Origin of the sequence: Paracoccus mangrovi, from assembly GCF_042648425.1 — a bacterium.
Taxonomy (GTDB): Bacteria; Pseudomonadota; Alphaproteobacteria; order Rhodobacterales; family Rhodobacteraceae; genus Paracoccus; species Paracoccus mangrovi.
In genome coordinates this window covers 113,093-336,832 of sequence record NZ_JBHRXJ010000002.1, presented here as the reverse complement: position 1 = coordinate 336,832, position 223,740 = coordinate 113,093, and the positions used below count along the sequence as shown (strand labels likewise).

Below are 223,740 nucleotides of genomic sequence, written 5' to 3'. Positions count from 1 at the left end.
GCGGCCGACCTTATCCTCGTAAGCGGGGCCGATGCCGCGCCCGGTCGTGCCGATTTTCGAGGCACCGGCCGCCTCTTCGCGCAGCTTGTCCAGATCCTGATGCAGCGGCAGGATCAGCGGCGTGTTTTCCGCGATCATCAGGTTTTCGGGCGAAATGGCGACGCCCTGCCCGGCCAGCTTGTCGATTTCGGAAAACAGCGCCCAGGGGTCCAGCACGACACCATTGCCGATGACCGCCATCTTGCCCTTGCGCACGATCCCCGAGGGCAAAAGCGACAGCTTATAAACCTGATTGCCGATGACCAGCGTATGGCCGGCGTTATGGCCGCCCTGAAAGCGCGCGATCACATCGGCGCGTTCGCTGAGCCAGTCAACGATCTTGCCCTTGCCTTCGTCGCCCCATTGCGCGCCGACGACCACCACATTGGCCATGTTGGTTTCCCTTCTGCGGTCATGAATGCCGGGATCGGGTATAATCACCAACGCCGTCAGGGAAAAGCGCAATCCTGTCCGCGCGATTTTCGGGCAACCGCCCAAAATCGAGGCAGATCGACAAGCCCGCCCGCAAAACCGCCGCCTTTGCTTGCAGCCGGTCGCCGGCTTTGCCGATGCTTCGGGCAAAGAGGCCATTCATGTTCGATCAGCCCGATCAAAGCCATCACGCCATTTTGCCCCGCGCCCGGGGTCAGATCCGCGCGGGATTCGCATGGCGGGACGGCGCGACGCGGCTGGAGCGGCTTTATCAGGCGGGCAGCGCCAAGGCGATGCTGCCGCCCGCGCCGGGATGCGAGATGGTGCTTCTGAACACCTCGGGCGGGTTGACCGGCGGCGACCGGATGCAGATCGCGGTCGCGCAGGATCCGGGCACGCGGCTGACCGTGACCACCCAGACGGCCGAGCGCGCCTATCGCTCGACCGGCGGGCAGGCACAGGTTTCGGCGCGGTTTTCGGTCGCGACGGGGGCGCATCTGGACCTTTTGCCGCAGGAAACGATCCTTTTCGACCGCGCCGCGCTTTGGCGCGACCAAGAGGTGGCGCTGATCGGGGATGCGACCTGTCTTTGGGTCGAAACGCTTGTGCTGGGCCGCGCCGCGATGGGCGAGGTGCTGACCCGGCTGGAACTGCGCGACCGCCGCCGGATCACCCGCGACGGGCGGCCGGTCTTTGTCGAGAACCTCTATCTGGACGATGGCGCATTGGCGGGTCGCGACAGCCCGGCCACCCTGGCCGGCGCAAGGGCGCTGGCCACGCTGGTCATGGTCGCGCCCGACGCCGCCGACCGGCTGGACTGCGCGCGCGCCGCGCTTGGGTGCGACGGCGCGGCCAGCGCCTTTGACGGCAAGCTGGTGGCGCGGCTGATGGCGGGTGATGGCTGGCCGCTGCGGCAGGCGCTGATGCGGCTGATCGGGGCCATCCGCCCCGGCCCCCTGCCCCGGGTCTGGCAAATCTGAAATCATGAGGATGCGATGAACCTGACCCCCCGCGAAAAGGACAAGCTTCTGGTCAGCCTTGCCGCCATGGTGGCGCGCGGGCGGCTGGCGCGCGGCACGCCCCTGAACCACCCCGAGGCCATCGCACTGATTTCCGATTTCGTCGTCGAGGGCGCCCGCGACGGCCACAGCGTCGCCGAGCTGATGGAGGCCGGCGCCCATGTCATCACCCGCGAGCAATGCATGCCCGGCATCCCCGAAATGATCCATTCCGTGCAGGTCGAGGCCACATTCCCGGACGGCACCAAGCTGGTCACCGTCCATAACCCCATCCGCTGAAAGGTCGCCATGAAACGTCTGATCCCGCTTTTCCTGATCCCCAACGCCGCCCTTGCCCATCCCGGCCATGACATTGCGCCCACGCCCGAGGGGCTGCATCACGCCGCCAGCCATGCCGACCATCTTGGCGTCATTCTGGGCGCGGCGGCGGGGGCGCTGGTGCTGCTGACGCTGGTCATCGCGATCCGTCATCGCCGCAGGGGTCGGGCATGATCCCGGGCGAGGTCTTTCCGGCGGCGGGCGACATCACGCTGAACGCCGATTGCCCGGCGATCACGCTGATGGTGGCCAATACCGGCGACCGCCCGGTTCAGGTGGGCAGCCATTATCATTTCGCCGAGACCAATCCCGGGCTGGAATTCGACCGCGCCGCCGCGCGCGGCATGCGTCTGGACATCGCCGCCGGCACCGCGATCCGGTTCGAACCCGGCCAGATGCGCGAAGTGCGCCTGATCCCCTATCGCGGGGCGCGAAAAGTCTTTGGCTTCAACAGCCACGTCATGGGAGCATTGGACTGACCGGGACGGTCCCGGTCCGTCAAGAGAGACCTGAACATGTGCAATGCCTGCCTGATCGAAAGCGTCAAATCCTCAATGCTGAGCCGCCGCCAGATATTCGCCGGGGCCGCGGCCTCGGGCGCCGCCGCCGTCGCCATGGCTGCGATGGGCGCGCAGCCCGCCCTGGCGCAGGCGCGGGGCAAGGTTCTGGACCTGACTCATGTGCTGGACGAAAAATTTCCCACCTTCGACGGCGCCCCCGGCATCGCCTATGAAGAGGCGGTGAATTTCGACAAGAACGGTTATCAGCTGTGGAAGCTGACGATATTCGAACATTCCGGCACCCATATCGACGCACCGCTGCATTTCTCGCGCGATGGCGCCTCGGTCGCGGAACTGAAACCCGAATCGCTGATCTGTCCGCTTTGCGTCATCGACATCACCGCCAAGGCACGCGACGACGCCAATGCCACGCTTGACGCCGCCGATATCGAGGCCTGGATCCGCGCCAATGGCGACATACCCGCAGGCGCCTGTGTCGCGATGAATTCGGGCTGGGGCGCCAAGGTCGGAACGCCCGAATTCCGCAACACGCCCGACGGCAATTTCGCCTTTCCGGGCTTCGCCAAATCCGCGACCGACCTGTTGGCGGGGATGAATGTCGCGGCCATCGCCAGCGATACCTTGTCGCTGGACCCCGGCAATTCGGCCGATTTCGCGGTGCATCATTCCTGGCTGCCCGGCGGGCGATACGGCATCGAAAATCTGGCCAATATCGAGCAGCTGCCGGCCACGGGGGCCACGATCTTTGTCGGCGCGCCCAAGCATGCGCGCGGCACCGGCGGCCCGGCTCGCGTCATGGCGGTGATCTGATGGCCACCGTTTCCCTGTTGTCGGATCAGGACGCGCCCGCCGAATCCCGGGCGGTGTTCGACGCGATCCGCGCCGCCCGAGGCACCGATTATGTCAACAATTTCTGGCGCGCGCTGGCCCATGATCCGGCGCTTTTGCGGGCGACCTGGGACCGGCTTTCGACGGTCATGGCGCCCGGCGCGCTGGATCCTCTGGTCAAGGAACTGATCTATCTGGCGGTCTCGACCGCGAATGGATGCAGCTATTGCATCCATTCGCATACGGCGGCGGCGCGGGCCAAGGGCATGACCCCCGACCAGCATGCCGAGCTTCTGGCCGTGATCGCCATGGCCAGCCAGACCAATGCGCTTGCCACCGCCCTGCAAGTCCCGACCGATCCCCGCTTTCTGGAGGACTGACCGAATGCCCCTGACCCTGCCGCGCGCCGAATATGCCCAGATGTACGGTCCCACCACCGGCGACCGTGTCCGGCTGGGCGATACCGAGATCATCATCGAGGTGGAACGCGACCTGACCACCTATGGCGAAGAGGTGAAATTCGGCGGCGGCAAGGTCATCCGCGACGGCATGGGGCAAAGCCAGATCAGCCGCGCGGGCGGCGCCATGGACACGGTGATCACCAACGCCCTGATCCTTGACCATACCGGCATCTACAAGGCCGATATCGGGCTGCGGGATGGCCGCATCCATGGCATCGGCAAGGCCGGCAACCCGGATACCCAGCCCGGTGTCACCCTGATCATCGGGCCGGGCACCGAAATCATCGCCAGCGAAGGTCGCATCGTCACCGCAGGCGGCATGGATGCGCATATCCATTTCATCTGTCCCCAACAGGTCGAACACGCCATCGCCTCGGGCATCACCACCATGCTGGGCGGCGGCACTGGGCCCGCGCATGGCACATTGGCCACCACCTGCACGCCGGGGCCGTGGCATATCGGGCGCATGCTGATGGCCATGGATGCGATGCCGGTCAACATGCTGATCTCGGCCAAGGGGAACGCCTCGCGTCCCGAGGCGCTGGAGGAACAGGTCCGCGCCGGAGCCGCCACCCTGAAACTGCATGAGGATTGGGGCACGACACCGGCCGCCATCGATTGCTGCCTGTCGGTCGCCGACGCCATGGATGTGCAGGTGACGATCCATACCGACACGCTGAACGAATCCGGCTTCGTCGAGAATACGCTAGCCGCGATCAAGGGCCGCACCATCCACGCCTTTCACACCGAAGGCGCGGGCGGCGGCCATGCCCCCGATATCATCAAGCTGGTCGGCGCGGGGTATGTCATCCCCAGCTCGACGAACCCCACCCGCCCCTTTACCGTCAACACGGTCGAGGAACATCTGGACATGCTGATGGTGTGCCATCACCTCGACAACCGCGTCCCCGAAGATGTGGCCTTTGCCGAAAGCCGCATCCGCCGCGAAACCATCGCCGCCGAGGATATCCTGCATGACATGGGCGCGTTTTCGGTGATTTCCTCGGACAGTCAGGCCATGGGCCGGGTCGGCGAGGTCATCACCCGCACCTGGCAGACCGCCCACAAGATGAAGGTCCAGCGCGGCCGGCTGGCGGATGAAAGCGGCGCCAACGACAATCTGCGCGCCCGGCGCTATGTCGCGAAATACACTATCAACCCCGCCATCGCCCATGGCATCGGCCATGAAATCGGCAGCATCGAGCCGGGCAAGCGCGCCGATCTGGTGATCTGGGATCCCGCCATGTTCGGCGCCAAGCCCGAAATGGTGCTGGTGGGCGGCATGATTTCCTGGGCGCAGATGGGCGATCCCAACGGCTCGATCCCCGTTCAGCCCGCGCATATGCAGGCGATGTGGGGGGCGATCGGGCGGGCACGCCATGCCTCGGGGGTGACGTTCCTGTCGCAGGCGGGGCTGGATGCCGGGGCGGGCGCGGGTCTGTTGAAATCGGCGGTCGCGGTGCGCGGCACGCGCGGCATCGGCAAGGCCGACATGCGGCTCAACGATGCCACCCCCCTGATCGAGGTCGATCCCGAAACCTATGAGGTGCGCGCGAATGGTGAATTGCTGGCCTGTGAACCGGCCGGCGAACTGCCCTTGGCGCAACGATATTTTCTTTACTGACCCGGCGCGACGCCGCCCTTGCAATGCTGCATTGCAGAAAGATCTATGGAAATGACAGCCCGAGTGACCTATTTCATCGCCTATGGGAGGAAACCGTTCGCCAAAACCGAAAGGGTTTCCAATGGCAATCCACAGCACCGACCTCTCGCCGACGCTGCGCGACCGTCTCGATCTTTTCTTCGCGCGGATCGGCCAGGGCATGAACGCCTATCTGGAATCGCGCACGCGCAGCCAACAGATCGCCGCGCTCGAGGCCAAGTCCGACGCCGAACTGGCGCAACTGGGCATCACGCGCGACCGCATCGTGCATTACGTCTTTCGCGATCTGATCTGGGCCTGATCGCCCGGCAGGCGGGGGCGCGGCCATGATGTCTGCGCCCCCGAACGCCGCCGAAGCCCTGCCGCGCGCGACCCGCGTGCTGCGCGCCACCCCCGCCGCCGATCACGTCACCCTGGATTACGAAGGCCGCTTTCTACGCCGCAAGCGGCTGGTCACGCGCGCCGGTCTGGCCTTTCTGGCCGATCTGGCCGAAACCGTCAGTCTGGATCCCGGCGATGCGCTGGGGCTGACGGATGGACGGGTGATCGGCATCGCCGCAGCACTTGAACCCTGTCTGCGCGTCACCGGGGCATTGCCGCGTCTGGCATGGCATATCGGCAACCGCCACACCCCCTGCCAGATCGCCGCCGACCACCTGCTGATCCGCGCCGATCATGTGCTGGAGGGGATGCTGCGCGGTCTTGGCGCGGGCGTCACGCCCACCATGGCCGCCTTTGCCCCCGAGGGAGGCGCCTATGGTCACGGCCGGACCATGGGCCACGATCACGGTCATTTCGACGGATGAGCGCGACGGACCGCCTGTCGCTGATCCAATGGCTGTCGCCGGGCTTTCCGACCGGCGGCTTTGCCTATTCACATGGTTTGGAACAGGCGATGGCGGACGGTCTGCGCGACCCCGAGGCGGTGGCCGATTGGGTGTCGCATGTGCTTGCCCGGGGCGGTGGCTGGACGGATGCGGTGATCCTGTCGCTGGTTCTGCGGGGCGAGGATGCGGATGAGCTGGCCGATCTGGCCCGTGCCATGGCGGGTTCGGCCGAAAGGCTGATCGAAACCATGGATCAGGGACGCGCCTTCGCGGCCACCGTCGCGGCGCTGACGGGGCGGGACATGCCGCCCCGGCCGCTGCCGGTCGCGGTCGGCGTGGCGGCGCACGGCCTTGCGCTTTCGCCGGATGAGGTCATCGCCCATTACCTGCATGCCTTTGCCGCCAATCTGGTATCGGCCGCGATGCGTTTTCTGCCGCTGGGACAGGTGCGGGGGCAGACGCTTCTGGCCGGGTTGCATGGCGCGATTGCGCAAAGCGCGGCCCGGGCCGCCGAGGCGGATCGCGCGGCGCTTGGGACCGGTTGCGCCGGCGCCGATCTGGCGGCGATGCGGCATGAAACGCTTGAGACAAGGATTTTTCGGACATGAAACATAACGGCCCCCTGCGCGTCGGCATCGGCGGTCCCGTCGGCGCCGGCAAGACCACCCTGACCGAACAGCTGGCCCGGGCGCTGGCCCCGCGCCTGTCCATGGCGGTGATCACCAATGACATCTATACCCGCGAGGATGCCGAGGCGTTGATGCGCGCGCAGGTCCTGCCCAGCGACCGGATCCGTGGCGTCGAAACCGGCGGTTGCCCCCATACCGCCATCCGCGAGGATGCCAGCATCAATCTGGCCGCCGTGGCCGATCTGCGTGCGGCCCACCCGGATCTGGACCTGATCCTGATCGAATCCGGGGGCGACAATCTGGCCGCGACCTTCAGCCCCGAGCTGGCGGATCTGAGCATCTATGTCATCGACACCGCCGCCGGGCAGGACATTCCGCGCAAGCGCGGGCCGGGCTTGACCCGTTCCGACCTGCTGGTGGTGAACAAGACCGATCTTGCCCCCCATGTCGGCGTCGATGCCGCGCTTCTGGAACGGGATGCCCGCGCGGCGCGCGGAACCCGGCCCTTGGTCATGGCGCAGTTGCGGCACGGGACGGGGGTGGCCGAGATTGTCGATTTCCTGATCCGCGAAGGTGGGTTGGTCTTATCCGAGCCGGCCTGAACTGGCCGCGACCGCGACCGCGCGCCGCGTTTCGACATTGGATATTTGAGTGAAGAAGAAAGAGGGGGCGTCTTGTCCGTGGGCGATCGGGCGGGCGTTCTGGTCAGGCGGCCGCGCGGGCCGCATCGGGCAGAAAGGGCTGCTGGCTGACCCTGTCCCCTTCGAAGATGCAGAAACTTTGTGGCGGCACCTCGAGCCAGTCGGTTTCATCCTGTTCAAGGGGCTCTGAGACCACGGCGCGACCGCCGCGCCGATCCGACCAGCGATGATAGAGCGTCGGCGCCTGTTCGTCGCTGGCATAGCGCAGCGCATAAAGCCTGTGCCCGTCCGAAAAAGCCGCCGTCAGCCGCACATAGGGGGCGATGCCGCGTTGCCGGGCGAGGATTTCGAATTTCGCGGTGGCCCGCGCCATGGCCCCGGCGGGATCCTGATCCAGACCCTCGGCCAAAGCCATCAGGAACAGCACCTCGCTATCGGTCGCGCCCCTGCGATGGGGATAGTATTCGTCGGCGATCAGCGCCTCGGCATGGCGGCGATAGCCGTCATAACCGCCGAACTGGCCGTTATGCATAAAGCTCCATTTGCCGACGGCGAAGGGATGGCAATTGTTACGGCTGGTCGCGGTGCCGGTCGAAGCCCGCACATGGGCCAGAAAAAGATGCGATTTCAGTGTCGCGGTCAGGCTTTTGAGATTGCAGTCCGACCATGCTGGCATGATGTCGCGGTAAAGTCCCGGCTCGGCCCGTTCACCATACCAGGCCATACCGAAACCATCGGCATTGACCGGCGTGTGGCAGCGCGTCGCGCCATGGCTTTGACGCACCAGCGAATGGCCCGGAAGGCTTATCACATCCTCAAGAAAGATCGGACTGCCGATATAGGCTGCCCAGCGACACATGCCTGCCCCCGTTTGGTGCGTTTTCCATGACTTAACACGGAAAGCTTAACAATTCATCCCCTGCTTTCAGACAGGGTTTTCCTCGACGATCACAAGATCGCGCTCGGCCGCACCTTTGGCATGTTCAAGCGCCGCCTGATACCCGGCCGAGTTGTAACAGGCGACCGCATCCTCGACGCTGGGAAAGCGCGCCACCACGTTACGGGCGCGCGCGTTGCCCTCGAGTTGCACATAGCGCGTGGCGCGGGCCAGAAAGACCCCGCCATGCGCGGCGATGACCGGGCCGGCCAGCGCCGCATAGCGGCCATAGGCATCGGCATCGGTGACGGTCACATGGGCGATCCAAAGCGCGCTCATCACTTGGCCCCGATCAGGGTTTCGATGGCGGTGATGGCGGCATCGGCCGCAGCCAGGCTGGGCGCGCCGCCCTGTGCGCGGTCGGGCCGGCCGCCGCCGCCCTTGCCGCCCAGCGCCGCGGTCGCGGCCTGGACCAGTTCGACGGCGGTGACGCGACCGGTCAGATCGGGCGTGACGCCGGCCGCCACCGTGGCCTTGCCATCCGCCTCGGCCAGGACAACCACGGCCCCCGAGCCAAGGCGCTGTTTCATTTCCTCGACCAGCGGGGCCAGATCCTTGCCCGAAACGCCGTCGACCCGGCGCGCGATCAGCTTGATGCCGTTGATTTCCTTGGGCGCGTCATCGCTGCCGCCCGCACCCATGGCGATTTGGCGTTTCAGGACCGCGACCTCGGCGGCAAGGGCCTTGCGCTCATCGGCCAGCGCGCGGACCTTGTTGACCACATCGCCCGACTGCGCCTTGAGGATGCCGGCGATTTCGCCCAGCTCGCCGTCGACGCGGCGCAGCTCAGCCATCGCCGCCTGTCCGGTCAGCGCCTCGATCCGCCGGATGCCGGCGGCCGAGGCGGTTTCGGTGGTCAGCGCGAACATGCCGATATCGCCGGTGCGGCCGACATGGGTGCCCCCGCACAGTTCCAGCGAATAGGTCTGTCCATTCGTGCCCTTGCCCGAACCGTCCAGCGTACCCATCGAGACCACGCGCACCTCGTCGCCGTATTTTTCGCCAAACAGCGCCTGCGCGCCAAGGGCGCGGGCGTCGTCGGGGGTCATGATCCGGGTTTCGACCGGGGTGTTCTGGCGGATGAACTCGTTCACCTCGGCCTCGACCCGGGCCAGTTCCTCGGGCGACATCGCCTTGGAATGGCTGAAATCGAAACGCAGCCGGTCATGCGCGTTCAACGAGCCGCGCTGCGCGACATGTTCGCCCAGCGTGCGGCGCAGCGCCTCGTGCAAGAGATGGGTGGCCGAGTGGTTGGCACGGATCGCGGTGCGGCGGTCGTGCTCGACAGACAGCTGCGCGCCCTGTCCCCGGGCAATGGTGCCCAGCGTGACCTCGGCCACATGGATGAACAGGCCACCCGACTTGCGGGTGTCGGTCACGCGCGCGGCGCCGGTTTCGGTCTTGATCAGACCGGTATCGCCGACCTGACCGCCGGATTCGGCGTAAAACGGGGTCTGGTTGACGATGATCTGAACCTGCTGGCCCTCGCCGGCCTGTTCGACGGCGGCGCCGTCCTGGACCAGCGCCAGGATCGCGCCCTCGCTTTCCTCGGTGTCGTAACCCAGGAATTCGGTTGCGCCATGCTGTTCGGCCAGATCGAACCAGATCGCCGCATCCTTGGTTTCGCCCGAACCCGACCACGCCGCGCGCGCCTTGGCCTTTTGTTCGGCCATGGCGGCGTCGAAACCGGCGGTATCGACCGCGCGGCCCTGTTCGCGCAGCGCATCCTGCGTCAGGTCAAGCGGGAAGCCATAGGTGTCATAAAGCTTGAACGCCGCCTCACCAGGAAGGTTCGCGCCTTCGGGCAGGCGGGAAAGCTCGTCGTCCAGCAGCCGCAGACCGCGGTCCAGCGTCTGCTTGAAGCGGGTTTCCTCAAGTTTCAGGGTTTCCTCGATCAGCGGCTGGGCGCGGCCCAGTTCGGGATAGGCCTCGCCCATCTGGCGCACCAGCGCCGGGACAAGCCGGAACATCACCGGATCCTTGGCGCCCAGCATATGCGCGTGGCGCATGGCGCGGCGCATGATGCGGCGCAGGACGTAACCGCGCCCCTCGTTCGAGGGCATGACCCCGTCCGCGATCAGGAAGCTGGTGGATCGCAGGTGGTCGGCGATGACGCGGTGATGGACCTTGCCCGGGCCGTCCGGGTCGCTCGAGGTCGCATGGGCCGAGGCCTCGATCAGCGCGCGCATCAGATCGGTGTCGTAATTGTCGTGCTTGCCCTGCAAGAGCGCGCCGATCCGTTCCAGCCCCATGCCGGTGTCGATGGATTGCGCGGCCAGATCGCGCATGCTGCCATCCTCGAACTGCTCGAATTGCATGAAAACGAGGTTCCAGATCTCGATGAAGCGGTCGCCATCCTCATCGGCGCTGCCGGGCGGGCCGCCCCAGATCTTGTCGCCGTGATCGTAAAAGATCTCAGTGCAGGGGCCACAGGGGCCGGTCGGACCCATGCGCCAGAAATTGTCATCCGTCGGAATGCGGATGATGCGGTCGTCCGAAAAGCCTGCGACCTTTTTCCAAAGCTCGGCCGCCTCGTCATCGGTGTGATAGACGGTGACCAGGAGCTTGTCCTTGGGGATGCCGAAATCCTTGGTCAGAAGTTCCCAGGCAAAGGGGATGGCGTTCGATTTGAAGTAATCGCCAAAGCTGAAATTCCCCAGCATTTCAAAGAAAGTGTGGTGGCGCGCGGTATAGCCGACATTGTCTAGATCGTTGTGCTTGCCGCCCGCGCGCACGCATTTCTGCGCGGTGGTCGCACGCTTGTAGTCGCGCGTCTCAAGCCCGGTGAACAGGTTCTTGAACTGCACCATGCCGGAATTGGCGAACATCAGCGTGGGATCGTTGCGCGGCACCAGCGGGCTGGAGGCGACCTTGCGGTGACCGTTCCGTTCAAAGAAATCAAGGAAGGTCGAGCGGATTTCGTTCAGACTGGGCATGATCGGGCCTCGGCTAGGCGTAAGGACGGGCAGAAACGGGGAATAACAGCGCAGGCGCGCCGCGACAAGCGTCAGGATCAGCGCGCGGTGCCGTCAAGAAAGCTGTCACCGATCACGATCGAATCCTCGGCCCGGAACACGGCCTGTGCGCGGCGCCCTTCGCCACCCTGCGGGCTATAGATCAACAGGCCGTCGCGGATTTCATAGGTGCCGCCATCCTCGTCGCCATGGCCAAGCGCATAGCCGCCGCCGCTGTCGAAATTGCCAAAGGCGCCGCCGGAACTGCTGCCGCTATAGCGTCCGTCGGGGTAAAAGGTTGTCTGGCTTGAGGATGAGACACCCCCGGACATCCCGCTATTGGGCATGAAACCGCTATAAAATGCCGAAGAAATGCTGCCGTCCAGCCGGACACCATCGGCAAGCGGCGTCACCTGATAAAGATCATAACCCCAGACCGACAGCGCCTCACCATCGCGTTTCAAGACCTCGGACCGGCCATCATTGAAAAGCAACAGGATGCCATCGCTTTTTTCGGTATAATTGCCCCAATCGGTCAACAGCGCCTTGTCCAGCGCGGCGCGGTCGGGGGTGGCGGTGCCCTGCGGTGGCGTACCCTCATAGAAGGTGCCATCGGGCCAGAACATAATGCGTTTGAAACTGGTTTCCATGCGCATCATCATGTCCATCCCCATGGTGGTATCCATGCGCGATCCCCACCACAGGCCGTTCATCCCGCCCGGCATCGGCGCCGGCAAAAGCGACGGCGCGCCCTCGGACCGAAAGCGCAGCAGTGACAGCCAGGGCAGATAGGTGCCGGTCATCACCTTCAGATTGTCCTCGACCAGATCGGGGTCGCTGGCATAGGCGCGAAAACCGGTCAGCGCAAATTCCCGACCGGCGCGGATGGCGATCAGAAACTGGGTTTCCGAGCCGTCGCTCATGACCATCATCGCGGCTTCGCGTGTGCCCAGGGTGCTGGGCTCGGCCGGGGTCAGAATGTCGAACCCCTCGCGATCATCCTCATCTATAAAGGCGAAACGGTTCTGGGTCAGCCAATCGGTCAGGCTGCCCCGGGCGGTTCCGCCCGGACCGACCAGAATGCGACAGAACTCGCAGCGATCATCGGGCAGTTCCGACAGCATCGCGGCATAACCGTCGCCGCCCGGATCGGACCAGCCCGGCACGGTCGGATAGATGACATTGCCAAATTGACGCAATTCGGCCCGTGCCGGCGCGGCGGCCAGGCCGGCCGCCAGCATCAGCGAAAGAACAACAGATACGCGCAACCCACACCCCCTTGGACAGGCCAAGGCATGGGGACGCGCCTCAGTCCTCGGTCAGCGTATCATCATCTTCCGAGGCGCCGAAATCCAGCCCATGACTGGCGCGGATCTTGTCCTCGATCGAATAGGCGATTTCGGGGTTGTCGCGCAAGAATTGCTTGGCGTTTTCACGCCCTTGGCCGATGCGCTCGTCGCCATAGGAATACCAGGAACCCGATTTGTCGACGACACCGGCCTTTACGCCCAGGTCGATCAACTCGCCGGTCTTGGAAATCCCCTCGCCATACATGATGTCGAATTCGACCTGGCGGAAGGGCGGCGCGACCTTGTTCTTGACCACCTTGACCTTGGTCGAGTTGCCGACAACCTCGTCGCGATCCTTGATCGAACCGATGCGGCGGATGTCCAGACGCACCGAAGCATAGAATTTCAGCGCGTTCCCGCCCGAGGTGGTTTCGGGATTGCCGAACATCACGCCGATCTTCATGCGGATCTGGTTGATAAAGATGACCATGCAATTGCTGCGGCCGATGCTGGCGGTCAGCTTGCGCATCGCCTGGCTCATGAGGCGGGCCTGGGCGCCGACCTGCGCGTCGCCCATATCGCCCTCGATCTCGGATTTCGGGGTCAGCGCCGCGACCGAGTCGACCACGACCACGCTGACCGCGCCCGAACGCACCAGCGTATCGACGATTTCCAGCGCCTGTTCGCCGGTATCGGGCTGGCTGATCAGCAGCTCATCCAGATTGACGCCCAGCTTGCGGGCATAGAGCGGATCCAGCGCGTGTTCGGCATCGACAAAGGCGCAAACGCCGCCCTTTTTCTGTTCCTCGGCCACAACATGCAGGGTCAGCGTCGTCTTGCCCGAGCTTTCGGGACCGTAAATCTCGATGATGCGGCCCTTGGGCAGACCACCGATGCCCAGCGCGATGTCCAGGCCCAGCGAACCGGTCGAGGTCGCCTCGATCTCGGCCACGGGGTTTTCGCCCCCCAGCTTCATGATCGAACCCTTGCCGAACTGCCGTTCGATCTGTGCCAACGCGCTGTCCAGCGCCTTTTGCTTATCCGCGGATTTCTTGTCGCTCATCTCGAAAAGTGTTGCCCCTGCCATGCCGTCCTCATGTTTATTTCACACCCCGACCGCCGGGGCAATCTATGCCCACCCGCGATTTGTTCACGAGTTGTTCCTATTTGAACCCGTTCCCGCGTTTTTGCAAGCACTGGTTAACACGCCGCAACCGATGCCCTGATCGCTACACTGCCGCGAAATGGTTAAGGAACGGTTTACACGCGGCGGATGCATCATTATCCCGCACATCTGTCCGTTGGTCGTTCATGGTTTGCAGATGCTGATATTCTGGGAAAGCCGGCTGGTGTTTCTGGCCACCCCCAAGGCGGGATCGACCGCCGTCGAGGCCGCGCTCGAGGGGCTTGCCAATGTCGCGGTCCAACGTCCCGCCGCGTTGAAACACGCCGATCTGCGCACCTATCGCCAGCATATCGAGCCATGGCTGCATTCGGTGACCGGGGACCGTTTCACCACCGTCGCCCTGATGCGCGAGCCGGTTGGCTGGCTGCGCAGCTGGTATCGCTTTCGCCTGCGCGACGATGACGAGGATCCCGAACATCCGATGACAGGGATCACTTTTGCCGAATTCGCCGACGCCTATGCCCGCCCGGATGGCAAGGACGTCGCACATGTGGGCACGCAATCGGCCTTTCTGACCCATGGGCAGGATCGCGTCGATCGCATCTTCCGCTATGAGGATATCGAGACCTTCACCCATTACCTAGAAGATCAGCTGGATTGCGCGATCAGCCTGCCCCGGATCAACGTCCCGCCCGCCGTGGACGTCACCTTGACCCCGGAACAGGAAACCCGGTTGCGCGAGGTCATGGCCGGCGATTTCACGCTCTATCGCGGGTTATAGCGGCGCCACGCATCGCGGCATGACGCCGGGCAAGGACGTGCTGCGGCTAAAGCTGCTGATCCGTCTTGGGCCCTGCGCAAACGGCTAACCCGTGGCCCGACCGCCCCGTCACGCCGGACCCGCTCCCTCCACAGAACAGGCCGTCATTCGACAACCGCCGCCGTGCTATGCTCAAACTCAAGCTGTTTGCTGACCATCGCCGTCAGATCCGACAGTGAGAAAGGCTTGGCGAGGAAAGTCGCGCCCGGAACCGGTGCATGCCCCTCGGCAAAGATATCCTCGGCATAGCCGGACATGAAAATGACCCGGGTCTCTGGCCGGGCTTGCAGGGCATTACGCACCCAGGTCGGACCATCCATGCCGGGCATCACCACATCCGTCACGAACACATCGACGGAAAGCTCCGGATCGGACAGAAGTGACAGCGCCTCTTCGCCACAGGCAGCCTCAAGCACGTTGAAACCCTGTAGCTTCAGGGCGCGGCTGGCAAAGGCGCGAACGGGTGCTTCATCCTCGACCAAAAGAACCGTGCCCTCCACATCGCGGCGCGCCCGAACCGCAACCTCGGGGGTGACAGCCTCAACCTCGGCATCCTGAGTTTTATCATGCGCCGGAAAGAAGAGCGAAAAGCAGCTTCCTTGTCCGGGCACGCTGTCACTGAAAATATAGCCCCCGGTCTGTTTGACGATGCCATATGCGGTCGAAAGCCCGAGTCCTGTCCCCTCACCCGTGCGTTTGGTCGTAAAAAAGGGTTCAAAAATCTTCGCCAGATCGTCGGGTGCGATGCCGCAACCCTGATCGCGCACCTGCACGCGGACATAATCACCAGCCGGCAGCATGGCGCGGCCGAATTCCGTGCCTGCTTCAAAGCGTACATTGTCGGTGACGATGGTAATATCGCCACCCTGCGACATGGCATCGCGCGCGTTGACCACCAGGTTCATGATTACCTGTTCCAACTGTCGCCGGTCAGCACGGATCATGCGCAGCGCCGGATCATGATCAAAGGTCAAGGCGATCCGCTCTCCGACCAGACGATTCAGCAGGTGGGTCAGATCCGACAAGGTGTCGCGCAGGTCCATGATCTGCGGCTTGAGCGTCTGCTTGCGCGAAAAGGCCAGCAGCTGTCGCACCAGCGCCGCCGCACGATTCGCGTTCTGGCTGATCTGATCCAGATCCGCATAGTCGGGATCGGCCTTGTCATGGCGCAGCATCAACAGGTCGCAATGGCCGGTAATCGCCGTCAACAGGTTGTTAAAATCATGCGCGATCCCGCCGGCAAGCTGGCCGATGGCCTGCATTTTCTGGCTTTGAACGAACTGCGCCTCAAGCGTTTTGAGGGCACTGGCGTCCGAGAGAACCGCCGTGACATATTCATCCTTGCCACGCGACAGGCTGATCTGGACAAAGCGTTGGGGGCCATCGCATTTCAGATGCAACACCTCAGAGCCGCCAACAGTCCGGCCGGCACTGACATCCGAAACCCAATCGCCCAACTCGCGCCCCAGCCCATCCAGCAACTGCGATAGCGGCTGCCCCGCAGCCGCCTTGGCACCCAGCAATTCCCGCGCCGAATGATTGGCCCGCACGATCATCGCCGAAGGCGTCAGCAAAAGCAGCGAAACCGGCAGATCATCGAAATCGTCCGCATGCTGCTGCATTTCCGGCGGCACTACGGGCAAGACCGCCTCTTGCGCGTCGATGCGCCAGATCTGCACGGAGGCGCCCGCCTCTCGCACCACCTGAAAATGCCCGGCCCAGCCCAGATCGACCCCAAAGCGGCCATTGCGCGCCAAGGCGATACCGACATCCTGCCAAAGCCGTTGTGGATCGGCATGACGCTGGCCCATAATTTCCTGAATCTGGCGGCCGATCAGGTCTCCGATCGTTTCCAGCGTCCCGGCGTTCTGAGCCAGAATCAGACCATCGGGGCCGACAGCCAGCGCCGGCCCATGATGGGCAAGTATCTGTGGCATGGCCTGCCCAAGTTCGCGCCGGACAATAAGCCCCTTGATGACGTGGCGCGCCGATATCGCCCCACCCAACAGATACCAAGCCATGCTGGCAGCCCCGGCCGCCAACAGGAACGCGCCCCCCTCCATATCGTGGGGGCGCAACGCCAACCACAGCGCACCCACGACCATCGGCAGCGCCAGAAGCGGCACCAGCAGTTGCGCCGTACGCAAAATCTCCGCCCGTTCCGAGATCATCAGCCCTCCAGCGATCAGCCTTTTACGGTCGGAGTAACGCATGGCGGTTAATGTCCGGTTAACGGCGTCGCAGCTGGCCGAGATAGAACCCGTCCGAGGCTGTCAGAGGTGTGAAAAGTTCTTCATCGATCAACGTAAAATCAGGCGAATCCTTCAGAAACTTCGCGATCTGTTCCTGATTTTCGCATCGCAAAAGGGAACAGGTCATATAGGCCAGCATACCGCCCGGCGCGACGTGCCGCGCCGCTTCCTGCAAGATCCGGGCCTGCAACGCGGTTACATCAGAGAGATCATCGGGCATCAGCCGCCATTTGGCGTCGGGCGTACGCCGCCAGGTGCCACTACCCGAACACGGGACATCGGCCACGACCAGATCGAAGCTACCCAACACCCGGCCCGGGGGTACCAGATCAATCCGCGCGCCCGCCCGTGCGGCCCGCGCAGGCAGATCGACCATCCGCTTTGCATCGGCATCATGCACGGTGATCGGCCCCAGACCGCGCGCAGCCAGCGCCAGCGCCTTGCCACCGCCACCGGCGCAATAGTCCAGGAGACTGCCGCGATCCGGGAGCATCTCGCAGGCCCATTGCGGCGACAGGTCCTGCAATTCGACAAGCCCGTCGCGATAAGCGGTCGATGTGGCGATACGACGTGCACCGGCCTGCACGCAAAGCGCCGAGCCAAGCGCCGGATGCGGCTGTGCATCAATTCCGTCCCGGGCCAATGCCTGCAAAGCCTCGGCCGGTTCCGCACGCAAGTGATTCACCCGCAGCCAGACCGGCGCCCGTTCGCGCATGGCCAGCGCCACCGTCTCGGCCGCATCGCCAAGCGATGCCTGCCATTGCGGCCAGATCCATTCCGGCAAATCGCGCCGCCCGACCGGGGCGGAAATCGCGCCAGCCGCCAATTCTTCGGTCGAAAGCGCGGCAGGGGCATGGTGCAGACCGGTAAACAGGCTCGCCGGATCCTGCCCCGTGTCGCGGCACATCCCCAGCATAAGCCCCCGACCGGTCAAGCCTCCCCCCAGATTCGCACGGGAATAGAGCCGGCGCAGGCTGTCAAAGACCAGATCGCGAATCGCCGCCCGATCACCCGAGCCCGCGAACCGGCTGGCGCGCGACCAGCGCAAAAGCGCGGCCTCGGCGGCGGTACCGGCAAGAATGCTGTCCAGAATGGTGATGGCTGCGGAAATCCGGGCGGCTGGCGTCATCTGATCGGCGCCCCCCGGGCACAAATGATTATAAAATCCTCCTTCAAAAAGGCTGCGTTGCCCGATTTGTCAATCCTGTGTCGGGGGCGGCTCTGGGGCGCCCCAAAGCGAGGGGCCGCCCCTCCCCGTGATTGGCGTGGCGGCGCGCATCGCGACAAGCGGCCTTGCTGCTGCGACAATCGGCGATTGCCCCGAGGCCAGCACAGCGAGCGATCCCGGACGCCCCGTCACCGGACTGCCCAGTGGGGCGCCCAACAGCATCACCCGTTCCCGGACACGCTTGCGCTGTCCGGAATCGATTGCGGCAAAGCTGTTATAGGTCTCGGGCGAGCCGGTCATGCCCTGAAAACCGTGCTGGTTATAGAGGTCGCGCAAAGTATCGAAACGCGCCAGATAGCGTTGCGCATAAACCTGTGTCCGCGAATGAAAGGCCCCCGCCGCCTGACGCCAGTCACCCAGTTCGGAATAAAGCTGGGCGACGAAACGCGCGGCATAGCGGGCATTTTCCAGCGGATCGAACATCTGCGCCACGGACGAGAAGTTTTCGCCATGCCAGCGATAGTTCAGCTGGAAGCAGCCGATATCGATATTGGTGCGCCCCTGTGCCACGCGATCCTCGGCAAAGGCAATGGCACTGGCGGGTTCCTCGAACCAGGTCCCCTCTCCCTCGGCATTCGCGCTCCAGGCCCAGGGCCGGACGACGCCATCCAGCCGGCGCCCGGTTTCCGTCAAGGTCAGAGCCCCGAGAATGTCGACAGGAACCCCGGTTTCCATCGCAGCCTGTTGCGCCGCCCATTCGCAGATCTCAGCCGGGGGCAGCGCCTTGGCCGGCCACACCGCCCATAGCAGGGCAAGCAGTGCCCAAACCCCCAGAACCGTCCCACGGAACCGCATATCTTTCCCGACCGCATCCACCGGTCCGTCCTAACAGCATGCCGTAAAGATTCGGTTAGCCGCAAAAGCCCCACGACCGTGCCGATCCCCTTGCGGCGGCCAATGCACATTTCGTATGTTGATGATGCAAGCGCCCAACCCGGCGGGAATTGTCGATGCCTGAGATTGTTTCGAACCCCTGACCACAGCGGATTTTTCGCGGTGGTCGAGAACAGCAGCTGCAAACGCCCATGCGTTTTTGCGGCCAAGTTGTCATGGTTCAACATCAGGCCAATACATGAATATCTCAAAGGAAGAACAACGTGTTCTGCACGTTCTGGCCCAGGGTGGCCAAATTCGGCACAAACGGGGGCCGAACGGCCGTATCATTGCCGCCGATTGCCTTACGCATGACGGCGCGCTTTTGATGGACTGCACGCTACAGATCGTCATCAAGCTGCGGCGCAAGCGGCTGATCGAGTCGCATGCATCAAGCCCGTACCGAATCTCGGTCACGGGGCGGCGCGCGGTCAGGTCCCAGGCCGACAACCGAACATTGCGGTGACGGCAGGATCCGGCGGCCTCCGCCGGATCAACAAGCCTGTATGACTTTGTATCGAACCAGCCCCGGGCGACCCGTTAACACCGCACAGCCATGTCGCAGGAAAGCCGAATCCGGCCGGATCGGTAACGGGATGGCGGCACGGTATTCTCGCGGCATCCACTTGTCCCGTCATGCCCCCTCAATGGTCCGAGAGGTGACGCGGTTTCGACCCAAGCGCTTGCTTTCATATAGCAATTTATCAGCATGCTCGATCCAGAACGACACCGGCAGGCCCGGCCCACAACGCCGGCTGACCACGCCCCCGCTTATGGTTACGACATCGGCCACGCGCGAGCCGGCATGAGGAATGGCAAGCGCCTGAAACTCTTGCAATATCTGTTCGGCAACTTGCAGGGCGCCGGCCGGATCCGCACCGGGCAGGACACAGGCGAATTCCTCGCCACCATAGCGCATGCAGCGGTCACCATCGCGCCGCATCGCGGCATTCAGTCGGCTGGCCACCTGTACAAGACATTGATCCCCGGCAGGGTGTCCATACATGTCATTGTATTGTTTGAAGAAATCAATATCCACCAGAATGACCGATAACCAGCCGTTCAATGGCATCAAACGGGCGACCTCGTTCTGAAGCAGGTTTTCCAGCATGCGCCGATTGCCCAATCCGGTCAGCGGGTCGATCAGCGCCAGATTGGCCAGCCGGTCGCGCATCTGCTTAAGGTCGATGTGATTGCTGACCCGCCGACGCAGCGCGACCGGCTGAACCGGTTTTGTCACATAGTCGATGGCGCCCGCCGCAAGGCCCCGCACCTCATCCTCGACGGCATCAAGCCCGGTCGTGAAGATCACCGGCACATCTGCAAGGTCGGGATCCTGCTTGATCCGGCGGCAGGTTTCATATCCGTCGAGGCCCGGCATGACCACGTCCAGGAGGATCAGGTCGGGCATCGCTTTTCGGGCGATATCGATCGCCTGCTCGCCCGAGCGCGCAAAGATGATCTCATAATCCTCTTCCAGCACGGCGGCGATCAGCTCGATATTGGCAATCTCGTCATCGACGACCATGATGACCGGCTTGTCACTCATGCGGACTGATCCCTTCGCAAATCGCTGAGCGCCTCATAGCGCGCATCCAGAAGCGCCAATGCCTCATCATAATCGAGCCGCATGATCGCCTCACTGATCGGATCGGCATCGCGTTCGCCAGGGCTCATCCCCAGAGTTTCGGCAAAGCTGGCAAAACCATGCCGCGCAGACAGGCTTTGTCGGCAAATCTGTTCGCGCAGCGCCGCGCGCGCATTGGCTGTGGCGGCCGAAGCGAAATCGACGACCTGCCCCGTAACCGGCGGTTCGGGTGCGGGCGTTACCTCGACCGGGACGACATCGCGCCGGTCCAGACGCGCCCCGGCGGCCACGGCCAGCCGGACGGCGGCGGCAAGACGCGGAATCAACCCGGCACGGTCATCGGTCGCGCCGGCTTGCAGCCGATCCTCAAGCGTGCGAGCCAAAGCCGCGATTTCGGCCAGTTCCAGCGATGCGGCAACGCCCTTGAGCGTATGGACAAGGCGCCCCGCCTCATCCTTGGCGCCCGACGCCAAGAGCACCGAAAGCCGTTCCGCAACATCCGCATAGTTTTCGCAAAAGCTCAGGATCAGCCGGCGCAGCACCGCCTCTTTGCCGTTCACCCGCACCAGCGCGGCAGGGATATCATAGGGCGGCAAATCATGCGGCAACAATTCGGTCGCGACACCGGCCACGGACCCCGCAGGTCCCGGCCGGACCTCACGCCGCATCACCGGATGGAGCCAGCGTTCAAGAACCTGCAACAACACCACCGGATCAATCGGTTTGGCGACATGATCGCACATGCCCGCATCAAGACAGCGCTGCCGGTCCTCTTCATAGGCATGCGCGGTCATGGCGATGATCGGCAACCGCTCGGCGGACCATGTCCGACGGATCTGGCAGGTCGCCTCGACCCCGTCCATTTCGGGCATCTGCACATCCATCAGAACCGCGGCATAACTGTCGCCATGCAGCGCGATCCGTTCACAGGCGATGCGCCCGTTTTCGGCATGATCGACGACAAGCCCGGCATCGCCCAGCAATTCGCAGGCGATTTCGCGATTGATTTCATTGTCTTCGACCAACAGCACACGCTGACCGTGCAGCGCGGCCGGAAGCTGTGGCACATGCACGGCACCGTTTTCGACAACCGGCGGCGCGATGCCTTCGGCCAGCCGCACGGGAAAGAGCTCATTGAGGGTGGTGCAAAGCTTTCCCGCATCAATAGGTTTGCTCAGGAAGGCACCGATATTCTGGCCGGCGCCATGCTGAATGCATTCGTCGATGTCATAGGCGCTCATCATCACCGTGACCGGCTGTGTCGTGATCCCGGGATGGGCGCGCAGCCGGGCCAGGGTTTCGAACCCGTCGACCACCGGCATCTTCCAATCCAGCATCAGCAGGTCATAGGGACGCCCCTCGGCCGTGGCCGCCAGCATCATCTCGACCACCTTTTCGCCCGAGCTGGCCAGATCGGCCAGCATGTCCCAGCGGGCAAAGATTTCCTGAATGATCTGGCGCGCTGCGGGATTGTCGTCGACGATCAGCACCCGCAGCCGCTTTTGCACCGCATCCGGGCGCGGCAGGGCCCGGCGCGGATTCTGGGCAATCTTCATCCGCACCATAAAGGAAAAGGTGCTGCCCTGTCCGGGCGTGCTTTCCGCCTTGATCCAGCCCCCCATCTGTTCGACGATCTGGCGACAGATGGCCAGACCCAGCCCGGTGCCGCCAAAACGCCGGGTGGTCGAGGCATCGGCCTGGGCGAAGGAATTGAACAGCAGCGCCTGTTGTTCCGGCGTCATGCCGATCCCGGTATCCTCGACCTTGCAGCGGATACAGGCCATGCCGTTGCCGATATCGACCATTTCGGCGGTCAGCACGACCCGCCCCTCGGGCGTGAACTTGATCGCGTTGCTGAGCAGGTTCAGGATCACCTGATTAAAGCGCATGTCGTCGCCGATCAGCGCGGCGGGAATATTGCGGTCGACCCGCACCTCGAGCCACAGGCCCTTGGCATGGGCGGTTTCCGAAACCATCTGCAACTGGCTTTCGATGGCCGCGCGGGGATCGAATTCGCGCAGATCGAATTCCAGCTTGCCGGCCTCGATCTTGGAAAAATCCAGCAGGTCGTTGATCAGCCGCAAAAGCGAAACCCCGGCCGAATTGATCTTGGCGACCTGATCCATCTGGCGCGGCTCAAGCGCGGCGCGTTGCAACAGATGCGAAAACCCGAGGATCGCGTTGATCGGTGTGCGGATTTCATGGCTGATATTGGCCAGAAAGATGCTTTTGGCGCGGCTGGCGGTTTCGGCTTCAAGGGTGCGCTCCTCAAGCGCGTCGCTTTTGCGCACCAGCTCATTGCTGAGCCGGCCCATGCGGCGAAAGGTCCGCTGCACCTTGTCGACGACCCAAAGCAGAACCGCCGTCTGAAAGGCGACGATCACAGCATGCAAGAGCACCCGCGCGATATCGCCTTCGCTGGGAAAGACCGCGGAGGGCAGAAGATACAGCAGCACCAGATGATGCAGCGCCGTAAGATTCGCGCCCAGGATCAGCGCCCTGCGGTCGAACCATGCGATATTCAGCGCCAGCACGGCAAAGAAATACATGTGCACGTCCATCTGCCAGGGATGGCCGGTGAACAGCAAAAGCAGCAGCGCCGGCTCGCCGATCAGGGCGACGGTCGCGATATTGCGTGTCATCGGCGCGATCGGCGCGTTCCGGCGGGCGATCTGATAGGTCAGCGCCAGAAAGGCGGCCGCCAGCACGGCCGTGCTGACCGACATCGCCTTGTTCCAAAGCGCAGCCAGCCCCATCACCGGCACATGCGCCCAAAGCAGCCATACCAAAAGGACGCTGTATCCCGTCCGCAGCCTGTCCAGCTCGACCTTCATCGCCGTCCTCCGTCCCTTGGGGTGAAACAACCCAATGCGCGTGGCGCGGGCAGCACGATCCAGGCGCCCTGCTTGCGCAGCATCCCGGCAAAGCCGGGCTGGTCGCTCATCGCGACCGCGACCGGGGACAGGTTGCCAAAGCCCGCCACCCCGCCGCCCGCGCGCCAGACAAGGTCCGCGACCTGTTCGCGCCCCTGCCAGGGGGCGGCGATGACCAGATACTGTCCCGTCGAAGGCCCCGCCGACAGCGAGGCCAGGACCAGCCCGATCAATCCCAGCAACGCAAGGATCCCGGCGGGCAGCATGTCCCGGACCCGGAAAACCGTGTCGTCATTGTCGTCGCCATCGACCGGATTGCCGTGCCAGCCCGTCATTTATACCCTGTGTTCGCGCAAAGGCGGATCGCCGCCTTCCCCCTTTCTAATGACGATATGCGCATGAAAGGTTAGCGAACCAGTTCTATCCGGCCGCGTTTTTATTAGGGTTTGATCTATTTTCACGGCTTTTGCCGGCCCGGTCCGGCATGGCTGCGCGCCCGCCGGCCTCCTGAACCGGGGGGATAGGGAAATCGGGCTTGGGTCCACGGAAACCGGGGCTCTGGACCTGTGACGGCCATGGGCGAGGCCGCAATCCTTGTGACGGGCGGCGGGATGCGAACCGTCCGAAACCATCCACAGGACCAGCGGGGCCAGCTTCGATGACGACGATCATCTATTCAGCCAGCAAGATCATCACCATGAATCCGCAATGCCCGACGGCCAGCCATGTCGCGGTCAGCGACGGCCATATTCTGGGCGTTGGCACGCTGGACGAACTGGCGCGCTGGGGCGAATACCGGCTGGACGAACGTTTTGCCAACAAGGTGCTGATGCCCGGCTTTGTCGAGGGGCATGCCCATTCCGGCGCCGGTTCCGTCTGGGACGGCGCCTATCTGGGCTGGTTCGATCAGACCGATCCCGATGGCAAGGTCTGGCCGGGGCTGAAATCCGTCGAGGCCGTTCTTGATCGCCTGCGCGAGGCCGTCGCGGCACAGCCCGGCGACGCCACGGTGGTCGGCTGGGGGCTGGATCCGATCTATATGGAAAATGTGCGGATCACCCGGCTTGATCTTGACCGCGCCGCGGCGGACCGTCCCATCGTGATCATGCATGCCTCGGGTCACATCATGAACATGAACAGCGCGGCGCTTGCCATGGCCGGGCTGATGAAACCGGGCATCAATCATTCCGGCATCCCGCTGGGCGATGACGGCCTGCCCATGGGCGAATTGCGCAGCCCCGAAATCATGCGCCCGGCCGGCGCCAAGGTCGGCTTCGACAACCGCATGATCGAAGGCAGCGATGCCGGCCTGCGCGCATTCGCCCGGCTTTGCGTCCGGGCCGGGGTGACGACCTCGACCGATCTGGCGCGGTCGCTGGACGATGCGGCAGTGGACACAATGCTAAGCACCACCGGGGACAAGGATTTTCCGCTTTGCCTCGTGCCGTTTCGCATCATGCTGGGCATGACGCCCCGCGAGCTGGTCGAGTTCGTGGCCCGGCACAAGCCGCGTTCGACCCCGCGCTGCGATCTGGGGCGGATCAAGGTCATCTCGGACGGCTCGATCCAGGGCTTTACCGCGCGGCTTTTGTGGCCGGGCTATCTGAACGGCGCGCCCAACGGCATGTGGTATGTCACCCCCGAACAGCTGGCCGAAATCTATGAGCGCGCCTTGCAGGCCGGGATTCAGGTCCACACCCATACCAATGGCGACGAGGCGACCGAGCTTGCCATCGAGACGCTGGACGCGGCGTTGAAAAAAGAGCCCCGGCGCGATCACCGCTTTACGCTTCAGCATTGCCAGCTGGCGCGGCCGGCACAGTTCCGGCGCATGGCGCGACTGGGCATGTGCGTGAACCTGTTTGCCAATCATCACTATTATTGGGGCGATGAACATTACCGCTATACCGTCGGCCCCGACCGTGCCCTGCGCATGAATGCCTGTCGCACGGCGCTGGACCTTGGCGTACCGATGACGGTCCATTCCGACGCGCCGGTCACGCCTCTTGGGCCGCTTTTCACCGCATGGTGCGCGGTCAACCGCCTGACCGCCTCGGGGCGGGTTCAGGGCGAGGCCGAGCGCATTTCCGTCGCCGAGGCGCTGCATGCGATCACGCTGGGCGCGGCCTTCACGCTGGGCATGGATCACCTGATCGGCTCGATCGAGATCGGCAAGCGCGCCGATTTCGCCGTGCTTGACACCGATCCGACCGCCGTCGATCCCGCCGCGTTGAAGGATGTTGCGGTCTGGGGCACGGTCCAGGGCGGACGCGTCTTTGACGCGGCCACGATATGAGCCGGGCCGCCATTCCGGTCACGGTCATCGGCGGCTATCTGGGCGCCGGCAAGACCACGCTGGTGAACCATCTCTTGCGCCATTCCGGGCTGCGGCTGGCGGTGCTGGTCAACGAGTTCGGCGAATTGCCCATCGATCACGACCTGATCGAGGCCGAGGGCGACACCCTGATCTCGATCGCGGGGGGATGCGTGTGCTGCGCCATCGGCGACGATCTGGGTGCGGCGCTGTTGCGGGTGCAGGACATGTCGCCGCCGCCCGATCACATCCTGATCGAATCCTCGGGCGTGGCGATCCCGGGCGCGATCCTTGCCGCGCTGATCTTTGCCGAGGGGTTGCGCCATGACGGGATCGTGGTTCTGGCCGATGCGGCACGGATCCGCCAGACCGCCGCCAACCGCTATCTGGCCGACACCGTCGAACGGCAGTTGCGCGACGCCGATATCGTCGTGCTGAACAAGGTCGATCTGGTGGATGAGGCGGGACTGGCCGAAACCCGCCGCTGGCTGCATGAACGGGTGCCGGGCGCGCGCATCGTCCCCGCCACCCATGGCGATGCGCCCGTGGCGGCCCTGCTGGGCGCGCTGCCGGTGCCGCGACGGGGCCACCACCGCATCGCCGGCCATGCCGAGGGGCTGTTTGCCAGCTGCGTCCTGCGCCCCGAGGGGCCGGTCGATGCCGCCGATCTGGCGCGGCGGCTGGCGCAACCGGACCTGGGCCTTATGCGCGCCAAGGGGTTCTTGCGCGACCGGACCGGGGGCTGGGTGCTGATCCAGATCGTGGGCGAGCGCTGGTCGGTCGAGCCGGTCACGGACGCGCCACATCCGGGCATCGTCTGCATCGGCCTGCGCGAGGGGTTCGACGCCGGGGCCTTGACCCGGCTTTTGGGCGAGGCCGCCTGAACCGCAAGGACCACGGAACCCGGCATGAACGGCCGCCCGCAAACTTTGCGGGCGGCCGCGTCTTTCAGGCGGCGCGGGCCAGTTCGGCAATGGGCGGTACAAGCTTTCCGGCATGGTGACAGGCGACGCTATGGCCATCGGCCATCTCGCGCAGCGCGGGCTTTTCGGTATGGCATTCTTCGCTGGCGAACTGGCAGCGCCCGGCAAAGCGGCATCCCGGCGGCGGGTTCAGCGGGTTCGGCGGATCGCCCTTCAACAGCGGGCGGAACGCCAGCGATCCCTTTTCCCGCTCGGGCGACAGGGCCGCCGTCATCAGCGACCAGGTATAGGGATGCATGGCCCCCGAAAACAGCCGCCGGGCCGGCGCGCGTTCGACAAACTCGCCCAGATACATCACCCCGATCTCGTCACAGATATATTGCACCACCGCCAGATCATGCGAAATAAAGACATAGGACAGGCCCAGATCGCGCTGCAACTCCTTGAGAAGGTTCAGGATCTGCGCCTGAATCGCCACATCCAGCGCCGAAACCGGCTCGTCGCAGACGATCAGTTCCGGCTTTGAGGCCAGCGCGCGCGCAATGCACAGCCTTTGCCGCTGACCGCCGGAAAACTGATGCGGGAAAAGCTTGCCGGCGGTGCGGTGCAGGCCCACGGTCGCCAGCATGTCCTCGGCCACGGCATTGCGCCCGCTGGCCGGCCCCATATTCAGCAGGTCCAGCGGCTCACGGATCGCCGCCCGCGCCTTTTTGCGCGGATTGAGCGATGAGAACGGGTCCTGAAACACCATCTGGAACCGATGGCGCGCGGCGCGCAGATCGCCGCCCGCCAGCGTCGAAAGCGGCAGATCGCCAAGGCTGATCCGGCCTTCGGTGACATGGACAAGCCGCATGATCGCCTGGGCCACGGTCGATTTGCCCGAACCGCTTTCGCCCACGATGCCAAAGGTCGTGCCCCGGCGCAGGGTGAAATCCAGCCCATCGACCGCGCGCACCGCAAGCCGTTCACCACTGGCCGCACGGCCGACATCGAACCAGACCTTGAGACCTTCGACTTTCAACAGGATATCGTCATTCATGCGGGGACCTCGACGGTGGGTTTCCAGCAGGCGGCGACATGGGTCGCGGCCAGCGTGCTTTCGGGCGGCGGGGTTTCGCGACAGGTTTCATCGGCCCGCCGACAGCGCGGCGCGAAACGACAGCCGGCCGGCATCCTGCCCAGTTCGGGGACCATTCCGGGCACCTCGACCAGCGCCGGCGCGGCGGCAAAGGCCGTGCGCCCCAGTTGCAGCCGCGGCGTACAGGCCAAAAGCCCCCGCGTATAAGGATGGGCGGGCTGGTGCAGGATCTGTTCGGCCGGGCCGGATTCGATCCGCTTTCCGGCATAGAACACCGCAACATCATCGGCCATTTCCGCCACCGCGCCCAGATCGTGGGTGATCAGCATGATCGCGGTGCCGGTGCGTTCCTGCAATTCGCGCATCAACGCAAAGATCTGCGCCTGCACGGTCACGTCCAGCGCCGTGGTCGGCTCATCGGCGATGATCAGGCGCGGCTTGCAGGCCAGCGCCATCGCGATCATTACCCGCTGGCGCATGCCGCCCGAAAATTCGTGCGGATAGGCGTCCAGCCGCGATTCCGCCGCCGGGATCTGAACCGCGCGCATCATGTCCAGCGCGCGGGCGGCGGCCTCGGCACGGGTCACGTTCTGATGCTGGCGCACCGCCTCGGCGATCTGGTCGCCGACGGTAAAGACCGGGTTCAGCGAGGTCATCGGTTCCTGAAAGATCATCGAGATGTCATTGCCGCGCAGCGCGCGGATGCGCGCCTCGGGCTGGCGGGCGATGTCCTCGCCGTCCAGCAGGATCTGGCCCGAGGTGATCTCGAATCCCGGCGGCAAAAGCCGCATGATGGCCAGCGCCGTCATGGATTTGCCGCAGCCGCTTTCGCCGACCACGCCCAAGGTGGTGCCGCGCCGGATCGCAAGCGATACATCATCCAGCACGCGGATACGGCGATCCTTGTCGCGCATCTCGACCGACAGGTTGCGAAGTTCCAGAAAGGGGGCATCCTTGGCCATCAGCGTTTCCTTTGCCGGGGGTTGAGCGCGTCATTGATCCCGTCGCCGATCAGGCTGATCGCAAGAACCGTCAGAAAGATGGCAAATCCGGGCGCCGCGACCGTCCACCAGGCGTCCAGCAGATAGTTCTTGTTCTGGCCGATGATCAGACCCCAGCTCATCCGATTGGCATCGCCCAGGCCCAGAAAGCTGAGCCCCGCCTCGAACAGGATCGCTGATCCGGTGGTCAGCGCCGCCGCCACGATCACCGGCGGAAGCGCCGCCGGAAGGATGACCCGGGACATCAGATAGCTGTCGCGCGCCCCGGCGACCCGCGCCGCCTTGACGTAATCAAGGCCGCGGATGCGCATGAACTCGGCCCGGGTCAGGCGCGCGATCTGGGTCCAGCCGACAATGCCGATGGCAAAGATGATCGTTCCCAGCGTGGGCGAAAAGATCGTCACCAGCACCATCGCCAGCAACAGCGATGGCAGCACCTGAAAGAACTCGGTGATCTTCATCAGGATCGCATCGGCCCGGCCACCGAAATAGCCCGAAAGCGAGCCGACGATAAGGCCGATGACCACCGTCAGCGCGGCGGCGGATGCCCCGACCAACAGCGTGACCCGCCCCCCGATCAGCACCCCGGCCAGAATGTCGCGGCCGATATAGTCGGTGCCCAGCGGCGTCCCCTCGCCCGGCGCCGAGAGCGGCGCCCAGACCATGGAATAGGGATCGACCCCATAGATCCCCGGCCCCAACAGCGTCGCCAGCAGGATCATCAGCATCAGACCCAGCCCGATCCCCGCCGAGCGGTTGCGCAGAAAGATCAGCATCGCCTCGCGCCAGGGGCGGTCGGGTTTGGCGATCGGCGGCTCTTCCAAAAGGGTCGGGGCCGGATGTTCCAGAATATCTGCCTGTTTCATGTTCTGGCCTTTCTCATCCGCGGGTCGATGCGGCGATAGGCAAGGTCGGTCAGAGCGTTCGCGATCAGCACCAGCATCGAGGAAAACAGCAATATCCCCAGCAATGTCGGATAATCCCGCCGCAGGATGGAATCGTAGGCCAGCCGCCCCAGACCCGGCCAGTTGAACACCGTCTCGACCAGAACCGCGCCGGCGAAAAGCTGGCCGAATTGCAGGCCGACCATGGTGACGATGGGGATCAGCGCATTGCGCAGCGCGTGTTTCCAGACCACCCGCCCCTCGGACACGCCCTTGGCGCGGGCGGTGCGGATATAGTCCTGTCCCAAGGCCTCGATCATCGAGGTCCGGGCCAGCCGGCTGTAATAGGCGACATAGATCAGGCCCAGCGTCGTCGCCGGCAGCACGAGGTGGTGCAGGATGTCCAGATACCAGGCAAAGCCATCGGGTTTGCGCATCGACTGCATCCCCGCCACCGGAAAGACCGGCCAGATCGAGGCGAACAGGATCAACAGCATCATCCCGATCCAGAACACCGGCGCCGAAAAGCCCACCAGCGAAAAGATCGTCACCAGATGGCTGCCGATCCCGTCGGGCCGGCGCGCCGAGATGGTGCCGGCGACGGTGCCGGCAAGCACCGCCACCACCAACGCCGTCAGCACCAGAAGGATGGTCGCCGGAAGCCGCTGCAACAGCAGCTCCAGAACCGGGCTGGAATAATAGAAGGAATATCCCAGATCCCCGGTCACCACCTTGCCGATATAGATGCCCAGCTGCACCAATAGCGGCTTGTCCAGACCGTATTGCTCGCGCAGCCTGGCGATCAGCTCTTCTGACGCGCCGCCCATCTCGCCCACGATCACCTCGACCGGATCGCCCGGCGAAAAATGGATGAGCAGGAAGTTCAGCACCACCACCGCCAGGATCAGGCCCAGGCCCGACAGCAACGGCGATATGATCGAGGTCAGTCTTTGCATCCCGCGCCCCCCTTTCCCCGGCTGATCGAACCTATTCCCATTTCATTTCATCCATCGGCGCGACCGCGCCCCAGATGCCGTCGGGAACGCCGGCAAGGCCCTTTTTGTAGACCGTCTTGTAGGGGATGACGTTCATGTAATAGATCGGCACCTCGTCGACGACGATCTTCTGGAACTCGGCATAAAGGGCCTTGCGCTTTTCAAGGTCCATTTCCTGTCCCGCCAGCGCCAGCAGCTCATCGACACGGGGATTGCTGTATTGCTGGGTATTGGACCAGATCACGCCCTTGCGGATGTTCGAGCTGAGATAGGTGCGGTTCACCCCGATGACCGGATCGCCCCAGTTATAGACATGATCGATGGTCACGTCGAAATCGTGATTGCCGACGCGCTGTGACCAGGTCGGAAAGTCGGGCGAGACGCGCAGTTCAAGATCGATCCCGACCTTGCGCAGCTGGGTTTTCATGTATTCCAGCAGGTTGCGGCCCATCTCTTCGTCGACATTCTCGCTGTCGGCGGTCAGCTTGAAGCGCAGCCCGTCGGCGCCCACGGGATAGCCCGCCTCGTCCAGCAGGGCGTTGGCCTTGTCCAGGTCCAGCTCGTATTTCTCGACATCGTCGGTGGCAAAGGGCGATGTCGGCACGATCGGGCCATAATCGGGCGTGACCTGCCCCTGCAACAGCACATCGACGATGAAATTGCGGTCGATGGAATAGGCGATGGCCTTGCGGACCTGAACCTTGTCGAGGGGCGCCTTGCCGGTGTTGAACGCAAGCCAGTTGAGCGCGCCAAGCGCCTGCGCCAAATCGCCGTTGACGATCAGATCCTCATCCTCGGACAGCCGCTTGAGGTCGCGCGGCGAGCTTACGAAATTGACCACATCCACATCGCCCCGCTCGGCCGCAAGCACCAGCGCATTGCTGTCGGGAAAGATCTGGACAAAGATCTCATCCATGTAGGGGCGACCCTCGATGAAGAAATCTTCATTCTTTTCAAGTTTGTAATATTCCCCCTGCTTATATTCCACCAGCTTGAAGGGACCGGCGCCGATGGGCTTAAGGTTGGCCGGATTTTCCTGAATATTGCCTTCGCCATAGATGTGCTTGGGCAGGATCGGCATCAGCGTCGGCGACATCGCCAAAAGCAGCGCCGGATGGGGGTGTTCCAGATTGATCACCGCCGTATAGGGATCGGGCGTGTCGACCGAGACGACGGGGGCCAGCATGCCCTTGAAGGGATGATTGGCCTTGATCGTCTCGATCGAGAATTTCACATCCTCCGATGTCAGCGGCGTGCCGTCATGGAATTTGACGTCCTTGCGCAGATTCAGGGTCACGGTCAGCCCGTCATCGGAAACCTTCCAGCTTTCGGCGACATAGGGTTCCGGCTCCCAGCTTTTCGAATAGCGCACGGGCGAGGCAAAGATGCTCGACGAGGGCATGAAGGTATAGACGCCCGACTGGATCGCGCCGTTGAAATGGCGCGGCACGCCGGCCTGGCCCACGACCACGCTTTTCTCGTCCGCGATCAGGGGCATGGGGGTCATGGCCGCAAGGCCGAGCGTGGCGACAAGGATCTTCCAATGTTTCATCTCTCTCTCCTGCTGGGTTCTCCGGTTACGGTCCGGGGTCACGGCCTTGCGGCATCGTTCCCGCGTTTTTGATCGTCGCATGCCGGTCGGCAAAGCGGGGCGCTTGCCGTCGAAACGGATCGGGGCGGGTTCAGGGATCGGACCGGGGCAATGTCTTGCACGGACAACTGTGCGGCATCATGTCGCCAGCCATAGGACCAGAGACACGGATTGCTTGGCACCAGCGAAGAGGTGGCGGGATCGTCGGCGGGCCTTGCGGCGCCCGCGGGTCACCTAGCCGGCGACGGGTTCGCGCCGCATGGCCGCGACCGCCTTGGCGATTTCGGCGATGCCCGGCTCGATCAGTTGCCAGTCGATGGCGCTCAGCCCAAGGCGAAAGAACCGACCGGCCATTTCCGGGGCGACAAAGGGATCGCCCGCCTCGACCAGCACGCCGCGTTCCGCCGCCGCCGCGATCAGCCGGCGCGCATCCACCTGGGGCGGGCAACGGACCCAAAGGCTGGACCCGCCGACGCTGTGGCTGACGGCAAAGCCGGGCATATGCCGGTCCATCGCCCGCCGCGCCGCCCGCCAGCGATAGGACAGCGTCTGCCGCACCAGACGCACGGTGCTGTCATAATGGCCATTGGCCAGCAAAAGCGCGGCCGTGCGCTGATTGTTCAGGGGAGCGCTGCGATGCATCAGCCGGCGCATGGCGCGCGCCTCGGCGATCAGTTCGGCACCGCCGACGATATAGCCGATGCGCACCCCCGGGGCGAGCACCTTGGACATGGTGCCGACGTAAAGCACCCGCCCCGAACGGTCGATGGATTTCAGCGCGGGCGGCGTCTGTTCGGAGCGGATCTCGCCTTCGTAATCATCCTCGATGATCAGGAAATCCTCGCGATCCGCCAGCTCAAGCAGCTTTTCACGGCGGTCGTCGCGCAGGCTGACCATGGTCGGGCAATGATGCGCGGGGGTGACACAGACAAGGGTCGTCTTGCGCAAGACGGCTTCGGCCCGGGCATCAAGCACCAGTCCGCGGTCGTCCACCGCAAGGCGCTGGATAAAGGCGCGGCGGGCGTCAAAGATATTGCGCGCATCGGGATAGCCCGGATCCTCGACCCCGACCGCATCGCCCGCCCGCAGCAAAAGCTGGCTCAGCAGGAATATCCCGTGCTGCGAGCCAAGCGTGATCATCACCTCGTCCCGGCGCGCAAAGATGCCCCGCTGTGGCAGGACATGGCGGCAGAGCATCTCGACCAGCATCGGATCGTCATCCAGCGCGCGATCCGCCGCCCAGAAATCGATCGCCGAAAGCGCCAGCGCCTCACGCGAACAGGCGCGCCATTGCTCGACGGGAAAGAGCGTCCGGTCGACCTGACCATAGACAAAGGGATAGCGGTATTCCTGCCAGTCGGCGACCTTGCGGATGCCCCGCATCTGCGAGGGGCGCGCCTTCAGATGCTGGCGCCAGCACAGCCTGCGGCCCTGTGTCGGGGCCGGATCGGACTGGCGCTCGGGGGCGGGTTCGGGCGCCGGAACAAGGTCCACCGTTCCGACGAAATAGCCCATGCGCTCGCGCGCCTCGAGAAACCCGTCCGAGACCAGCGCGTCATAGGCCGCCGTCACCGTATTGCGGCCGACGCCCAGGCTTGAGGCAAGTTCGCGCGTCGCCGGCATCTTTTGCCCGGCCTGCAATTTCCCCACCAGGATCGCATCCACCAGCGATTGCCGGATCCAAACCTGCAAAGGCGTTCCGGGTGAGCGGACGGCAAAAAGCGCATTGTCAAGCATGTTGAAAAGCGACCGTGGCGGTGCGTTACCCCATTACGAACGGGCCTTATGCCCCAAAAGTAAAGCTTTTTGTTGCGATTGCGCGCGCCGCTTCGTCATTTTGCCCGGATTTCCGGTCGATAACGACGGATGCGGCACCCGGATCCGGGCACCAGATCCGGGCACTGGGACGCGGCACCCGGATGCGACGGGCCGGATGCGACAGGACCGGCCGGCGGCACGGCCCGTTTCGCGCATCACAAAAGCGCGCGGCAAATACCGGGATGATGGGGGTGCCGGTCTGGCCCGGCGATCCGAACGGGTGCGGCGCGTCACAGGACCGCCGCACCCGATGTCATTCAGGCGATCACCTAGCCAAGCCGGTAGTTCGGGCTTTCGCGGGTGATCTGCACGTCATGGACGTGGCTTTCCTTGAGCCCGGCCCCGGTGATGCGCACGAATTCGCAGCCATTGCGCATCTCGGCCACGGTGGCATTGCCGGTATAGCCCATCGCGGCGCGCAGGCCGCCGACCAGCTGGTGGATCACCGTGCCGGCGGGGCCTTTATAGGGCACCTGCCCCTCGATCCCTTCGGGGACCAGCTTGTCGGTCGCGGCGTCCTTCTGGAAATAGCGGTCGGCCGAGCCGCGCGCCATGGCGCCAAGGCTGCCCATGCCGCGATAGGATTTGAAGCTGCGCCCCTGATAGAGGATCACCTCGCCCGGCGACTCGTCGGTGCCGGCGATGGCGCTGCCGACCATGGCGCAGCTGGCGCCGGCCGCGATGGCCTTGGCGAAATCGCCCGAGAACTTGATGCCGCCATCGGCGATGACCGGAATGTCCCCGGCGCCACGCACCGCATCCATGATCGCGGTCAGCTGCGGCACGCCCACGCCCGCCACGATCCGCGTCGTGCAGATCGATCCGGGGCCGATCCCGACCTTGATCGCATCCGCACCGGCCTCGACCAGCGCGCGGGCGGCCTCGGCGGTGGCGACGTTGCCCGCGACGACCTGCACCTGATTGGAATGCGCCTTGATGCGGGAAACCGCGCGGGCGACGCCTTCGGAATGGCCATGCGCGGTATCGATCACGACCAGATCGACGCCCGCCTCGACCAGCGCAAGGCTGCGCTCATAGCCCTCATCGCCCACGGTCGATGCGGCGGCGACGCGCAGCCGGCCCAGCTCGTCCTTGCAGGCCAAGGGGTTCAGGACCGAAAGCTCGGTATCCTTGAGCGTCAGAAGCCCGGTCAGCCGCCCTTCGGCATTGGTGACCAACAGCTTTTCGATGCGCCGCGCCTTCATCAGGCCGATCGCCTCGGCACGGTCGGCGGGTTCGCGCAGGATCGCCAGATTCTCGGCGGTCATGATCGCCCGGACCGGCATGCGGTCGTCGCTGGCGAAACGCATGTCACGGTTGGTGATGATGCCGACCACGCGGCCATTGGCGTCGACGACCGGAAAGCCGGTGACGTTATAGCGCGCCTGCAACGCGCGGGCATCGCCCACGGTCTGGTCGGCGGTCAGGGTGATCGGGTCATAGACGATGCCCGATTCAAAGCGTTTCACGCGCCGGACCTCGTCAGCCTGTTGCTCGGCGGTCAGGTTGCGGTGGATCACGCCGATGCCGCCGGCCTGCGCCATGGCAATCGCCATGCGGCTTTCGGTGACGGTATCCATCGCGCTGGAGAGCAGCGGGATGTTCATCCGGATCTGCTTGGTGACATGGGTCGTCACATCGGCGGTCGAGGGCATCACCGAGGACGCCGCGGGAACCAGAAGAACATCGTCGAAGGTCAAAGCCTCACGAATCTGCATGGGAGCATCCTTGTCAGGGGTTCGTTTGGCAGTTTCCCCTTTCACGAGGCGGCGGGAATGTCCAGCCCGTCAGGCGATGGCGGCGTTGGTTTTGACCGCAAGCCGCCCCTGCGCCCAGCTTTTCCAGACCAGAAACAGGATCGGCACCACCACAAGGCTGGCCACGACCAGAAGCATGCGCGCCGGCCCCGCCCAGCCCGGCGCGGTATAGGACATTGCCAGCCACAGCCCCGCGCTTGCCGCAAGCGGGAATGTGAACGCGCTCCAGAACGGGGAAAACCCGGCCTCGGTCAGCCAGCGCACGCGCAACACGATTGCCGCCAGCACCGGCACCAGCGCCCAGGCGAAACCGGCCGCCACCCCGTGCCAGCCCAGCGCCGCGGCACTTGCGCCCAGCATCGCCACCGGGGCCACATGGATCACCAGCAACGGCCGCAGCGGCGCGGGGATGTCTTCGCGCCATGCCTGACGCAGGCTCAGCGCCCAGATCAGTACCGCCGCCGCCGCCATCGGCCACCACAGCGCCGCCGCAAATCCGGTCCAGCCAAAGCCCGCCGCCGCCTGTACCGCGACGATGGGGCCAACGAAATTCAGTTGCCAGGCGGGCGTGACGCGCCCCTGTCCCGGCACACTGAGCAGCACCGGGATCAGCACCGCCCAAAAGATCAGATGCGCGCCCAGCCCCAGGATAAGCAGGATCCGGGCGGCCGACGGCGCAAAGGGTCCCAATATCTGGGCCGCGGCATAGATGCAGACCAGCGCCGCACCGACCCCGGCCCGCCCCGGCAGGATGCGCAGCTCTTCGGCCAGAACGGCGGGGCGGCGGGCCAGCTTGGCGCCATAGGCCAGCGTGGCAAAGGCCCAGGCGGCCATCGCGCCCCCCGCCAGCATCCCCGGCAGCGCATCCGGCAAACCGAATCGCTGTGCCGCCAGCCGCCAGGCCAAAGCCAGTCCGAGAATCCCCAGAAGCGGGGGGAAAATGGCCGGCGGGACACGGCGCCAAAGCCCGGGTGCGGCGGTTCGAACGGGGGCAAAACGCATGATGGGACTCCTTGACGCATGGTCATATCGTTGCTGATGCGACACGCCAGCGTTTTATGCCGTGGCAGAACGTCGCGTCATCCTATCAACATGATTGACGCAACCATGGCGCGTATCCCACGCTGAACAAAGTGGTTCGCATCATGCAGATCACCAGGGAGGGGAACAATGAAGAATATCTGCTACAGTGTCGGGATCGTCCTTGCCGGGGCTGCACCGGCGCTTGCCGGCGGGATCGAACGCGCGCCGCAATCGCTGGCCCCGCTGTTCGAGAATGGGAACTATGCCGAAATCAGCTTTGGGGGCGTCAATCCCAAGATCGAGGGCACCGATATCGCCGGTTTCGCAACGGGCGATGTGGCGCAGGGCTATGGGTTCTTTGGGCTGGCCTATAAGCATCAGTTCAACGACAACCTCTCGGGCGCATTGATCATCGAGCAGCCGTTCGGGGCCGACATTCTTTATCCGATGAAGCCAGCCCCCCTGCCCGATTACGACGTTCTGGACGGTACCCGGGTCGAGGTGAATTCGACCACCTATACCGCCCTGCTGCGTTACAAGTTCGAGAACAATTTCTCGGTCCATGGCGGGATCCGCGGCTCGCGCGCCGATGGCCATGTGCGCCTGCAAGGAGCGGGCTATCAGAGTACCTCGGGCTATGACCTGAAGCTGGACGGCGCCTGGGGTATAGGCTGGGTCGCAGGTATCGCCTATGAGGTGCCCGATATCGCGGCGCGTATCTCATTGACCTATAACTCGCCCATCGATCATGACTTTGACATGAAGGAAACCGGCGGTCGCCTGGGTAGTACCGTCTTGAGTGACGAGTATACCGTCAAGACGCCGCGCAGCTGGACGCTGGAAGGTCAGACAGGGATCGCCAAGGACACGTTGCTGTTCGGCTCGATTCGCTGGGTGAAATGGTCCGAGTTCCGGGTCGACAACTTCGTGTTCCCGATCGCACTGCCCAATGGCGGGCGGGTCGAGCTTGTCGAGCTGGATGACACCACCACTTACACGATCGGTGTCGGGCGCAAGTTCACCGACAACTGGTCCGGCTCGGTCTCGTTCACCTATGAGCCGGAACAGGATGACCTGATCTCGCCGCTGGCGCCGGCCAATGGCCGCAAGGGCGTGACGGTCGCCGCAATCTATACGATGGACAACATCAAGATCTCGACCGGGATCAACTATACCAAGCTGGGCGGTCCCGATCTGGGCGTCGGCCAAAGCGGCAACAAGACCAAGGTCGCCGAAATGGATGACGGCGAACTTTGGGGGGTTGGCGTCAGGATCGGCTATTCGTTCTGATCCGGCGGCGCGGTCGCGAAATGACAAGGCCCCGGTTCAGCCGGGGCCTTTCGTTTTTCAGCACCTGCGCCGGTGGCGCCGCCGCATGGATATTTGAATGAAGAAGAAAGTCAGGGCGTCAGCGCCCGGACCAGGGCGGTGAAATCCTCGCCGCGTTTTTCGAAATTCGGGTATTGGTCAAAGCTGGCGGCAGCGGGGGCAAGCAGGACGGTTTCGCCGGGCTGTGCCTCGGCCGCGGCGCGGGCGACGGCCTGCTGCATGGTTTCGGCGATCTCATAGGGGGTCTGGCCGATTTGCAGCGCGAAGTCGCGGGCGGAATGGCCGATGAAATAGGCTTTGACGACCTGGCCCAGATAGGGCGCAAGGGCCTCGATGCCGCCATCCTTGCCCATGCCGCCGGCGATCCAGCGGATGCGCTGGAACGCCGTCAGCGCCTTGGCGGCGGCGTCGACATTGGTGGCCTTGCTGTCATTGACCCAGCGCACGCCGTTGATTTCCGCCACCGTCTGGCTGCGATGCGGCAGGCCCTTGAAGCTGTGAAAGGCGCGCTCGATCTCGCGGGGGGCAAGGCCGAGGCTGCGGGTCGCGGCATAGGCGGCGCAGGCGTTCTGGTGATTATGTTCGCCCGGAAGGCCCGTCACCTCGCGCAGGTCCAGCGATGCGACCTGCCGGCCCTTGCGGTATTCCGCCAGAAACCCCTTGCGGGCAAAGACCGACCAGCCAAAGCCTTCGAGCTTTTGCCCCGACGAGACCCGGATCACCCGGTCGTCGGTCGGGCCCATGGCCAGTTGATCGGCGAGATAGCGGCCCTCGATTTCATCGACGCCGATGATGGCGCGGTCGGGGCCGCCCTCGGCGAAAAGCCGGCGCTTGGCAGCGAAATAGCCGCCCGGGCCGCCATGGCGGTCCAGATGGTCGGGCGAAAGATTGGTGAAGACGGCGATGTCTGGGGTCAGCGCGCGGGCCAGATCGGTCTGGTAGCTGGAGAGTTCCAGCACCACCACCTCACCGTCATGGGCGGGGTCGAGCGACAGGACCCCGGTGCCGATATTGCCGCCGATCTGGGTCGGGCGGCCGCATTCCTTGAGGATGTGATGGATCAGCGCCGTGGTCGTCGATTTGCCGTTCGAGCCGGTGATGGCGATCACGCGCGGGGTGGTGTCGAACATCTCCCAGTCGCGGGTGGCGAAGCTGCGAAAGAAGAGCCCGATATCGTTGTCGACCGGGATGCCCAGATCATAGGCTTTTGCGATGACCGGGTGGGGTTTGGGGTAAAGATGCGGGATGCCGGGGCTGGTGATCAGCGCCGAGATGCCAGTCCAGTTCGTGTCGCGCGTCAGGTCAAGGACAGTCATGCCGTCGGCCTCTGCCTGTTCGCGGGTATCGGCACCGTCATCCCAGACGACAACGGTCGCGCCGCCCTCGGTCAGGGCGGCGGCGGTGGCGCGGCCGGAACGGCCAAGGCCGAGCACCGCGATGGTCTGGTTTTCGACGCCTTGGACGGGGATCATGGTTATTCCTTGGTTTGTGGGCAACGCCGGGGGCGCTTCGCCCCCCGGACCCCCAGAGGATATTTCGGCATGAAAGAATGCGCGAGAGGGATCAGCGCAGCTTGAGCGTCGCGAGGCCGATCAGCGCCAGGATCAGCGCGATGATCCAGAAGCGGATGACGATCTGGGCCTCGCCCCAGCCCTTTTTCTCGAAATGGTGGTGGATCGGCGCCATCAGGAACACCCGCCGGCCGGTGCGCTTGAAGTAGAGCACCTGAATGATGACCGACAGCGCCTCGACCACGAAAAGCCCGCCGACGATGGCCAGCACGATTTCATGCTTGGTAACCACCGCGATGGCCCCCAGCGCGCCGCCAAGGGCAAGGCTGCCGGTATCGCCCATGAACACCGCCGCGGGCGGGGCGTTGTACCAGAGGAATCCCAAGCCCCCGCCGATCAGCGCGGCGACGAAAACCGCCAGCTCGCCGGTGCCGGGGACGAAATGCACGCCCAGATAATTGGCGAAATTGGCATTGCCGACCGCATAGGCGATCACCGCGAAACTGGCGGCGGCGATCATCACCGGCATGATCGCCAGCCCGTCCAGCCCGTCGGTCAGGTTCACCGCATTGGCCGCGCCAAGGATCACGATCACCGAAAACGGCACGAAGAAGATGCCCAGATTGATCAGCGTATCCTTGAGGAAAGGCAGCGCGAGTTGATTGCTCAGCGCATCGGGATGCATCAGCGTGGCCGCGATCCCCGCACCCGCCGCGATGCAAAGCCCGATCAAAAGCCGGATCCGTCCCGAAAGGCCGGCATGATGCTGTTTGGTTACCTTGGCATAGTCATCGGCGAAACCAATGGCCGCAAAGCCCATGGTCACCAGGAGCACGATCCAGACATAGCCATTGTCCAGCCGCGCCCAGAGCAGGGTCCCGACCAGCAGCCCGGCCAGGATCAGAAGCCCGCCCATGGTGGGCGTTCCGGCCTTGGAAAAGTGGTTCTGGGGGCCGTCATCGCGGATCGGCTGGCCCTTTTTCTGTTTGCGGCGCAGCAGGTCGATCAGCGGCCGGCCGAACATGAAACCAAAGATCAGCGCGGTAAAGAACGCCCCGCCGGCGCGAAAGGTGATATAGCGGAACAGGTTGAAGAAATCCCCGCCATCCGACAGGTTGGTCAGCCAGTAGAGCATTAATCGGTCCTTTCGCCAGGCGAGCGGCCATGCCGCGTCTGGCGCAGCGCGTCAACCACCGTCGAAACACGGGATCCCTTGGACCCCTTAACAAGCACAATATCGCCGATCGCCACCAGATCGCCGACCGCCGCCGCCAGTTCGGCAGCAGTTTCCGCATGAATGCCCCGCCGTTCCGGCGGCAGCGCGTCATAAAGCGCGCGCATGCGCGGACCGGCTAGATGCACCAGATCGACCGAGGCCATGGCCGGGTCATCGGCCATGGCGCGATGCATGGCCAGTTCGTCCGGGCCAAGTTCCAGCATGTCGCCCAGAATAGCCACCCGCCGCCCGCCCGTCAGCCGCGCCAGCGTGGCGAGCCCCGCCGAAAGCGAGGTCGGATTGGAATTATAGGCATCGTCGATCAGCCGGATGCCCGAAAGATCCTCGACCGCGCCACGGCCCAGCGGCGGGCGCCATTCGGACAGCGCGGCCGCCGCCTGCGCGACATCCGCCCCGGCGGCAGAGAGCGCCGCCAACACGCCGACCGCGTTCATCACGAAATGCGTGCCGGCGCTGGCAAGAGTGAAATCGACCGCCTCGCCCAGAATGCGGGCGCGGACCCGTGTGGTGCCGTCGGTGGTATCGGCCTTGACCGGTTTGGCCATGCCGTGCTGGCCAAAGCCGATGACGATGGCGCCGGCCTCATCGGCGAAATCGCGCAGGATCTGGGTGACGGCCAGGTCCTCGGGGATGATGGCGGTGCCCGGCTGGGTCAGGCCGCGAAAGATCGCGCCTTTTTCGCGGGCGATGCCCTCGATATTGCCGAATGCCTCGAAATGGGCGGCGGCGACGGTGGTGATCATCGCCACCTGCGGGCGGGCCAGACGGGCCAGCGGCTCGATCTCGCCGGGGTGATTCATGCCGATTTCGATGATGGCGAAATCGGTATCTGCGGGCATCCGCGCCAGCGTCAGGGGCACCCCCCAATGGTTGTTATAGCTGGCCTCGGCGGCGTGAACGCGGCCCTGTCCGGTCAGTGCGATCCGCGCCATTTCCTTGGTCGAGGTCTTGCCGACCGAGCCGGTGATGGCGATGACCTTGCCCCGCATGCGGGCGCGGCCGGCGCGGCCCAATGCCTCAAGCGCGGTCAGGACATCGGGGACGATCAGCAGGGGCGCGTCAGGGGCGACGCCCTCGGGGATACGACTGACCAATGCGGCGCCGGCGCCCTTTTCCAACGCCTGTGCCACGAAATCATGGCCATCCCGCGCCGCCTGCAAGGCCACGAACAGATCGCCCGGCCGGATCGTGCGGGTGTCGATCGAAACGCCGCCCACGGCGAAATCGCGGGTCGCCCGGCCGCCCGTCGCGGCAACAGCGTCATCCGAGGTCCAGAGGGTCATATCTTGCCATCCAGCGCCGCGACGGCCACCGAGGCCTGTTCGGCGTCGTCAAAGGGATAGACATCGCTGCCGATGATCTGTCCGGTTTCATGCCCCTTGCCGGCGATCAAGAGCGCGTCGCCCGGACCCAGCGCATCGACACCGCGCAGGATCGCCTCGGCGCGGTCGCCGACCTCGATGGCGTCGGGACCGGCGCCGGCCATGACCTCGGCGCGGATGGCGGCGGGGTCCTCGGTCCGGGGATTGTCGTCGGTGACAAAGACCACATCGGCGAAATCGCGCGCCGCCTCGCCCATCAGCGGGCGTTTCAGGCGGTCGCGATCGCCGCCGGCGCCAAAGACCACGATGATCCGGCCCATCACATGCGGGCGCAGCGATTGCAAAGCCGAGGCCAGCGCCCCGGGCTTGTGGCTGTAATCGACAAAGACGGCGGCCCCGTTTTCGCGCAGCGCCGCAAGTTCCATCCGCCCGCGCACCGTGCTGAGCCCGGGCAGGGTTTCGAACACCCGCGCCGGCTCATCGCCCGCCGCCATGACCAGCCCGGCGGCGGCCAGCACGTTTTCCGCCTGGAACCCGCCGATCAGCGGCAGCCGCACCAGATGCGGATTGCCATGCCAGGAAAAGCGCAGATCCTGCCCGGTCGCGTCATAACGTTGACCCAGAATGCGCAGATCGGCGGCCCCGTCCCGGCCAATGGTGGTCAGCACCAGCCCGTGTTCGCGGGCGATCATCGCCATCTGGCGGCCGCGCGGATCGTCGATATTGATCACCGCCGCCGCGCCTTCGTCCAGAATATGGTTGAAAAGCAGCGCCTTGGCGGCAAAATAATCGTCGAAATTCTTGTGATAATCCAGGTGGTCCTGGCTGAAATTGGTGAATGCGCCCGCCTTCAGCCGCACCCCGTCCAGCCGCCGTTGGTCCAGCCCGTGCGAACTGGCCTCCATCGCGGCATGGGTGACGCCGGCCTCGGCCGCCTCGGCCAGAACCCGGTGCAGGGTCAGGGGTTCGGGCGTGGTATGGGCAAGCTTGGCCTGATAGTCGCCCTGAACGCCCATGGTGCCAAGGCTGATCGCCCGGTATCCCAGCGCCTGCCAGATCTGGCGGGTAAAGCTTGCGACCGAGGTCTTGCCCGAGGTGCCGGTCACGCCGACCATGGTTCTGGGCTGGTCGCCAAACCACAGCGCGGCGGCCCCGGCCAAAGCCGCGCGCGGATCCTCGGCCAGGATCAGCGCGGCGTCCGATGCGGCCAGCTCGGCCGCGGCGATTTCGGCGCCCTTGCGGTCGGTCAGCACCGCCACCGCGCCCTGACGCAGGGCGTATTGGATGAATTCGCCGCCATGCTGCGCCGATCCCGGCAATGCCGCGAACAGGAAACCGGGCCTGATCTGCCGTGAATCGACGGCGATCCCGGTCACCTCGGGGTCGCGCCCCTTGTCCCCTCTCAGCCCCAGAAGGGACAGCCGCTTCGCCCGTTCAGCCACGAATACCCTCGTTCGTCTAGTTCGAGACGAGCTTTAACCGATCCGGCAGAGGCCGTTCAACCATCGGCAATTCCTTCTCGGTGATCGGCCGCAGCCCCAGAAGCGGCGTGACGCGACGTATCACCTCGGCGGCGACGGGGGCGGCGGTCCAGCCGGCGGTGCGCAACTCGGCGCCGCCCGCGCTGGTGACCGAAGGTTCGTCCAGCGTCAGCACCAGCACATATTGCGGCGCGCTGGCCGGAAAGGCCGAGGCAAAGGTGGTCACGTTCTTGTCGCGATAATAGCCGCCATTCGGGCGCGGCTTGTCGGCGGTGCCGGTCTTGCCGGCGACCTCATAGCCCTCGACATTGGCGGACCGCGCGGTGCCGCGCGTCACCACCTGACGCATCAGGGCCATCGCGGTCTTGGCCGCTTGCGGCGACAGCACCTGTTCGCCGCCGCGCGCCGCGCGGCCATGGACCAGCGTCGGGCGCACGCGCTTGCCGTCATTGGCGATGGTGGCATAGGCGGCCGCCAGATGCAGCGGGCTTGCCGCGATCCCGTGCCCGAATGACACCGTCGCGGCCGTCACCGCCGGCCAGCGTTGCGGCACCAGCGGCTTGCCGGTCGGCGCCTCGCTCATCTCAAGCGGGGTCGCCTCGAAAAGGCCCAGCTTTTCAAGGAAGTCGCGCTGTCGTTCCGGCCCCAGCAGCTGGGCGATCCGCACTGTCCCCACGTTCGAGGATTTCACGATGATGTCGGTCACCGACAGCTGACTGCCGTAATTGTGGAAATCGTTGATCAGATATTTGCCGATCTTCATCGGGGTTTTCGAATTGATCATCGTGTTGGGGCTGATCAGTTTCAGATCCAGCGCCTGCGCCACCGGGAAAATCTTGAAGGTCGAGCCCAGCTCGTACTGACCCTGTACCGCGCGGTTGAACAGCGGGCTGTCCGAAGGATCGCCCTTGAGCAGCGGCTTTGGCCGGTCATTGGGGTCGAAATCAGGCAGGCTGGACATGGCGACGATCTCGCCGGTCTTGACCTCCATCAGGATGCCGGTCGCGCCCTTGGCATTCATCACCTTCATGCCATTGGCCAGCACTTCCTCCATCGCGGCCTGCACGGTCATGTCCAGCGACAGGACCAGCGGCGCGCCGTCATTGGCCGGATCGCGCAGCCAGTGATCAAAGGCCTTTTCGACGCCCGCAACGCCGATCACCTCGGCGCTGGCGACGTCTTCCTTGCCAAAGGTGGTGCCGCCCAGGACATGGCTGGCGATATGGCCGTTGGGATAAAGCCGCATTTCGCGCGGACCGAACAACAGACCCGGCTCGCCAATGTCATGGACGGCCTGCATCTGTTCGGGCGAAAGCTTTTTCCTGATCCAGACAAAGCTGCGCTTGCCGGAAAAATCCTTGCGCAGGCGGTCGATATCCAGATCGGGAAAGATCGAGACCAGCTTTTTCGCCGCGCCCTCGGGATCGACCATCTGCCGGGGATGGGCATAAAGCGAATAGGTCAGCAGATTGGTCGCCAAGACCCGCCCGTAACGGTCGGTGATGTCGGCGCGCTGGGAAATGATCTGGGCGCTGCCGCTTTGCACACGCGGTTCGGTCGGCTGGCTGGCGGCCAGCACGCCCATTTTCACCCCCACCGCGCCAAAGGCCAGAACAAAGCTCATCGCCATGAAAACCAGCCGGTGGCGCGCGTTGTTGCGGGCGCTTTCCTGAATTTCGGCATGACGCTGGGCACGGTTCTCGGCCTCGATGGCGTCGGGATTTTCGCCCTTTTCGCGGGCACGAAGGATGCGGGCCAGGGGGCGCAATGGGGTGCGGATCATGGCGTGCTCTCCTTTGGGCGGCGGGGGGGATACCAGGCGGGGCGAGGAACCTGATCGGCGGGGTCGCCGCCATCGGCCTTGGGCTGGACGGGTGGCGGAAAGGCCACCTGCCCGACATCGACGAACTGATCGGCGGTAAAGGGCACCAGCTTCAGCCGGCTGAAATTCAGGTTCACCAGCTCACGCAGCCGGTCCGGGCGGTTCAGATAGGCCCATTCGGCGCGCAGGACGCCCAGATCCTCGCGCAGGCCGCCGATCTGGCGCTGCACATTCGACATCTCTGAAATGGTGGCCTGCGTGCGATAGTTTTCGCGATAGGCCCAAAAGGCCAGCCCCATCACGATCAGCGTGGTCAACAGGTAAAGCACCGATTTCATCGCGCCCCCCGTTCCGGCAGAACCGGAAGGCCCAGCGCCTCGGGATCGACGCGGCCGGCCGGGGCATGGGTGCGGATGCCCACCCGCAACAGCGCCGAACGCGAACGCGGATTGACCGCCAACTCGGCCTCATCGGGACCGATGGCACGGCGGAAGGGCAACGTAAAGGCGGGCTCGGCGCGTTCGGTTTCGGGCGCATAGCGGCTGCCGCCGCCGGCGCTGTTCGAGCGTGCCTGCATAAAGCGCTTGACGATGCGGTCCTCAAGCGAATGAAAGCTGACCACCGCAAGCTTGCCGCCCGGGCGCAGCGCGCGTTCGGCCGCCGCCAGCCCCGCGACCAGCTGTCCGAATTCGTCGTTCACCCAGATGCGGATCGCCTGAAAGCTGCGAGTCGAGGGATGGCTGTGACCGGGCTTGGGGCGCGGCAGGCAGGCGCCGACGATATCGGACAATTGCCCGGTGCGCGTCAGCGGGCGGGCCGCGACGATGGCCTTGGCGATCCGGCGCGAGGCGCGTTCCTCGCCATAAAGATAAAGCACATCGGCGATCACCGATTCGGGCGCGCTGTTCAAGAGATCGGCGGCAGTGGGGCCATCGCCGCCCATGCGCATGTCCAAAGGCCCGTCGCGCAGAAAGGAAAAGCCGCGCTCGGATTGATCCAGCTGCATCGAGCTGACGCCCAGATCCAGCACGACACCATCGACCTGTGCCCCGGCCAGCCGGTCCAGACCGGAAAACGTGCCCTCGACCAGCCGCAGCCGGTCGCCATATTCGCCCGCCCAGGCCGCCGCCATGCCAAAGACCGACGGGTCGCGGTCGATGCCGATCACCTGATCCGCGCCCTGCGCCAAAAGCCCGCGCGCATAGCCGCCGGCGCCGAATGTGCCGTCCACCCAGACCCCGCCAACAGGTGCTACGGCCCGCAAAAGCGGGCCGAGCAGGACGGGCAGATGGGGTTGATCGCTCGCCGCCACGCCTAGCCCTCCGCCACGGGGGGTTGCGACAAAAGCGACAGCGGATCGGCGCCCGGCTCAAGCTCGGGGACGCGGGCTTCAAGCGCGCGCTCTTCTTCCTCGTAATTCTCGGGGGACCAGACCTTGAGGTTGTCGCCGCCAGAGATAAAGACCGCGCTGTCGCTCAGGCCGATCTTGTCGCGCAGCTTTTGCGGCAGGACCAGACGGCCGTCGCCGTCGATCTCGGTTTCCTCGGAATGGCCGTGATAGATATGTTCCAGATAGTTGCGGCGCGGGCTGCCACGATCGAGACCGGCGATCTGGTCGTCGATTTCGTTGATCGCGTCGATGGTGAACAGTTGCAGATATTTCCAGTCGCGGGTGCCAAAGACGATGACCAGCTGCGGACGCTTGCCGGTTTCCCATTCGGGATCGGCGGATTCAAAGACGCGGCGGAACTTGGCCGGGATCGAGACGCGACCTTTCGCATCGACCTTGACCTCTTCCGAACCTCTGAACCTGCGCGCCACCGGCCCGCACTCCTTCCCACTGTCCCTTGCCCTTTCCGGCCTTTCCCGAAAAGGAAAGGCGGACCGGGTTGCTGCCACCACCCGATCCGCCGCCCTCGTTCCCATCTCTGGGCCCCGTAGTTTCGGGGATCGCGCCCTGCTGTCCGCGCCACCTGGGGGAGGTGCTGCTCGCGCGCGCAGAGCCATGTTCGGAAGCGGGTGCCTGTATGAAGCCTGCTTGTCGCCTTGTGGGGTCTTGATGCCCCTTCAGCCCGTCTCCGTATCAAAGGGATGGCATGGGAATTTATGGGACGCAACGGATTTATTTGGGCGCAACCCGGGTGGCGGCGGTGTTTCGCGCGTGAACATGGCGTGAACATTTTCACACCCGCGCGAGAAACAGGGAAGGTATCGGTCCAGGCGGCAACCCAACCACTACATCTAGCGAAAATGGGCTTGTGGCAAAGAAGTCCCACCAAATCCCGCAATCGACAGGAAACCGCCGATTTCGCGCCAGAACCCGAATGGGAATCGACGGAATCCCGCCGATTTCCCGCCTGCTCCCATGCCGATCACCGGGAATCACGGGCCGGTGATTCGGAAATCAGACCGGCGTTCCCAGATTTTCCCAGCCGCCGTTCCCGCGTTTTCCCATGGCACGCCCATGCCCATCGCGATGCCCCGCCCGCAGCGGCGGATGGTCTCGCCCGAACCCGCCATGCCACAGGGATGTCAGGCTATGGGATATCAGGCCATGCCGCCCGCGATCAGCCGCTGGGCCAACCGGGTAAAGGCCTCGGCCACCGGCCCGTCGCCGGCCGCGACCGGGGTGCCCGCATCGCCGGCCAGCCGCACTTCGAGGTTCAGGGGGATCTCGCCCAGAAAGGGCAGGCCCAGCTGCGCCGCCTCGGCCGCGACGCCGCCATGGCCGAAAAGATGCGCCTCATGCCCGCAATTGGGACATATATATGTCGACATATTCTCGACCAGCCCCAGCACCGGGGTTTTCAGCTTGTCAAACATGTCGATGGCGCGCCGCGCATCGATCAGCGCCACATCCTGCGGGGTCGAGACGATGATGGCGCCGCTGACCTGCGCCTTTTGGCACAGGGACAGCTGCACATCGCCGGTGCCGGGCGGCAGATCGACCAGCAGCACGTCCAGCTCGCCCCATTTCACCTGATTGAGCATCTGTTGCAGCGCGCCCATCAGCATCGGGCCGCGCCAAACCACGGCCTCGCCTTCCTTCATCATCAAGCCCAGCGACATGGTGGTCACGCCATGCGCGCGCAGCGGCTCGATCATCTGGCCGTCGCTGGTCGGGCGCTGTCCGGTCAGGCCCAGCATCCGCGGCTGCGAGGGACCGTATATATCGGCATCCAAAAGACCGACCCGCCGCCCCTGACGCGCCAGCGCCACCGCAAGGTTCGAGGTCAGCGTGGATTTCCCCACGCCCCCCTTGCCAGACCCGATGGCGACGATCCGCGCCACGCCGCTGACCGGGGCCGGGCCGGCCTGTGGCGTCGGATGGCGCCCGATCTTCAGGCTGGGCGGCTCGCCCCCCTGCGGCGCCCCTGTCTGGGGCTGGGCATCGCCGGACCGCGCCACGACCTGCGGCGCGGGGCCGCGCGGGGCGGCCGGGGCGGTCATCACGATCTGGACCTTCTGGTCGCCCGCAAGCGCGGCAAGACGGCGCTTTGCCTCGGCCTCGGCATCGGTCAGCGCGCGCGCCTGGACGGCATCGGCGGCCTCGATCACGAATCGGATGGTCTCGGAATCGACATGCAGGGCGCGCACAAGATCGTCGGAAACCAGATTTCCGCCCCCCGGCACCGCGATCTGCGCAAGTTCCTGAAGCACACGTTCGCGTGATACCGCCATGACGACCCCCGATTTCAAAGCGTCATGAGCATGACAAGTTGCGCGGCGCTCGGCAAGCGGGTCCGGGACGGCACTCTGATAAGGTGTTGTGACCCCGCGTAATTACGACCAAATTCAACGGGTTTTCCCGGATTCCGCCTTTTGGACAAGGCTAACGACCCCCTAAAATTAATGCATTATTAACCACTTGTGAAAGAGTTCCAGAAACAGATATGCTGTTTCTGCATAGCAGCATTTCACCCGAAGCCATTGTGCAACCGCAGCAACAGGCCCATGTTAGCCCCAACGGCGAACGGGCAATCCGGCCCCGGCTGCCGACGCTAGATAGATGGAAGAATGAAATGGCTGTTCTCGTACTGAACCAAGGCAATGTCCGCAAAGAAGCCGGCAATGGTCGCATCGCGAAATTCGTCGCTGACCTGCGGGACAACATGGCACGCCGTTCGGTCTATCGCCAGACCATGCGCGAACTGAACGAGCTGAGCGACCGCGACCTGTCCGATCTGGGCATGTGCCGCGCCAACATCCGCAGCGTGGCTTACGAAGCCGCCTGGGGTGCGAAGTAAGGAATAGAATACCCGACCCCCTCCTCCTCCCTGGGGTCCGGGTTCAGGCGGCATCCTCCCTCCTCCTCCCTGAGGATGCCGCCGCAAAGATACGGTGAAGCCCTTTCCTCCCTCCCGGGCTTCACAGTACAGGCGGCCTCCCCTCCTCCTCCCAGGAGCGCCGCCAACCCATACGGCAAGACCCTCTCCTCCTCCCTTGGGTCTTGCGGTGCAGGTGGCGCCCCTCCCCTCCTCCCTGAGGGTGCCACCGAACCGATCCGCCGAGGCCCCTCCTCCTCCCTGGGCTTCGCGGTACTGGCGGCACCCTCCCCTCCTCCTCCCTGGAGGGTGTCGCCCCGAAATACCGCCCAGACGGCGGACATGAATGCGACGGTCCCCCTCCTCCTCCCTGGGACCGGTTGCACGCGGCAACAGGCGCCTCCTCCCTGCCTTTGCCGCGCCCCATACGCGGCCCCTCCTCCTCCCTGGGCCGGCGTTGTGCGGCGGCGCCCCCTCCTCCTCCCTGGGCGCCGCCGCTTTTCATTTCCGGGGTCCGGGTATAGGGGGATGCCATGTTGTCCTATCAGCACGCCTTTCACGCCGGGAATCTGGCCGACCTGCACAAGCATGCCTTGCAGGCCTGGATGCTGGATTACCTCACCGCCAAGCCGAAACCGCTGAGCTATCTGGAAACCCATGCGGGCCGGGGGCTTTACGACCTGTCGGGCGCCGAGGCGGCCAAGACCGGCGAGGCGGCCGCCGGCATCACCCGCGCACTTTCGGAAAACTGGCTGGCGGCGGATCATCCGCTGCGCCGGGCGCTGTCGGATATCCGCGCCCGTCATGGCGGGACGGCCTATCCCGGATCGCCGCTGATCGCCGCGCATTTCCTGCGCCCGGACGACAGCGCCCATCTGGCCGAACTGCACCCGGCCGAGCATCAGGCGCTGAGCCAGGTTGCGGGCTTTGCCCATCTGCACCGGCAGGACGGCTTTGACATGGCGCAGGCGCTCTGTCCGCCCACGCCCCGGCGCGGCATGCTGCTGATCGACCCCAGCTATGAAATCAAGGCCGATTACCAAACCATCCCCGGCCAGATCGCCAAGCTGGCGCGGAAATGGAATGTCGGCGTGATCGCGCTGTGGTTTCCGATCCTGACCGATGACCGGCAGGCCGCCATGGTCACGGCGTTGACCCACGCCCACCCCGAGGCGCTGTTGTCGCAAGTGCGTTTCCCGCCGGCCCGGCCCGGGCATGGTATGGTCGGATCAGGCATGCTCATCATCAATCCACCCTACGGCCTGACCAATGAGGCGCGCCGGATCGAGGCGCTTTACGACCGCCTATAGGCCAGCGCCGCCGCGATCCGGCGGTCGGTCGCATCCTCGGGACCGTCCGCCCATGGCCGAAAGCGCAGCCGGAACGCCGCCAGACGGTCGGACAGACGATCGGGCAAATCAGGATAGCCGATGCGGGTCAGGCTGTCGGCCAGCGCCCCTTCCGCCAGCGCCGCCTCGGCCCCCGCCCCCTCGGGCCAGATCGCCAGTCCCTTCAAGGCCAGACGCCGCCAGTCAAAGCGCGGGCCGGGGTCGATCTTGCGACCGGGCGCCATGTCGGAATGACCGATGACGCCATCCGCCGCGATGCCCCAGCGGCCCATGATCTTGCGCAACAGCGCCTCAAGCGCCGCCATCTGCGGTTCGGGAAAGGGGCGGTCGCCGGGATTGACCAGCTCGATCCCGATGCTGCGGGAATTCACGTCCTCGCGCCCCTGCCAGCTGCCGGCGCCGGCATGCCAGGCGCGGCGATCCTCGGGGACCAGCGGCTCGGTCAGGCCGTTCTCGTGGATCAGCCAATGCGCGCTGACTTCGGCCGTCGGATCGCAGAGCCGCGCCCGCGCCGAAGGCCCGTCCGCCATGCCGGTATAGTGGATCACGACCAGCTCGGGCCGCTGGCCCCGCCGGTCGCCGTGATTGGGCGACGGGCTCAAAGACCGGGCGCGTTGCGGACCGGACGCGGATCCCAGCCGCAGACAAAGCCGTCGCCATCCGGGTCCATGCCCTTGGGATCCAGGATCGGTCCGCCGGCCGCGATAAAGGCGCGCTGCGCGGTATCGGCCGAGGCATAGCCCGAGCAGAGCCGCCCGGCCGCAATCACCGAACCGCCCGTCCGGCGATAGACGGTGGTGCCGGGATTTTGCTGTTCCTGATGGGCATAGCGCACCAGCACCGGGGTCGAACCCGGATAGGGGCCGCTGGTGGTCACCGGCGGATTGCCCGCGGCCGGGGCGGTTTTGGGCCGGGCCGCAGGTGCGGCCGTCGTCACGGCCACCGCGCCCGTCCGCGTCGCGGTGGTCGCGGCGGCACCGCTGATATCGGCCGGGGTCGGCGCCTGGGCCGGCAATTGCACCGGAATCGTGCGCGGGATCGGCGCGCTACCGCGCAGGGCCGCCTCGCGTTCGCGCGAATATTTCGCATAACCGGTGCCGTTCTGAACGGCGCTGTAATTCGGGTTCCAGCCGGTATTCTCGGCGCAGCCGGCCAGCGCCAGCACGGGGCCAAGCGCGGCGAGGATGACGAATTTCCGCATCTCTTTTTCCCTTTTCGGGCCGGTTACCACCAGCGTGTTGGCTTCTGAGAAAACCCTGCCGCAGATTCGAGGCTATGCGCAAGGTTCAACAGCCCGCCTTCGTCCCATGGCCGCCCGATCAGCTGCATCCCCAGCGGCAAACCCTGCTTGTCCAGCCCGACCGGAACCGAAATCCCCGGCAGACCGGCCAGGTTCACGGTGACGGTGAACACGTCCAGCAGATACATCTCGACCGGATCCTTGCCCGACATTTCGCCCAGACCAAAGGCGGCGCTGGGGGTCGCGGGGGTCAGAATCGCATCGACCCCGCTGGCATAGGCCTGATCGAAATCGCGCTTGATCAGCGCGCGCACCTTGCGGGCGCGGTTGTAATAGGCGTCGTAAAAGCCCGCCGACAGCACATAGGTGCCGATCATGATCCGGCGCTGGACCTCGGGGCCGAACCCCTCGGCGCGGGTCTTTTCATACATCTCGACAATGCCGTCGCCGGCGCCCAGCTTGGCGCGCCGCCCATAGCGCACGCCGTCATAACGCGCGAGGTTCGACGACGCCTCGGCCGGCGCGATCACATAATAGGCGGGCAGCGCGTATTTCGTATGCGGCAGGCTGATATCGACGATCTCGGCCCCGGCATCGCGCAGCATCTCGGCCGATTGCCGCCACAGCGCATCGATTTCGTCCGGCATGCCCTCCATGCGGTATTCGCGCGGGATACCGATTTTCTTGCCGCGAATATCGCCGGTCAGCGCCGCCTCGTAATCCGGGACCGCGCGCTCGGCGCTGGTCGAATCCTTGGGATCGACCGAGGCCATGGCCCCCAGCATGATCGCCGCGTCGCGCACGGTTTTGGTCATCGGCCCGGCCTGATCCAGCGAGCTGGCGAATGCGATGACGCCCCAGCGGCTGACGCGGCCATAGGTGGGCTTCAGCCCGACCGTGCCGGTGAATGCCGCCGGCTGGCGGATCGAACCGCCGGTATCGGTGCCGGTCGCCGCCAGGCACAGATCGGCCGCCACCGCCGCGGCGGATGCGCCGGACGAGCCACCCGGCGTCAATTGCCGGTCGTCCACCTTCCACGGGTTCACCGCCGGCCCGTAACAGGCGGTTTCATTCGACGACCCCATGGCGAATTCATCCATGCTGAGCTTGCCCAGCATGACCGCGCCCGCATCCCACAGGTTCTGGGTCACGGTCGATTCATATTGCGGCAAAAAGCCGTCAAGGATGCGGCTGGCCGCCTGCGAAGGCACGTTTTTGGTGCAGAACAGATCCTTGATCCCCAAGGGAATGCCGCACATGGCGGGCGCGTCGCCGGCCTGAATGCGTTGATCCGCCGCCGCCGCCATCTCGCGGGCGCGTTCGGGCGTCCTGTGGCTATAGCTGTTCAATGCCGCAGCCCCGTCGATGGCCGTCAGACAGGCCTCGGTCAGGTCAAGGCTGGTGAAATCGCCCTTGCGCAGCCCGTCGCGGGCATCGGCAATGGTCAGTTTGTTCAGATCGCTCATTCCACCACCTTCGGCACCACAAAGAAGCCCTCGCGCGCATCGGGCGCGTTCTTCAGGATCAGGTCCTGCATCTCGCCATCGGTGACGATATCGGCGCGCCGCTTCAGGCGCATCGGCTCGACCCCGGTCATTGGCTCGACGCCGTCGACATCGACCTCGTTCAGCTGTTCCATGAAATGCAGGATGCTGTTGAGTTCCTGCGCGAGCGCCGGCAGGTCCGCGTCATCGACCGCAATCCGCGCCAGATGCGCGACCTTGCGGGCTTCATCCTCAGTGATGGCCATGGGGGCTCCTTTCGCTTGGGCGGGTTTTACCGGGGCGGCGGGGGCGGGGCAAGCGCCGGCGACCCGACGTTGCGGGAACTTTACGCCGACGGGCCGGCTTGGCAGGATGCGCCCAAAGGATGAAAGGAACCGCCCCATGAAAATCACCTGGCTTGGCCATTCCGGCTTTCGGCTGGAAATCGAGAATGCCGTGATCCTGATCGACCCCTGGCTGTCGGGGAACCCGATGTTCCCCGAGGATCGCCGCGCTGATGCCATTTCCGGCGCCACCCATGTGCTGTTGACGCATGGGCATGGCGATCATGTCGGCGACACCATCTCGATCGCGCGCGAATTGGGCATTCCGGTGGTCGGCATCTATGACCTGATCAGCAGCTGGCAGACGCATCAGGAAATCGAGGGCATCGGCTTCAACAAGGGCGGCACCGTCGATCTGGGCGGGGCCAAGGTGACCATGGTCAATGCCAGCCATTCCTCATCCATGGAGGGCAATGAGGGGCCGGTCTATGCCGGCCACGAATCGGGCTATATGATCGCGGGCGAAGGGCATGTCATCTATGTCTCGGGCGATACCGACATCATGGCCGACATGGACTGGATGGGCGATTACCACAAACCCGATATCGGCATCCTCTGCGCCGGCGGCCATTTCACCATGGACATGAAACGCGCCGCCTATGCGGCGAAACGCTATTTCGATTTCAGAACCGTGATCCCCTGTCACTATCGCACCTTCCCGCTGCTGGAACAGAATGCCGACGCGCTGCGCGCCGGTCTGCCGGGCGTCGATGTGATCGAACCCGAGGTGCTTGAACCGATCACGGTCTAGGGCCAGCGATATCCGTTCGGGGCCGGCCGCGGGCGCGAGACCGGCCCGGTCGGGGCAAAAACCTCGACGAGAAGCGGGTGGCAGACGGCGGTGTCGCTGGAATGCTGGCTGCCGCAATCGCCGCCCGGACAGGCGGAAAGCCCGCCGATCAGGTCAATCTCGGCGAAGATCTCAAGATAATCGCCGGGACGCACCGGACTCGCCTTCATGAAATATTGCCCGGTATCGCGGGTGAAGCCGGTGCACATGAAGACATTGAGCACATCATGAACCAGCGGCTCGGCCATCTCGCGCGTCAGGTTCAACTCGGCCATGAGCGCATTGGTCAGGTTCGAATGACAGCAATGATGGTAATCATCCCCGCTCAGCAGGTGATGCGTATAGGGATCGCAGCGGGTGCCGATCACGTCATGGACCGAGCCGCCGAACTCGTCGATCCCGTACCATTCCAGCGTGTCCTCGGTGATCGTGGCCATGGGACGCAGCCCGGGAAAACTGGACCAGAGCCGGTCCCCCCGCGTCAGATGCGTGCCATGCAGCGCCCGCGTCTTGCCCGAATAGAACCGTTCGCGCGGATCGGCCGCCGACCACAGGTTCATATCCCCGACCTGCGGACCCTCGACGCTGGTGATGCGAAAGAAATGCCCGGCAGGGACATGAAAACAGCGGCCTTCACGCGGCGGGACCAGGCATTCGCCGGTCTTGCGGGCGGCATCCCGCGCCCCGGCCAGCGTGGCCAGATCGGGATCGGGCAGCGTCTCATTCGGATAACAGATCACCGGCGCAATGGCACGGCGTTCGGCGGAGTCGGGGGGAATGCGATGGCTCATGCGGCAATGATAGACAGCGGCGCGGTGGCCGGCAAGCCTGCACGCTGCGCACCCGGCATAGGCGCCGTATGGATATTTGTGTGAAGAAGAAAGAGAACCGGCCGCGCTTTCTTCTTCATCCAAATATCCATGCGGCCGCGCGGCCGGGCGATGGTCCGGACCGTTACGCGCCGTCCTGCGGAAAATGCGAAAGCGCGGCCATCGGGCCGCGCTCGGGAATGGTGCATATCGCGGTCGGGACGCGCAGGCGTTCTAGGCGGCGGCGCGCAGGCTGGCTTCGGACGGCATCGGCTCGAAGCTGAAATAGGCATACATCTGTTCCAGAACGGCCAAGGCACGTTCGGCGGCGCGATCCCGGGCGGGGTCGATCGTCGCGATGCGGGCCGTTTCCGGCTTGGCTTGGTCGGGCATGTTCATCTGTGGTCTCCGGGTCGGATCGATCCTCCCTGCACAGAAATATAATGCCGCGTTGCAGCAAAATCCATGGCTGCAACGCGGCACAATTGTCGCAGGCCGGCCCGAAGGCCAACCCGCCCAATCGAAACGCCCGGTCAGACGATGCGATCGACCATCATATGTTTGATCGAGGCAATGGCCTTGGCGGGGTTCAACCCCTTGGGACAGGTATTGGTGCAGTTCATGATCGTATGGCACCGATAAAGCTTGAACGGATCCTCAAGCTCGTCCAGCCGCTCGCCCGTGGCCTCATCGCGCGAATCGATGATCCAGCGATAGGCGGCCAGCAGCGCCGCCGGCCCCAGGTAGCGGTCGCCGTTCCACCAATAGCTGGGGCACGAGGTCGAACAGGACGCGCACAGGATGCATTCGTAAAGCCCGTCCAACTTCTTGCGATCCTCGATCGACTGGCGCCATTCCTTGTCCGGGGTCGGCGTCTCGGTGATCAGATAGGGATGGACCGAGGCGTGCTGGGCATAGAAATGCGTCAGGTCCGGCACCAGATCCTTGACCACCGGCATATGCGGCAGCGGATAGATGTTCACGTCACCCTGAACCTCGTCGATGCCATAGATACAGGCAAGGTGGTTGCCGCCGCCGATATTCATCGCGCAAGAGCCGCAGATCCCCTCGCGGCAGGACCGGCGAAAGGTCAGCGTCGGGTCGATTTCGTTCTTGATCTTGATCAGCGCGTCCAGAACCATCGGCCCGGTCTTGTCCAGATCCAGAAAATAGCTGTCCATCCGCGGGTTTTCCCCGGTATCGGGATCCCAGCGATAGATGTTGAAGCGGCGGATATTGGTCGCGCCCTCGGGCTTGGGCCAGGTCTTGCCAACCCGCATGCGGCTGTTCTTGGGAAGGTTGAATTGGACCATTGGGGGCTCTCCTGGTGGTCAGGCCGGACGCGCAAAGCGGTCATGGCGGATGTTGGCATGCGGCCAGCGGGTCACGAAGGACCACAGCAGATCGCGATAGGCGGAATGCCCCTTTTTCGCGACGGTCTGAAACAGCGACGACTGTTTCAGATTGCGGGGCAGGTCGTTGGTCAGCCAGTTGGCCGGGCGCGGCAGGATCCAGGGCAAGATGCCGTTTTCAAACAGCCAGCGGCAGAAAGGAATGTCACAGGCGCCGGCATCGGGTTCGATCGCGGCCAGCGGCGGGATGGACGAGCCGCGCGCGCAAAGCGTGCCGGTCCCCAGGATCGAGGCGCCCAGCACCTGATCGGCCGGCTGGTGAAAGATGTAATTGTCCCAGACTGTCTGCGGTTCGGCGCGCGGGCCGACATAGATATTGCCCTGATAGCCGACGACATTGGCCATCGGCCCGATGGCGTTCAGATGCGCCAGCGTGCGGGCAACGTAATCGGGCGGATAGCCGATATCGTCGTCGATGGTAAATACGATGTCCTCGGGGGCGGGGGCGAACCAGAACTTGCCGGCATCCTTGACGTCGCGATCGGGAATGATCGCGGTCACCCGCGCGTCCTGCGCCAGAAAGCCCGGAATATCCTCATAGCCGTTCAGCACGACATAAAGATGGTCGACCTGCGGCAGGATCGCCGCGCAGGTCCTGCGCAACAGCCTGCGGCGCGGCGGAAAGGTGGCCAGATGGGCGCGGATCATTTTCCGCCCCAGCCGGGCTGTTGGTAAAGCGATTTGCTCGGCGGCAGGCCCGAGCGGTCGCGCACGCAGCGGTGATAGATCATCTCGGGATCGCGCGAGGACGCGGCGCGGTCCGGGGTGAAATCGACCCCCAGCCCGGCCCCGCGATACCCGCCCGAACCGATGCCGATGCTGATCCGGGGCTGGGCGGTCACGCCGCCGCCGCCCGCATCGCTGAGGTTCTGGCTGCACCAGCGTTCGGCATCGGATACCGACATTTGCGGCGGCTGCGCGCATGCCGCCAGCCCCAGCGCGACCGCCGGGACCAGAGCCATGCGCAGATACCGCCGAGCCGTCATCACGCAGTGCCCCGCGCCGAAGCGGCCGCGCCCGCGATGCATTGCGAGGTCGCCGGACGACCGACGATGCCGGCCACCGCATTGCCGGCCCCGGCCGCGCCGGCATCGGCGATGCTGGCCAGTTCCGCCGTGGTCGCATTCTGCAACACGCAATCGGTATAGGGCGCGACATTGGCGCCGGGCAGACGCTTGGCCATCTCGCGATTGACGACCAGCCGGGCCGAATTGCGGATCGCCATATCCGGCGCGGGCTTGACCTGCGGGATCACAGGCGGCGGCGCCATGCCGGGGTTCTGGACCACGCAGCCCGAAAGGGCCAGCGCGGCAGCGGTCAGGATCAGGGGAAGACGCATCAATAAACCCTCGCTTTGGGTGCGATCTTTTTCAGGTCGATCCCGCCCTCATCCACCGTGGTCAGGGGATCGAGGTGTACGGGCCGATAGCCCAGTTTAACATCGTTGCCTTCCACCCAGGCAAGCGAGTGCTTGCGCCAATTGGCGTCATCCCGCTCGGGCCAGTCCTCATGGGCATGGGCGCCGCGGCTTTCCTTGCGGGCCTCGGCGGCGACGATGGTGGCCAGCGCGCAGGGCATGAGGTTGGTCAGCTCAAGCGTTTCCATCAGATCGCTGTTCCAGATCAGGCTGCGATCCGTGACCTTGATGTCGTTCATCTTGGCCGCGATCGCTTCCATCTTTTCGACGCCCTCGGCGAGCGTCTTGTCGGTGCGGAACACGGCCGCGTCGGCCTGCATGGTCTTTTGCATCTCAAGCCGCAGATCGGCGGTCGGGATCGCGCCATTGGCATTGCGGATGCGGTCGAACCGGTCCAGCGCCTTTTGCACGCCTTCCTTGTTCGTGGCCGGGATCGGCGCGTTGCGGTCGATCACCTCGCCGGCGCGGATCGCGGCGGCGCGGCCAAAGACCACCAGGTCGATCAGGCTGTTCGAGCCAAGCCGGTTCGCGCCATGCACGCTGGCGCAGCCCGCCTCGCCCACCGCCATCAGGCCGGGGAAAATCGCGTCGGGCTGGGCCTCGGTCGGGTTCAGCACCTCGCCCCAATAGTTGGTGGGGATGCCGCCCATATTGTAATGCACCGTCGGCAGGATCGGGATCGGCTCCTTGGTGACATCGACGCCGGCAAAGATCTTGGCCGATTCGCTGATGCCGGGCAGACGTTCATGCAGCGCCTCGGGCGGCAGATGCTGCAGGTTAAGGAACATGTGGTCCTTGTGCTCACCCACGCCGCGTCCTTCGCGGATCTCGATGGTGATGCAGCGGCTGACCACGTCGCGCGAAGCCAGATCCTTATAGGTCGGCGCATAGCGTTCCATGAAACGCTCGCCCTCGGAATTGGTCAGATAGCCGCCTTCGCCGCGCGCGCCTTCGGTGATCAGGCAGCCCGAACCATAGATGCCGGTCGGGTGGAACTGCACGAATTCCATGTCCTGCAAGGGCAGGCCCGCGCGCGCCACCATGCCGCCGCCGTCGCCGGTGCAGGTATGGGCGCTGGTCGCGCTGAAATAGGCGCGGCCGTAACCGCCCGTGGCCAGCACCACCATCTTGGCGTTGAAGACGTGGATCGTGCCGTCATCCAGCTTCCAGCAGACGACGCCGGTGCATTTGCCATCGGTGATGATCAGGTCGAGCGCGAAATACTCGATGAAGAATTCGGCCTTTTCCTTCAGCGACTGGCCGTAAAGCGTGTGCAGGATGGCGTGGCCGGTGCGGTCGGCGGCGGCGCAGGTGCGCTGAACCGGCGGGCCTTCGCCGAACTCGGTGGTGTGGCCGCCAAAGGGGCGCTGATAGATCTTGCCCTCTTCGGTGCGCGAAAACGGCACGCCGTAATGTTCCAGTTCATAGACGGCCTTGGGCGCCTCACGCGCGAGGTATTCCATCGCGTCGGTATCGCCCAGCCAGTCCGACCCCTTGACGGTGTCGTACATGTGCCATTGCCAGCTGTCGGGCCCCATGTTCGACAGCGATGCGGCAATGCCGCCCTGTGCGGCGACGGTGTGGCTGCGGGTCGGGAAAACCTTGGTCACGCAGGCGGTGCGCAGCCCCTGTTCGGCCATGCCCAGCGTCGCGCGCAGACCGGCCCCGCCGGCACCCACGACCACCACGTCATAATCATGCGTTACATATTTGTATTCAGCCATGGCGGTGGTTCCTCAGACGACGACGATCGCGCCCAGACCCATCCGGGCCAGCGCGTAAAGGGCACAGGCGATGACCGCCCAGCCAAAGATGACAGAGATGATGATCGCGGCCTTGCGGGTGCCGCCCTGGAAATAGTCGTCGATCATGATCCGCGTGCCCTTGATGAAATGAAGCATGCCCACGGTCACGAACAGCGCGGTGATGATCGCCGGGAAGGGCCGGCCGAAATAGACCACCAGCAATTCATGCGGCAGGCCGATGGCGCGGGCGACGACGATCATGAACAAGGGCGTCAGCACCAGAAGCGCCACGGCGGTGACGGTCATGGCCCAGTGATGCTGGGTGCCGGTATGGGCCGAACCCAGACCTTCGGCGGCTTTCAGCGGGGTGATATAGCGCATCTTGCGGCCCTCGGTCAGAATACGAAGAAGACGATCAGCGTCAGCACGGCCAGAACGACCGAACCGGCGATCAGCGCCTGGCTGGATTTCTGCGCCTGCTCGATTTCAAGGCCGTGGCCCGCGTCATAGAACAGGTGCCGGATACCGGCCAGCAGGTGATACCACAGCGCCCACATCGACCCGGTCAGGATGATGAACCCCAACCAGGACCGCACCACCCAATCGGCACAGGCAAAGGCCCAGGGCGAGCTGACGGCGGCCGTCAGCCACCAGACGATCAGCAAGATCCCCGCCACCAGCGCGTGGCCGGTGATGCGGGTCATGATCGAGGTGATTGCGGCAAGGGGCAGGCGGTAAACCTGCAAATGGGGTGACAGCGGCCGGTTGCCCCGGTTGACGTCAGCCATGATGCGCTCTCCTGCGTTCAGGGGCCCTCGGCGCGACGGCTGGCGGCGAGGGCTGGCCGGGAATTTTGATGTCGTTCTATTCGCTTTCTCGCATCTGTCACGGCCGGATTCCAGACGAAAGGCGGATAAATGCAGATTTTCGGCGTTTGTGATCACACAATTGCAGCATGTGATCACAGCGCGCCGGAATGTTGGCGGTATCAGCCGGGACTCATTTCAATTCGTCCAGAACCGGGCCAATAGCCGAGTTAAAAACAAAGGCAACGATCTCGGGTTCGTCGTTGAAGGGCACGGCGGTCAGGATGATGGAAATCATGCCGGTATCGGGCGGCTCGATCGCGAACATGGTGATTTCCTGGACCATGCCGCCGACATCGCGGCGCTGCAACACGGTCGAACAGCGGGGAAAGCCGTTCGGGAACAGCTCGGCAAGGCGGCCCATCAGCGCGGGGTATTGCGACCGCGCATCGGGGACATAGGGCGTGGCGAGGCGATAGAACTCGTGATATTTTCCCTTGAGGAACGCGGCCTTGGCGGCCTCGAGAACCGGCAAGGGTTCGACCCCGTTCAGGGTGCAGGGCGCGGTTTCGGCCAGTGCCGGCCCCGCCAGCCCCAAAAGGCCGGACAGCATCGCGGCCGTTGTGATCAGCCGCGCCCGGTTCATTGCTGGCCAAGCTTCATGTCGGGGCTGTAATCGGCCTCGATATCCTTGGTCACGGCCTGCGCACAGCGCATCCGCCCGGTTTCGGCGTCAAAGGCCATGCTGGGGCTGCCATGCAGTTCCCAGCCACGCGACAGCGCCAGACTGACCTTGTGGCAAAAGGCCGAAGTGTCGTCCTCGGTCAGCAGGCGATAGATCTTGGTCATGGATCAGGCTCCGAAGGGGTTATAGCCAAGCCAGGCGTGGATCAGCCCGACAACCAGCATCACCACCACCGCCCCCAGCAAGGCAAAGACGTCCTTGCGCGCCGGCACATCGCCTTGGGGCGGGTGCCAGTCGGGCTGGGCGCGGTTGATCACCGCCATTTCGACGAGCGCCCAAAGCAGCAGCCCGCCAAACAGCACGAAAGACGGCAGATCGCCATTCGGCAACAGATGCGCGAATGCCCAGATCGCGAAACCGGTCAGCTGCGGGTGGCGCATCCGCCGCGCGATGCGGGTTTTCATGCCATCGGCCGCGAACAGATAGAACGCCACAAGGACCAGCAGGTTGTTGATCCCCTTGAGCGGCGCCGAAGCCCCCCACCAAACGGGGCCATCCGCCATCCGGTACCCCAAAATCATCAGCAGAACCGAGACCAGCAACAGCGCCGTCACGCCGCCGCGCCCGATCTTGTCGCGCGGGCCGGGCGCCACGCGTTTCAAGAGATGCGCCGCCCACCACAATGCGACGCCCAGGATCAAAAGCAACATCTGGCCAATCTCCGCTTGATGCAGTCGGCGCCGACTTTGGCACTATCCGGCGCGGGCGGCAATCGCCTCGGCCAGCTTCAACCGGGCGCGGGCGGTTTCGACATGCAGGTTCTCGACGATGCGGCCATCGAGAACGGCGACCCCCCTGCCCTCGGCGCGCGCCTGTTCAAAGGCCGCGATCTGACGCCGGGCCAGATCCAGCTCGTCGGCATCGGGGGCGAATATTTCGTTCGCGGCCTCAAGCTGCGCGGGATGGATCAGGCTTTTGCCGTCGAACCCCATGTCGCGGCCCTGTTCGCATTCGGCGCGCAGGCCGGCCGTGTCCTGAAAGGCGTTATAGACCCCGTCCACGATCACCCGGCCATGGGCGCGCGCCGCCAGAAGGCACAGACCCAGCCCCGCCATCAGCGGTTGCCGATCGGGCCGCGTCCGCGCGCCCAGATCCTTGAGCAGGTCGTTCGTGCCCATGACCATGCCCTGCAGACGCGGATGGGCGGCGATCGCGGCGGCGTTCAGCATCCCCGCCGGCGTCTCCATCATCGCCCAAAGCGGCGCCCCGGGCACCAGCGCCGCCACCCGGTCCAGATCGGCCGCGCGGCCCACCTTGGGCACCAGCACCGCATCGGCCGCCCCGGCGAATGCGCGGGCATCGCCTTCGCCCCATTCCGTATCCAGACCGTTGATGCGCACGATCCGCGTCCGGCCGCCGTAATCCGCCAGCAAGGCGCGCGCCAGAAGATCCCGCGCCGGCAGCTTTTCGGCCGGCGTCACCGCATCCTCAAGATCGAAGATGATCGCATCCGCCGAAAGCGTCCGCGCCTTTTCCATGGCCCGGGCATTCGAGGCCGGAATATACAGCACCGAGCGATAGGGACGTGTGATCATAGGGGCCTCGTCATGTCAGGTTGCGGCCCAAGGCTGCCCCGGCGGGGCGCAAATCGCAAGCGCCGCGCCCTAGAGCCCGTCCCAGATCAGCTTGACCGAGATGATGGCCAGCGCCCAGGTGATGAACTTGTAAAAGAACGTCGCCGGCACCCGCTTGATGATCCACAGCCCCGCCCAGACCCCCAGCAGCGCCGGCACCGCCAGCACCGCCGAAATCCGCAGGTTATGCGGCGAAAGCTGGCCCAGAAGGCCATAGGGGATCAGCTTGACCGCATTGGTGATGGCGAAAAAGATGGTGGTGGTGCCGGCGTAAAGCATCGGCTCCATCCGCATCGGCTGAACATAGATCTGATATGGTGGGGCGCCGGAATGCGAGACAAAGCTGGTATAACCCGACAGCGCGCCCCAGAACGAACCCGCGCCCCAGCCGGGTCCGCGCGCCTGCGCCCCCGCCAGCGCGGGCCGCAGCATCGCATTCAGGCTAAAGGCCAGGCCGATCAGCCCGACCACAAGACCGACCCGCGATTCGTCGACCAGCCGCGCCGTGGCCCAGCCCAGGGCGATCCCGCTCAGCATGCCGGGGATCAGCGAGACCAGAACGCGGCGGTCAAAGCTGCGCCGAAAGGCGATAAGCCCGCCGATATCGGAAATGACATAGACCGGCAGCAGGATCCCCGCCGCCTGGACCGGCGACATGATCAGCGCCATCAACGGCACGCCCAGCATGCCGACCATCGACAGCCCGCCCTTGGCCAGCCCGACCGCGAATGCGGCGGCACAGCCCAGCACCCAGCCCAGTAGTCCCAGCTCCATCCCCGCGCGCCCCCTGTCTTTTCGCCCCCTGCCCGGCTGATCCCGGCCTATGCCAGCGCGGGGGGCCGCGCAACGCCGAAAGATCATGTCATGTTAGCGCTTGACATACGGCGATTTCGCCACGTTGCGTCAGCGAAGGCTTGCGATTCCGATCCCAAGGGAATACGCCACCCCGCGAAACCATCATGGAAATCGGAGGTTCACCTATGGCCCGACCCAAGATCGCACTCATCGGTGCGGGACAGATCGGCGGTACGCTCGCGCATCTCGCCGCGATGAAGGAACTGGGCGACGTCGTCCTGTTCGACATCGCCGAGGGCACGCCGCAAGGCAAGGCGCTGGACATCGCGGAATCGGGCCCCTCCGAAGGGTTCGACGCCGTGCTGAAAGGCACCAACGACTATGCCGACATCGCCGGCGCCGATGTCTGCATCGTGACCGCAGGCGTACCCCGCAAGCCCGGCATGAGCCGCGACGACCTTCTGGGGATCAACCTGAAAGTCATGAAATCGGTCGGCGAAGGCATCAAGACCCACGCCCCGAACGCCTTTGTGATCTGCATCACCAACCCGCTGGACGCGATGGTCTGGGCGCTGCAACAGTTCAGCGGCCTGCCCGCCGAAAAGGTCGTCGGCATGGCCGGCGTGCTGGATTCGGCGCGCTTCCGTCACTTCCTGTCGCTGGAATTCGGCGTCTCGATGCGCGACGTCACCGCCTTTGTGCTGGGCGGCCATGGCGACACCATGGTGCCGCTGGCCCGCTATTCGACCGTTGCCGGCATTCCGCTGCCGGATCTGGTCAAGATGGGCTGGACCACGCAGGAAAAACTGGACGCGATCATCCAGCGCACCCGTGACGGCGGCGCCGAGATCGTCGGCCTGTTGAAAACCGGTTCGGCCTTTTATGCGCCGGCCACCAGCGCCATCGAAATGGCCGAGGCCTATCTCAAGGATCAAAAGCGCGTGCTGCCCTGTGCCGCATATGTGGATGGCGCCTTTGGCCTCAAGGGGCTTTATGTCGGCGTGCCGACCGTGATCGGCGCCAAGGGCATCGAAAAGGTCATCGACATCAAGATGGACAAGGACGAACAGGCGATGTTCGACAAATCCGTCGACGCCGTGAAGGGCCTGGTCGAGGCCTGCAAGCAGATCGATCCCTCGCTGGCCTGATCCTGCGATCTTTCGAACCGGGAAAACCCGCGGCAATCGCCGCGGGTTTTCTTTTTGCCATCAGACGAAGACGAAATCCGAAGCGTCCAGCAGGCCCGAGGACACGCCGGACAGGCTGATCGAGGTGCCGCCAAAGCTGATCAGCGCGCCGGATGCCGACTGGCTGATGCGCAGGTCGTCGAACCCGTCATAGGTCACGCCCTGCCAGGTGCCGGATGCGATCTGGATCCGGTCCACGCCATTCTGCCAGTCGCTGATCTGGTCCGCGCCATGGCCGACGGCAAAGATAAAGGCATCGGTCCCGGCACCGCCGGTCATGATGTCGGCCCCGACCCCGCCGGTCAGGATATCGTTGCCGTCGCCGCCGCTCAGCTGGTCATTGCCCGCGCCGCCCAACAGGTTGTCATTGCCCGCAAGCCCGACCAGACGGTCGTTGCCGGCATCGCCGTTCAGCACGTTGTTGAGGCCGGTCCCGATCAGCCGATCGCCAAAGGACGAACCCAACAGGTTCTCGATGCCCAAGAGGACATCGAGACCATGCCCACCGCCGACCGACTGTGCCGCGCTCAGCCGCAGATCGACCGTGACCCCGGACGAGGCGCCGGCATAGCTGGCCGTGTCGATGCCCGCCTGACCGTTCAGGGTGTCGTTGCCGCTCGCCCCTTGCAGGATATCGTTGCCGGTGCCGCCGAAAAGCTGGTCATTGCCCGCCATCCCGCGCAGATTGTCGTTGCCCGCGTCGCCCACAAGACGGTTGCCGGCATTGTTGCCGATGATCGCATCGCCAAAGCGCGAACCGATGACATTCTCGATCCCGGACAGGGCATCGGTGCCATGCCCGCCGCCAACGGCCTGACCCGCCGTCTGCAACAGATTGATGCGCAAACCGCCCGTCGCCGAGGCATAGCTGACCGTGTCGATGCCGTCGCCGCCATCCAGATTGTCGTTGCCGGTTTCCCCGAACAGCAGGTCGTTGCCGGCCCCGCCCGCCAACGAGTCGTCCCCGCCGCGTCCGTTGAGCGTATCGCCGCCCGCGCCGCCATTGACCGCGTCACCGCCGGCATGGCCGACGAAACGGTCGAGCCCGTCGCCCATCTGGATCCAGCTATAGCTGGTCACATTGGTGATGCCGCTCAGGTCAAAATTGTCGTTTCCGGTCGTCCCGATGATGTCATAGCCATACATCGACAGCGTCTCGGTCCCGATCACGTTCGACGCGGTCAGCAGCAGCGTCGACACCGTCACATCCCCGGTCAGCCGGATCATGTCCGCGCCATCGCCACCGTTATAGGTGTCGCGGCCGAAATCCGTGCCCTCGATATAGAACACATCGTCGCCGGTGCCGCCCACCAGGTAATCGTTGCCCGCGCCACCGATGATCGAATCCGCGCCTGCACCGCCGTTCAGCGTGTCATTGCCCGAACCGCCATTGACGGCATCGGCACCGACATGACCGACAAAGCGGTCGAGCCCGTCGCCCATCAGGATCCAGTTATAGCTGGTCACATTGGTGATGCCGCTGATGTCAAAGGCATCGTTCCCGGCCGTCCCCGCGATGTCATAGCCATACATCGACAGCGTCTCGGTCCCGTTCACGGCATTGGCCGTCAGCCGCAGGCTGGATACGGTGACATCGGCGCTTAGCCGGATAATGTCCGCCCCTTCGCCGCCAAGATAGGTGTCGGTGCCGAAATCCGTGCCGCTGATATAGAAAATATCGTCGCCGGTGCCGCCAAGCATATAGTCATTGCCCGATCCGCCGATCAGCGAGTCGTTGCCCGCACCGCCATTCAGCGTGTCATTGCCCGAACCGCCATTGACGGCATCGGCACCGACATGACCGACAAAGCGGTCGAGCCCGTCGCCCATCAGGATCCAGTTATAGCTGGTCACATTGGTGATGCCGCTGATGTCAAAGGCATCGTTCCCGGCCGTCCCCGCGATGTCATAGCCATACATCGACAGCGTCTCGGTCCCGTTCACCGCGCTGGCGGTCAGCCGCAGGCTGGATACGGTGACATCGGCGCTTAGCCGGATAATATCCGCCCCCTCGCCGCCAAGATAGGTGTCGGTGCCGAAATCCGTGCCCCCGATCAGGAAGATATCATTCCCGCTGTCACCCACCAGAAAATCGTTGCCCGCCCCGCCGATCAGGGTGTCGTTGCCGGCCCGCCCGTTCAGCGTGTCATTGCCCGATCCGCCATCGACGGCATCGGCGCCGACATGGCCGACAAAGCGGTCCGCGCCGTCGCCCATCCGGATCCAGTTATAGCTGGTCACATTGGTGACGCCGCTGATGTCAAAGGCATCGTTCCCGCCGGTTCCCGAAATGTCATAGCCATACATCGACAGCGTCTCGGTCCCGATCAGGTTGGCCGAGGTCAGCCGCAGGCTGGACACCGTGATATCCGCGTTCAGCCGGATGATGTCCGCGCCGTCGCCGCCATTATAGATGTCATAGCCGAAATCCGTGCCGCCGATCACAAAGATATCGTCGCCGGTGCCGCCGATCAGGGTGTCGTTCCCGGAAAGACCGGTAATCGTGTCATTGCCCGCCAGACCATCGATATTGTCGGCGCCGGCGGTGCCAAGCAATGTATCGTTTCCAATTGTGGGGTAATCAGCCATACGCATGCCTCGTTGACATAAATAGAGTTACGGCGCGATTTCTCGCACAAGGCCGTTAGCACAAGGCCGTTAAAAGTCAAATCCAAACTGAGGCGTTCAGGCCTGGCGGCGCAAAGCCATTCCCCGCGCGCGGGCATATGGGCGTCATATCCGGTTTTCGTACCGGCCCCAACGATCGCAAAAGCCGGAAAAATCGTGGCTTCATGCACGTCTAGCGTGCCGGAACCCCGCGAATGATCCCTTGCAACGAGGCACTGCCTTGCCATTGCCGGCTGCCGGAGAACAGCGGCGAGCGTCCCAGAATCTCGGTCGCGTCCAGCATGTCGTGATAATGCCGCGCGCCACCGAAATGCTGACCGCGCTGCGCGGTATATTCCAGCCCGGCAACGCCACGGGTGAATTTGAAATGCAAAAGCGCCGCGATGCTTTCCGACATGCGATAATTTTCACGCAGACGATGGGCGCCGACGAAATTCGTGCCGGGACGCCAACGCAAGAGCGCCACCTTGTGCATATCCAGCGCGCCCTTGAAAAAGCGCCGCGTCAACTTGCGCGCGATCTGATGACGGATCAGATCCAGACCGCGCGGCTGAACCGCTCCGCCAAGCCCCGCCACGCGGTCCAGCGCCGCCAGCGCCAGCCGGTTCATGCGCAGCCCCGGCACCCGGAACAGCCGGTCGCGCAAGCCGCCATGAACCGATAGCGGCGGCGTCGCCGCCTTGCGCCGCGCCTTGCTGGAATTGAACATGAAATGATAGCCCAAGGGTGCCGGCCCCGGCCCGTCGAACCACGGAAATGCCTGCAACAGGCTGTCCACCCCTGGACGGGGATAGAGATGCTCGGCCAGCGGCAGATCGGCATACATATCGATCATGACCGTCAGCACCGCCTCGGCGCCCTCGGCCTCAAGCGCGGCGATGTAATCGGCCAGGCTTTGGCGTTCCATTCCGGCGAATACGAAATGCTCATCCATATCGGGCAACAGGGCCCAGCGACCGGGCGCATGGCGCGCCAGCAGCTCTTGCCGCCATGCCAGCTTGTCGCGGGCATAGCTCGACCCCGCGACCGGCTGCATCAAGGTCACGTCGGGCTCGGCCGTCAGCCGCGCGCGGCTGTCATCGGTCGAGCGATCGTCCACGACGATGAAATGCGTCGGCCCCAGCGCGCGGTAATGCGCAAGAAAAGGCGCGATCAGGTTTGCCTCGTTATGGATCAGCACGATCAGGGGCAAACCATCGGCCTGTGGTGCCGGCCGGATTTCCTCAAGAAGCGACAATGGCGGCCCTTTTCGATTCTGGCGAAGAACGGGATCGCAGCTTATTGCGGATGCTGCGCCGCCGCAACGCGGCAACTTGTGATCACAGCGCCGAAATGCGTGATCACAAAACCAAGAATAGCCGCAATTTTCAGCTTTCGGCAGCGCTAACCCCTTTGAGGCAGGCGCGGGGATATGGCACAAGCCCCGCCAACCGACAACTGCGGGGAAGCATCATGAACATCCATGAATATCAGGCCAAGGCGCTGTTGCGCCAATACGGCGCGCCGGTCTCGGACGGCCGCGTGGTGATCAAGGCCGACGAGGCCAAGGCAGCGGCGGGCGAACTTGACGGCCCGCTTTGGGTCGTCAAGGCCCAGATCCATGCCGGCGGGCGCGGCAAGGGCCATTTCAAGGAAAAGGAAGCCGGTGAAAAAGGCGGCGTCCGTCTGGCGAAATCGGTCAGCGAGGCCGAAGAGCTGACCCGCCAGATGCTGGGCCGCACGCTCGTCACCCATCAGACCGGCGCCACCGGCAAACAGGTGAACCGCATCTATATCGAAGACGGCAGCGACATCGAGCGCGAGCTGTATCTGGCGCTGCTGGTCGATCGCGGCAGCTCGCGCGTCAGCTTTGTCGCCTCGACCGAGGGCGGCATGGACATCGAGGAAGTCGCGGCCCACACGCCCGAAAAGATCGTGAGCTTCAGCGTCGATCCCGCCTCGGGCCTGTCGGATTTCCACGGCCGCCGCGTCGCTTTCGCGCTGGGTCTGTCGGGCCCGCAGGTCAAGCAATGCGTCGCGCTGGTGAAAAACCTGTATCGCATGTTCATCGAAAAGGACATGGAGATGCTGGAGATCAACCCGCTGATCGTGATGAAGGACGGCAACCTCAAATGCCTCGACGCCAAGATGGGCTTCGACAATAACGCGCTTTATCGTCAGCCCGACATCATGGCGCTGCGCGACGAAACCGAGGAAGATCCCAAGGAACTGGCCGCCTCGAAGTTCGACCTGAACTATATCGCGCTGGATGGCGAGATCGGCTGCATGGTGAACGGCGCCGGCCTCGCGATGGCCACCATGGACATCATCAAGCTTTATGGCGCGGAACCGGCGAACTTTCTTGACGTCGGCGGCGGCGCCACCAAGGAAAAAGTCACCGAGGCCTTCAAGATCATCACCTCGGACCCGAACGTCAAAGGCATTCTGGTCAACATCTTTGGCGGCATCATGCGCTGCGACATCATCGCCGAAGGCATCATCGCCGCGGTGAAAGATGTCGGGCTTGCGGTTCCGCTGGTCGTGCGTCTGGAAGGCACCAATGTCGAGCTCGGCAAACAGATCATCCGCGACAGCGGGCTGAACGTGATCGCCGCCGACGACCTCAAGGACGGGGCCGAAAAGATCGTCAAGGCAGTGAAGGGCTGATGCGCGGACTGATCGCCGCCCTTGTCCTGCTGGCGTCGGCTCTGCCGTCGCTGGCGGCGCCGTCCCGTTCGGAGCTGCTGAACAAGGCAGCCGAGGGCGCGGCGGTCTGCGCGCAGTCAATGCCCGATACACAGCGGACCGGCGACGCCTTGCGGGCCAGCGGCTACGGGCTGGATGAGGCGACTGGCGACTACAGATTGTATGCAGCGCTTGGCACGCGGGTGATCGTTTTGATCACGGGCCAAAAGCCCGGCAGCAAGGGCTGCCTCATCCTTGTCAGCGGCATGACAGTGCCCGAGGCCGAAGCGCTAATCCGGCCCTGGCTGGCGGCGTCCGATGCCAAGCCCATGCAAACCCGCAGCAGGGTCGAGAAAGGCTGGTCTGGCACCCTCAAGGGTCGCCCAGTCGAACTGGGCATCTTGAAAGAAATCAACCTCCCCATCGTGCGCGGCGCCGCAATCGTCGTCCGCTCGTTAAGGTAGCAGTCATAAGGAGAGCCATCCATGGCCATTCTCGTAGACAAGAACACGAAAGTCATCACCCAGGGCATCACCGGCTCGCAGGGGACGTTCCACACCGAACAGGCCATCGCCTATGGCACCAAGATGGTCGGCGGCGTGACCCCCGGCAAGGGCGGGTCCGAGCATCTGGGCCTGCCGGTCTTCAACTCGGTCCATGAGGCCGTGGCGAAAACCGGCGCCAATGCGACCGCGATCTATGTGCCGCCGCCCTTCGCGGCCGACTCGATCCTGGAAGCCATCGACGCACAGATCCCGCTGATCGTGGCCATCACCGAGGGCATCCCGGTCCTGGACATGATGAAGGTGAAGCGCGCGCTGGAAGGCAGCAATTCGCTTTTGATCGGGCCGAACTGCCCCGGCATCATGACGCCGGACGAATGCAAGATCGGCATCATGCCCGGTTCCATCTTCCGCCGCGGCAGCGTCGGCGTGGTCAGCCGGTCCGGCACCCTGACCTATGAGGCGGTCAAGCAGACCTCGGATGTGGGTCTGGGCCAGTCCTCGGCCGTCGGCATCGGCGGCGACCCGATCAAGGGGATGGAACATATCGACGTGCTGCGCATGTTCCTTGACGATGACGAAACCACCTCGATCATCATGATCGGCGAAATCGGCGGTTCCGCCGAGGAAGAGGCCGCCGAATTCCTGGCCGAGCAAAAGAAAAAGGGCAAATGGAAGCCCACCGCCGGCTTTATCGCCGGGCGCACCGCCCCCCCCGGCCGCCGCATGGGCCATGCCGGCGCCATCGTCTCGGGCGGCAAGGGCGACGCGGAATCCAAGATCGAAGCCATGAAATCGGCCGGCATCATCGTGGCCGACAGCCCCGCAGGCCTTGGCGAAGCGGTGCTGAAGGCGATCGGCCGGTAACGTTTTCGCAAGCTTTTTGACTTAGGAGCGGCCCCTGCCTACCTTTACGGGGCCGCGCCAAAACCATCACATCAGGTGCCAGATTGGATCGCCGCCGCAACCAGAGCCCGTCCCATCCCGCCGTGGCAGCCCCCTGCCCCAGCCGGGTCGGCTTGCAGCCTGCGATCTGCCGGGACAGGTGGGGGTGGGCATGAACTGCATCGACCAGTCCAGCGCAGAGGATCTGATGGCGCAGGCCACGGTGCCGGGCGCTGCGCCCGCACGGGATTGGGCGCTCTGCGTCTCGACCTATAACCGGGGTCGGATGCTGGCCGATTGCGTGCGCCACGCGCTGGCCTCGACCCTGCCGCCGGCCGAGATCGTCATCGTCGATGCCAGCGACGACTGGCAGGACAGCCGCGACCGGATCGCGGCGATGATGGCGGCGTCCGGGCTGAACTGTCCGCTGCTTTACGAACCCGCCCGGCGCAGATCGCTGACCGTGCAGCGCAATCAATGCGTGGCCATGGCGCATGCCGATATCCTGTTCATGATCGACGATGACGCCATGCTGCATCCCGGCACGGCGGCCCGGATCATGGGCTTTTACCGCGACGACCCCACGGGGCGGATCGCCGCCATCTCGTGCCGCAATATGGCCCTGCAAACGGCGCCGGAAACCGCAGACGACATCGCGCCCGAAGCGCGCAAACAGACCAACCGCGCCGGCAATCTGATCCAGAACCGTCATCGCGGGGTTCAGCGCGGCATCGATTTCGCCCTGCGCCACGGCCTGATGATCCCGGCCGACCAGCGTTTCGTGACCTATGACCGGCCCGAAAGGCGCTGGCATGGCGAGGCCACCCTGCCCCAGGGGATGCTGCCGACGCAGTTCATCACCGGCTTTGCCCTGACCCTGCGCCGTGACGTGGCGCTGCGCGAACCCTTTGACGAGGGGCTCGTCGGCTCGTGCATGGCCGAGGATCTGGACGCCAGCTATCGCTTTGGCCGGCACGGGCTTCTGGCCATCGCGCCCGATGCCGGGATCGACCATGTCGAGGCGGCTGCGGCGCGCAACAAACGCCAGCTCAGCACCGCGCTGGCGATCCTGAATGTCGGCTATTTCGTCCGCCGCAATTCGGATCGTCAGCCCCGCGACCTGCTACGGTTCGGGCTGTGGTATCTGCGCATGCTGGCGGCCGAGTTTCCCAAGGATATCGCCGGGCGGCGCTGGGATCTGCCGCAGGTGCGCGGCGCGCTGATGGCGGGGCGCCGCCTGCCGGCGCTGTTGCGGATTCCGCGCGCGGAACTGCGGGACAGGTATCCGAATTTTCAGACAGAGCTGATGACCGGAACAGGACCCGGTCATGACCTAAACAACACCACCGCCTGACATCACGGCGCGAACGGACAGAATTTCCCCGGAGGCAATCCAATGAACGATCAATCCCCCAACTCGGCCTTCCACGACTCGAGCTTTCTGCAAGGTCACAATGCCGGCTATGTCGAACAGCTTTACGGTCAGTGGGCACAGGACCCGAATGCCGTCGACGCGGCCTGGGACGCGTTTTTCCGCAGCCTCGGCGATGAGGAAACCACCGTCACCCGCGAGGCCAAGGGGGCCAGCTGGCAGCGCGGCGACTGGCCGCCGGTGCCCTCGGACGACAACACCGCCGCACTGACCGGCGAATGGCCGCAAAGCAGCAAGGCCGAGGCCAAGGCAGCCCTCGACAAGATCGCCGGCAAGGCCGCCGAAAAGGGCCTCAGCCTGACCGATGAACAGCTGAAACGGGCCGTGCTGGACAGCATCCGCGCCATCATGCTGATCCGCGCCTTCCGCATCCGGGGCCATCTGCACGCCGATCTGGACCCGCTGCGCCTGCGCGAGGTGCCCGATGACGGCGAGCTGGATCCCGCGACCTATGGCTTTACCGCCGCCGATCTGGACCGGCCGATCTTTATCGACAATGTGCTGGGCCTTCAGATCGCCTCGATCCGTCAGATCGTCGATCTGATGACGCGCACCTATTGCGGCACCTTCGCGCTGCAATTCATGCATATCTCGGACCCCGAACAGGCCGCATGGCTGAAAGAGCGGATCGAGGGTTACGGCAAGGAAATCGCCTTTACCCGCGAAGGGCGCCGCGCCATCCTCAACAAGCTGGTCGAGGCCGAGGGCTTTGAAAAGTTCCTGCATGTCAAATACATGGGCACCAAGCGTTTCGGCCTTGACGGCGGCGAGGCGCTGATCCCCGCGATGGAACAGATCATCAAGCGCGGCGGCGCGCTTGGCGTCAAGGAGGTGGTGATCGGCATGCCCCACCGGGGCCGCCTGTCGGTCCTGGCCAATGTGCTGAGCAAACCCTTCCGCGCGATCTTTCACGAATTCCAGGGCGGCAGCTACAAGCCCGAGGATGTCGACGGCTCGGGCGACGTGAAATATCACCTCGGCGCCAGCTCGGACCGCACCTTTGACGACAATACCGTGCACCTGTCGCTGACCGCGAACCCCAGCCACCTTGAAGCGGTCGATCCGGTGGTGCTGGGCAAGGCCCGCGCCAAGCAGGATCAGCTGTCGGATCAGGCGACCCGCACCGCCGTGCTGCCGATCCTTTTGCATGGCGACGCGGCATTCGCCGGTCAGGGCATCGTCGCGGAATGCTTCCAGCTTTCGGGTATTCGCGGCCACCGCACCGGCGGCACCATCCATATCGTGGTAAACAACCAGATCGGTTTCACCACCGCGCCGCATTTCAGCCGGACCTCGCCCTATTGCACCGATATCGCGCTGATGGTCGAGGCGCCGATTTTCCACGTCAATGGCGACGACCCGGAAGCCGTGGTCCACGCCGCCAAGGTGGCGACCGAATTCCGGCAGAAATTCCACAAGGACGTGGTTCTGGACATTATCTGTTATCGCCGCTTCGGCCATAACGAAGGCGATGAGCCGATGTTCACCAACCCGGCGATGTACAAGCAGATCAAGGGTCACAAGACCACCTTGCAGCTTTACACCGACCGTCTGGTCGCCGACGGGCTGGTCCCCGAGGGCGAGATTGAGGAAATGAAGGCCGCCTTCCAGTCGCATCTGAACGACGAGTTCGAGGTCGGCAAGAACTTCAAGCCGAACAAGGCCGACTGGCTGGACGGCAAATGGTCCGGCCTTGCCGCCGAGGGCGAGGAATACAGCGCCGGCCAGACCGGCATCGCCCCCGCGACCATGGCCGAAATCGGCACCGCGCTGACCCGCGCGCCCGATGGTTTCGACATGCACAAGACCGTCGGCCGCCTGATCGACGCCAAGAAAAAGATGTTCGAGACGGGTCAGGGCTTCGACTGGGCCACCGGCGAGGCGCTGGCCTTCGGCTCGCTTCTGGTCGAGGGGCATCCGGTGCGCCTGTCGGGTCAGGATTCGACCCGCGGCACCTTCAGCCAGCGCCATTCCGCCTTTGTCGATCAGACCACCGAGGAACGCTATTACCCCCTGAACCACATCCGTGGCGGTCAGGCGCGTTACGAGGTCATCGATTCGATGCTGTCGGAATATGCGGTTCTGGGTTTCGAATACGGCTATTCGCTGGCCGAGCCGAACACCCTGACCCTGTGGGAGGCCCAGTTCGGCGATTTCGCCAACGGCGCTCAGATCATGTTCGACCAGTTCATCACCTCGGGTGAAAAGAAATGGCTGCGCATGTCGGGCCTCGTCATGCTGATGCCGCATGGCTACGAGGGACAGGGTCCCGAACACAGCTCGGCCCGGCTTGAGCGCTGGTTGCAGATGTGCGCGGAAGACAACTGGATCGTCGCCAACTGCACCACGCCGGCGAACTATTTCCACATCCTGCGCCGTCAGCTGAACCGTCCGTTCCGCAAGCCGCTGGTGCTGATGACGCCGAAATCGCTGTTGCGCCACCCGCAGGCGGTGTCGCGCGCCGAGGAATTCCAGACCGGCTCCAGCTTCCACCGGGTGCTGTGGGACGATGCAGACAATCCCAACGGCGTTTCGGATCTGAAACTGGTCGCGGATGACAAGATCCGCCGCGTGGTGATCTGTTCGGGCAAGGTCTATTACGACCTTCTGGCCGCGCGCGACGCCGCCGGGGCCAAGGATGTCTATATCCTGCGTCTGGAACAGTTCTATCCGTTCCCGGCCCAGTCGCTCAGCAAGGAACTGGGCCGCTTCAAGGATGCGGAAATCGTCTGGTGCCAGGAAGAGCCCAAGAACCAGGGCGCCTGGAGCTTTGTCGAGCCGAATCTGGAATGGGTGCTGTCGCGCATCAACGCCAAGCATACGCGCCCGCGCTATGTCGGACGCAATGCCGCCGCCTCGCCGGCGACCGGCCTCGCCTCGCGCCACAAGGCCGAGCAAGAGGCTTTGGTCGGCGAAGCCATCACCATCGAGGGCTGAGCATGGCCGTCGAGGTCCGCGTTCCCGCTTTGGGTGAGTCCGTCTCGGAGGCGACGGTGGCGACCTGGTTCAAGAAACCGGGCGACCGCGTCGCCGTCGACGAGATGCTCTGCGAGCTGGAAACCGACAAGGTCACGGTCGAGGTCCCCTCGCCCGTGGCCGGCAAGCTGGCCGAGATCGTCGCCCCCGAAGGCACGGTGGTCGCCCCCAATGCCCTGCTGGCCCAGATCGCCGATATCGGCGATGCGGGCCCCGAAGAAATGTTACCGAAAGCTGAAACTGGAACGAAACCCCAGGAAGGACAAAAGAAGATGAGCGGAAAATCCGTCGATGTTATGGTGCCCACCCTGGGCGAAAGCGTGACCGAAGCGACGGTCGCCACCTGGTTCAAGAAGGTCGGCGATACCGTCGCGCAGGACGAGATGCTGTGCGAGCTGGAAACCGACAAGGTCTCGGTCGAGGTGCCCAGCCCCGCCGCCGGCGTGCTGGCCGAAATCCTGGCCCCCGAAGGCGCGACGGTCGAGGCCAGCGCCCGTCTGGCCGTGATCACCGAAGGCGCGGCCGGTGCGGCCCCCGCCCCCGCTGCGGCCCCCGCCCCTGCTGCGGCACCGGCCGCCCCCGCCGCCGCAGCGGCCGGCAAGGATGTCGAGGATGCCCCTTCGGCCAAGAAAGCCATGGCCGAGGCCGGCGTTTCGCGTGATGCCGTCACCGGCACCGGCCGCGATGGCCGCGTGATGAAAGAGGATGTCGCCCGCGCAGGCAGCGCCCCCGCCGCCCCGGTGGCCGCGGCCCCCGCACCCGCGCCGGCTCAGGCGCCGCGTTCGCCCAGCTCGGCCGAGGACGCCGCCCGCGAAGAGCGCGTCAAGATGACCCGCCTGCGCGCCACCATCGCCCGCCGGCTCAAGGACGCGCAGAACACCGCCGCCATGCTGACCACCTATAACGAGGTGGACATGAAGGCGATCATGGACCTGCGCAACACCTACAAGGACCAGTTCGAGAAAAAGCACAAGGTCAAGCTGGGCTTCATGTCCTTCTTCGTGAAGGCCTGTACCCACGCCCTGAAAGAGGTCCCCGAGGTCAATGCCGAAATCGACGGCGGCGATGTGGTCTACAAGAACTTTGTCCATATGGGCGTTGCCGTCGGCACCCCGAACGGTCTGGTGGTTCCGGTCGTGCGCGATGCCGACCAGAAAAGCTTTGCCCAGATCGAAAAGGAAATCGCCGAGCTGGGCCTGCGCGCCCGCGACGGCAAGCTGACCATGGCGGAAATGCAGGGCGGCACCTTCACCATCTCGAACGGTGGCGTCTATGGCTCGCTGATGTCCTCGCCGATCCTGAACCCGCCGCAATCGGGTATCCTTGGCATGCACAAGATCCAGGACCGCCCGGTGGTGGTGAACGGCGAAATCGTCATCCGCCCGATGATGTATCTGGCGCTGAGCTATGACCACCGCATCGTCGACGGCAAAGGCGCCGTGACCTTCCTCGTGCGCGTCAAAGAGGCGCTGGAAGATCCCCGCCGGCTGTTGATGGATTTGTAAGAAATAGCCGCGATAAAGGTTCTGGCCGCTCGCCCGTGCTTGGGCAGGCGGCCAGAACCTGAAACTACGACCATAACGAAAGAACCTGATGCACCGTTTTCTGACTGTCCTGCCATTCTTTGTGCTGTTGAGCGCCTGTACGCCGCAGCTGGAAATCACCAAACCGCCAGTGGCCTATAAAACCCTCAAGTCATTTCCGCCCAACGCCTATCGGGGTGACGCAAAGACGACGGTGCGCACCAAGGTGAAAACCAAAGACGGCAGCCGCGAACTGGCCGGTGCAAGCTGTTCGCTGACCACGCCCTATTCGGAATCGCAGTTCCAGACGCCCGCCTACGTGATGACGCCCAACCTTGGCCCATCAACGCCAACGGCGAATCTCATTTGCAAAAATGGCGAACGCTCGGTGCAAAAGAACCTCGTAGCCACCAATATCTCGCTGAACGAAAGATCGCAAAACGCCCGCAATTCGGGTGCAGGGGCCGGTATCATCGGCGCGGTCGTCAGCGGGATCGCCGCCGGGATCAACGAAGGCCGGGGCGACCAGCCGACGGATGTCCATGGCTATCATGACATCAGGGTTGATATGGGTGATGCAGGGCCTTCGGCCGCCAAGTGATCCGCCCCGACTGCCGGTGCAGCGTTTCGCCAACAGGCGAAACCCCGCTGATCCGGCCCGCCACAGATTGGGTGGTGGGGGTCCGCCCCACCACCACACCCATTCCACCCGCCGCCCGCAAGTGGTGTACAGCTCAGGTTCACCGGGTATAGGCTCGCAACAATCCGACCCCCGGCATCCGCCGGAAAATCCACCCCTTCGCCCGCGATGTCGCGCAAGGCCCCGAGGTTTTCATGACCCAACGCTTCTGGATCGGTGTCGTTTCCCGCGAGCACGTTCTGATCGGTGCCACCGGCGGGTTCGCCATGCTGAATCACGGCAAGCTTGCGCCGCTCAGGCGCCTGACACCCGGCGACGGGCTGATCTATTACTCGCCGAAAACCGCCTGGCCCGATGGCGCGGCCCTGAAGGCCTTTACCGCCATCGGCACGGTGCGCGACGCGGCCCCCTATCCGGCGGAAATGCGTCCGGGCATGCTGGGCTATCGGCGCGATATCGACTGGCTCCCGGCGGCCGAAACCCCTATCTCTTTAGTGATCGACAGGCTGGAGTTCGCGCGCGGGAACTGGGGCATGCTCGCCCGCCGCGGATTGTTCGAAATTTCCGATGCGGATTTCCAGACGATCCGCACGGCCATGGTGCAGGAGTAAATGTCATGACCCAGATGATCGCCCATTACCAGATCGCCGACTATGCCCAATTCAAGGCCGCCTTCGATGCCGATGCCGAGGATCGCGGCAATAACGGCCTGTCGCTGCTGCAATTGTGGCGTGAGGATGGCGGCAGCGCCTGGGCGCTTTACGCCATTGGCGATGCCAAGGCGGCGCGCGACTATCTGGACGGCGCGGCGGGGGTCTTTAACAGCCAGGCGGGCGTGCGTTCGGCCAGCTTCCATTTCGTCGAGACCGCCTGACATGGCGGCCGAGACGACCGCGCTGGCGCTTGCCGCGCTTTTGCAGGCGATACAGATCGGCCTTGCGGCGGCGGTGATGAACAGCGATGTCGGCGCGAAATGGAATGCCGGCCCGCGCGACACCCAGCCGGAATTCTCGGCCCTGACCGGGCGGATGCGACGCGCGGTCAACAACCATTTCGAAGGGCTGATCCTGTTCACCATCGCGGTCGTCACGGTCGTTCTGGGGGATGCGGGATCGCCGCTGACGGTGCTCTGTGCCTGGACCTATCTGGCGGCGCGCGTCGCCTATGTCCCGGCCTATGCCTTTGGCTGGACGCCCTGGCGTTCGATCATCTGGGGCGTGGGCTTTCTGGCCACGCTGACCATGATCGTGGCGGGATTGCTGTGATGCGCGCCCCGCCCGCCGGCCATGGCACCCCGTCACGAAAGGGTTTGACAGCCGTCGGCGCCGGGCACAGACAGCCGCCCGACACCATCGCGATGCGCCCCCATGCAACCCAAACCGTGGTACCCTGCCACGCGACTTTCTGAACAAGGACAAGAACAATGCCCACCTATGATCTGATCGTGATCGGCGCCGGTCCCGGCGGTTATGTCTGCGCGATCCGCGCCGCCCAGCTGGGGCTGAAGGTCGCCTGCGTCGAGGGCCGCGATACACTGGGCGGGACCTGCCTGAACGTGGGGTGCATCCCCTCGAAGGCGCTGCTGCATGCCAGCCACATGCTGCATGAAACCCATGAGAATTTCGCCAAGATGGGCCTGATGGACGCGCATGTGAACGTCGATTGGACCCGGATGCAGGGGTATAAGGCCGATACCGTCGGCACCAATACCAAGGGCATCGAATTCCTGTTCAAGAAGAACAAGATCGACTGGATCAAGGGCTGGGCCGAGATCGAGGCCCCCGGCAAGGTGCGCGTCGGCGACACCACCTATGAGACCAAGAACATCGTCATCGCCAGCGGCTCGGAACCCTCCAGCCTGAAGGGCGTGACGGTGGATAACGAGGGCGGCGTGGTCGTCGATTCGACCGGCGCGCTGGCGCTGCCGGGGATCCCGAAATCCATGGTCGTGATCGGCGCCGGCGTGATCGGGCTTGAGCTCGGGTCCGTCTATGCGCGCCTTGGCGCCGAGGTGACGGTGGTCGAATTCCTTGACGTCATCACCCCCGGCATGGACGGCGAGGTGCAAAAGCAGTTCCAGAGGATCCTGGCCAAGCAGGGGCTGAAATTCGTCCTTGGCGCCGCCGTGTCCGGCGTGACGGTGGAAAACGGCACCGCGAAGGTCGCCTATACCCTGCGCAAGGATAACAGCGAACACAGCATCGAGGCCGCGACGGTGCTGGTCGCCACCGGCCGCCGTCCCTATGTCACGGGTCTGGGGCTGGACAAGCTGGGCGTCGAGATGACCGATCGCGGCTTCGTCAAGGTCGATCCCCATTGGCAGACCAGCCTGCCCGGCATCTATGCCATCGGCGACGCAGTGCCCGGCCCGATGCTGGCCCACAAGGCCGAGGATGAGGGCATGGCGGTGGCCGAGGTCATCGCCGGCAAGCATGGCCATGTGAATTACGGTGTCATCCCCGGCGTGATCTATACCACCCCCGAGGTCGCCTCCGTCGGCATGACCGAAGAGATGGCCAAGGAATCGGGCCGCAAGATCAAGGTGGGCAAGTTCCCCTTTATGGGCAATGCCCGCGCGAAAGCGCTGTTTCAGGCCGACGGTTTCGTCAAGATGATCGCGGATGCGGATACAGACCGGGTTCTGGGCTGTCATATCATCGGCCCGAATGCGGGCGAGATGATCCACGAGGTTTGCGTGGCGATGGAATTCGGCGCCTCGGCGCAGGATATCGCGCTGACCTGTCACGCCCATCCGACCTGTTCGGAAGCCGTGCGCGAGGCGGCGCTGGCGCTGGGTGACGGCGCGATTCACGTCTGATCGGGGCGAAACCGGCGCCGGATCGCGCCGGATCCGCCGATCTTGGGCGGGATTCCACCGAAACCCGCGCCGCAATGCGGCAAGATCTTGCCTATGGGCCGTCCCTCACCGGGCGGCCCTTTCTTTTGATTTCCCCGGACGCCCCCGCTGCGGCTATTGCGATGGCAATGACAAAACGAGGGCAGTCATGAAATCCTTGATCGGTATGCTGGTGCTGGGTGGCGTTCTTGCCGTCAGCGCCTGCGGCGACAACCGGGTCGATCCCGACCGCCGCTATCTGGTCGAACCCCGGGCCTCGGCCTCGCAGATGGCCGGGCTTTATCCGAACGAAACGCCGGCGCTGCGCAAGCTGATCATTCAATCGGCCAGAGAGAACGAAGTGCCGGTCGAGCTGGTTCAGCGCATCATCGTGCGCGAATCCACCCATCGCCCCGGCGCCCGCAACGGCCCCTATTACGGGCTGATGCAGATCCTGCCGGCGACCGCGCGCGGCATGGGCTATCAGGGCAGCCCCCAGGGCCTGCTGGATGCCGAGACGAACCTGAAATATGCGGTGAAATACCTGCGCGGCGCCTATATGGTCGCCGACGGCAATCAGGACGCCGCCGTGAAATGGTATTCGCGCGGCTATTACTACGAGGCCAAGAAAAAAGGGCTGCTTCAAGCCACCGGCCTGCGCTAAGCACAACAGGGACAGTGAATGCAAAAGGGCGGCCCTCGGGTCGCCCTTTTCACGTCACGGCTTGCGCATATAGCGGATAAAGGGCGTGCGCTGCGCCACCCGGTCGTAAAGCATGCGCCCGGGGTAATTGTCCTCGGCCGTCAGCCAATAGACATTGGGCACGCCCGCACGGTCGGCCGCGTCATAGACCCCCTGAATCAGGGCGCGGGCCACGCCACGGCCGCGCGCCTCGGCGGCGGTATAGAGGTCCTGCAAATAACAGACCCCCTCGTCACGCCACAGATTCGGGTGAAAGACGTAATGCGTCAGCCCCAGAAGCCGGCCGCCATCGTCATGGACCAGCCCGTGAAAATCGCGCGCATCCCGCGCCATCAGCCGCGCGAAGGCCTTGTCGTAAAAGGCCGCGGCGCGGTCGCCATAGCCGTAAAATTCCTGATAGCCCCGATAGAGCCGCTGCCAGCCCTCGCGGTCGCTTTCGCGCAATTCCCGGATCATGTCCCCTCCGTCTAACCTTGGCGCCGGGCCATGAAGGCCAGCCGCTCGAACATGGCCACATCCTGTTCGTTCTTGATCAACGCGCCATGCAGGCGCGGCAGCATCTCGCCCGCCGGACGCTTCAGATCCTCGGGCGAAAGATCCTCGGCGAGGATCAGCTTGAGCCAGTCCAGAAGCTCGCTGGTCGAGGGCTTTTTCTTCAGCCCCCGCACCTCGCGCAGTTCAAAGAACTGGCTCAGTGCCTCGTCCAGAAGGCGCGGCTTCAGGCCGGGATAATGCACGTCGACGATGCGCTTGAGCACCTCGGCATCCGGGAACCGGATATAGTGAAAGAAACAGCGGCGCAGAAACGCGTCGGGCAGTTCCTTTTCATTGTTCGAGGTGATGACCACCACCGGACGATGGCGGGCCCGAATCGTTTCGCCGGTCTCGTAGACGTGGAACTCCATCCGGTCGAGTTCCTGCAAAAGGTCATTGGGGAATTCGATATCGGCCTTGTCGATCTCGTCGATCAACAGCACCACCCTGGCCTCGGCCTCGAAGGCCTGCCACAGCTTGCCCTTGCGGATGTAATTGCCGATGTCATGGACGCGCGCCTCGCCCAGCTGGCTGTCGCGCAGGCGCGAGACCGCATCGTATTCGTAAAGCCCCTGCTGCGCGCGGGTGGTTGATTTCACGTTCCATTCCAGCATCGGCAGGCCAAGACTGGCGGCGACCTGGCGCGCCAGTTCGGTCTTGCCGGTGCCCGGTTCGCCCTTGACCAGCAGCGGACGTTCCAGCGTGATCGCGGCGTTGACCGCCACCGCAAGATCGGGCGGCGCGACATAGGTTTCGGTCGATGAAAAACGCATCCGCCCATCCCTTTGGCAATTCCCGTGAAATTAGCCAGCGCCCCCCTGATGCGCAAGCCGGGCGCAAACTTGGCGGAATGGGCTAGTGACAATCGCGCGGGCATCGCTTAAAGGGGCCGCAAGGATCGGGATACAGGCACCCGGCTCCCGGAGGAACGATGAAAGCCCAAACCTTTCTGCCCGAAGATTATCGTCCGGCCGAAGACGAGCCTTTCATGAATGAGCGGCAACTGGAATATTTCCGCCGCAAGCTGATCGCTTGGAAACAGGAATTGCTGGACCAGTCCGCCGAGACCCTGGAAGGGTTGCAGGAAAGCGCGCGCAATGTGCCGGACCTTGCGGATCGCGCGTCCGAGGAAACCGACCGCTCGCTCGAACTGCGCACCCGCGACCGCCAGCGCAAGCTGGTCAGCAAGATCGATGCCGCCCTGCGCCGCATCGAGACCGGCGAATACGGCTATTGCGAAATGACCGGCGAACCGATCAGCCTGAAACGTCTGGATGCGCGCCCGATCGCGACCATGACGCTGGAAGCGCAGGAACGGCACGAACGCCGCGAACGCGTGCATCGCGACGATTGACCACATCGGCGCCGCGCCGACCCGCCGCTAGACGGCGGGTCCGTTCCCCCAAGCATGGGTGATCCGTGATGTCGGCCCTTGAGAATACCCCCGTAACCATCATTGGCGCCGGCGTGGCCGGCCTGACCGCCGCCTGCGCGCTGGCGCAGCGTGGCGCCGAGGTCACCGTTCTTGAACGCGCGGGCGCCCTGCGCGAGGTGGGCGCGGGTTTGCAGATTTCGCCCAATGCGGTGCGTGTGCTGGCGGCGCTTGGGCTGTGGGAACGGTTCCGGGCGATCTCGGTCGCGTCAAAGCGGGTCGAGCTTCGCGATTCCGTCGGCCGTCAGGTCGCCCGGCTGGATCTGGCCCGGCACCGGCCAAAGGATCATTTCCGCATGGTTCACCGCGCCCGGCTGGTCGCCATGCTGGAACAGGCCGCGCGCGAGGCCGGCGTCCGGATCGAGCTGGACCACGAGGTCGGCGACCTGCCCGAGGTGCCGCTGCTCATCGGTGCGGATGGGGTGAAAAGCCGGGTGCGCCCGGCGCTAAACGGGGCCGAGGCGCCCTTTTTCACCGGCCAGACCGCCTGGCGCGCCCTGATCCCCGCCGAGGCCGACGCGCCCGGCGTGGCACAGGTGTTCATGGGGCCGGGCCGGCATCTGGTCAGCTATCCTCTGGGCGCGGGGCTGCGCAATATCGTGGCCGTGGTCGAACGCCCCGACTGGCATGACGAAGGCTGGTCCCTGCCCGGCGATCCGGCCGATCTGCGCGCCGCCTTTGCGCGCTTTGGCGGCCCGGTGCCGGACTGGCTGGCACAGGTCGAAAGCGTCGGCATCTGGGGGCTGTTCCGCCACCCGGTCGCCGCCCATTGGCAGGATGGCCGCCGCGCCCTGATCGGCGATGCCGCGCATCCGACCCTGCCCTTCATGGCGCAGGGGGCCGTTATGGCGATCGAGGATGCCTGGGTGCTGGCCGCCTGTCTGGACAGCGATGCCGATCAGGCCCGCGCGCTTGCCCGGTTTCAGGCGCTGCGCCAGCCGCGCTGTCAACAGATCGTCGATGCCGCGAATGCCAATGCCCGCAACTATCACCTGCGCGGGCCGACGCGGGCCGTCGCCCATGCCGGCTTGCGGGCGGTGTCGCGCATGGCGCCGACGCGGCTGATCGAACGCTTCGCCTGGCTTTACGATTACGATCCGACCGCCGTCTGATCGCGGCCGGGACGGGGGCGGGTCGAGGGCGGATCCGGGGCCAGAAACGTTTCAGGCCGGCCATCGCGGGCCGGCCAGGGGGTGCGTTTCATCCGTTCGGCCCAAGGCCTGGTCCCGGCTCAGGCCGCCTGTTCGACGGCGGCGACGATGCCGTCCACCACCTCGCGCAGAACGACCTCATCCTCGGCCTCGGCCATGACGCGGATCAGGGGCTCGGTCCCCGATTTGCGGATCAGCACCCGGCCCGAACCGCTCAGCCGCGCCTCGGCGCGCGCGATCTCGGCCCGGACGCTGTCCTGCGACAGGGGGTCGGCCCCGGCCTGATAGCGCACGTTTTTCAGCATCTGCGGCACGGGTTCGAACTGCGCCACCAGATCCGAGGCAAGCTCTCCGCTATCGGCCATCGCGGCCAGGAATTGCAGCCCCGCGATCAGCCCGTCGCCGGTGGTGGCGTAATCGGTCATCACGATATGGCCCGATTGCTCGCCGCCCAGATTGAAGCCCTGTCCGCGCATGCGCTCGACCACATAGCGGTCGCCCACCGCGGTGCGTTCCAGCCGCAGCCCGCGCCCGGTCAGGAAACGTTCAAGCCCAAGGTTCGACATCACGGTGGCGACCAGCGCCCCGCCGCGCAGCCGCCCCTGTTCGGCCCAGCGGCCGGCCAGCAATGCCATGATCTGGTCGCCATCGGCCACCTGGCCCTTTTCGTCGATGATCATCACCCGGTCGGCATCGCCGTCGAGGCTGATCCCCATATCGGCGCCATGTTCCAGCACCGCACGGGCGCAGGTCTGGGGATGGGTCGAGCCGACGCCATCGTTGATGTTGTGGCCATTCGGGCTTACGCCCAGCGGGATCACCTCGGCGCCCAGTTCCCACAGCACGTCCGGCGCGGCGCGATAGGCGGCGCCATTGGCGCAATCGACCACGACCTTAAGCCCGTCCAGCCGCTGACCGGCCGGGAAGGTGGTCTTGGCATATTCGACATAGCGCCCGCGCCCGTCATCGATGCGCTTGGCGCGGCCGATATTCTGCGGCTGGGCGGGGATGATGTCGCCCGCGACGATGCTTTCGATCTCGGCCTCGGCCTCGTCCGACAGCTTGAAACCGTCGGGGCCAAAGAACTTGATGCCGTTATCCGCCGCCGGGTTGTGGCTGGCGGAAATCATGATCCCCACATCCGCCCGCATCGAGCGGGTCAGGAACCCCACCGCCGGCGTCGGCACCGGCCCCAAAAGCAGCACGTTCATGCCCGTGCTGGTCAGCCCCGCCGTCAGCGCGTTTTCCAGCATATAGCCCGACAGGCGGGTGTCCTTGCCAATGACGACGCGGTGGCGATCCTGTCCGTTGCGGCGGAAATAGCGGCCCGCCGCCGCCCCCAGACGCAGCGCCATCTCGGCGGTCATCGGATGGCTGTTGGCGCGGCCCCGCACACCATCGGTGCCGAAAAGTTTCCTGCTCATTCTACCCCCTCGGTCACGGCCCGCCATAGGCTCAGGCCCTGCCTTGTTTGTGCCACGTCATGGACGCGGTGGATTTGTATGCCCTGCGCCACGGCGGCCAATGTCACGGCCAACGTTCCGGGAAAGCGATCGGTTGCATCGGGCGCCTGACCGATATCGCCGATAAAGCGCTTGCGCGAGACGCCCAGAAGCACCGCGCAACCCAGCCCGTGAAACAGCGAAATCCGCCGCAGGATCGCAAGATTATGCGCCTGTGTCTTGCCGAAACCAATGCCCGGATCGATCACGATATGTGACCGGGAAATGCCGGCGGCCTCAGCCCGCGTGATCCGCTGGGCCAGCGCATCATAGACATCCAACAGCACATCCCCATAGCTGGGATCGTCCTGCATGGTTTCGGGAATGCCCTGCGCATGCATCAGGCAGATGGGCGCCCCGACATCGGCCACGACCCGCGCCAGCCCCGGGTCGAAATCAAGCCCCGAGACGTCATTGACCATGCCCGCCCCCGCCGCCAGCGCCGCCTGCGCGACGCCCGCCTTGCGCGTGTCGACCGAAATCGCGGCCAGCCCGCGCGCCGCCGCGATCACCGGGGCAATGCGGGCGATTTCCTCGGATGCGGGCACTTCGCGCGCGCCGGGCCGGGTCGATTCGCCCCCGATATCAAGGAAATCCGCGCCCTGATCGGCCAGCAGCCGGGCTTGTCCGGCGCCGTCATAGCATCCGCCATCCGAAAAGCTGTCGGGCGTGGCATTGACGATGCCCATGACGCGCGGGCCATCCATGGACAGGCCCAAAAGCGGCGCGCGCGGCGCGGTCAACGCGGCCAGCACCGCCTCGGGCGCGTGATCGACGATGCGCGGGGCCGCGTCGCGGCGCAGCAGTTCCAGCTGCGAAAACCGCAGCCAGCCGCCGGCCAGCGGCCAGCGCCCGGATGGGCAGGGGATGGGACGGAAATAGTCGTTCATGCGCGTGGTTTCGACCCGACGCGCCCGCAAATCAAGGGGCTGATGACAGCCGCCGGGTCGGAACGGGGAAATCCGCCGGTACCGCCGGCGCGGCAACCCCATCGGGCAGCGCCCAGTCCAGCGCGCTGGCCCCCAGCCGCTGCGCCAGCCACAGCGCAAGGGCCTGCGGCTCTGCCGCAAGGCCGGCCACGTCGCGCACCATGCGGGCGGGCGCCCAGACCACCGCACGTCCTTCGGTCGCGGCCCAGTCAAGTTCGGTCCGGCTGTCGGCCACGGTCAGCCCCAGATGCCCCGCCAGGGCCCAGGCCGCCTGATCCAGCGCCAAAAGCTCGACCTCGCGCGCATTGCCCCCCTGCGGCACAGGCAGGCCCGGCGCATCGGGGACCAGCACAAGCGCGCCTTCGGGCAGCGGGGTTTCGATGCCGTGGAACAGGACGCGGATCGGGGCCTCGACCGGATCCGCCTCGACCCGGGCGCGATGGCGCACCAGCGTGACCCCAAGCGCGCCGGGAATGCGGTCCAGCTTTTCAACCGTCACCGCCACCTGCGCCGCGCGCGGATGTGCCAGCACCTGGGCGGCGATCTTTTCGGCCAGCGTCTCAAGCAGGTCATAGCGGCGATCGGCCAGCCCCGCCGCCACCGCACCGGTCAGGATGTCATAGCTGAGGATGCGGTCCACCTCGTCGTTGACGCCGACGACATGGGTGGCCAGTTCGACCTCGATATTAAAGCGCAAACGCTGTGGGTGGCCCCGCTCGGTCTGGAAGGCACCGATTTCGGCGGCCACGACATAGTCGCGCAGGTGGATGCGATCAGGCTGGTCCATGCGCCCCTGTCTCATGCAAACGGCCCCGCCGCAAGGGACGAGGCCGCCGATTGCCATGAAGATTTGCGTCGGCTCAGTTGCTGGCCACGCGCCGCACACCCGAGCGATAGAAGATATGCGAACCGATCCGGGTCGTGCGCTCGAACCGGCGCGACCAGGACGGCTTGACCTGACGGGTGTGGAAATAGGTCGCACCATCGGTCAGCGTGCGCGGCGCGCCCGAAAGCGCGGCGATCGCAACCTTCTGCACACGGGCAAAGGTGCCCTTTTCGCGGATGCGGGCGTTCTTGTTATAGGTGAACTGGCCGCGCTGGTTCACCACGCCGCAGACGGTTTTCGGAAAGCGGGGGTGATCGACACGGTTCAGGATCACCTCGGCCACCGCGCGCTGGCCCTGCGCGCCTTCGCCGCGGGCTTCGAAATAGAGCGCCTCGGCGAGGCATTGCAGATCGCGCTGGCTGATCTGCGTGGCGGCAGCAGCGGACCGCGCGGCTTTGGCGGACTGGGCCACCTGACCCTTGCTGTCGGCCAGGGCCGGGTTCACGACGACGGGCGACAGCGCCATAATCACACACACGGAAACGCGCGCCAGCCATGACATTTTGATCGGCATGTTGGTCCTGTTTTCGGTTTCTGGATCCGGGAGCAGACCGGAAGGCTTCATACGAGCGACCCCGTTCTGGGGCCTGAATCTGTCGTTAAAAGCCCGAAACCGACGGGACCTATCCAGCCCACATCCGCGTGAGTGCGATAATTTACATGAAATTTGAAGAGTTTGGCGGAAACCCGCCGATAGGGATTTGGTTAACGGGCAAATTCCGGCCAAAACCGGCCGGTCCTAAGACCTGAAATCGCCGCTGTCCTGATCCTGTTCGCCCAGCATGAGAATCGATTCCTGCGCCGCCGCAAGCCGCGCCACCGGGACCCGGAACGGCGAGCATGAGACATAGTTCACCCCCGCCCGAAGACAGAAAGCGATGGATTCCGGGTTGCCGCCATGCTCGCCACAGATGGAAATGGTGATGTCGCGCTTGTGCAGGCGGGCGCGTTCGGCGCCGATGGCGACCAGCTCACCCACGCCTTCGCGATCCAGAATGTGGAACGGATCCTCGGAATAGACACCCTGATTGACATAGGTGCCCATGAAACGCCCGGCATCGTCGCGCGAAAGGCCATAGGTCATCTGGGTCAGGTCATTGGTTCCAAACGACAAAAACGCCGCATGTTCGGCGATGTCGCCGGCCCGCAGCGCCGCGCGCGGGGTTTCGACCATGACGCCCAGCCGATAGGCGAAATCCTTGCGCGTCTCGTTGCGGACGGCGGCGGCGACGGCGTCGATGCGGGTTTTGACCAGTTCGACCTCGCGCCGCGCGCTGACCAGCGGGATCATGACTTCGGGCACCACGGCGGCGCCATTCCGGCTGGCCTCGATGGTGGCCTCGAAGATGGCGCGGGCCTGCATGTCATAGATTTCGGGCACGGTGATGCCCAGCCGGACCCCGCGCATGCCCAGCATCGGGTTGAATTCCGAAAGCGCGTCGACCCGGCGTGTCACATCCGACAGCGGCAGGTCGAGGGATTCGGCCAGCTCGCGCATGCCTTCGCGGTCATGGGGCAGAAATTCGTGCAGTGGCGGGTCGAACAGCCGGATCGTGACCGGCAGCCCGGCCATGATTTCGAACAGCTTGGTAAAGTCGCTGCGCTGCATGGGCAGCAGGCGTTCCAGCGACAGGCTGCGATCCTCGGGCCGGGTGGCAAAGATCATCTCGCGCATGGCCGGCAGACGTTCGTCGTCGAAAAACATGTGCTCGGTGCGGCACAGCCCGATACCCTGGGCATTGAACATGCGCGCGGTGCGCGCATCCTCGGGGGTGTCGGCATTGGCGCGCACCGTGATGCGGCAATGCGCATCCGCCCATTCCAGCAATTGCGCGAAACTGTCGTCCAGCGCCGGTTCCAGCATTTCGGCGGCGCCGGCCAGCACCTCGCCCGAGGTGCCGTCGATGGTGATTTCCTCACCCTCGTGGAATTCGCGGCCGCCGGCGATCATGATGCGGGCGCGGGTGTCGATCGAAAGCCCGCTTGCACCGACGATGCAGGGCAGGCCAAGGCCCCGCGCGATCACCGCCGCGTGGCTGGTCATGCCGCCGCGTTCGGTCAGCACCGCGACCGAGGCATGCATGCCACGGATATCCTCGGGGACGGTTTCGCGGCGTACGAGAACGCAGCGCTCGCCCCGCGCCTCGGCATCCTGGGCCGAAGCCGAGGTGAATACGATGCGCCCGGTCGCGGCACCCGGGCTGGCATTGATGCCCCGGGTGATCACGTCGCGCGGGGCGCGCGGATCCACCTGATGATGCAGAAGGTCGGACAGCGCACGGGGTTCGACGCGCATCACCGCATCCCTCGGCTCGATGATGCCGTCGCGGGCCAGCGCGACCGCGATGCGGACGCTGGCGCGGGAACTGCGCTGTGTGCGGATCGCATCGATGACCGAGACATGGCCGTCCGAGACGACGAATTCGATCTGCATTTCCTCGCGCAGGCGTTCGCGGGCGGCAACGCCGTAACGGACCAGATCGGCAAAGACCTCGGGCGCGGCCTCTTGCAGCGAGGGGCCGCGCGGGTCGCGCGTCAGGTAAAGCGTCTCGGCGCCCTCGCCCCGGGCGCGGCCCTGGGACTGGCCACGGAAACGGCCGGTGATGCGGGGGGCGCCGGTCACGCTGTCGGCGAACTGGATGGTGCCCGATCCGGTGACGCCGGGACCGATGGCCAAGGCCATGTCCTGAACCACAAGCCCCAGCGGCGCGGTGGCCGGCGCGCCCTTGGCCTGGCGCAAGAGCCGCGCGGTCGGGCCGTCCCAGGCCCGCGCCATCGAACGCAGCACCTCGGCCAGCTGGCGGGTCGGGTCCTGGGGGAATTCCTCGTCGGTTTCGTCCTCATAGCTGCGCAGCGCGGTTTCCAGCCCGACATCGCTGTCCGAAAACATGTCGGGGTCGAGCCGGGCGACATGGATCGCATAGGCCTGGACAAAGCCGAGATAGAGCGCGTCGGCCGCCGATTTGCCGCGGGTTTCGGCGAGCCGGGCGTGGCAGGCGGCGTTGATGCCCACGTTCAGCACCGTGCCCGGCCCGCCCCAGGCCGGGTTTTGCGCCGAGGGGCGCACGCTGACCAGCCCGTCGGCGCGTTCGATGATCGCGGCCAGCCGGGCCCGGTCGGGGATCTGGCCGGCGGCGATGGCGCGCACGGCATCGGCCGAGACCGCAAAGCTGGCCGGCACCGGCAATTCCATGCGGATCAGGCGTTGCAGGCATTTCGCCCGCCAGCCATGCGTCAGCGTATGCACCCCCGCCGAGGGGGTGATTTCGACGATGGCAAGGGGGTCGGTCAACGCGGTCATGATGCCGTCACATTAGGCATGCGCGGCGCATTGCTGCAAGTGCGAAGAATGCCCCTGCGGCAAGAACGGACCGGGGGCTTTGCGCCCCCGGACCCCCGCAGGATATTTCCACATGAAAGAGGGGCTTAGCCCTCAATCCGGGTGAAATCGGCGATCTGGCGGCCGGCCTCGCGGATGCGGTGCAAGAGGTTCAGGCGGTTGCGGCGGACGATCTGATTGTCGGTATTGACCTGAACCGCATCGAAGAAGGCATCGATGGGCGCGCGCAGCGCGGCGATGGCCTGCATGGCGGCGGGGAAGTTTTCCGTTGCCATGGCGTTGCGGATCGCGGGTTCGGCGGCGTCGAGGGCCCGGAACAGGGCGCGTTCGGCGTCGGTTTCGGCGAATTTCTCGTCGGCGCCGAAGCTGTATTCGACGCCATCCTTGTCCTCGGCCTGCGTCAGGATATTGCCGGCGCGTTTCAGGCCCTGGGTCAGGTTCTGGCCGTCCTCGGTTTTCAGCATGTCGTTGAGCGCGGTGGCACGGTTGACGACCAGCACGAGGTCGTCATTGCCGGGTTGGGCAAGGACGGCGTCGATGATGTCGTGGCGGATGCCCTGATCGCGGAGATAGACTTTGAGGCGGTCGTGGAGGAAGGTGATGAGGTCGGCGGCCTTGTTCTCCGCATCCTCTCGCAGTTGCTCATATACTTCATTGAGATCATCAAAATTTGCTTGTGCGCTGCGCAGCCAGCGGTCACCCGGAACTTCCCGGACGCTGTAATCTTCTAAGATTTTCATCTGCGCCCTGAATGATCTGTCAGCCGCGTCCTCCAGATCACTCAATCTGCTTTGCCAAACATCGAATACACGAGAAGCAAAGAACTGATCCAGATTAAGCCGGACATCATTCCCCAGCACCAACCGAATAACCCCCAGTGCCGCCCGGCGCAGCGCGAAGGGGTCCTTGGACCCGGTGGGTTTTTCGTCAATCGCCCAGAACCCCGTCAGCGTGTCGATCTTGTCGGCCAGCGCCACGGCCACGGAAACCGGCGCGGTGGGCACTACATCGGACGGGCCAAGCGGCGAATAGTGGTCGCGGGCGGCGTCGGCGACGGGCTCAGTCTTGCCGGCGGCCAGTGCGTAATAGCGGCCCATGGTGCCCTGCAATTCGGGGAATTCGCCGACCATGGCGCTGCGCAGGTCAAGTTTGGCGAGCTTCGCGGCCTCTTCGGCCTGATCCGGGTCGGCGTCGACCAGGGGCGCGATCTCGCGCGCAAGCGCGGCGATGCGGGCGATGCGGTCGGCTTGTGAACCCAGCTTGTTGTGGAAGGTCACGGATTTCAGGCCCTCGGCCCAATCCTGCATGCCCGTTTTCGCCTCGCGCAGATCGTTTTCCCAAAAGAAGGCCGCGTCCGACAGGCGCGCGGCCAGCACGCGCTGATTGCCCTTGAGGATCGTCTCGCCGCTATCCGGGGTTTCGATATTGGCGACGGTCACAAACCCCTCGATCCGGCCGGTTTTCGGATTGCGGGCCGAGAAAAACTTTTGGTGCTCCTTCATCGAGGTTTGCAGCACCTCGGGCGGCAGCGCGAGAAAGCGTTCCTCGATCGCGCCCATCAGGGGGACGGGCCATTCGACCAGCCCCGCGACCTCGGTCAGCAAAGCGTCATCGGAAACGATCTCCCAGCCGCGCGCAAAGGCGAGGTTCGCGGCCTCTTGCCGGATCGCGGCCTCGCGTTCATTGGCGTCCAGCATGACGCGGGCGCGGCGCAGCTTGGCGGCATAATCGTCGAAACCGGTCACGGCAAAGGGTTCGGGCGCCATGAAACGGTGGCCGCAGGTGGTGTTGCCGGCCACGATCCCCTCGATTTCAAAGGGGACGATGGTGGCGCCGGCCTCATCGGTCAAAAGACAGATGATCGAATGCAGCGGCCGCACCCAGCGCAGGTTGCCCGTGCCCCAGCGCATGGATTTCGGCCAGGGAAAGTTGCGGATGGCGCGGTCGAGCACCTCGGCCACGATGTCGGCGGCCGGGCGGCCGGGACGCTGGATCACCGCGAACCAGACCTGGCCCTTTTTGTCGTCGCGGGCCTCAAGCTGGTCGCGGGTCAGCCCGGTCGAGCGCAGAAAGCCGTCAAGCGCGGCCTCGGGCGCGTCGGTGCGGGGGCCCTTGCGTTCCTCGCGCGTGGTGGGGCTGTGGGCGCTCAGCCCCTCGATGGCCAGGGTCAGGCGCCGGGGTGTGCTGAACGCGCCGGCGCCGGCATAGGTCAGCCCGGCCTCGACCAGCCCGTCGGTGATCAGCTTTTTCAGATCCTCGCGGGCGCGGGCCTGCATCCGCGCCGGGATTTCTTCCGAGAAGAGTTCGATCAGAAGGTCGGGCATCAGTCCATCACTCCGCGTTCGGGGGTCTTGTCGTTCAATTGGTGCCAGCCATAGGCGCGGCCATCGGGATAGACGGCGATCACGCGATCCACATCGGGGTGGATCTCGGGCTGGGACAGATAGGCGAGGGCGGCGCCGGTTTCCAGATCATGGCCGATCTGGTCGGCATCGAAACAGTCGAACCAGCGCGGGCCATAGGTGGGCGCGGCGATGGGAAAGGGCTCGGCACCCTCGGGCAGAGGTCCCGCAAGGCGAAAGCAGGCACGCCAGCGATTGGGGGCGCTGGTGGCGTCGATGGCCTGAACATCCGCGATGTCGAGCGGCACGGGCTGGCCCGCGACCGTCGCCGTCACCGCGACGCCCGCCGGGTCAAGCTCGGTGTAATAGCCGTATTCCTGGGCGTACCAGACGCCGCCCCCCGCGCCGAGGGCCCCGAGAATCAAGACCAGCGCTGGCCATTTGCCGTTCATGCTGTCACCTTGCCGCCCGGATTCGGGCTGAAATGGAACCGCGCGTGGATTACGCCTTTTTTATCGCCACATTGGGCGGCGCTTTTGCGATCATGAACCCGTTTGTGGTGCTGCCGCTGTTTCTGGCCGTCACCCATGGGATGAGCCCGGCGCAGCAGCGTCATGCCGGGCTGCGCGTGGCGTTTTTCAGCGCCGTGCTTTGCGCGGTGGTGGCGATCAGCGGCGCGGCGATCCTGAAATTCTTTGGCATCAGCGTCGATGATTTCCGCGTGGCGGGCGGTCTGGTGCTGATGACCATCGCGATGGGCATGCTCAGCGGCGCGGGCAGCCCCGCGCATGAGGCCCCCGCCAAAGCCCAGGCCATGGCCGTGCAGGAACCGCCCCGCGCCGATGTAAGCTTTTACCCGCTGGCCTTCCCGATGGTGGTCGGCCCCGGCACGATCACGGCGATCATCGTCTATATGGGCCAGGCCAAGACCATGCCCGACAAGATGGCGGTGGCGGCGGCCTTTGGGCTGGTGCTGGCGGGGCTGGCGGTGGTCTTGTTCTTTGCCTCGACCATCGGCCGCCACATGTCCCAGACCCTGCGCGTGATCATGACCCGCCTGATGGGGATGATCGTCGCGGCCATGGGCGTGCAGATGATCGCCGCCGGCCTCAAGGCGATCCTGCCGGGACTGGCTGGTTAGGGCGAGGGGCTGCATCAGGCGACCTCGTCCACCTTTGCCGCGTCGGTGGTCAGGAACAGGTCGGCACAGGCCTTGGCCAGCGCGCGGACCCGGCCGATATAGGCCTGCCGCTCAGTCACGGAAATCACGCCGCGCGCATCCAGCAGGTTGAAGATATGGCTGGCCTTGATCGCCTGATCATAGGCGGGATGGGCCATCGGGATGCGGCGGCCGGCGCTGTCATCCTCGGGCGCGGCAAGGATGCGGGCGCATTCCTCCTCGGCATCCTTGAAATGCTGGAACAGCATCGCGGTATCGGCCTGATCGAAGTTCCAGCGGGAATATTCACGCTCGGTCTGGCGGAAAATGTCGCCATAGGTCAGCGGGATCGGCGATTGCGGGTCGTTGAAGGGCATGTCCATCACATGTTCCACGCCCAGGACATACATGGCCAGCCGTTCCAGCCCATAGGTCAGCTCGCCCGAGACGGGGCGGCAGTCATGGCCGCCGACCTGCTGGAAATAGGTAAACTGGCTGACCTCCATGCCGTCGCACCAGACCTCCCACCCCAGACCCCAGGCGCCAAGGGTGGGGCTTTCCCAGTCATCCTCGACAAAGCGTACGTCATGGACCATCGGGTCCAGCCCGATCGCTTTCAGGCTGCCCAGATACAGATCCTGAAGGTTCGCGGGGCTGGGTTTGATGATGGCCTGATACTGATAATAATGCTGCAAGCGGTTGGGGTTTTCGCCATAGCGCCCGTCCGTCGGCCGACGCGAAGGCTGGACATAGGCTGCGGCCCAGGGTCGCGCCCCAAGCGCGCGCAGCGTGGTCGCCGGGTGGAAGGTGCCCGCGCCCACCTCCATGTCATAGGGTTGCAGCACCGCACAGCCCTGCGCCGCCCAATAGGATTGCAGGCGCAGGATCACGTCCTGAAAGCAGGTGGGTTTGGCCATCCGGTTGTCCTGGGGGCTGGTCATCTGGGCTTCCTTCGGCATAACTGGCAGGAAATGTCTGCCGCCTTCTAGGCAGAGGGCGGCGCAGGGTCAATGAGAGGGACATGCCCATGCGGCGCTATGCATTCATCATCGGGGCGGCCTTGCCGCTGATCGCCGCCCATTCGGCATCCGCCGAGGATGTGGTGATCCGCATCGAAGCCAAGCGCGGGGCCGAGGCCGCGCGCACCACCGCCGAGGGCTGGGGGGCGCAATTCCCCGATGTCGTCACCTTCCCGCTAAGCGATGGCTGGATCGGTATCGCGCTGGGGCCGATGCCGCGCGAAGAGGCGACCGCCCGGCTGACCGAGCTGAAAAACGCAAGCAAGGTGCCCGCCGACAGCTTTCTGTCGGCCGCCGAAGGGCGCGAGCTGACGCCCGTCGCGGGCAGCGCGCCGGCTGCGGCGGATGCGGATGCGGCGGCAGCGGATGCGGGAACCGGATCGCCCTCGACCTTCCCGGGCGGGGTAGCGCCGGCCGGGGCGGAATTGCCCGCCACGGATGCGCCCGCGACGGATGCGCCCACCGATCCCGAAATGCCCGCAGCCGATACCGGCACGACCGATCCCGCCACATCTGATCCCGCCACATCTGATTCCGCAGCCCCGACCACGGATGCAACCGCAGAGGCGACCACGGAATCGGGTGCAGCCGCCGCGACGGATCCGGCACCGGTCGTGGCCGAACCGGCCGCCCCCCCTGCCCCGGCACAGGTTTTCATCCGCATCGAATCGAGCGCCGACCGCGCCAAGGCCGAGGCCCAGCTGGCCGAATACCGCAAGGCGCTGCCCGATGCCGGGCTTTGGGCGCTGCCCAACGGGCGGCTGGCCGTGGCGCTTGGCCCCTTTGACGAGGCGGCGGGCGGCGAATGGCTGACCGCGTTCAAGAATGCCAAGGCGGTGCCGCGCGACGCCTTTCTGACCCCCGAGGCCGAAATGGGCCAGGTCGAGATCGCCGGCCAGACCCCCGCCCCGGGCACCATTCTCACCCCGGAAAGCCAGCCCGTGCCGATGCCCGCGCTTGAGGATGTTCAGCGCGCCCTGCGTTGGGCCGGGCATTACGACGGCGCCATCGACGGCAAGGACGGCCCGAAAACCCAGGCCGCCATCGCCGAGGAAATCGTGCGCCTGCGCGCCGCGCCGGATCCGGCGACCGCGATGGCCGAACTGATCCGCCGGCGCGAGGCATGGCGTGCCGAAATGGGCCTGACCCAGTTGCAGGACAGCCATACCGGCCTGTCCCTGCCGGTGCCGATGGAAAAGCTGCAATTCGACCGCTCGGAACGGGCGCTGTCGATCTATGGGCCCAAGAACGGCTCGGGCGCGGCGCTGATCCTGTTCTCGCAGCCGGGCGGTCAGCAAGAGATGCTGGATCTGGCCGGACTGGTCACCGCGCTTGGCTGGGTGCCCCAGCCCGAGCGCCGCATCGAACGCGGCAGCGTGATGCTTGACGGGCGCAACGACAGCCATATCGGCCATGCCGAGGGCAAGGTCGTCGATGGCCGGGTACAGGGATTCGTGCTGATCTGGCCGGCCTCGGACCCCGAGGACCAGCACCGCCTTGCGGCCGAGATTTCCGACAACCTCGCCCGCTTTGCCCCCGGCGCGACCGAGGCCCAGCCCGAAGCGCCGGCCATCGCGCCGGCGACCCAAGGCGCCACGGACGGCACCGCGCAGAATTAAGCCCCGTCTGGCGCCCCCCGATCAGGAGCGCCAGAACCGCGGCAAAAGCAGCACAAAGACCGAAAGCAGCTCAAGCCGGCCGATATACATGCCCAGGATCATCAGCCATTTGGCGCTGGTCGGGAATTCATGGATCGAGCCGTTCGCGCTGATTTCGGGGCCCCAGACCGGGCCGATATTGGCAATCGCCGTCCAGGCCCCGGTCAGCGCGGTGCGCGGATGCAGCCCGGTCAGCGCAAGCCCCACGATCAGCACGCCAAAGCTCAGCATGAACAGGGTAAAGAACGCCATCACCGAATCGACGACGTCATGGTCCAGCGGCCGCCCGTCATATTTCAGCGGAAACACCCGATGCGGCGATTGCATGCGGCGCAGCTGGGCCTTGATCGCCTGAAACAGCACCAGATAGCGGAACACCTTGACCGAACACGAGGTCGACCCCGTACAGCCCCCGATCAACCCGACCACGATCAGCACCGCGAATGACAGATGCCCCCATTGCGTGACATCCGTCGAGGCATAGCCGGTCCCCGAAAAGGTCGAGACCACGTTGAAAACCGTTTCGCGGATGACATCCAAAGGATTATCCGCCTTGAGCCAGATCAGCCGGTAGAGCACGATCACGGCGATGGCATAAAAGGTCCAGCGCAGATAGGCGCGGATCTGCACGTCGCGCCACATCGGTCCCGGCGTGCCGCGCACCATCTGCACCATGCGGATGAACGGGATCGAGGCCAGGATCATGAAAAACGAGGCGACATATTCCAGCGGCCCGATAAAGCCGCCAAAGCTCGCGTCATATTGCGCAAAGCCCCCCGTCGAGCACGTCGACATCGCCAGCACCAGCGCGTCATAGCCGTCCATGCCCAGGAAAAGATAGCACAGCGTGCAAAGCGCCGTGATGCCGCAATAGACGGCCGTCATCTCGCCGGCGATGTCAAAGGCGCGGGGCAGGATCTTGCCCAGCGTGTCGAAGCCTTCGGATTTGAAGAACTGCATGCCGCCGACCTTCATCACCGGCAGAAAGATCATCGCGACGACGATGATCCCCAGCCCCCCCGCCCAGTTCAGAAAGCCGCGCCACATATTGGTGCCGCGCGGCAGCCCATCCAGTTCGGGAAACGCGGTGGTGCCGGTGGTGGTAAAGCCCGACATCGCCTCGAAATAGGCATCGGTAAAGCCGGCATTCGGGGCGCCCATCATGAAGGGCAAGGCCCCCGCAAGCGGAAGCACCAGCCACAGCGCGGCGGTCAAAAGAAAGGCCTGCTGAATGGTCAGCGACTTGTCGGCCTGGCGCGTGGTCATCGCCACCACCACCCCGACCAGCACGGTCAGGAAACCGGTCTCAAGCCAGACCTGCCAATGCGGATTTCCGTACCACAGATCCACCGCCAGCGGCAAAGACATCGCCGCCCCCAGCGTGGCGACAAGCTTGCCGACGATATTTGCCACGGGACGGATGTCGATCATGCCGCCCTGCTTGCCCTGCCCCATCGCAACCGTCAAGGCGCTGAGGCCGCGCGCTGGTTCTTTGCATGGGCCGCGCCCCGGTGCGGGATCAAATCCCCGGTTGCATCGCGGCCGGATGGCCCAGCCGTGCCTCGCGTCTTTGCGCCTGAACCTCGGGGTCGGGATCGAGGCCGGCGGCCAGCAGCCTTTGGGTATAGGGCTGGCGCGGATGTTCGAAAATCTCGCGCACCGGGCCCTGTTCGACCACCTTGCCGCCCTGCATGACCATGACGTGATCGGCGAAATCGCGCACCACCGGCAGGTCATGGGCGATAAAGATGAAGGCGATCCCCATTTCGCGCCGCAGCTTGTCCAGAAGCTCGATCACCTGTGCCTGAACCGAAACGTCCAGCGCCGAGACCGCCTCGTCACAGATGATCAGCCGCGGCTCAAGCGCCAGCGCGCGGGCAATGGCGATGCGCTGGCGCTGGCCGCCGGAAAACTGATGCGGATAGCGGCCGGCCATGGCGGGGCTTAGCCCGACCTGCTGCAACAGCTCGGCCACGCGGGCCTTCCATTGCGGTTTGGGCAGGATTTCGGGGTGGATGATCCAGGCCTCGGATATCAGCTGAAACACCGTCATGCGCGGGTTCAGCGATTGCGTCGGATCCTGAAACACCATCTGCAAGTCGCGGCGCAGCTTGTAAAGTTCGGCCGGCGACATGGTGAACAGATCGCGCCCCTGCCACAGGGCCTTGCCGCCATCGGGTTCCTCAAGCCGCAACAGGATCCGCGCCAGCGTCGACTTGCCCGAGCCGGATTCTCCCACCACCGCCATGCATTCCCCGGCCATCAGATCGAAACCGACCCCGTCAAGCGCGCGAAAGCCGGAATAGGTCTTGACCACGTCGCGGACCGACAGCACGGCCTCGGCCCTGGGCAGCGGATCGTGAAAAACACCCTTGCCGGGCGCGGCCGCGATCAGCTTGCGGGTATAGGGGTGTTTCGCATTGCGATAGACCTCGGCTGTTTCGCCCGATTCCACGATTTCACCGGCATTCATCACCACCACGCGATCGGCGATTTCGGCCACGACGCCCAGATCATGGGTGATGATCAGGATGCCCATGCCGGTTTCCTGTTTCAGCTCTTCGAGCAGCGACAGCACCTCGGCCTGCACGGTCACGTCCAGCGCCGTTGTGGGTTCATCGGCGATCAGCACATCGGGCTTCATCGCCAATGCCATGGCGATCATCAGCCGCTGACGCTGACCGCCGGAAAATTCATGCGGATATTTCGCCAGCGAGGCCTGCGGGTTCGGGATGCCGACGCGGGTGACCAGCCGCAGCGCCTCGGCCCGGGCGGTGGCGTGGTCCGTGCCATGGGCGGTCATCGCCTCGACGATCTGCCAGCCGACGGTATAGACGGGATTGAGATGCGCCAGCGGATCCTGAAAGATCATCGCGATGCGGCAACCGTTCAGCGCGCGGCGCGCCTCGTCCGGCAGCTGCAACAGGTCCTGACCGTCGAACAGAATCTGCCCCGAGGTGATCCGCCCCGGCGGCATGTCGATCAGGTTCATGATCGCGGATGACGACACCGACTTGCCCGAACCGCTTTCGCCCAGAATGGCCAGCGTCTCGCCCCGGTCCAGATGCCAGCTGACATCGCGCACGGCCTTGACGGTGCCGGTGGCGGTGTGGAACTCGACCGACAGGTTCCTGATTTCCAGCAGATGCTCAGCCATGCTTGCGCCCCCTCATTTCCAGCCGCCAGCGCTGTACCGGGTCCAGCGCGATCCGCATCCAGTTCGACAACAGGTTCAGTGACAGCGTGGTCAGGATGATCGCCAGCCCCGGCCAGAAGGACAGCCACCACGCGGTCGTCAGATATTGCTTGCCCTGCGAAATCATCAGCCCCCAGGTGATTTCCGGCGGCTGGATCCCGATGCCAAGGAATGACAGCGCGCTTTCGGCCAGCATGACAAAGGCGAAATCCAGCGTGGCGATGGTCATCAGCGTCGGCAGCACGACGGGCAGGATATGGCGGAATATGATCCGCGCGGGCGATGCCCCCATGACCCGCGCCGCCGACACGAACATGCGGCTTTTGATTTCCAGCACCTCGGCCCGGGTGGTGCGCAGATAGACGGGGATCCGGGTGATCGCCAGCACGATGATCAGGTTCACCACCGACGGCCCAAGGATGTACAGCACGATCACCGCGATCAGCAGCGACGGAAACGACATGATCACATCGGCAAGCCGCATGATGACCTGGCTGGTGCGTGGCCCGGCATAACCCGCGACCAGCCCCAGCGCCGACCCGACAATGGCCGAAAACAGCACCGCGCCGGCCGCGACCATCATGGTGTTCTGCGCCGCCACGATGATGCGCGCCAGCAAGGGCCGCCCCAGCGCGTCGGCGCCCATGATCCAGAGCCAGCCCCGGTCCCATTCAAAGGGCGGCGCATTGCGGCCGCGCAGGTTCTGTTTTTGCGCCGCCGCGTCCAGCCAGGCCGGCCCGATAATGGCAAGCACCACGATCAACAGCAGAAACAGCGCCGCCGCCAGCGCGAACTTGTCGGCCCACAGCATCCGCGCCATGCGGCGCAGAAAGCCGGGCTCGTCAGGAAGGATATCGGTCTGGGTCATGGCGGCCCCCTAATGGCGGATGCGCGGATCAAGGGCCAAATAGGCCAGGTCGATCAACAGGTTCATGACAAAGATGGCCAGCGCGGTGACCATGATCGCCGCCAGCACCACGTTGAAATCGCGTTGCAGGATGGCGTCGATCATCAGCTTGCCGACACCGGGAAAGCCAAAGATCGTCTCGACCACCACGGCGCCGTTCAATAGCGCCGCCGCCTGATCGCCGATCACGGTGATGACCGGCAGCATGGCGTTGCGCAGCGCGTGGACAAAGATGATCGGACGCGAGCGCACGCCCTTGGCCCGCGCCGTCTTGACATAGGCCGAGGACAGCGCCGTGATCATCGAGCCGCGCACCACCTGCACGATCAGGCCAAAGGGGCGGATGAACAGCACCCCCACCGGCAGGATCCAGTGCCAGACCGTCCCCGTCCCCGAGGTCGGCAACCAGCCCAGCCCCAGCGCAAAGACCACGATGGCGACGATGGCGACCCAGAAATCCGGCGCCGAGGCCCCGATCAGCGAGGTCAGCGAGGCGATGCGGTCAAAGACCCCGCCGACCCGGAACGCGGCCAGCGAACCGACCACGATGGCGGCGGCAGTGACCAGCACCATGGTGATGACCGCAAGTTGCAGCGTCCAGACGAAAGCCTCAAGCACGACATCGATGGCGGGGCGGGCGCGGCGGATGGATTCGCCGAAATCCAGATGCAGCAGATCCCAGATATAGCGCCCGAATTGCGTCATCAGCGGATCGTTCAGCCCGTGGATCTGGCGAAATTCCTCGCGCATCTGTTCGGTCGCATCGACCGGCAGGAACAGCGCCGCCGGATCCCCGGTCAGCCGCGACAGAAAGAACACCATCACCACCAGTCCCAGCAGCGAAATCAGGCTGGCAAAGACCCGTTTGCGGATAAAGCTCGACATCGGGAACTCCGGTCAGAATGGTGGCCGGGCGGGCCGAACCCGCCCGGTCAGGGCCTATTTGAAGCCGATCTCGCCCAAAGGCAGCGACGAGGTGGTCGACATGTTCGGCCGCCAGCTCAGCCGCGGCGCCACACGGGCAAAGCGGACCGAATGGAACAGCAGCACATCCGCCACCACATCGTCATGCAGATAGGCCTGAAGCTCGGACCACAGCTTGGCGCGTTCTTCGCCCGTCGCGGCCGAGGCCCGGGTGATCAGGTCGTCGACCTTGGGGTCGCTGATCCCCGATTGCAGCCCCTCGGACGCATATTTGAAGAACATGGTGAATGACGGATCGCCCTTGGAATTGTCATGCATGGCGGTCGCCATCATCGGGCCGCGATCGGTCGGATAGGGCTTGGAATACAGTTTCTGGAACTCGGCGATTTCATAGAATTGCAGATCGACGTTAAAGCCGACCTCCTGCAATTGCTGCTGGATCGCCTCCATCACCTCGGTGATGTTGGGGAAATTGGCGTTGCGCGCGACCAGCGTCAGCTTGGTATCGACCGGCACACCATCGGCCTTGGCCTCGTCCAACAGCTTTTTCGCGCCCTCGGGGTCGTATTTCCAGACCTGGACATCCTTGTTCCAGCCCAGCGTGGGCGGCGGGAACAGCGCGGTCGCCAGCAACGTCCCCTCGGGCAGCAGGGTGCCGATAAAGGCCTCGCGGTCGATGGCCATGTTCAGCGCCTTGCGCACGCGGATGTCGTTGACCGGCGGCATGGAATGGTCGAGCCGGATATAGATCGTCTCGCTGTCCAGATAGGAGAAATCGGTTTCCGGGTTGGTCGCATCGAGCGCCGCGATCGAGGGGGCGATATCGGCCTCGTCGGTGGCGACCATGGCGGCGCGCACGGCGGGATCGGCGCGGAACACATAGGTGGCCGAGGTCACGGCCGGCTTTTCGCCCCAGTACCCATCGCGCTGGCCCAGCACGATCTGCTGGCTGGGGGTCCATTCCTTGAGCACAAAGGGACCGGTGCCAATCGGCTCACGGGTGAATTCGACCGGCGTTTCCTCGGGCACGATGGACAAAAGCGACAAGAGCAGCGGCAGGATCGGCTGCACCGGATCGGCCTTGAAATCGATGGTGTAATCGTCGACCACCTCGGCATTGACGGTCATGCCGCCGAAATAGCGCTTTACCTCGCAGGTGATCTGATCGCTCATGGCGCGGTCAAAGCTGTGCTTCACGTCCTTGGCGTCGAAACCGCTGCCATCGGAAAAGCTGACGCCCTGGCGCAGCTTGAAGCGCCAGCTGCCATCGGCCTGCTGTTCCCAGCTTTCGGCCAGCTTCGGCTGCAAGCCGGTGCCGCCACCCACGTCCAGATAGGTCAGGGTCTCGCTGACATTCTGCAAGAGCACGGCGCCGATGGTCGATTGCGTGGACATGCAGGGTTCCAACAGGTCGACATCCTCACCCATGACGATGCGGACGCCCGTTTCCTGGGCGAACGCCGGCGCCAGACTGGTGGCCAGCATCAGCCCCCCAAGCGTTACAGCCTTTGCGATCATCTTCATTCCTCCCATGATGGCTGCGGCACGATCCGCAACGGAAACGGGGCAGCCGGACTGGACCGCCGACGCGGATATGCCCCCGCCCGGCCCGTTCGTATCGAAGCCTCCCCCTCGATGCCGGGACCATCGCCGAATCCGGTTAAATTGTCAACTGAAACAAATATGCGGAATTCGCATTTCGCCCAGCATGATTTTTTATTGATTTATTACAGTGCTTTAAAATCATAGTTCCTGAATTTGTCAGCTAGCTTCCCAAACTTTATACTTGACAACTACTGCATGATGCGGCCTCTTCACCGCACAGAACCGGGAGAGAGGGAAGATGCGACCAGATCAGATCGCCGCGCGGATGACAGGCCGGCTGACCCAGACCGCCCCGGGCCGGACCGAGGCATTCCTGCCCTCGCCCAAGATCCAGAATCATGCCGCCTTTCTGGCGCCTCTGCCGGGCGGGCATCTGCTTTGCGCATGGTTCGGCGGCACGCTTGAGGGCAAATCCGACATCTCGATCCATGCCGCGATCCTGCCCGCCGGCAGCGATCAATGGGGGCCGGCGCGATTGCTGTCGCATGACGCGGCGCGTTCGGAACAGAACCCGGTGATCTTTGCCGCGCCCGATGGCGGGTTGTGGCTGTTTCACACCGCCCAGCCCTCGGGCAATCAGGACGAATGCCAGATCCGCATGGCGCCACTGCATCTGGACCCGGCGGATCCGACGATGATTTCATCCGGCAAAGGACGGTTTCTGGACCTGCCGCGCGGTTCGTTCATCCGCGCGCCGCTGGTGGTGCGCGACGATGGCGCCTGGCTTTTGCCGATCTTTCGCTGCATTCCGCGGCCGGGCCAGAAATGGAATGGCAGCCATGACATCGCCGCGGTCGGGGTCTCGACCGATGGCGGCGCAAGCTGGCGGCTGGACGAAGTCCCCGGCTCGATCGGTTCGGTGCATATGAGCCCGGTCGATCTGGGCGGGGGCCGGATCGCGGCCTTTTACCGCCGGCGTCAGGCCGATTTCGTGCATCGTTCCGACAGCCGCGATGGCGGGCGCACATGGTCGGCGCCGGTCGCGACCGACCTGCCCAACAACAATTCCTCGATTGCGGCGATCCGGCTGGCGGATGGGCGCATCGCGGTGATCGGCAACCCGGTCAATGCCGAAATGTCGCCCGACCGCCGCGCCTCGCTTTACGATGAGCTGGGCGAGGATGACGCCCGCCCCGATGCCGACCCGACCGGCGGCTGCGTGCCCATCTGGGGCGTGCCGCGCGCGCCGGTGGTGGTGGCGCTGTCGACGGATGGCGGCGCGACCTTTCCGCAGCGGCTGTTGATCGAGGACGGGCCGGGCACCTGCACATCGAACGATTCGACCGATGGGCGAAACATGGAAATGTCCTATCCCTGGATCTGGCAGGCGCCCGATGGCGGCCTGCATCTGGCCTATACCTATCACCGCCGCGCCATCAAACATGTCCATCTGTCGCCCGAACATCTGGCGCCCCGGACGGGAGAACACGCATGAGCGACATCATCGGCATCACCATGGGCGACCCTTGCGGCGTCGGCCCGGAAATCAGCGTCAAGGCATTGGCAGAGATGTCGCCGGCCGACCGCGCCCGCACCCGCATCTATGGCAACCGCGCCACGCTTGAGGCGGCAAAGGCCGCCATCGGCTGCGACGTGGATCTGGATGGCCATGTCGTCGATCTGGCCGTCGAGGGCGCGCCCCTGCCTTGGGGCCAGCTGTCCCCGGTCGCGGGCGATGCGGCATTCCGCTTTATCGAGGCCGCCGTGCGCGACGCGCAGGCGGGCCGCATCGGCTGCATCGTCACCGCCCCCATCAACAAAGAGGCGCTGAACGCCGCCGGCCATCACTACGACGGCCACACGGGCATGCTGCGCAGCCTGACCGGATCGCAGGCGGCCTATATGCTGCTGGCCTCGGACCGGCTGAAGGTCATCCATGTCTCGACCCATGTGTCGCTGAAGGATGCGATCGGGCGGGCGACAACCGAACGCGTGCTGGCCACGATCCGCGCGGGTCATGCGCATCTGCAACGCATCGGCATCGCCAGCCCGCGCATCGCGGTGGCGGGCATCAACCCCCATTGCGGCGAAAACGGCCTGTTCGGGACCGAGGACGACGCCCAGATTGCCCCCGCCGTCGCCCAGGCCCGCGCCGAGGGTATCGACGCCCAGGGCCCGATCTCGGCCGATACGGTGTTTCACCGCGCCTATAACGGCGCCTTCGATCTGGTGGTCGCGCAATATCACGATCAGGGGCATATCCCGATCAAGCTGGTGGCCTTCTACGATGCGGTGAACGTCTCGGTCGAACTGCCCATCGACCGCACCTCGGTCGATCACGGCACCGCCTTCGACATCGCGGGCAAGGGCATCGCCAATCACGGCAACATGAACGCGGCCATCGCCTATGCCCGCCAACTGGTCGCAGGGGGCCGCGCATGAGCTTTGCCATCGAAGGCGTCTTTTGCGCCGCAGCCACCCCCCTGAAAGCCGATGGCACCCCCGACCTGGCGCTGTTTGGCGCCCATACCCGCGCCCTCATCGACGAGGGCTGTCACGGCATCGCCATGCTGGGCTCCACCGGCGAGGCGAACAGCTTTTCCGCGCGCGAACGCATGGCCCTGCTTGAGGCGGCGATTGCCGGCGGCACCCGGCCCGACCAGCTTTTGCCCGGCACCTCGTCCTGCGCGGTGACCGAGGCGGTCGAGATGACCCGCCATGCCGTTCAGGCCGGCGTCCGGGGCGTGGTGATGCTGCCGCCCTTTTATTACACGGCTTTTTCCGACGACAGCCTGTTCCGGTACTATGCCTCGATCATCGAAAAGGTGGCGGATGACCGGCTGCGGGTGATCCTGTATCACATCCCGATGCTGACCGGCGTGCCGATCAGCCGCGATCTGATCGCCCGGCTGATCGCGGAATTCCCGGATACCGTCATCGGCATCAAGGACAGCGATGGCAAGATCGAGAACATGCACGCGATATCCGCCCGCTTCCCGGGTTTCGCGGTGCTGGCGGGTGCCGATCCGCTGCTGCTGCCGGTGCTGCAAGGCGGCGGGGCGGGCTGCATCACCGCGACCTCGAACCTTGTGGCGCGGGAATTGCGCTTTGTCTTCGACCACTGGCAGGACCCGGCCCGCGCAGGCGAGGTCAAGGCCGCGCAGGACATCATCGTCGCCTGGCGCAACCTGACCAACAGCCATGTGCAGCTGCCCACGGTCAAGACCATGCTGGCCCGCCGCCGCGGCGATATGGGCTGGCTGAACATCCATCCGCCATTTTCGCCCCTGTCGCGTGACGAGGCCGCACAGGTCTGGGCAAGCATGGAACAGCTTGAAGGAGCCGCCGCATGAGCCTGTCGCGCATCATCACCCTGCACCAGCCCCGGCGGCTGGAAATCGGCGCCAATGCCGCCGCGCGCACCGGCGCATGGGCCGCGGATGCCGCCCGCATTCTGGTGCTGGCGACGCCGCTGACGGCGGGCTTTGCCGACCGGCTGGGCCTGACCGGCACGGTCACCGTCTTTGACGCCATCCCCGGCGAACCCGATATCGCCACGTTCGACGCCGCGATGGACGCCGCCCGGCAGGCCCGGCCCGATCTGGTCGTGGGTCTGGGCGGCGGCTCGGTCATGGATGTGGCCAAGCTGGTCGCGGCGATGTGGGACGGCGATCAGACGCTGGCCGATGTGGCCGGCCCGAACAAGGTGGCCGGGCGCCGCAGCCGGCTGGTCCAGATCGCCACCACCGCCGGCACCGGGTCCGAGGCCGGCATCCGCGCCCTGATCACCGATCCGGGCAAGGGCAACAAGATCGCCGTCGAAAGCCCGCATCTGATCGCCGATCTGGCGGTGCTGGATCCGGTCCTGACCTATAGCGTGCCGCCCGCCGTCACCGCCGCCACCGGCATCGACGCCATGGCCCATTGCGTCGAGGCATTCACCAACAGGAACGCCCACCCGGTCATCGACGGCTATGCCCGCATGGGGATCGATCTGGTCGGCAGATATCTGGCCCGCGCCGTCGCCGATGGCACCGATACCGAGGCGCGCGAGGGGATGATGCTGGCCTCATTCTATGGCGGGATCTGCCTTGGCCCGGTCAATACCGCCGCCGGCCATGCGCTGGCCTATCCGCTGGGGACGCTCTTGCATCTGCCGCACGGGCTGGCCAATGCGATCATCTTTCCACATGTGCTGGCCTATAATGAAAGCGTCGCGCCGGCCAAGACCGCCGAGGTCGCGGCGGCGCTGGGTCTGGGCGAGGGCGATCTTTTGGCGCGGGCGCATGGCTTTTGCGCGGGGCTGGGCGTCGAGATGCGGCTCGCCGCCCATGGCGCGACCGCGGATCAGCTGTCCCGCTTTGCCGAGGATGCCCATGCCATCCGCCGGCTGATGGACAACAATCCGCGCGACATGTCGGTGGATGACGTGCTGGCCATCTATCGCGCCGCCTTCTGATGGGCGCGGGCGGGGAACGGATCGCACTCGTCTCGGGGGTCAGCTCCGGGATCGGGCAAGAGATCGCCCACACGCTTTTGGCGCAGGGCTGGCGGGTGATCGGGCTAAGCCGCCGCGCGCCCGGCCTTGACCATCCCCGCCTGCACCATGTCGCCGTGGATCTTTCCGATGCGGCGGCGCTGGACGCGGCGCTGGTCGATATCGGCCCGCTCGATGCGATCATCCATGCGGCGGGTGTGCTGCGCGTGGGCCGGATCGGCACGCTTGACCCGGCGAATGGCGATGCCATGTGGCGCCTGCATGTCATGGCCGCCGAGCGGATCGTGAACGCGCTTGTTTCCCGGCTGGCCGATGGCGGGCGGATCGTCCTGATCGGCAGCCGCACCGCCGCCGGTTCCGCCGGGCGGTCGCAATACGCCGCGACCAAGGCCGCGCTGCTTGGCATGGCGCGGTCCTGGGCGATCGAGCTTGCGCCGCGCGGCATCTGCGTCAATGTCGTGGCCCCCGCCGCCACCGACACGCCCATGCTCAAGGACCCCGCCCGCGCCGGCGTCCAGTCGAAAATGCCGCCCATGGGCCGGCTGGTGCAGCCCGCCGAGATCGCCGGCCTGACCGCTTTCCTGCTGGGCGACGCGGCCCGCAGCATCACCGGCCAGCAGATCACCGTCTGCGCCGGATCCTCGCTTTAGGGGCGGCGGCCATGCGGCTTTGCATCATCGCCGACGATCTGACCGGGGCGCTGGACGCCGCCGCGCCCTTTGCCGGGCGCGGGCTTTGCGTGCGGGTCGCGCTGGACCCCGGGGCCACCGCCATGGTCGTCGCCCAGAACCCCGATGTGATGGCCGTCAGCACCCGTTCGCGTGACGGCGACGAGGACGCGGCGCGCGCGGCCATGGCCCAGGTGCTGGCGGCGCTGCCGCCCGGCCCGCAACTGATGAAAAAGGTCGATTCGCGGCTCAAGGGGCATGTCGCGGCGGAACTTGCCGTGCTGGACCCGTCCGCGATGCTGGTGGCCCCGGCGATCCCCGATTTCGGCCGCATCACCCGCGATGGACAGGTGCGGGGCTTTGGCGTCGCCACCCCCATCGACATCCGCGACCGGCTCGGGGCGCTGGCCGGGCGCGCCATCATCCCCGATATCGAAACCCCCGAAGAGATGCGCGCCGCGCTGGCCCATGCGCCGCAAGACGCGCTGCTGGTCGGCGCGCGCGGCCTGAGCGAGGCGCTGTCCATCGCCATGACCGGACAGGCGGTCCCGACCCCGGTCCGGCCCCGCGCAAGCCGGGCGCTGATGATCGTGGGCTCGCAGGATCCGATCACGCTGGCACAGGTCGAACGGGTGGCGCCCGGACTAAGCTGTGCCGATGCGCCGCTGGGCGATCTGGCCGGGGCCGGGGCCTTGGCGGGTGCCGATCACCTGCTGGTGCAGGCGACCCCCGCCGACGCGGCCACCCGCCCGCCCGAGGCCGTGGCCCGCGCGCTGGCGCGCAGCACTCATCCCCGCCTGACCGCCGACCGGCAGGCGATCCTTTTGACCGGCGGCGCCACCGCCGAGGCGGTGCTTGCGGAAATGGGGGTGCGCGTTCTGGACCTGCGGGGCGAATGCCTGCCCGGCCTGCCCGTCGGCGTTCCTGTTGGCCCGACTGTTGGCCCGACCGCCGGTCAGGACGACGGCACCTGCATCATTGCGAAATCGGGCGGTTTCGGCGATGTAAACACACTCGCCTTGGTTCTGGCGATGTTTCGGGACGAGTTGTGATGCCAGCAGTTGAAAAGACCGCGCGGAAAAGCCTGGGTGAGATCGTTTATGAACGCATGGAGCGGGCGATCAAATCCGGCTCGTACAAGCCCGACGAACGCCTGCCGACCGAGCTGGATCTGGCCGCCGAATTCGAGGTCTCGCGCCCGATTGTGCGCGATGCGCTGAAACGGCTGCGCGAACAGGGGCTGATCTATTCGCGGCGCGGCGCCGGCAGTTTCGTGCGCTCGATCGGGCTGAAACAGCCGCTGGGCTTCGGGCTGCTTGAAAACGTGTCGGACCTGCTCAGCTGTTATGAATTCCGCCTGACGCTTGAGCCGGCGGCGGCGGGGTTCGCCGCCGAACGCCGCGATCCGCAATCGCTGGTCCGCATCCAGACCGCGCTGGAACAGATGCGGGACGCGACCAACCGTCAGGTGCACCGCGAGGATGCGGATTTCCAGTTCCACCTCGCCATCGCCACCGCCGCCGAGAACAGCTATTTCTCGATCGCGATGGAGGCGCTCAAGGAACATATCGCCGTCGGCATGCGCTTTCACGGCATGTCGGTCAAGCGCGAGGTCAGCGGCCTGAGCCGGGTCTTTGACGAACATCACGCAATTTTTCAGGCCATCCAACAGGGGGATGCCGCGCAGGCCCGCGATCTGATGCATCGGCATCTGAGCGGATCGCGCGAACGGCTTTTCGAAAAGAAACGGCCCGCGCAGAACGGCTGATCGGTCACGTTGCGCGCGCGAGCGCCCTGGCCTCGGCAAGATCGGCGCATGTGTCGATGTCGCGCAGCCGCTCGGGCGGCAGATGCAGCCGCCGGCCCGGCGCCAGCCCCCGCAGCAAGGCCCCGGCCCCGCGATCCCCGCTCAGGCCCGCCAGCCGGGGAAACCAGCTTGCGGGAAAGACCGCCGGGGGCGTCGGGGCATCCATATGCCACGCGCTGGCCGGCCCGTCCCCCGCCAAAGCCAGCAGCGCCGCTATATCCCCGGGCCGCAGAAACGGCATATCCCCCAAGGCCACGATTGCGCGCTGGACCGGGCCGCGCCCGACCGCCAGCATCCCCGCCGAAAGGCTGGCGGAAAGGCTCTGGCCGGGCGCGACCATCACCACCCTGAAATCATGATCGCGCAGGATTTCGGCGACCGCATCCGACGCGGCGACGGCGATGCGGATATCCACCTGTGGCAGGTGCAGCGACCGCGCCGCATGCGCCACCAGCGCCGCCCCCCCGAGCCGCGCCAAAAGCTTGTCATCGGCCCCGAAACGCCGCGACGCCCCCGCCGCCAGCAAAAGCGCCGCAACCGTCATGCCAGCCGCGCCCGGTCCAGCACCTGCGCCAGCACCGATGCCGCAAGGGTGCGCGGATCGCGGGCCGAAGGCACCAGCCCGAAAGGCGATGCCAGCCGCGCGATCCGATCCCCGGACAGGCCCAGCGCCGAAAGCGCGTCACAGCGCGCCTGATGCGCGCGCAGGCTGCCTTGCGCGCCGACATAAAGCGCGGGCGAACTGAGCGCCGCCTGCAACAGCGGCGGTTCCCAATCGTGATCGTGAAAGAACAGCGTGACCGCGGTGCGCGGATCCGGCCGCAGCCTTTCGGGCCAGCGCGGACGGTCCAGCGCATGGCCGTTTTCCAGCCCGCGCAGGGTCGCGGGATCGGGGGAAAACGTCTCGACCGGATAGCCGGCGGCGGCGGCAAGGACGGCAAAGCAATGCGCCTCGGGGCCGGCGCCAAGAACCGCGAAGCGCAGGCGCGGCTGAATATGCAGCATCAGCGGCCCCAGCAGCAGCATCGCCCCCTGTCGCCGGTCCAGCATCGCGGCGGCCTGCGCAAGCGTGTCCCGGTCGGGATCGGGCAGGACCAGAATATCCAGCCCGCCCCCACAGGGCAGCGCAAGATCGCGAAAGGGCGAGCCCGCCCCATAGCGCAACTGGCGCACCCGCCCATCCGCCAGCGCCTGCCGCGCATGCAGGATCACGTCACGTTCGATACAGCCCGATGACAGATTGCCATGGGCCCGCCCGTTCTCATCCACGACCATCATCGCGCCCAGCGGACGATAGGACGGCCCGTCGACGCCACAGATGACGGCCAGCGCGGCCCGCCCGGACCCCAGCGCGGCGCAAAGGGGTGTGTCGGTTTCACAGATCGCCACGACGCGCGAACTTGCGCGCGCCCCGGTCAGGTCAAGCGGCGGGGCATGGGTCATCTCGGCCTAGCCCGGACAGGGTTGGCCACCGGCGACCCAGGTCTGGATGTCGCGCAGGTGGTTCTCGAACCCGCCGGGCGCGGGCTCGCGCCCGCCACCGGGCACAAAGCCCCAATGGATCGTCCCCTTGAGATTGGCGTCATGGACCAGATGCTCGACCAGCCCGGCCCCGTCGCGCCCGCCATTGCGTGCCGGATCCTTGAGCTGGGCGCAGATATCGCGCCCACTCATCCCGAACCACTGCATTTCGACCGGCGCCAGCTGCCAGTCGACGCCGGCATGGGGCGGGGCCTGTGGCATGTCATTGGGCATGGCCGAGGTCACATGACAGGTCGAACACATCAGCGTTTCCGCCCCGATCCGGCTTTCGCCGGCATTGATGTTCATCCCGTGCGGGCGGGTCCGGGTTTCGCCGACAAGGGTCCACATCGGCACATTGTCGGACCCCACATGGCAATTGGCACAGCGGGGATGGGTGACCACCGCCTCGATCCGGGTCCAGGCCTCGAGCGCCTGCGCGGCGCTGACGCTGCCCGGCGCGGGCATGGGCGGGGCGGCGATATCCTCGGCCAGCAGCGGCGCGGCAAGCGCCACGGGCGCGGCAAGGATCAACATGGAAATTGCGCGTTTCATCGGTGATCCCCCCTGCTCAGACAAAGTTGACGAACTTGTTGAACGGCATTTCGCGAATGCGCTGGCCGGTCGCGGCAAAGATGGCATTGGCCAGCGCCGGCGCCGCCGGCGGGACCGGAGGCTCGCCGATGCCGCGGATCTTGGGACCATTGGCAAGGCCGCGCACCGCAATCGCCGGGCATTGGTGGATGCGCATGCCCTCATGGGCCTGATAATTGGTCTGCTCCACCTGACCGCCGGCATAGGTCAGTTCGCAATTCATCGCATGGCCCAAGGCCCAGACCACGCCCCCCTGCACGAGGTTTTCGAAATTCACCGGGTCCAGAACCGGCCCGACATCCGCCGCCACCCAGACATTGTCGATGCGGATGCCGGCTTCGGTCGCCGTGACCTCGACCACCTCGCAGACCGGAACGCCGAAGGATTCGACAAAGGCCACCCCGCGCCCCCGGCCATTGCCCAGCGGCCCCTGCCAGTCGCACATCTCGGCCACGGCCTCGATCACCTTGCGATGATAGTCGATCTTGCACATGTCGATGCGGGCGCGCATCGGGTCGAGCCCGGCGGCATGGATCAGCTCGTCGATAAAGCCTTCCGAGATGAATCCCCCCGTCGATGCCCCGACCGAGCGCCAGCTTGAGACCGGCGACAGCCCCCTTGCGGCATAGGTCGAGATCCGCAGATTGGGGATCCGATAGCTCATCGGGCGCACGCCCATCGGGGTCTGGGCGTCCGGCCCCTCGACCGGCATGCCCAGCCGGCCCATCTGCGAGGCCATGACCGGGGTCGAGGAAATCAGGAACTCGGCCGCCTCGATCCGGCCGTCGCGCGCGACACCGCGCATCCGGCCCATGGAAAGCTGGCGCGGGAAATCCTGCAAGAAGTCCTCTTCGCGCGAAAAGATCAGCTTGACCGGCGTGCCGCGCATCTTGTTGGCGATCTCGGCGGCGGGGCGGATGTTTTCGAACTCCAGCCGGTGGCCGAAACTGCCGCCGCTATAGAGGTTGTGAAAGATCACCTTTTCCGCCGGATGGCCGGTGATCGCGGCGACCATGGCCTGCACGGCATTGGGGATCTGATGCGCGACCCAGATTTCGGCACCCTCGTCGGTGACTAGGATCAGCGTGTTCAGCGGCTCAAGCGGCTGATGGGCGACATAGGGCGCGCGATATTCGGCCGTGATCACGCCCTCGGCCGCCAGCGCGGCGTCGGCATCGCCTTCGTCGCGCCAGACCTTTTCCAGATGCTCGGGCGCAAAGGACGCCTCGATCACCGCCCAATGCCCGGCCTGATCGGGGGGATAATCGCCCGCCGCCCAATCGCATTCGACCGCCTCGGCCGCGCGCATCGCATACCAACTGTTCGAGGCGATCACCGCGATGCCGTTGCTGATCTCGACGACCGAGGTGACGCCCGGCATGGCCAGCGCCGCGCCGGCGTCATAGCCCTTAAGCTTGCCGCCCTTATAGGGGTTCATCCGCACGGCGGCATGGACCATGCCATCAAGCGACAGGTCGAGGCCGTATTTCAGCGCCCCCGTCACCTTGGCCGCGACATCGACGCGCTGCATCGGCTTGCCCAGCAGCCGCCAGGCGGAGGGATCGCGCAGGCTGACGTTTTCGACCGGCGGGATGGCGGCGGCCTCGGCCGCCAGATCGGTATAGGGGATGCCGGTGCCGTCGGGCAGCACCACCTGTCCGCGCCGGGTGGTCAGATCGGCGACCGCGATGCCGGTCCGCTTGGAGGCCGCCGCCTTGAGGGTTTCGCGCGCCACCGCACCCGCCAGCCGCAGCTTGTCATAGCTGTCGGGGACCGAGCTTGAGCCGCCGGTCATCTGCATGCCCTGCCCGGCGATCCATTGCGCCGCCTGTGCGCGGGCGGCCTCGGCCTCGGGGCTGAGGTCATAGGCTTCATAGGGGACGAACTCGCCGGCAAGGCCGGTATTGGCATAGGCCGGATCGACCGGGCCGAAGGACAGCTCGGGCTGATCAAGATCGACATCCAGTTCCTCGGCGATCAGCGCCGCCTGAACCGAAGCCACCCCCTGACCGACATCGGCATGCGGGGCCACGACCGTGATCCGGTCCGGGCCGATCACCACCCAGGGGTTGATCCGCGCGCTGCCGGCGGGCGCGCCCTGAGGCAGGGGCGGCGCCATGTCCTGGGCCAGCGCGGGCGGGCCAAAGGCCACGCCGCCGGCAATCGCGGCCGAACCGATCAGAAAGGCGCGACGGGACAGATCCATCCTATCCTTCATCCTATTTCTCCGCCATCTTGTCCGCGGCGGCGTGGATGGCCGCGCGGATGCGCACATAGGTGCCACAGCGGCACAGATTGCCGGCCATGATCGCGTCGATATCGTCATCGCTGGGCGTGGCATTCGCATCGAGCAGCGCCGCCGCCTGCATGATCTGCCCGGCCTGACAATAGCCGCATTGCGGCACCTGATGTTCGATCCAGGCCTGTTGAACCGCGTGCAGCGATTGCGCGCCCAGCCCCTCGATGGTGACGATCTCGGCCCCCGCCAGATCGCCGATCAGCGCCTGACATGAACGCACCGCCGCGCCGTTCACATGCACGGTGCAGGCCCCGCATTGCGCCACGCCGCAGCCGTATTTCGGCCCGGTGATCCCCAATTCGTCGCGCAGCACCCAGAGCAGCGGCATTTCGGGCACCACATCGACCTGTCGTTTTTCGCCGTTCACGGTGAGTTCGATCATGCTGGCCTCTCCCTCGCGCTGGCATATCGGATCAGGGAAAGCGTATCGGTTAAGCATAATTTGTCCAGATGGGCGCGCGCGCCGGCCGTGCCCGCGGCCCCGCCCCCGGCCCGCCGGCCGCCATCCTTGCGGGGATCGTGCCGGGCGGCCGCGCGCCCCGTGGCCATGGGGCGGTTTCCGGCAAGTCCCCTTTGCGCCGAGGATTTTCGTCTTGCCGCGTGATTGCCAAAGGCCCGGGATTTCCCGGCGCGGTTTCCCGAAGCCCGGATGCCGGAAAATCCCCGACCCGCCGCGACCGGCCCCAGGACGGGCGGCCGCAATCGCCGGAAATGGGACCAAGCCCCCCCTGCGGGAACCCGTGGGGGACAGAATCACCAAGGCCCCGGCGCGCCGGCACGGATGCCGGCCGCCCGCCCCGCGACCGGGGCGTTACCGGCCCCCAACGGCCCTGGGCGGAACCGCGCGGGGCGGCGCTGCGCCCCCGTTGACAGTTCCCGCGCGCATCACCGAAATGGCGGCAAACGGGCTTTATGGGGCGCGATCCGAATGGATGAACTCTTGGGCGATACAAGCTTGAACGGAATCGCGCATCGGGCGCTGAGCCTGTGGCAGAACGGCTATCTGGGCATCAGCATCAAGCGTGTTGTGATCGCGCTGGCGATCATGACGGTGGCGATGATCCTGCGCCGGCCGGTCGCCTCGCTCTGCCTGTCGCTGGTGCGGCGGACCTTGCGCGGCCGTCGCCGCAGCACCGACACCGCCCCGCTGGTGAATGTGCTGCACCGGCCCGCCCAGTTTCTGGCGCCCTTGCTGGGGCTGATTCTGATCAGCGAATTCGTGTTGCAGAACGACCGCCTCAAGACGATCTGTCAGGATCTGTCGCGTTCGATGGTGGTGTTTGCGCTGTTCTGGGCGCTGTTCCGGCTTGTCGATCCGATGCTGCGCCGGATCGATGAACGCTCGCCCTATCTGAACGCCTCGATGCTGGGCGTGGCGGTGGCGGTGGCGCATATCATCGTCTTTGCGCTTGGCGCCGCCGCGTTTCTGGACATCTGGGGCATCAAGATCGGCCCGATTCTGGCCGGGTTCGGCCTTGTCGGCGCGGCGGTCGCGCTTGGCGCGCAGGATCTGTTCAAGAACCTGATCGGCGGCATCTTCATCATCATCGAGAACCGCTTTCAGATCGGCGACTGGATTTACGCCGATGGCATCTGCGAGGGCACGGTCGAGGCGATCGGGCTGCGCACCACCACCGTCCGACAGTTCGACATGTCGCCGATCTATGTCCCCAATTCGCAACTGTCCGACACGCCGGTGGTCAACAACCAGCGCATGACCTATCGGCGCATCGACTGGACCGTCGGGCTGACCTATGACAGCACCGCCGCGCAGATCAAAGAGGTCTGCGACGGCATCCGCGACCATCTGATCGGCAACAGCGATTTCGTGCAGCCGCCCGAGGCCCAGATTTTCGTGCGCGTGGACGAGCTGGGCGACAGCGCCATCAACGTGATGGTCTATTGCTTTACCCGCAGCACCGACTGGGGCGAATGGCTGCGCATCAAAGAGGCGCTGGCAAACCGCATCACCGCCGTCGCCGCCGCCGCCGGGGCCGGCCTCGCCTTTCCCAGCCAGTCGCTTTACGTCGAGACCTTTCCCGGCCAGGGCCCGCATTCGGCAAGCCCCGTCGCGCAAAAGGATGCCTAGGCACGGAAATCCGGGCTTGAACCCCGCTCTTGGCTATGGGCTGATGGTGCGACAGCTCCGGCCGCGCCCGGCCGGGCGGATGACCCCGAAAGGAACGCGCATGCCTGGAACTGCCAAGATCCTGACGCTGACCCTTGCGGCCGCGCTGATGCCGGTCGCCGCACTGGCCGCCGATCCCGAAACCTGCGCCAAGGTGCGCCTGTCCGATCCGGGCTGGACCGACATCACCGCCACCAATGGCGTCGCCGCCGCCCTGCTTGGCGGTCTGGGCTATACGCCCGATATCGCCACGCTGTCGGTTCCCATCGGCTATGAGGCGCTGAAGAACGGCGAAACCGATGTGTTTCTGGGCAACTGGCTGCCCGCGCAACAGAAATTCCGCGACGATCTGGACGCCTCGGGCAAGACCGAGGAACTGGTCCAGAACCTGAGCGGCGCCAAGTTCACGCTGGCCGTGACCGAGGCCGGCGCCGCCCTTGGCATCAAGGATTTCGCCGATCTGGACGCCCATAAGGACGCCTTTGGCGGCAAGATCTTTGGCATCGAGGCGGGCGCCCCCGCCAACCAGTCCATCGCCGCCATGATCGCGGCCGACAAGTTCGGGCTTGGCGATTGGGAACTGGTCGAATCCGGCGAACAGGCGATGCTGGCGCAGGTGGCGCGCAATGACGGGGCGGGCACGCCCTCGGTGTTTCTGGCCTGGGCGCCGCATCCGATGAACGTCAAGCACAAGCTGACCTATCTGTCGGGCGGGGATGCGGAATTCGGCCCCGATTTCGGCGGCGCGAGCGTGCATACCCTTGCCCGCAAGGAGTGGGTGGCGGCCTGTCCCAACGCCGCGAAACTGTTCAGCCAGCTGGTCTTTGACGTCGATATGGAAAACCTGCTGATGGGCAATATCCTTGACGACGGCATGTCCGCCGAAGAGGCCGCCAAGGGCTGGATCGCCGCCCATCCCGATACGGTCAAGACCTGGCTCGACGGCGTGACCACGCTGGACGGCCAGCCCGGCGCGGATGCGGTCATGGCGTCCGTGAACTGACAGGGGGATGGATTGAACCGGCCGAATATCCTGATCGTCATGGCCGACCAGCTGTCGGGGGTGCTGTTCCCCGACGGTCCGGCCGGTTTTCTCAATGTGCCGCATCTGCGGGCTCTGGCGGCGCGGTCCACGCGCTATGCCAATGCCTATTGCGCGAGCCCCCTTTGCGCGCCCAGCCGCGCAAGCTTCATGTCCGGGCAATTGCCGCGCCGAACCCGGGTCTATGACAATGCGGCCGAGTTCGCATCCGACATCCCGACCTATGCCCATCACCTGCGCCGCGCGGGCTATCAGACCTGTCTGTCGGGCAAGATGCATTTCGTCGGCCCCGACCAGCTGCACGGGTTCGAGGAACGGCTGACCACCGACATCTATCCCGCCGATTTCGGCTGGACCCCGGATTACCGCAAGCCGGGCGAGCGCATCGATTGGTGGTATCACAACCTCGGTTCCGTCACCGGCGCGGGCGTGGCCGAGATCACCAACCAATACGAATATGACGACGAGGTCGCCTATAACGCCTGTCGCAAGCTTTACGACCTCGCGCGGGGCGGCGACGACCGTCCATGGTGCCTGACCGTCAGCTTTACCCATCCCCACGACCCCTTTGTCGCGCGGCGCAAATATTGGGATCTCTATGAGGGCGCGCCGGAACTGGAACCGCCCGAGGGCCTGTCCTATGACCGGATGGATCCGCATTCCCAACGCCTGATGGATGCCTGCGACTGGCGCGGGCTTGAGGTGACGCCCGAACATATCCGCCGCGCCCGCCAAGGCTATTTCGCCAATATCAGCTATGTCGACGAGAAACTCGGCGAAATTCTCGACGTGCTGGAACGCACTCGACAGGATGCCATTGTGGTGTTCCTGTCCGACCACGGCGAGATGCTGGGCGAGCATGGGCTGTGGTTCAAGATGAACTTCTTTGAACAATCCGCCCGGGTGCCGATGATGATCGCCGCGCCCGGCATGGCGCCGGGCCGGGTGGATACGCCGGTCTCGACCGTGGATGTGCTGCCGACGCTATGCGAATTGGCGGGGATCTCGATCGCCGAGATCGCGCCATGGACCGATGGCCGCTCGCTGGCGCAGGGTACCGAGACGCGCGGCCCCGTCGCCATGGAATACGCCGCCGAAGGCAGCATCGCGCCGCTGGTCTGTCTGCGCGATGGCGACTGGAAATACATCGCCTGCGAGGCCGACCCGGAAATGCTGTTCAACCTCGCCATCGACCCGGGCGAACGCGTCAACGTCGCCGGCCATCCCGGCGCCGCCGAGGTGATGGAGCGCATGCGCGAATTGGCCGCCGCGCGCTGGAACCTCGACGCCTATGACAGCGAGGTGCGCGAAAGCCAGGCCCGGCGCTGGATCGTCTATGAGGCCCTGCGCAACGGCGCTTATTTCCCATGGGATTATCAGCCGCTGATGCAGGCATCCGAACGCTATATGCGCAACCACATGGATCTGAACGTGCTTGAGGACGCCAAGCGCTTTCCGCGGGGCGAGTGATTGGCCGGGGATATCCCCCTTGCGACGCCGCGCATGGCCGCGATCCGGCTTGGCCCGGGTGAGGATCCGTTCACCGCGCTGCGCGACTTGCAGGCCCGGACGGGCGCGCGGGCCATGGCAATGGTGACCTGCGTCGGCAGCCTGACACGGGCCATGATCCGCCATGCCGACCAGCCCGAGACCCGGGAATATCTGGGCCGTTACGAGATCACCTCGCTGGTTGGCACCATCGACCCGCTCAGCGCGCATCTGCATCTGGGGATCGCGGATGGCGAGGGGCGCGCCTTTGGCGGCCATCTGATGGCGGGATCGCGGGTCTATACCACGGCGGAAATCGTCGTCGCAATCCTTGACGGGCTGGCGTTTTCGCGCGCGCCCTGTCCCCGCTCGGGCTATGACGAGCTTGTCGTCCGCCGCGATCCCGACCGGTCCTGATCGCCCGCCGCCCCGGTCGAAACGGGACCGCCCGGGCCTTGTCCGCGACGGCATGCCGCGCCGCTGGGCTGGAACGAAACGCCCCGAGCCGCGTTTGCCAGAGTTGTTTCCATGAAAGGATGTTGAAATGTCCGACCTGCTTGTCATCGCATTCGACAACGAGGCCAATGGCTTCGAGCTGCGCACCGCCCTGGTCAACATGCAAAAGGAATATCTGATCGAGCTTGAGGACGCTGTCGTCGTCACCCGCAATGCCGAAGGAAAGATCCAGCTGCATCAGGCGATGAACCTGACCACGGCGGGCGCTGTGGGCGGCGGCTTCTGGGGCACGCTGGTGGGGCTTTTGTTCCTGAACCCGCTTCTGGGGGCGGCGGTGGGCGCGGCCTCGGGGGCGTTGGCCGGCAAGCTCAGCGATATCGGCATCAATGACGATTTCATGCGCGATCTGGGCAATTCCATTCCGCCCGGCGGCTCGGCCGTGTTCATTCTTGTGCGCAAGATGACCGCCGACAAGGTGCTGGCCAAGCTGGAAAGCTTCCACCTCAAGGGGCGCGTGCTGCAAACCTCGTTGCCCGAGGCAGAAGAGGCGCGCCTGCGCGAGGCCTTTGCCGGCGGCAAGCTGGGCAGCGCGCTTGGCGTGCCGGCGGCCGACCAGAGCGCCGCCGAGGCCACACCGGCGGGCGGCGCATAAGCCTTTGGCTTGACGCAAGGGGGCTGGCCGTGACAGGACGCGGCCATGCCCCGCAGCGCCGACCCAAGCCCGCAGGAACAACGACGCCTCGTCCGCCGGGGCGGGGGTCTTTTTCTATCGCTCATCCGCTGGCTTTGGGGCTGGACGCGCTGGATCGGGGCGCGGTTTCTGGCACTTATGGTGGTGCTGGTCCTGATCTTTTCCTTTATCAATCCGCCGACCAGCTGGACCATCCTGACCGAAACCCGCGCCTATCCCGGCACACCGCACGAATGGACGCCGATCGGGGAAATCGCCCCGGCCATGGTGCGGTCCGTCGTCGCGGCCGAAGACGCCAATTTCTGCGCGCATTGGGGCTTCGACATGGTCGAGATCCGCAAGGTCATCGCCTCGGGGTCGACGCGCGGGGCCTCGACCCTGACCCAGCAGACGGCCAAGAACGTATTTCTTTGGCAGGGGCGCAGCTGGCCGCGCAAGCTTCTGGAAACCGCCTATACCCCGATGATCGAGGCCTTGTGGTCCAAGCGCCGCATCGTCGAGGTCTATCTCAATCTGGCCGAATTCGGTCCCGGCGTCTTTGGCGTCGCGGCGGCGGCGAAATATCATTTCGGCACCACACCCGACAAGCTGAGCGCCCGGCAGGCGGCGGCGCTGGCCTCGGTGCTGCCGGCCCCGAAAGCGAGAAAGCCGCAAACCGGATCGCGCCGCACCCGCGCCATTGCCGACGGTGCCGCGACAATCGCGGCGGACGGTCGCGACAGCTGTCTGCAACTTCCGCGTTAGGCGCGTCCCCCGTGCCACCGTCCCGGCGGGAAACCCCGTCCGGCCCCCAAGCCTGTTGAAACCCACCCCCCCGAGGCGTATCACCCCGGAAAGCCCGCGAACGAACCGGTTTTCCATCCATGAATACGTCCCCGTCCAATTCCACGATCCGTCTTTACCACGTCTCGCTTTCGCCCTTTTGCCGCAAGGTCCGGCTGGTCCTGGCCGAAAAGCGCATCGAGGTCGAACTGGTCGAGGATCGCTATTGGGAACCCGATTCCGAACTGATGCGGCGCAATCCCGCCGGCAAGCTGCCGGTGCTGCGCATGGACGGGCGGTTGATGGCCGAAAGTCAGGCGATCTGCGAATATCTGGACGAAACCCATCCGCAGCCGGCGCTGATGCCCGCAAGCGCCGCCGACCGCTATGAGGTGCGCCGGCTTTGCGCGTGGTTCGACGACAAATTCAACGCCGAGGTCACCCGCCCGGTGATGAACGAACGGGTCTGGAAAAAGATCATGCGCCAGGGTTACCCGGATTCGCGCACCGTCAAGGCCGGGCTCAGCGCCATCCGCCAGCATATGGATTACATGCGCAGCCTTTTGGAACACCGCCGCTGGCTGGCCGGCGATGTGATGACGCTGGCCGATTTCACCGCCGCCGCGCATCTGTCCTGTCTGGACTATATCTCGGATGTGGACTGGACCTATTCGACCGAGATTCAGGAATGGTACGCCAAGATCAAGTCGCGGCCGGCCTTCCGCAGCCTGCTGGCCGATCATCTGCCGGGGGTGCACCCGGCGCCGCATTATGCGCTCCTGGATTTCTGATCCGGCCGAAATCCGCGACCGGCTCATCGCGCAGGCCGGGGCCGAGGGGTTTTCCGCCCTTGGCATCGCGGCCCCCGACGCCAATCCGCAGCTGCCCGAACGGCTGGCGGCCTTTCTGGCCGATGACCGCCACGGCCAGATGGGCTGGATGGCCGAACGCACGGCATGGCGCGCCGCGCCCGATGCACTTTGGCCCGAGGCGCGGTCGGTCATCATGCTGGCCGAGCTTTATACCCCCGAACACGACGCGACCGAAATCCTGCGCCATCCCGACCGCGGCGCGATCAGCGTCTATGCCCAGGGCAAGGATTACCACGATATCGTCAAGAAGCGCCTGAAACGGCTGGGCGGCTGGCTGGTCAACCTGACCGGATGCGAGATCAAGGTCTTTGTCGACACCGCCCCGGTGATGGAAAAGCCCCTGGCGCAGGCGGCGGGCCTTGGCTGGCAGGGCAAGCATACCAACCTTTTGTCGCGCGAGCTGGGCAGCTGGTTCTTTCTGGGCGCGATCTTCACCACGCTGGACCTGCCCCGGGATGCGCCGGAACGCGAACATTGCGGGTCCTGCCGGTCCTGTCTGGACGCCTGTCCGACGGGGGCGTTTCCGGCCCCCTATCAACTGGATGCGCGGCGCTGCATTTCCTATCTGACCATTGAACACAAGGGGCCGGTCGACCCGGAACTGCGGCCGCTGCTGGGCAACCGCATCTATGGTTGCGACGATTGCCTTGCGGCCTGTCCGTGGAACAAGTTCGCCCAGGCCGCGACGGAACTGCGCTATCACGGCCCCCATGGCGGCCCGGCGCTGGCCGAAATCGCGGCGCTGGACGACGCCGCATTCCGCGAACGCTTTTCCGGCAGCCCCATCAAGCGCGTGGGCCGCGACCGCATGGTCAGGAACGTCCTTTACGCCATCGGCAATTCCGGGCTTGCACATCTGCGCCCGGTGGCCGAGGCTTTGCAACAGGACCCCGACCCGGCCGTCGCCGACGCGGCACGCTGGGCCTGCCAACGATTGTTGTGATGCCGACCCGCGACCCGACCGCGCCGAACCATATCGAATTGCCGCCGCAAAGCCCGTTTCTGGGCATCATCTTGAAGTGCCTCAGCGTTCTGGTCTTCACCACCATGGGCGCGCTGGTCAAGGCGACCTCGGACGGGGGGCTTGGCGTGCCGCCGGGACAGCAGGTGTTCTTTCGGTCCTTTTTCGCGATCCCGGTGATCCTGATCTGGCTGGCATGGCGGCACGAACTGCATGTCGGGCTGCGCACCTTTCGGCCGATGGGACATTTCTATCGCGGCATCATCGGCACGCTGTCGATGGCGCTGGGGTTCTGGGGGCTGGCGCTGTTGCCATTCCCCGAGGTGACCGCGATCGGCTATGCGGCGCCCCTCCTGGTCGTCATCTTTGCCGCCATGTTTCTGGGCGAGGATGTGCGGCTGTTCCGGCTGTCCATGGTCGTGCTTGGCCTGATCGGGGTCATTATCGTGCTGTCACCACGCATCAGCACCGGCACCGATCTGGGCTATAAGGAAACGCTGGGCGCGGTGGTCACGCTGGGCGCCGCCGCCTGCACGGCGCTTGCCCAGATCTTTGTGCGCAAGCTCGTGCATGAGGAACGGATCTCCGCCATCGTGTTCTGGTTTTCGATCACCTCGACGATCCTCGGCCTGCTGACCCTGCCCTTTGGCTGGGTGGTGCCCAGCCTGCGCGAGGCCGTGCTTTTGGTCAGCATCGGGCTTTTGGGCGGGCTGGGACAAATCCTGATGACCTCGGCCTATCGCCATGCCGATGCCTCGCTGATCGCGCCGTTCGAATATGTCTCGATGCTGCTGGCGCTGGCCATCGGCTGGTTCATCTTTGGCGAGGCGCCGACGATGGTGATGCTGCTGGGCGCGGCACTGGTCATTCTGGCCGGCATCCTGATCATCTGGCGCGAACGTCAGCTGGGGCTGGAACGGTCGCGCCAGCGCAAGGCGATGACGCCGCAGGGGTGATCGCGCGATCCCCGGCTAGGGCCGGCCCCCAAAACCAAAGGCGACGTAATCGCGCAGATAGGCCTTTTTCGCCGCGCTGCGCAGGCTTTGCTCTTCCAGAAAATCGGGGTAATCCGGCTCGTCTCCCGGCAGGGCGGCGGGCTTGGCGATGCCCGCGCCGGCGGCCAGCCAATCCAGATCGCGCGCCAGCTCTGCCTCGCGCAGCACCATGTCGGGGGCGCCAAATCGGGAAAATCCGGCCAGAACCTCGGACTGGCTGGCCCAGCCGGGATAACAGGGCAAGGTGGTCTGGCCGTTCAGATTGCGGCGCAGGAAATCCAGAAACGCGGCAAAGAGTTCGGCCTTGCGGGCATCGTCCAGCGCCGCCAGTTCCTCGTCCGGGGGCAAGGCGACGCGGTGAATGTCGCGCATCAGCTGGCGCAGCTCACCATTGCGCCCGCGCAAAAGCGTCTCGAACGCGGTCCATGCCCGCAACAGGGGATGGCGCAGCACGGTAAAGCTGCGATGGCCGGCATGCTCGCGCTTCCACTGGCGCAGGTCGTTCTGGTTGAAATCGTCCCGGACCGCCGCCATGGCGCCCAGCCAGCCGGCGATCCGCGCGGACGGGCCGCCCTTGATCGGCATATAGATCAGGCCCTTGCCCGCCTCGGCGGCGATGAATGTGGGTACGGCCGGGCCCTTGCGCGGTTCGAAATTCGGAATGCGGCGCAGCATGAACGGATCCAGCCGCGCCAGTTCCGCCTGCATCTCATCGAAATTGCTGACTTTTTCGGCCAGCTCGCGCGGGTTTTGCGGGACCTGATCGCTGGCCGGCTCGACCCGTTTCAGATCGGTCCGCCCCAACCAATGCATGAGTCCGGTCATCACCCCGGCATCGCGCAGATCCTCATAGCCCAGCCAGAACCCGGTCTGGCCGGTGGCTTGCAGACGATGCATCACGCGCAGCTGAAATTCTTCGATGCGGTCGGTGACCTCGCGGAACTCGGCACCGTCGAAATGGGCGCTGGCGGGGATCGGGGTCTCGGTCTCGTTCAGCTTCCACTGATTGGTGGCGCGGGCCAGCGCGGTCGAGACATAGCTGTCGACCGGATTGCGGGTCAGCACGATCTTGGCGATGCTTTTGTCGTCCATGATGGCGTCAAAGACGCGCGGATCGTGATCGTGGAAATAGCGAAAGCCCGGCAGGTGGTTGGGCTTGTCGAAAATGGCCCTGAGCAGCGGCAGCGGATCGGCATCACGCTCGGCCATGGTGATGCCCTTGAGCTCGTCCTTGTCGGGCCAGCCCATCATATAGGGGTTGAACGCTTCGCCGAAGCAGGTGACGCGCTTGATCGCGTTCAGCGTCGCCTCAAGCAGGTTCGAGCCGGTGCGCATCTCGGCAAAGATGACAAAGCCGCGAAAGGAATCGGTCATATCAATCGTCTTTCCTGAAATTCGTCGTTTCGGCGGCCGGGAAATCCCCCATCAATTGCGGCCGCAGCCCGGCATTGCGCAGGCGTTGCAGGAACCGCCCCATGGCCGCCATCTTGCGCATCGGCGGCAGGTTCACCGCCGCTTCGGGGTCGCCGCCCAGTTCCTCGATCAATCCGCGCAGCGCGGCCGAGGGCCGGGCACAGAAATCGCCCAGATCCCAGATCCGCGTCCGCGCCTTGAGCCAGACGGAATGCAGGATGTCGATCTGTTCCAGCTCGACCCGTTGCAGGACGGCGGCTACGCGGCGGATGTCGTCGAACGGCATGCCGGAATGCAAAAGCGGCACCGCCCATGCCCCGGTGATGACAAAGATGCGGGCATTGGGATCGGTGGCCATGAACCAGTTCAGATATTGCTCGTCGCGGGGGCTGTATTGCCAGACCTGCATCCGCCGCGAGATGCGGATCAGGTTCGCGACATAGCTGCGCGGATCCAGATCGCGCAGCGCCGCGCTGTCGGACAGGCATCCCGGCCCGATCGAGACGCGGCCGGCAAATTCCGCGCCATGCGGGGCGAACAGATGGCCATGCACATCGGCATCGATCCGCGCCGCCAGCCACGGCCCGAAATCGGGAAATATCTCGGTGAACCCCTGCAAGACCGCATAGGGGGCCGATGTCTTGCCGTTTTCGCGATCCTTCACGGGAAAGCGGCTTTGCATGTAAAGGCCCGGCCGGCCCAGCCGGCGCCGCGCGACGGCATGGGCGACCATGCGTTCCAGCCGCTGGGGCGCGGGTTCGGCATCCGGCGCGCTTGCTGGATCCTCATGCGGGAAATAATCGTAAAGCCGATGCGCCTTTGGCCAGATCTTGCGCGCCACAAAGCCCCGCGATTCCCGCAGCATGTTCAGGTGATCGTCATAAAAGATATAGGGTTTGCCCTGATCGTCGAACTTGGACATCGTCAACGAGCGGCTTTCGATCTGCAACGAATGGCGGCGCGCGAGGGTCTGGAAATAGCTTTCATCGGGGATCCAGACGCGCCGGAAATAGCGGTCGAATTCGGCCCGGCGCGGATCGTCCAGAATGGCGGACAGCGTGCCGCGCGTCATGCACCACCATTGCGACCCCAGATGCGGCACCAGCCCCTGTGGAATGCGGCGCCGAAAGCGGATCCTGCGCTGAAAGGCGACATAGCGGTCGAACAGCTTGCGCCGCCGGCGATAGGCAAAGGGGAAACGCAGGGTAAAGCGTTCCTCGTTCAGGCCGCCCACGGTCCAGCCGACATCCTCGGCGGTGACGCTTTCGATGAAATCGCGGCGCGGATGGCGGGCCAGAAACGCGCAAAGATCGGCCACCGGGCGCAGCGGCAGACAGGATCCCGACACGACCATCACATGGGTCAGGTCGGGAAATTCGCGCAAAAGCAGCGAACAGGCATCCTGGGTCGCCTGCACCAGGCTGAAGGTGCCCCATTCGCAGGCATGGCGGCGGCTGAAACGCAGCCCCGCCAGATCGCCAAGCTGTTCGCGCATCGCCGCAAGTTCGCTTGCCGGCATCTTGGCATCGGCATGGATCGCCACCGCCGCGCCGCCCGTGGCCCATGCCCGCGCCATGCGGGCCGCGATGATCGGCTCATTGTGGCACAGCATCACCACGCCCAGCCGGATATCCTCAATGGGGATGCCCGCGCTCATGCCCAGTTCCCCGTCGAGATCAGGCCAAGATCCTCAAGCTGGCGCCAGTCCTCGAACCGACAGGATTGCGCGCACCACAGCGACGGGGCCGATTGCATCGCGTTGTGATAGGCCTTGTATTCGTGGCTGTTGGCATAATGCTGCTTGCGGTTCAGCTCTTCGGCGGATTTCTCGACGAAGGTGGACAGAAACTTGGCATGCAACAGACAGCCCGAGGCCTTTTCGCCGCCATTCTCGTCATAGACCAGATTCAGCGCCCGCGGCAGCAGCATATGGGTCGAGCTGGCATAGACATAGCCGCGTTCCCAGCGCACCAGCGGGATCTTGTTCAGCGCCGGCCCGTTTTCGGGATCGTCGGGAAAAAAGACCCGCCCCCGGACGCCGCCCTGAATCCACAGATTGCCGTATAGTCCGTTCTTGCGGATCGAATAATTCGCCGGATCGAACCAGCAGGCGATATCGAACGGGTTCTGGCCGCTGCGATAGGGCTCGGCGGTCAGGTCGCCCTTGGGATACATGTCCAGAAGCATGGCCGAAAACGACCGCAGGGCCGATGCATCCAGCCAATCGGTCAGCGCCTGCAACGGCCGGGTGTCGTAATGCGGATAGACCAGGAATTCGTCGGGATCGACCGTCAGGCACCAATGCCCGGTGCCGTAACGACGCAAAAGCCAGTTCATCCAGTCGATGCCAAAGCGCGCTTCCTTATAGCTGGCATGGGTCAGCCAAAGCGACACATCGGGTTGCCCGGCCAGATATTCGCGCCCGCCATCGTCCGATCCGTTATCGACGACCAGAAAATGCCGCACGCCCATATCGCGGTAATATTTCAGGAAATAGGGCAGACGCGCGATTTCGTTGCGCAGCGTCATGAACAACAGGATATCGCCCGCCCCGATGCCGGCGGTATTGTCGACGACCGGCCGCAGCCGCCGCCCCCGCCGGATCGCGCGCCCCAAAAGCCATTGCCGGCGAGCGCGAAGGCGCAGCTTGCGCCGAAAGATACGAAACAGGCGCCGCACGACCCTAAAACACCCCTATCCAATAGATCAGGACTTAGACACAGACATCCCAAGCTGCAACTTTGCACGCAGCACTTCATTGATTTCGGCGAAGTATGTGTCCCAATCGCGCACGGCAAGGCTTTGCAGACGCAACGGAACTGCCCCCGCCAACAGCGCGACGGCCCCCGCCCAGGCGCGCGGATCGTCGGGCGACAACCAGCGCGCGTAATCGCCCATGACCTCTCGCGCCGAGGCAAGCGGCGTCGACAGGACCGGAATGCCGCGCCCGGCCGCCTCGGTCAGCGGCAGGCCGAATCCCTCGGCGCGGCTGGGCATCAAGAGCCCGTGGCTGCGCGCCAGAAGCCAGGCCACCTGTCCATCGTCGAGCCCGGCGAATTCGCGCACCAGACCGTCCTGCGGCAGCGCGTCGAGGCGGGCGAACACCTCGCGGTTTTCCCAGCCCCGACGCCCGATGATATAAAGCCGCGGCATCCGCGCGGCGGGCAGGCGGCGGCCCAGCTCCTGCCAGGCATCCAGCAGCACGGCATGGTTCTTGCGCGGCTCGATGGTGCCAAGGGTGACAAAGAACGGCCGGTCGGTGGCGATATCGGGCACCGCCGCCCCCTCGGGCGACAGGCGCGTGGCCAAAGCCACGGCTTCGACAGGGGCGCGAATGGGCAGGCCCAGCGTCGCGCGCCAGCGCAGGATATCGGCCCGCGCGGCCCCGGAAATGGTCAGGATCAGATCCGCCTGCCCCACCGCCGCGCGGAACCGGGCGCGAAAGCGTTCGGATTGCCCGGCGCGGGTGAATTCGGGGTGATCCAACGGGATCGTGTCATGGATCAGCACCACCCGGCGCAGCCCGCGCAGATTTTGCCACAGCACCGGGCGCAGGTTGGCATGGCCGACATTGACATAGACCCCATCGGCCACGGGACCGGGCAGATGCCGGCGCAGATGGCGCACCAGCCCGTGCCCGTCGCGCCCCGTCCGGGCAAGCGCCATCCGCCGCAGCGCCGCCCCCGCGCGGGCGCGCAGATCGCGCCGCCCCCGCAGCCGGTCCATCAACCCCGGCGCCGGCAGCGCCTCAAGCCCGCGCCCCGCGATCCAGTCCAGGATAGCCGCCCCCGCCGCGGGCGGCAGCAAAAGCTGCCCCCCGCCGGTCCGGCACAGCAACAGATGCGGGCGCGTCTGCATATGGGCCAGCCATTCGGCCTCGACCCGGTCGATGCCGGTGGCAGGCCCCGCCCCCAGACGCGAGATCAGGCGCGATACATCCAGCAGGATCGCCGGATCAGCCGTCATAACCGCCGTTCTGGTGCCAGCGCCAGGCATCGCGGATCATCTGTGGCATGGTCGAGCGCGCCGGGTTCCAGCCCAAGACCGCCACCGCCTTTTCGCTGCCCGAAACCAGCTTGACCGCATCGCCGGCGCGGCGCGGACCTTCGCTGACCGGGACCGGGCGGTTGGTGACATGGCCGGACTGGTCGATCACCTCGCGGACCGAAAAGCCGTTGCCGGTGCCCAGACAGAACACCTCGTGCCCGCCCGCCGCGACCTTGCCATCCAGAAGATGGCGCAGGCCCAGCACATGCGCATCGACAAGATCCATGACATGGACATAGTCGCGGATGCAGGTGCCGTCCGGCGTCGGGTAATCGGTGCCGTGAATGGTCAGCGCCGGGCGCTTGCCGTCGATGGCATCAAGGATCAGCGGCACCAGATGGGTTTCGGGCTGATGGAATTCGCCCACCTCGCCGTCGGGATCGGCGCCCGCCACGTTGAAATAGCGGAAGATCACGCTGCGCAGCCCGTCCGAGGCGCCGAAATCCTTCAGCATGTCCTCGATCGCGCGCTTGGATGCGCCATAGGCGTTCAAGGGCAGCTGCGGGGTGTTTTCATCCAGCACCACCCCGTCGTGATCGCCATAGGTCGCGCAGGTCGACGAGAACACGAAATCGCGCACCCCCGCCGCCAGCGCCGCCTCGATCAGGCTGAGCGAGGCGCTGACATTGCCGCGCCAGTACTTGCCCGGCTGGGCCATGGCCTCGCCGACCTGACTCAGCGCGGCGAAATGCATCACCGCAACCGGCTTGTGACGGGCAAACACCTCGTCCAGCCGGGCGCGGTCCAGAAGATCGCCCTGTTCAAAGGGGCCGAATTTCACGGCCTGCTGCCAGCCGGTGCACAGGTTGTCGTAAGTCACGGGCACGAAGCCCGCATCCCGCAGGGCCTTGCAGGCGTGCGAGCCGATATAGCCCGCACCCCCGGTCACCAGTACCGTCTGCGCCATGCCTTATTCCGCCGCCTTGCGCATGGACATGACATCTTCCAGATAGTCGCCGAATTCATGCTTCAGATCGTCGCGCGCCAGACCAAAGGCCACCGTCGCCTGAAGGAAACCAGCCTTCGAGCCGCAATCGAAACGCTGACCGCGGAAGCGCAGGCCAAAGACGTCGCGGCCTTCCTCGATCTCGTCGGCGATGGCGTCGGTCAACTGAATCTCGCCGCCCGAGCCCTGCTTGAGCTTGTTGAGATTGTGCATGACCGTCGGCGCAAGGATATAGCGGCCGATCACGGCAAGGTTCGAGGGCGGGTTTTCCTTGGGCTTTTCGACCATGCCCTTGGCGCGGACGATGGCGCCCATATCCTCGACCACGTCCAGAACGCCGTAGGCCTTGGTCTTTTCGGGCGGCACTTCCATGGTGGCGACCATGCTGCCGCCGGTTTCCTGATAGGCCTCGATCATCTGCTGAAGACAGGGCGGCTCGCCCATGATGACGTCATCGGTCAGAATGACGGCAAAGGGCTCTTCGCCGACCAGACGACGCGCGCACCAGACCGCGTGCCCCAGCCCAAGCGCCTTGTGCTGACGGATATAGGCGATGGCGCCCGAATCCATGTTCGTGCCACGCAGGATATCGAGCAGGTCGGTCTTGTTGGCCTTTTTCAGATTCGATTCCAGCTCATGGGCGTGGTCGAAATAATCCTCCAGCGCGCCCTTGCCGCGCGAGGTCACGAAGATGAATTCCTTGATCCCCGCCGCCCGGGCCTCGTCGATCGCGTACTGGATCAACGGACGATCCACCAAGGTCATGATTTCCTTGGGAATACTTTTCGTGGCGGGAAGGAAACGGGTGCCAAGGCCGGCTACAGGAAAGATGGCCTTGGTAACTTTACGACTCATTTAGATGTCTCCTGAACATTTCGCCAACATCGGGCACGTTATCCCCGTTTGTCCGCGTCTACGCAACAAGCCCGCAACAAACCGAACTGTTCCGTAAAAAGAATTCTCGTTATGCCAAAGCGCGCGTTCGGGGCAAGTTTCCGCCTATTTCGAACCAAGGTCCAGAAGTTTTGGCCCCTCACGGCGGATTCGCGCCGCCCAACCCATCAAAACCATTGAAGAATCCCCCGGTTGCGACGCGCCCCAAAGACCGCCGCGCTGTTCCCACCATCCGCCCCGGGTCAACAGCATCCGGTGCGGTTGCACCCCCGGCGTCAGCAAGAGCACCGTCACCAGCGCGCCCCCGGCCACCGCCCGCGCCGCCTCGGCCCGCAACCGCCGCCGCTGCCAGGACCAGCCCGACAGCACAAGATGCGGCGGAACCCGGGTTTCAAGCCGATGAAACCTCGGCGGGGCGACCCAATCCGGCGGGTCGGGCGGTGGCGGAACCGTGCCCCCCTGCGCCATACCCTCGGCGATGCCGCGTTCCAGCGAGGCCAACAGCGGCGCCACGGCAAAGGGATCCAGCCGCCCCGCCACCATATGACGCAGCAGCCGCCGGCGCTGGCTGTGACGGGTCCAGTCCAACTTCCCGCCATGGCGCGCGGCAAAGATCGCGGCCGAGCGCCCGATCGCGGTCAGATCGCGCGGCACATTGCCGGCGGCGCGCGCCGCGCCGGGCGCGATGCCGTGGATCACCTGCGCCCGCGGCACCACCGCCGTCAGCGCCTGTGGAAACCGCGCCGCCATGCGCATGTTCACGTCGCTTTCGTCCAGATGATAGGCGAATGCCGGATCAAAGCCGCCAATCGCGGCCAGCGCGTCCCGGCGAAAGGCGCAATTGGTGCCGATGGTGCTGATCGGCAGGCCCGCCTCGGGCGCAAGCAGCGCGGGGCGATCCAGATCCAGCGCCAGCGCCTGTCCCGATCGGGTCATCCGTTCGGCCCGCGCCTGCCAGCTCAGCCCGTCGGGGCCACGGGTGAAACCGGTCGCCGCCAGCACGCGCGGATCGGCGAAAGGCGCGGTCAGTGCCTCGGCCCAGCCCGGCACGGCCAATGCATCATCGTCGATAAAGGCCACCACCTCGCCGGCCGCCAGCGCGATGCCGGCATTGCGCGCCTCCGAGATATTGGCCCGGTCGAATGCAAGACGCTTCAGCGGCAGATCGGGGCGGGCGCCCACCGCATCCGGGTCGGCGACCAGCACGATTTCGAAATCCGGGTGGCTTTGCCGGGTCAGCGCCTCCAGACAGCGCGCCAGCGCCTGCGGCCGGTGCCGCGAGACGATGACCACGCTTGTCGGCGGCGGCCGCCCCGGCGGCTGAACCATCAGGCGATGCCCATCCGCTGCATCATCGCCTCAAGCTTGGCCACGTCCGAAGGGTTGTTCAATTCCCAGAACTCGCGGCCCCGCGCCTCGACCTCGACGCACAGGATGCGGCGGCCACGTTCAAGGAAACGCAGCTGTTCCAGCCCCTCAAGCGCCTCAAGCCGGCCCTCGGGCCAGGTCGGATATTCCGCCAGCGCCGCCGGGCGATAGGCATAGACGCCGACATGGTGATAGACCGGGGTCGGATCGCTGGGCCCGAAATCGTGGCCCACATAGGGAATGACCTCTTTCGAGAAATAAAGCCCGCGCCGGTCATGGCCAAAGACGGCGGTGGTGCCGCCGACGCGCCCCGCCACCCGGTCGGCGATCAGCTCGGAGCGCATGGCGCCATTGCAGCGCAGGACCGGCGTCGCCACATCGGCGCCCGGATCGGCGCCAAGCCCGGCGACCAGATCCTCGACGAACCACGCGGGCGTCAGCGGCGCGTCGCCTTGCAGGTTCACCACGATCTCATGCGTCAGGCCCAGATTGGCCACCGCCTCGGCACAGCGCTCGGTGCCATTGCGGGCGGCGGTCGAGGTCATCGCGACCTCGGCGCCGAAGCTTTCGGCATGTTCGCGGATGCGGTCGTCATCGGTGGCGACGATCACGCGGTCGATGCCGGCGACGGCCTGCGCCGCCTCCCAGCTGCGGCGGATCAGGCTGAGCCCCTGTCCGGCGGCGCCGCGCAATTCCACCAGCGGCTTGCCCGGATAGCGGGTCGAGGCATGGCGGGCGGGGATGACGATGACCACCGACATGGGATCAGTCCCGCGCCAACAGAACGCCCGGGGCAAAGGCGATGAAGAACGGGTTTTCAAAGCCCGGCTTACCATAGCTCAGCGCGGTATGGTCGTCAAAGCGCACCACCTCGCCGCCGGCACCGCGCAGGACCGCATCCCCCGCCGCCGTATCCCATTCCATGGTCCGGCCCAGACGCGGATAAAGATCCGCCTCGCCCGTGGCGACCAGACAGAATTTCAGCGAGCTGCCCGCCGAGGTCATGTCGCGCACCCCGTAGCGGTTGATATATTCGTCCGTCGCCGCGTCGCGATGCGATTTCGAGGCCACGACCATCAGCCCGCGATTGTCGGGCGTGGAATTGACGCCAATCGGTGTGACCTCGCCCGGCTCGGCGCCGAAGGGGGCCTTTTCCTCGACCGCGCCGCCGCTGGCGGTGGTATAGAAAAGCCGCTCCTTGGCGGGGGCATAGACCACGCCGAAACGCGGCACGCCGTTTTCGACATAGGCGATGTTGACAGTGAAATCGCCGCGCCGCTGCACGAATTCCTTGGTCCCGTCCAGCGGATCCACGATCAGAAAGGTGGACAGGCTCTGACCATGGGTGGCGGCCTGTTCCTCGGTCACCAGCGGGATATCGGGAAAGGCCGCGCGCAGCCCGGCGGAAATCAGCGCGTCGGCGGCCTCGTCGGCCTCGGTCACCGGCGAGGCGTCGGATTTCGCGCGGACCTCGAAATCCTCGGCGCCATAGATGCGCATGATTTCATCCCCGGCCTGCAGGGCGAGGCGGCGCATTTCGGCAATCATTGGTTCGAATTGCATGGTTTTTCCTTTCCGCACCGGGCTTGCCGGCACTCGGCACCGATTGTAACCGGCATTCCGGCCCCTTATGATGTGACGGATCGCGCAGGGCAAGCGCCCGGCCAACCCCTAGGCGAAAGACCAGTCGTCCATGTTCACGCAGCGGCGCAATCGCAACATGGTCGAGGCCGCGTTCACGACGCTGGCCCTGATCTATCATGTCACGGTCAACAACCTGCGCAAGGGTCAACGCAATGCCCTCGTCGGGCTGTTGATGACGGTCATGCAGGCGATCGCGATGATCCTGGGCTTTTACCTGATCTATGCCATCGTGGGGGTCCGCACCTCGCCGATCCGGGGCGATTTCATCGTCTATATCATGACTGGCATCTTCATGTTCATGGCCCATTCACAGGCCATGGGCGCGGTTTCCAACGCGGGAAACCCCAACAATCAGATGATGAAGCACGGCCCGATGAACACCGCCGTGGTGATCACCGCCGCCGCGCTGGCCGCGCTTTACAAGCAGACGTTTTCGGCGCTGGTGGTGTTGACGGCCTATAATTACCTGGTCCAACCGATCCATATCGACCGTCCGCTGGCCTGTTACGCGATGCTGCTGCTGGCCTGGTTCTCGGGCTGTGCGATCGGGCTGATCTTCATGTCGATCCGGCCATGGTGGCCGCAGGCCGCGACCGTGCTGACCCAGCTTTATCAGCGGCTGAACATGGTGTTTTCGGGAAAAATGTTCGTGGCCAACACCATGCCCTCGGCGATGCTGCATATTTTCGCGTGGAACCCGCTCTTTCACATCATCGACCAGACGCGCGGCTTCGCCTTCATCAACTATTCGCCGCGCAACTCGAATCTGGAATATCCGGTCTATGCCACGCTGGCTTTGCTGATGATCGGGCTGATGGCGGAATTCGTGACGCGCAAATCCGTCTCGATCAGCTGGTCGGCCGGACGCTGAGGCCGGTGGCCGCAATGGGTGCCGGCAGGCCCGTTCCAAGAGGCGCGGACCGGCCGCCGGGGGCCCGGCCATCGCATGTGAAAAAGCCACTCATTCCGGGCTTCGCGCTGCTTGCAGGCCGTCTGGCCCCTTCCTATATAGGCCCATGAACCGCGAAGGATTGCGCATCGCGCGCCTTCGTCTCCAATCCAGGGATTGGGTTTCGGGGGCCTCATGGGACCCGCAACCCGTAATATCGCCGCAAGAAAGGTTATTGCATGTCTAAAGTCATCGGCATCGACCTCGGGACCACCAACAGCTGCGTCGCCATCATGGACGGCAGCCAGCCCAAGGTTATCGAGAATTCGGAAGGCGCGCGTACGACCCCTTCGATCGTCGCCTTCACCGATAGCGAGCGACTGGTCGGTCAGCCGGCCAAGCGCCAGGCCGTCACCAACCCCTCGAACACCGTTTTCGCCGTCAAGCGCCTGATCGGCCGCCGCCTGACCGACCCCGAGGTCGAAAAGGATCGCAAGCTGGTCCCCTATGCCATCGTCGATGGCGGCAATGGCGACGCCTGGGTCGAGGCCCGGGACGAGAATTATTCGCCCTCGCAGATCAGCGCCATGATCCTGGGCAAGATGAAGGAAACCGCCGAATCCTATCTGGGCGAGCCGGTTACCCAGGCCGTCATCACCGTTCCCGCCTATTTCAACGACGCCCAGCGTCAGGCCACCAAGGACGCCGGCAAGATCGCCGGGCTTGAGGTGCTGCGCATCATCAACGAACCGACCGCCGCCGCGCTGGCCTATGGTCTGGACAAGAAAGATTCGAAAACCATCGCGGTCTATGACCTTGGCGGCGGCACCTTCGACATCACCATTCTGGAAATCGACGATGGTCTCTTTGAGGTCAAATCCACCAACGGGGACACGTTCCTGGGCGGTGAAGACTTTGACATGCGCATCGTCAATTACCTTGCCGACGAGTTCAAGAAAGAGCACGGCGTCGACCTGACCCGTGACAAAATGGCCCTTCAGCGCCTGAAAGAGGCGGCGGAAAAGGCCAAGATCGAACTCAGCTCGGCCAGCCAGACCGAAATCAACCAGCCCTTCATCAGCATGGACCCCAATAGCGGGACGCCCCTGCACCTGGTGATGAAGCTGACCCGCGCCAAGCTGGAAAGCCTGGTCGGCGACCTGATCAAGAAGACCATGAAGCCCGTGGCCGACGCGCTGAAAGATGCCGGCATGTCGAAAGGCGACATCGACGAGATCGTTCTGGTCGGCGGCATGACCCGCATGCCCAAGGTCGTCGAGGAAGTGACCGCGTTTTTCGGCAAGGAACCGCATAAGGGTGTGAACCCCGATGAGGTCGTGGCCCTTGGCGCCGCCATTCAGGCCGGCGTGCTGCAAGGCGACGTCAAGGACGTGGTCCTGCTCGACGTGACGCCGCTGTCTTTGGGCATCGAGACGCTGGGTGGCGTGTTCACCCGCCTGATCGACCGCAACACCACGATCCCGACCAAGAAGTCGCAGATCTTCTCGACCGCCGAGGACAATCAGAACGCGGTGACCATCCGCGTGTTCCAGGGCGAACGGGAAATGGCCGCCGACAACAAGCTGCTGGGCCAGTTCAATCTGGAAAACATCCCGCCGGCACCGCGCGGCATGCCCCAGATCGAGGTGACCTTCGACATCGACGCCAACGGCATCGTGTCGGTTTCCGCCAAGGACAAGGGCACCGGCAAAGAGCAAAAGATCACCATCCAGGCCTCGGGCGGGCTGTCGGATGACGAGATCAACCAGATGGTCAAGGACGCCGAGGCCAATGCCGAGGCCGACAAGACCCGCAAGGAACTGGTCGAGGCCAAGAACCAGGCCGAAAGCCTGATCCACACCACCAAGAAGTCGCTGGAAGAGCATGGCGACAAGGTGGACGGCTCGACCGTCGAGGCGATCGAACTGGCCGTCGGCGCGCTGGAAGACACCATCAAGTCGGACGATGCCGGCAAGATCAAGGGCGGCATCCAGAACCTGATGGATGCCTCGATGAAACTGGGTGAGGCCATCTACAAGGCCAGCCAGGCCGAAGGCGGCAATGGCGATGCCGAACCCGAAGCCGGTCCCCGCGACGTCGATGACGAGATCGTCGATGCCGATTTCGAGGATCTCGGCGAAGACAAGCGCAAGTAAGCGCGATGTAAACCGTTCGGCCGGCCCGTTGCAGACCCGCACGGGCCGGCCATTTCTTGAAGGACCCCGGACGCGATAAACATGGCGAAACGTGACTATTACGATGTGCTGGGTGTTGCGCGGGCTGCATCGGCCGATGACATCAAGAAGGCCTATCGCACCAAGGCAAAACAGCTGCACCCTGACCGCAACAAGGATTGCAAGGTCTCGGAGGCCGAGTTCAAGGAAGTGAACGAGGCCTATGAATGCCTGAAAGACGACCAGAAAAAGGCCGCCTATGACCGTTTTGGCCATGCCGCCTTTGAAAATGGCGGCGGCGGTTTTGGCGGTTTCGGGCGCAATGGTCAGGGCGATTTCGGCTCGGCATTTGCCGATGTCTTCGAGGATCTGTTCGGCGACATGATGGGGCGCCGCGGCGGCGCCGGGGGCGGTCGCGCCCGCGCCAGCCGGGGACAGGATCTGCGCTATAACCTTCGGGTTTCGCTGGAGGACGCCTATAACGGCGTGCAGAAAACCATCAATGTGCCCGGCTCGGTCGCCTGTGGGGCCTGTAATGGCACCGGGGCCGAGGGCGCGGTCGAACCGGCGACCTGTCCGACCTGTTCGGGCATGGGCAAGGTGCGCGCGACCCAGGGCTTTTTCACCGTCGAACGGACCTGTCCGACCTGTAACGGCCAGGGCCAGATCGTCAAGAATCCCTGCAAGGAATGTCAGGGCGCCGGCCGCATCGAAAAGGAACGCGCGCTGTCGGTGAACATCCCCGCCGGGGTCGAAACCGGCACCCGCATCCGTCTTGCCGGCGAGGGCGAGGCCGGGATGCGCGGCGGGGCGGCGGGCGATCTGTATATCTTTATCGAGGTCAAGGAACACCCGATCTTTCTGCGCGATGGCAAGATGCTGGCCTGTCAGGTGCCGGTCAGCATGGCCACCGCCGCCCTTGGCGGCGAAATCGAGGTGCCGACGATCGACGGCGGCCGTTCGCGCGTCAAGGTTCCGGCCGGCACGCAATCGGGCCGGCAGCTGCGCCTGCGCGGCAAGGGCATGCCCCCCCTGCGCCACGGCCCCGGCCTGAACGGCGAAGCGGGCGACATGCTGATCGAAATGACCGTCGAAACCCCGGTGAACCTGACCGCCCGGCAGCGAGAGCTTTTGCGCGAGTTCGAGGACATCAAGGCCGACAACAACCCCCAGACCCAAGGGTTTTTCCAAAAAATCAAGGGGTTCTGGGACGAGATGAAGGGCTAAAGGGTTAACGCCTTCTTTACCCTTTCCATGGCAGGCTGTCGCCATGGGATCGAATCGCGCCTTTCACGAAGCACCGCTTCCGCTCTTTACCCCCGCCCCTGACCCGGCGGGGGATGAGGCGTTGTTGTCCCGCGCCGGACTGACCGCGGGCGCGGGGCGGGTGCCCAGCTATCTGGCCGATCACCGGGCGCGGCTGCGCGAACGCTTCATGCAGGGCGGCGCCGGGGCCATGCCCGATTACGAATTGCTGGAACTGGTGCTGTTTCGCGCCATTCCGCGACAGGACGTCAAGCCGCTGGCCCGCCGGCTGATGGATGGGTTCGGCGATTTCAACCGCGTGCTGTCGGCCCCGCCCGCGCGGCTGGCCGAAATCGCGGGCGTCGGACCCGCCGTCATTCAGGAACTCAAGATCGTCGAGGCGGCGGCCCAGCGGCTGGCCCGCGCCCGCGTCATGCACCGCCCGGTTCTGACCAGCTGGGACGCGCTGCTGGATTATTGCCACACCGCCATGGCGCATCGCGATATCGAACAGTTCCGGGTGCTGTATCTGGACCGCAAGAACGTGCTGATCGCGGATGAGGAACAGGCCCGCGGCACCGTCGATCACGTCCCCGTCTATCCGCGCGAAATCATGCGCCGGGCGCTGGAACTGACGGCCAGCGCGCTGATCCTGGTCCATAACCACCCCTCGGGCGACCCGACCCCGTCCGAGGCCGATATATCCATGACGGCCCGCATCGTGACCGCCGGCGAGGTTATGGGAATCGCGGTCCATGACCACCTGATCATCGGAAAATCCCGCGAGCTGAGCTTTCGCAGCGAGGGCCTGCTTTGACCGCTGCCGGTCCGTCCCGGCCTTGCCGCAGCTAAAATCCCACACCTGCGTCGTTTTGCGGCACATCGCCGGCTCTGGCCTTCTGGACTGACGGGAAATTGATCGCTAGAACCGCCTAGGCGAGGGCTGTGCCGTGTCACGGCCCGTTCGGTCGTATCGCCCCCTAAAGGGGCAAGAATGGAGATCAAATCCGTGTCCCACGCAGATGAACACGCAGGCGAACACGGCACCCGGAGGGACTTCCTCTATTTCGCGACGGCCGGTGCCGGCACGGTCGCGGCCGGGGCCGCCGCCTGGACGCTTGTCAACCAGATGAACCCTTCGGCTGACGTTCAGGCGCTCTCGTCGATTCAGGTCGATATCAGCGGCGTCGAAGTCGGTTCGCAGCTGACGGTGAAATGGCTGGGCAAGCCTGTGTTCATCCGCCGCCGCACCGAGGAAGAGATCCAGAAGGGTCGCGAGGTCGAGCTGAATCAGCTGATCGACCAGAACGCGGAAAACGCCAACAAGCCCGGCGAGTCCGCGACCGACCAGAACCGCACCATGGACGAGGCCGGCGAATGGCTGGTGATGATCGGCGTCTGCACCCATCTGGGCTGCGTGCCGATCGGCGACGGTGCCGGCGATTTCGGCGGCTGGTTCTGCCCGTGCCACGGTTCGCATTACGATACGGCCGGCCGCATCCGCAAAGGCCCCGCGCCGCAGAACCTGCATATTCCCGTTGCCGAATTCGTCAACGAAACCACCATCAAGCTGGGCTGAGGAGGCGCACATGGCCGGAATTCCCCACGACCATTACGAGCCCAAGACGGGTTTTGAGCGCTGGCTGCATCGCCGCCTGCCCGTCGTCAGCCTGGTCTATGACACCCTGATGATCCCCACCCCCAAGAACCTGAACTGGTGGTGGATCTGGGGCATCGTGCTGGCATTCTGTCTGGTTTTGCAGATCGCGACCGGCGTCGTGCTGGTGATGCACTATACCCCGCATGTCGATCTGGCCTTTGCCAGCGTCGAACATATCATGCGTGACGTGAACGGCGGCTATATGCTGCGCTATCTGCACGCCAACGGCGCCTCGCTGTTCTTCTTTGCCGTCTATATCCACATCTTCCGCGGCCTTTACTATGGCAGCTACAAGGCCCCGCGCGAGGTGACCTGGATCATCGGCATGCTGATTTACCTGTGCATGATGGGCACGGCGTTCATGGGCTATGTGCTGCCCTGGGGTCAGATGTCCTTCTGGGGTGCGACCGTGATCACCGGCCTTTTCGGCGCGATCCCGGGCATCGGCGAATCGATCCAGACCTGGCTTCTGGGCGGGCCGGCCGTCGACAACCCGACGCTGAACCGCTTCTTCTCGCTGCACTACCTGCTGCCTTTCGTCATCGCGGCGCTGGTGATCGTCCATATCTGGGCCTTCCACACCACCGGCAACAACAACCCGACCGGCATCGAGGTGCGCCGCAGCTCGAAGGAAGAGGCGGAAAAGGACACCCTGCCCTTCTGGCCCTATTTCGTGATCAAGGACCTGTTCGCGCTGGCCGTGATCCTGGTGGTGTTCTTTGCCGTCGTGGGCTTCATGCCCAACTATCTGGGCCACCCCGACAACTATATCGAGGCCAACCCGCTGGCGACGCCGGCGCATATCGTGCCGGAATGGTACTTCCTGCCCTTCTACGCGATCCTGCGCGCCTTCACCGCCGATGTCTGGGTGGTGCAGCTGGTCGACTGGCTGAGCTTTGGCATCGTCGACGCCAAATTCTTTGGCGTGCTGGCGATGTTCGGCGCCATTCTGGTCATGGCGCTGGTGCCGTGGCTTGATACCTCGCGCATCCGTTCGGGCCAGTACCGGCCGCTGTTCAAGTGGTGGTTCTGGATCCTGGCCGTCGACTTTGTCGTGCTGATGTGGGTGGGTGCAATGCCGGCCGAGGGGATCTATCCCTATATCGCGCTGGCGGGTGCGGCCTATTGGTTCGCCTATTTCCTGATCATCCTGCCGCTGCTGGGCATCATCGAAAAGCCGCTGCCCATGCCGCAGACGATCGAGGAAGACTTCAATGCCCATTACGGGCCCCAAACCCATCCTGCCGAGTAAGGAGAGGCACCAATGACCATGAGAAACGCATCGCTCACGGCTGTTGCGGCCCTGGCCGTTGCCTTGGCGGGTGGCGCTGTGGCCCAGGATTCGAACCTTGCGCCGGGCACCACCGCCCCCGCCGGTTCGAGCTATCAAAGCACCAGCCCGGTCGCCCCTGCGGCCGAGCAAGCGACCACCCCGGCCACGGCCGAGCCGGTCGCCCAGGCGACCGAACAGGCCGCCGAGGCCGCAGCCGAAGCTGTGACCGAGGCCCAGACCGCCGCCCCGGCCGCCGTCGAAGAGGCAACCACGCAAGCGGCTGAAGCCGCGGCCGAGGCTGTCACCGCCGGTCAGGCGGCCGTCGAAGCCGAAGCGCCGGCCGCAGCCGAGGCTGCGCCCGAGGCCGCCGAGGCCACCGCGGCGGTTGCCGAAACCGACGCGGCCGATCAAAGCGCCGCCAGCGTCGCGGTCGAGGGTCAGGCCCAGCCTGAGCCGACCGAAACCGCCGAGGCCGCGACCCCGGCGCAAGAGGACGCGCCGGCCGGAACCACCGCCGAAACCGCCGTCGAGGCGGAATCGGCCGAGGAACCGACCGCGACCGAGGGCGCAGTGTCGGATGCCGCCGCCGATCACGCGGCGGCCGAACCCGCCGCCAGCCACGAGCCCGCGCATATCGAGGATATCGCCTTCAGCTTCGAGGGTCCGTTCGGCAAATACGACCAGTTCCAGCTTCAGCGCGGTCTTCAGGTCTATACCGAGGTCTGCGCCGCCTGCCACGGGCTGCGCTATGTGCCGCTGCGCACGCTGGCCGATCCGGGCGGCCCCCAGCTGCCCGAGGATCAGGTTCGCGCCTATTCCGCGAATTTCGACATCACCGATCCGGCCACCGGCGAGGACCGCCCGCGCGTTCCGACCGACCACTTCCCCACCGTCTCGGGCGAGGGGATGGGGCCGGACCTGTCGCTGATGGCCAAGGCGCGCGCCGCGTTCCACGGCCCCTATGGTTCGGGCATCAGCCAGCTGTTCAACGGCATCGGCGGCCCGGAATACATCCATGCGGTGCTGACCGGCTATAACGGCGAAACCAAGGAAGAGGCCGGCGCCGTGCTCTATCACAACGCCGCCTTTGCCGGGAACTGGATCCAGATGCCCGCGCCCCTGACCGAGGATCAGGTCACCTACGAGGACGGGACCCCCGCCACCGTGGATCAGATGGCCCAGGACGTCGCCGCCTTCCTGATGTGGACGGCCGAACCCAAGATGATGGACCGCAAGCAGGTCGGCTTTGTCTCGGTTCTGTTCCTGATCGTGCTGGCCGCGCTGCTTTATCTGACCAACAAGAAACTGTGGTGGTCGGTCAAGCATCCGCGCAAGCCCGAGTGATCGCTTCGGACATGAAATCAGGACGCGCCCCTTTGCGGGCGCGTTTTGCATTTCGGGCAAGAGATATGGACAAGCCGGGCCGCGACCGCTCAGATGGGAAATCGGCGAAACGGGCCGTGACAGGGGGCAAGGCGATCCATGACCATCTATAATCTCGGCTCGATCAATATCGACCATGTCTATCGACTGGCGGCGCTGCCGCGCGTCGGCGAAACGATCAGCTCGCTGGATCATGCGCTGGGGCTGGGCGGCAAGGGCGCCAACCAGTCGGTCGCGGCGGCGCGCGCCGGGGCGCAGGTGCGGCATCTGGGCGCCATGGGGACCGGCGATGACTGGGTTCTGGACATGCTGGGCGCGGCCGGGATCGATACCGGGGCCGTCGCGCGCCTTGACGGTGTTGCGACCGGCCACGCGATCATTCTGGTCGATGCCGAGGGCGAAAATTCAATCATCCTGCATGGCGGCGCCAATCGCGCCCTGCCCGCCGGGCTGGTGACCGGCGGTCTGGCCGCGATCGGTCCCGGCGACATTCTGATGATGCAGAACGAAACCACCCTGCAAGCCGAGGCCGCCGCCCATGCCCGCGCCGCCGGGGCGCGGGTGATCTATTCCGCCGCCCCCTTCGAGATCGCGGCCCTGCGCGCCGTGCTGCCCCATGTCTCGATCCTGGCCGTGAACGAGGTCGAGGCCCGCGACACCTTTGCCGCCTTTGGCGAGGCGCTGCCCATTGCGGGGCTGTTGATCACGCGCGGGGCCAAGGGGGCCGAATATCGCGACCTTGAAACCGGCCGGATCTGGGAACAGCCGGCATTTCGCGTGCAGGCCGTGGACACGACCGGCGCCGGGGATTGCTTTGCCGGCTGGTTCGCCGCCGGCCTGTCGCGGGGCGAGGATATCGCCACCACCCTGCGCAATGCCTCGGCCGCAGCCGCGCTTCAGGTGACCCGCAAGGGCGCGGGCAATGCCATGCCCACCCGCGCCGAGGTCGCCGCGTTTCTGGCCCAACAGGTATGAAACCGCGCCGCAAAGCTTGCCGCGGGGCCGGCGCGCGCCTATCTGCTTGGGCATGAAAATTCCATTCCTGAACCGCCCGGCGCATGTCGCCGTCCTGCGCCTGCAAGGCGCCATCGGAGCCGCCGGCCGCGGCGGCTCTGGCCTTTCCGACGCAACGCTCGCGCCGCTGCTGGAACGCGCATTCCGGCGCAAGAAGCCGGTCGCGGTCGCGCTTGCGGTCAATTCGCCCGGCGGATCGCCCGTGCAGTCCAGCCTGATCGGCGCCCGCATCCGCCGCCTGTCCCAGGATCACGACGTCCCCGTCCATGCCTTTGTCGAGGATGTGGCGGCATCGGGCGGCTATTGGCTGGCCTCAAGCGCGGATTACATCTGGGCCGATGACAGCTCGGTCCTGGGCTCGATCGGGGTGATCGCGGCGGGCTTCGGCTTTACCGAACTGATCCAGCGCCACGGCATCGAGCGGCGCGTGCACACCGCCGGCCGCTCGAAATCCATGCTGGACCCGTTCCGCCCCGAAACCCCCGAGGATGTCGAGCGGCTGGACCGCCTGCTTGGCCCCATCCATCAGGCGTTTCAGGATCAGATTCGCAGCCGTCGCGGCGGCCGGCTGGCCGAGGGACGCGATCTTTTCACCGGCGAGGTCTGGACCGGCCGCGAGGCGGTCGAGCTGGGGCTGGCCGATGGCATCGCCCATCTGGTGCCGAAAATGCGCGAACTTTACGGCGAGAAGGTACGCTTTCTGACCTATGGCCAGCGCGTGCCGTGGTTCCGGCGCTTTGGCATTTCCGCCGATGATGTCATCGACTCCATCGAGGAACGGGCCGCGTTTTCGCGTTTCGGGGCGGGCCGGGGATGATCAAATTCGTCATCCTGTGCCTTTTGGTCATCATCGCGCTGGCGCTTCTGGCCGGCCCGGGCGTGCGCCGGATCATCGCACGGATTCTGGGGCTGCCGCATAAATGATCGTCGATCTGTTTCTGATTCTGGCCGGACTGGTGGCGCTGGTCGTGGGCGGCGAATTTCTGGTGCGTGGCGCCGTCGCCATGTCGCTTCGGCTGGGTCTGCCGCCGCTGATCGTCGGGTTGACGGTGGTCGCCTTCGGCACCTCGGCGCCCGAGATGATCGTTTCGGTCGCGGCGGTGCTGAACGGGTCGCCCGATATGGCATTGGGCAATGTCGTCGGCTCGAACATCGCCAATATCCTGCTTGTGCTGGGCCTGCCGGCGCTGATCGCGGGCATTCCGACCCGCGATGTCGATTTGCGCGAAAGCTGGGTGCTGATGGTGGGCGCGTCGCTTTTGCTGATCGCCATGGCCTGGATGGGGCCGATCGGGCGCATGCAGGGGCTGATCCTTTTGGTGACGCTTGGCCTTGTGATCTGGCGTCAGATCACGACCGCGCGCCGTGACGGCGCCGCCGTCCCCGAACTCGAGGCCGGGTCCGGGACCACCGTCGCCGGCTGGCCGCGCATCCTGATCTGGCTGGCGATCGGGTTGATCGCGCTGCCGCTGGGCGGACAGGTTCTGGTCACCGGGGCCACCGATATCGCCCGGGTCTTTGGCATCAGCGAGGCGGTGATCGGCCTGACGCTGGTCGCGGTCGGCACCTCGCTGCCGGAACTTGCGACCTCGGTCATCGCGGCGATCCGGGGCCGCGCCGATCTTGCGCTTGGCAATGTCATCGGCTCGAACATTTTCAACATCCTGTCCATTCTGGGGATCACGGCGCTGATCGATGCGCTGCCGGTGCCCGAACAGATGCTGAATCGCGATCTGTGGATCATGCTGGCGACGGCGCTTTTGCCCGCGCCCTTCCTGTTCCGGCGCTGGCCGATCAACCGCCCCGTGGGCGCGGCGTTCATCGCCGCCTACGGGCTTTATGTGGGGGCGATGCTATGACCGCACTGATCACCGGGGGGGCACGGCGCCTTGGCCGGGCCATCGCGCTATATCTGGCCGGGCGGGGACAGGATGTCGCGATCCATTACCACGGTTCGGACGACGAGGCCCGCGCCACCGCCGCCGAGGCCCGCGCATTCGGCGTCCGGGCCGAGGCGTTCCACGCCGATCTTTTGGATCTGGACCAGACCGAGGCGCTGGTCGGGCGGGTCACGGCCGAAATGGGTCAGCTGGATCTGTTGGTCAACAACGCCTCGATCTTTGAACATGATCGGATCGACACCGCGACGCGCGACAGCTGGGACCGGCATCTGGGTTCGAACCTGCGCGCGCCCTTTATCCTGACCCAGGCCTTCGCGGATCAGGCCCCAAAGGCCGATCACAGCGACGGCGAGCCGCGCGCGCGGGCACAGGTCATCAACATGATCGATCAGCGGGTGCTGAAGCCGACGCCGGAATTCATGACCTATTCGCTTGCCAAGGCGGGGCTTTGGTGGCTGACCCGGACCCTGGCCCAGGGGCTTGCGCCCGATATCCGGGTGAACGCCATCGGCCCCGGTCCCACGCTGCGCGGCGCGCGTCAAAGCGACGAGCATTTCGCCCGCCAGCGCGCCGCCACCATCCTTGAACGCGGCGCCGGCCCCGAGGATATCTGTGCCGCCCTTGGCTATCTGATGGATGCCCCCGCGGTCACCGGACAGTTACTTTGTGTGGATGGCGGCCAGCACCTTGCATGGCGCACGCCCGATATTCTGGGGGTAGAATAGGTGGGCTCTTCGCCTCTGGCGCGACAAGTTGTCCACTTTCGGTCCGACCTTCACGAATTCTTCACGATTCTGGCAAGGATTTCAGGGGATTGTGCCAGTGACAAAAAATTCTCCGCAATATCATGGCGTTATTTTAATGCCCAATTATTAGGCAGATCAGCAATTCCCCATGATTGCCCCGGCAAACACCCCATACCCCCAAGGTCATTCACAAACTTATCCACAGATTCCGTGGACAGGTTTAATCTTGAACTTTCCGGTTCAAACTTGCAGCCGCAGCAAAGAATCACTTCGTTAACAAAATGATCGATTCCCCCCCCTCTGATATGCCGCAAAAGACCGGGCAGGCGCTGATTCAGGACTATCTGAAGACGCTCGACAGCTCGCCGGGCGTCTATCGGATGCTGGATGCGCAGGGGGCGGTGCTTTACGTCGGCAAGGCACGGAACCTGCGGGCGCGGGTTTCGAATTATGCGCGCGGCACCGGGCATTCGGCGCGGATCGCGCGGATGATCCGCGAAACCTGTTCGATGATGTTTCTAACCACGCGCACCGAGACCGAGGCGCTGCTTCTGGAACAGAACCTGATCAAGCAGCTGAAGCCGCGCTATAACGTGCTGCTGCGCGACGACAAGTCGTTCCCGAACATTCTGGTCGCCAAGTCGCATCCCTTTGCCCAGATCAAGAAGCATCGCGGCGCCAAAGGGGAAAAGGGCGACTATTACGGCCCCTTTGCCAGCGCCGGCGCGGTGAACCGGACGCTGAACCAGTTGCAGCGGGTGTTCTTGCTGCGCAGCTGCACCGACGCGACCTTTTCAAGCCGCACCCGGCCCTGTCTGTTGTATCAGATCAAGCGCTGCGCCGCGCCCTGTGTCGGGCGCATCGACAAGCCCGATTACGACGCGCTGGTTCAGGACGCGGAACTGTTCCTTCAGGGCAAATCGACCCGCATTCAGGCCGATCTGGCCCGCGAGATGACGGATGCCTCGGAGGCGATGGAATACGAACGCGCCGCCGCGCTGCGCGACCGGATCAAGGCGCTGACCGCCGTCCAGTCGGTTCAGGCGATCAACCCGCGCGGCGTCCCCGAGGCCGATATCATCGCGCTGCATATCGAGGGCGGTCAGGCCTGCGTGCAGGTGTTTTTCATTCGCGGCAACCAAAGCTGGGGCAACCGCGATTTCTATCCGCGCCTGAACGGCGTCGAATCCGCCGATGAGGTGATGCAGGCCTTTCTGGTCCAGTTCTATGACGGCAAGGTGCCGCCGCGCATGATCTTGCTGTCGCACGGGATCGAGGATCCCGATCTGATGACCGAGGCGCTGTCGGGCAAGGCCGGGCGCAAGGTGACGCTGGGCGTGCCCCAGCGTGGCGAAAAGGCCGAGCTGGTGGAAAACGCCCTGCGCAATGCGCGCGAAAGTCTGGCCCGGCGCATGTCGGAAAGCGCCGCGCAGGCGCGTCTGCTGGACGGTCTGGCCGAGGCATTCGACCTGCCGGGTCCGCCGCGCCGGATCGAAATCTATGACAACAGCCATATTCAGGGCACGAATGCCGTCGGCGGCATGGTCGTCGCCGGCCCCGAGGGCTGGATCAAAAGCCAATATCGCAAGTTCAACATCAAGGGCACCGAGATCACGCCCGGCGACGATTTCGGCATGATGAAAGAGGTCCTGACCCGGCGCTTTTCGCGCCTTTTGAAAGAGGACCCGGACCGCGAATCCGAGGCCTGGCCCGATCTTTTGCTGATCGATGGCGGCGCGGGCCAGGTCAGCGCCGTCCATGAGATCATGGCCGAGCTGGGGGTCGAGGACATTCCCATGATCGGCGTTGCCAAGGGCACGGATCGCGACCACGGCAAAGAGGAATTCTATCGCCAGGGCCAGCGTCCCTTTGCGCTGCGCATGAACGATCCGGTGCTGTATTTCGTCCAGCGCATGCGCGACGAGGCGCATCGCTGGGCCATCGGCACCCATCGCGCCAAACGGGCCAAGACCACCATGGCCAACCCGCTGGACGAAATCGCCGGTGTCGGCGCCGCCCGCAAGCGCGCGCTGCTGGCCCATTTCGGCAGCGCCAAGGCGGTCAGCCGCGCCGGTCTTGCGGATCTGATTGCCGTCGACGGCATCAGCGAACAGCTGGCGCAAAAGATCGTCGATCATTTTCACAAGGGCTAGGGCCGACCGTCAAAGGGGGGCCTGCCGCCCCCCTTTTCGAACCTGTCCCGCAGCGGCTTAATGCGCCGTCATCTCGTCCACGACCTGCGCGGCATTCAGCGCGGCCGGGTAATAGGTCGGCCAGTTGGTCAGTTCTTTCAGGATCTCGGCCCGGTCCTCACCCCAATACAGGTGATAATGGCCCGCCTTGCCCGGCGCGATGGCATGGTCGCTGAACTGGATAAAGCCGGGCGCATCCGCATCGCCTTCGACCTTTTTATAGATGAAGCGGACGCCGCGATTGCCCTTTTTATAGGTCAGGATCTCATGGCCATCGGCGGCATAGCGGCCCTGAACGGTGCCGCCATCGCGATGGAAGGCCACGTTGTCGCCGTCGATCACGATCCGGTTCACATCGGTCTTGTAGCCGATTTCGTAATAAGCCCGGTATTCGGCGGCGGTCTTGTCGCCATGCTCGGCCTTATGGGCCATGACCGGGTCCAGCGCGCCCGAGATCAACAGCGGATAGACCGACTGCCAGTCGCCCTGCCAATCGGCCAGCGTGCGCGGCGCGATCTGCTCATCCTTGAAATAGCCCTTGTAGATTGCCTTGCGGGCCTCGGCGTCCTTGTCATCGGCATGATCGTGGTCGTGGCCGTGGTCATGCGCGTGATCGTGGCTGTGATCATGGGCCGCGGGCTTGGCAGATTGCGCAAGCGCCGGTGCACCCAAAGCCAGCACCGCCGCCAGGGCCAATGCGCCGATTTGCCTTACATCATGTCCCTTCATTCGAAAACGCCTTTCCAGTTTGCGTTAATGTAATGTTATTACATATCGGCTCATAATCAAACCCAGGCCCGGGGGCAAGCACCCCGAACACATCCGGGGGCCGTCAACGTGTCGCGCCCCCTTCCCCCGGCCCGCACAAGTGCCTAGATTGCGCCCATGCGCTGGACATTGCCCAATATCCTGACCCTTCTGCGACTTGCAGCCGCGCCGCTGGTGCCGCTGATGTTCCTGTTTCTCAGCCGGCCCTTCGCGGATTTCGCGGCCCTGGTGCTGTTTCTGGTCGCCGCCATCACCGATTGGTTCGACGGCTATCTTGCCCGGCTCTGGGGACAGGAAAGCCGATTCGGCGCCGCCATGGACCCGATCGCGGACAAGGCCATGGTCATCATCGCCGTGGTCGTCATCACCGGCTATTCCGGCATGAACCCCTGGCTGATCCTGCCGGCCACGATCATCCTGTTTCGCGAGGTCTTTGTGGCAGGGCTGCGCGAATTTCTGGGTGACCAGTCGCGGCTGCTCAAGGTCACCAAGCTCGCCAAATGGAAGACCACCGCCCAGATGGTGGCCATTGCCGTGCTGTTTCTGGGCACCGGGCTGAAATATTACGAGGTCGGTCACCCGCCGCTGGTCGGTGAGCCGCGCCTGCCCTGGTCCAGCAGCTGGTCGGATCTGGCGACGCAGCTGGGCCTGCTGCTGATCTGGATCGCGGCGGTTCTGACCGCCATCACCGGCTGGGACTATTTCGACAAGGCCCGCCCCTATCTGAGGGACGATCATGGCCGTTGACGTGCTGTATTTTGCCTGGCTGCGCGAACGTATCGGTCATCCGCGCGAGCGGATCGAAACCGACGCCACGACCGTGCGCGAGCTGGTGGCCCAGCTGGCGGCCATGGACGAATGGCATGCGGCGGCCCTGTCGGACCTTTCGGCGGTGCGGGTCGCGCTGGATCAGGAACTGGCCGATCTGGACGCGCCCCTGGCCGGGGCGCGCGAGGTCGCGTTCTTTCCGCCGATGACCGGGGGCTGAGATGTCGGCGCGCCTGCAATCCGAAATCTTTGACATCGGGACCGAGCTGCGCGGCTTTGGCGCCGACGCCGGCGCCGTCGTCGCCTTTTCCGGGCTGGTCCGCGACGAGGGCGGCCGGCTGACCGCGCTTGAGATCGAGCATTATCCCGGCATGACCGAAAAGGCACTGACGGCCTATGGCGCGCAGGCGGCGGAACGCTTTGGGCTTGCCGATTGGCGCATCATCCATCGCCATGGCCGCCTTGGCGTGGGCGAGCCGATCATGATGGTCGCCACCGCCGCGCGCCACCGCAAGGCCGCCTTCGAGGCGGCGGAATATCTGATGGACTGGCTGAAATCGCGCGCCCCCTTCTGGAAGCGCGAGATCGGCCCCGAGGGGCCCGGCGCATGGGTCGAGGCACGGTCCGAGGACGAGGACGCGCTTGCCCGTTGGTAAGCCCTGAACATTGCAATCCCGGCGCGCGGCAAGCATATAGGCCGCAACCAGACCGGATGACATCGCGGAGCTTTGCATGACCTACCTGGAGTTCGAAAAGCCTCTTGCCGATATTGAGGGCAAGGCCGAGGAACTGCGCGCGCTGGCGCGCAAGGGCGAAGGTGTCGATCTGGAAAAAGAGGCGGCCGGGCTGGACAAGAAAGCCGACGAGATGCTGCGCGACCTTTACAAGTCGCTCGATCCCTGGCGCAAGACGCTGGTCGCCCGCCATCCCGAGCGTCCGCATTGCAAGGATTATATCGAACAGCTGTTCACCGAATACACCCCCATGGCCGGCGACCGCGCCTTTGGCGAGGATGAGGCGGTGATGGGCGGCCTTGCGCGGTTCCGCGACAAGCCCTGCGTGGTGATCGGCCATGAAAAGGGCAATGACACCAAGTCGCGCATCTCGCGCAATTTCGGCATGGCCCGGCCCGAAGGCTATCGCAAGGCGATCCGGCTGATGGATCTGGCCGACCGGTTCCGCCTGCCGGTGATCACGCTGGTGGACACGCCCGGCGCCTATCCCGGCAAGGGCGCCGAGGAACGCGGCCAAAGCGAGGCCATCGCCCGTTCGACCGAGAAATGCCTTCAGATCGGGGTGCCGCTGGTCTCGGTCATCATCGGCGAGGGCGGATCGGGCGGCGCCGTGGCCTTCGCCACCGCCAACCGCATCGCCATGCTGGAACATTCGATCTATTCGGTGATCTCGCCCGAGGGCTGTGCCTCGATCCTGTGGAAGGATGCCGAGAAAATGCGCGAGGCGGCGCATGCGCTGAAGCTGACGGCGCAGGATCTGAAAAAGCTGGGCGTGATCGATCAGATCATCCCCGAGCCGCTGGGCGGGGCGCAGCGCGCGCCCGTCGAGGCCATCGATGCCGTGGGCGATGCGATTCACGCGATGCTGGCAGAGCTGGCGGGCAAGAAGCCGGCCGAGATCATCAAGGACCGCCGGCAGAAATTCCTGGCCATGGGGTCGAAGGCGCTGGCCTGAGGCGGCGCACCCGGCGCCGTTTGCGCGGTCGCATGGATATTTGAGTGAAGAAGAATTCGAAGGCCCGGCCGTGATGGTCGGGCCTTGCGCTTTCTGGATCAGGCGCGGGCGGCGCGGATCGAATCCTCAAGGATGTCGAGGGCTTCGTCGAAAACATTGTCCTGAATGGTCAGCGGCGCGAGGAAGCGGATGACATTGCCGTAAACGCCGCAGGTCAGGAGGATCAGGTTGCGTTTAAGGGCCTCTTCGCGGACGCGGTTGGCCATGTCGGGATTGGGCTTGTCGCCCCCGGCGATATTGAATTCGACCGCATTCATGAAGCCGGGGCCGCGGATATCGGCGATTTCGGGCACGTCCGAGGTGATGCCGGCAAGGCGTTGTTTCAGCCGCTGGCCAAGCCGGGTGGCGCGGTCGCAAAGCTGTTCGTCCGCGATCACATCAAGCACGGCATGGGCGGCCGCGACCGCCAGCGGGTTGCCGGCATAGGTGCCGCCAAGGCCGCCGGGGTTGGGGCTGTCCATGACCTCGGCCCGGCCGGTGACGGCGCTGATCGGAAGGCCCCCGCCCAGCCCCTTGGCCATGGTCGTCAGATCGGCCGCGACGCCGTGATGTTCCATCGCAAAGAGCTTGCCGGTGCGGGCAAAGCCGGTCTGTACCTCATCGGCGATGAGCAGGATCTTGTGCTGGTCGCAGGTCGCGCGCAGGCGCTGCATGAAGCCGGCCGGCACCTCGTAAAAGCCGCCCTCGCCCTGCACCGGCTCGACGATGATGGCGGCGACGCGGGCAGGGTCGATATCGGCCTTGAACAGGCGGTCGAGCGCAGCCAGTGCGTCATCCGCGCTGACCCCGTGCAGGTCGTTGGGGAAAGGCAGGTGCCAGACATCGTTCATCATCGGCCCGAAGCCGGCCTTATAGGGCTGAACCTTACCGGTCAGCGACATCCCCATGAAGGTACGCCCGTGAAAGCCGCCGGCAAAGGCCACGATGCCCGGGCGGCCGGTATAGTGGCGGGCGATCTTGATGGCGTTTTCGACCGCCTCGGCCCCGGTGGTGTAGAAGGCGGTCTTTTTCGGGAAATCGCCCGGCAGCGCCGCGTTCAGCCGTTCGGCCAGCGCGACATAGTTTTCATAGGGCACCACCTGATGACAGGTATGGGTGAAACGGTCGAGCTGATCCTTGACCGCCTGGATCACGCGCGGGTGGCGGTGGCCGGTATTGACCACCGCGATGCCGGCGGCAAAGTCGATATAGCGATTGCCGTCCTTGTCCCAGATTTCGGCATTCTCGGCGCGGTCGGCATAGATCTGTGTGGTCATGCCGACGCCGCGCGAGATGGCGGCGTTCTTGCGGTCGGTCATATTGGTCATGTCAGCCCCCTGATGGACGATTCGGCGTGATGCTATACGCGCGCCTGCGCGGCGAGAAGGGCCGCTTGCGCTATCACCGCGCTTGCGGCACCCTGCCCCGGTTCAAGTCAGGTGGCCCGATGTTTCCGATCCGCGATCACAACCCGTCCGAGCGCACGCCCTATGTCACCTATGCGCTGATCATCCTGAATATCGCGATGTTTCTGATCACCGCGCCATGGGCCGGCGGGGCGACCGGGCTTTGGGACCGGCTGGCACTTTATCCGGTCGCGATCATGCATGGCGAATGGCTGTGGGGGTTGGTCACGCATATGTTCCTGCATGCGGGGATCATGCATATCGCCGGCAATATGCTGTTTTTATGGGTGTTCGGCGACAACCTCGAGGATCAGATGGGGCATCTGGGCTTTCTGGTCTTTTATCTGGCCTGCGGGCTGGCGGCGGCGGCCGGGCAGATCGCCATCGATCCGATGAGCACGATCCCCATGGTCGGGGCCTCGGGGGCGATTGCCGGGGTGATGGGGGGGTATCTGTTGCTGTTCCCGCGCGCCCGCGTCGATGTGATCGCCATCATCATCATTATCATCAAGCGCTTTACGATTCCCGCCTGGGTGCTGCTGGCGGTCTGGTTCGGGATCCAGATCGTGTCCAGCGCGGCCGGCGCCGATCAGGGCGTGGCCTATATGGCCCATATCGCGGGGTTCATCGCCGGGATCGTGCTGGCGGTGCCGCTGTTTCTGCGCCGGGGCGGGACCGCGTTCTGGAACCGCACCCAGGGCCGGCCGCCGCATCCCCCGATCCAGTACACGCGCAGCCGCATCCCGTTGGTGCGGCGCTAAAGCTGGCCCCGGCTCATATGCCGCTTGCCGGCAAAGCCGGGGGCGCGGGTGACGGCAAAACCCGCCGCCGCAAGGGCCCGGCGCACATGGCCCGCCGCCGTATAGGTGGCGAATGTGCCGCCGGGCGCGGTATGGGACGCGACCTCGGCCATCAGATCCGCGCCCCAAAGCTCGGGGTTCTTGGCCGGCGAAAACCCGTCCAGAAACCATGCATCCGCCCGGCCCGGCCATGCCGGCAGGGCGGCGCGGGCATCGGCCTCGATCACCTCGGCGCTGACCTGTCCGACGGTGAAACGCCGCGCGGGCCAGCCGTCGCGCATCTGGGCGGACAGATCCGCCAGTTCGGGGAACGCCGCATGCGCGCGCGCCAGTTCGTCCACCGCCATCGGATAGGCCTCGAAGCTGGTAAAGCGGACCGGCACCGTGGCGATCCGGGCCAGCGCCAACAGGTTCAGCCCGGTCCCAAAGCCCAGTTCGGCTATGTGAAAGCCGGGGCACAGCCGCGCCGGCAGGTCATTGCCGCCAAGAAACACATGCCGCGTCTCGTCCAGCCCGCCATTCAAGCTGAAATACGGATCGTCGAACCGGCGCGAAACCGGGATCGCCCCCTCGCGCCAATCCAGATCGGCGCTGCTCTGGCCCTGATGATCCATCCGCGCTAACTCCTTTTCCCGGGCAGATGCGACAAGGGGCGACAGAATGGCAAGCGCAAAGATCACCATCGCCGGGGCCGGCATCTTCGGGCTTAGCTGTGCATGGGAATTGACGCGCCGGGGCCAGCCGGTGCGGGTCTATGAGGCGGGGCGGATCGGCGCCGGATCCTCGGGCGGGCATGTCGGCGCGCTGGCGCCGCATGCGCCGGAAAACTGGAACCCCAAGAAGCAGGTCCAGCTTGAGGCGCTGATCGCCGCGCCCGGCTGGTGGGCGGCGGTGGCCGAGGCGGGCGGCAAGGATCCCGGCTATGCCCGGGGCGGCCGCATCCAGCCCGTCGCCGCGGGGACCGAGGACCGGCTGCGCGAACGCATTGCCCATGCCCGCGCCAATTGGCCCGATTGGGCCGGGATGGCGCTGACCGATCGCCCCGAGGCGGCGCTGGTGCCCGCCTCGCCCACGGGACTGTGGCTGATCGACCGGCTGACGGCGCGGATCAGCCCGCGCGCGGCGGGCAAGGCGCTGGCGGCGGCGATCCGTGCCGGCGGCGGCGAGATCATCGAAGACATGCCCGCGCCCGACGCCCCCGCGATCTGGGCCACCGGGGTGGCGGGGCTTGCGCCCTTTGGCGGCGGCGGGGTCAAGGGTCAGTCGGCGCTGCTGGCATTCGCGGCTCCTGGCCAGCCACAGGTCTTTGCCGACGGGCTGCATATCGTGCCCCATGGCGACGGCACGGTCGCCATCGGCTCGACCTCGGAACGAGGCGTCCTTGACACCGGCACCGATGCCCAGCTTGAGGCGCTGATCGCCAAGGCCCGGACGATCTGTCCGGTGCTGGCGGATGCACCGGTCGTGGACCGTTGGGCCGGGATCCGGCCGCGCGCCCCGTCCCGCGCGCCCATGGTCGGGCCATGGCCGGGACGCCCCGGGCATTATGTCGCCAATGGCGGCTTCAAGATCGGTCTTGCGATGGCGCCCGCCGTGGCCGCGATGCTGGCCGACCTGATCCTCGAAGGCCGGGACCGCATCCCCCAGGGCTTTCGTCCCCCCGCTATGGCAGCGGGCTGACCCCGATCACCAGCGGGTGCAGGTGAAACAGCGCCGCCCAGATCACCGCCGCCGCCAGCAGGCGCGGCCATGCCACCCGCAAGGCAACGCCCCGGCGCAAACAGATCCCCAGCCCGAACAGCGCATAGATCAGCATCAGCCCGAACAGGATCCCATGCGCAAGATCGCCATTCGCGACCAGATGCGCCCCGGCCCAAAGCGCGAACCCCGCCATCAGCCCGGCCATACCCCCAATCGCCGCCGCCAGCACCGCCACCGGCATCGCCAGATTGACCAGCCAACGCATCCACGGCTCTTGCGGCCAAAGCTCGACATAAGGCGCCCGGCCGGACGCCACGATCAACCAGTAAAGCAGCGCCAGCGACAGGATGCTGTAGCCGATGACATAGGCGCGCTTGCCGAAACGCGCGATCAGCGGGGCGCGAAACCGCGCCGGGATCACATGCGATCCCAGAAACGCCGCCAGCGCGATTGAAAATTCAGCCCATTCCATGGCCGCGACCCTAGTCCGCGGTGCATGGGGCGGCAATCCGCGTTGACGCCGCCAGCCCCTGCGGCATGATGTCCGAAACGAAAGGGACCGACCATGACCCGCCTTGAGACAGCCTTTGCCGCCATCGATCAGGCCAATTCCGCCGACCCGAACCTGACGGACGGGCAGCCCAACGAACTGCTTTACGGACAGCGCATGACCGCCGAACAGGACATGCTCTATCCCGGGGCTGCCGATCCCCTGCGCATTGCCTGCCGGGGCCAGCATATCGAACGCTGGACGCTGCCGCGCCACGATTTCGCGATGGACCGCCCCGGCTATCTGGCATGGCGCACCGAACAGGGCCGCCGCCACGCCGCCCGGGTGGCCGAAATCATGCGCGCGGCCGGCTATGACGATCACGACATCCAGCACGCCGAAAAGATGCTCATGAAACAGGGGATCAAGCGCGACGAGGACGTGCAGGCGCTTGAGGATGTGGCCTGCTTCACCTTCATCCGCTGGTATATGGGCCCCTTCTCGCAGACCCGCGACCCCGACGAGATGCTGCGCATCGTCGAAAAGACCGCGCGCAAGATGTCGCCCATGGCCCGCGCCCGCGCGCTGACCGAATTCGCCATCCCCGAACCCTTCGCCGCCGCCTTCCGTGACTGAGATCCTGATCGTCGCCCATGGCCAGCCGGGCGACCCCGAACCCCAACAGCTGGCGGTCGAAGCGCTGGCCGCCCGCATCGCCGCCCACCTGCCCCGGGCACGGGTCCGGGGCGCGACGCTGGCCATGCCCGGCGCACTGGATATCGCGACGCCCGAAACGCTGATCTATCCGATGTTCATGGCATCGGGCTGGTTCACGCGCAGCGAACTTCCCCGCCGCCTTGCGCTGGCCGGCGCCGAGGGCGCGCGCGTGCTGCCGCCCTTTGGCAGCAGCCCCGGCCTGCCGGCGCTTTGCCTGCAACTCATCGCCGATGCGGCCGCCGCACAAGGGTGGCCGCCGGGCGAAACCCATCTGCTGATCGCGGCCCATGGCTCGGGCCGCTCACCCGCCCCGGCCAGGGCCGCCCGCGATCTGGCCGATCAGCTGGCCCCGCATGTCGCCGCGACGACCTGCGGCTTCATCGAGGAAGCCCCCTTCATCGCCGATGCCGCCCGCGACCTGCCCGCCCGCACGATCTGTCTGCCGCTCTTTGCGACCAATGCCGATCACGTCACCGAGGATCTGCCCGATGCCCTGCGCGGCGCAGGCTTTCGCGGGATCACCCTGCCCCCGGTCGGCATGGCCGCCGCCGTCCCCGAAATGATCGCCGAAAGCATCAAGGCCGCCCTGAACGCGCGGCCCTGATCTTCTTCTTCATTCAAATATCCATGCGGCCGCGCCACCGGGCGCGGTCCGTGCCTACATCGCGGCCAGCTGTGCCAAAGCCGCCCTGATCCGGGCGATGTCATCCTCCAGCGCGGCAAGCTTGTCGCGGGTTTCCTCGATCACCTCGGGTTCGGCATTCTCGACGAATTTCGGATTGCCCAGACGCCCGCGCAACCCGCCCGCATCCTTTTCGGTCTTGGCAACGGATTTCTCGAGCCGCGCGGTCTCGGCCGCGACATCGATGATATCGCCGACCGGCAGCGCGAAACTGGCGCCCAATGCCGCGACCGAAATCATCCCCGGCCCCATCGCACCCTCGACGGGCGCATTCACCCGGGCAAGCCGCTCGATCAGGGGCGCGTTCGCCGCCAGCGCGGCGCGCGCGGCCGCGTCCGCCTCGGTCACGATCAGGTCAAGACGCGCGCCCGCCGGCACGCCGATCTGCGCCCGGGCCGAGCGGATGCTTTCGATCAGCGAAATCACCCAGTTCATCTGGCGGTCGGCATCAGGATCGATCAGCTCGGCGCCATAGGTGGGCCACGCGCCATGGACCAGCATCCCGTCGCGGGTCCCGGTCAGCGCCCAAAGCTCTTCGGTCAGGAAGGGCATGACCGGATGCAGCAGCGCATAGCACTGATCCAGCACCCAGCCCATCGTGGCCTGCGTCTCGGCGCGATATTCGCCGTCAAACAGCGGCTTCGAGAGCTCGACATACCAGTCGCAGACCTTGCCCCAGACAAAGGCGTAAAGCCCGTTCGCGGCATCGTTGAAGCGATAGGAGGCCAGCGCCTCGTCGGTCGCCATGCGGATGCGGGCGACCTCGCCGATGATCCAGCGGTTCACGACATGCTGGGGCGCGGGGCGCGCAACGCCGCCGCGCACATCGTTCATTTCGGCGAAACGGGTGGCGTTCCAGATCTTGGTGACGAAATTGCGGTTCGCCTCGACATGCTTGGGGCCAAGCTTGGGGTCGCGACCCATCGCGGCCATGCTGGTCAGCGTGAAACGCAGCGCATCGGCGCCATATTCGTCGATCAGCGTCAGCGGGTCGATGACGTTGCCTTTCGACTTCGACATCTTGGCGCCCTTTTCGTCGCGCACCAGGCCGTGGACATAGACCGTGTGGAACGGGATTTTCCCCACCACCTCAAGCTGCATCATCATCATCCGGGCGACCCAGAAAAAGATGATGTCAAAGCCGGTGACCAGCACATCGGTCGGGAAATATTTCGCCATTTCCGGCGTCTTTTCCGGCCAGCCCAGTGTCCCGATGGGCCAGAGGCCGGAGGAGAACCATGTGTCGAGGACGTCGGGGTCGCGCATGATACGAACGCTTTGGCCGCCATAAAGCGATTCTACCGATCTGTCTCTAGACAGAGAAACAGTAAATTCAGGCCCATAGTAAGCCCTTGCAATTTCAAGTGCTTCGACCTCACTCGCGGCACAGAACGGGATAACAGGATAGCCATCAAGTGAAGTGAAGGACTGCTTTACCTCCGGGTTAACACCGGCCTTCAATGGCCCATACCAGACCGGGATCTGATGCCCCCACCACAGCTGGCGGGAAATGGTCCATGGCTCGATATTTTCCAGCCAGTTGAAATAGACCTTTTTGTGCTGCTCGGGCAGGATCTGGGTGCGGCCGTCGCGCACCGCGTCCAGCGCCGGGCCAACGATGCGCTGCGTATCGACGAACCACTGATCGGTCAGCATCGGCTCGATCACCACGCCCGAGCGGTCGCCAAAGGGCTGCATGATCGGCTTGGCATCGACCAACGCGCGGCGTTCCAGATGCTCGGCGCCGGTTTCCTTGTCGATTTCCTTGTGCAGATAGGTGACGGCCAGCCCCTCGGCGCCGATCTGCTCGATCACCAGCTTGCGCGCCTCGTAACGGTCCAGCCCGCGCAGATCCTCGGGGACAAGGTTCACGTTCGAGACATCGCCGACATCCTCGCCCCGCGCGGCGCGGGTGGCGATTTCGGCGCTTTCGGCATAGCTGAGGCCATCGGCGCGCATCGCGCCCTTGCTGTCCATCAGCGCGTAAAGCGGGATGCCGTTGCGCATGGCAACGCCATAGTCGTTGAAATCATGCGCGCCGGTGATCTTGACCGCGCCCGAGCCGAAATCCGGGTCCGGGTATTCGTCGGTGATGATCGGGATCAGGCGGCGGTATTCCTTGGGGCCGACCGGAATTTCGACCAGCTTGCCGACGATGGGGGCATAGCGCGCGTCACCCTGATGCACCGCCACCGCGCCATCGCCCAGCATGGTTTCGGGCCGCGTCGTCGCGATGCTGATGTAATCGCGGGTCTCGCGCAGAGTGACGTTTCCGTCGGCGTCGCGTTCGACATATTCATAGGTCTCGCCGCCGGCCAGCGGGTATTTGAAATGCCACATATGGCCGGGCACTTCGCGGTTCTCGACCTCAAGATCGGAAATCGCGGTCTCGAAATGGGGATCCCAGTTCACCAGCCGTTTGCCGCGATAGATGATGCCGCGACCATCCGGCCCTTTCTTGTTGTAGAGGTCAACAAAGACGCGGATCACGGCGTCGTGGAAATTCCCTTCCTCGCCCGCCGGGGCGCCCGGCGCGCCGGACATGGTAAAGGCATTGCGCGACCAGTCGCAGCTGGCGCCAAGGCGTTTCAGCTGGTTGATGATGGTGTCGCCGGATTCCTGTTTCCAGGCCCAGATCTTTTCGACGAATGCGTCGCGCCCGATCTCGCGGCGGTTGGGTTCGCCGCGTTCGGCCATGCGCCGTTCGACCACCATCTGGGTGGCGATGCCGGCATGGTCCTGACCGGGTTGCCACAGCGTGTCGAACCCCCGCATCCGGTGCCAGCGGACCAGAATGTCCTGCAAGGTATTGTTCAGCGCGTGACCGATATGCAGGCTGCCGGTGACGTTCGGCGGCGGGATCATCACGGTAAAGGTCTTGTCGTTCGTTTCGGCATTCGCGACGTGAACGCCGGCCTTGAAGGCCCCGGCCTTTTCCCATTGCGCGCTGATGCGGCCTTCGGCGGCCTGCGCGTCGAAACTCTTGTCCATGCTCATCTCGACAATCCCCTTGCTTGAGCACGGATTAACGAATGACCGGGAAAAGGCCAAGATGCGGCGGGAAAAACCCCTTAAGTTTGCGGGCCGGGACCTTGGGGCGCCCGCCCCGCATGGGCGGCCCGTCTAGGCCTGCGCGGCCATGCGGGCGTCGGCCGCCTGCCAATGCGCCATGTGATCGGCCAATGCCCGCTGAAATGCGGGGCGCGCCGTCGCCCGCGCCACATAGGCCGTCAGGGCCGGATGACCGGCCAGCGCCTCCATCGCGGCGGGCACGCGCAGCACATCGGCCAAGAGGATATCGGCGGCGCTGAAATCACCGGCAATCCAGTCGCGGCCCTGCATGACCCGTTCCAGCGCGTCCAGCCGGGCGACCATCCCCTGGCGGGCATGTTCCACCACCTCGGGGGGCGAGGGCGGGCCAAAGATCGCGGGATGGCGTTCGGCCATCTGCATCAACGCCCATCGCCCGGTCGCCCCCTCGACCGAGTTCAGCGCGGCGATCAGCCATTGCGTGATCTCGGCGCGCCGGGCCTCGGGCAAAAGCGGGGTGCCCTCGGCCAGATGCAGGACGATGGCGCCGCTTTCAAACAGCGTCAGATCGCCGTCGCGCAGGATCGGCACCTGTTCAAAGGGCTGAATCTGGCGATGCGCGACAGATTTCGGCATCACCGGAAGGGTTTCCACCGCATAGGCGACCCCCGCCTCTTCGGCGGCCCAGCGGGCGCGGATGTCGCGCACGAAGCCGCGCGGAAATTCGGGCAGCCATTCATAGGTGACGATGGTGACGGGATCGCGGGACATCAGCTTGCCTCCAACGGGCCGACAATGGCGAAATGCGCCCCCTGCGGATCGCGGGCCATGGCGATAAAGGCCGGGCCGGGCACCTCGACGGGACCGTGCAGCACCGTGCCGCCGGCGCCGGTGATGCGGTCGATCGCCGCCTTGACGCCGTTCACCCCGAAATAAGGCAGCCAGCAGGGTTGCGGCGCATTGCCCAGCCCCATCATCCCGCCGATATCGGTGCCTTGCCACGCGAACAGCTGATAAGTACCCATCCCGTCCATCTCGACGGCCCGGGACCTGGTCCAGCCGAACAGCGCCGCATAGAAATCAAAGCCCGCGGCGGGATCTGTGCTCATCAGCTCGATCCAGTTGCCATGGCCATCCTTGCGCTGGTTCCATGCGCCCGCCTCGACCGGCGGGTTCGGGTCCATCGGCGCGGGTTCCAGCAGGCCAAAGGCCGCGCCCTGCGGATCGGCGGCGATGGCAAAGCGGCCGGTGCCGGGAATGTCGGCGGGTTCGCGAAAGATCATGCCGCCCAGCGACCTGATTTTCGCCGCCGCCGCGTCGATATCGTCAACGTCCAGATAGATCATCCATGCCGGCGGCATGCCCACGACATCGGCCGGCATCTCCATGGCACCGGCGATCATGTCGCCGCCATGGCTGGCCAGATGATAGGTCATGCCGTCCATGCCGGAATCGGCAAAGTCCCAGTCAAAGACCTTGCTGTAAAAGGCCGTGGCCGCCGCCAGCGCGCCTTTTTCGGTCGACAGCTCGAACCAGCAGGGTTTTCCGTGATACATCGCAATTCCTCCTAATGATCGGCCTAGTGATCGGCCATACCGTGGCTGACCATCCAGCTGGTGCCGAAACGGTCGGTGCACATGCCGAACCCCTTGGCAAAGAAGGTCGGGCCATATGGCATAGCGATGCGGCCGCCCTCGGCCAGCCGCTCGAACAGCGCCAGCGCCGCCGCCCCATCGTCCCGCGTGACCGAGATCGAGACCCCGGCCTGAGGCACGCCGCCATATTGCGGCGGCATGTCGGCGCCCATCAGAACGCCGTCCGGGGTCACGATCTGGGCATGCATCAGCCAGCCCTTCTGTTCGGGGGAAGTTCGGGGCCCCCTGCGTCGGCGGGGATTTCGGAAAACGGGCTGGTCTCGGGCGTGGCGCCAAAGACCTTGCCGTAAAAGGCGAAAGCCTCGGCGCATTGACCCTGAAACGACAGATAGGGAACGAAGGGCATGGCGGGTTCCTCAGGCTTTCATATCCACGATGGGCGCAAAGCCGCCCCACATCATGCGCATGCCGTCAAAGGGCATCTCGCCCATGTTCTGCATGTCGGGATCCTCCATCATCGAGGCGAATGCGGCGTCGGCGGTGGCCCGGTCCGGCCATTCAATCCAGGAAAAGACCACGGTTTCGTCGTCCTTGGCCTTGGTCGCCATGTAGAAATCGGTCACCTTGCCATGGGGCACGTCCTCGCCCCACGCCTCGATCATGCGCAGCGCGCCGCGCCTTTGAAATACCGGCCAGGATTTGGCGGCGTGGTCGGCATAGGCCTTTTTGTTCGCGGTCGGAACGGCGATCAGGAAGCCGGAATAATAGCTCATGTCTTTTCTCCTCCACAGACAGGGCGCGAAAAGCACCGATGCGACTCAGCGTGGCACTTGCAGTAGTAAAAAGCAACTGATAATATCAAAACATGACTTACACCGGCAAAATCTCGCGCCTTCGCTATGACGAGGGTTGTCTGGGCGCCCACGCCCTGAACTTCATCGGCGACCGCTGGGCGCTGCTGGTGGTGCGCGAGCTGATGTTTCAGCCCAAGCGGTTTCAGATGATCCGCGCCGGCATGCCCGGCATCACCGCAAGCGTGCTGACCCAGCGGCTGGCGCAGCTGGTCCAGGCGGGGGTCGTGACCCATGACGAGGTGCTGGGAATCTATGCGCTGACCGATGCGGGCCGCGCCCTGCATCCGGTCCTGACCGAACTCTGCCGCTGGGCGCTGATCATGCCGGGGCACGATCCGTCGAAATTCATCAGCATCTCGGCGCTGATGATTTCCATTTCGGCGACGGTGGATGCGGGCCGGGCCGCCGGATCACCGATCCGCGCGGGCTTTGTGTCCGGCCACGAGGGGTTCGAGGTGGTGCTATCGCCCGCCGGCGCGCCAAAGGTCACGGCCGCGCGCACCCCCGGGGCGGATTTTGTTCTGGAAGGCAGCGGCAACGCGCTGGCCGCCGCGATCTATGGCCCCGGGCCGGTCGCACTGGCCTCGCTGGGCAAGATCACCCTGCGCGGCGACCGGGCCGCCGCGCAGGAATTCGCCGGTTTCTTCAGCCTGCGGCCTCAGATCAGGTCCAGCAGCGAATCACCCGAGGACAGCGCACAGGCGCCCGGCGATTCCTCGACCTGAAGCTCGGTCACCACGCCATCCGCGACCAGCATCGCATAGCGTTTCGAACGGCCGTTGACCCAGCCTTCGCCCACGATATTCATGCCCAAAGCCTTGGTATAGCTGCCATCGGCATCGGCCAGCACCTCGATCCCGGCCGAGGTGGCGCCGGTATCGCTGGCCCAGGCGCCGGCGACAAAGGGATCGTTGACCGTGATGCAGATGATGCGGGTCACGCCACGCTCGCGAAACTTGTCGGCGTTTTTCACGAAGCTGGGCATATGGGCGTTGGTGCAGGTCGGCGTATAGGCGCCCGGCACCGCAAAGATCGCGATATGGCCCGTGGCCAGATCGGCGGCATCGACGGGCTCGGGGCCGTTGGGGCCGGGTTTCAGCAGCTGGCCCGCGGGCAGCGTGTCGCCTTTCGAAATGGACATGTGCGTTTCTCCGTGAATTGCATCGTCGTGGGGGCGACTATAGGCTGCGGCGCGCAGGCAGACCAGCGAGGGCAGAGAATGAACATCGTGATCCTTGGCGCCGGGCAGGCTGCGGCCTCGATGGCGGCGAAACTGCGCGCGCTGGGGCATGAGGGGGCGATCACGCTGATCGGCGATGAGCCCATCGCGCCCTATCAGCGCCCGCCCTTGTCCAAGGCCTATCTGCTGGGCGAGATGGATCAGGACCGGCTGACGCTGCGCGCGCCCGAATGGTGGGCGGAAAACGCCATCACGCTGCGGCTGGGCGAACGCGCCACCGCCATCGACCGCGACCGTCGCATGGTCACGACGACCGGCGGCACGCTGGACTATGACGCGCTGGTGCTGACGCTGGGGGCCACGCCGCGCCGCCTGCCCGCCGCGATGGGCGGCCATCTGCCCGGCGTCATGGTGGTGCGCAATATCGCCGATATCGCCGCGCTCCGGCCCGCGCTGGCGCCGGGGCGGCGGCTGGTGGTGATCGGCGGCGGCTATATCGGGCTTGAGGCGGCGGCCGTCGCCCGCAAGCTGGGCCTGAACGTCACGCTGGTCGAGGCCGCGCCGCGCATTCTGGGCCGCGTCGCCGCCGCCGAAACCGCCGACATGATCCGCGACCTGCACCGCGCGCATGGCACCGAGATCATCGAAGGCACGGGCATCGCCCGCATCACCGGCACGGATGCGGCGGATGGGGTCGATCTGGCCGATGGCCGCCACCTGCCCGCCGATCTGGTCATCTGCGGCATCGGCGTTGCCCCCGAGATCGCGCTGGCCGAGGCCGCCGGGCTGGCCATCGACAACGGCATCGCCACCGACACACAGGGCCGCACCGCCGATCCCGCGATCTGGGCGGCGGGCGATTGCGCCAGCATTCCGGGCGCGGATGGCCGGTTGCGGCTGGAAAGCGTCGGCAATGCCATCGACATGGCCGAGGCGGTGGCCGCGAACATCCTTGGCGCGGGGGCCGATTACGCGCCCAGACCGTGGTTCTGGTCCGATCAGTTCGACGCGAAATTACAGATCGCCGGGTTGAATGCCGGCTACGACCAGGTGGTGACGCGGCCCGGCGCGGGGACGCATTCCGGCTCGGTCTGGTATTACCGCGACGGGCGGCTGATCGCGGTCGATGCGCTCAATGACGCCCGTGCCTATATGATCGGCAAGCGCCTGATCGAGGGGGGCAAGTCGCCAACCCCCGAAACCGTGGCGACGGCCCCCGATCTGAAGGCGCTGATGTGATGCGCATCGTTGGCGGCAATCTGCGCGGGCTCAAGCTTGCGGATGTGGGCGCGGGCGATCCGGCCGCGCATCTGCGCCCCACGACCGACCGGGTGCGCGAAGCGATCTTCAACCTGTTGATCAACGGCACGCATGGCAATCCGGTCCCCGGCGCGCGGGTGCTGGACCTGTTTGCGGGCACCGGCGCGCTGGGGCTTGAGGCGCTGTCGCGCGGCGCGGCGCGGGTGGCCTTTGTCGATGACGGCGTGGCGGCGCGGGCCTTGCTGCGCCAGAATGTCGAAAAGGCCCGGGCCATGGGCGTCACCGACATCTGGCGGCGCGATGCGACGCGGCTGGGCGAAAATCGCGGCGCGCCCTATGGGCTGGTGTTTCTGGACCCGCCTTATGGCAAGGGTCTGGGCGAAACGGCGCTGGAATCGGCGCTGGCGGGCGGCTGGATCGCCCCCGGCGGCATGGTGGTCTGGGAAGAATCCGCCCCACCCGCGCAGATCGCCGGCCTGACCCGGATCGATCAACGCAAATATGGCGACACGCTGGTCACATTGTTGCGCGCGGAACACGCCTAGGTGGCACGATCCAGCTTGGTGGACAGGTGAATCAGGCTTTCACTGGATTTCACGCCGGTCAAACCGCCGATCTGATCCAGCACATCGTCCAGCTGACTGGTCGATACGGCGGCCAATTGCAGCAAAAGATCAACCCGACCGCTGGTCGTATGAATGCGCTCGACCTCGGGCAGGCTGCGCAGCCGGGTCAGGATCGCAGCCTGGGCGCGCGGCTCGATATTCACCATGCAGGTGGCGCGGATGCGATGTTCCCGCGCGGAATCGCCCAGCCGCAGCGTATATCCGGCAATGGAACCCGATGTTTCCAATCGCTCAAGCCGGGCCTGCACCGTCGAGCGCGCGACCTTGAGTCGCCGCGCCAGCACCGCCACCGACATGCGCGCATCCTGCGCCAGATGGGCCAGAATGCCCCGGTCAAGCTCGTCCATCCCCAGCCCTGTCATATTGACGAAACAATGGTTATATTAACCGAACTCATGCCCATTTCCACCCTTTTCATTGCTTCAATCGGAACTCATAGGGCGCAGACTTGTTTTCACCCCGACACGCGAACAGGAAGGATATGCCGATGGGACTGACCGAGGGCCGTGGCCCCAAGACCGTCTGGGCCAACCCCGCCGAAATCATCCGCAGCCTCGCACCGGAAAATCCGGTCATGGCCTTTGCGCCTTCGGTCCTGCGCGCCACCGCGCAGCGGTTCTTGCAGGGCTTTCCGGGCCTGGTCACCTATGCGGTGAAATCAAACCCCGACGAGGCGGTGATCCGTACCCTGGTCGAGGCCGGCGTCCGGGGCTTTGACGTCGCCTCGCCCTATGAGATCGACCTGATCGGCCGGCTGGCCCCGAATGCGGCGCGCCATTACCACAACCCCGTCCGTTCGCGCGCCGAAATCGCCCATGCGGTCGAAGCCGGCATCACCTCATGGTCGGTCGACAGCCATTCCGAGCTGGAAAAGCTTTTCGCGCGCGTCCCCGCGGGCAGCGAAATCTCGCCCCGCTTCAAGCTGCCGGTGCTGGGCGCGGCCTATGATTTCGGCTCGAAATTCGGGGCCTCGCCCGAGCTTGCGGCGGAACTGCTGCGCGCGGTGGCCGATCGCGGCTATATTCCGTCGCTGACCTTCCACCCCGGCACGCAATGCGTCGATCCCCACGCCTGGGAGGCCTATATCACCTCGGCCCGCGAAATCTGTGACATGGCGGGCGTCCGGGCACGGCGGCTGAATGTGGGCGGCGGGTTCCCCAACCACCGCGTCATCGGGATCGAACCCGATCTGACGGCGATCTTTCAACTGATCGGGCGCACCACCGCCGAGGCCTTTGGCGATGACGCCCCCGAACTGGTCTGCGAGCCGGGGCGCGGTCTGTGCGGCGACGCATTCGCGCTGATCACCCGGGTCAAGGCGGTGCGCGACGGCACCAGCGTCTTTCTGAACGATGGCGTCTATGGCGGGCTGACCGAGCTGCCGATGATCGGCAATATCGACCGGCTGCAAGTGCTGACCCCCGAAGGCACCCCGCGCGAGGATGAGGCCATGCCGCGCGTCATCTTTGGCCCGACCTGCGATTCCGTCGACCGTCTGCCGGGCGAATTGGCCCTGCCCGCCAGCATCGAGGAAGGGGACTATGTCATCTTTCACGGCGCCGGGGCCTATTCGACGGTCACCAACACCCGATTCAACGGCTTCGGTCAGATGGCACACCTGACCGTGAACACGTTTGAATAGGCATTAATCGACGCTTTGCATTTCCATGTTAGCGTGGCGGGATGGAATCGTTACCCCCGCCCGTTACCCAGATTGTGCTTCTGGATGGTACCTTTGCCTCGCTCACGCAGGGGCGAAGGTCGTCGATTGCGCGCATCCATGCGCTGCTTTCGGGCGATTGCGGGCCTCTGCCGGCGCAGGTCGGGCTGTGCTATGAGCCCGGCCAGCAATGGGAGGCGTGGCGCACCTTGCCCCAGCTGGCGATGGGTGCGGGGCTGGAACGGTCGATCTGCGAAGCCTATGCTTGGCTTGCGCGCAAATGGCGGCCGGGCAATCCGCTGTTCTTTTTCGGCTATTCGCGCGGGGCTTTTGGCGTGCGTTCACTGGCGGGGATGATCGGGCATGTCGGCCTGCTCAAGCCCGCCCATGCCAGTCACAAGAACATCATGCGCGCCTGGCAGCTGTATCGCCAGGGTGGCGCCGGCAGGCCGCAGCGGCTGGATCCGACGCTGTGCCACGATCAGGTGCCGATCCGCATGATCGGCGTTTTCGACACCGTGACGGCGCTGGGATTGCGGCTGCCTTTGCTGTGGATGCTGACCGAGCCGCGCTTTCGCTTTCACGACAGCCATCTGGGCGCGCTGGTCGAACATGGCGTGCAGGCGCTGGCGCTGGACGAAACCCGTGCTGCGTTCCAGCCGCTGATCTGGGACAGCGCGGCGGCGGGGGATCGGGTCGAACAGATGTGGTTTCGCGGCTGTCACCCCGATATCGGCGGCCAGCTTTCGGGCCTGGAATATGCGCGTCCGCTGGCCAATATCCCGCTTGTCTGGATGCTGTCGCGGGCCGAGGCCTTTGGCCTGCCGCTGCCACAGGGGTGGCGCGATCACTTCCCCTGCGATGCGACCGCGCCCTCGATCGGGTCATGGCGCAATTGGGGCAAGGCGTTTCTGGCCCGCGCCCCGCGTCTGGCCGGCGCCGACCCGTCCGAGGCGCTGCACCCGACCGTGCCGCGCCCCTATACCGGCCCGGCGCTGTTGACCGGCGCGCTCAGCGCCGCGGCACCCGAACGCCCGCATCGGCGCCCATACCGGGCCAAGCGCAAAGCCGGGCCGCGGATGGCGGCGGCGCCCCCCGCCGCCACCCCGGCAGAACGGGCCATCGAGGACGCCCCCGTCGGCCAACCTCAACAGGACGGCTGACACGCCGCCACCTGCGGGCACGCGAACCGATGGGCGGCAATGGCGCGGCCGGGACATGATCGCCCCAAAGCCGCACCCAAGCGCGGCGACCCCGATATGGCGGTGGCGGAGGGATCAGCAAAGCGCGATGGCCTTGGGCCGGGTGTGCGAAAACGGCCCCGCCGAAGACATGCCCCCAAAGGCCATGACGGCCAGCGCCGGTTCCGGCACGGGCCATCATTCACGCGATACCCGCGCCCCGGAACCGTCCCGTGATCCGCAAGGGCGGCCGCGATGGCCGGGCACGATCCCCGCTCAGGCGACCTGCGACAGATCGCCGTTCGGATGAACCCCCAGCGCGGCACAGACTTTCAACACCAGCTCGGGCTTGTTCAGCGTATAGAAATGCAGCTTTTCGACGCCGCCCTCGACCAGCTGCTCGCACAGGCCGACACAGACATCCAGCGCAAGCTGCGCTTCGCCGGCCTTGCCGGCGGCGGCAAAGGCCTCTTCGGCCCATTGCGGCACGCTGGTGCCGCAACGCTCGGCAAAGCGGCGCGCCCCGGCCCAGCTTTGGATCGGCAGGATCCCGGGCAGGATGGGCGCGTCGATCCCGGCCGCCACGCAGGCATCGCGAAAACGGAAAAAGGTATCGGCGTCGAAAAAGAACTGCGTGATCGCGCTGGTGGCGCCGGCATCCACCTTGCGTTTCAGCCAGGCCACATCGGCGGCGGTGTCGGGGCTGTCGGGATGCGGCTCGGGATAGGCGCCGCAACGGATGGTCATGTCGCCGCGCGCCGCGATCGCCTCGATCAGCTCGACCGAGCTGGCGAAACCGTCGGCATGCGGGGTAAAGCGGTCCTGCCCCTGCGGCGCATCCCCGCGCAGGGCGACGATTTCACGCACCCCGGCGGCGGCGTAATCGGCGACGATCTGCAAGGTTTCCTCGCGCGTGGCATCGACACAGGTCAGATGCGCGGCCACGTTCAGCCCGTAATGGCTGGCCAGCGCCGTCACCGCCTCATGGGTCAATTGCCGCGTGGTGCCGCCCGCGCCATAGGTCACCGAAACGAAATCCGGTGCCAGCGGCGCCAGCGCGCGCGCCGTGTCCCACAGCCGGAACGACTGATCCAGATTGCGGGGCGGAAAGAATTCAAAGCTGACAGCGGGCAGGGTCATGGCGGGGTCCTTTATCTTGCGGGGCTTGTGACACGCCCCGCGACGTGAGACAAATTCATAATCTTCAAGATCGTGATGAGTTTCAGTCAAGATGCACCTTGAGCTTCGGCACCTGCGCAGCCTGCGCGCCATCCATGATCAGGGCGGTCTGGCCCGCGCCGCCGAGACGCTGAACCTGACCCAATCCGCACTGTCGCATCAGATCAAGGCGCTTGAGGAACAGGCCGGGGTCGAGCTTTTCCTGCGCAAGACCAAACCTTTGCGCCTGTCTGCGGCCGGGATGCGGCTGTTGCGCACCGCCGAACAGGTCCTGCCTCTGATCGCGGCGGCCGAGGCCGAATTCCGCGCCGTCGAGATCGGCCGCGCCGGGCGCCTGCATGTGGCGATGGAATGCCATCACTGTTTCGACTGGCTCTTGCCGGTGCTGGACCAGTTCCGCCGCGCCTGGCCCGAGGTGGATCTGGACATCCGCTCAAGCCTCGCGCTGAAAGCCTTGCCCGCGCTGCAACGCGGCCAGGTGGATATGGTCATATCCTCGGATCCCGAGGATATGGACGGGATCACCTTTCAGCCGCTTTTCGATTACGCGCCCACGCTGGTGGTGCCCGCCGGCCATGCGCTGGTCGCCAAGGGCCATGCCGAGGCCGCCGATCTGGCCGCCGAGACGCTGATCACCTATCCGATGGACCGCGCCCGGCTGGACGTGTTTTCGCAATTTCTGGACCCCGCCGGGGTCGAACCCGCGCAGGTCCGTCAGGTCGAACAGACCGCCATCGCATTGATGCTGATCGCGGCGGGGCGCGGGGTGGCGGTGATGCCCGACTGGGTGCTGCGGGCGCAGGCGGCGAACCCCGAAATCGCCCTGTTGCCGCTGGGCCGGAACGGCATCCTGCGCCGGCTTTACGCCGCCCTGCGCAGCGAGGACCTGCATCAACCCTTCATGGCCCATTTCCTGCGTCTGGCGCGGACCGAACCGCTGCGGCTGATGCGCGGCGCGGCAACGGCCCCGAAATGACGCGACGCCGCCGGCATCAAAACGACCTGTGACGTTTGACAAGCCGTCACATTCGCTGAACAACGCAAATGTAGCGATTGCAGGAACCCCATGGTTGACCAGCCCGTCTTTCCCAAGCTGACCGCGACCATGACCGATGGCGCCCTGCGGATCAGCGGCGATTTCACGGTCTGGACGCTGGCAAGCCTGCCGGCCGGCGCGGATGGCGCGAAGGTTATCGAACTTGGCGACCTGCGCCGTTTCGACACCGCCGCCGCGCAATATCTTGCCGGCCGCGAACGCGACGGCGCCACCCTTCGCGGTCTGAACGAGGTTCAGGCCGCCCTGCTTGGCACGGTGCGCAAGGCCGAACCCAAGCCCGAGATCCTGCCACCAGAGCCGCAGGGCTGGCGCGCGACCTGTGAACGCACCGGGCGCCAGCTTGTTTCCGGGCTGGGCCTGATCAACGAGCTGGCCGAATATCTGGGCCGCTTTCTTGCCGCATTGGGCCGCGCGATCCGCAGCCCAAGCGAGTTCCGTTTCACCTCGCTCGTCTATCATTGTCAGGAAACCGGCCTGCGCGCGGTGCCCATCGTGGCGTTGATGTCGTTTCTGATCGGTGTCGTGCTGGCCTTTCAGGGCGCATCGCAGTTGAAATATTTCGGCGCCGAGATCTTTGTCGTCGACCTGATCGCGATCGCCATCCTGCGCGAGCTGGGGATCCTGTTGACCGCGATCATCGTCGCCGGGCGCACGGCCTCGGCGCTGACCGCGTCGATCGGTTCGATGAAGATGAACGAGGAAATCGACGCCATGCGCACGCTGGGGCTGGACCCGGACATGGTGTTGCTGTTGCCGCGGGTGCTGGCGCTGATCATCACCCTGCCGATTCTGGGGCTGATATCGGATGTCGCGGGGCTGGTGGGCGGCGGGCTGATGTCGTGGATCGATCTTGGCATTTCGCCGGCGATGTTCACCTATCGCCTGCTGGCGGATACCGATGTCAGCCATGTCTTTGTCGGACTGGTCAAGGCGCCGGTCTTTGCGGTGATCATCGGCGTCATCGGCTGCCATGCCGGGATGAAGGTCGGCAAGGATGCGGAATCGCTGGGGGCCCAGACCTCGGGTTCGGTCGTGCGGGCGATCTTTGCCGTGATCGTGGCCGATGCGCTGTTTTCCATCTTCTTCTCCGAGCTTGGCCTATGACGGAAAATGTCATCGAGGTACGCGGCCTGAGAAACCAGTTCGGCAGCCATGTCGTGCACAACAATCTGGATATGGACCTGCGCCGGGGCGAGATTCTGGGCGTGGTCGGGGGATCCGGCACCGGGAAATCGGTGCTCTTGCGCAGCATCGTCGGGTTGAACCGGCCCGCCGCCGGCACCGTGCGGGTGCTGGGCCAGGACATCGCCACCCTGTCGGGTCCGGCGCGCGAGGCGCTGGAACGGCGCTGGGGCGTGCTCTTTCAAAGCGGGGCGCTGTTTTCATCGCTGAACGTGCGCGAAAACGTCGAGGTGCCGCTCAAGGCGGTGCCGGGCCTGTCGCCCGAAACCCGCTCGGCGCTGGCCGAGCTCAAGGTGTCGATGGCCGGCCTGCCCTGGATCGCCAATGACAAGAGCCCGGCCGACCTGTCGGGCGGCATGGTCAAGCGCGCGGGGCTTGCGCGGGCGCTGGCGCTCGACCCGGAAATCGTCTTTCTGGACGAACCCACGGCGGGGCTGGACCCCATCGGGGCGGATGCCTTTGACCGGCTGATCCTTGAGCTGCGCGATTCGCTGAACCTTTCGGTGTTCATGGTCACGCATGATCTGGACACGCTGCACACCTGTTGCGACCGCATCGCGGTTCTGTCGGACAAGCGCGTGCTGGCATCGGGCACCATCCCCGAGCTGCTGAAAGTCGACGATCCCTGGATTCACGAGTATTTCCACGGCCCGCGTGCCCGCGCGGCCTTTTCGACCGACGAAGGCAAGGAGCAAGGCTGACATGGAAACCAAGGCCAATTACGTTCTGATCGGCGCCTTCACCATTCTGGGCTTTCTCGGGATCCTGTTGTTCCTGATGTGGTTCGCCAAGCTTCAGGTGAATCGCCAATTCGCCTATTACGACATCTATTTCACCGGCGTCAGCGGCCTGAGCGTGTCCTCCGAGGTCACATTCGCCGGCCTTGGCGTGGGCAAGGTCGTGGACATGGTCTTGGCCGACAATGACAACGGCGTCGTGCGCGTCCGTGTCGAGGTCGAGGAAAACACCCCCGTGCGCAGGAATTCGGCCGCGTCGCTGGAAATTCAGGGCGTGACCGGCACCGCCAATGTCGCCATCACCTCGGGCACGCCCGATTCGCCGCTTTTGCGCGGCGAGGGCGGCGAGATCCCGATCATCGTCGCCAATGCCTCGGTTCTGGAAACGCTCAGCAATGAGGGGCCGCAGATGATTTCGCGGCTGAACCATGTGGCCGAACAGCTGACCTTGCTGCTGGGCGACGACAACCAGACCCGCGTGCGCAACATCCTCAGCAATGTCGAACGCTCAAGCGCCAATCTGGATCAGGCGCTGGCCGATATCGGCACCGCCGCCGATGGCATCGCGGCCCTGGGCAGCAAGCTGGACGCGCTGAGCGCCTCGGCCGACACGATGATGAAAAAGATCACCGAAACCGCCGGCAATGCCGATACGACGCTGGCTTCGGGGACCGCGACGCTGGACGAATTGCGCGGCTATGTGGCGGGCGATCTGAAATCGCTGACCGAAAATCTGGGCCAGACCGCCGCGACCCTGCGCGAGGATGTGCCGCGCCTGACCGCCCGGCTGACGACGACGCTGGACAATCTGGATCCGGCCATCGCCATCGCCAAGGAAACGCTGGGTTCGGCGGCGCGCACCTTTGACGGCGCCGACCGCATCATCAACACCGAGGTCGGGCCGGTCGCCGCCGATCTGCGGGTCACGCTTGGCAAGGCCAATCAGGCCATCGACCAGCTGGCGGTCGATCTGCCCGATATTTCCCGATCCGTGCGCAACGCCGCCGACTCGGCGGATGCCGCGTTCTCGGGCCTGCGCCAGATGGTCGAGGGCGCGCGTGCCCCCGTCGTCGCCTTCACCCGCGAGGGGCTGCCGCAATATACCCGGCTTGCCGCCAGCCTGCGCAGCGTGGCAGATAATGTGAATCAGCTCGTCTCGTCCCTGCGGCGCAACCCGTCCAGCATTCTTTCGGGGCCCAAAACCCCGGAATTCCGCCGCTAATCCCGCCTGAGGAGATCAAGATGCGCCTTTCCGCCGCCACATTTCTCGTCCTTGGCCTGACCACCGCCCTGACCGGCTGCGGCGCGCTCAAAGCGCTTGAGGGCGAACCCGACCGCGACGTGTTCGAACTGCGCCCGCCTTCGGACACGCCGTTGAAATGCGGTCGCGGCCGCATCGCCGAGCTGGTGATCGAAGCCCCCAAGGCGCGCGGCACGCTGGACACCGAACGCATCATGATCCGGCCCAGCGCCTTGCAGACGCAATACCTGCCGGATGCGCGCTGGGGCGATACCGTGCCGGTCACGCTGCAAACGCTGCTGGTGCGCGGCTTTGGCGCCTATGACGTCTGGACCCATGTCGGGCGCGCGCCTCTGGGCACCGCGGGCGATTATGCGATCATCAGCGAAATCAACGATTTCAACGCCGAAACCCAGGGCAAGGGGGCGATCGTCAAGCTGACCGTCGACGCCCAGATGGTGCGCGAGGCCGATGCCTCGGTCGTGTCGCGCGGCCATTTCGCCACCACCGCCGTATCGCCCAGCACCAAGACCGAGGATCTGGTCGTGGCCTTCGATCAGGCCGGCCAGCAACTGGTCGCGGAAATGACCGGCTGGGGCCTCAAGGCGGTGGGCGTGAACGCCGCGCGCTGCCGCTAATCGGCCCCGCCCCGCCGGCCGCCACCGGCGCCGCCACCACCGCGCCGGAACAGGCTGGCGCGGTCGTAAAGATCCTCAAGGCGGCGCATGCGGGCCTCGGTCTGGGGCCAGTCGCGTTCCTGCACCGCCGCCAAAAGCGTTTCGACCAGCACCAAAAGCGCGACCGAACTGTCCCAGGCCGAGGGCACCTCGATCTGGGCGGAAAAGCGGAACCGCGCATGGGCGGCGATGGGGCTGACCCATGGGTCGGTGATCAGCACGATCTCGGCGCCGCGTTCGACCGCCAGCTCGGCCAGTTGCAGGATCGTGCTTTCATAGCGGCGGATGTCAAAGACGATCAGCACATCGCCCGCCCGCAGATCCAGAAGCGCCGGCGGCCAGGCGTTCGACACCCCCTGCATCAGCGTCACCCCCGGCCGCACGATGCCCAGCTGCGTGACCAGATAATCGGCCAGCGCATGGGTGATTCGCCCGCCGGTGACGAAAACACGGCGCGCCGGATCGGCCAGCATCGCCGCGCAGGCATCGAATTCGGCATGGTCGATCCGGCCCAGCGTCACCGACAGATTGGTCAAGACCGCATCGGCGAAACGGTTCAGGATATGGGTCTGCGGCACGCCATGGGTCCAGCGCGCGTGCTTGGACAGGGGCGATTCCAGCCGCGCCTCGACCTCGGCGCGCAGCTGGGTCTGAAATTCGGGATAGCCGCGAAAGCCCAGCTTTTGCACCAGCCGCAGCACCGTGGGCGTGGAAACGCCCGCCTCGCGCGCAAGCTGCGGCATCGAGCCAAGCCCCGCCACCGGGTAATGCCGCGTCAGATGCCCGGCCAAGAGCCGCTCGGACGGGGTCAGCGTCTCGAACCGCTGGGCAAGGCGGTCCTCGATCATGCAGGCGGCCATTTCGGCCGGGGTCGGCGCATCGGACATATGCTGATCCTTCAGGCAGAAAACGGGCCGCATCCAGGCAAGCGCCGTAAAGATCGTAACAGAACAAACCTATCCTGAAAAATAATTGACAGAACCCGCCCGCTTGATCCAGCCTGTTCTTCGGGGGGAACGGAATGACCGACAGCGTGCCATTCTATCGGATCGAGAACGAGGCGGCGGCCAGCGCCGTGGTTCTGGTCTGTGAACATGCCTCGAACGCGTTTCCGCCGCCCTGGGAGGACGAGCTTGGGCTGGCGCCCGATCAGCGCGCGGCGCATATCGCCTGGGACCCCGGCGCGCTTGGCGTGGCGCGGGGGCTGGCGCGGGCGCTGGATGCGGCGCTGATCCACGCCACCGCCTCGCGGCTGATCTATGATCTGAACCGCCCGCCGCATGCGCCCGGCGCCATGCCCGCCCAAAGCGAGGTTCACCGCATCCCCGGCAATGCCGATCTGTCCGCCGGGGAGCGGCTGGCCCGGACGCGGGCGCATTACATCCCCTTTCACGCAGCCCTTGCCGGGCTTTTGTCGGAACGGCTGGCGCGCGGGACGCGCCCGGCGCTGATCACCGTCCACAGCTTTACCCCCGTCTATTTCGGCCAGCCGCGCGCGGTCGAATTCGGCGTGATCCACGATGCCGACGACCGGCTGGCGCGCGCCATCGCGGCGCGGGACACCGGCCTGAACACGCGTCTCAACGAACCCTACAGCGCCAGTGACGGCGTGGCCCATATGCTGGCGCGGCACGCCACGCCCTTTGGCCTGCCCCATGCCATGCTGGAGATCCGCAACGACCTGATCGCGACGCCCGAGGCACAGGCCGACATGGCCGCCCGCCTTGCCCCCGCGATCCAAGCCGCCATCAACGAGGTGGGATAATGCCGAACTGGGCGATTTCTTACGTCAGGGGGATCGAGGCGGTGAATTACCGCATCGGCCGCCTTGCCATGTATCTGCTGTTCGTGATCATGGGGATCCTCTTGTGGTCCTCGGTCACCAAGGTCTTTGCCTTTCCGTCGCTCTGGACGCTGGAAATGGCGCAGTTCACGCTGGTCGCCTATTACCTTCTGGGCGCGCCCTATTCGATGCAGCTGGGCGCGAATGTGCGCATGGACCTGCTTTATGCGCGGTTGCCGCTGCGCCGACAGGCGGCATGGGACATCTTCACGATCTTCTGCCTGCTCTTCTATCTGGGGGTGATGCTGTGGGGGGCGCTGGACAGCACCGCCTATAGTTTCCGCATCGGCGAGCGCGCGCCCAGCGCGTGGCGGCCCTATCTGTGGCCGATCAAGCTGATCATCACCATCAGCTTCGCGCTGATGATCCTTCAGGCCATCGCCCATCTGATCCGTGACATCGCCATCATCCGCGGGGTCGAAATCGAAAAGCCCTTTGCCCACGAGGTCGACCGATGAGCTATGAATGGATCGCGGTCCTGATGTTTTCGACCATGCTGCTGATGATGATCACCGGGCAGCGGGTCTTTGGCGCCATCGGCTTTGTCGCCGTGGTGGCGGCGCTGGCGCTCTGGGGGCCGGGCGGCACCGATATGGGCTTTTCCGCCGTGATGAAGGTGATGAAGTGGAACGCGCTGCTGACGCTGCCGATGTTCGTCTTCATGGGCTATGTGATGTCGGAATCCCGGCTGGCCGAGGATCTTTACCGCATGTTCCACGTCTGGTTCGGCCCGATGCCGGGGGGGCTGGCGATCGGGACGATCCTGCTGATGGTGATGATTTCGGCGATGAACGGGCTTTCGGTCGCGGGCATGGCCATCGGCGCGACCATCGCGCTGCCGGAACTGGTCAAGCACCGCTATGACAAGCTGATGATTTCGGGGGTGATTCAGGCCGGCTCAAGCCTTGGCATCCTGATCCCGCCCTCGGTCGTCCTGGTGCTTTATTCGCTGATCGCGCGTCAGCCGGTCAGCCAGCTTTGGCTGGCGGGGATCGGGCCGGGCCTGCTGATGGCGGCGCTGTTCGTGGTCTATGTGCTGATCCGCACATGGCTGAACCCGGCCCTGGCGCCGCCCATGCCGGCCGAGGAACGCGCCGCGATCACCTGGCCGGAACGCTTCCGCTTGCTGCGGGCGGGGTTCCTGCCGCTGGTGATCTTTGCCGCGATGATGATCCCCTTTGTCAAAGGCTGGACCTCGCTGACCGAAAGCAGCGTCGTGGGCGCGCTGGCGGCGGTGCTGGCCGCCGTGATCAAGGGCCGCTTCACCCGGCAGGTGTTCGAGGTGGCGACCCGCCAGACGCTGGCCATCACCTGCATGTTCATGCTGATCATCATGGCGGCGCTGAGCTTTGGCGCGGTCTTTGACGGGCTGGGCGCGGGCCGCGCCATCGAGGATCTGTTTCTGGGCCAGCTGCACCTGACGCCCTTGCAGGTGCTGTTGCTGATGCAGGTCTCGTTCATCTTCATGGGGATGTTTCTGGACGACACCGCCATGCTGGTCATCGTCGCGCCGATCTATGTCGGGCTGGCGCGCAGCCTTGGCTTCGATCTGGTCTGGTACGGCATCCTTTACACGATCACCTGCCAGATCGCCTATCTGACGCCGCCCTTCGGCTACAACCTGTTCCTGATGCGGGCCATGGCGCCGCGCGATTTCACGCTGGGCGTGATCTATCGCTCGGTCCTGCCTTTCGTTCTGATCATGGTGCTGACCTTGGCGCTTGTGATCGCGTTCCCGGGCATCGCCATGTGGCTGCCCCATTCGATCTACGGACAATAACACCAACAGGGAGAATGAAGATGACCACCAGACGCAAGTTCCTGACCCATGGCGCCCTTGCCGCCGGCACGACCGCGCTGGCCGCGCCCGCCATCGCGCAGGGCGCGCCCCTGAAATGGCGCATGCAGACCTATGCCGGCTCGGCCCTGGGCGAACATGTCTGCAAGCCCGCCATTGATGCCTTCAACAAGATCGCCAATGGCCAGATGGAGATCGAGCTGTTCTATGCCGACCAGCTGGTGCCCACGGCCGAGCTGTTCCGCGCCATGCAAAACGGCACCATCGATGCCGTGCAATCCGACGATGACAGCATGGCAAGCCCGACCGAGGTCACCGTATTCGGCGGCTATTTCCCGTTCGCGCTGCGCTATTCGCTGGATGTGCCGGCGCTCTTCAACCACTACGGCCTCGATGAGATCTGGAAGGAACAATATGCCGCCCAGGGCATCCAGCATATCTCGGCCGGGTCGTGGGATCCGTGCAACTTTGCCACCAAACAGCCGATCAACAGCCTTGCGGACCTGAAGGGCAAGCGCGTCTTTACCTTCCCGACCGCCGGGCGGTTCCTGTCGAAATTCGGCGTCGTCCCCGTCACCCTGCCGTGGGAGGATATCGAGGTCGCCTTGCAGACCGGCGAGCTGGACGGCGTCGCATGGTCGGGCATCACCGAGGATTATACCGTCGGCTGGGCCGGTGCGACCGGGCATTTCCTCACGAACAGCATCTCGGGCGCGTGGATCGGGCATTTCTTTGCCAATCAGAAACGCTGGGACGAGGTGCCCGATCACCTGAAAGAGCTGATGAAGGCGGTCTTCGATCAGTCGCATTACTATCGCCAGCACTGGTATTGGTCGGGCGAGGCCAAGCTGCGCGTCACCGGCGACAAGATGAAGCTGACCACCATCCTGGCCGAGGAATGGGCGACCGTCGAAACCGCCGCCAAGGAGTTCTGGGACGAGATCGCCGCCGAATCCGAGGTCAAGGCCCGCGTCGTCGCCAAGATCAAGGAATATAACGAGGCGATGGAAAAAGCCGGCCCGCCCTATCGCTATTCCTGATCGCCGATCCCTGACAGCGGGGCGCGCCAGTCCCGGCGCGTCCCTTTCCCCCGGAGTGACCCATGCCCGCGAATCTGACATTCCAGACCCTGAAAGCCGCCGTTCAGGCGGGCGAGATCGACACCGTCATGGTCGCCCTTGTCGATATGCAGGGCCGCCTGATGGGCAAGCGCTTTCACGCCGCGCATTTCATCGAAAACCCCGATGAAACCCATTGCTGCAATTACCTTCTGGCCACGGATATCGAGATGAATACCGTGCAGGGCTATCAGGCGACGGGCTGGGCGGCGGGCTATGGCGATTATGTGATGAAGCCCGATCTGAGCACGCTGCGCCGTCTGCCATGGGCGCCGGGCACGGCCTTTTGCATGGTCGATCTTTACGACCATCACACGCATGAGCTGATCCCCCATGCGCCGCGCAGCGTGCTGCGCAGCCAGATCGCCCGGGCCGAGGCGATGGGCTATACCCCGATGATGGCGACCGAGCTGGAATTCTTTCTCTTTGCCCAGGGCTACAAGGATCTGTTCGACAATGGCTATGCCGGACTTGTCCCCACCGCGCGCTATAATGTCGATTACGCCCTGACCGGCACCGCCGCCGACGAGCCGGTGATGCGCGCGCTCAGGAACGGGCTTTACGGCGCCGGCATCCCGGTCGAGAACTCGAAAGGCGAGGCCGAGGCCGGCCAGCACGAAATCAACGCCAAATATTCCGACGCGCTGGACACGGCCGACATGCATGTGCTGATCAAGGCGGCGACCAAGGAAATCGCCCAGGCGCATGGCCAGTCCGCGACCTTCATGGCAAAATACCGCCATGGCCGCGCCGGATCGTCCAGCCATGTCCACCAGTCGCTGTTCCGGGACGGCGCGAACGCGTTCCACGACCCGAATGCCGAACATGGCATGTCGGACCTGATGCGGCATTATCTGGCCGGGCAGCTGGCCCATGCCGAGGCGCTGACCTATTTCCTTGCGCCCTATGTCAACAGCTACAAACGTTTCGTGACCGGGCTTTTCGCCCCGACCAAGGCGATCTGGTCGATCGACAACCGCACCGCCGGCTTTCGCGTCTGTGGCGATGGCACGCGGGGCGTGCGTGTCGAATGCCGCATCGGCGGTGCCGACCTGAACCCCTATCTGGCCTGCGCGGCGCTTCTGGCCGCCGGTCTCGACGGGGTCGAACGCAAGCTGGGGCTCGAGCCGCAGTTCTCGGGCGATGCCTATGCCGCCGAGGCCGCGCGCCAGATCCCGAAAACGCTGGGCGATGCGGCGCGGGCGCTGGACGGATCCGCCATGCTGCGCGCGGCTTTCGGGGATCGGGTCATTGACCATTACCTGCGCGCGGCGGAATGGGAACTTGAGGAACAGAACCGCGTCGTCACCGACTGGGAACTTGCCCGCGGCTATGAACGCGCCTGAACGGATTTCGCCGGCAAGGCCCGGCCAGATGAGGATGAAATGACCAAGACGATCAAGTTGATTTCCCCGGTCGATGGCTCGGTTTACGCCGAGCGCACCCCCCTGACCGGCACCGAGGCGCGCGCCGCCGTTGCTCGCGCCCGCGCCGCGCAAGGTGCATGGGCCGCGCTGCCGCTTGCGGAACGCATCGCCCGGGTTCGGGCCGGCATCGCCGCGCTGAACGCGATGAAGGACGAGGTGGTGCAGGAACTTGCCGGCCAGATGGGCCGCCCGACCCGCTATGGCGGCGAATTCGGCGGCGTGAACGAGCGCACGGCCTATATGTCCGACATCGCCGCCGAGGCACTGGCCCCCATGGTGGCCGAGGACAGCGACCGTTTCCGCCGCGAGATCCGGCGCGAGCCGGTCGGCGTGGTCTTTGTCATCGCGCCCTGGAACTATCCGTTCCTGACCGCCGTCAACACCATCGTGCCGGCGCTGATCGCCGGGAATGCCGTGGTGTTGAAACATGCAAGCCAGACGCTTGTGGCCGGCGAGCGCCTGGCCCAGGCCATGGCGCAGGGTGGCGTGCCGGCGGATGTGTTCCAGAACGTCGTTCTTGACCACCAGACCACCGAGGACCTGATCGCCGAGCGTAGTTTCGGCTTCGTGAACTTCACCGGCTCGGTCCGGGGCGGACAGGCGATCGAGCGCGCGGCGGCGGGCACATTCACCGCAACCGGGCTGGAACTGGGCGGCAAGGACCCAGGCTATGTGCGCGCCGATGCCGATCTGGATGCCGCCGTCGACGGGCTGATGGATGGGGCGATGTTCAATTCCGGCCAGTGCTGCTGTGGGATCGAACGGATCTATGTCCATGAAAGCCTGTATGACGCATTCGTCGAAAAGGCGGTGGCATGGGTGATGGGCCAGCGTCTGGGCAATCCCTATGACCCCGAGACCACCATGGGGCCGATGGCCAATACCCGCTTTGCCGAGGTGGTGCGCGGCCAGATCGCGGATGCGGTGGCCCAGGGCGCGCGCGCGCTGATCGACCCGGCCGCGTTCCCGGCCGATGATGGCGGTGCCTATCTGGCGCCTCAAGTCCTTGTCGATGTCAATCACGACATGCGGGTGATGCGCGAGGAAAGCTTTGGCCCGGTCGTCGGCATCATGCCGGTCAAGGATGACGACGAGGCCGTCGCGCTGATGAATGATTGCGATTACGGGCTGACGGTTTCGGTCTGGACGGCGGATGCGGATGCGGCGGCGGAACTGGGTGCGCGGCTGGAAACCGGCACGGTGTTTCTGAACCGCTGCGACTATCTGGACCCGGCTTTGTGCTGGACCGGCTGCAAGGATACCGGGCGGGGGGCGGCGCTTTCCAGCCTTGGCTATATGGCCGTGACCCGGCCCAAATCCTACCATCTCAAGAAGGTGACAAAATGAACCTGCGCGCAAACTGGTCCTATCCGACCGCGATCAAGTTCGGGGCCGGCCGCATCGCCGAACTGGCCGAACAGTGCCGCGCCGTGGGCATCGACCGCCCGCTTCTGGTGACCGACAAGGCGCTTGCCGCCCTGCCGATCACCGCGCAGGCGCTGGATATACTGGAGGCCGCGGGCCTTGGTCGCGCGGTGTTTTCCGATGTCGATCCAAACCCGAACGAGCACAATATGGCGGCCGGCATCGCCGTCTATAAGGCCGGCGGCCATGACGGGGTGGTGTGTTTCGGCGGCGGCTCGGCGCTGGATCTGGGCAAGATGATCGCGCTGATGGCGGATCAGAGCGTTTCGGTCTGGGATCTTGAGGATATCGGCGACTGGTGGACCCGCGCCGATGCAAGCCGGATCGCCCCGATCATCGCCGTGCCCACCACCGCCGGCACCGGATCCGAGGTCGGGCGCGCGGGCGTTCTGACCAATTCCGCGACGCATAAGAAAAAGATCATTTTTCACCCCAAACTGATGCCCTCGGTCACGATCTGCGACCCAGAGCTGACGGTGGGGATGCCGAGGTTCATCACCGCCGGCACCGGCATGGATGCGTTCGCCCATTGCCTTGAGGCCTATTGCAGCCCGTTCTTTCACCCGATGAGCCAGGGCATCGCGCTTGAGGGGCTGCGGCTGGTCAACGAATACCTGCCCCGCGCCTATGCCGTGCCCACCGATATCGAGGCGCGGGCGCAGATGATGGCCGCCGCCGCCATGGGCGCGGTGGCGTTTCAGAAAGGCTTGGGCGCGATCCACAGCCTCAGCCACCCGGTCGGCGCGGTCTACGGTACCCATCACGGCACCACCAATGCGGTGGTGATGCCGATGGTCCTGGACTTCAACCGCCCCGCGATCGAGGACCGTTTGGGCCGCGCCGCCGATTATCTGGGCATCAAGGGCGGTTTCGACGGCTTCCGCGCCCGTGTGATGGAGCTGCGGGCCGAATTGGGCATTCCCGCGAACCTGTCGGCCATGGGCGTCGAGGCCGCGCGTCTGGACGAGCTGACCGAGATGGCGCTGGAGGATCCGTCCTGCGGCGGCAACCCCATCGAGATGACGCGCGAGAATACCCGCGCGCTGTTTCAGGCCGCGATGTAAGGCGCGATGTAAGGCACGATGCAAGGCCGGGGGGCGCTGCCCCCCACGCCCTGCGCGTCCCTTGATGGGACACGCAGGGCGTTCCCCCCGGGATATTTGGGCATGAAAGAGGGGATCAGCCGGCCGGTTTTCGGGGCGCGGCCTGATCCATCAGGCTGCGGATCCAGCGGCCCGCCGCCCATGTCGCGGGCAGGCCCAGCGGCAACGCCAGCAGGGCGGCCATCTGGGGCGAGAGCACCGAAAGACCCAGCCAGCTTGTCAGCAGCGACAGCATGAAGAGGTTGATCCAGACCGCCGTCGCCGCAAAGGGGTAAAGCAGGATCGCCAGTTTCCAGACCGGCCAGCGGCCCTCGTCACCGGCTGCGGTCGGGTCAGTGGCTGGTTCCGTCTTCGAAGGTGATCTTGTTCCAGACATTGTATTTCCCCGAAGGCTTGCGCATCGGCAGGCGCTTTACCTCTTCCAGCGTTTTCGCATCATAGACCACCACGGCGCCGTCGTCTTCCCAGAGCGAGACAAGGACATGGCTGCCGTCGCGGGTGAATTCGGCATGCGCAAAAGTCTTGCCGGGGAAGGGTTTCAGCGTCTTGACGATTTCCAGCCTTTCCTTGTCGATGACGTGCATTTCGTCCTTGTTCGGGCCAAAGAACACATCCGCCCAGAGATAGGGGCTGGTGTGGTGGCTGCGCAGGAAAAAGCCGGGGCCGTCGGTCTTGATCTGCTTGACCAGCGTCCAGTCCTGCATGTCGATGACGGAAAGCAACCCTTCGTTCAGATGCGGGGTCGCCATGACCCGGCGGCCGTTTCGTTCCCAGGTGATGCCCGAGCCCAGATGCGGCATGCCGGGCAAGGGCAGTTCGGCGATTTCGCGACCCACGTCCAGATTGACGACGACGCCCTTGTCGCCGTCGCGGTTGGTGCCGATCAGATTGCGGTAATCGGGCGAGAAGAAGAAATCGTCCAGCGGTTCCTTGGTCAGGATGCGGCGGCGGGCAAAGAGACCTTTTTCCGCGGCCAGCGCTTCGTTCATGTTCTTTTCATGGCTGTGGACGAAGCCGTCATGAAAGGGGCCGGCCTCGGGGTCGGTGGCGATTTCCCAGATTTCGGGCGCGTCCTTCAGTGCCAGCACAAAGGATTTGCGATCCGGCGCCTGATAGACCGCCGAGACCCGGCTTTCGCCGCCATCCCGCGCCACGACCGGGATGGTTTTCGCAAGGCCAAGGCTGTCGGTCGACAGGATGGTCAGGCTGTGGGGCAGGTAATTCGCCACCGCCAGCCATTTTCCGTCATGGCTCATGGCGATATTGCGGCTGTTGAGGCCGGCGCGGATGCGGCCCACCTCGGAGAGCGACCAGATGTCGTATTTCTGGACCCAGCCATCGCGGGACATGATGAAGACATAGCGCCCGTCCGGGCTGAATTTCGGGCCGCCATGGACGGCGAAGGGGGTGGCGAAACGGTCCAGAACCTCGAACGTGTCGCCGTCCAGCACGCTGACATGGTGATCGCCCGTTTCGACGACCAGCGTGATGTTCATCGGATCGGCGGTGAAAACCGGCGCCGGGGCGGGCTTGTAATCCGGGTTCATCTGCCGGCTTTCGGCCATCTGCGCCGGCGTCCAGTCCGGTACATGATCGAGCGGCGTTTTCAGGTAATCGACCATGGCGGCGATCTGATCGGGCGAAAGCTCGGCCTCGAACCCCGCCATCTGGGTCGCGGGGCGGCCCTTGGCGATCACCTCGTCGATGCCTTTCAGCCGGCCCAGCGTTTCGGGGATCAATGCCGGGCCGGTGCCGCCAAGGCGGTCGGCGCCATGGCAGGCGGCACAGTTCTGGGCGTAATCGCCCGCCGGATCGGCCAGCGCGGAAAGCGGCAGAACCGCCAGAAGACTAAAGGAAACGATGCGCCGGATCATGGCTTTTTCCCCGGAAAGGCGTGACGGAAAGGCGGTCCAGATCGGCGTCGGCCACACCGATTTCCCGCGCGGTGAGATAGCAGGCCGGGTCCTCGGCCCATGGATCCCCGGTCAGTTGCAGGGCGCGGATGCGGGTATTGCCGCCGCAGACCGCCTGATAGGCGCAGGCGCCGCAGCGGCCCTTGAGCGGGCGCGGACGGGTGCGCAGCGTGGCAAGGATCGGGTCGTCCCCGGTCCAGATTTCGGAAAACGCACGGTCCTTGACCGAACCCAGGGTGTAATCCGACCAGTAGGTATCGGGATGGACGCGGCCCTGGGGGTCGATATTGCCGACGCCAAGGCCCGATGAATTGCCGCCCCATGCCTCAAGGTGATCGCGCAGATGGGCGACGATATTGGCGGGAAAGCGCGCCTCGGCCCAGCGCAGGAAATAGACCGCGTCGGCGTCATTATTGCCGGTGACGACCTCGAAGGCCTCGCCCGAGGTGACCGCCCTCCAGGCCCGATCGATCAACAGATCCATGGCGCGGCGGGTGTGATCATGGGCCGTATCCTCGCCCCGGTGCTTGTCGCCCCGGCCCGCATAGACCAGATGCGAGAGATAGAACTTGTCCACCCCCTCGGCCCGGCACAGGTCCAGCATCGCGGGCAGGTGATGGGCATTGCCATCGGTGATGGTAAAGCGCAGCCCCACCTTGACGCCCCGCGCCTTGCAGGCGCGCACGCCGGCCAGCGCCTGATCGAAGGCGCCGTCGACGCCCCGGAACCAGTCATTGACCGCGCCGATCCCGTCGAGCGAGATCCCGACATAGTCAAAGCCCAGATCGGCCAGCCGGTCGATGTTTTCGGCGTTGATTTTCGTGCCATTGGTCGACAGCGACAGGTGGCGGAAATTCAGACGCCGCGCCTCGGCGGCAAGATCCCAGAAATCGAAACGCGACATCGGCTCGCCCCCCGACAGGATCAGGGCGGGGATGCGGAAATCCGACAGATCGCGCAGGACCGACATCGCCTGATCATGGCTCAGCTCACCGGGAAACGGCCGGTCGGCCGAGACGGTATAGCAATGGCGGCATTTCAGGTTGCAGCTGCGCGTCAGGTTCCAGATCACCACCGGCTTGACCGGTCCCGACCGCCCGCGCGGCGGCGTCGGGGCAAGGATCTGGTGCATGTATTGGGTCAGGCGAAACATGGTGTCCCCTTTCAGCCGTCGCGCAGGCGCAGGCCGGTCTTTTTCAGGATCCGGGTGGAATACAGGATGTCGTCGCTGCGGCAGGCCGGTCCCAGCAGGTCGCGGATGACGCGGCGCTTTTGTTCGACCTCGGCGCGCGAGGTGCCGTGCAGCATCGCAAAAAGGTTATAGGGCCAGACCGGGCGCGCGCGCGGACGCAGGTAGCAATGGCTGACGAAATCCAGCGCGCCGACCTCGGGGCCAAGAATTTCGGCCTGCGCGTCCTCGACGTCCCAGACGCTCATGCCATTGGCGGTCATGCCCAGCGCGTAATGGTTCGGGGCGACGGCGATGCGGCGGATGATGCCCAGATCCTGCAAGGCGGAAAGGCGATAGATCACCTGTGCCTCGGTCAGGTTCAGGTCCCTGGCGATCTGCGCATAGGGGCGCGCGGTCAGGGGCAGGCCGGCCTGGGTCGCGGCGATCAGCCGGCGGTCGGTTTGGTCCAGATCGCTCATGCCTGCACCCGAAAGCCGATGAAAAATTCCTGAAGTTTCGGGAATCGCCAGACGGTCAGCCCGGTCTCGGCCTCGATCCGGGCGGCGGTTTCGGCGATGCCTTCGGGCGTGGGGGTGGCCAGCACGAACCACATGTTCAGTTCGTGATCGCGGGCATAGTTATGGGCAACCTCGGGATGGGCGTTGACCAGATCGGCGATGCGGTCGAAATCACCCTGCGGCGCGGTCAGCGCGCAGAGACAGAAATCGCCACCCATCGCGGCCGCGTCGAAAAACGGGCCGAAACGGGTAATCGCGCCGATCTCGCGCAGGCGGGACAGACGTTCGATCAGCTGATCCCCGGTCAGGCCAAGCGGCGCGGCCGCGTCATCAAAGGGATGCGGCGTCAGCGGAAAGCCGTCCTGCAAGCGGTTCAGGATCTGGCGATCCATGGCGTCCAGCGCATCGGGGGCAAGGGTCTGGCGGCTCATGCGGCGGCCTCGGCGATCAGGGCGCCGCGCTGGCGGAAACAGCGGGTCGAGAAAAGGACGCGGTGATCGGCGCCCGCCAGTTCCGGCAGGGCGCGGGCCTGATCCAGCACCGCCATCGCCTCGGGGCGGGTGCGGGCATGGATCATGCAAAAAAGCGGCCAATCCCAGACGCCCGGCACCGTGCGGCGCTGATAGCAGAGCGTCACCCCGGGAATGGCGGCGAGCGCCGCGCCGGCCCCGGCGATGGCATCCGTCGGCAGGCGCCAGACGACCATGGCGTTTTCGCGCCAGCCAAGGGCGCGGTGCTTCACGATGACACCGACACGGGTCAGGATGCGGGCATCGGCCAAGGCCGCGATGCGGGCGATCACCCCCGCCTCGGGCAGGTTCAGATCGCGGGCCAGCGTGGCAAAGGGGCGCGGCTCAAGCCGCAGCCCCGAGGACAGCGCCTGCATCAAGGCCGCATCCCCCGGCACCATCACCGACAGATCCGCCGGCCGGTCCAGCGCCATGCTGCGGCGGGGGCCGTCCAGCGGAAAGCCCAGATCGATATTGAAGGCGCGGATCAGCGGCAGCGACAGCACCGAAAGCCCGGTCGCGCCCTCGATCCGCGCCAGACTGTCCGCCAGCTGCGCCGCATCCGGGGCGGTGGCCACGAACCACAGGTTCCAGTCGCCCTCGCGCAGATAGGAATGATTGACGCCCGGCTCGTCCCCGACCAGCGCCGCCACCTCGTCGATACGCGGCGCGGGCACCCGCAGCGCCGCCAGCGTCGAGGCCCCGGCGGTATTCGGCCGGCAGGTCGCGCCGACGCGCGCGATGCGGCCCGCATCCCTCAGGCGGCGCAGGCGGGCGATCACCTCGGCCTCGGGCGCGCCAAGGCGGGCCCCCATGGCGGCAAAGGGCCGCGAGACCAGCGGCAGATCGCGCTGAAAGTCGTTGAGCAGGCGCAGGTCCAGATCATCCATCATCACAACCCCGTCCGATGCGCGCGGTCGGTGAAAAAGATGCCCGAGGGCGCCTTGGCCGGGATTTCGGCCAGCACTTCGCGGGTGCGGGCATCGCGGATCTCGACACGGTTTTCGTCGCGCACCGACAGCCAGACCTCGCGCCCGCGCGGGGTGAATTCCATATGCAGCACGCCCTTGCCGGGGGTCAGCGTATCGGTGACCTTATGGGTCAGGGCGTCGACGATCTGCACCTTGTTGTTGTCGGGGGGCGCGAAATTCACCCAGATTTCGCGCTTGTCGGGGCGGGCCGTGGCAAAAACCGGCTGCCCGGCCAGATCGGTGCGGGCGATTTCCGTCAGGCTGCCGGCATCGACCCACAGCAATTGATGCAAGCCCACGGCGGGCAGCGCGAAAACCCCGTCCGCCAGGGTCCAGCCCTGCAGATGCGGCATCTTGTAGACCGGCAGATCGGGCTGATCCTTGCCGTAATCGGGCAGGAACCGCGTGACCTTGGGCGGATCCTGCCACAGATCGACCGCCGTCAGCCCCTTTTCGCCGAAAAGCCCGACGATATAGGTGCGCCCGTCCCCGGTCAGCAGCGCGTCATAGGGATTGGCGCCGATCCCGCTCAGTTTTGTGATCACGGGCTTGGCCGGGTCGGCGGAATGATCCAAAAGCCAGACCTCGCCCGTGTCCCAGGTCGCGACGGCAAAGCGGCCGCCGGGCACATCGGCGATGCCCACGGTTTTCGATCCCATGGGCACATCGGCGACCAGATCCAGCGTTTCGGCGTCAAAGACCTTGACCCCGCCGGGTTCGTAATTCGACACCGCGACCAGCTTGCCATCGTCGGAAATCGCGCCGCCGATGGAATTGCCGCCCTGAACCACGCGCTTGACGATCTTTTGCGTCAGGATGTCGACCTTGGTCAGGCCGCCGTCGCGGCCAAAGACATAGGCGAAACGTTCGTCCGGCGAATAGACAAGGCTGGCATGCGACAGATCGCCCAGACCCTCGATCCGGCCGATGGCGGCCCGTTCGCCGCGATCGACGACCAGCAGCGATCCCGCCTCGCGTTCCACGATCAGCCCCAGATCGCCGGTGCCGCGCAGATCGTCCGCCCACGCGGCCGGCGCGGTCAGGGCAAACAGGGCGAGGGCAAGAGCCTTGAAGATCACGGTTCATTCTCCAGCAGATAATCGGCGATCCAGCGGGCCTCGTCCTCGGTCAGCAACGGACGCCAGCCGGGCATGGCGGTGCCGGGCATGCCGTCCAGGATGACGGCGGTCAGATCGGCCGGATCGCGCCCGGCCAGCGCGGCGGGGGTGATGTCGCGGCCCAGCCCGCCGGTCATCCGCAGCCCGTGGCAGGATCCGCAATCCTGCCGGACCATATGGCGCAATTCCTGTGCGCGGCCGGGCGTGACCGTGCCACCCGCCCCCGTATCCGCCCCCGCGCCGGTGGTCGCCGCTGTCGCCGCGCCACCGCCGCCGGGCAATACCACGGCCAGGGCAAGCAAAAGGGCCAGCAGCCTAGCCATGCGAAACCAACTTGCAGCGCGCGCGCAAAGCCGCGCGTGCGATCATCGCCGAGGCATCGTCACGCGCCAGCGCGGCGACATGGCCGATGATAAAGAGCACCGGCGCCGGCATCGGATTGTCCTGCAAGGCCTCGGCAATGCCGGAAAGATCGGCCCGCAACCGCCGCTCGCGCGGGGTCGTTGCCTGCGACACGGCCAGCACCGGCAGATCGGCGGGCATGCCATGGCCGATCAGCTCGGTCGCGATCCGCGCCATGTTGGCGGCCCCCATGTAAACGGCCAGCGTCGTGTCGGGATCGGCCAGCGAGGCCCAGTCCAGATCGAGTTCGGCGTCCCGCGCCCGGTGGCCGGTGACATAGCGCAGCCCCGTGGCCAGCCCGCGATGGGTCAGCGGCAATCGCAGCGATGCGGCCGCCCCCTGCGCGGCGGTGATGCCGGGCACATATTCGGATGGAATGCCGGCCGCGCTCAGGGCGTCATATTCTTCGCCGCCGCGGCCAAAGATGGTCGGATCGCCGCCCTTGAGACGGGCGACCATCAGGCCGGCGCGGCCCAGATCGACCAGAATATCGTTGATGCGGTCCTGGGGGACCGGGTGAAAGCCCGCCGCCTTGCCCACGGCGACACGCCGGACATGGGCGGGAACAAGCGCCATGATCTCGTCCGAGACCAGCCGGTCATGGACCACGACATCGGCCGATTGCATCAGCCGCAGCGCCCGCAGGGTCAGCAATTCGGGATCGCCCGGCCCGGCGCCGATCAGATACACATGACCCGTCATCTTTACCCCGCTGATTGTCTTTTGCCTGGACAGGGGCGCGAACGCCCCTGCCTTGGTCGTTCCAGTCGCGATCAGTAGGTGTCGGTCTTGGTGTTGTAGACGTTGAACTTGCCGGTCGGGGTGACCAGCCGCTTGTCCTTGATGACGTGCTTCATCTCCAGCGTCTTGTCGTCGATGACGACGATGGCCGATTCCTGATCCTTGCCGTTCCAGACGCTGAACCAGACCTCGGTCCCGTCTTTGTTGAACTCGGCCTGCACGACGCGGGGCTGGCCTTCGGTGATGCCGGCCCATTCGGCCAGCGGCAGGGTCTTGAATTCGGGATCCGAGCCGTCGCCTTTCATGGCGCTGGTGTCAAAGACCGCGACCGAGCCGGAAATCTCGGCTTCGGGGTTCAGCGTCGCATCCACATAGAGATATTTCGACTTGGGATGCGTCTTGACGAACAGCGAGCCGCCGCCAAGCGCCGGGAAGCTGTCGACGATCTTCCAGGCCTGATCGGGATGGCCTTCGGGATCGGTGCCGATCAGCGCGACCGAGTCGTCGCCAAGGTGCGACGTCGCCCAGACCGGCCCAAGGGTCGGGTGGATGAAGTTCGCGCCGCGACCCGGATGCGGGGTCTGACCGCCGGTATCCTCGATCTTGACCAGCTTGCCTTCCTTGGTGTCGATCACGACCAGCTTGTTGCGGGCGTTGGCGGCGGTGATGAAGTACCGCTTGGTGCCGTCCAGACCGCCGTCATGCAGGAAGCGCTCGGCCTCGATCTCGGTGGTTTTCAGGTTCTGAAGATCGGTATAGTCGACCAGAAGGATCTTGCCGGTTTCCTTGACGTTGACGATGAATTCCGGCCGGTAATGGCTGGCCAGGATCGCCGCGACGCGGGGCTCGGGGTGATATTCCTGTTCGTCATAGATCATGCCGCGCGTCGACTGAATCTTCAGCGGCTCCAGCGTTTCACCGTCCATGATGACATATTGGGGCGGCCAATAGGCGCCGGCGATGGCGTATTTGTCCTCCCAGCCCTCCATCTTCGAGGTCTCGATCGAACGCGCCTCGGCACCGATCTTGATCTCGGCGACGGTGGCCGGTTCCTTCATCCACAGGTCGATCATGTTGACCTTGGCGTCGCGGCCAATGACGAACAGATAGCGCCCCGAGGCCGAAAGCCGGCTGATATGGACCGCATAGCCGGTGTCGATGACCGACTTGATCTCATAGCTTGCGCCATCGATCAGGGCGATCTGGCCCGCGTCGCGCAAAGTCACGCTGAACAGGTTTTCCAGATCCCAGTCGTTTTCCTGTTTGGTCGGGCGCTGATCCGGCGGCACCAGCACTTTCCAGCTTTCGCGCATTTCCTTCATGCCGAATTCCGGCGGCGCGGCCGGATCCAGCAACAGGTATTTCGCCATCAGATCGACCTGGGCTTCGGACAGATCGCCCGAGGTGCCCCAGTTCGGCATCCCGGCCGGCGAACCATAGGTGATGAAGCTTTGCAGATATTCAAAGCCCAGCTCGCGGGTCAGGTCGGGCGTCAGCGGCTTTCCGGTCGCACCCTTGCGCAGAACGCCGTGGCAGCCGGCGCAGCGTTCGAAATAGATCTTGTTGGCCTCGTTGAACTCGGCCTCGGTCAGGGCCTGCACACCCTCGGGGGCGCCGGGCGCCGCCACTTCTGCCTGCGCCAGATTGTCAAGCGAGGGCTCGTATTTATTGCCGGTCTTGGACTGGTGATCCTCAAGTGCGGCCTTGGGGACGGCGGGATCGGCGGGCGCCTGGTCCTGCGCCATTGCCGCAAGCGGCCCAAGGGCAAGCGCCAGCGCCGCAGTCGTCAGCAAGCCTCGCCGTACGAATGGGGTCGTCTGTTTCATCTGGCTTTCCTAATCTGCTGGAGCGCGTTCGCGACCCTCCATGCGCAAGATTCGCCGCCGTAGCTTTGATGTTAATCAAGGCCCCCTGCGGGATTTCGCGCGATCAGCGTCCTGCAACCCTGAATGCGGATAGCGATGCGCGGCAATTCACGACCTGCAAGGCGACACCCGCTGCGGCTGGTTGCCGCAGCCGTTCTGGCGGCCCTGATGCTGGCCGGCGCGGGGCCTTTGGCGGCGCGCGCAGCGCCCCCCGCGCCTGCCGCCGCCCCCGATATCCCGACGGCGCAGGCCCTCTTTGCCGAGACCCGCCCGCTGGTGCTGGAACGGCGCGACGAGCCGGTGCCGGGCTGGCGCGTCACCGCCAGCGGCAAAAAGGATGCCGAGGTTCTGGGCATGATCGGATCCACCTGGGAGGTGGCGCGGACCACGGGCTATTCGGGCAAGCCGCTGGACACGCTGGTCGCGGTGACGCCCCAGGGGCGGATCGCCGGCGCCCTGTTGGTGCGCCAGACCGAGCCGGTGCTGAGCCTTGGCATTTCGGATGCCCGCATCGCCGCCTATGTCGACGGCTTTCGCGGCGTCGATCTGATGCGCGATCACGCGGCATTGGGGCCCGATCCGGCGCTGCCGGACGTGATTTCGCGGGCCACCGTCTCGACCGGGGTGATCCGCGACGGCATCCTGCGCACCGGCCGGGTGCTGGCGCAGGCACAGGGGCTGGGCGGGGGCGGCATCGACCGGGTCAGCTATCGGCCGGCGGGCTGGGCCGATCTTCTGGCCGAGCGGGCCTTTGGCCACAGCCTGACCTCGATGGCGGATGCCGCGCGCGCATTCGCCGGCGCCCGGGTTCCGGTCCAGCCCTCGGACGCGCCGTTTCTGGAAATCTATGCCGGGCTGATCGACACCCCGACCGTCGGGCGCAACCTTCTGGGCGATCTGGCATTCACCCAGGTCACCGGGGCCTTGCAGCCGGATCAGGCCCTGATCGCGGTGATGTCGCGCGGCCTTTACAGCCCCCGGGGCACGGAATGGCGCCGCTCGGGCCGGTTCGAGCGGATCGCGATCCAACAGGGCGAAACCCGCATCACGCCCCAGAGCGGCGACTTTACCCTTGTCGAGGAACTGGCCCTTTCGGACGCGCCCGCCTTCAAGGAAATCAGCCTGTTCCGGCTGAGCATCGACCCCGAGGCCGGCGGCATCGACCCCCGCAAGCCGTTCCAGATGATCGTCACCGCGACCCGCCCCATGGCCGATGGCGGTCAGGCGGCGCTGGAGATCCCCACCACCGTCACCCTGCCCGCCGCCTATGCAGTGGCCGATCCCGTGCCGGTGCCGCTGTGGCAGGAATTCTGGCTTGAGAAAAAGGCCGGCATCGCCGTGGTCGGCGCCATGCTCTTTGTGCTCGCGCTGATCCTTTTTGGACAAGAGGCGCTGGTGCGGCGCAAGGGGCTGTGGCTGCGGGTGCGGCTTGGCTTTCTGGCGGTCACGCTGGTGGTTCTGGGCTGGGGGCTGAACGGCCAGCTTTCGGTGGTGCAGGTGGTGGCGTTCCTGAATTCGCTCTTGTCGGGGTTCCGCTGGGAAACCTTTCTGATCGAGCCGATCATCTTTCTGATCTGGTCGACCGTGGCGCTGGGGCTTTTGTTCTGGGGCCGGGGGGTGTTCTGCGGCTGGCTGTGCCCGTTTGGCGCCTTGCAGGAACTGACCAACCTTGCCGCGCGGCGGCTGGGCGTGCGTCAGATCGAGGTGCCGCAGGCGCTGCATGAACGCTTGTGGGTGATCAAGTACACGCTGTTCGTGGCCATCGTCGCGCTAAGCTTTTACAGCATGGAACAGGCCCTGCTTCTGGCCGAGGCCGAGCCGTTCAAGACGGTGATTTCCATGCGCTTCCTGCGCGCATGGCCATTCGTTCTGTTCGCGCTGGCGGTGCTGGGGGCGGGGCTGTTCATTGAGCGGTTCTATTGTCGTTATCTGTGTCCGCTGGGCGCCGGGCTGGCGATTCCGGCCAAACTGAAAATCTTTGACTGGCTCAAGCGGCGCCCGCAATGCGGCCGCGAATGCCGGCTGTGCGAAACCAAATGCACCGTCGGCGCCATCGATCCGCTGGGCCGGATCAATCCCAATGAATGCGTGCTGTGCCTGCGCTGTCAGGTGGTGATGAACGATGCCGGGACCTGTCCGGTCCTCAAGCGCCGCGCCAGGGGTGCCGCCCCGACCGCGCCGGCATCCGAACCCGCAGCCGGCGCCGCGCCCAAGGAGATGACATGAAACCCGAATATCTGTTCAAGGCCGGCTGGCGCGTGTTCTTTCTGGCGGCGGGGGTCTGGGCCGTGATCTCGGTCGCGATCTGGACCGTCTGGCTGACCGGGCTGGCGCAGGGGGACAACATCACGGGCGTCGCGCCCCAGCTTTGGCACGCGCATGAGATGATCTTTGGCTATGCCGCCGCGACCCTTGGGGGGTTTTTCCTGACCGCCGTGCCCAACTGGACCGGCGCAAAGGCCGCACCCGAGCGGTTCGTCATGCTTGTCGCGGGGCTGTGGCTGGCGGGGCGGCTGGCGGTCTGTCTGGCGGGCATGCTGCCGGCGGCGGTGGTGGCGGCGGTCGATCTGGCCTTTCTGCCGGTGCTGGCGGCCAAGGTGCTGACCCAGCTGATGGCGCGGCCCAAGGCGCAGAACATGATGTTCCTGCTGCTGATCACCATGACCTGGATCGGCAATCTGCTGGTGCATCTGGAATGGATGGGGCTGGCGGACACCGAATGGCAGGGGTTGCGGGGCGGGCTTTTGGCCATCTGCGCGATGATCGCCGTGCTGGGCGGGCGCATCACCCCGGCCTTCACCCGCAACGCGATGCTGCGCGCGGGCATCGACGAAACACGGATGCCGGTCAGCCATCGCTGGCTGGATCTGCCCGGCTCGGTGCTGCCGGTCCTGTTGGCGCTGGCTGTTCTGGTCGGGGCGCCCGATGCGCTGTCGGGCACGCTTGCGGTGCTGGCGGGGCTTTTTGCGGCGGCGCGGCTGACGGGATGGCGGGCGCTGGCGCTGCCGGGCGAACCCATCGTCTGGGCGCTGCATCTGGGCTATGGCCTTCTGGCGCTGGGGCTGGCGGTCTGGGGGCTGGCGCTGCTGGGGCTGGGCAGCGAATTGGGGGCGCTGCATATCCTTGGCATCGGGGCCATTGGCGGCATGACCCTTGCGGTCATGAGCCGCGCCTCGCTGGGCCATAGCGGCCGGGCACTGATCGCGCCCCTGCCGGTCGCCATCGCCTATGGGCTGATCCCGGTGGCGGTGGCGCTGCGTTGGGCGGGTTCGGCCTTTCCGGCCAGCTTTTATTTGCCGGGGATGATTGGCGCGGGGCTGGTCTGGTGCCTGGCATTCGCGCTTTATCTGGGGGCGCTGGGGCCGATCTTTTTCGCCCCCCGCCCGGACGGAGGCGCCGCATGAAACGCCGCCGCTTCCTGTCGCTGAGCGCCTGCGCGATGTTGCCCGCGATCGGGCTGCGCGCCGCCCCGGCCCTGCCGCAGGAATGGCGCGGCGCGGCGATGGGCGCCGATGTCACCCTGCGCCTGCATGGCGCCGGCACCGCCCAGGCCAATGGCTTTTTCACCGAGGCCCGGCGGCTTCTGGCCCATGTCGAGAACCAGTTTTCGCTTTATCGCGAATCCGATCTGATGCGGTTGAACCGGTTGGGCCGGTTGCGGTTTCCGGGGGCCGACATGCTGGCGCTGATGGCGCTGTCGGCGCGGCTGCACCGCGTCACGGGCGGCGCCTTTGACCCCAGCGTGCAACCCCTGTGGCGCGCACACGCGGGCGGGGGCGATGAAACCGCCGCCCGCGCCCTGACCGGCTGGGCCGAGGTCGCATGGTCCGAGCACGAGATCCGCCTGCCCCGTCCGGGGATGGCGCTGACCTTCAACGGCATCGCACAGGGACTGGCCGCTGATCTTTTGGCCGATGCGGCGCGGCGCCACGATCTGAGCGACCTTCTCATCGACAGCGGCGAGATCCGCGCCCTTGGTCCCCGGGACTGGCAGGCGGGGCTGGCCGATGCCGGAAACCGGGTGCGGCGGCGGATCGCGCTGCGCGACCGGGCGCTTGCAACCTCATCGCCAAGGGGCACGCTGATCGGGCCCGCCGGCGCGCCGCATATCGTCGCAAGCGACGGCCGGCGCGCGGTCTGGGACACCGTTTCGGTAAGCGCGCCAAGCGCCGCGCTGGCCGATGGGCTGTCCACGGCGCTGTGTCTGATGTCGCCGGCCGAGACCGAAATCGCGCTGGCCGAGCTGCCGGATTGCCGCATCGAGATGGCAATTCCCGCATGAAGGGTGGCCGATCGCCCCTGTTTCCCGGCCCCCTTGACTTCCATCAATGACCGACTCGTGAGCTGCGACCAGTCAGGGGATACCCGCAATAACAGATAGGTAACCGCGTCATGAGCGACATCATGACCAAGAGCATGGCCCGGAACGTCTTTTACGGCGGATCGATCTTCTTCTTCGTGGTTTTCGGCCTGCTCACGATTCACAGCCATATCTACGCCCGCACCAAGGCCGTGGATGAAACGCAACTGACACCCTCGGTCGCCGAGGGCAAACACATCTGGGAACGCAACGCCTGCATCGATTGTCACACCATCCTGGGCGAGGGCGCGTATTTCGCCCCCGAACTGGGCAATGTGATGAAGCGGTGGGGCGTGCAGGAAGACCCCGAGGCCGCATTCGAGACGCTGAAGAACTGGATGCAATCCATGCCCACGGGCATCGAGGGCCGCCGGCAGATGCCCTTCTTCGACCTGACGGACGAGGAATACCGCGCATTGGCCGATTTCCTGTTGTTCACCGGCACGATCAATACCCAGAACTGGCCGCCAAACGATGCGGGCTGAGGGGGGAAACCGATGAAATATCAAACACAACGCATCGCCTATGCCTATTTCCTGGTGGCCATGGCGCTGTTTGCCGTGCAGGTGACGCTGGGGCTTGTGCTGGGCTGGATCTATGTCAGCCCGAACTTCCTGTCGGAACTGCTGCCCTTCAACATCGCGCGGATGCTGCACACCAACAGCCTTGTGGTCTGGCTGCTGCTGGGCTTTTTCGGCGCGACCTATTACATCCTGCCCGAGGAATCCGAACGCGAGATCCATTCCCCCCTGCTGGCCTATATCCAGCTGGGGATACTGGTCATCGGCACGGCTGGCGTCGTCGTCACCTACCTGTTCGACCTCTTTCACGGCAACTGGCTTCTGGGCAAAGAGGGGCGCGAGTTCCTTGAACAGCCCAAATGGGTCAAGATCGGCATCGCCGTCGCCGCCGTGATCTTTATGTACAATGTCAGCATGACCGTGCTGAAGGGTCGCAAGACCGCCGTGACCAACGTGCTCTTGATGGGGCTTTGGGGGCTGGTGCTTCTTTGGCTCTTTGCCTTCTACAACCCGGCGAACCTGGTTCTGGACAAGCAATACTGGTGGTGGGTGATCCATCTCTGGGTGGAGGGCGTCTGGGAACTGATCATGGCGTCGATCCTGGCGTTCCTGATGCTGAAACTGACCGGCGTGGACCGTGAAGTGGTCGAGAAATGGCTTTACGTCATCGTCGCCACGGCGCTGTTCTCGGGCATTCTGGGCACCGGGCACCATTACTATTGGATCGGGCTGCCGGGCTATTGGCAGTGGATCGGTTCGATCTTTTCAAGCTTCGAGATCGTGCCCTTCTTTGCGATGATGTCATTCGCCTTTGTCATGGTCTGGAAGGGCCGCCGCGACCACCCGAACAAGGCCGCGCTGGTCTGGTCCCTGGGTTGTACGGTTCTGGCCTTTTTCGGCGCCGGTGTCTGGGGCTTCCTGCACACGCTGCACGGGGTGAACTATTACACCCACGGCACCCAGATCACGGCGGCGCATGGGCATCTGTCCTTCTATGGGGCCTATGTCTGTCTGGTGCTGGCCATGGTCACCTTCGTGATGCCGATCATGAAGAACCGCGACCCCTATAACCAGGTCCTGAACATGGCCGCCTTCTGGCTCATGTCCTCGGGGATGGTGTTCATGACCGTCACGCTGACCTTTGCCGGCGCGATCCAGACCCAGATGCAGCGCGTCGTGGGCGACTATTTCATGGACGTTCAGGACGGTCTGGCGCTGTTCTTCTGGATGCGCTTCGGTTCGGGCGTGTTCGTGGTCGTGGGGGCCCTGCTCTTCATCTATTCGGTGCTGTTCCCGCGCCGCGAGGTGGTCGATGCAGGTCCCGTCCAGAGCCACAGGGACGGCCATCTTGAGGCTGCGGAGTAAGCCATGAACGCACATGCAAATCCGAAACAGAGGGGGGCGGCGGACGCCCCCTTCTACCTGCCCGGCGCCGATGAAATCGAGGTGTTTCAGGCCGCCGCCGCCAATGACCTGCCCGTTCTGCTGAAAGGCCCCACGGGCTGTGGCAAGACCCGCTTTGTCGCCCATATGGCGGCGCGGCTGGGCCGGCCGCTTTATACCGTCGCCTGCCATGACGACCTGTCGGCGGCCGATCTGATCGGGCGCTATCTGCTGAAAGGCGGCGAAACCGTCTGGACCGACGGTCCCCTGACCCGCGCCGTGCGCGAAGGCGCGATCTGCTATCTCGACGAGGTGGTCGAGGCGCGCAAGGACGTGACCGTGGTCCTGCATCCCTTGACCGACGATCGCCGCATCCTGCCCATCGACCGCACGGGCGAGGAACTTGAGGCCGCGCCCGGCTTCATGCTGGTGGCAAGCTATAACCCCGGCTATCAGAACATCCTGAAAACGCTGAAACCTTCGACCCGGCAGCGGTTCCTTGCGCTGGAATTCGATTTTCCCGAACCCGCCCGCGAGATCGAGATCGTGACCCGCGAAAGCGGCCTTGACCGTGACCGGGTGACCGCGCTGGTGCGGCTGGCGGGCAAGATCCGCGGCCTCAAGGGGCAGGATCTGGAAGAGGGCGTCTCGACCCGGCTCGTGGTCTATGCCGCCGCCCTGATCCAACAGGGCATGGGCGTCGACCGCGCCATCGAGGCGGCAATGATCGAACCGCTCAGCGATGATGCGGAAACCAAGCGCGGCCTGCGCGACCTCTCTGCCGCGATCTTTGGCTAGGAGGGGGGCGCGATGGGGCTTGATCTGGAACCATGGGAACCCGAGGAAACCGTTGGCAAGCTTTGGCATGTCTGGGCCAGCGGCTTTGACGCGCCCGAGGATTTCACCGATCAGGCGGTCGCCCTGACCGAGGTTGCGGGCCGCATCGCGGTGCTGTTTCGCGGCCTTGGCGGCGCGCCCACCATCGAGATCAGGCCCGCCGCCGTCCAGACATCGCATCATCGCATCAGCTGGCGGCGCAAGCTCGGCACCGCCGCCGAAACCGTGCCCTCGGCCAGTTTCGACGGCGAGGTGCTGCGCCTGCCCGAGCGGCTGTCGGTCCTGCCGACCCGACAGGCGAACGGGGCGCTTTATCTGTGGCTTGCGGCCTGCGCGGCCCATGAATACCGCCCCGCGCCCCATGACGACCCGCTGGCCCGCGATCTGGCCCGGATCGGCGCCGCGCGCCGCGCGGTTCAGGCCACGCTTGAGGATGCGCCAGGGCTTTCGGGGCTTTATCGCGGCCTTGCCGGGCTGATCCTGAACCTGCGCCCCACGACCGGCCTGCCCCCGGCCGAGGCCAATGTCGAGGCAGTGATCCGTCATATCCTTGGCGATCCCGCGCCGCTTTCGCCCCTGTCGCAGCAATGGCTGGCGATGCTGGACGCGCCCGATGATACGCTCGATGTCCGGGCGCCGCGCGGCTATCAGCCGATGCGGCCGGTCGCGCTTTGGCCCGATTTCGCCGCCGCCCGCACCACCGATGCCGAAAGCTCGGCCGAACAGGCCGACGGCATTGCCGCCGAATATGACAACCAGCGCATGTTCCGCGCCCAGCGGCGCAAATCGGATCAGCCCAACCGCCGCGACAGCCTGATCCTGCACAAATTCGAGGCCCTGCTCAGCTGGGCCAATCTCATGAACCTCAACCGGCATGTCGATGATGATGATCAGGACGACGCGAAGAAGGCGGCAGAGGATCAGGAAGAACTGGGCCTTGGCCAGATTTCAAAGGCGCCCGCAACGCGTCTGCGGCTGCATCTCGATCTTGCGCCCGAGGATGCGGATCTTGAGGCGGTCGCCGGCATCCATACCTATCCCGAATGGGATGCGCGGCGCGGTCGCTACCTGCCCGACCATGTGCGCGTGCTGGAAAACCGTGCCCCCGAGGATGCGGATGCCGAACTGATCCGCGACCCGACCGCACAGCGCCGCATCCGCGCCGTCCGCCGCCAGTTCGAGGCCCTGCGCCCCGGCCGCATCACCACCACCGGCCACCGCGACGGCGATGAGCTGGACAGCGATCTGACCGTGCGCGCCGCCGCCGACCTGATCGCCACCGGTCAGGGCAGCGACCGCATCTGGCGTCAGTCGCGGCCTCTGGCGCGCAATCTGGCGGTGTCGATCCTGCTGGATGTGTCGCGCTCGACGGAAAGCGCGGTGACGGGCCGCGCGGTGATCGACACCGAACGCGAGGCGTTGACCGCGCTGGCATGGGGGCTGGACGCCTGTGGCGACAGCTTTGCCATCAACACGTTTTCGTCGCTCAAACGCGACCGCGTGTTCATCAGCACCTGCAAAGGCTTTGACGAACCCATGAGCGGCGCGGTCGAATGCCGGATCGCCGCCCTGCGCCCGCGCTTCTATACCCGGCTGGGCGCGGGCATCCGCCATGCCTCGGCGGGGCTTGCCGCGCAGGCCAGCCACCGGCGGCTTTTGCTGGTCATCACCGATGGCAAGCCCAACGATCTGGACCATTACGAGGGCCGCCACGGCATCGAGGACAGCGCCCGCGCCGTGCGCGAGGCCCGCATGATGGGCCAGGCCGTGCATGGCATCACCGTGGACCGGGACGCGAAAAGCTGGTTTCCCCGGATTTTCGGACAGGGTGGGTTTTCCCTGATCCCGCAGCCGGACCACCTGTTGACGGCCCTGCCCGCGATCTATCGCCAGCTGGTCGGCGGTTAATCCTGTGCCAGCAGCCGCAGCTGGGCGATATCGTCGATCAGCGCCTTGCTGGAATCGACCTTGACGCCATGTTCGCGCAGCCGCGCAAAGGCCCGCGACAGGCTTTCGGGCTGCATGCCCAGATTGCCCGCGATCAGCCGCTTGTTATAGGGCAGGCGCACCTCGCAGGGGCCGGTTTCCTGCGCCGTCAGATCGGCCAGAAACTGTGCCACGCGCTGCACGCCGGTATGAGCCTTGAGCTTTTCGATCTGATCGACCAGCCCTTGCAGGTGAATAAAGGTCGACGCCAGCAGCCCGATGGCGAATTCCGGGTTTTCCAGCAAAAGCTGACGCAGCCGGGTGCCGTCGATCTGAAGGGTGGTGCAATCCGAAATCGCCTCGGCCGAAACCGGATAGGGCGTGCCGCGCAGCACCATCGCCTCGGCAAAGCTGCGGTTGCGGCCCATGATCGCGACCACGGCCTCGGTCCCGCTGGGCGTCATCCGCGACAGCTTGATGAACCCGCTCAGCACGATGAACACGGCCTTGGCGGGATCGCCCTGCAAAAAGATCGTCTCACCCTCGGCATAGCTGCGCCGGATGGCGTCCCTGAGCAGGCGGTCGCGCATGTCGTCGTTCAAGCTGTTGAGCAAGACGGATTTCTTGACCGCCTCTGGCAGGGACGACTTCATGGGATCCTCGGGCTCCGGGCTAAAGATATCCGATGGCCACTGTCGCACGACACGCGGCCAAGGGAAAGGGCGCTTCGCCCGCGCCAGTCGCGGCGCAGCGACGCGGACCGTCCGCACCGGACAGGGGCGCGGGATGCCGGCACGCGGGGCATGCGCGCGGCCTTGTTCAGACCTCGATCGGGACCACGGCCTCGGCGGTCTGCATCTGAAAGGTCAGCGTCTCTTGCAGGTAAAGCGTGACCGTCTGCGCATCATGGCCCAGATAGCCGATCGAGATATCCTGACCCAGCCACAGGTCGAAATCCCCGCCCCGGGTCGACACCACCGCGCCGCCGTCCAGCGCCTGGCTCCACACCACGCCGCCATCGGCCAGCCGCTCAAGATGCTTGAGCACCGGATAGCCGTCATCGGCGCCGCCGCTGGCCTTGGTAAAGGCCGCGGTGCCAAGGACCAGCGCATAGGGACCGTTGACGCCCGCCAGCCGCAATTCGCTGATGGCGCGGGCGACGGCCTGCGGGTAATCGGCCACCGCCGCCGGCAGCTTGACGGCCTGATTGCTGGATTCGGGCAGGATGCCCCGGATCCCGGCATCGCCATAACCCGTGAACACCAGCCGGTCCTCGGCCAGCGCGATCTTGCGCGCCGCATCCTTCAGCGGTTGCCAGTCGGAATCGTTCGAGCCGCGCGCCACGTCGTCGATGGCGCTGCGCGACAACTGAAAGGGCACGCGAAGCTCGACCAGCTGGCTGACCTCGCGCCGGGCGCATTCGACGCCCTCGGCCAGGGCCGGCGCGGATGTCACATGGCCGGTGCCCACGGCCGACAGCGCATAACCTTCGGGGCCGTGCAGGTCGACCACGCGGCGCGCGCCCAGATACCGCTTGAGCGTGCGGCGCGCCTCGTCCTCGATCTGGTCCCAGGCATCCGCGCTGATCGGGGCCAGGCTGCGGTAAAGATTGTCCATGTCAGTTCCCCTGTTTCAAGGTTCCAAGGCCAAGCGAGCCATCGGTGCGGCCCGCGGGGGCGCCGTCCGCCTCGCCCCCCGCATCCGTTTCGGCGTCAAGCGCGGGCTGACCGGCGCCGATCCGGTCCAGCATATCGGCGTCGGGGATAAAGAACAGGCAGCCCGTGACCGCGCGGCTGACATCCAGAAGCCGGTCGTAATTGCCCGGCGGATCGCCCAGAAACATGTTGTCCAGCATGGTTTCGATGCGGCCCGGTTCGCGAGCATAGCCGATGAAATAGGTGCCGAATTCCCCGCGCGCGGCGCTGCCGAAGGGCATGTTGTCGCGCAGGATTTCCAGCGCCTGCCCGCTGGCATCCTCGATATTGGTCAGCACGTTATGGGCATAGCTGGCCTTGTCCTTGTCGGGAAATTCGACATCCGACAGCTTGTGGCGGCCGATGATGCGTTCCTGTTGTTCGGTCGGGATCGCCTCCCATGCCGCGAGGTCGTGCAGGTATTTCTGGACGATCACATAGCTGCCGCCGGCAAAGCCCGGATCCTCGTCACCGATGAACACGGCCGCGTCCAGATCCAGCCCGACCGGATTTTCCGTGCCATCGACAAAGCCCAAGAGGTCGCGATTGTCAAAGAACTTGAAGCCGTGGGTTTCGTCCTGAACCGAGACCGCGCCGCCCAGCCGCTGCATCAGCCGCGTCGCCAGCTCAAAGCAGAAATCAAGGCTTGAGGCGCGGATATGGAAAAGCACGTCCCCCGGCGTCGAGGGCGCCGCATGCACGCCCTGAATGGCGCGGAACGGATGCAGCCCGGCGGGCGTGGCGCCCATGTCCAGCCGCTGCCACAGATCGGCGCCCAATCCCATGATGCAGGACAGGCCCGCCGGCGGGCTGCGGAACGAGACCGCCTTGACCAGCGACGGCAGGTCGGCGCAAAGCCCGCGCAGGGCGTCCAGCGCATCCCCCCCACAGTTCACCGTCAGGGTGATGAAAATCGCGCTGCGGCTGAGCGGGGCGTCGACGGGCTGGCTGGCATCCGGGGGCATGGCGAGCTTTCCTGGCTGGCGTTTTCCGGCTCAGGTAAACCGATTTTTTCCGGCACCGGAAGCCGCAACTTTGCCACGCCACGGTTTCGGCGGGATTCGTCCCGAGGAAGGGCGGGCACGGGCCGGTGCGCGGTCGCGGGCGCGCCTAATCCCCCAGCGGCTGCGGATCGGTATGGCCGTGATAGGCCGTCAACGAGGCGCGGATGCGGCGCAGGTTCTCGCGCGTCTGGTCCGGGCGTTCGCGCGCCACCGTCAGCGCCAGCGCATCCAGCGCCGCCAGATAGGCATAGCGCGAGGCGGTCGGTTTGAAGATGTCGGGATCTTCGGGAAGGATCACGCCAAAAGGCAGCGAACAGGCCCGCGCCAGCCGCGATCCCGCACGGGTGAAACAGATCGTTTCGGCGCCATATCCGCGCGCCACGCGGGCGGCGGCGACGGTGGCATCCGCCTCGCCGCTGGAGGAAAACAGCAACAGCACATCCTGCGGCCCCAGCGTGGCGGCGCGCATCTGCAACAGATAGCTGTCGCTGGCGCTGGCGGCAGCGATGCCCAGCCGAAAAAAGCGGTTCGCCGCCTCATCCGCCAGCATCGAGGCCCCGCCCCCGATCCCCGCCGCGACCAGCCGCTGACAGCCGGCGATCCGCTGTCCCGCCTGTATCAGCATCTGCGGATCCAGCTGTTGGCGCAGGGCGGCGGTGGTCGCGTACATGGCATCCAGCACCCGTTCCAGCGGCGCCTCGGCCGGGGTCGCGGCATCGGTGTGATCGGGATGCAGATATTGCCGGCTGACGGCCAGATTCTGCGCCAGCCGCAGCTTGAATTCGCGAAACCCCTCGCAGCCCAGCGTACGACAGAAACGGATCACCGTCGGCGTGCTGACATCCGCGCCTTGGGCCACGCGGGCGATGGTCATGGCGGGCACGGCCTCAAGGTTTTCCTTGACGAAATTCGCCACCTTCTGTTCGCGGGCGGCGAATTTGCCGTCGTGATCGCGCAGCACCGGAATCAGATCCGCCACCCCCGACCGCCCCCGGACCGGCAATGCGCCACGCGTCCCGGCCGTTTCGGCCTTTCTTGCCATGAGCCACCCCTTTTCCGCGCCGGACATGTACCAGAATTACATGAACCCGGATTTATGCATGAAATCCATGCCCGCAAACCCCGGTTTCGGGATATTTTTGTACCTTAGTAACAAATTCATGTTGATCGACCGCCAAGTCGCAACATAAATGTACCTCCGTTACATTTCGCGATTCGAGGGAGGAAGCCGTGAAATCCTGGGCGGAAAAGGCCAGCGCGCGCATCAATGCCGCGGTCGAGGCCATGGTCGCATTCCTGATGCTGGCGCTGGTTCTGGATGTCTGGCTGGGCGTCGCGGACCGCTATTTTCTGGGCTGGCAATTGCCCTGGCCCGAGGAAATGGCCCGCTATCTGATGATCTGGGCGGCAATGCTGGCGGTGTCCAGCGGCATCGCGCGGCGCGAACATATCGGCCTGACCGCGCTGATCGACATGCTGCCCACAGCCCTGCGCCGGGCGGTGCTGATCGTGGTCGATCTGCTGGTGCTGGCGCTGTTTCTTTACGTTCTTTGGTACGGCATCGGCTTTGCCAATGGCGGCGCCAGCCGGCAGGCGATGATCCTTGGCGCCAGCCTGCGGCCCTTTTATGCCGCGATCCCGGTCGCGGCCGCCATCGCCTCGGTGCAGATCGCTCTGGTGCTGATGCGCGACATGGGCCAGCACAGCGAACCCCGCCATGAGGAGGGGACGGCATGATCCTTGTCCTTTGTGCATTCGTGCTTTTGATCGCCTTTGGCATGCCCATCGGCTTTGCCATCGGACTGGCCGGGGTGATCGGGCTGATCGACATGGGCGGCGCGCAGTTTCTGGCCGTGGGTCCGTCCAAGATCTTTAACGGGCTGAACATCTTTCCGTTTCTGGCCATGCCGTTCTTTATCCTCGCGGGCGAGGTGATGAACGATACCGGCATCACCGCCCGGCTGGTCAAGCTGGCGCAGGTGCTGGTGGGGCGGTTTCGCGGCGGGCTGGCGCATACGAACATGCTGGCCTCGGTGTTCTTTGCCGGGCTGACCGGATCGGCCACCGCCGATGCCGCCGCCTTTGGCCGCACGCTGGTCCCCGCCATGGTCGCCGAAGGTTATCGCCGCGATTACGCCTGTGCGGTCACCGCCGCCGGCTCGATCATCGGGCCGACGATCCCGCCCTCGGGGCTGATGGTGGTCTATGGCTCGCTGATGGGGGTGTCGATCGCGGGGCTTTTCGCGGCGGGCGTGCTGCCGGGGCTGGTGATCTGTGTCGTCTGCATGGGCGTCATCGCCATCGGCGGCAATCGCGAGAACCTGCCCAAGGCCCGGCGCGGCGCCACCCTGGGCGAGGTCTGGCGGACCTTCCTGTCGTCGCTGACGGCGCTGGCCATGCCGGTGATCATTCTGGGCGGCATTCTGGGCGGCATCGTCACCCCGACCGAGGCCGCGTCGCTCGCCGTGGCCTATGCGCTGTTCATCGGCACCTTCGTCTATCGCACGCTGACGCTGAGGGGGTTTTACGGCATGCTGGTGCGCACCGCGCGCATCACCGGGGTGATCTTTGTCATCATCGCCTTTGCCGGCATCCTTGGCTGGTGGATGAGCTTCGAGCGCATCCCCCAGATGATCGCCGAGGCGGTGCTGGGCCTGTCGGACAACCGCTATATGGTCATCGCAATCATCATCGGGCTTTTGCTGGCGGTGGGCATGGTCATGGACATCACCGCGATCCTGATCATCCTGGCGCCGGTGCTGGTGCCTTTGACCGAACAGGTCGGGCTGGAACCGATCCATGCCGGCATCATCTTCGTGCTGGCGCTGAACATCTCGTTGATGACGCCGCCGGTCGGGGCATGCCTTTTCGTGCTGTCCTCGGTCACCGGGGAACGGCTGGAACGCATCTCGATCAAGCTGTTCCCGTTCCTGATCGCGGAAATCTGCGTGCTCTTCGCCTTTGCCTTCTGGGAGGACGCGGCGCTGTGGCTGCCGCGCCTTCTGGGATTTGCCTGACAATCAAGAACCATCACAGGGAGGAAACCATGAAACACCTGACCACGGGCATCGCGCTGGCGACGCTGCTTATGGCCAATGCGGCCATGGCCGATGGCGGCGTCATCAAGTTCGGCCATGACAACAAGGCCGATCCGTTCGAAAACCCCGCCCATGCCTGTACCGCCGTCTTTGCCAACAGCCTTGCCGCCGGCACCAATGGCAGCGTCACGGTCGAGGTCTTTGGCTCGAACCAGCTGGGCACGGCGGCCGAACATGTCCAGCAGGTCCGCGACGGCATCCTTCAGGCCACGCTGACCTCGACCGGCGCGCTGGCCAGCTATTATCCGCGCATCGACGTGCTGAACCTGCCCTTTGCCTTTGCCGATATCTCGTCGACCTATGCGGTCTATGACGGTCCTTTTGGCGCGGCGCTGGCCCGCGATATCGAGGCGCAGCTGGGTGATGTGGTGGTGCTGGGCTTTCCCGACACGGGCGGCTTTTTCGCGGTCACCAATTCAAAGCACCCGATCGCCGAACTGGCGGATTTCGACGGCGTGCGCATCCGCACCATGACCCTGCCCTCGCATCAAAAGATCATGCAATCGCTGGGCGCCGAGGCCTATCCGCTGGCCTGGGGCGAGGTGTATTCGGGCCTGCAAACCGGCGTCATCGACGGCCAGATGAACCCGGTCCCGACCGTCACCTTCGCCAATTTCTTCGAGGTGCAGAAATACCTGACCCTGACCAATCACCTGTTTTCGCCCTATACGCTGATGATCAACCGCGCCTTTTACGAGGGGCTCAGCGATGCCGAACGCGGCGTCCTGCATCACGCGGCCGAAAACTGCGTCATGGCCAGCCGCGGCGTCAGCCGGGTGATCGAGGCGTCGGACCGCGGTCTGGCCGGGCTGATGGACAGGATGGAAATCACCGCCCTGACCGATGCACAGCGCAAGGCCATGGCCGATGTCGCCCAACCCGCCTTTGAAGGCCATATCCGCGAAAATCTGGACGCCAAGGCGGTCGAGTTGCTGGACCTGATGAAGACCGAGGTCGGGGCCGCCAATCAGGCTGTCTATCTGGACTAGCCGTCATGCCGGCCGGCGGCGCAACAGCCGCCGGTCAGCCCAGAACAGGAACCCGAAATGCGCGTTTTTTGTGCCTCCGTCGCGACGGAATGCAACACGTTTTCCCCGCTGCGGGCGGATTTCACCGATTTCCGGCAAAGCTTTTATGCCCCGCCCGGCCAGCACCCGGAAACGCCCACCTTGTGCAGCGCCGTCTTTCCGGTGCTGCGCGCGCGCGCCCGCGCCGGCGAAATCACCCTGATCGAGGGCACCGCCACCTGGGCCGAGCCGGGCGGCATCGTCAACGCCCCCACCTGGAACCGGCTGCGCGACGAGGTGCTGGAGCAATTGCGGGCCGCCCTGCCGGTCGATGCGGTGGTGCTGGGCCTGCACGGGGCGATGATCGCCGATAATTGCGTCGATTGCGAAGGCCAGCTGATCGCGGCGGTGCGCGGCATCGTCGGGCCGGTCGCAAAGATCGGCGTGACCTTTGACCCGCACAGCCATCTTGGCGCAGCGCGCTATGAAAACGCCGATATCATCACCGTTTTCAAGGAATTTCCCCATACCGATTTCGTCGAAACCGCCGAGGCCTGTGTCGATCTGACCCTGCGCGCGGCGCGGGGCGAGATTGCGCCCGAGATTTCGGTTTTCGATGTGCGGATGATCGATGTGCTGCCGACCAGCCTTGATCCGATGCGCGGCTTTGTCGACCGGATGATGGCGCTGGAACGGGACGGCGCGGTGCTGTCGGTCTCGGCGATCCATGGTTTCATGGCCGGCGATTCCCCCGATCTGGGCGCCAAGATGATCGTCATCACCGATGGCCGGCGCGCCGAGGGCGACCGGCTGGCCGGCGATCTGGGGATGGAGCTGTTTTCGTTCCGGGGCCGCGCCCGGCCCGATTTCCTGACCGCGCGGGACGCGCTGGAACAGGCGGCGCGGGCGCCGCGCGGGCCGGTGGTGATCGCCGATGTCTGGGACAATCCCGGCGGCGGTGTCGCAGGCGATTCGACCATCATCCTGCGCGAGGCGCTTTGCATGGGGCTGCGCGACATCGCCTTTGGCACCATCTGGGACCCGATGGCGGTGCGGCTGTGCCATGCGGCGGGCGAAGGCGCGCAATTGCAGCTGCGCTTTGGCGGCAAGACCTCGGACGCGGCGGGCGATCCGGTCGATGCGCGCGTGACCGTGCGCCGGGTCAAACGCGACGCGGTGCAAAGCTTTGGCAGCTCGGTCGTGCCGCTGGGCGATTGCGCGGTGATCGAAACGGCGGGGATCGAGGTGGTGCTGAACTCGAACCGGGCACAGGCGTTCTCGCCCGATCTGTTTACCAATCTTGGCGTCGAGATTGACGTAAAGCAGGCATTGGTGGTGAAATCGACCAACCATTTCCACGGTGCATTCGCCCGCATCGCCACCCGGATCCTGTATGCCGCCGTCGATGGCCCCTATCCAAGCGATCCGCGCCGCAACGCCTATCGGCGGCTTTCCCGCCCGATCTGGCCCATTGTCGACACCCCCCACCAGACACAGGAAAACGCATGATGTTTCCCGAAATCGACACCCCCGCCGTTCTGGTCGATCTGGACATCGCCGAGGCGAATATCGACCGTTTTCAAACCCATTGCGAACAGCACGGCATCCGCCTGCGCCCGCATATCAAGACCCATAAACTGCCCCGGCTGGCCCGGCGTCAGATCGCCGCCGGCGCCATCGGCATCACCTGCCAAAAGATATCCGAGGCCGAGGCCATGCTGGCCGAAGGCGGGATCAGCGACGTGCTCTTGACCTATAACGTGCTGGGCGCGGCCAAGCTGGCGCGGCTGCGGGCGCTGGCGACGCGGGTCCGGCTGACGGTGGTTTGCGACAACGAGGTGGTGGCAGAGGGGCTGTCGGATGCCTTTGGCTCGGGGCGGATGGCGCTGGATGTGCTGGTCGAATGCGATACCGGCGCCGGGCGCTGCGGCGTCACCTCGCCCGAGGCGGCGGCGCGGCTGGCCCAAAGGCTGAACGATCTGCCGGGGCTGCGCTTTGCCGGGCTGATGACCTATCCCCCCGCCGGACGCGAGGCGGCGGTGCAGGACTGGCTGGCGCGGGCGGTGGCGGCCTGTGCGGCGCGGGGCCTGCGCGTCGATACCGTCTCGACCGGCGGCACGCCCGGCATGTGGCAGGCGCAAGAGGTGCCGTGCGCGACCGAATACCGGGCCGGCACCTATATCTATAACGACCGCTCGCTGGTCGTGCGCGGCACCTGCGGCTGGAAGGATTGCGCGCTGACGGTGCTGGCCACGGTGGTGTCGGTTCCGGCATCCGACCGCGCGATCATCGACGCGGGGTCCAAGGTGCTGACCTCGGATCTGTTGGGGCTGTCGGGCTATGGCCATGTGCTGGAACGGCCAGACATCGCCATCGAATCCCTGTCCGAGGAACACGGCACCCTGCGCGCCGAGGTCATCGGCCTGCGCGTGGGCGACCGGGTGCGGATCGTGCCGAACCATGCCTGCGTCGTCTCGAACATGCTGGACCGGGTCGAATTGATCCGCGGCGACCGGCACGAAGCCACCGCCCCGGTCGCCGCACGCGGCCGCGTCTGGTGATCCATCACATCCGCAGGAAAAGGGCTTTCGCATGTCTGAACCCAAACTGATCCGCTATGACGTTGCCGATCCGCAGGCGGGCGGCCAGCGCCGCCCCTTTGCCAAGGCGGTGCGGGCGGGCGATTACGTCCATGTCTCGGGCCAGGTGCCGACGGTCGCGGGCGAGGTCGTCGCCGGCGGCATTGTCGCCCAGACCGAACAGGTCATCGCCAATATCAAGGCGGTGCTGGCGCTGGCCGGTTGCGGGCTGGAAGATGTGGTCAAGGTCAATTGCTGGCTGGACGATCCGCGCGATTTCTCGTCCTTCAACGCGGTGTTCGAACGCCATTTCATCGACCATCCGCCGGCGCGCTCGACCGTGCAGTCGCGGCTGATGATCGATGCCAAGGTCGAAATCGACGTTCTCGCCTGGAAGCCGGTCGCGGCCTGATCGCGGCCAAAGCAAAGGAAAACCCCCGGTCCAGACGGGCCGGGGGTTGCGTCATCGCATCGGATGCGGGGGCGATCAGGCGCTTTGCAGCTCGACCTCGTCGCGGCTTTGCAGGCGCTCGCGATCCGTCTGGCCCAGAATTTGCGAGGTCACGGTCCCCGCCGTCATCGACCCCGACACGTTCAGCGCCGTGCGGCCCATATCGATCAGCGGCTCGATCGAGATCAGCAGCGCCACCAGCGTCACCGGCAGACCCATGGCAGGCAACACGATCAGCGCCGCCATCGTGGCCCCGCCACCGACCCCCGCCACCCCGGCCGAGGACAGCGTGACAATCGCGACCAGCGTCAAAAGCCAGGTCGGATCCAGCGGGTTGATCCCCACCGTCGGCGCCACCATCACCGCAAGCATGGCCGGGTAAAGCCCCGCACAGCCGTTCTGCCCGATGGTCGCACCGAAGGATGCCGAAAACGACGCGATGGTCGACGGCACGCCCAGGCGGCGGGTCTGGGTTTCCACGTTCAGCGGAATGGTCGCGGCGCTGGAACGGCTGGAAAAGGCAAAGCTAAGCGCCGGCAGCGCCTTGCGGAAGAAGGTGAGCGGGTTCACCCCGGTCATCGCCAGAAGCAGCGCGTGAACCCCGAACATGATCGCCAGCCCGACATATGAGGCGATGACGAACTTGCCCAGATTGACGATATCGGCCGCGTTCGAGGTCGCCGCCACCTTGGTCATCAAGGCCAGCACGCCATACGGCGTCAGCGCCATGATCAGCCGCACCAGCTGGGTGATCCACGATTGCATCAGGTCGATCAGCGACAGCAGCTGCCCGCCCTTTTCGGCGTCGCGGCGCACCAGCCGGATCGCCGCCACGCCCAGAAGCGCCGCGAACACCACCACCGCGATGATCGAGGTCGGATTGGCCCCGGTCAGTTCGGCAAAGGGGTTCTTGGGGATAAAGGACAGGATCAGCTGCGGCACGGTCAGGTCGGCCACGCGCGGCGCATAGGTGCTTTCCAGCGTGGTCAGCCGCGCGGTTTCGGCCGCACCCTGCACCAGCCCCTCGGCGGTCAGGCCAAAGCTCAGCGACATCACCACGCCGACCGCCGCCGCGATGGCGGTGGTCAAAAGCAGCGTGCCCAGCACCAGCACCGAAATCTTGCCCAGCGCCGAGGCGTCATGCAGTTTCGACACCGCATTCAGGATCGCCACGAAAACAAGCGGCATGACGATCATCTGCAACAGCTGCACATAGCCGTTGCCGACGATATTGGTCCAGTTGATCGTCGTCTGCACGACGGTCGAATCATGGCCATAGATCAGTTGCAGGGCGATCCCGAACAGCGTGCCCAGCACCAATGCGATCAGCACCCGGACCGAAAGCGAAAGGTTCTGCCCTTGCAGACGAAACACGCCGTAAAGCAGGACAGCAAAGAGGATAAGGTTGATGGCGACGGCGGTCATCGCGGTTCTCCGACAGGAATTCTTGCTTGAATCCTAGTCCTTTCCGCGCCCGATTTTAAGAACATTCGGGCGAATAAGGACAAGCGCCCTGCAACCCTGTGGTTACATGGGCCACCATTCGCCTTTTGAGGCGGCGGGTGGAACAGTCTTTCGTGAAACCGCCCCCACACCGCCCCCACACCGCAAGCCGGGTTGCGATCGGGTTGCGATCAGGCGGTGAAATCCAGCCGCCGGCCGTCCCCGGCATCAAAGGCATGCAGGTTCCGGCGATCAAAGCAGAGCGGCAAGCGCGCGCCCGGACGGCCACCATGCCCCGGCGGCAGGCGCACGGTCAACTCGCGCCCCGCCATCAGACAGATCGCCAGCGTGTCCGAACCAAGTTCCTCGGTCACGTCGATTTCGGCGATGAAATCGGCCTCGGCCTCGGCACAGGGGATCAGGTGCTCGGGGCGCAGCCCCATATCGACGGCGGTGCCGGGCGGCGCATCCACCCGCGACAGCGCGATGGCGCCGCCGTCAAAGCCGATCGCCGCGCCGGCATCGGCGGCGACCACCGTCCCTGGCAGGATATTCATCTGTGGCGAGCCGATGAATTCGGCGACAAAGCGGCAATTGGGCCGGGAATAAAGCTCAAGCGGGGCGCCGTGCTGGATGATGTCGCCCCGGCGCAGCACCACCACGCGGTCGGCCAGCGTCATCGCCTCGACCTGATCGTGGGTGACATAGATCGTCGTGGTGCGCAGCATCCGGTGCAGGCGCTTGATCTGGGTGCGCATCTCGACCCGCAGCTTGGCGTCCAGATTGGACAGCGGCTCGTCAAACAGAAACACCTTGGGTTTGCGCACGATGGCGCGGCCCATGGCGACGCGCTGGCGCTGACCGCCCGACAGCTGGCCGGGGCGGCGGTCCAGCAATTCGTCCAGTTGCAGGATCCGCGCCGCCTCGGCGACCTTGTCGCGGATCGTATCGGGCGTTTCGCCCCGCATCTTGAGGCCGAACCCGATATTCTGGGCCACCGACATATGCGGATAAAGCGCATAATCCTGAAACACCATGGCGACATCGCGGCCCTTGGGTTCGACATCGTTGACCAGCGTCCCGCCGATATGCAGGCGGCCGCCGCTGATTTCCTCGAGCCCGGCGATCATGCGCAGCATCGTCGATTTGCCACAGCCCGAAGGCCCGACAAAGGCCACGAATTCGCCGTCCTCGATATCCAGATCAACCCCGTGGATCGCCTCGGCCGCGCCATAACGCTTGACGATCCCGTTCAGACTGATGCGCGCCATTTTCCCCCCTGTCCCGCGCCGACCTCTTGGCCTGTCGGGATGCGTTATCAATAATCTTGACATTATCAATAATTGTGAAATTATCAATAATGAAATTGTTCCCAGCAGGAGAATCCGATGACCCTTGCCGAGCGGCCTCTTGCCTCGACGCAGCTCAGCCGCAGCGAGACGGTCGAACATGCGCTGCGCCGCGAGATCGTGCTGGGCACGCTGTCACCGGGTGCGGCGCTGCGCGAGCTGGATCTGGCGCAGCGGTTCAAATGCGCCCAGGGCACCATCCGCGAGGCATTGATGCGCCTGTCCGAGGATGGGCTGGTGTCACGCCGGGCACGGCGCGACACCCATGTCGCCCAGGCCAGCCCCACGGATGCCGGCGAGTTGCTGCGCATCCGCCATGGCATCGAATGCCGCGCCGCCGCCGGCGTGGTGGCGGGGTGCGACGACGCCCTGCTCAGGGATCTGGATCTGCGGTTGCAGGCCATGCGCGTGGCGGCCCTGCAAGGCGATGAATACGGGCTTTTGGAACAGGATTGCGGCTTTCACCTGCGACTGTTCGCCGCCGCCGCCATGCCGGTGGTCGAGCCGGTGCTGTTTCGCTGTCTGGTGCATACGCAGCGGTTCAAGATCCTGAACACCACGCCCGAAAGCCGCGACCTGCTGGCGACGGCCGAACGGCACGGTTCGATCATTCAGGCGCTGGAAAGCCGCGACACCGACACGCTGGCGCGGGCGCTGTCCCATCACATCACCACCATCGTGGATTTCGGCCCGGCCGTATTCACCCCCGATCAGGACGTTCCTTGATGCAAGCCGCCGATCACCCGGCCGACCGACCGGCCGCCAAACAGGCCCCTAAACTGGCCCCGCAACTGGCGCCCGAAATGCGGGCCGTTCTTGACCGCCTTTTGGCCGAGGACGGGCCCCAGCCGGATCCGACGATCCTGCCCCCGGCCGAAGGCCGCGCGCTGTCGGAACGGCTGAACCGGCGCTGGAACACCGGCACCCCCGTCATGGCCCGCGAGCTGGTCGTGGAAACCGCCGACGGCCGCCGCGCCTATGTCTATATCCCGGACACCGACACGGGCGGGCGGGCGATTCTCTATATTCATGGCGGCGGCTGGTGCTTTTGTTCCGCCGCCACGCATGAGGGCGCGGCCCGCCAGCTGGCGCAGGCATGCGGCGCCGCCGTCGTCACCTTCGACTATCGGCTGGCACCCGAACACCGCTATCCCGCCGGGCTTGAGGACTGCGCCGCGGTCTGGGCCGGGCGCGAGGCGATCCTGCCCGGCCGCCGCTGGTCGGTCGCGGGCGACAGCGCCGGCGCCAATCTGGCCATGGCCTTGATGCTGCGGCTGGCGGGGCGCGACCTGCCACAGGCGGGGTTGATGTTCTATGGCGTCTGGGACGCGGATTTCGAAAGCCCCAGCTACCAGGCCATCGCCGACGGGCCGGGCCTGACCCGCGACAAGATGCGCCGCTTTTGGGATTTCTATGCCGATGCCGGGGCGCGCGCCCATGACCCCTGTCTGACGCCGGCCAATGCGCCCGACGCGCTGCTGGCCGATCTGCCGCCGCTTTACCTGAACGCGGCCGAAATCGACCCGCTCTGCAGCGACAGCCAGCGTCTGGCGGCGCGTCTGCATGCGGTGGGTCGGGGCGATGTCTTCGATCTGGTGCCCGGCGTCACCCACGGCTTCATGCAGATGAGCATGTGGTTGCCGCAATCGGTGGCGGCGTTCCGGCGCGCGGGCGACATCTTTCGCGAAATGACCTGAAGCCGCCCCAAGGCGGCCTGCATCTGAAATAGGGAGGAACTGAGGATGCGCAATAAGATCAGCATACTGGCATTGGTGGCGGGCTTGATCCCGGCCATCGCCAATGCCGAAAGCACGGTCCGTTTCTGGTATCACTTCGACAACCCGGAAAACCCGATGTCGGATCTGGTGGCCAAGTTCGAGGCGGCCAATCCCGATATCAAGATCGACGCCCAGAACGTGCCCTGGAACAGCTATTACGACAACCTTTACACCGCGATCGTCGGCGGCAACGCCCCCGATGCGGCCATGCTGAAAATGCACGCCCTGCCCCGCCTGCTGGAAATGGAGGCGCTGGAACCGCTGGACGAGCGCATCGCCGGTTGGGACGGCAAGGACGAGATCCTCGAAAATCTCTTCGACCTGACCCGCGCCGAGGACGGCAAGCAATATTACCTGCCGGTGCAATATGTGGCGCTGTATCTTTATTACCGCCCCGACATGTTCGCCGAGCTGGGCCTTGAGGTGCCGCAGACCTGTGAACAGCTGCGCGAGGCGGCGGTCAAGCTGACCCGCGACACCAATGGCGACGGCCAGACCGATGTCTATGGCTTCGGCTTTCGCGGCGGCAAATCCGGGCATGAACATTGGGGCGCCTTCACGCTGGGCCGGACGGGCGTGGCGCTGGACGACAGCCTGAATTCGCCCGAGGGCATCGCGGGCACGCAATATGTCATCGACATGTTCCGCACCGACAAGGTGTTCCCGCCCTCGGCCCCCAATGACGGGTTTCAGGAAATCATCGGCGCCTTCAAGACCGGGGTGACGGCGATGACCATCCACCATATCGGGTCCTCGAACGATCTGGTGGCGGCGCTTGGCGACAAGGTGTCGGCGACCACGGTGCCGGAATGCGGCGGCGGGCGCTGGACCACCTTTGGCGATGAATCGACCGGGGTTTTCGCCAATGCCAGCGACAAGGACGCGGCGTGGAAATGGATTTCCTTCCTGTCCTCGCCGGAAAACAACGCACAGTTCAACACCGCCACCGGGCAATTGCCGGTGACCAGGACCGACAGCGCCAACTGGACCGCGCATGAAAAGCGCTTCATCGAGGCGACGCAGAATTCGTTGCCTTTCGCGCATCTCTTGCCGCCCTCGCCCGCGACGCCGGAATTCGTCAACACGGTCTGGCCGACGAACATGCAGCGCGCGCTGAACGGCGAAATCACCGCCGAACAGATGAACGCCGCCATCGCCGAGCTTTTCGCCGAGGAATGACCCCCCGCATCCCGCCCGCGTGATCCGCGCGGGCGGGGTCAACCCTGTCCAGCCCGCCGGCCCATCCGGCGGGACCGCAAGAGGTTTGCCCGATGACACCGACATCCGCCGCAAGACCAACGGATGACATCCCCCGCAAGGCGCGCCTGTGGCGTCAGGTCATGCCGCTTGCGCTGTTGTCGCCGGCGGTTCTGGTGACGCTGGCCATCGTGTTCTTTCCCATGATCCAGACCGCGTGGATGAGCCTGCATGAATATGTCCTGTTCCGGCCCAAGAAATTCGACTGGGTGGGGCTGAAACATTATCTGGCGGTGTTTCAGGACGAGGTCTTCTGGATCTCGTTGCGCCATACGGTGATCTGGATCGCGATCACGGTGCCGGCGCAGGCGCTTCTGGGGCTGGCCACGGCGCTGTTGCTGAACCAGCAATTTCCGTGGCGGCCGCTGGCGCGGGCGCTGATCATCATTCCATGGGCGCTGCCCTCGGTGGTGATCGCGCTGATGTGGGCGTGGATCTATGACAGCAATTACGGGATTCTGAACGATCTCTTGCTGCGCATCGGCATTCTGGAAACCTCGGTCCCGTGGCTGGCCAATCCCGACACCGCGCTTTACGCGATCATCCTGACGCTGACATGGCAGGGGTTTCCGTTCTTTGCGGTGATGATCCTGGCCGGGCTGCAATCCATCCCGCGCAGCTATTACGAGGCGGCGTCGCTGGACGGGGCGTCGCCCCTGCGCCAGTTCTGGCATATCACCCTTCCGGGGATTTCGGGGGTGCTGTTCACCGCGATCCTGTTGCGCACGATCTGGGTCGCCAATTCGATGGACGTCATTTTCGTGATGACCGGGGGCGGGCCGGGATACGCCACCTATACCCTGCCGCTTTATGCGTTCCTTGAGGCGCGCACGAATCTTGATTTCGGCTATGGCTCGGCATTGGCGATGACCTTCACGCTTTTGCTTCTGGGGGTGGTGGTGCTTTATCTGCGCCGCGCCGGAAAGGCGGTGCAGTGATGGCTTTGGGACGCAAATCCACCGCGCGGCGCATCCTGACCGTCGATCTGCCGATGGCGGCGATCCTGATCTTTACGCTGGGGCCATATCTGTGGATGGCGCTGACCTCGCTTACGGCCGAGGACAAGCTGTTCACCCGCGGCCCCGCGCTTGGCGATCTGGTCTGGGACAATTACACGCGGCTTTTCGCCAATGTGGGCTTTGCCCGCAACATGCTCGACAGCCTGATCATCGCCGCCGGCACGGTCGTGGTGGGGCTCAGCCTGTCGGTCACCGCCGCCTACAGCTTTTCGCGCTTTGAGTTCCGGTTCAAGCGCGCCTTGCTGATGCAGTTCCTGCTGATCAACATGTTCCCGCTGGTGCTGCTGATCCTGCCCCTGTTCGTGCTGATGCGGCAGCTGGGGCTGCTGGACACGCATCTGGCGCTGATCATCGCCAATTCGACCATCGCCATCCCGTTTTCGGTCTGGATGATGACCAGCTATATCAACGGCATCCCGAAATCGCTGGACGAGGCGGCGATGACGGACGGCTGTTCGCGGCTGCAAGCGATGGTGCGGGTGATCCTGCCGCTTTGCGCGCCGGGCATCATCGCGACCGGCATCTATATCTTTATCACGGCATGGAACGAATATCTTTACGCGCTGACGCTGGGGGGACAGAACGTGCGCCCGATCACCGTCGCCGTACAGACCATGATCGGCGAATATCAGGTGCAATGGGGGCTTTTGACCGCCGGCGGCATCGTCGGCGCCATGCCCGCCACCATCCTGTTCCTGATCGTGCAGCGGCGTCTGGTCGGCGGCCTGACCCAAGGCGCGGTCAAGGGATGAACCATCTGCTTCCCCAAGGAAAATGACATGAAAAACCCCATCGGCATCATCTCGATGCAATTCACCCGCCCCTTTACCAACGCGGCGCTGCCGCTTCTGGCGCGGACCCGCGCGCTTGGCTTTGATTTCATCGAGCTGCTGGTTCCCGAGCCCGACGACGACCTTGACCCGGCCGAGCTGCGCCGTATCTGCGCCGATCAGGGGCTTGAGATCGTGCTGGCGGCGCGGGTGAATCTGCAACGCTCGATCGCGGGCGAGGATGCGGCCGCGCGGCAGGGGGGGCTCGACTATCTGGAATATTGCGTCGAGATGGCCGACCGGCTGGGCGCGCACATCATCGGCGGGCCGCTTTATGGCGAGCCGCTGGTCTTTGCCGGACGCCCGCCGCAGCCCTGGACCGCCGACCAGATCGCGACGCGGGCCGCGCGCACCATCGAAGGGCTGTCCCGCGCGGCCCCCATCGCCGCCAGTGCCGGCAAGGTTTTCGCGCTCGAGCCGCTGAACCGCTTCGAAACCGATATCGTCAACACCACCGCGCAGGCCATCGAGGTGGTGGATTCGGTCGGATCGGCCGGGCTGGGCATCGTGCTGGACACGTTCCACATGAATATGGAGGAACGATCGATCCCCGATGCGATCCGCGCCGCCGGCCCGCGTCTGGTCCATTTTCAGGCCAATGAGAACCATCGCGGCTTTCCCGGCACCGGCAATATGGACTGGACCGCGATCATGCGGGCCCTGGCACAGATCGGCTATGCGGGGCCGGTCTCGCTTGAACCGTTCCGGCGCGACGACGACCGGCTGGCCTTGCCCATCGCCCATTGGCGCCCCCCCCACGAGAACGAGGACGACAAGCTGCGCGCCGGACTGGCCCTGATCCGCGCCGCGCTGCGCTTTGCAGAGGTGAACCACTGATGACGATCAAGATTGGCTGGATCGGCTGCGGCCGGCACGCGACCTGGATGCTGATGCCGCAACTGGCGCGCAGCGGCTTTGCCATTGCCGCCGTTTGCGACCGCGACCCGGCGGCGGCCCAAAACGCCGCCCGGCAATTCGGCGCGTCCCAGGTGTATGACGATTACGAGACCATGATCGCCGAGGCCGATATCGACGCGGTCGGCATGGCCGTCGGCCCGGACGTGCATTTCCGCGCCACCATGGCCGCGATCCGGCGCGGGCTGCCCGTCTTTATGGAAAAGCCCCCCGCCGCCACCGCCGCCCAGGCCGAAGAGCTGATGCGCGCCTCGGATGCCGCGAAAGTGCCGGTCGCCGTCGGCTTCATGAAACGCTATTCGACCGGCAACCGGATCGCCCGCAACATCCTTGACGGCGGCGATTTCGGCCCGGTGCTGGGCATCCATGGCAGCTATCTGACCGCGCCCACCTATTTCGCGGGCGAGGTGGATTATACCGGCTTTTACCTGCATCACTGTGTCCATTACATGGACCTGATCCCGTGGTTCGCGGGCGCGGAATTCGCGGATCTGGGGCTGCGCAAGAACGTGCCCGCCCCCGGCAAGATGCTGATCCACATGAATTTCACCTGCGAGAACGGCGTCATCGGCAATATCGTCATGGGCACCGTGCAATCGCGCGGCACGCCGATGGAATTCATCCAGATCATGGGCGACCACAACCGTGTCGAGGTGGACAATATCATCAACGCCGCATGGTATCGCGACCCGCCCTTCAAGGCCGAGGATCCCGCCGCCACGCTGGACCCCGCCTGCGATACGCTGAGCTGGCGGCCGAATTTCACCGCCGCCGCGAATGAGGATCACAAGGGCTATCACGCGCTGCTGACCGATGTCGCGGCGCTGTTTTCCGGCCAGCGCGACCATGCGCCGCAGATCCGCGACGGCTGGTTGGCGATGCGGCGGCTGGAGCGCATGATTTCGCTGATCGAAGAGTGATCGCGCCGGCCCGCGCCCTTTTGCATCCCCGGCAAGCGCGCCGGCGGGTCAACAGGTTTCGCTTGACAGCGGGCCGGGCCTTGCGCCATCCGGGCAACGCTTCGGTTCCGGGCCTGCCCGGATAAAAGGGAACGGCGGTGCGCCCGGTCCGGCAACGGACCAGACGGGCAAATCCCCGGCTGCCCCCGCAACTGTAAGCGGCGAGCAAAGGCCGACCATGTCACTGGGGCGCGATCCCCGGGAAGACCGGCCCAAGCGACGACCCGCAAGCCAGGAGACCTGCCGCAGCAATCACCCATTTCCCGCGCGGGGCGCGCGTGGAAAGCGGCCGTTCCGCAGAGGTGACCTTCACCGGTCTGCGGCGCGTATCCCCGATCACGCCCCCCGCAGGCCATTCTGTCGACCGCAGGCTTCGCCCTGCGCTGGAAAGGCCCTGACATGACCCGCAAAGCCGCTTTTGCGCCCACCCTCCCCGGAACCGCGCTTCTTGCCGCGATCATCGCCCCCCTGCCCCTTTGGGCACAGCAAGGCGACCCCGACACCGTCCAGCTGGACCCGGTGGTCATCACCGGCGGGCTGACCCCGATCGCCGCCGATGCCTATGGCCGCGCCCATACCGTGCTGACCGCAGACGAGATCGAGCGGCGCGGCCTGCGCACCGTTCAGGACGCGCTGCGC

General features: G+C 65.3%; 218 protein-coding genes and 1 riboswitch (2 of these 219 only partly in view). Of the genes, 110 read left to right on the top strand and 108 right to left on the bottom strand.

Translation table 11 applies throughout. The features are described from left to right. Nucleotides 1-432, bottom strand: partial view of an adenylosuccinate synthase gene (locus ACFOMH_RS04010; protein ID WP_377742764.1) — the start only. 861 nt of this gene lie to the left of the window's left edge; 432 of the gene's 1,293 nt are visible here — the first part of the coding sequence; its start codon is at nt 430-432; the stop codon falls past the left edge of the window. Between the two features lie 200 nt (nt 433-632). Here ACFOMH_RS04010 and ACFOMH_RS04005 point away from each other — a divergent pair, with 200 nt between their 5' ends. The 11 genes from ACFOMH_RS04005 to ureG all read left to right on the top strand — a co-directional run bounded on the left by ACFOMH_RS04005 (nt 633) and on the right by ureG (nt 7,339). Beyond that, nucleotides 633-1,451: an urease accessory protein UreD gene (locus ACFOMH_RS04005; protein ID WP_377742762.1), complete on the top strand. Its 819-nt coding sequence runs from the start codon at nt 633-635 to the stop codon at nt 1,449-1,451. 15 nt (nt 1,452-1,466) lie between these two features. Continuing rightward, nucleotides 1,467-1,769, top strand: a complete 303-nt coding sequence (locus ACFOMH_RS04000) for an urease subunit gamma (RefSeq protein WP_377742760.1) — start codon at nt 1,467-1,469, stop codon at nt 1,767-1,769. A gap of 9 nt (nt 1,770-1,778) precedes the next feature. Continuing rightward, nucleotides 1,779-1,982, top strand: a complete 204-nt coding sequence (locus tag ACFOMH_RS03995) for a hypothetical protein (RefSeq protein WP_374422644.1) — start codon at nt 1,779-1,781, stop codon at nt 1,980-1,982. Next, a complete protein-coding gene (locus ACFOMH_RS03990; protein ID WP_377742757.1) occupies nt 1,979-2,287 on the top strand; it encodes an urease subunit beta in 309 nt (102 codons plus the stop codon). Before ACFOMH_RS03995 ends, ACFOMH_RS03990 begins: the two co-directional genes overlap by 4 nt. A 36-nt stretch (nt 2,288-2,323) precedes the next feature. Then, nucleotides 2,324-3,139, top strand: coding sequence for a cyclase family protein (locus ACFOMH_RS03985; RefSeq protein ID WP_377742755.1), 816 nt, complete (start codon nt 2,324-2,326; stop codon nt 3,137-3,139). Further along, nucleotides 3,139-3,537: a carboxymuconolactone decarboxylase family protein gene (locus ACFOMH_RS03980; protein ID WP_377742753.1), complete on the top strand. Its 399-nt coding sequence runs from the start codon at nt 3,139-3,141 to the stop codon at nt 3,535-3,537. Before ACFOMH_RS03985 ends, ACFOMH_RS03980 begins: the two co-directional genes overlap by 1 nt. A gap of 4 nt (nt 3,538-3,541) precedes the next feature. Continuing rightward, nucleotides 3,542-5,242: an urease subunit alpha gene (gene ureC / locus ACFOMH_RS03975; RefSeq protein WP_377742751.1), complete on the top strand. Its 1,701-nt coding sequence runs from the start codon at nt 3,542-3,544 to the stop codon at nt 5,240-5,242. A 121-nt stretch (nt 5,243-5,363) separates the two neighbouring features. Then, entirely contained in the window at nt 5,364-5,582 is a 219-nt protein-coding gene (locus ACFOMH_RS03970) for a hypothetical protein (protein ID WP_374422635.1), read from the top strand. Nucleotides 5,583-5,610: 28 nt separating this feature from the next. Continuing rightward, a complete protein-coding gene (locus ACFOMH_RS03965) occupies nt 5,611-6,087 on the top strand; it encodes an urease accessory protein UreE (RefSeq protein ID WP_377742921.1) in 477 nt (158 codons plus the stop codon). Continuing rightward, nucleotides 6,084-6,716 (top strand): urease accessory protein UreF, encoded by a 633-nt coding sequence (locus tag ACFOMH_RS03960; protein WP_377742749.1) that lies wholly within the window; start codon nt 6,084-6,086, stop codon nt 6,714-6,716. Before ACFOMH_RS03965 ends, ACFOMH_RS03960 begins: the two co-directional genes overlap by 4 nt. After that, nucleotides 6,713-7,339 carry an urease accessory protein UreG gene (gene ureG, locus ACFOMH_RS03955; protein WP_377742747.1) on the top strand — a complete coding sequence of 209 codons (627 nt, stop codon included), beginning with the start codon at nt 6,713-6,715 and terminating at the stop codon, nt 7,337-7,339. The genes ACFOMH_RS03960 and ureG overlap by 4 nt, the downstream gene beginning before the upstream one ends. Nucleotides 7,340-7,442: 103 nt before the next feature. On the opposite strand, the gene ACFOMH_RS03950 is transcribed toward ureG, so the two are convergent. The 5 genes from ACFOMH_RS03950 to recA all read right to left on the bottom strand — a co-directional run bounded on the left by ACFOMH_RS03950 (nt 7,443) and on the right by recA (nt 13,645). Further along, nucleotides 7,443-8,237 carry a class II glutamine amidotransferase gene (locus ACFOMH_RS03950; RefSeq protein WP_374422628.1) on the bottom strand — a complete coding sequence of 265 codons (795 nt, stop codon included), beginning with the start codon at nt 8,235-8,237 and terminating at the stop codon, nt 7,443-7,445. Between the two features lie 66 nt (nt 8,238-8,303). Continuing rightward, nucleotides 8,304-8,594 (bottom strand): DUF1330 domain-containing protein, encoded by a 291-nt coding sequence (locus tag ACFOMH_RS03945; protein WP_374422626.1) that lies wholly within the window; start codon nt 8,592-8,594, stop codon nt 8,304-8,306. Next, nucleotides 8,594-11,251: an alanine--tRNA ligase gene (gene alaS / locus ACFOMH_RS03940; protein WP_377742745.1), complete on the bottom strand. Its 2,658-nt coding sequence runs from the start codon at nt 11,249-11,251 to the stop codon at nt 8,594-8,596. Before alaS ends, ACFOMH_RS03945 begins: the two co-directional genes overlap by 1 nt. Before the next feature lie 77 nt (nt 11,252-11,328). Continuing rightward, nucleotides 11,329-12,537 (bottom strand): hypothetical protein, encoded by a 1,209-nt coding sequence (locus ACFOMH_RS03935; protein ID WP_377742744.1) that lies wholly within the window; start codon nt 12,535-12,537, stop codon nt 11,329-11,331. Between the two features lie 40 nt (nt 12,538-12,577). Next, the gene (gene recA, locus ACFOMH_RS03930) at nt 12,578-13,645 is read right to left on the bottom strand and encodes a recombinase RecA (RefSeq protein ID WP_374422620.1); all 1,068 of its coding nucleotides are present in this window, start codon (nt 13,643-13,645) and stop codon (nt 12,578-12,580) included. A gap of 235 nt (nt 13,646-13,880) precedes the next feature. On the opposite strand from recA, the gene ACFOMH_RS03925 reads away from it, so the two are divergent. After that, nucleotides 13,881-14,465 (top strand): sulfotransferase family 2 domain-containing protein, encoded by a 585-nt coding sequence (locus ACFOMH_RS03925; protein ID WP_374422619.1) that lies wholly within the window; start codon nt 13,881-13,883, stop codon nt 14,463-14,465. Nucleotides 14,466-14,608: 143 nt separating this feature from the next. Here the strand turns inward: ACFOMH_RS03925 and ACFOMH_RS03920 are convergent, their stop codons facing one another. The 3 genes from ACFOMH_RS03920 to ACFOMH_RS03910 all read right to left on the bottom strand — a co-directional run bounded on the left by ACFOMH_RS03920 (nt 14,609) and on the right by ACFOMH_RS03910 (nt 18,779). Then, nucleotides 14,609-16,675, bottom strand: a complete 2,067-nt coding sequence (locus ACFOMH_RS03920; protein ID WP_377742742.1) for an ATP-binding protein — start codon at nt 16,673-16,675, stop codon at nt 14,609-14,611. 58 nt (nt 16,676-16,733) lie between these two features. After that, a complete protein-coding gene (locus ACFOMH_RS03915) occupies nt 16,734-17,885 on the bottom strand; it encodes an RsmB/NOP family class I SAM-dependent RNA methyltransferase (protein ID WP_377742739.1) in 1,152 nt (383 codons plus the stop codon). 69 nt (nt 17,886-17,954) lie between these two features. Then, on the bottom strand, nt 17,955-18,779 hold the full coding sequence (locus ACFOMH_RS03910; RefSeq protein WP_377742738.1) for a hypothetical protein: 825 nt from the start codon (nt 18,777-18,779) through the stop codon (nt 17,955-17,957). Nucleotides 18,780-19,056: 277 nt separating this feature from the next. Between ACFOMH_RS03910 and ACFOMH_RS03905 the strand changes: the two genes are divergently transcribed. After that, nucleotides 19,057-19,323 carry a YjhX family toxin gene (locus ACFOMH_RS03905; RefSeq protein ID WP_377742737.1) on the top strand — a complete coding sequence of 89 codons (267 nt, stop codon included), beginning with the start codon at nt 19,057-19,059 and terminating at the stop codon, nt 19,321-19,323. Nucleotides 19,324-19,491: 168 nt separating this feature from the next. Here the strand turns inward: ACFOMH_RS03905 and ACFOMH_RS03900 are convergent, their stop codons facing one another. Genes ACFOMH_RS03900 through ACFOMH_RS03890 form a run of 3 tightly spaced genes read right to left on the bottom strand, consistent with a single transcriptional unit; the run spans nt 19,492 to nt 23,653 of the window. After that, nucleotides 19,492-20,406 carry a diguanylate cyclase gene (locus tag ACFOMH_RS03900; RefSeq protein WP_374422611.1) on the bottom strand — a complete coding sequence of 305 codons (915 nt, stop codon included), beginning with the start codon at nt 20,404-20,406 and terminating at the stop codon, nt 19,492-19,494. Then, a complete protein-coding gene (locus ACFOMH_RS03895; protein ID WP_377742736.1) occupies nt 20,403-23,279 on the bottom strand; it encodes a response regulator in 2,877 nt (958 codons plus the stop codon). Before ACFOMH_RS03895 ends, ACFOMH_RS03900 begins: the two co-directional genes overlap by 4 nt. After that, nucleotides 23,276-23,653: a hypothetical protein gene (locus ACFOMH_RS03890; RefSeq protein WP_377742734.1), complete on the bottom strand. Its 378-nt coding sequence runs from the start codon at nt 23,651-23,653 to the stop codon at nt 23,276-23,278. Before ACFOMH_RS03890 ends, ACFOMH_RS03895 begins: the two co-directional genes overlap by 4 nt. Before the next feature lie 323 nt (nt 23,654-23,976). Between ACFOMH_RS03890 and ACFOMH_RS03885 the strand changes: the two genes are divergently transcribed. Both ACFOMH_RS03885 and ACFOMH_RS03880 read left to right on the top strand, forming a co-directional pair. After that, a complete protein-coding gene (locus ACFOMH_RS03885; RefSeq protein WP_377742732.1) occupies nt 23,977-25,614 on the top strand; it encodes an amidohydrolase in 1,638 nt (545 codons plus the stop codon). Next, nucleotides 25,611-26,516, top strand: a complete 906-nt coding sequence (locus ACFOMH_RS03880) for a CobW family GTP-binding protein (RefSeq protein WP_377742731.1) — start codon at nt 25,611-25,613, stop codon at nt 26,514-26,516. The genes ACFOMH_RS03885 and ACFOMH_RS03880 overlap by 4 nt, the downstream gene beginning before the upstream one ends. Before the next feature lie 64 nt (nt 26,517-26,580). Here the strand turns inward: ACFOMH_RS03880 and ACFOMH_RS03875 are convergent, their stop codons facing one another. The 8 genes from ACFOMH_RS03875 to ACFOMH_RS03840 form a co-directional block, all read right to left on the bottom strand. Then, nucleotides 26,581-27,594 carry an ABC transporter ATP-binding protein gene (locus ACFOMH_RS03875; protein WP_374422600.1) on the bottom strand — a complete coding sequence of 338 codons (1,014 nt, stop codon included), beginning with the start codon at nt 27,592-27,594 and terminating at the stop codon, nt 26,581-26,583. Next, nucleotides 27,591-28,595, bottom strand: a complete 1,005-nt coding sequence (locus tag ACFOMH_RS03870) for an ABC transporter ATP-binding protein (RefSeq protein WP_374422598.1) — start codon at nt 28,593-28,595, stop codon at nt 27,591-27,593. Before ACFOMH_RS03870 ends, ACFOMH_RS03875 begins: the two co-directional genes overlap by 4 nt. After that, nucleotides 28,595-29,500, bottom strand: a complete 906-nt coding sequence (locus tag ACFOMH_RS03865; RefSeq protein ID WP_377742729.1) for an ABC transporter permease — start codon at nt 29,498-29,500, stop codon at nt 28,595-28,597. Before ACFOMH_RS03865 ends, ACFOMH_RS03870 begins: the two co-directional genes overlap by 1 nt. Next, entirely contained in the window at nt 29,497-30,474 is a 978-nt protein-coding gene (locus tag ACFOMH_RS03860; RefSeq protein ID WP_377742727.1) for an ABC transporter permease, read from the bottom strand. Before ACFOMH_RS03860 ends, ACFOMH_RS03865 begins: the two co-directional genes overlap by 4 nt. A 31-nt stretch (nt 30,475-30,505) precedes the next feature. Further along, nucleotides 30,506-32,065, bottom strand: coding sequence for an ABC transporter substrate-binding protein (locus ACFOMH_RS03855; protein WP_377742726.1), 1,560 nt, complete (start codon nt 32,063-32,065; stop codon nt 30,506-30,508). 273 nt (nt 32,066-32,338) lie between these two features. Continuing rightward, on the bottom strand, nt 32,339-33,796 hold the full coding sequence (locus ACFOMH_RS03850; protein ID WP_377742724.1) for an aminotransferase-like domain-containing protein: 1,458 nt from the start codon (nt 33,794-33,796) through the stop codon (nt 32,339-32,341). Nucleotides 33,797-34,191: 395 nt separating this feature from the next. Beyond that, a complete protein-coding gene (guaB, locus tag ACFOMH_RS03845) occupies nt 34,192-35,640 on the bottom strand; it encodes an IMP dehydrogenase (protein WP_374422588.1) in 1,449 nt (482 codons plus the stop codon). 69 nt (nt 35,641-35,709) lie between these two features. After that, entirely contained in the window at nt 35,710-36,681 is a 972-nt protein-coding gene (locus tag ACFOMH_RS03840; protein ID WP_377742722.1) for a TDT family transporter, read from the bottom strand. A gap of 168 nt (nt 36,682-36,849) precedes the next feature. On the opposite strand from ACFOMH_RS03840, the gene ACFOMH_RS03835 reads away from it, so the two are divergent. Then, nucleotides 36,850-37,992: an OmpP1/FadL family transporter gene (locus ACFOMH_RS03835; RefSeq protein ID WP_377742721.1), complete on the top strand. Its 1,143-nt coding sequence runs from the start codon at nt 36,850-36,852 to the stop codon at nt 37,990-37,992. 110 nt (nt 37,993-38,102) lie between these two features. On the opposite strand, the gene murD is transcribed toward ACFOMH_RS03835, so the two are convergent. The 9 genes from murD to ACFOMH_RS03790 all read right to left on the bottom strand — a co-directional run bounded on the left by murD (nt 38,103) and on the right by ACFOMH_RS03790 (nt 49,085). Further along, nucleotides 38,103-39,503, bottom strand: coding sequence for a UDP-N-acetylmuramoyl-L-alanine--D-glutamate ligase (murD, locus tag ACFOMH_RS03830; protein WP_377742719.1), 1,401 nt, complete (start codon nt 39,501-39,503; stop codon nt 38,103-38,105). 91 nt (nt 39,504-39,594) lie between these two features. After that, nucleotides 39,595-40,677, bottom strand: coding sequence for a phospho-N-acetylmuramoyl-pentapeptide-transferase (mraY, locus tag ACFOMH_RS03825; RefSeq protein ID WP_374422580.1), 1,083 nt, complete (start codon nt 40,675-40,677; stop codon nt 39,595-39,597). Beyond that, a complete protein-coding gene (locus tag ACFOMH_RS03820) occupies nt 40,677-42,062 on the bottom strand; it encodes a UDP-N-acetylmuramoyl-tripeptide--D-alanyl-D-alanine ligase (protein WP_377742717.1) in 1,386 nt (461 codons plus the stop codon). Before ACFOMH_RS03820 ends, mraY begins: the two co-directional genes overlap by 1 nt. After that, the gene (locus tag ACFOMH_RS03815) at nt 42,059-43,543 is read right to left on the bottom strand and encodes a UDP-N-acetylmuramoyl-L-alanyl-D-glutamate--2,6-diaminopimelate ligase (RefSeq protein ID WP_377742715.1); all 1,485 of its coding nucleotides are present in this window, start codon (nt 43,541-43,543) and stop codon (nt 42,059-42,061) included. Before ACFOMH_RS03815 ends, ACFOMH_RS03820 begins: the two co-directional genes overlap by 4 nt. A 16-nt stretch (nt 43,544-43,559) precedes the next feature. Continuing rightward, entirely contained in the window at nt 43,560-45,365 is a 1,806-nt protein-coding gene (locus tag ACFOMH_RS03810) for a peptidoglycan D,D-transpeptidase FtsI family protein (protein WP_377742713.1), read from the bottom strand. Next, complete coding sequence (gene ftsL / locus ACFOMH_RS03805) at nt 45,362-45,742, bottom strand: cell division protein FtsL (RefSeq protein ID WP_374422571.1); 381 nt, start codon at nt 45,740-45,742, stop codon at nt 45,362-45,364. Before ftsL ends, ACFOMH_RS03810 begins: the two co-directional genes overlap by 4 nt. Then, nucleotides 45,739-46,716 carry a 16S rRNA (cytosine(1402)-N(4))-methyltransferase RsmH gene (rsmH, locus tag ACFOMH_RS03800; protein WP_377742711.1) on the bottom strand — a complete coding sequence of 326 codons (978 nt, stop codon included), beginning with the start codon at nt 46,714-46,716 and terminating at the stop codon, nt 45,739-45,741. Before rsmH ends, ftsL begins: the two co-directional genes overlap by 4 nt. Nucleotides 46,717-46,718: 2 nt before the next feature. After that, the gene (gene mraZ, locus ACFOMH_RS03795) at nt 46,719-47,225 is read right to left on the bottom strand and encodes a division/cell wall cluster transcriptional repressor MraZ (RefSeq protein ID WP_374422567.1); all 507 of its coding nucleotides are present in this window, start codon (nt 47,223-47,225) and stop codon (nt 46,719-46,721) included. Between the two features lie 726 nt (nt 47,226-47,951). After that, nucleotides 47,952-49,085, bottom strand: coding sequence for an Mrp/NBP35 family ATP-binding protein (locus ACFOMH_RS03790; protein WP_377742709.1), 1,134 nt, complete (start codon nt 49,083-49,085; stop codon nt 47,952-47,954). A gap of 341 nt (nt 49,086-49,426) precedes the next feature. Between ACFOMH_RS03790 and ACFOMH_RS03785 the strand changes: the two genes are divergently transcribed. Further along, nucleotides 49,427-49,651, top strand: coding sequence for a DUF1127 domain-containing protein (locus ACFOMH_RS03785; protein WP_377742707.1), 225 nt, complete (start codon nt 49,427-49,429; stop codon nt 49,649-49,651). Between the two features lie 551 nt (nt 49,652-50,202). Beyond that, on the top strand, nt 50,203-50,979 hold the full coding sequence (rlmJ, locus tag ACFOMH_RS03780) for a 23S rRNA (adenine(2030)-N(6))-methyltransferase RlmJ (protein WP_377742705.1): 777 nt from the start codon (nt 50,203-50,205) through the stop codon (nt 50,977-50,979). Here the strand turns inward: rlmJ and ACFOMH_RS03775 are convergent. Genes ACFOMH_RS03775 through gatC form a run of 4 tightly spaced genes read right to left on the bottom strand, consistent with a single transcriptional unit; the run spans nt 50,964 to nt 54,008 of the window. After that, on the bottom strand, nt 50,964-51,620 hold the full coding sequence (locus tag ACFOMH_RS03775; RefSeq protein ID WP_377742703.1) for an N-acetylmuramoyl-L-alanine amidase: 657 nt from the start codon (nt 51,618-51,620) through the stop codon (nt 50,964-50,966). The two genes, rlmJ and ACFOMH_RS03775, sit on opposite strands and share 16 nt — an antisense overlap. Next, nucleotides 51,617-52,219: a hypothetical protein gene (locus ACFOMH_RS03770; RefSeq protein WP_377742702.1), complete on the bottom strand. Its 603-nt coding sequence runs from the start codon at nt 52,217-52,219 to the stop codon at nt 51,617-51,619. Before ACFOMH_RS03770 ends, ACFOMH_RS03775 begins: the two co-directional genes overlap by 4 nt. A gap of 23 nt (nt 52,220-52,242) precedes the next feature. After that, nucleotides 52,243-53,724, bottom strand: coding sequence for an Asp-tRNA(Asn)/Glu-tRNA(Gln) amidotransferase subunit GatA (gatA, locus tag ACFOMH_RS03765; protein WP_377742700.1), 1,482 nt, complete (start codon nt 53,722-53,724; stop codon nt 52,243-52,245). Further along, nucleotides 53,721-54,008, bottom strand: a complete 288-nt coding sequence (gatC, locus tag ACFOMH_RS03760) for an Asp-tRNA(Asn)/Glu-tRNA(Gln) amidotransferase subunit GatC (protein WP_377742699.1) — start codon at nt 54,006-54,008, stop codon at nt 53,721-53,723. Before gatC ends, gatA begins: the two co-directional genes overlap by 4 nt. A 136-nt stretch (nt 54,009-54,144) precedes the next feature. On the opposite strand from gatC, the gene ACFOMH_RS03755 reads away from it, so the two are divergent. Further along, nucleotides 54,145-54,837, top strand: coding sequence for a metal-dependent hydrolase (locus ACFOMH_RS03755; RefSeq protein ID WP_377742698.1), 693 nt, complete (start codon nt 54,145-54,147; stop codon nt 54,835-54,837). Here the strand turns inward: ACFOMH_RS03755 and ACFOMH_RS03750 are convergent. From ACFOMH_RS03750 to ACFOMH_RS03685, 14 genes are all read right to left on the bottom strand, one after another. Further along, a complete protein-coding gene (locus tag ACFOMH_RS03750) occupies nt 54,834-55,667 on the bottom strand; it encodes an urea carboxylase-associated family protein (protein WP_377742696.1) in 834 nt (277 codons plus the stop codon). The genes ACFOMH_RS03755 and ACFOMH_RS03750 overlap by 4 nt on opposite strands. Nucleotides 55,668-55,919: 252 nt before the next feature. Further along, nucleotides 55,920-56,084: a hypothetical protein gene (locus tag ACFOMH_RS03745; RefSeq protein WP_374422548.1), complete on the bottom strand. Its 165-nt coding sequence runs from the start codon at nt 56,082-56,084 to the stop codon at nt 55,920-55,922. A 134-nt stretch (nt 56,085-56,218) separates the two neighbouring features. Next, nucleotides 56,219-56,998: a succinate dehydrogenase iron-sulfur subunit gene (locus ACFOMH_RS03740; RefSeq protein WP_374422547.1), complete on the bottom strand. Its 780-nt coding sequence runs from the start codon at nt 56,996-56,998 to the stop codon at nt 56,219-56,221. A gap of 18 nt (nt 56,999-57,016) precedes the next feature. Beyond that, a complete protein-coding gene (locus tag ACFOMH_RS03735) occupies nt 57,017-57,745 on the bottom strand; it encodes a hypothetical protein (protein WP_374422545.1) in 729 nt (242 codons plus the stop codon). Then, the gene (locus ACFOMH_RS03730) at nt 57,742-58,083 is read right to left on the bottom strand and encodes a hypothetical protein (RefSeq protein WP_374422544.1); all 342 of its coding nucleotides are present in this window, start codon (nt 58,081-58,083) and stop codon (nt 57,742-57,744) included. The genes ACFOMH_RS03735 and ACFOMH_RS03730 overlap by 4 nt, the downstream gene beginning before the upstream one ends. Beyond that, on the bottom strand, nt 58,083-58,436 hold the full coding sequence (locus tag ACFOMH_RS03725; protein WP_374422542.1) for a hypothetical protein: 354 nt from the start codon (nt 58,434-58,436) through the stop codon (nt 58,083-58,085). The genes ACFOMH_RS03730 and ACFOMH_RS03725 overlap by 1 nt, the downstream gene beginning before the upstream one ends. Then, nucleotides 58,436-60,238, bottom strand: a complete 1,803-nt coding sequence (sdhA, locus tag ACFOMH_RS03720) for a succinate dehydrogenase flavoprotein subunit (protein WP_374422540.1) — start codon at nt 60,236-60,238, stop codon at nt 58,436-58,438. Before sdhA ends, ACFOMH_RS03725 begins: the two co-directional genes overlap by 1 nt. A gap of 12 nt (nt 60,239-60,250) precedes the next feature. Beyond that, nucleotides 60,251-60,640: a succinate dehydrogenase, hydrophobic membrane anchor protein gene (locus tag ACFOMH_RS03715; RefSeq protein WP_374422538.1), complete on the bottom strand. Its 390-nt coding sequence runs from the start codon at nt 60,638-60,640 to the stop codon at nt 60,251-60,253. A 14-nt stretch (nt 60,641-60,654) separates the two neighbouring features. Next, nucleotides 60,655-61,047 (bottom strand): succinate dehydrogenase, cytochrome b556 subunit, encoded by a 393-nt coding sequence (gene sdhC, locus ACFOMH_RS03710; protein WP_374422536.1) that lies wholly within the window; start codon nt 61,045-61,047, stop codon nt 60,655-60,657. A 211-nt stretch (nt 61,048-61,258) separates the two neighbouring features. Continuing rightward, a complete protein-coding gene (locus tag ACFOMH_RS03705) occupies nt 61,259-61,711 on the bottom strand; it encodes a hypothetical protein (protein ID WP_377742693.1) in 453 nt (150 codons plus the stop codon). Then, entirely contained in the window at nt 61,708-61,914 is a 207-nt protein-coding gene (locus tag ACFOMH_RS03700; RefSeq protein WP_377742691.1) for a DUF1737 domain-containing protein, read from the bottom strand. Before ACFOMH_RS03700 ends, ACFOMH_RS03705 begins: the two co-directional genes overlap by 4 nt. 3 nt (nt 61,915-61,917) lie before the next feature. Further along, nucleotides 61,918-62,460: an NnrU family protein gene (locus ACFOMH_RS03695; RefSeq protein WP_374422531.1), complete on the bottom strand. Its 543-nt coding sequence runs from the start codon at nt 62,458-62,460 to the stop codon at nt 61,918-61,920. Between the two features lie 42 nt (nt 62,461-62,502). Continuing rightward, the gene (locus ACFOMH_RS03690) at nt 62,503-63,345 is read right to left on the bottom strand and encodes an HpcH/HpaI aldolase/citrate lyase family protein (protein ID WP_377742689.1); all 843 of its coding nucleotides are present in this window, start codon (nt 63,343-63,345) and stop codon (nt 62,503-62,505) included. A gap of 69 nt (nt 63,346-63,414) precedes the next feature. After that, nucleotides 63,415-64,158, bottom strand: a complete 744-nt coding sequence (locus tag ACFOMH_RS03685; protein ID WP_374422528.1) for a sulfite exporter TauE/SafE family protein — start codon at nt 64,156-64,158, stop codon at nt 63,415-63,417. 206 nt (nt 64,159-64,364) lie between these two features. Between ACFOMH_RS03685 and mdh the strand changes: the two genes are divergently transcribed. Then, a complete protein-coding gene (gene mdh, locus ACFOMH_RS03680) occupies nt 64,365-65,327 on the top strand; it encodes a malate dehydrogenase (RefSeq protein ID WP_374422526.1) in 963 nt (320 codons plus the stop codon). Nucleotides 65,328-65,387: 60 nt separating this feature from the next. On the opposite strand, the gene ACFOMH_RS03675 is transcribed toward mdh, so the two are convergent. After that, complete coding sequence (locus ACFOMH_RS03675) at nt 65,388-67,955, bottom strand: beta strand repeat-containing protein (protein WP_377742686.1); 2,568 nt, start codon at nt 67,953-67,955, stop codon at nt 65,388-65,390. 211 nt (nt 67,956-68,166) lie between these two features. Beyond that, entirely contained in the window at nt 68,167-69,231 is a 1,065-nt protein-coding gene (locus ACFOMH_RS03670) for a glycosyltransferase family 2 protein (RefSeq protein ID WP_377742684.1), read from the bottom strand. Between the two features lie 215 nt (nt 69,232-69,446). On the opposite strand from ACFOMH_RS03670, the gene sucC reads away from it, so the two are divergent. From sucC to ACFOMH_RS03610, 12 genes are all read left to right on the top strand, one after another. Further along, complete coding sequence (gene sucC / locus ACFOMH_RS03665) at nt 69,447-70,640, top strand: ADP-forming succinate--CoA ligase subunit beta (protein ID WP_377742683.1); 1,194 nt, start codon at nt 69,447-69,449, stop codon at nt 70,638-70,640. Beyond that, nucleotides 70,640-71,122, top strand: coding sequence for a hypothetical protein (locus ACFOMH_RS03660; RefSeq protein ID WP_377742681.1), 483 nt, complete (start codon nt 70,640-70,642; stop codon nt 71,120-71,122). The genes sucC and ACFOMH_RS03660 overlap by 1 nt, the downstream gene beginning before the upstream one ends. A gap of 21 nt (nt 71,123-71,143) precedes the next feature. Continuing rightward, nucleotides 71,144-72,028, top strand: a complete 885-nt coding sequence (sucD, locus tag ACFOMH_RS03655) for a succinate--CoA ligase subunit alpha (protein ID WP_377742679.1) — start codon at nt 71,144-71,146, stop codon at nt 72,026-72,028. A 190-nt stretch (nt 72,029-72,218) separates the two neighbouring features. Then, the gene (locus ACFOMH_RS03650; RefSeq protein WP_377742678.1) at nt 72,219-73,400 is read left to right on the top strand and encodes a glycosyltransferase family 2 protein; all 1,182 of its coding nucleotides are present in this window, start codon (nt 72,219-72,221) and stop codon (nt 73,398-73,400) included. 42 nt (nt 73,401-73,442) lie between these two features. After that, the gene (locus tag ACFOMH_RS03645; RefSeq protein ID WP_374422515.1) at nt 73,443-76,415 is read left to right on the top strand and encodes a 2-oxoglutarate dehydrogenase E1 component; all 2,973 of its coding nucleotides are present in this window, start codon (nt 73,443-73,445) and stop codon (nt 76,413-76,415) included. A 2-nt stretch (nt 76,416-76,417) separates the two neighbouring features. Next, the gene (gene odhB / locus ACFOMH_RS03640; protein ID WP_377742677.1) at nt 76,418-77,959 is read left to right on the top strand and encodes a 2-oxoglutarate dehydrogenase complex dihydrolipoyllysine-residue succinyltransferase; all 1,542 of its coding nucleotides are present in this window, start codon (nt 76,418-76,420) and stop codon (nt 77,957-77,959) included. 88 nt (nt 77,960-78,047) lie between these two features. Continuing rightward, nucleotides 78,048-78,578: a hypothetical protein gene (locus tag ACFOMH_RS03635; RefSeq protein WP_377742676.1), complete on the top strand. Its 531-nt coding sequence runs from the start codon at nt 78,048-78,050 to the stop codon at nt 78,576-78,578. A gap of 233 nt (nt 78,579-78,811) precedes the next feature. Then, on the top strand, nt 78,812-79,228 hold the full coding sequence (locus ACFOMH_RS03630; protein ID WP_377742675.1) for an EVE domain-containing protein: 417 nt from the start codon (nt 78,812-78,814) through the stop codon (nt 79,226-79,228). A 5-nt stretch (nt 79,229-79,233) separates the two neighbouring features. Beyond that, nucleotides 79,234-79,491 carry a hypothetical protein gene (locus ACFOMH_RS03625; RefSeq protein ID WP_377742674.1) on the top strand — a complete coding sequence of 86 codons (258 nt, stop codon included), beginning with the start codon at nt 79,234-79,236 and terminating at the stop codon, nt 79,489-79,491. Between the two features lies 1 nt (nt 79,492). Further along, nucleotides 79,493-79,882 carry an MAPEG family protein gene (locus tag ACFOMH_RS03620; protein WP_374422508.1) on the top strand — a complete coding sequence of 130 codons (390 nt, stop codon included), beginning with the start codon at nt 79,493-79,495 and terminating at the stop codon, nt 79,880-79,882. Between the two features lie 158 nt (nt 79,883-80,040). Beyond that, nucleotides 80,041-81,435: a dihydrolipoyl dehydrogenase gene (gene lpdA, locus ACFOMH_RS03615; protein WP_377742672.1), complete on the top strand. Its 1,395-nt coding sequence runs from the start codon at nt 80,041-80,043 to the stop codon at nt 81,433-81,435. Nucleotides 81,436-81,622: 187 nt separating this feature from the next. Next, complete coding sequence (locus ACFOMH_RS03610) at nt 81,623-82,117, top strand: transglycosylase SLT domain-containing protein (RefSeq protein WP_374422505.1); 495 nt, start codon at nt 81,623-81,625, stop codon at nt 82,115-82,117. A gap of 54 nt (nt 82,118-82,171) precedes the next feature. Here ACFOMH_RS03610 and ACFOMH_RS03605 read toward each other — a convergent pair whose 3' ends face one another. Both ACFOMH_RS03605 and ACFOMH_RS03600 read right to left on the bottom strand, forming a co-directional pair. Next, entirely contained in the window at nt 82,172-82,612 is a 441-nt protein-coding gene (locus ACFOMH_RS03605) for a GNAT family N-acetyltransferase (protein WP_377742670.1), read from the bottom strand. An 11-nt stretch (nt 82,613-82,623) separates the two neighbouring features. Continuing rightward, on the bottom strand, nt 82,624-83,463 hold the full coding sequence (locus ACFOMH_RS03600) for an AAA family ATPase (protein ID WP_377742668.1): 840 nt from the start codon (nt 83,461-83,463) through the stop codon (nt 82,624-82,626). A 158-nt stretch (nt 83,464-83,621) separates the two neighbouring features. Between ACFOMH_RS03600 and dksA the strand changes: the two genes are divergently transcribed. After that, the gene (gene dksA / locus ACFOMH_RS03595; RefSeq protein WP_374422500.1) at nt 83,622-84,044 is read left to right on the top strand and encodes an RNA polymerase-binding protein DksA; all 423 of its coding nucleotides are present in this window, start codon (nt 83,622-83,624) and stop codon (nt 84,042-84,044) included. A 68-nt stretch (nt 84,045-84,112) separates the two neighbouring features. Continuing rightward, nucleotides 84,113-85,234, top strand: a complete 1,122-nt coding sequence (locus ACFOMH_RS03590; RefSeq protein WP_377742666.1) for an FAD-dependent oxidoreductase — start codon at nt 84,113-84,115, stop codon at nt 85,232-85,234. Nucleotides 85,235-85,353: 119 nt separating this feature from the next. Here ACFOMH_RS03590 and glmM read toward each other — a convergent pair whose 3' ends face one another. The 7 genes from glmM to ACFOMH_RS03555 form a co-directional block, all read right to left on the bottom strand. Then, the gene (gene glmM, locus ACFOMH_RS03585; protein ID WP_374422497.1) at nt 85,354-86,697 is read right to left on the bottom strand and encodes a phosphoglucosamine mutase; all 1,344 of its coding nucleotides are present in this window, start codon (nt 86,695-86,697) and stop codon (nt 85,354-85,356) included. Continuing rightward, nucleotides 86,694-87,665: a dihydropteroate synthase gene (gene folP, locus ACFOMH_RS03580; RefSeq protein ID WP_377742663.1), complete on the bottom strand. Its 972-nt coding sequence runs from the start codon at nt 87,663-87,665 to the stop codon at nt 86,694-86,696. Before folP ends, glmM begins: the two co-directional genes overlap by 4 nt. Before the next feature lie 31 nt (nt 87,666-87,696). Then, on the bottom strand, nt 87,697-88,491 hold the full coding sequence (locus tag ACFOMH_RS03575; protein WP_377742661.1) for a dihydroneopterin aldolase: 795 nt from the start codon (nt 88,489-88,491) through the stop codon (nt 87,697-87,699). Nucleotides 88,492-88,564: 73 nt separating this feature from the next. After that, on the bottom strand, nt 88,565-89,068 hold the full coding sequence (locus ACFOMH_RS03570) for a cell wall hydrolase (RefSeq protein WP_374422492.1): 504 nt from the start codon (nt 89,066-89,068) through the stop codon (nt 88,565-88,567). Between the two features lie 261 nt (nt 89,069-89,329). Then, nucleotides 89,330-91,891 carry a putative PEP-binding protein gene (locus tag ACFOMH_RS03565; RefSeq protein ID WP_374422490.1) on the bottom strand — a complete coding sequence of 854 codons (2,562 nt, stop codon included), beginning with the start codon at nt 91,889-91,891 and terminating at the stop codon, nt 89,330-89,332. Nucleotides 91,892-92,016: 125 nt separating this feature from the next. Then, on the bottom strand, nt 92,017-94,254 hold the full coding sequence (gene glyS / locus ACFOMH_RS03560; RefSeq protein ID WP_377742659.1) for a glycine--tRNA ligase subunit beta: 2,238 nt from the start codon (nt 94,252-94,254) through the stop codon (nt 92,017-92,019). Then, nucleotides 94,254-94,724: a DUF6446 family protein gene (locus tag ACFOMH_RS03555; RefSeq protein WP_374422486.1), complete on the bottom strand. Its 471-nt coding sequence runs from the start codon at nt 94,722-94,724 to the stop codon at nt 94,254-94,256. Before ACFOMH_RS03555 ends, glyS begins: the two co-directional genes overlap by 1 nt. 32 nt (nt 94,725-94,756) lie before the next feature. Between ACFOMH_RS03555 and ACFOMH_RS03550 the strand changes: the two genes are divergently transcribed. Further along, nucleotides 94,757-95,413, top strand: a complete 657-nt coding sequence (locus ACFOMH_RS03550; RefSeq protein ID WP_377742658.1) for a MarC family protein — start codon at nt 94,757-94,759, stop codon at nt 95,411-95,413. Between the two features lie 14 nt (nt 95,414-95,427). Here ACFOMH_RS03550 and ACFOMH_RS03545 read toward each other — a convergent pair whose 3' ends face one another. Further along, complete coding sequence (locus ACFOMH_RS03545; RefSeq protein ID WP_374422483.1) at nt 95,428-96,372, bottom strand: glycine--tRNA ligase subunit alpha; 945 nt, start codon at nt 96,370-96,372, stop codon at nt 95,428-95,430. An 86-nt stretch (nt 96,373-96,458) separates the two neighbouring features. Between ACFOMH_RS03545 and ACFOMH_RS03540 the strand changes: the two genes are divergently transcribed. Next, a complete protein-coding gene (locus ACFOMH_RS03540; protein WP_377742656.1) occupies nt 96,459-98,069 on the top strand; it encodes a peptidoglycan-binding domain-containing protein in 1,611 nt (536 codons plus the stop codon). 21 nt (nt 98,070-98,090) lie between these two features. Here ACFOMH_RS03540 and ACFOMH_RS03535 read toward each other — a convergent pair whose 3' ends face one another. From ACFOMH_RS03535 to ACFOMH_RS03515, 5 genes are all read right to left on the bottom strand, one after another. Further along, nucleotides 98,091-99,539, bottom strand: a complete 1,449-nt coding sequence (locus tag ACFOMH_RS03535; protein WP_374422831.1) for a TrkH family potassium uptake protein — start codon at nt 99,537-99,539, stop codon at nt 98,091-98,093. An 88-nt stretch (nt 99,540-99,627) separates the two neighbouring features. Beyond that, on the bottom strand, nt 99,628-101,265 hold the full coding sequence (locus ACFOMH_RS03530; protein WP_377742655.1) for an ABC transporter ATP-binding protein: 1,638 nt from the start codon (nt 101,263-101,265) through the stop codon (nt 99,628-99,630). Beyond that, nucleotides 101,258-102,172: an ABC transporter permease gene (locus ACFOMH_RS03525; RefSeq protein ID WP_374422478.1), complete on the bottom strand. Its 915-nt coding sequence runs from the start codon at nt 102,170-102,172 to the stop codon at nt 101,258-101,260. The genes ACFOMH_RS03530 and ACFOMH_RS03525 overlap by 8 nt, the downstream gene beginning before the upstream one ends. Before the next feature lie 9 nt (nt 102,173-102,181). Next, complete coding sequence (locus ACFOMH_RS03520; protein WP_377742653.1) at nt 102,182-103,096, bottom strand: ABC transporter permease; 915 nt, start codon at nt 103,094-103,096, stop codon at nt 102,182-102,184. 54 nt (nt 103,097-103,150) lie between these two features. Next, entirely contained in the window at nt 103,151-104,653 is a 1,503-nt protein-coding gene (locus ACFOMH_RS03515; protein ID WP_377742651.1) for an ABC transporter substrate-binding protein, read from the bottom strand. A gap of 325 nt (nt 104,654-104,978) precedes the next feature. On the opposite strand from ACFOMH_RS03515, the gene ACFOMH_RS03510 reads away from it, so the two are divergent. Genes ACFOMH_RS03510 through ACFOMH_RS03480 form a run of 7 tightly spaced genes read left to right on the top strand, consistent with a single transcriptional unit; the run spans nt 104,979 to nt 111,614 of the window. Further along, on the top strand, nt 104,979-106,175 hold the full coding sequence (locus ACFOMH_RS03510) for a sialidase family protein (RefSeq protein WP_377742649.1): 1,197 nt from the start codon (nt 104,979-104,981) through the stop codon (nt 106,173-106,175). After that, nucleotides 106,172-107,122, top strand: a complete 951-nt coding sequence (gene pdxA, locus ACFOMH_RS03505; RefSeq protein WP_377742647.1) for a 4-hydroxythreonine-4-phosphate dehydrogenase PdxA — start codon at nt 106,172-106,174, stop codon at nt 107,120-107,122. The genes ACFOMH_RS03510 and pdxA overlap by 4 nt, the downstream gene beginning before the upstream one ends. Continuing rightward, nucleotides 107,119-108,033 carry a dihydrodipicolinate synthase family protein gene (locus ACFOMH_RS03500; RefSeq protein ID WP_377742645.1) on the top strand — a complete coding sequence of 305 codons (915 nt, stop codon included), beginning with the start codon at nt 107,119-107,121 and terminating at the stop codon, nt 108,031-108,033. Before pdxA ends, ACFOMH_RS03500 begins: the two co-directional genes overlap by 4 nt. Next, entirely contained in the window at nt 108,030-109,139 is a 1,110-nt protein-coding gene (locus tag ACFOMH_RS03495) for an iron-containing alcohol dehydrogenase (RefSeq protein ID WP_377742643.1), read from the top strand. Before ACFOMH_RS03500 ends, ACFOMH_RS03495 begins: the two co-directional genes overlap by 4 nt. Further along, a complete protein-coding gene (locus ACFOMH_RS03490) occupies nt 109,139-109,828 on the top strand; it encodes an SDR family NAD(P)-dependent oxidoreductase (RefSeq protein ID WP_377742642.1) in 690 nt (229 codons plus the stop codon). The genes ACFOMH_RS03495 and ACFOMH_RS03490 overlap by 1 nt, the downstream gene beginning before the upstream one ends. A gap of 11 nt (nt 109,829-109,839) precedes the next feature. Next, the gene (locus ACFOMH_RS03485) at nt 109,840-110,898 is read left to right on the top strand and encodes a four-carbon acid sugar kinase family protein (RefSeq protein WP_377742641.1); all 1,059 of its coding nucleotides are present in this window, start codon (nt 109,840-109,842) and stop codon (nt 110,896-110,898) included. After that, a complete protein-coding gene (locus ACFOMH_RS03480; RefSeq protein ID WP_377742639.1) occupies nt 110,898-111,614 on the top strand; it encodes a FadR/GntR family transcriptional regulator in 717 nt (238 codons plus the stop codon). Before ACFOMH_RS03485 ends, ACFOMH_RS03480 begins: the two co-directional genes overlap by 1 nt. 4 nt (nt 111,615-111,618) lie before the next feature. Here ACFOMH_RS03480 and ACFOMH_RS03475 read toward each other — a convergent pair whose 3' ends face one another. Genes ACFOMH_RS03475 through ACFOMH_RS03455 form a run of 5 tightly spaced genes read right to left on the bottom strand, consistent with a single transcriptional unit; the run spans nt 111,619 to nt 116,446 of the window. Beyond that, complete coding sequence (locus ACFOMH_RS03475; RefSeq protein WP_377742637.1) at nt 111,619-112,197, bottom strand: nucleotidyltransferase family protein; 579 nt, start codon at nt 112,195-112,197, stop codon at nt 111,619-111,621. Then, a complete protein-coding gene (locus ACFOMH_RS03470) occupies nt 112,194-113,096 on the bottom strand; it encodes an XdhC family protein (protein ID WP_377742634.1) in 903 nt (300 codons plus the stop codon). The genes ACFOMH_RS03475 and ACFOMH_RS03470 overlap by 4 nt, the downstream gene beginning before the upstream one ends. Nucleotides 113,097-113,102: 6 nt before the next feature. Continuing rightward, nucleotides 113,103-113,729, bottom strand: a complete 627-nt coding sequence (locus ACFOMH_RS03465; RefSeq protein WP_377742631.1) for a hypothetical protein — start codon at nt 113,727-113,729, stop codon at nt 113,103-113,105. A 16-nt stretch (nt 113,730-113,745) separates the two neighbouring features. After that, the gene (locus ACFOMH_RS03460) at nt 113,746-115,974 is read right to left on the bottom strand and encodes a xanthine dehydrogenase family protein molybdopterin-binding subunit (protein WP_377742629.1); all 2,229 of its coding nucleotides are present in this window, start codon (nt 115,972-115,974) and stop codon (nt 113,746-113,748) included. 13 nt (nt 115,975-115,987) lie between these two features. Beyond that, nucleotides 115,988-116,446 (bottom strand): (2Fe-2S)-binding protein, encoded by a 459-nt coding sequence (locus ACFOMH_RS03455; RefSeq protein ID WP_377742919.1) that lies wholly within the window; start codon nt 116,444-116,446, stop codon nt 115,988-115,990. Between the two features lie 549 nt (nt 116,447-116,995). On the opposite strand from ACFOMH_RS03455, the gene ACFOMH_RS03450 reads away from it, so the two are divergent. From ACFOMH_RS03450 to ACFOMH_RS03410, 9 genes are all read left to right on the top strand, one after another. Further along, on the top strand, nt 116,996-118,156 hold the full coding sequence (locus ACFOMH_RS03450; RefSeq protein WP_377742627.1) for a mechanosensitive ion channel family protein: 1,161 nt from the start codon (nt 116,996-116,998) through the stop codon (nt 118,154-118,156). Between the two features lie 100 nt (nt 118,157-118,256). Further along, nucleotides 118,257-119,198, top strand: a complete 942-nt coding sequence (choX, locus tag ACFOMH_RS03445) for a choline ABC transporter substrate-binding protein (protein ID WP_377742625.1) — start codon at nt 118,257-118,259, stop codon at nt 119,196-119,198. A 12-nt stretch (nt 119,199-119,210) separates the two neighbouring features. Further along, nucleotides 119,211-120,707: a choline-sulfatase gene (gene betC, locus ACFOMH_RS03440; RefSeq protein ID WP_377742623.1), complete on the top strand. Its 1,497-nt coding sequence runs from the start codon at nt 119,211-119,213 to the stop codon at nt 120,705-120,707. Continuing rightward, nucleotides 120,708-121,142 (top strand): PPC domain-containing DNA-binding protein, encoded by a 435-nt coding sequence (locus tag ACFOMH_RS03435; protein ID WP_377742622.1) that lies wholly within the window; start codon nt 120,708-120,710, stop codon nt 121,140-121,142. A 127-nt stretch (nt 121,143-121,269) separates the two neighbouring features. Then, nucleotides 121,270-121,833, top strand: coding sequence for a DUF1269 domain-containing protein (locus ACFOMH_RS03430; RefSeq protein ID WP_374422444.1), 564 nt, complete (start codon nt 121,270-121,272; stop codon nt 121,831-121,833). A 45-nt stretch (nt 121,834-121,878) separates the two neighbouring features. Beyond that, a complete protein-coding gene (gene mtgA, locus ACFOMH_RS03425; RefSeq protein ID WP_377742620.1) occupies nt 121,879-122,616 on the top strand; it encodes a monofunctional biosynthetic peptidoglycan transglycosylase in 738 nt (245 codons plus the stop codon). Nucleotides 122,617-122,735: 119 nt separating this feature from the next. Continuing rightward, nucleotides 122,736-123,425: an FtsZ-binding protein FzlA gene (gene fzlA, locus ACFOMH_RS03420; protein WP_374422440.1), complete on the top strand. Its 690-nt coding sequence runs from the start codon at nt 122,736-122,738 to the stop codon at nt 123,423-123,425. Beyond that, nucleotides 123,406-124,449 (top strand): tRNA epoxyqueuosine(34) reductase QueG, encoded by a 1,044-nt coding sequence (gene queG, locus ACFOMH_RS03415; protein WP_374422438.1) that lies wholly within the window; start codon nt 123,406-123,408, stop codon nt 124,447-124,449. The genes fzlA and queG overlap by 20 nt, the downstream gene beginning before the upstream one ends. Continuing rightward, on the top strand, nt 124,449-125,423 hold the full coding sequence (locus tag ACFOMH_RS03410) for a DMT family transporter (RefSeq protein WP_374422436.1): 975 nt from the start codon (nt 124,449-124,451) through the stop codon (nt 125,421-125,423). The genes queG and ACFOMH_RS03410 overlap by 1 nt, the downstream gene beginning before the upstream one ends. A gap of 15 nt (nt 125,424-125,438) precedes the next feature. On the opposite strand, the gene ACFOMH_RS03405 is transcribed toward ACFOMH_RS03410, so the two are convergent. From ACFOMH_RS03405 to cysQ, 9 genes are all read right to left on the bottom strand, one after another. After that, a complete protein-coding gene (locus ACFOMH_RS03405) occupies nt 125,439-126,836 on the bottom strand; it encodes a hypothetical protein (RefSeq protein ID WP_377742617.1) in 1,398 nt (465 codons plus the stop codon). A gap of 1 nt (nt 126,837) precedes the next feature. Then, nucleotides 126,838-128,532 (bottom strand): DUF5927 domain-containing protein, encoded by a 1,695-nt coding sequence (locus ACFOMH_RS03400; RefSeq protein ID WP_374422434.1) that lies wholly within the window; start codon nt 128,530-128,532, stop codon nt 126,838-126,840. Then, nucleotides 128,529-129,554 (bottom strand): glycosyltransferase family 2 protein, encoded by a 1,026-nt coding sequence (locus tag ACFOMH_RS03395; protein ID WP_374422431.1) that lies wholly within the window; start codon nt 129,552-129,554, stop codon nt 128,529-128,531. Before ACFOMH_RS03395 ends, ACFOMH_RS03400 begins: the two co-directional genes overlap by 4 nt. Nucleotides 129,555-129,581: 27 nt before the next feature. Beyond that, nucleotides 129,582-130,841, bottom strand: coding sequence for a glycosyltransferase family 4 protein (locus ACFOMH_RS03390; RefSeq protein ID WP_377742616.1), 1,260 nt, complete (start codon nt 130,839-130,841; stop codon nt 129,582-129,584). After that, complete coding sequence (gene galE, locus ACFOMH_RS03385; protein WP_374422428.1) at nt 130,831-131,829, bottom strand: UDP-glucose 4-epimerase GalE; 999 nt, start codon at nt 131,827-131,829, stop codon at nt 130,831-130,833. Before galE ends, ACFOMH_RS03390 begins: the two co-directional genes overlap by 11 nt. A gap of 3 nt (nt 131,830-131,832) precedes the next feature. Next, complete coding sequence (locus ACFOMH_RS03380) at nt 131,833-132,723, bottom strand: UTP--glucose-1-phosphate uridylyltransferase (RefSeq protein ID WP_374422426.1); 891 nt, start codon at nt 132,721-132,723, stop codon at nt 131,833-131,835. Between the two features lie 144 nt (nt 132,724-132,867). Further along, the gene (locus ACFOMH_RS03375) at nt 132,868-134,091 is read right to left on the bottom strand and encodes a glycosyltransferase family 2 protein (protein ID WP_377742613.1); all 1,224 of its coding nucleotides are present in this window, start codon (nt 134,089-134,091) and stop codon (nt 132,868-132,870) included. After that, complete coding sequence (locus ACFOMH_RS03370; protein ID WP_377742612.1) at nt 134,091-134,891, bottom strand: 3-deoxy-manno-octulosonate cytidylyltransferase; 801 nt, start codon at nt 134,889-134,891, stop codon at nt 134,091-134,093. Before ACFOMH_RS03370 ends, ACFOMH_RS03375 begins: the two co-directional genes overlap by 1 nt. Before the next feature lie 4 nt (nt 134,892-134,895). Further along, a complete protein-coding gene (cysQ, locus tag ACFOMH_RS03365) occupies nt 134,896-135,693 on the bottom strand; it encodes a 3'(2'),5'-bisphosphate nucleotidase CysQ (protein ID WP_374422422.1) in 798 nt (265 codons plus the stop codon). A 130-nt stretch (nt 135,694-135,823) separates the two neighbouring features. Between cysQ and ACFOMH_RS03360 the strand changes: the two genes are divergently transcribed. The 12 genes from ACFOMH_RS03360 to uvrC all read left to right on the top strand — a co-directional run bounded on the left by ACFOMH_RS03360 (nt 135,824) and on the right by uvrC (nt 150,212). Then, on the top strand, nt 135,824-136,645 hold the full coding sequence (locus ACFOMH_RS03360; protein WP_374422420.1) for an ABC transporter permease: 822 nt from the start codon (nt 135,824-135,826) through the stop codon (nt 136,643-136,645). 257 nt (nt 136,646-136,902) lie between these two features. After that, nucleotides 136,903-138,819, top strand: coding sequence for a molecular chaperone DnaK (gene dnaK, locus ACFOMH_RS03355; protein WP_374422418.1), 1,917 nt, complete (start codon nt 136,903-136,905; stop codon nt 138,817-138,819). A gap of 81 nt (nt 138,820-138,900) precedes the next feature. After that, nucleotides 138,901-140,064, top strand: coding sequence for a molecular chaperone DnaJ (gene dnaJ, locus ACFOMH_RS03350; protein ID WP_374422416.1), 1,164 nt, complete (start codon nt 138,901-138,903; stop codon nt 140,062-140,064). A 43-nt stretch (nt 140,065-140,107) separates the two neighbouring features. After that, nucleotides 140,108-140,899, top strand: a complete 792-nt coding sequence (gene radC / locus ACFOMH_RS03345; protein WP_377742610.1) for a RadC family protein — start codon at nt 140,108-140,110, stop codon at nt 140,897-140,899. Nucleotides 140,900-141,091: 192 nt separating this feature from the next. Next, nucleotides 141,092-141,661, top strand: coding sequence for a ubiquinol-cytochrome c reductase iron-sulfur subunit (gene petA, locus ACFOMH_RS03340; RefSeq protein WP_377742917.1), 570 nt, complete (start codon nt 141,092-141,094; stop codon nt 141,659-141,661). A gap of 10 nt (nt 141,662-141,671) precedes the next feature. Continuing rightward, on the top strand, nt 141,672-142,994 hold the full coding sequence (petB, locus tag ACFOMH_RS03335) for a cytochrome b (protein ID WP_377742608.1): 1,323 nt from the start codon (nt 141,672-141,674) through the stop codon (nt 142,992-142,994). Nucleotides 142,995-143,585: 591 nt separating this feature from the next. Beyond that, complete coding sequence (locus ACFOMH_RS03330; protein ID WP_377742915.1) at nt 143,586-144,359, top strand: cytochrome c1; 774 nt, start codon at nt 143,586-143,588, stop codon at nt 144,357-144,359. Between the two features lie 138 nt (nt 144,360-144,497). Beyond that, nucleotides 144,498-145,373 (top strand): ribokinase, encoded by an 876-nt coding sequence (locus ACFOMH_RS03325; protein ID WP_377742606.1) that lies wholly within the window; start codon nt 144,498-144,500, stop codon nt 145,371-145,373. 52 nt (nt 145,374-145,425) lie between these two features. Then, entirely contained in the window at nt 145,426-146,229 is an 804-nt protein-coding gene (locus ACFOMH_RS03320; protein WP_377742604.1) for a S49 family peptidase, read from the top strand. A 103-nt stretch (nt 146,230-146,332) separates the two neighbouring features. After that, nucleotides 146,333-147,271, top strand: coding sequence for a calcium/sodium antiporter (locus tag ACFOMH_RS03315; RefSeq protein WP_377742603.1), 939 nt, complete (start codon nt 146,333-146,335; stop codon nt 147,269-147,271). Continuing rightward, the gene (locus tag ACFOMH_RS03310; protein ID WP_374422408.1) at nt 147,268-148,038 is read left to right on the top strand and encodes an SDR family oxidoreductase; all 771 of its coding nucleotides are present in this window, start codon (nt 147,268-147,270) and stop codon (nt 148,036-148,038) included. Before ACFOMH_RS03315 ends, ACFOMH_RS03310 begins: the two co-directional genes overlap by 4 nt. Before the next feature lie 302 nt (nt 148,039-148,340). Beyond that, a complete protein-coding gene (uvrC, locus tag ACFOMH_RS03305; protein ID WP_377742602.1) occupies nt 148,341-150,212 on the top strand; it encodes an excinuclease ABC subunit UvrC in 1,872 nt (623 codons plus the stop codon). Nucleotides 150,213-150,269: 57 nt separating this feature from the next. Here the strand turns inward: uvrC and ACFOMH_RS03300 are convergent, their stop codons facing one another. Further along, complete coding sequence (locus ACFOMH_RS03300) at nt 150,270-150,980, bottom strand: ZinT family metal-binding protein (RefSeq protein WP_377742601.1); 711 nt, start codon at nt 150,978-150,980, stop codon at nt 150,270-150,272. Nucleotides 150,981-151,136: 156 nt separating this feature from the next. Here ACFOMH_RS03300 and pgsA point away from each other — a divergent pair, with 156 nt between their 5' ends. The 4 genes from pgsA (at nt 151,137) to ACFOMH_RS03280 (ending at nt 153,476) form a co-directional block, all read left to right on the top strand. After that, on the top strand, nt 151,137-151,766 hold the full coding sequence (gene pgsA / locus ACFOMH_RS03295) for a CDP-diacylglycerol--glycerol-3-phosphate 3-phosphatidyltransferase (RefSeq protein ID WP_374422402.1): 630 nt from the start codon (nt 151,137-151,139) through the stop codon (nt 151,764-151,766). Next, complete coding sequence (moaD, locus tag ACFOMH_RS03290) at nt 151,756-152,007, top strand: molybdopterin converting factor subunit 1 (protein ID WP_374422400.1); 252 nt, start codon at nt 151,756-151,758, stop codon at nt 152,005-152,007. The genes pgsA and moaD overlap by 11 nt, the downstream gene beginning before the upstream one ends. A gap of 1 nt (nt 152,008) precedes the next feature. After that, on the top strand, nt 152,009-152,443 hold the full coding sequence (locus ACFOMH_RS03285) for a molybdenum cofactor biosynthesis protein MoaE (protein WP_377742599.1): 435 nt from the start codon (nt 152,009-152,011) through the stop codon (nt 152,441-152,443). 76 nt (nt 152,444-152,519) lie between these two features. Continuing rightward, nucleotides 152,520-153,476: an acetyl-CoA carboxylase carboxyltransferase subunit alpha gene (locus ACFOMH_RS03280; protein WP_377742597.1), complete on the top strand. Its 957-nt coding sequence runs from the start codon at nt 152,520-152,522 to the stop codon at nt 153,474-153,476. A 98-nt stretch (nt 153,477-153,574) separates the two neighbouring features. On the opposite strand, the gene ACFOMH_RS03275 is transcribed toward ACFOMH_RS03280, so the two are convergent. Continuing rightward, nucleotides 153,575-154,843 carry a 4-aminobutyrate--2-oxoglutarate transaminase gene (locus ACFOMH_RS03275; protein WP_377742595.1) on the bottom strand — a complete coding sequence of 423 codons (1,269 nt, stop codon included), beginning with the start codon at nt 154,841-154,843 and terminating at the stop codon, nt 153,575-153,577. Nucleotides 154,844-154,962: 119 nt separating this feature from the next. Here ACFOMH_RS03275 and ACFOMH_RS03270 point away from each other — a divergent pair, with 119 nt between their 5' ends. After that, nucleotides 154,963-155,682, top strand: a complete 720-nt coding sequence (locus ACFOMH_RS03270; protein WP_374422393.1) for a rhomboid family intramembrane serine protease — start codon at nt 154,963-154,965, stop codon at nt 155,680-155,682. Here the strand turns inward: ACFOMH_RS03270 and mnmD are convergent. Continuing rightward, on the bottom strand, nt 155,679-156,335 hold the full coding sequence (gene mnmD / locus ACFOMH_RS03265; RefSeq protein WP_377742593.1) for a tRNA (5-methylaminomethyl-2-thiouridine)(34)-methyltransferase MnmD: 657 nt from the start codon (nt 156,333-156,335) through the stop codon (nt 155,679-155,681). The genes ACFOMH_RS03270 and mnmD overlap by 4 nt on opposite strands. A 46-nt stretch (nt 156,336-156,381) precedes the next feature. Between mnmD and ACFOMH_RS03260 the strand changes: the two genes are divergently transcribed. After that, a complete protein-coding gene (locus ACFOMH_RS03260; RefSeq protein WP_377742591.1) occupies nt 156,382-157,401 on the top strand; it encodes an NAD(P)/FAD-dependent oxidoreductase in 1,020 nt (339 codons plus the stop codon). Here ACFOMH_RS03260 and ACFOMH_RS03255 read toward each other — a convergent pair. Then, entirely contained in the window at nt 157,385-157,894 is a 510-nt protein-coding gene (locus ACFOMH_RS03255) for an NnrU family protein (RefSeq protein ID WP_377742589.1), read from the bottom strand. The two genes, ACFOMH_RS03260 and ACFOMH_RS03255, sit on opposite strands and share 17 nt — an antisense overlap. Nucleotides 157,895-157,987: 93 nt before the next feature. Here ACFOMH_RS03255 and ACFOMH_RS03250 point away from each other — a divergent pair, with 93 nt between their 5' ends. Both ACFOMH_RS03250 and ACFOMH_RS03245 read left to right on the top strand, forming a co-directional pair. Continuing rightward, a complete protein-coding gene (locus tag ACFOMH_RS03250; RefSeq protein WP_377742587.1) occupies nt 157,988-158,548 on the top strand; it encodes a DUF4202 domain-containing protein in 561 nt (186 codons plus the stop codon). Continuing rightward, nucleotides 158,541-159,233: a sirohydrochlorin chelatase gene (locus ACFOMH_RS03245; protein ID WP_377742586.1), complete on the top strand. Its 693-nt coding sequence runs from the start codon at nt 158,541-158,543 to the stop codon at nt 159,231-159,233. The genes ACFOMH_RS03250 and ACFOMH_RS03245 overlap by 8 nt, the downstream gene beginning before the upstream one ends. A gap of 54 nt (nt 159,234-159,287) precedes the next feature. Here the strand turns inward: ACFOMH_RS03245 and ACFOMH_RS03240 are convergent, their stop codons facing one another. The 6 genes from ACFOMH_RS03240 to ACFOMH_RS03215 all read right to left on the bottom strand — a co-directional run bounded on the left by ACFOMH_RS03240 (nt 159,288) and on the right by ACFOMH_RS03215 (nt 164,709). Then, complete coding sequence (locus tag ACFOMH_RS03240) at nt 159,288-162,308, bottom strand: valine--tRNA ligase (RefSeq protein WP_377742584.1); 3,021 nt, start codon at nt 162,306-162,308, stop codon at nt 159,288-159,290. 126 nt (nt 162,309-162,434) lie between these two features. Beyond that, nucleotides 162,435-163,112 (bottom strand): glutathione S-transferase family protein, encoded by a 678-nt coding sequence (locus tag ACFOMH_RS03235; protein WP_374422381.1) that lies wholly within the window; start codon nt 163,110-163,112, stop codon nt 162,435-162,437. Continuing rightward, nucleotides 163,112-163,897, bottom strand: a complete 786-nt coding sequence (locus ACFOMH_RS03230; RefSeq protein WP_377742582.1) for a VOC family protein — start codon at nt 163,895-163,897, stop codon at nt 163,112-163,114. Before ACFOMH_RS03230 ends, ACFOMH_RS03235 begins: the two co-directional genes overlap by 1 nt. Before the next feature lie 23 nt (nt 163,898-163,920). Further along, a complete protein-coding gene (locus ACFOMH_RS03225; RefSeq protein WP_377742580.1) occupies nt 163,921-164,184 on the bottom strand; it encodes a hypothetical protein in 264 nt (87 codons plus the stop codon). After that, on the bottom strand, nt 164,184-164,342 hold the full coding sequence (locus tag ACFOMH_RS03220; RefSeq protein ID WP_377742578.1) for a hypothetical protein: 159 nt from the start codon (nt 164,340-164,342) through the stop codon (nt 164,184-164,186). The genes ACFOMH_RS03225 and ACFOMH_RS03220 overlap by 1 nt, the downstream gene beginning before the upstream one ends. Nucleotides 164,343-164,352: 10 nt before the next feature. Then, complete coding sequence (locus ACFOMH_RS03215) at nt 164,353-164,709, bottom strand: DUF1428 domain-containing protein (RefSeq protein WP_377742577.1); 357 nt, start codon at nt 164,707-164,709, stop codon at nt 164,353-164,355. A 92-nt stretch (nt 164,710-164,801) separates the two neighbouring features. Here ACFOMH_RS03215 and ACFOMH_RS03210 point away from each other — a divergent pair, with 92 nt between their 5' ends. After that, entirely contained in the window at nt 164,802-165,515 is a 714-nt protein-coding gene (locus tag ACFOMH_RS03210; RefSeq protein ID WP_377742576.1) for a winged helix-turn-helix transcriptional regulator, read from the top strand. On the opposite strand, the gene ACFOMH_RS03205 is transcribed toward ACFOMH_RS03210, so the two are convergent. Continuing rightward, nucleotides 165,449-165,931: a peroxiredoxin gene (locus ACFOMH_RS03205; RefSeq protein WP_374422373.1), complete on the bottom strand. Its 483-nt coding sequence runs from the start codon at nt 165,929-165,931 to the stop codon at nt 165,449-165,451. The two genes, ACFOMH_RS03210 and ACFOMH_RS03205, sit on opposite strands and share 67 nt — an antisense overlap. A 78-nt stretch (nt 165,932-166,009) precedes the next feature. Between ACFOMH_RS03205 and ACFOMH_RS03200 the strand changes: the two genes are divergently transcribed. Together ACFOMH_RS03200 and rsmD are read left to right on the top strand one after the other, a co-directional pair. Beyond that, nucleotides 166,010-167,209 carry an NAD(P)/FAD-dependent oxidoreductase gene (locus tag ACFOMH_RS03200; RefSeq protein WP_377742575.1) on the top strand — a complete coding sequence of 400 codons (1,200 nt, stop codon included), beginning with the start codon at nt 166,010-166,012 and terminating at the stop codon, nt 167,207-167,209. Further along, nucleotides 167,209-167,775, top strand: a complete 567-nt coding sequence (gene rsmD, locus ACFOMH_RS03195; RefSeq protein ID WP_374422370.1) for a 16S rRNA (guanine(966)-N(2))-methyltransferase RsmD — start codon at nt 167,209-167,211, stop codon at nt 167,773-167,775. The genes ACFOMH_RS03200 and rsmD overlap by 1 nt, the downstream gene beginning before the upstream one ends. Here rsmD and ACFOMH_RS03190 read toward each other — a convergent pair. After that, on the bottom strand, nt 167,772-168,203 hold the full coding sequence (locus ACFOMH_RS03190) for an Lrp/AsnC family transcriptional regulator (protein WP_374422368.1): 432 nt from the start codon (nt 168,201-168,203) through the stop codon (nt 167,772-167,774). The genes rsmD and ACFOMH_RS03190 overlap by 4 nt on opposite strands. 140 nt (nt 168,204-168,343) lie before the next feature. On the opposite strand from ACFOMH_RS03190, the gene ACFOMH_RS03185 reads away from it, so the two are divergent. Both ACFOMH_RS03185 and ACFOMH_RS03180 read left to right on the top strand, forming a co-directional pair. Beyond that, nucleotides 168,344-169,498, top strand: a complete 1,155-nt coding sequence (locus tag ACFOMH_RS03185) for a type III PLP-dependent enzyme (RefSeq protein WP_374422367.1) — start codon at nt 168,344-168,346, stop codon at nt 169,496-169,498. Nucleotides 169,499-169,539: 41 nt separating this feature from the next. Further along, nucleotides 169,540-170,679, top strand: coding sequence for a DUF2235 domain-containing protein (locus ACFOMH_RS03180; RefSeq protein ID WP_377742574.1), 1,140 nt, complete (start codon nt 169,540-169,542; stop codon nt 170,677-170,679). Between the two features lie 294 nt (nt 170,680-170,973). Here the strand turns inward: ACFOMH_RS03180 and metF are convergent, their stop codons facing one another. Continuing rightward, entirely contained in the window at nt 170,974-171,837 is an 864-nt protein-coding gene (metF, locus tag ACFOMH_RS03175; protein WP_374422364.1) for a methylenetetrahydrofolate reductase [NAD(P)H], read from the bottom strand. A 91-nt stretch (nt 171,838-171,928) separates the two neighbouring features. On the opposite strand from metF, the gene ACFOMH_RS03170 reads away from it, so the two are divergent. The 5 genes from ACFOMH_RS03170 (at nt 171,929) to ACFOMH_RS03150 (ending at nt 176,730) form a co-directional block, all read left to right on the top strand. Then, nucleotides 171,929-172,852: a LysR family transcriptional regulator gene (locus tag ACFOMH_RS03170; protein ID WP_374422363.1), complete on the top strand. Its 924-nt coding sequence runs from the start codon at nt 171,929-171,931 to the stop codon at nt 172,850-172,852. A gap of 90 nt (nt 172,853-172,942) precedes the next feature. Further along, a complete protein-coding gene (locus tag ACFOMH_RS03165) occupies nt 172,943-174,037 on the top strand; it encodes an MlaE family ABC transporter permease (protein ID WP_374422361.1) in 1,095 nt (364 codons plus the stop codon). Further along, complete coding sequence (locus ACFOMH_RS03160) at nt 174,034-174,816, top strand: ABC transporter ATP-binding protein (RefSeq protein ID WP_374422359.1); 783 nt, start codon at nt 174,034-174,036, stop codon at nt 174,814-174,816. The genes ACFOMH_RS03165 and ACFOMH_RS03160 overlap by 4 nt, the downstream gene beginning before the upstream one ends. 1 nt (nt 174,817) lies before the next feature. After that, nucleotides 174,818-176,074 (top strand): MlaD family protein, encoded by a 1,257-nt coding sequence (locus ACFOMH_RS03155; protein ID WP_377742572.1) that lies wholly within the window; start codon nt 174,818-174,820, stop codon nt 176,072-176,074. 20 nt (nt 176,075-176,094) lie between these two features. Next, entirely contained in the window at nt 176,095-176,730 is a 636-nt protein-coding gene (locus ACFOMH_RS03150) for an ABC-type transport auxiliary lipoprotein family protein (protein WP_377742571.1), read from the top strand. On the opposite strand, the gene ACFOMH_RS03145 is transcribed toward ACFOMH_RS03150, so the two are convergent. Next, nucleotides 176,727-177,629 (bottom strand): MurR/RpiR family transcriptional regulator, encoded by a 903-nt coding sequence (locus ACFOMH_RS03145; protein WP_374422824.1) that lies wholly within the window; start codon nt 177,627-177,629, stop codon nt 176,727-176,729. The two genes, ACFOMH_RS03150 and ACFOMH_RS03145, sit on opposite strands and share 4 nt — an antisense overlap. Before the next feature lie 161 nt (nt 177,630-177,790). Between ACFOMH_RS03145 and ACFOMH_RS03140 the strand changes: the two genes are divergently transcribed. From ACFOMH_RS03140 to ACFOMH_RS03110, 7 genes are all read left to right on the top strand, one after another. Further along, nucleotides 177,791-178,534 (top strand): N-formylglutamate amidohydrolase, encoded by a 744-nt coding sequence (locus tag ACFOMH_RS03140; protein WP_377742570.1) that lies wholly within the window; start codon nt 177,791-177,793, stop codon nt 178,532-178,534. Beyond that, nucleotides 178,534-179,070 carry a TRAP transporter small permease subunit gene (locus ACFOMH_RS03135; RefSeq protein ID WP_377742568.1) on the top strand — a complete coding sequence of 179 codons (537 nt, stop codon included), beginning with the start codon at nt 178,534-178,536 and terminating at the stop codon, nt 179,068-179,070. Before ACFOMH_RS03140 ends, ACFOMH_RS03135 begins: the two co-directional genes overlap by 1 nt. Next, on the top strand, nt 179,067-180,392 hold the full coding sequence (locus tag ACFOMH_RS03130; RefSeq protein WP_374422352.1) for a TRAP transporter large permease: 1,326 nt from the start codon (nt 179,067-179,069) through the stop codon (nt 180,390-180,392). Before ACFOMH_RS03135 ends, ACFOMH_RS03130 begins: the two co-directional genes overlap by 4 nt. Nucleotides 180,393-180,412: 20 nt before the next feature. Beyond that, entirely contained in the window at nt 180,413-181,450 is a 1,038-nt protein-coding gene (locus ACFOMH_RS03125; protein WP_377742567.1) for a TRAP transporter substrate-binding protein, read from the top strand. A 62-nt stretch (nt 181,451-181,512) separates the two neighbouring features. Further along, a complete protein-coding gene (locus tag ACFOMH_RS03120) occupies nt 181,513-182,874 on the top strand; it encodes a glutamine synthetase family protein (RefSeq protein WP_377742566.1) in 1,362 nt (453 codons plus the stop codon). A gap of 39 nt (nt 182,875-182,913) precedes the next feature. Further along, on the top strand, nt 182,914-184,302 hold the full coding sequence (locus tag ACFOMH_RS03115) for an aldehyde dehydrogenase family protein (protein WP_377742565.1): 1,389 nt from the start codon (nt 182,914-182,916) through the stop codon (nt 184,300-184,302). Continuing rightward, complete coding sequence (locus ACFOMH_RS03110) at nt 184,299-185,444, top strand: iron-containing alcohol dehydrogenase (RefSeq protein ID WP_374422346.1); 1,146 nt, start codon at nt 184,299-184,301, stop codon at nt 185,442-185,444. Before ACFOMH_RS03115 ends, ACFOMH_RS03110 begins: the two co-directional genes overlap by 4 nt. A gap of 115 nt (nt 185,445-185,559) precedes the next feature. Here the strand turns inward: ACFOMH_RS03110 and ACFOMH_RS03105 are convergent, their stop codons facing one another. From ACFOMH_RS03105 to ACFOMH_RS03060, 10 genes are all read right to left on the bottom strand, one after another. Then, nucleotides 185,560-185,859, bottom strand: a complete 300-nt coding sequence (locus ACFOMH_RS03105) for a hypothetical protein (protein ID WP_377742563.1) — start codon at nt 185,857-185,859, stop codon at nt 185,560-185,562. Beyond that, nucleotides 185,816-187,357 carry a cytochrome D1 domain-containing protein gene (locus ACFOMH_RS03100; protein WP_377742561.1) on the bottom strand — a complete coding sequence of 514 codons (1,542 nt, stop codon included), beginning with the start codon at nt 187,355-187,357 and terminating at the stop codon, nt 185,816-185,818. Before ACFOMH_RS03100 ends, ACFOMH_RS03105 begins: the two co-directional genes overlap by 44 nt. Then, on the bottom strand, nt 187,332-188,549 hold the full coding sequence (gene nirJ, locus ACFOMH_RS03095) for a heme d1 biosynthesis radical SAM protein NirJ (RefSeq protein WP_377742560.1): 1,218 nt from the start codon (nt 188,547-188,549) through the stop codon (nt 187,332-187,334). The genes ACFOMH_RS03100 and nirJ overlap by 26 nt, the downstream gene beginning before the upstream one ends. Nucleotides 188,550-188,560: 11 nt before the next feature. Next, entirely contained in the window at nt 188,561-189,046 is a 486-nt protein-coding gene (ahbB, locus tag ACFOMH_RS03090; protein WP_377742559.1) for a siroheme decarboxylase subunit beta, read from the bottom strand. Continuing rightward, entirely contained in the window at nt 189,043-189,516 is a 474-nt protein-coding gene (locus ACFOMH_RS03085; protein WP_377742557.1) for an Lrp/AsnC family transcriptional regulator, read from the bottom strand. The genes ahbB (ACFOMH_RS03090) and ACFOMH_RS03085 overlap by 4 nt, the downstream gene beginning before the upstream one ends. After that, nucleotides 189,513-190,484 carry a siroheme decarboxylase subunit beta gene (ahbB, locus tag ACFOMH_RS03080; protein WP_377742914.1) on the bottom strand — a complete coding sequence of 324 codons (972 nt, stop codon included), beginning with the start codon at nt 190,482-190,484 and terminating at the stop codon, nt 189,513-189,515. Before ahbB (ACFOMH_RS03080) ends, ACFOMH_RS03085 begins: the two co-directional genes overlap by 4 nt. 2 nt (nt 190,485-190,486) lie before the next feature. Next, nucleotides 190,487-191,644: a cytochrome D1 domain-containing protein gene (locus ACFOMH_RS03075; protein WP_374422331.1), complete on the bottom strand. Its 1,158-nt coding sequence runs from the start codon at nt 191,642-191,644 to the stop codon at nt 190,487-190,489. Then, nucleotides 191,641-192,006 (bottom strand): c-type cytochrome, encoded by a 366-nt coding sequence (locus ACFOMH_RS03070; protein ID WP_377742554.1) that lies wholly within the window; start codon nt 192,004-192,006, stop codon nt 191,641-191,643. The genes ACFOMH_RS03075 and ACFOMH_RS03070 overlap by 4 nt, the downstream gene beginning before the upstream one ends. Further along, the gene (cobA, locus tag ACFOMH_RS03065; RefSeq protein WP_377742553.1) at nt 191,999-192,787 is read right to left on the bottom strand and encodes a uroporphyrinogen-III C-methyltransferase; all 789 of its coding nucleotides are present in this window, start codon (nt 192,785-192,787) and stop codon (nt 191,999-192,001) included. Before cobA ends, ACFOMH_RS03070 begins: the two co-directional genes overlap by 8 nt. 71 nt (nt 192,788-192,858) lie before the next feature. Further along, on the bottom strand, nt 192,859-194,652 hold the full coding sequence (locus ACFOMH_RS03060) for a cytochrome D1 domain-containing protein (protein WP_374422323.1): 1,794 nt from the start codon (nt 194,650-194,652) through the stop codon (nt 192,859-192,861). Nucleotides 194,653-194,775: 123 nt separating this feature from the next. Here ACFOMH_RS03060 and ACFOMH_RS03055 point away from each other — a divergent pair, with 123 nt between their 5' ends. The 7 genes from ACFOMH_RS03055 to ACFOMH_RS03025 all read left to right on the top strand — a co-directional run bounded on the left by ACFOMH_RS03055 (nt 194,776) and on the right by ACFOMH_RS03025 (nt 203,700). Continuing rightward, nucleotides 194,776-196,917 (top strand): 4Fe-4S binding protein, encoded by a 2,142-nt coding sequence (locus ACFOMH_RS03055; protein WP_377742551.1) that lies wholly within the window; start codon nt 194,776-194,778, stop codon nt 196,915-196,917. Beyond that, complete coding sequence (locus ACFOMH_RS03050; protein WP_377742549.1) at nt 196,914-198,095, top strand: NnrS family protein; 1,182 nt, start codon at nt 196,914-196,916, stop codon at nt 198,093-198,095. Before ACFOMH_RS03055 ends, ACFOMH_RS03050 begins: the two co-directional genes overlap by 4 nt. Further along, nucleotides 198,092-198,973: an FAD:protein FMN transferase gene (locus ACFOMH_RS03045; protein ID WP_377742547.1), complete on the top strand. Its 882-nt coding sequence runs from the start codon at nt 198,092-198,094 to the stop codon at nt 198,971-198,973. The genes ACFOMH_RS03050 and ACFOMH_RS03045 overlap by 4 nt, the downstream gene beginning before the upstream one ends. Before the next feature lie 110 nt (nt 198,974-199,083). Next, nucleotides 199,084-199,536, top strand: coding sequence for a c-type cytochrome (locus tag ACFOMH_RS03040; protein WP_374422314.1), 453 nt, complete (start codon nt 199,084-199,086; stop codon nt 199,534-199,536). Between the two features lie 12 nt (nt 199,537-199,548). After that, nucleotides 199,549-200,937 carry a cbb3-type cytochrome c oxidase subunit I gene (locus tag ACFOMH_RS03035; protein WP_374422312.1) on the top strand — a complete coding sequence of 463 codons (1,389 nt, stop codon included), beginning with the start codon at nt 199,549-199,551 and terminating at the stop codon, nt 200,935-200,937. Nucleotides 200,938-200,940: 3 nt separating this feature from the next. Continuing rightward, on the top strand, nt 200,941-201,753 hold the full coding sequence (locus ACFOMH_RS03030; protein WP_377742545.1) for a CbbQ/NirQ/NorQ/GpvN family protein: 813 nt from the start codon (nt 200,941-200,943) through the stop codon (nt 201,751-201,753). Between the two features lie 12 nt (nt 201,754-201,765). Continuing rightward, entirely contained in the window at nt 201,766-203,700 is a 1,935-nt protein-coding gene (locus ACFOMH_RS03025; protein ID WP_377742543.1) for a nitric oxide reductase activation protein NorD, read from the top strand. Here the strand turns inward: ACFOMH_RS03025 and ACFOMH_RS03020 are convergent. The 4 genes from ACFOMH_RS03020 to ACFOMH_RS03005 form a co-directional block, all read right to left on the bottom strand. Further along, nucleotides 203,697-204,371: a Crp/Fnr family transcriptional regulator gene (locus ACFOMH_RS03020; protein ID WP_374422306.1), complete on the bottom strand. Its 675-nt coding sequence runs from the start codon at nt 204,369-204,371 to the stop codon at nt 203,697-203,699. The two genes, ACFOMH_RS03025 and ACFOMH_RS03020, sit on opposite strands and share 4 nt — an antisense overlap. Nucleotides 204,372-204,537: 166 nt before the next feature. After that, a complete protein-coding gene (locus ACFOMH_RS03015; RefSeq protein ID WP_374422303.1) occupies nt 204,538-205,335 on the bottom strand; it encodes a family 1 encapsulin nanocompartment shell protein in 798 nt (265 codons plus the stop codon). A gap of 1 nt (nt 205,336) precedes the next feature. Further along, nucleotides 205,337-206,377 (bottom strand): Dyp-type peroxidase, encoded by a 1,041-nt coding sequence (locus ACFOMH_RS03010; RefSeq protein ID WP_377742541.1) that lies wholly within the window; start codon nt 206,375-206,377, stop codon nt 205,337-205,339. Between the two features lie 145 nt (nt 206,378-206,522). Next, the gene (locus ACFOMH_RS03005) at nt 206,523-207,458 is read right to left on the bottom strand and encodes a MurR/RpiR family transcriptional regulator (protein ID WP_377742540.1); all 936 of its coding nucleotides are present in this window, start codon (nt 207,456-207,458) and stop codon (nt 206,523-206,525) included. Nucleotides 207,459-207,646: 188 nt separating this feature from the next. Here ACFOMH_RS03005 and ACFOMH_RS03000 point away from each other — a divergent pair, with 188 nt between their 5' ends. From ACFOMH_RS03000 to ACFOMH_RS02975, 6 genes are read left to right on the top strand one after another with little or no spacing between them, the layout of a single operon-like run. Continuing rightward, complete coding sequence (locus ACFOMH_RS03000; RefSeq protein WP_377742538.1) at nt 207,647-208,153, top strand: TRAP transporter small permease; 507 nt, start codon at nt 207,647-207,649, stop codon at nt 208,151-208,153. Then, nucleotides 208,150-209,433 carry a TRAP transporter large permease gene (locus tag ACFOMH_RS02995; protein ID WP_377742536.1) on the top strand — a complete coding sequence of 428 codons (1,284 nt, stop codon included), beginning with the start codon at nt 208,150-208,152 and terminating at the stop codon, nt 209,431-209,433. The genes ACFOMH_RS03000 and ACFOMH_RS02995 overlap by 4 nt, the downstream gene beginning before the upstream one ends. Nucleotides 209,434-209,462: 29 nt before the next feature. After that, nucleotides 209,463-210,503 carry a TRAP transporter substrate-binding protein gene (locus ACFOMH_RS02990; protein ID WP_377742534.1) on the top strand — a complete coding sequence of 347 codons (1,041 nt, stop codon included), beginning with the start codon at nt 209,463-209,465 and terminating at the stop codon, nt 210,501-210,503. A gap of 57 nt (nt 210,504-210,560) precedes the next feature. Continuing rightward, nucleotides 210,561-212,030 (top strand): M81 family metallopeptidase, encoded by a 1,470-nt coding sequence (locus ACFOMH_RS02985; RefSeq protein WP_377742532.1) that lies wholly within the window; start codon nt 210,561-210,563, stop codon nt 212,028-212,030. Continuing rightward, nucleotides 212,027-213,082 carry a D-TA family PLP-dependent enzyme gene (locus ACFOMH_RS02980; protein ID WP_377742530.1) on the top strand — a complete coding sequence of 352 codons (1,056 nt, stop codon included), beginning with the start codon at nt 212,027-212,029 and terminating at the stop codon, nt 213,080-213,082. The genes ACFOMH_RS02985 and ACFOMH_RS02980 overlap by 4 nt, the downstream gene beginning before the upstream one ends. 31 nt (nt 213,083-213,113) lie before the next feature. Further along, nucleotides 213,114-213,512 (top strand): RidA family protein, encoded by a 399-nt coding sequence (locus ACFOMH_RS02975; RefSeq protein WP_377742528.1) that lies wholly within the window; start codon nt 213,114-213,116, stop codon nt 213,510-213,512. 75 nt (nt 213,513-213,587) lie between these two features. On the opposite strand, the gene ACFOMH_RS02970 is transcribed toward ACFOMH_RS02975, so the two are convergent. Both ACFOMH_RS02970 and ACFOMH_RS02965 read right to left on the bottom strand, forming a co-directional pair. Further along, complete coding sequence (locus tag ACFOMH_RS02970; protein WP_377742526.1) at nt 213,588-214,976, bottom strand: L-cystine transporter; 1,389 nt, start codon at nt 214,974-214,976, stop codon at nt 213,588-213,590. Nucleotides 214,977-215,185: 209 nt separating this feature from the next. Then, complete coding sequence (locus ACFOMH_RS02965) at nt 215,186-216,265, bottom strand: ABC transporter ATP-binding protein (RefSeq protein WP_377742524.1); 1,080 nt, start codon at nt 216,263-216,265, stop codon at nt 215,186-215,188. A gap of 117 nt (nt 216,266-216,382) precedes the next feature. On the opposite strand from ACFOMH_RS02965, the gene ACFOMH_RS02960 reads away from it, so the two are divergent. The 8 genes from ACFOMH_RS02960 to ACFOMH_RS02925 all read left to right on the top strand — a co-directional run. Beyond that, complete coding sequence (locus tag ACFOMH_RS02960; protein ID WP_374422282.1) at nt 216,383-217,069, top strand: GntR family transcriptional regulator; 687 nt, start codon at nt 216,383-216,385, stop codon at nt 217,067-217,069. A gap of 53 nt (nt 217,070-217,122) precedes the next feature. Continuing rightward, nucleotides 217,123-218,040: an alpha/beta hydrolase gene (locus tag ACFOMH_RS02955; protein WP_377742912.1), complete on the top strand. Its 918-nt coding sequence runs from the start codon at nt 217,123-217,125 to the stop codon at nt 218,038-218,040. A 45-nt stretch (nt 218,041-218,085) separates the two neighbouring features. Next, nucleotides 218,086-219,300, top strand: a complete 1,215-nt coding sequence (locus ACFOMH_RS02950) for an ABC transporter substrate-binding protein (protein ID WP_374422281.1) — start codon at nt 218,086-218,088, stop codon at nt 219,298-219,300. A gap of 92 nt (nt 219,301-219,392) precedes the next feature. Further along, nucleotides 219,393-220,316: a carbohydrate ABC transporter permease gene (locus tag ACFOMH_RS02945; RefSeq protein WP_374422278.1), complete on the top strand. Its 924-nt coding sequence runs from the start codon at nt 219,393-219,395 to the stop codon at nt 220,314-220,316. After that, nucleotides 220,316-221,149: a carbohydrate ABC transporter permease gene (locus ACFOMH_RS02940; RefSeq protein ID WP_374422276.1), complete on the top strand. Its 834-nt coding sequence runs from the start codon at nt 220,316-220,318 to the stop codon at nt 221,147-221,149. The genes ACFOMH_RS02945 and ACFOMH_RS02940 overlap by 1 nt, the downstream gene beginning before the upstream one ends. 27 nt (nt 221,150-221,176) lie before the next feature. Continuing rightward, nucleotides 221,177-222,064, top strand: a complete 888-nt coding sequence (locus ACFOMH_RS02935) for a sugar phosphate isomerase/epimerase family protein (protein WP_377742521.1) — start codon at nt 221,177-221,179, stop codon at nt 222,062-222,064. Next, nucleotides 222,064-223,062 carry a Gfo/Idh/MocA family protein gene (locus ACFOMH_RS02930; RefSeq protein WP_377742519.1) on the top strand — a complete coding sequence of 333 codons (999 nt, stop codon included), beginning with the start codon at nt 222,064-222,066 and terminating at the stop codon, nt 223,060-223,062. Before ACFOMH_RS02935 ends, ACFOMH_RS02930 begins: the two co-directional genes overlap by 1 nt. A gap of 85 nt (nt 223,063-223,147) precedes the next feature. Beyond that, a riboswitch (cobalamin riboswitch) is annotated at nt 223,148-223,363 on the top strand. 137 nt (nt 223,364-223,500) lie between these two features. After that, nucleotides 223,501-223,740 carry the 5' portion of a TonB-dependent receptor plug domain-containing protein gene (locus tag ACFOMH_RS02925; protein WP_377742517.1) on the top strand. It continues 1,662 nt past the right edge of the window, so only the first 240 of its 1,902 coding nucleotides appear in the window; its start codon is at nt 223,501-223,503; the stop codon falls past the right edge of the window.

Excerpts from the sequence above, each read along its gene's own strand:
- ACFOMH_RS04005 (WP_377742762.1), top strand. The coding sequence starts at position 633 with ATGTTCGATCAGCCCGATCAAAGCCATCACGCCATTTTGCCCCGCGCC.
- ACFOMH_RS04000 (WP_377742760.1), top strand. The coding sequence starts at position 1,467 with ATGAACCTGACCCCCCGCGAAAAGGACAAGCTTCTGGTCAGCCTTGCC.
- ACFOMH_RS03995 (WP_374422644.1), top strand. The coding sequence starts at position 1,779 with ATGAAACGTCTGATCCCGCTTTTCCTGATCCCCAACGCCGCCCTTGCC.
- ACFOMH_RS03990 (WP_377742757.1), top strand. The coding sequence starts at position 1,979 with ATGATCCCGGGCGAGGTCTTTCCGGCGGCGGGCGACATCACGCTGAAC.
- ACFOMH_RS03985 (WP_377742755.1), top strand. The coding sequence starts at position 2,324 with ATGTGCAATGCCTGCCTGATCGAAAGCGTCAAATCCTCAATGCTGAGC.
- ACFOMH_RS03980 (WP_377742753.1), top strand. The coding sequence starts at position 3,139 with ATGGCCACCGTTTCCCTGTTGTCGGATCAGGACGCGCCCGCCGAATCC.
- ureC (WP_377742751.1), top strand. The coding sequence starts at position 3,542 with ATGCCCCTGACCCTGCCGCGCGCCGAATATGCCCAGATGTACGGTCCC.
- ACFOMH_RS03970 (WP_374422635.1), top strand. The coding sequence starts at position 5,364 with ATGGCAATCCACAGCACCGACCTCTCGCCGACGCTGCGCGACCGTCTC.
- ACFOMH_RS03965 (WP_377742921.1), top strand. The coding sequence starts at position 5,611 with ATGTCTGCGCCCCCGAACGCCGCCGAAGCCCTGCCGCGCGCGACCCGC.
- ACFOMH_RS03960 (WP_377742749.1), top strand. The coding sequence starts at position 6,084 with ATGAGCGCGACGGACCGCCTGTCGCTGATCCAATGGCTGTCGCCGGGC.
- ureG (WP_377742747.1), top strand. The coding sequence starts at position 6,713 with ATGAAACATAACGGCCCCCTGCGCGTCGGCATCGGCGGTCCCGTCGGC.
- ACFOMH_RS03950 (WP_374422628.1), bottom strand. The coding sequence starts at position 8,237 with ATGTGTCGCTGGGCAGCCTATATCGGCAGTCCGATCTTTCTTGAGGAT.
- ACFOMH_RS03945 (WP_374422626.1), bottom strand. The coding sequence starts at position 8,594 with ATGAGCGCGCTTTGGATCGCCCATGTGACCGTCACCGATGCCGATGCC.
- alaS (WP_377742745.1), bottom strand. The coding sequence starts at position 11,251 with ATGCCCAGTCTGAACGAAATCCGCTCGACCTTCCTTGATTTCTTTGAA.
- recA (WP_374422620.1), bottom strand. The coding sequence starts at position 13,645 with ATGGCAGGGGCAACACTTTTCGAGATGAGCGACAAGAAATCCGCGGAT.
- ACFOMH_RS03925 (WP_374422619.1), top strand. The coding sequence starts at position 13,881 with ATGCTGATATTCTGGGAAAGCCGGCTGGTGTTTCTGGCCACCCCCAAG.
- ACFOMH_RS03920 (WP_377742742.1), bottom strand. The coding sequence starts at position 16,675 with ATGATCTCGGAACGGGCGGAGATTTTGCGTACGGCGCAACTGCTGGTG.
- ACFOMH_RS03915 (WP_377742739.1), bottom strand. The coding sequence starts at position 17,885 with ATGACGCCAGCCGCCCGGATTTCCGCAGCCATCACCATTCTGGACAGC.
- ACFOMH_RS03910 (WP_377742738.1), bottom strand. The coding sequence starts at position 18,779 with ATGCGGTTCCGTGGGACGGTTCTGGGGGTTTGGGCACTGCTTGCCCTG.
- ACFOMH_RS03905 (WP_377742737.1), top strand. The coding sequence starts at position 19,057 with ATGAATATCTCAAAGGAAGAACAACGTGTTCTGCACGTTCTGGCCCAG.
- ACFOMH_RS03900 (WP_374422611.1), bottom strand. The coding sequence starts at position 20,406 with ATGAGTGACAAGCCGGTCATCATGGTCGTCGATGACGAGATTGCCAAT.
- ACFOMH_RS03895 (WP_377742736.1), bottom strand. The coding sequence starts at position 23,279 with ATGAAGGTCGAGCTGGACAGGCTGCGGACGGGATACAGCGTCCTTTTG.
- ACFOMH_RS03890 (WP_377742734.1), bottom strand. The coding sequence starts at position 23,653 with ATGACGGGCTGGCACGGCAATCCGGTCGATGGCGACGACAATGACGAC.
- ACFOMH_RS03885 (WP_377742732.1), top strand. The coding sequence starts at position 23,977 with ATGACGACGATCATCTATTCAGCCAGCAAGATCATCACCATGAATCCG.
- ACFOMH_RS03880 (WP_377742731.1), top strand. The coding sequence starts at position 25,611 with ATGAGCCGGGCCGCCATTCCGGTCACGGTCATCGGCGGCTATCTGGGC.
- ACFOMH_RS03875 (WP_374422600.1), bottom strand. The coding sequence starts at position 27,594 with ATGAATGACGATATCCTGTTGAAAGTCGAAGGTCTCAAGGTCTGGTTC.
- ACFOMH_RS03870 (WP_374422598.1), bottom strand. The coding sequence starts at position 28,595 with ATGGCCAAGGATGCCCCCTTTCTGGAACTTCGCAACCTGTCGGTCGAG.
- ACFOMH_RS03865 (WP_377742729.1), bottom strand. The coding sequence starts at position 29,500 with ATGAAACAGGCAGATATTCTGGAACATCCGGCCCCGACCCTTTTGGAA.
- ACFOMH_RS03860 (WP_377742727.1), bottom strand. The coding sequence starts at position 30,474 with ATGCAAAGACTGACCTCGATCATATCGCCGTTGCTGTCGGGCCTGGGC.
- ACFOMH_RS03855 (WP_377742726.1), bottom strand. The coding sequence starts at position 32,065 with ATGAAACATTGGAAGATCCTTGTCGCCACGCTCGGCCTTGCGGCCATG.
- guaB (WP_374422588.1), bottom strand. The coding sequence starts at position 35,640 with ATGCAGATTCGTGAGGCTTTGACCTTCGACGATGTTCTTCTGGTTCCC.
- ACFOMH_RS03840 (WP_377742722.1), bottom strand. The coding sequence starts at position 36,681 with ATGCGTTTTGCCCCCGTTCGAACCGCCGCACCCGGGCTTTGGCGCCGT.
- ACFOMH_RS03835 (WP_377742721.1), top strand. The coding sequence starts at position 36,850 with ATGAAGAATATCTGCTACAGTGTCGGGATCGTCCTTGCCGGGGCTGCA.
- murD (WP_377742719.1), bottom strand. The coding sequence starts at position 39,503 with ATGATCCCCGTCCAAGGCGTCGAAAACCAGACCATCGCGGTGCTCGGC.
- mraY (WP_374422580.1), bottom strand. The coding sequence starts at position 40,677 with ATGCTCTACTGGCTGACCAACCTGTCGGATGGCGGGGATTTCTTCAAC.
- ACFOMH_RS03820 (WP_377742717.1), bottom strand. The coding sequence starts at position 42,062 with ATGACCCTCTGGACCTCGGATGACGCTGTTGCCGCGACGGGCGGCCGG.
- ACFOMH_RS03810 (WP_377742713.1), bottom strand. The coding sequence starts at position 45,365 with ATGATCCGCACCCCATTGCGCCCCCTGGCCCGCATCCTTCGTGCCCGC.
- ftsL (WP_374422571.1), bottom strand. The coding sequence starts at position 45,742 with ATGAAATCGGTGCTTTACCTGTTGACCACGCTGATCGTGATGGGGCTG.
- ACFOMH_RS03790 (WP_377742709.1), bottom strand. The coding sequence starts at position 49,085 with ATGGCGGTATCACGCGAACGTGTGCTTCAGGAACTTGCGCAGATCGCG.
- ACFOMH_RS03785 (WP_377742707.1), top strand. The coding sequence starts at position 49,427 with ATGGCTGTTCTCGTACTGAACCAAGGCAATGTCCGCAAAGAAGCCGGC.
- rlmJ (WP_377742705.1), top strand. The coding sequence starts at position 50,203 with ATGTTGTCCTATCAGCACGCCTTTCACGCCGGGAATCTGGCCGACCTG.
- ACFOMH_RS03770 (WP_377742702.1), bottom strand. The coding sequence starts at position 52,219 with ATGCGGAAATTCGTCATCCTCGCCGCGCTTGGCCCCGTGCTGGCGCTG.
- gatA (WP_377742700.1), bottom strand. The coding sequence starts at position 53,724 with ATGAGCGATCTGAACAAACTGACCATTGCCGATGCCCGCGACGGGCTG.
- gatC (WP_377742699.1), bottom strand. The coding sequence starts at position 54,008 with ATGGCCATCACTGAGGATGAAGCCCGCAAGGTCGCGCATCTGGCGCGG.
- ACFOMH_RS03755 (WP_377742698.1), top strand. The coding sequence starts at position 54,145 with ATGAAAATCACCTGGCTTGGCCATTCCGGCTTTCGGCTGGAAATCGAG.
- ACFOMH_RS03750 (WP_377742696.1), bottom strand. The coding sequence starts at position 55,667 with ATGAGCCATCGCATTCCCCCCGACTCCGCCGAACGCCGTGCCATTGCG.
- ACFOMH_RS03745 (WP_374422548.1), bottom strand. The coding sequence starts at position 56,084 with ATGAACATGCCCGACCAAGCCAAGCCGGAAACGGCCCGCATCGCGACG.
- ACFOMH_RS03740 (WP_374422547.1), bottom strand. The coding sequence starts at position 56,998 with ATGGTCCAATTCAACCTTCCCAAGAACAGCCGCATGCGGGTTGGCAAG.
- ACFOMH_RS03735 (WP_374422545.1), bottom strand. The coding sequence starts at position 57,745 with ATGATCCGCGCCCATCTGGCCACCTTTCCGCCGCGCCGCAGGCTGTTG.
- ACFOMH_RS03730 (WP_374422544.1), bottom strand. The coding sequence starts at position 58,083 with ATGACGGCTCGGCGGTATCTGCGCATGGCTCTGGTCCCGGCGGTCGCG.
- ACFOMH_RS03725 (WP_374422542.1), bottom strand. The coding sequence starts at position 58,436 with ATGCGTCTTCCCCTGATCCTGACCGCTGCCGCGCTGGCCCTTTCGGGC.
- sdhA (WP_374422540.1), bottom strand. The coding sequence starts at position 60,238 with ATGGCTGAATACAAATATGTAACGCATGATTATGACGTGGTGGTCGTG.
- ACFOMH_RS03715 (WP_374422538.1), bottom strand. The coding sequence starts at position 60,640 with ATGCGCTATATCACCCCGCTGAAAGCCGCCGAAGGTCTGGGTTCGGCC.
- sdhC (WP_374422536.1), bottom strand. The coding sequence starts at position 61,047 with ATGGCTGACGTCAACCGGGGCAACCGGCCGCTGTCACCCCATTTGCAG.
- ACFOMH_RS03705 (WP_377742693.1), bottom strand. The coding sequence starts at position 61,711 with ATGAACCGGGCGCGGCTGATCACAACGGCCGCGATGCTGTCCGGCCTT.
- ACFOMH_RS03700 (WP_377742691.1), bottom strand. The coding sequence starts at position 61,914 with ATGACCAAGATCTATCGCCTGCTGACCGAGGACGACACTTCGGCCTTT.
- ACFOMH_RS03695 (WP_374422531.1), bottom strand. The coding sequence starts at position 62,460 with ATGTTGCTTTTGATCCTGGGCGTCGCATTGTGGTGGGCGGCGCATCTC.
- ACFOMH_RS03690 (WP_377742689.1), bottom strand. The coding sequence starts at position 63,345 with ATGATCACACGTCCCTATCGCTCGGTGCTGTATATTCCGGCCTCGAAT.
- ACFOMH_RS03685 (WP_374422528.1), bottom strand. The coding sequence starts at position 64,158 with ATGGAGCTGGGACTACTGGGCTGGGTGCTGGGCTGTGCCGCCGCATTC.
- mdh (WP_374422526.1), top strand. The coding sequence starts at position 64,365 with ATGGCCCGACCCAAGATCGCACTCATCGGTGCGGGACAGATCGGCGGT.
- ACFOMH_RS03675 (WP_377742686.1), bottom strand. The coding sequence starts at position 67,955 with ATGGCTGATTACCCCACAATTGGAAACGATACATTGCTTGGCACCGCC.
- sucC (WP_377742683.1), top strand. The coding sequence starts at position 69,447 with ATGAACATCCATGAATATCAGGCCAAGGCGCTGTTGCGCCAATACGGC.
- ACFOMH_RS03660 (WP_377742681.1), top strand. The coding sequence starts at position 70,640 with ATGCGCGGACTGATCGCCGCCCTTGTCCTGCTGGCGTCGGCTCTGCCG.
- sucD (WP_377742679.1), top strand. The coding sequence starts at position 71,144 with ATGGCCATTCTCGTAGACAAGAACACGAAAGTCATCACCCAGGGCATC.
- ACFOMH_RS03650 (WP_377742678.1), top strand. The coding sequence starts at position 72,219 with ATGAACTGCATCGACCAGTCCAGCGCAGAGGATCTGATGGCGCAGGCC.
- ACFOMH_RS03645 (WP_374422515.1), top strand. The coding sequence starts at position 73,443 with ATGAACGATCAATCCCCCAACTCGGCCTTCCACGACTCGAGCTTTCTG.
- odhB (WP_377742677.1), top strand. The coding sequence starts at position 76,418 with ATGGCCGTCGAGGTCCGCGTTCCCGCTTTGGGTGAGTCCGTCTCGGAG.
- ACFOMH_RS03635 (WP_377742676.1), top strand. The coding sequence starts at position 78,048 with ATGCACCGTTTTCTGACTGTCCTGCCATTCTTTGTGCTGTTGAGCGCC.
- ACFOMH_RS03630 (WP_377742675.1), top strand. The coding sequence starts at position 78,812 with ATGACCCAACGCTTCTGGATCGGTGTCGTTTCCCGCGAGCACGTTCTG.
- ACFOMH_RS03625 (WP_377742674.1), top strand. The coding sequence starts at position 79,234 with ATGACCCAGATGATCGCCCATTACCAGATCGCCGACTATGCCCAATTC.
- ACFOMH_RS03620 (WP_374422508.1), top strand. The coding sequence starts at position 79,493 with ATGGCGGCCGAGACGACCGCGCTGGCGCTTGCCGCGCTTTTGCAGGCG.
- lpdA (WP_377742672.1), top strand. The coding sequence starts at position 80,041 with ATGCCCACCTATGATCTGATCGTGATCGGCGCCGGTCCCGGCGGTTAT.
- ACFOMH_RS03610 (WP_374422505.1), top strand. The coding sequence starts at position 81,623 with ATGAAATCCTTGATCGGTATGCTGGTGCTGGGTGGCGTTCTTGCCGTC.
- ACFOMH_RS03605 (WP_377742670.1), bottom strand. The coding sequence starts at position 82,612 with ATGATCCGGGAATTGCGCGAAAGCGACCGCGAGGGCTGGCAGCGGCTC.
- ACFOMH_RS03600 (WP_377742668.1), bottom strand. The coding sequence starts at position 83,463 with ATGCGTTTTTCATCGACCGAAACCTATGTCGCGCCGCCCGATCTTGCG.
- dksA (WP_374422500.1), top strand. The coding sequence starts at position 83,622 with ATGAAAGCCCAAACCTTTCTGCCCGAAGATTATCGTCCGGCCGAAGAC.
- ACFOMH_RS03590 (WP_377742666.1), top strand. The coding sequence starts at position 84,113 with ATGTCGGCCCTTGAGAATACCCCCGTAACCATCATTGGCGCCGGCGTG.
- glmM (WP_374422497.1), bottom strand. The coding sequence starts at position 86,697 with ATGAGCAGGAAACTTTTCGGCACCGATGGTGTGCGGGGCCGCGCCAAC.
- folP (WP_377742663.1), bottom strand. The coding sequence starts at position 87,665 with ATGAACGACTATTTCCGTCCCATCCCCTGCCCATCCGGGCGCTGGCCG.
- ACFOMH_RS03575 (WP_377742661.1), bottom strand. The coding sequence starts at position 88,491 with ATGGACCAGCCTGATCGCATCCACCTGCGCGACTATGTCGTGGCCGCC.
- ACFOMH_RS03565 (WP_374422490.1), bottom strand. The coding sequence starts at position 91,891 with ATGACCGCGTTGACCGACCCCCTTGCCATCGTCGAAATCACCCCCTCG.
- glyS (WP_377742659.1), bottom strand. The coding sequence starts at position 94,254 with ATGCCCGACCTTCTGATCGAACTCTTCTCGGAAGAAATCCCGGCGCGG.
- ACFOMH_RS03555 (WP_374422486.1), bottom strand. The coding sequence starts at position 94,724 with ATGAACGGCAAATGGCCAGCGCTGGTCTTGATTCTCGGGGCCCTCGGC.
- ACFOMH_RS03550 (WP_377742658.1), top strand. The coding sequence starts at position 94,757 with ATGGAACCGCGCGTGGATTACGCCTTTTTTATCGCCACATTGGGCGGC.
- ACFOMH_RS03545 (WP_374422483.1), bottom strand. The coding sequence starts at position 96,372 with ATGACCAGCCCCCAGGACAACCGGATGGCCAAACCCACCTGCTTTCAG.
- ACFOMH_RS03540 (WP_377742656.1), top strand. The coding sequence starts at position 96,459 with ATGCGGCGCTATGCATTCATCATCGGGGCGGCCTTGCCGCTGATCGCC.
- ACFOMH_RS03535 (WP_374422831.1), bottom strand. The coding sequence starts at position 99,539 with ATGATCGACATCCGTCCCGTGGCAAATATCGTCGGCAAGCTTGTCGCC.
- ACFOMH_RS03530 (WP_377742655.1), bottom strand. The coding sequence starts at position 101,265 with ATGGCTGAGCATCTGCTGGAAATCAGGAACCTGTCGGTCGAGTTCCAC.
- ACFOMH_RS03525 (WP_374422478.1), bottom strand. The coding sequence starts at position 102,172 with ATGACCCAGACCGATATCCTTCCTGACGAGCCCGGCTTTCTGCGCCGC.
- ACFOMH_RS03520 (WP_377742653.1), bottom strand. The coding sequence starts at position 103,096 with ATGTCGAGCTTTATCCGCAAACGGGTCTTTGCCAGCCTGATTTCGCTG.
- ACFOMH_RS03515 (WP_377742651.1), bottom strand. The coding sequence starts at position 104,653 with ATGATCGCAAAGGCTGTAACGCTTGGGGGGCTGATGCTGGCCACCAGT.
- ACFOMH_RS03510 (WP_377742649.1), top strand. The coding sequence starts at position 104,979 with ATGCGACCAGATCAGATCGCCGCGCGGATGACAGGCCGGCTGACCCAG.
- pdxA (WP_377742647.1), top strand. The coding sequence starts at position 106,172 with ATGAGCGACATCATCGGCATCACCATGGGCGACCCTTGCGGCGTCGGC.
- ACFOMH_RS03500 (WP_377742645.1), top strand. The coding sequence starts at position 107,119 with ATGAGCTTTGCCATCGAAGGCGTCTTTTGCGCCGCAGCCACCCCCCTG.
- ACFOMH_RS03495 (WP_377742643.1), top strand. The coding sequence starts at position 108,030 with ATGAGCCTGTCGCGCATCATCACCCTGCACCAGCCCCGGCGGCTGGAA.
- ACFOMH_RS03490 (WP_377742642.1), top strand. The coding sequence starts at position 109,139 with ATGGGCGCGGGCGGGGAACGGATCGCACTCGTCTCGGGGGTCAGCTCC.
- ACFOMH_RS03485 (WP_377742641.1), top strand. The coding sequence starts at position 109,840 with ATGCGGCTTTGCATCATCGCCGACGATCTGACCGGGGCGCTGGACGCC.
- ACFOMH_RS03480 (WP_377742639.1), top strand. The coding sequence starts at position 110,898 with ATGCCAGCAGTTGAAAAGACCGCGCGGAAAAGCCTGGGTGAGATCGTT.
- ACFOMH_RS03475 (WP_377742637.1), bottom strand. The coding sequence starts at position 112,197 with ATGACGGTTGCGGCGCTTTTGCTGGCGGCGGGGGCGTCGCGGCGTTTC.
- ACFOMH_RS03470 (WP_377742634.1), bottom strand. The coding sequence starts at position 113,096 with ATGACCCATGCCCCGCCGCTTGACCTGACCGGGGCGCGCGCAAGTTCG.
- ACFOMH_RS03465 (WP_377742631.1), bottom strand. The coding sequence starts at position 113,729 with ATGAAACGCGCAATTTCCATGTTGATCCTTGCCGCGCCCGTGGCGCTT.
- ACFOMH_RS03460 (WP_377742629.1), bottom strand. The coding sequence starts at position 115,974 with ATGGATCTGTCCCGTCGCGCCTTTCTGATCGGTTCGGCCGCGATTGCC.
- ACFOMH_RS03450 (WP_377742627.1), top strand. The coding sequence starts at position 116,996 with ATGGATGAACTCTTGGGCGATACAAGCTTGAACGGAATCGCGCATCGG.
- choX (WP_377742625.1), top strand. The coding sequence starts at position 118,257 with ATGCCTGGAACTGCCAAGATCCTGACGCTGACCCTTGCGGCCGCGCTG.
- ACFOMH_RS03430 (WP_374422444.1), top strand. The coding sequence starts at position 121,270 with ATGTCCGACCTGCTTGTCATCGCATTCGACAACGAGGCCAATGGCTTC.
- mtgA (WP_377742620.1), top strand. The coding sequence starts at position 121,879 with ATGCCCCGCAGCGCCGACCCAAGCCCGCAGGAACAACGACGCCTCGTC.
- fzlA (WP_374422440.1), top strand. The coding sequence starts at position 122,736 with ATGAATACGTCCCCGTCCAATTCCACGATCCGTCTTTACCACGTCTCG.
- queG (WP_374422438.1), top strand. The coding sequence starts at position 123,406 with ATGCGCTCCTGGATTTCTGATCCGGCCGAAATCCGCGACCGGCTCATC.
- ACFOMH_RS03410 (WP_374422436.1), top strand. The coding sequence starts at position 124,449 with ATGCCGACCCGCGACCCGACCGCGCCGAACCATATCGAATTGCCGCCG.
- ACFOMH_RS03405 (WP_377742617.1), bottom strand. The coding sequence starts at position 126,836 with ATGACCGATTCCTTTCGCGGCTTTGTCATCTTTGCCGAGATGCGCACC.
- ACFOMH_RS03400 (WP_374422434.1), bottom strand. The coding sequence starts at position 128,532 with ATGAGCGCGGGCATCCCCATTGAGGATATCCGGCTGGGCGTGGTGATG.
- ACFOMH_RS03390 (WP_377742616.1), bottom strand. The coding sequence starts at position 130,841 with ATGACGGCTGATCCGGCGATCCTGCTGGATGTATCGCGCCTGATCTCG.
- galE (WP_374422428.1), bottom strand. The coding sequence starts at position 131,829 with ATGGCGCAGACGGTACTGGTGACCGGGGGTGCGGGCTATATCGGCTCG.
- ACFOMH_RS03380 (WP_374422426.1), bottom strand. The coding sequence starts at position 132,723 with ATGAGTCGTAAAGTTACCAAGGCCATCTTTCCTGTAGCCGGCCTTGGC.
- ACFOMH_RS03375 (WP_377742613.1), bottom strand. The coding sequence starts at position 134,091 with ATGGTTCAGCCGCCGGGGCGGCCGCCGCCGACAAGCGTGGTCATCGTC.
- ACFOMH_RS03370 (WP_377742612.1), bottom strand. The coding sequence starts at position 134,891 with ATGTCGGTGGTCATCGTCATCCCCGCCCGCCATGCCTCGACCCGCTAT.
- cysQ (WP_374422422.1), bottom strand. The coding sequence starts at position 135,693 with ATGCAATTCGAACCAATGATTGCCGAAATGCGCCGCCTCGCCCTGCAG.
- ACFOMH_RS03360 (WP_374422420.1), top strand. The coding sequence starts at position 135,824 with ATGTTCACGCAGCGGCGCAATCGCAACATGGTCGAGGCCGCGTTCACG.
- dnaK (WP_374422418.1), top strand. The coding sequence starts at position 136,903 with ATGTCTAAAGTCATCGGCATCGACCTCGGGACCACCAACAGCTGCGTC.
- dnaJ (WP_374422416.1), top strand. The coding sequence starts at position 138,901 with ATGGCGAAACGTGACTATTACGATGTGCTGGGTGTTGCGCGGGCTGCA.
- radC (WP_377742610.1), top strand. The coding sequence starts at position 140,108 with ATGGGATCGAATCGCGCCTTTCACGAAGCACCGCTTCCGCTCTTTACC.
- petB (WP_377742608.1), top strand. The coding sequence starts at position 141,672 with ATGGCCGGAATTCCCCACGACCATTACGAGCCCAAGACGGGTTTTGAG.
- ACFOMH_RS03325 (WP_377742606.1), top strand. The coding sequence starts at position 144,498 with ATGACCATCTATAATCTCGGCTCGATCAATATCGACCATGTCTATCGA.
- ACFOMH_RS03320 (WP_377742604.1), top strand. The coding sequence starts at position 145,426 with ATGAAAATTCCATTCCTGAACCGCCCGGCGCATGTCGCCGTCCTGCGC.
- ACFOMH_RS03315 (WP_377742603.1), top strand. The coding sequence starts at position 146,333 with ATGATCGTCGATCTGTTTCTGATTCTGGCCGGACTGGTGGCGCTGGTC.
- ACFOMH_RS03310 (WP_374422408.1), top strand. The coding sequence starts at position 147,268 with ATGACCGCACTGATCACCGGGGGGGCACGGCGCCTTGGCCGGGCCATC.
- uvrC (WP_377742602.1), top strand. The coding sequence starts at position 148,341 with ATGATCGATTCCCCCCCCTCTGATATGCCGCAAAAGACCGGGCAGGCG.
- ACFOMH_RS03300 (WP_377742601.1), bottom strand. The coding sequence starts at position 150,980 with ATGAAGGGACATGATGTAAGGCAAATCGGCGCATTGGCCCTGGCGGCG.
- pgsA (WP_374422402.1), top strand. The coding sequence starts at position 151,137 with ATGCGCTGGACATTGCCCAATATCCTGACCCTTCTGCGACTTGCAGCC.
- moaD (WP_374422400.1), top strand. The coding sequence starts at position 151,756 with ATGGCCGTTGACGTGCTGTATTTTGCCTGGCTGCGCGAACGTATCGGT.
- ACFOMH_RS03285 (WP_377742599.1), top strand. The coding sequence starts at position 152,009 with ATGTCGGCGCGCCTGCAATCCGAAATCTTTGACATCGGGACCGAGCTG.
- ACFOMH_RS03280 (WP_377742597.1), top strand. The coding sequence starts at position 152,520 with ATGACCTACCTGGAGTTCGAAAAGCCTCTTGCCGATATTGAGGGCAAG.
- ACFOMH_RS03275 (WP_377742595.1), bottom strand. The coding sequence starts at position 154,843 with ATGACCAATATGACCGACCGCAAGAACGCCGCCATCTCGCGCGGCGTC.
- ACFOMH_RS03270 (WP_374422393.1), top strand. The coding sequence starts at position 154,963 with ATGTTTCCGATCCGCGATCACAACCCGTCCGAGCGCACGCCCTATGTC.
- mnmD (WP_377742593.1), bottom strand. The coding sequence starts at position 156,335 with ATGGATCATCAGGGCCAGAGCAGCGCCGATCTGGATTGGCGCGAGGGG.
- ACFOMH_RS03260 (WP_377742591.1), top strand. The coding sequence starts at position 156,382 with ATGGCAAGCGCAAAGATCACCATCGCCGGGGCCGGCATCTTCGGGCTT.
- ACFOMH_RS03255 (WP_377742589.1), bottom strand. The coding sequence starts at position 157,894 with ATGGAATGGGCTGAATTTTCAATCGCGCTGGCGGCGTTTCTGGGATCG.
- ACFOMH_RS03250 (WP_377742587.1), top strand. The coding sequence starts at position 157,988 with ATGACCCGCCTTGAGACAGCCTTTGCCGCCATCGATCAGGCCAATTCC.
- ACFOMH_RS03240 (WP_377742584.1), bottom strand. The coding sequence starts at position 162,308 with ATGAGCATGGACAAGAGTTTCGACGCGCAGGCCGCCGAAGGCCGCATC.
- ACFOMH_RS03235 (WP_374422381.1), bottom strand. The coding sequence starts at position 163,112 with ATGTCCCGCGATCCCGTCACCATCGTCACCTATGAATGGCTGCCCGAA.
- ACFOMH_RS03230 (WP_377742582.1), bottom strand. The coding sequence starts at position 163,897 with ATGTATCACGGAAAACCCTGCTGGTTCGAGCTGTCGACCGAAAAAGGC.
- ACFOMH_RS03225 (WP_377742580.1), bottom strand. The coding sequence starts at position 164,184 with ATGCATGCCCAGATCGTGACCCCGGACGGCGTTCTGATGGGCGCCGAC.
- ACFOMH_RS03220 (WP_377742578.1), bottom strand. The coding sequence starts at position 164,342 with ATGCCCTTCGTTCCCTATCTGTCGTTTCAGGGTCAATGCGCCGAGGCT.
- ACFOMH_RS03215 (WP_377742577.1), bottom strand. The coding sequence starts at position 164,709 with ATGAGCTATTATTCCGGCTTCCTGATCGCCGTTCCGACCGCGAACAAA.
- ACFOMH_RS03210 (WP_377742576.1), top strand. The coding sequence starts at position 164,802 with ATGACTTACACCGGCAAAATCTCGCGCCTTCGCTATGACGAGGGTTGT.
- ACFOMH_RS03205 (WP_374422373.1), bottom strand. The coding sequence starts at position 165,931 with ATGTCCATTTCGAAAGGCGACACGCTGCCCGCGGGCCAGCTGCTGAAA.
- ACFOMH_RS03200 (WP_377742575.1), top strand. The coding sequence starts at position 166,010 with ATGAACATCGTGATCCTTGGCGCCGGGCAGGCTGCGGCCTCGATGGCG.
- rsmD (WP_374422370.1), top strand. The coding sequence starts at position 167,209 with ATGCGCATCGTTGGCGGCAATCTGCGCGGGCTCAAGCTTGCGGATGTG.
- ACFOMH_RS03190 (WP_374422368.1), bottom strand. The coding sequence starts at position 168,203 with ATGGACGAGCTTGACCGGGGCATTCTGGCCCATCTGGCGCAGGATGCG.
- ACFOMH_RS03185 (WP_374422367.1), top strand. The coding sequence starts at position 168,344 with ATGGGACTGACCGAGGGCCGTGGCCCCAAGACCGTCTGGGCCAACCCC.
- ACFOMH_RS03180 (WP_377742574.1), top strand. The coding sequence starts at position 169,540 with ATGGAATCGTTACCCCCGCCCGTTACCCAGATTGTGCTTCTGGATGGT.
- metF (WP_374422364.1), bottom strand. The coding sequence starts at position 171,837 with ATGACCCTGCCCGCTGTCAGCTTTGAATTCTTTCCGCCCCGCAATCTG.
- ACFOMH_RS03170 (WP_374422363.1), top strand. The coding sequence starts at position 171,929 with ATGCACCTTGAGCTTCGGCACCTGCGCAGCCTGCGCGCCATCCATGAT.
- ACFOMH_RS03165 (WP_374422361.1), top strand. The coding sequence starts at position 172,943 with ATGGTTGACCAGCCCGTCTTTCCCAAGCTGACCGCGACCATGACCGAT.
- ACFOMH_RS03160 (WP_374422359.1), top strand. The coding sequence starts at position 174,034 with ATGACGGAAAATGTCATCGAGGTACGCGGCCTGAGAAACCAGTTCGGC.
- ACFOMH_RS03155 (WP_377742572.1), top strand. The coding sequence starts at position 174,818 with ATGGAAACCAAGGCCAATTACGTTCTGATCGGCGCCTTCACCATTCTG.
- ACFOMH_RS03150 (WP_377742571.1), top strand. The coding sequence starts at position 176,095 with ATGCGCCTTTCCGCCGCCACATTTCTCGTCCTTGGCCTGACCACCGCC.
- ACFOMH_RS03145 (WP_374422824.1), bottom strand. The coding sequence starts at position 177,629 with ATGGCCGCCTGCATGATCGAGGACCGCCTTGCCCAGCGGTTCGAGACG.
- ACFOMH_RS03140 (WP_377742570.1), top strand. The coding sequence starts at position 177,791 with ATGACCGACAGCGTGCCATTCTATCGGATCGAGAACGAGGCGGCGGCC.
- ACFOMH_RS03135 (WP_377742568.1), top strand. The coding sequence starts at position 178,534 with ATGCCGAACTGGGCGATTTCTTACGTCAGGGGGATCGAGGCGGTGAAT.
- ACFOMH_RS03130 (WP_374422352.1), top strand. The coding sequence starts at position 179,067 with ATGAGCTATGAATGGATCGCGGTCCTGATGTTTTCGACCATGCTGCTG.
- ACFOMH_RS03125 (WP_377742567.1), top strand. The coding sequence starts at position 180,413 with ATGACCACCAGACGCAAGTTCCTGACCCATGGCGCCCTTGCCGCCGGC.
- ACFOMH_RS03120 (WP_377742566.1), top strand. The coding sequence starts at position 181,513 with ATGCCCGCGAATCTGACATTCCAGACCCTGAAAGCCGCCGTTCAGGCG.
- ACFOMH_RS03115 (WP_377742565.1), top strand. The coding sequence starts at position 182,914 with ATGACCAAGACGATCAAGTTGATTTCCCCGGTCGATGGCTCGGTTTAC.
- ACFOMH_RS03110 (WP_374422346.1), top strand. The coding sequence starts at position 184,299 with ATGAACCTGCGCGCAAACTGGTCCTATCCGACCGCGATCAAGTTCGGG.
- ACFOMH_RS03105 (WP_377742563.1), bottom strand. The coding sequence starts at position 185,859 with ATGTCTGGAACAAGATCACCTTCGAAGACGGAACCAGCCACTGACCCG.
- ACFOMH_RS03100 (WP_377742561.1), bottom strand. The coding sequence starts at position 187,357 with ATGATCCGGCGCATCGTTTCCTTTAGTCTTCTGGCGGTTCTGCCGCTT.
- nirJ (WP_377742560.1), bottom strand. The coding sequence starts at position 188,549 with ATGTTTCGCCTGACCCAATACATGCACCAGATCCTTGCCCCGACGCCG.
- ahbB (WP_377742559.1), bottom strand. The coding sequence starts at position 189,046 with ATGAGCGATCTGGACCAAACCGACCGCCGGCTGATCGCCGCGACCCAG.
- ACFOMH_RS03085 (WP_377742557.1), bottom strand. The coding sequence starts at position 189,516 with ATGAGCCGCCAGACCCTTGCCCCCGATGCGCTGGACGCCATGGATCGC.
- ahbB (WP_377742914.1), bottom strand. The coding sequence starts at position 190,484 with ATGGATGATCTGGACCTGCGCCTGCTCAACGACTTTCAGCGCGATCTG.
- ACFOMH_RS03070 (WP_377742554.1), bottom strand. The coding sequence starts at position 192,006 with ATGGCTAGGCTGCTGGCCCTTTTGCTTGCCCTGGCCGTGGTATTGCCC.
- cobA (WP_377742553.1), bottom strand. The coding sequence starts at position 192,787 with ATGACGGGTCATGTGTATCTGATCGGCGCCGGGCCGGGCGATCCCGAA.
- ACFOMH_RS03060 (WP_374422323.1), bottom strand. The coding sequence starts at position 194,652 with ATGAAACAGACGACCCCATTCGTACGGCGAGGCTTGCTGACGACTGCG.
- ACFOMH_RS03055 (WP_377742551.1), top strand. The coding sequence starts at position 194,776 with ATGCGGATAGCGATGCGCGGCAATTCACGACCTGCAAGGCGACACCCG.
- ACFOMH_RS03050 (WP_377742549.1), top strand. The coding sequence starts at position 196,914 with ATGAAACCCGAATATCTGTTCAAGGCCGGCTGGCGCGTGTTCTTTCTG.
- ACFOMH_RS03045 (WP_377742547.1), top strand. The coding sequence starts at position 198,092 with ATGAAACGCCGCCGCTTCCTGTCGCTGAGCGCCTGCGCGATGTTGCCC.
- ACFOMH_RS03040 (WP_374422314.1), top strand. The coding sequence starts at position 199,084 with ATGAGCGACATCATGACCAAGAGCATGGCCCGGAACGTCTTTTACGGC.
- ACFOMH_RS03035 (WP_374422312.1), top strand. The coding sequence starts at position 199,549 with ATGAAATATCAAACACAACGCATCGCCTATGCCTATTTCCTGGTGGCC.
- ACFOMH_RS03030 (WP_377742545.1), top strand. The coding sequence starts at position 200,941 with ATGAACGCACATGCAAATCCGAAACAGAGGGGGGCGGCGGACGCCCCC.
- ACFOMH_RS03025 (WP_377742543.1), top strand. The coding sequence starts at position 201,766 with ATGGGGCTTGATCTGGAACCATGGGAACCCGAGGAAACCGTTGGCAAG.
- ACFOMH_RS03020 (WP_374422306.1), bottom strand. The coding sequence starts at position 204,371 with ATGAAGTCGTCCCTGCCAGAGGCGGTCAAGAAATCCGTCTTGCTCAAC.
- ACFOMH_RS03015 (WP_374422303.1), bottom strand. The coding sequence starts at position 205,335 with ATGGACAATCTTTACCGCAGCCTGGCCCCGATCAGCGCGGATGCCTGG.
- ACFOMH_RS03010 (WP_377742541.1), bottom strand. The coding sequence starts at position 206,377 with ATGCCCCCGGATGCCAGCCAGCCCGTCGACGCCCCGCTCAGCCGCAGC.
- ACFOMH_RS03005 (WP_377742540.1), bottom strand. The coding sequence starts at position 207,458 with ATGGCAAGAAAGGCCGAAACGGCCGGGACGCGTGGCGCATTGCCGGTC.
- ACFOMH_RS02995 (WP_377742536.1), top strand. The coding sequence starts at position 208,150 with ATGATCCTTGTCCTTTGTGCATTCGTGCTTTTGATCGCCTTTGGCATG.
- ACFOMH_RS02990 (WP_377742534.1), top strand. The coding sequence starts at position 209,463 with ATGAAACACCTGACCACGGGCATCGCGCTGGCGACGCTGCTTATGGCC.
- ACFOMH_RS02985 (WP_377742532.1), top strand. The coding sequence starts at position 210,561 with ATGCGCGTTTTTTGTGCCTCCGTCGCGACGGAATGCAACACGTTTTCC.
- ACFOMH_RS02980 (WP_377742530.1), top strand. The coding sequence starts at position 212,027 with ATGATGTTTCCCGAAATCGACACCCCCGCCGTTCTGGTCGATCTGGAC.
- ACFOMH_RS02975 (WP_377742528.1), top strand. The coding sequence starts at position 213,114 with ATGTCTGAACCCAAACTGATCCGCTATGACGTTGCCGATCCGCAGGCG.
- ACFOMH_RS02970 (WP_377742526.1), bottom strand. The coding sequence starts at position 214,976 with ATGACCGCCGTCGCCATCAACCTTATCCTCTTTGCTGTCCTGCTTTAC.
- ACFOMH_RS02965 (WP_377742524.1), bottom strand. The coding sequence starts at position 216,265 with ATGGCGCGCATCAGTCTGAACGGGATCGTCAAGCGTTATGGCGCGGCC.
- ACFOMH_RS02960 (WP_374422282.1), top strand. The coding sequence starts at position 216,383 with ATGACCCTTGCCGAGCGGCCTCTTGCCTCGACGCAGCTCAGCCGCAGC.
- ACFOMH_RS02950 (WP_374422281.1), top strand. The coding sequence starts at position 218,086 with ATGCGCAATAAGATCAGCATACTGGCATTGGTGGCGGGCTTGATCCCG.
- ACFOMH_RS02945 (WP_374422278.1), top strand. The coding sequence starts at position 219,393 with ATGACACCGACATCCGCCGCAAGACCAACGGATGACATCCCCCGCAAG.
- ACFOMH_RS02940 (WP_374422276.1), top strand. The coding sequence starts at position 220,316 with ATGGCTTTGGGACGCAAATCCACCGCGCGGCGCATCCTGACCGTCGAT.
- ACFOMH_RS02935 (WP_377742521.1), top strand. The coding sequence starts at position 221,177 with ATGAAAAACCCCATCGGCATCATCTCGATGCAATTCACCCGCCCCTTT.
- ACFOMH_RS02930 (WP_377742519.1), top strand. The coding sequence starts at position 222,064 with ATGACGATCAAGATTGGCTGGATCGGCTGCGGCCGGCACGCGACCTGG.